This window comes from Pseudomonas sp. B20(2017), from assembly GCF_002113125.1.
In the GTDB taxonomy this organism is placed as follows: Bacteria; Pseudomonadota; Gammaproteobacteria; order Pseudomonadales; family Pseudomonadaceae; genus Aquipseudomonas.
Genome location: NZ_NEJP01000012.1, coordinates 55,631 through 238,663, shown reverse-complemented (window position 1 = coordinate 238,663; position 183,033 = coordinate 55,631). Strand labels below are relative to the sequence as shown.

The following is a 183,033-nucleotide window of genomic DNA, read 5'->3' as shown; positions in this document are numbered from 1 at the left end:
CTCCTTGTATGTAGGCCATAACGAAAAATGCTCCGTATCTTTCGATACGGAGCATTTTCTTAAAGGGCCGGACAGATTGCTAGGTTTTCACACAGTCTGTTCGGGTGCTTTTTTTGTGGTCGGTAAACGTCGGTATCAGAGCGCGGCTTTCACCTGCAATCCAAACACCAGCGCATTGTCGATGTCCTTCCCCGAAAACGCGCCCGGCTCGATGATGTACTGCATATTCGGGCGCAGCGTCAGCCAAGGCGTGGCCTGATACCCGTAACCGAGTTCGATCAATTGCTCGGCGCTGTCCAGATTTGGAAACACCACGCCATTGTTCAGTGCGGCGTCCTGTTGCACATCGCGACTGCGTGGGTTCGGCACCGCCCGACCGTAGCCCAGCGCGACAGTGTCACGAGGACGGCCTTCGAACGGTTTGTACAAAACCAGGCCGGTGCCGTACCACTTGCTGAACGGCGAAGCGGCTTCACTGGCTGCCGAGTATTGACCGAACGCATGCAGGCTGCGGCCTTCGGAAGACTGCGAGGCCCATACCGCCTGGTCGATCAGCAGGTAATGACCGCCACGACCGGACACTTCTTTATCGCTGCCGATGCGTTTGACGTCGGAGCTGTCGTAGTAATACCCGACCTTGTACTCGCCGGGCAGTTTGCCTGCGTGCTTGTAGACCAATTCGATCGGCACCACGGTGCCCGTCGTGTGTTTCGGGCCCAGGTGCCAGGCGCGGCTGGAATTGCCGTTACTTTCCGGGTCGACATTGAACGCGGCGACGCGCAGTTGCCATTCCGGCGACAAATCGTATTTCACCCGCACACCCAAGTGAGCGTTGGGGTAGTTGGTCCAGCCACTGCCCCCGGACATGTTCAGCGGGTGGCCGCAGAAACCGGCGTTCATGAAGTTGCAGAGAATGCCGCTGTCCAGTCCGCCAAGGTCGTTGCCCATGGCCATGTAGCCGAGTTTGACGTTCAGCGCCGGGGTGAACAGGCTGCGCTCGTAGCTCAGCTCGGTGAGGCGCGTGTAGAGGCCACCGTAGTTTTCCTGGATTGGCAGACGGTTGCCGACCAGATCTTCGGACGCGCTGGCGCCACGACGGTCGTTGATGCTCAGCTGGATCTTGCCGGCGTTGTCCACGCCATAGATTTTGCTCAGATCGAATTGCGCACCGAGTTTGATGTTTTGCGAGTAGCGGGCCGAGTGGTGCAGGCCGCCGTCGGCGTTGTAGGCGGTTTCACCGGTGTAGTCGCCGGTGAACTTGATGCCGTCTTCATCGAGCTGATGGCGCAGGCCGCCCCAGTCGCCGGTCAGGGTGTTGCGGGTGAACACGTTGGAATCGGTGTCGGCAAGGGCGGGCAGGGCAGCGCCGCAGGTGAGACCGAACAGCATGCCGGTGAAAACCCCGGCGTGAGAAAAGCGAACAGCCAATGACATTGCGCAAATCCAGAGCGAAGGACATGAAACAACGCGGCACCCGAAGGTGCCGCGCACAAGTGAAACGAAGGCGAACGCGACGGTTTACGGCAGGGCGTAAGCCATTACGTAGTCACCGCGATCGGTCGACTGGCGAGCGCCACCGGCGGTGATGACCACGTATTGCTTGCCGGTTTTCGGCGACACATAGGTCATCGGGCCACCCTGGCTGCCGACCGGCAGACGCGCTTTCCAGATTTCTTCACCATTGGCGCTGTTGAAGGCGCGCAGATAGAAGTCCTGGGTGCCGGCGATGAAGATCAGGCCGCCTTGGGTCGACAGCGTGCCGCCGAGGGTTGGCAGACCGATCTTGATCGGCAGGTGCATGCGGATGCCCAAGGGACCAGTGTCTTCAACGGTGCCGACCGGAACTTGCCAGGCGACTTTCTGGGTTTTCATGTCGATGGCGGTCAGCGTACCGAACGGCGGGGCCTGGCACGGAATGCCGGCCACCGACAGGAAGCGGTTCTTGTTCACCGCGTAAGGCGTGCCTTTCAGCGGCACTGCGCCCATGCCGGTGTTCAGCGCTTCACCACCGGAGGTTGCCTGGCCTTTGTTCTGCGACGGGATCATCTGAATCCACAGGCCCAGACGCATGTCGTTGACGAAGATGAAACCGTGCACCGGGTCAGTGGAGATGCTGCCCCAGTTCATGCCGCCCAGCGAACCCGGGAAGCTCAGGGATTTGTCAGTGCCCGGCGCGGTGTACAAGCCGTCGTAACGCATCGACTTGAAATCGATCCGGCACAGCAACTGGTCGTACGGCGTGGCGCCCCACATGTCGGACTCAGTCAGGTGCTGGGCACCGATCTGCGGCATGCCCACCGATTTCGGCTGGGTCGGCGAGTACGGCTCGTTGGGGATATTGGCGGCCTTGACCGGCACTTCTTTTACGTCGGTCAACGGTTTGCCAGTGGCGCGGTCGAGCACGTAAATCTGCCCTGCCTTGGTGCCGATGACCACCGCCGGTACGGTTTTACCGTCCTTGGTGAAGTCGATCAGGCTTGGCTGCATCGGCAGGTCGAAGTCCCAGAGGTCGTTGTGGACGGTCTGGAATACCCACTTTTCTTCGCCGCTGTTGGCGTCCAGCGCCAGGACGGAGGCGCCATAGGTGTGATCCAGTTTGCTGCGCTCGACACCATAGATGTCGGTGGACGAGCTGCCCATCGGCAGGAAGATCGTGTTGGTCGCCGGGTCATAGGACATCGGTGCCCAGCTGTTCGGCGTGCTGCGCACATAGGTTTGGCCATCGGCCGGTGCATTTTTATCCTGCGGGTTGCCCGGGTCGAACGCCCAGCGCATGGCACCGGTCATGACGTCGAAACCACGGATCACGCCGCCCGGCATGTCGGTTTGCACGTTGTCAGCCACACGACCGCCAACCACCACGGTGGTGCCGGCCATCAGCGGCGCGGAGGACAGTTGATAGTAGCTGTCCGGGACATCACCCAGACCGGCCTTCAGATCCACTTGGCCGTTGTTGCCGAACCCCCGGCAGAACTCGCCGGTGTCGGCATCGACCGCGATCAGGCGGGCGTCGATGGTGTTGGTCAGCAAGCGACGTGTGCAGTTGGCGACTGGAGCAGTCGGGGTTTCGGTGACTGTCGAGCTGGTCGGTTTGGCGACGGCGGCGCTGGCGTCGAAATACGCCATGCCACGGCAACGCTGCCAGACTTTGGACTGAGCGTTGATCGCGTTTTTCCAGAGTTCTTTACCGGTGTCGGCGTCCAGCGCAATCAGGTTGTTGTGCGGGGTACAGATGAACACCTTGTTGCCGATCTGCAGCGGAGTCAGCTGGTCTTCGGCGCCGTTGCCGTCACTCTCGGCGATGTCGCCGGTATGGTAAGTCCACGCGACTTTCAGCTTGTCGACGTTGCTGCGGTTGATCTGGTCCAGCGCGGCGAAGCGGCTGCCACCCTCGGTATTACCGTAGTGGGCCCAGTCTTTCTGCGCCTTTTCCGGCTCGACCGGCGTGAGGCCCGGACCGGTGCCGGTAGGGGCGATGGTCGGGTGCGCGACGAACATGTTGCCGGCAGCCACCGCCAGTCCAATCGCCAGAACAGCGGCAACACCGTAGGCGCCACGACCCGCAACGCCGCCGTTGGCGCGTTTCAGCATTGGGTAGACCAGCGCGACTACCAGGCCCACGGCGCTGAACATGAACAGGCGCGAGAACACCGGCCAGAACACCAGCCCGGCATCGCTCACCGCCCAGATCGCCGTCCCTGCCAGAAAGGCTGCGAACAACCACGCACCGGCAGGCTTGATACGCGCGATCAGCAGACCGGAAACGGCCATCACCAGACCACCCACCAGGAAGTACCACGAGCCTCCCAGGCTGACCAATTTCACGCCGCCAGCAGCAAGCGCCAGGCCGAGCAGGGCGATGATCACGCCCAACCCCACCAGAATGAATTTTGATATGCCCGAGAGGCGTTGACTCTGCTTCACGTTGAATGTCCCGTTGAAATGAGGAGGGCATTATATAGTTAGGTAACTACCTAGTTAAATCACTAATTCAGCATGAAGTGTAGTTTGCTGCTCAATGGCGCGCATGAACGGGGACGAGCGCATGTCCGAAGAGCGGCGGGGATTGGTGAGACGGTGGGGAAGTCGCTTTTCTGTCAGGAGGGATGGGATTTTTGACAGGTGTGGTCAGCAAGGCGGTGCAGAAGCACCGCTCAATCCACGAGCGCTTTGGCCCTGGCGATGGAAAACGCTTCTGGCAGACGGGTGCCATTTTTGGCCGCAAGAATTTCGGCCATCACGCTGACCGCGATTTCCGCAGGCGTCTTGCTGCCGATGTAGAGGCCGATCGGACCGTGCAATCGCTCAAGTGACGCCTGGGTCTCACCAAAATGCTCGATCAAACGTTCGCGGCGCAGCTGGCTGTTGCGCCGCGAACCAATGGCGCCGATGTAAAACGCCGGGCCATGCAAGGCTTCGAGCAGTGCCAGATCGTCGAGTTTGGGGTCATGACTCAGGGCAACGATGCAAGTGCGCAGATCGACCGCGAAGTCGCGCACCACGTCGTCCGGCATGCCGACGATTCGCTCTACACCGTCTACGGCCCAGGTCTCGATGTACTCGGGCCGTGGATCGCAAACCGTTACCTTGAATCCATTGAACAACGCCATGGTGGCCAGATACTCGGCCAGCGCGCCAGCGCCGATCATGAGCATTCGATAACCTGGCCCCAAGGTATTGAGCATCTGCGTGCCGTCGAAACTGAATTGCTCCGGTGTGGCGGTGGCTTCGAGCGTGACCTGACCGGTCGCCAACATGAGACGACGGCGAACCAGTTGCCCGGCATCCAGTTGCACCAGCAACTCGTCGAGCGATTCCCGGTTCGGATTGAATTCGAGAATCAGCTCAAGTGTGCCGCCACAGGGCAAGCCGAAGCGATGTGCCTCATCGGCACTGACGCCGTAGCGCACCACTTGCGGCGCGCTGTCCTGCAGACCGCCCCCGCCGTGGGCGGTCGTGTAGCGATGGATCAGATCGTCCTCGATGCAGCCGCCGGAAACACTGCCCACCACACGACCGTCGTTACGCAAGGCCATCATCGACCCGGTCGGGCGGGGTGAAGAACCCCAGGTTCGGGCCACTGTTGCGATCAGCACACGCTCTCCGGCAGCGAGCCAGTCCCGCGCGGTACGCAGGACCAGCAAGTCGATGCTTTCCATCAGGCTTTCCTCTTAACGCATCTGCAGGATGATCGGGCTGCTGCTGGCCGGACCCGTGTGTTCACGCAGCTTGTTTACTGCCTGCGCATCGACAGCGGTGCCCTGATTGCCCCAGGTGCTGCGCATGAAGGTCAGCACTTCGGCGATCTGCTGATCCGACAACTGTTCCCGGAACGCCGGCATGCGATAGGCATCGGGCACACCGGCCGCCACGACACGCTGCGAACCATTGAGGGTGATGTTGATCGCCGAGGCGCTTTCCCTGGCCAGCGCAGACGTCGCGCCCGCCAGCGGTGGCATCCATTCTGATTGGCCCTTGCCGTCCAGGCCGTGGCACGAAGCACAGCGTGTCACGTAAGTATGAGCACCGGGCGAGTCCAGACGTTCCGCGGCCGACACCGCTTGATACTGCCAAGGCTGCCCGTCGCGTTGGCGATCGCCAGGTAACGATTTGAGATAGCGGGCAATGGCCGTCAGATCGTCATCGCTCATGAACTGCGTGGAGTTGTTGAACGCTTCGGTCATCGAGCCGTAGACCACTGCGTGTCTGTTGCGACCGGTCTTGAGGAACTGCACGATTTCCGCCTCGCTCCAGCGGCCCAGCCCGGTGTTGTGATCATCGCGCAGGCTCGGTGCGTACCAACCATCGAGCAAGGCGCCGGTGAGGAACGGCGTACCGGACTCGTCCAGTGCTTTCTCGTTGAACGCCAGGCCGCGAGGGGTATGGCAGCTGCCGCAGTGCGCGGCACCCTGTACGAGGTATGCGCCACGGTTCCATACCTCATCCTGCGACGGTTTGGCTGCATAAGGTTCCGCGTCGACGAACACGCCGTTCCACAATGCAATCGGCCAGCGCAGGTTCAGCGGCCACGGAATCCCGCTCGGGATGTTCGCTTGTTTGACCGGCGCCACACCTTTCATGAAGAACGCATACAACGCGCGCACGTCGTCATCGCTGAGCTTGGCGTAGGACGGGTAGGGCATCGCCGGATATAAACGACGACTGTCGGGTGCCACGCCATGGCGCACGGCCCGGTCGAAGTCGGCCAGACTGTAGTGGCCGATGCCGGTTTCCGTGTCCGGAGTGATATTGGTCGCGTGGATCGTGCCCAGCGGTGTGGCCATTTCCAGACCACCTGCGAACGGCGCGCCGCCCGGCACGCTGTGACAAGCCACGCAATCGCTGAGTCTGGCGACGTATTCGCCACGGGTGACCAACGCCGGGTCGATGTCGGCCACGGCGACTGGATTGCTCTCAAAAGGCGAGGTGGGCTCGCGTGTGACATACCAGGCCAGCAGGCCTGCCGCGACCAGGCACGGCACGGCCAGCCAGCCAGCCAGCGGTTCTTGCGAATCGGCTGTTATTCATGGACGCTCCGGCGCTGATCAGGTGAAGGTGTGTCGGCTCATGGGCAGGCTGCGAACCCGCTGGCCCGTCAGCGCTGCCACCGCATTGGCGACGGCAGGCGCTACGGCCGGCAACGGCGGTTCGCCGATGCCGCCCATTTTTTCCCCGCTCTCGACGACCCGCACGTGGACCCGTGCCATCCTCGCAGGCGGCAGGACCGGATACAGGTCGTAGTTGCGTGCCCGGGGTTTGCCATCAATCCACACGGCTTCTTCCACCAAAGTCTGCGACAACCCCAAGGCCACGGCGCCGTTGACCTGAGCTTCGACGATCGCCGGGTTGACGATGCTGCCCGGGTCAATCGCCTGCCAGATGTCGTGCACCTCGACCTGGCCATTCTCGATGGACACCTCGGCGATTACGGCCGTCTGTGTACCGAACGGCGAAGCCATCGCCACGCCTCGCGCACGCCGGCTACCGTCGTCTGCGGTAAACGGCCCGCGTTTCCAGCCGCCCGACAGCTCACCCACGGCCTGCAGCAATGTGGTCAGTCGTTTGTTGTCGCGCAGCAAATGCAGGCGCAGGTCGAACGGGTCTTTACCGCCCTTGTCCGCCAGTTCATCAAGGAACGATTCATAGAAAAAGTCGTTGAGGGAATTGCCCACCGAACGCCAGTAACCCAGCATGGCCGGCCCTTTGACATAGATCTGCGCAATCCGCTTGTTGGGGATTGCGTAGGATTTGCCCGACAACCCTTCAAGTGCTGTGGGGTCGAGTTTTTCTCCCTGCTTGCCGGCGAGGGCCTCGGTCGGACCTTCGGTGGCACTGATTGCTTCGATTGCCAGCGGCCAGCCGTCGCTGTCCAGTGCGGCGCGGAAATTGACTGCCGCAACCGGACGGAGCACGTCGCGCAGGAATTCTTCCTCTCGACTCCAGATCAATTTGACCGGGCGGCCAACCGCTTTCGCCAAAGCAATGGCCTGCGGATAAGGGTTGGCCGAGTCGTAAAGGAAATGCCGCCCGAAGAATCCACCCAACAGCGGTGAATGCAAGGTGATGCGCGACGGATCCAGTCCGGTGCGCTTGGCGATGTCGGCACGGAACATGTCCGGCGCCTGATTGGGCAGCCAGACCTCCAGCGATCCGTCCGGATTGAATCTGGCCAGCGCAGATGGGGGTTCCAACTGACCGTGGTTCAGGTATTGGTTGTGGTAAGTGGCGTCGATCCGCGTCTTGCTCTCCTTGAGAATCGAAGCCAAGTCGCCTTCATGCTCATCATCTTTGGCGGGGCTTTTATCTTCAGCGAGTCGCTTGAGCCAGGCATCGCTGGAAAAGTCGGCGGGCATCGGCCGCACTTTGCTGTCGGCCGTTGGTTCTTGCCAGTCGACCTGGATCGCCTCGACGGCACGTTTGGCGTGCCACCAGCGTTCGGCGACCACCGCCACGGCGCCCGGCAGACGATGCACGGAATGCACGCCTTTCATCGCCTTGACCTGATCTTCGTTGCGCAGGTTGCCCACCGTCATCCCCAGGCGCGGCGCATGTTGAACGGCGGCATGGAGCATGCCGTCGACCTTCAGATCGATGCTGTAGAGCGCCTTGCCCGTGGATTTGTCATAAGCATCGACGCGTTTCACCGGTTTGCCGATCCAGCGGAACTGACTCGGATCACGCAGTGTTACGGAAGCCGGATCGGGAACCGGCAGGTCCATCGCACGCTCAGCCAGTTCACCGTAGGCCAGTGAGCGGCCCGACTTGGCATGTACGACCTTGCCAGGCTCGGTGCTCAACTCGCTCACCGGCACGCCAAGTTGCTGCGCGCCAGCCTGCAACAGCATGGCGCGGGCGAGGGCGCCTAGGCGGCGCATGACCGGGTAACTCATGCGCACCGACATGCTGCCGCCGGTGATGCGCATGCCGTTCTCCATGACCACATAGGCCTCGCCGGGCGGCGCGGCTTCGACCAGGAAGGTCGCGGGGTCGGCGTCCAGTTCCTCACCGACAATCTGGGCCATCGCGGTGAACGTCCCTTGTCCGCCTTCCATGAATGGGCAGAGCAGACGCACGCGATTGTCCGGGCGAATCTCCAGAAACGCTGGAACCTGCGTGCCGCGCTTGGCCGTTGCCGCAGCGGCTGCCTGCACGCGCGTTGCACCCAGCGGCAGACCGAAGCCGAGGACCAGCGCACCGACGGCAGTCCCCGTCAGAAAACGTCTGCGTGAGAGGTTGACCGGATCATGCAGAGCCAGCTCTGCGGCTTCCAGAGAAGGGTCGATACGAACGTTCATCAGGCGTCTCCCTTGCCGGCAAGTTCATGCACGGCGGCATGAATCGCGTTGTAAGTGCCGCAGCGGCACAGATTGACCATCGCCGCCTCGATCTGCGCATCACTCGGTTTGGGGTTCTGCTTGAGCAATGCCGTCGCAGCCATGACCTGCCCGGACTGGCAGTAGCCGCACTGGGCCACCTGCAGATCGACCCAGGTTTCTACGACCCGTTTGCCTACGTCATCGGTCTCGATGGCTTCAATGGTGGTGACCTCACGGCCAACCACACCCGCCACCGGCGTCACGCATGAACGCACCACATTGCCGTCTACCAGCACCGAACAGGCGCCGCATTGCGCCAGTCCGCAGCCGTACTTGGTGCCGGTCATGCCCAGATCATCGCGGATCACCCACAGCAAGGGCGTATCGGCGTCGGCATCGACCTGATAGGTCTTCTGGTTGATTCGTAGTTCCATGGTTCACCCGCTTGATCATCGGTTGACGTGCATTGTTATTAACGGTGACGCGCTGCGAGGTGTATCACCGGTGAAGCTTGTTCTTTGTTCAATTGGCGACGGTTCCGAGCGCTTGCGCCTCGAACGGATGTCCGCGCAGAAGGGCGATGTCACGACTCGGCGCGGTCCCGAACAGGCGCCCATATTCGCGGCTGAATTGCGAAGGACTTTCATAGCCGACCGCAAACGCTGCCCGCGAAACGTCAAGGCGCTCGACCAGCATCAGCCGCCGCGCTTCGTTGAGCCGCAACCATTTCTGGTACTGCAACGGGCTCATGCCGGTGAGCTGGCGAAAATGATGGTGAAAAGTGGGAGAGCTCATCTGCACCCGTGCGGCCAGATCGTCGATACGCAGTGCTTCGGTGTAATTGACCTTGAGCCAGTCAATGGCCTTGGCGATGCGATAACCCTGGCCATCGACGGCAGTGATCTGCCGCAGGCGGGAACCTTGGTCGGTATGGAGCAGCCGATAGTGGATCTCTCGCAGAATCAGCGGTGCCAGCACCGGGATCGCCTCGGGTTCATCAAGCAATGCGAGCAGTCGATCGAGCGCGCCCTCCAGGGCTGAAGACATGCTGCCAATACCCGCGCCTGTACCCATTGTTTGATGGCGCCTGGCGGGCAGGCCGCTCTTGGTGATGACTTCGGCAAGCATGCTGACATCCAGCTTCAGGACGAGGCCGACGCAGGGCTGTTCGGGACTGGCAAGCATCACTTCGGAGTTGGCGGGCAAATCCAGCGACGTGACCAGAAATCGCGAGGGGTCGTAGCTGTAGCCCTCACCACCGACCCACAGGCGCTTTTCCCCACGGCCCACGAGAATCAGGCTCGGCTCGACCATGCACACGGAGGGCGGCGCTGGCTGGTCGCGACGAAACAGCGACAGGCCGGGAATAGCTGTCTCGAAGTCGCCTGGTGCGCTCACGCGCGGGTCGATATTCAATGCCAATTTATGGGGCAGGGGAGTAGAGATCATAAGTGTCGCTCCTGTTGACCGAACTCTAATCCGCTGACCAGACGTTTCCTATCCATCCCCCTGCATCCTCAGAGGATCAGGCAAGCATTCAAGAGGATTGCGCTAGGGAAGCCCCGGATTGACCGGGAGAATGTGTCTATCTGTTACAGGGGAAGTGCCCGCCCGGGCCACAAACTGCTTTCCCTTTCGCATCACACCCACACGTTTTTTTCGCACCACAGGTAGTTTCCATGACTTTTCCGTCTACAGATCCCTCTAAAAGAACAGGCGGCTGGAGCGCGGTGCTGGCCATGTCGTTGGCCGCATTCGCGTTGGTCGCATCAGAATTCATGCCCGTCAGCTTGCTGACACCGATTGCGACAGACCTGCAAATCACGGAAGGCCAGGCGGGGCAGGGTATTTCCGTGTCCGGTGCCTTCGCATTGATCACCAGCCTGGTCATTGCCTCGATTGCCGCTCGTGTTGAACGCAAGACATTGCTGCTGGGCCTGACCTTGCTGATGATCGTCTCCGGTACGGTCGTCGCGATCGCGCCGGGCTACCCGTCATTCATGTTTGGACGTGCGTTGATCGGGATTGCAATTGGTGGCTTCTGGTCATTGTCGACGGCGACGGCAATGCGTCTGGTGCCACCTGCGCAGGTTTCCCGCGCGCTGGCCATCGTCAACGGCGGCAACGCAATGGCAACGGTGATCGCGGCGCCGGCGGGCAGTTTTCTGGGCTCGTTGATCGGCTGGCGTGGCGCGTTTTTCTGTGTGGTTCCGGTGGCGGTACTCGCGACCGTATGGCTGCTGATCAGCCTTCCTACCTTCAAGGCCGAGCGCCAGGCCGGTAATGGCAACGTATTGCGGCTGATGAAGCAATGGCCAGTGGCACTGGGCATGGTCGCCGTCAGCGTATTTTTCATGGGCCAGTTCATGTTGTTCACTTACCTGCGCCCGTTTCTTGAAGGGGTCACCGGCGTCAGTGTTTCAACATTGTCTTTCATGCTGCTGGGGCTCGGACTTGCAGGTTTTATCGGCACCTTTCTGATTGAAAGATTCATCGGGGGCGGTCTTTACCGCACGCTGACCATCATCCCGCTGATCATGGCGGCCATCGCGCTGGCGTTGGTGAATTTTGGTGAGTCAGCGATGCTGACCGCCGTGCTGCTCGGACTATGGGGACTCGTGGCAACTGCCGCCCCGGTGGGATGGTGGACATGGCTGGCCCGCACGCTCCCGGATGATGCCGAAGCCGGTGGAGGCTTGCTCGTGGCCATCGTCCAGCTGGCTATCGCAGGCGGCGCAATCATTGGCGGTCTGGCATTTGATCAGAGCGGTTACAGAGCGACATTCGAGCTCAGCGCCGCCGTATTGCTTGCCGCGTCTGTGCTTGCGTGGCTGGCGGGTCGCAGTGCCACTGAAGTTCATCTTGTCGAGTCGAACGTGACAGCCTGACAAGAACCGGCAGCGTAAGCTCAGTGCTGATTTTTATCGTCTCGGGGCGAACGGCCGAAATGACTTTTGTAGGCCCGACTGAAAGCAGCCTCGGACTCATAGCCTATTGCGAACCCCACTTCGCCTATACGGCTGTCCTTTTTGGCCAGCATCGACTTTGCCAGGCCCAGACGCCATTCGTTCTGGTAACGCAGCGGGGAGCGTCCGACCAATGCGCTGAATCGCTCGCAGAAACTGGAGCGTGACATCCCGGCGACCGTCGCGAGTGCATCGATCCGCCATTGCTTCCCCGGCTTTTCGTGTATGGCTCTCAGGGTTCGGGCGATACGTTCGTCAGACAAACCTCCGAGCCAACCCGAGGCCATGCCCTGTTGAACCCAGGTACGGAGGATGCGAATGACGATGAGGTCAATCAGGCGCGAAATCATCAATGCACCGCCTGGCTGTGTGTCATTGGACTCAATCTGCATGAAATGCAGAATGTTTTCCGCCCAGGCCGCCGCTTCGATCCGATTGATATGAATCAGCCATGGCAGGGCGAACAGCATCGCCTGGAAACTGTTGGCATCGAACCAGAAGCGGCAAAGGATGACGGTCGCGGATCCCAGGGAAGCCGTGATTTCCATCGACGACGGGGCGTGGGGTAGCAGGAGAATGTCTCCCTGTTCGATGTTGACGGTCTGGCCGTTGGCACCTTCGATATGAACCTTGCCCAGCTTCAAGACGCAGATGTGTGAGCTTTTCGCATCCAGTTTCAGGCGTTCGCCCTGGGCAAGTGTTACCGGGTAGAAGCGATCCCCCGTCAAGCGGATATTGGCCAATACCTGCGACAGCAGATCCCCCGTGGCCAGCCCCTCCAGTTTCATTTCCGGAAGAATGGTCAAGTTTTCCAGTGAATCGGTCATGTCGGTACGGTCATTCCTTTAATAGTCTGAGCCCGTGAATCAAAACGCTTCGAAGCGATCAATCAGCTTTCCGGAGCGTGGAGTGTATTTAGCACATCATCCGACAACATAAGGAACCACAGCATGTTCGGGATCTCTGCCCTTGGCTGGGTACACACATTAGGTAGCCTGCCAGCCATTCCGCTGGCCGCTTACATGTTCATCAAACACGGGCGCATCGTACCTCGGTCGCGGGCGGGGCTTGCGTATTTCATTTTTATGCTGATCGGCAGTTGCACGGTGTTTTTGGTGGCTCATCAGCCGATCAGCCCGGTGATCGGTGGCATAACCCTTGTATTGCTTCTCGCCGGTTACGGAATTGGATTCGCTAACGGGTTGGGGCGGGCAGGGGTGTACCTTGAAACGATCCTGTTGAGCTTGACCGCCTTCTTCCTGATGGTTCCGGCCGTCTCGGAGACATTGCGCCGGGTTCCCGATGGGCACCCAATCGTGACTGATCCGAATTCACCCTTGCTTAAAGGCGTCCTCGGTCTAATAGCGCTCGTGCTGGTTGTAGGCGTGATCGCCCAGATGTTCGCTCTGCGTAGAGAAACGAAAGGCATATGCATTGCCCGGTTCGAACGCAAGTCCTGAACCGCGACATTTAAACGTTGAGTCAGTAAGGCAGTGTTCTCGCTCACCCACCAGTCTGAGCGGGAACATGGCTGGATAAACGATAAACGTATTTATGGAGCAGAATGCCTTCGCCTGTTTTCAATCCACCAAGGTTGTCTGTTTTTCACTGTGGAAAATTTCTGCATAGAGCCGTGCGACGGTCGGGGTAAGATTTTGCACCGACGGCATCAGAAAGTCTGAGTGGGGGGCGAGTCGTTTTGCATAGATGACTTCGTAAACCCTGTGCACCACGCCGCGCTTCGCCAACACGTCGAGCAGATCACGCCACTTGGCTACATGGCCCGACCTGACGAAATCGCTACGTCAGCACTGTTTCTGGCATCCGCCGATGCCAGGTATGTCAATGGGGTAGAGCTGATGGTCGATGGCGGTCTGTCGCAAATCTGAATGGTTGTTTGACCCTGGGCAACCCTCGTCTAGGGTTCAGGTTGGACCCCGGCGGACAATGAACGGTACTCACAGCCTGAACAGTGATCGACAAGTTCAGCTCAACAGTTTTGAACAGGGCGCCTCAATAAGGCGCAACTGCAAGCTATCGATTCCTGACTGGTTGAAAGGTGGCGGGGTTCAATCGTAGGCGAATTGGTCAATCAACCCCAGGCGTGGAACATGGGTGTGGGGGGGTAGTATTGCTCCGGGAGCTATGACTGCATTTGCCCCAATTTTGCAGTCGTCACCTACCAAGGCACCGAATTTGTTGACCTGCGTCTCGATCACACTGTCTGCGTAACGGATTTTGATGTCCACGCCGTCCAGTTCGTTGCGATAGTTGGCAATAATTGCACCTGCTTCAATGTTTACGCGCTCGCCAATAAGTGAGTCGCCGACGAAGTTGAAGTGTGCAAGCTTGCTTCCTGCAAGCAGGATGCTGCTTTTAACTTCGCAGCTTGGGCCAACAATACAATTGTTGCCGAGATAGACTCCACCACGCAGGTAAGCTCCCGCCGCCACAAATGATCCTTCTCCGATGATAATCGGCCCCTTGAGCACAGCCCCGTCTTCCACAAAGGCACTTTCATGGATCGCACAGTGACCGCTGCGTCGATAACCCGTACCGAGGCGATCAAGCAAGGCCAAAACCTGATTTTCGCAGTCATGAGTAATCAGCCAAGCAACTGGTGGTAGCGAGCCCAGCAAGGACCATCGGGCAATAAACGTACTGATCTCAGGTAGCTTCACAGTTATTTCTCCTGTGCAGGTTGCTCGAGCGGATGAACGTTGCCGCTAAGCTGTAGTGGAATCAGGCGATCAATCCAGTTGTGCGCCAAGTCAGGCGAAGAATTGCATAGACTCAGAACACAATGAGAGGTGACCGAGCCAAGGTGTTTCGAACAAAAGCTGCATTGATCACGATTCGAAATGCATGAATGATCGAGTAAAGCCATGGCAGGCAAGGTCTGCAATAATCACGGCCACAACGGCGCGAGGGTATATCAAGAGCTCGCGCCATCTTTCAGTATCAGGGTCTGGAGAACTCCATGCGTGACATCATTGACGGTTTTTTGCGTTTCCAGCGCGAGGTTTATCCGCAACGCGTCGAGCTTTTCAAGCAATTGGCGACGGCACAAAATCCGAAAGCATTATTTGTAACCTGCTCGGACAGTCGCGTTGTGCCTGAACTCCTGACGCAACGCGAACCGGGTGAACTGTTCGTGATTCGCAACGCCGGCAATATCGTGCCGTCGTACGGCCCCGAACCCGGTGGCGTTTCGGCTACCGTCGAATATGCGGTTGCAGTGCTTGGCGTACAGGACATCGTAATCTGCGGCCACTCGGACTGCGGCGCAATGGGCGCGATCTCGCGCTGCACGTGTCTGGATCACCTGCCGGCGGTCGCTAACTGGCTCCGTCACGCGGACGCCGCGAAAGCGATCAACGCGGCCCATCAGTTCGACACGCCTGACGACAAGCTCGATGGTCTCGTTCGCGAAAACGTGATCGCGCAACTGGCGAATCTGCGCACTCACCCATCGGTGGCCCTGGCCTTGGAGCAGGGGCGCTTGAACCTGCATGGCTGGGTCTACGACATCGAGGCGGGGTGCATTGATGCGCTTGATGGTGCGACTCGACAGTTCGTTTCACTGGCTGATTCGCCGACCACCACGGCGGTCGCTGCACGCAGAAACTGACAGGTACAGTGGCGATGGGCGAATGAGGCCGGGCACATCAGCTTCCGAATACATTCGCCCCGATCACCACAACGATGGCTGGAACACCGCTATTGCCGGATAATCGGGTTTCCGGCCCTCACAATGATTTGTATAACGGGCCCAATAGGAGAGGTTTTTTCTGATGTCCAATGCGCGGCCGCGTCCAGCGGTAAACGGTGTGGCTTCGGCTGACCGGGTCTTGACCGTGCTCACGGCTTTTCAGGTCGGCGATACGGCATTGAGTTTGGTGGAACTGGTTGAACGTACCGGGCTGATTAAAAGCACCGTCATGCGCTTGATGGTCTCGCTGGAAAATCATGGACTGATCAACCGAATGGCCGATGGCCGTTATCAACTGGCCAGCGAAGTCATGAGGCTTAATGCGGTTTATCAGGAAGCCCTGGATCTTGAGCGTCATGTGATGCCACGGCTCCAGTATCTTTCCGAGCAGTCTGGCGAAACCGCATCATTTTATGTGCGCCATGGCGCCTATCGGATGTGCCAGTACCGAGTGAATTCCTCGCACCGGCTGCGACTCAACATGCAGCCAGGTGATATGCGTCCCATGGATGAAGCGGCAGGAGCCCAGGCGTTGCGTGCACCGTTTCAGGTTGGCATCGCGCTGGAAAAACCGTACTACTCGCGCGGCGCGACGGATCCCCATGCGTCTTCCATTGCATTGCCGATTTATGGCGCTCAGAAAGAGTTGATGGGTGCGCTGGTCATCTCCGGCCCTTCGAGCCGATTGACTGAAGAAGCCGCCGAAAGCATAAAAGCGACCTTTTTCGATACCGCCCGTGAGCTGATGCGCAGCCTGGGCCTCAAGCCATCGGACGAATCAGCTCCCCTGAAGTGAGACGACGTTGTCGCAATGATCAAGGTGAGTTTGTTCTCGTCCGTCACCCCCGCAGGGCGTCGATTGGCTTTCGATTGAGCAACGATGCCCATGCCCCCCAAGGGAAAATGGGCATCGTCGTAAGGCAGAGCCGTCTCTATTTGACGCTGACTGCCAGATCACCTTGCTCACGCTGACGTTTGCGACCGATGACCAGAACCATGACGCCAGCCAACGTGCACAGCGTCGCCAACGGCATCAGTGCCAATGCATAGCTGCCCGTCGCATCATGAATCGCACCGTACGCGTTCACCATCAGCCCGCCACCGATCAGGTTGGCCATGGCGCCAACGGCTGCCAGTCCAGCTGCTGCAGTGGATGACGACAACCAGCCTGACACCAGCGCCCAGAACGGCCCCTTCATCGAATAGGCGCCCACCAGGACCATGGTCAGCATGACAATCGTGGCCGGCAAGGATGAAGTGAACAGGGTCATGAGCAAGCCAGCCGCAATCAGCAACAAGGTCATTGCCGTGTGCCAGCGACGCTCGCCTGTACGATCGGAACTGCGCCCCCAAAGAATCATCAGCACCGACGCCACGCCATACGGGATGGCGTTGACCAGGCCGATCTCCATGGAGTTGAGACCGAAAGTCTTGAGCAATTGAGGCGCCCACACGCTCATGGTGCTCCCGGCCGCAGAAGCTCCGGAATAGATCAGTGCCAGCACCCAGATATCCTTGTGGCGCAACAATTTCCACAACGAGATATGGCCGATCGCGGTTTTCCTGGAGGACTCCTCTGCCAGACGCTGGGTCAGCCAGTTGCGCTGCTCATCGGTCAGCCACTTGGCATGCTCGGGACGATCAGTGAGTACGAACAGGCAAGCGATGCCCAGCATCACGGCCGGAATGCCTTCAATGATGAACAACCAATGCCAGCCTCGCATGCCCATCCACCCATCGAGGCTGAGCAAAAGCCCGGAAAGCGGAGAACCGATGAAGTTGGCCGCCGGAATGGCCACCATGAAGAGGGCGACCATGCGAGCACGGTAGGCAGACGGCAACCAGTAGGTGAGGTACAAGAGCACGCCCGGAAAGAAACCAGCCTCCGCCGCACCCAGCAGAAAACGCATGACGTACAAAGAGTTGGCCCCTGTGACGAAAGCGGTACCCGCCGAAATGATGCCCCAGGTGATCATGATTCTCGCGATCCAGATCCGGGCACCAAATTTTTGCATCGCCAGGTTGCTGGGCACTTCCACCAGGAAGTAGGCAAAGAAAAACAGGCTGCTGGCAAAGCCGAAAACTTTTGCAGTCAGGCCGAGGTCTTCGTTCATCTGCAGCGAGGCCATGCCAATGTTGCCGCGGTCAATGATCGCGATCAGATAACAGATGATCAAAAAGGGCAGTAAGCGCCAGGCAACCCGATGCATCGTTTTGCGTTCGAGTTCGCTCACGGAGGATCCAGTGAAAGTCATAAGGCTCTCCAATTGTTTTTTTTGTGGAGTGTCGCGTTACGGACGGGCTCCTTCTGGCTGCCAAGGAGCACGCAATCAGGTAATCAGCAGTTGAGAAGGTGTCGGTTGACCACGCAGCGTGGCTCCAATGACCGACCTGCGCAGACATCCAGGATCTGGCGCAACGCGACAACACCGACGCGATCACGGGCCTGCGAGGTGTTGGCGCCGACATGGGGAGTCGCCACCAGCGTAGGCAGACCCCACAAAGGGCTATCTGCAGGTGGTGGCTCGGGATTGAAAGTATCCAGTCCGGCACCGGCAATTTTACGCTCGCTCAGTGCTTGCACCAGTGCCTGGGTATCAATCAGTTCACCCCTTGCGGTATTGATCAGGATACTGCCGGGACGCATGAGTCCGAGTTGCGCCGCGCCGATTAGATTGTGATTGGTCTCGGTCAACGGGCAGTGCAGGCTGATGACATCGCTCTCGGCCAGTAAACGATCGAAGTCTTCTTCGCGCTCCACGTGCGTGCGCACCGGCAGCTCTTTGAGGTAGGGGTCAAAGACCTTCACCTTCATACGCAGGGGCGCGACCAGATCCATCAGGATGCTGCCGATCGAGCCCAGCCCGACAAGGCCCAGTGTCTTGCCGAACAACTCCACACCGTTCGCCTCGGACTTGTCCCAATGACCGTCGCGCATGCGCGCATCCAGCAGCGCCGTTTGTCTCGCGACACTGAACATCAAGGCAAAGGCGTGCTCGGCCACTGACTGGGCATTGGCGCCAACGGCAATGCTGACTGGAATACCGCAAGCGGCAGCGGTTTCGATGTCGATGGTGTTGTAGCCGACGCCGTGTTTGGCAATTGCTTTCAAGTTTTTCGAGGCTTTGATCATCGACCCGGTCAGTTGACCCTGGCGGACGATGATCGCATCAGGTTGCTGCTCGCGAATGATGGCTTCCAGCTCTTCGGCCGGCAGATAGGGCGTGGTTGGAATAACCCGCACGCCGGAGGCGGCGGCCAGGTTCATGGCTTCCGGGGCAAGTTCAGGGCCGGTCAGCAGAAGGGTCAGGGACATCGTCATTACCTTGTTTTTATCGTGGAGACAAACGCTGGCGCGTGCAGCGACTGCGATGTGACACACCCTAGCATAATGAAACGACGTTGCAATATCGTTGTTTAAACGCTCGTCTGATCCCGAATGAGAAAAATAAATCACCGTTGCGCTCAATTAAATGAAATGCCATTCTGAAAATACACATCAGCGACAATCGATGTGATCGAATAAAACCAAACAGAGGTATGTCACATGAGCATTGGATTTCAGGTGCTGGAGCGCACACGCAAAGTCAGCGCAGTATGGGTTGCACGCTATCGGGAACTGCCGGTAGCCAACGTCAGCGACTCCATGAACCGCATGACGGCAGGCGGCTCTCGCCTGCGCCCCATGCACCGTGAAGGCGTGCTCGCGGGCCCCGCCGTGACTGTCAAGGCGCGTCCGGGTGACAACCTGATGCTGCATTACGCAATCGATATCGCTGAGCCTGGCGATGTGATTGTGGTGGATGCGGGTGGCGATTTAACCAATGCGTTGATCGGTGAAATGATGGTCGCTTATGCGGTAAAACGCGGCATTGCCGGGATCGTCATCAATGGTGCCATTCGTGATGCAGCCAACATTGGCAGCGGTGATTTCCCGCTGTTTGCTGCCGGCGTTTCGCACCGGGGCCCTTATAAGGACGGCCCTGGCGAGATCAATGTACCGATTGCTATCGATGGTATGGTGATCGAACCGGGCGACCTGGTCATTGGCGATGAGGACGGCTTGCTGTGCATACCGTTTGACCATGTCGATGAAGTCTTTGAACGTGCGACGGCGAAATACGCAGCCGAGCACAAACAGATGGAGCAAATCGCCCAAGGCAAGAACGATCGCTCTTGGGTATTGGAATCTTTGAAGCAGAAAGGCTGCCAACTGCCGCTCTGATCCATGCGACTGCCGCGCATCCAGCCCTGTGATGCGCGGCAGGCTTGTGCCAGGAGTGTCGCGGGGCCTTTTAAGGAACGTACTCTTGTCCAACCCGCATTCTTCCCGCTCTACGCGTTGGCCTGCTCCCGTCAGGGCACTGGCCAGTCGAAACTTTCAGATTTATTTCGCCGGGCAGGGCATCTCGACGCTGGGCAAATGGGTGCAGCAGGTCGCTTTGGCCTGGCTGGCCTATCATTTGACCGGCTCGGCGGTACTGCTCGGCCTGATCACTTTTCTTTCTCTCGCACCTCAACTCCTCATCGGACCGCTCGCGGGTGCCTGGATCGATCGTCATGACAAAAGACGACTACTGATCGGCGTCCAGATAATGCTGATAGCCCAATCGCTCACACTCGCCGTCATGACTCAGTTCGGCTGGAACGACGGAACGTCCATTGCGTGCATGGCATTGCTGCTGGGGTTGCTGAATGCTGTAGAAACGCCGTTGCGGCAGGCGTTGATCGGTAGCTTCGTTGATGATCCGGCCGATTTGCCCAATGCGTTGGTGCTCAATGCCATGTTGATCAACGCGGCGAGATTTGCAGGACCACCTCTGGCGGGCACCCTTATCGCAATGACCAGCGAAGCGAGCTGCTTTCTCCTGACGGCATTTGCCTATCTGGCCCTGATGTTCGGACTGATCAAAGTCCGGGCGAAAGCATCACCGAAGGCGACCGGCTCGACCTCTCAGGTATTTCGTGAAGGGCTGGCCTACCTGTGGCGTACGGTGAGCGTCCGGCAACTGATGATCAGCGTGATCATGGTGAACCTTTTGGCATCTTGCTATGCCTCCCTTTTACCCATTCTTGCCAAGACCGTTTATGCCGGTGATGCAAGGATTCTCGGCTGGTTATGGGGGGCAGCCGGCGCCGGCGCCTTCGTGGCTACCCTGGTTTTAGCCTTCAATGGAACGCTGTCACGGTTGCGATACTTCATGGACGGCGGCGCGCTTGTGTGCGGCTTCGCGCTGCTGGGCGTGTTCCTCGCCGCGAACCTTCCAATGGCACTGACAGGCTTGGTCCTGCTGGGTTTCGGCATCACGCTGAGCAACGTCAGTACGAACATGCAACTGCAGAGCGGTGCGCCAGGCGTGCTTCGGGGGCGAGTTGTCGCTTTCTACATCGCCATGCGCTTCGGATTCGAAGCGGTAGGCGGGATGTTGGCAGGCCTGGTCGCCGCGCATTTTGGAGCGCCGGCCACGCTGGGTATTGCCGGAGGGATTTTACTGCTCTATCTGATCGTCAGCATGGGCGGGCGCTTGCGAGCGCGCCGGTTGAAATCATGATCTGGATGGAGAAGGGCGGCTTCGCCCATTCTCAAACAAGATTTTCTATGGAGAACGATGCACATGAATAGCTGGGTATCTTCGGCCAACGGCCATCCTGATTTTTCACTTGGCAACCTGCCATTCGGTGTATTCAGTGTTGCCGGCGGTGAACGCCGTACGGGTGTCGCGATCGGTGACCGGATCTATGACCTTCAGGTCGCGCTACAGGCAGGCCTGTTCACCGGTGTCGCCGAGGAAGTTGCCACCGCGGCAGTGGGCGGTTCTCTCAACGGTTTTTTCGCGCGCCCAAGACAAGAACGCAAAGCGCTGCGCGATCGTCTGACGGAGCTGCTGGGTGAAGGCGCGGCGGAGACTCAGCTGCAACACAATCTTGCAGAGACCCTGTTGGTGCCGGCCGCCAACTGCCAGTTGCACGTGCCGGCCCGTATTCAGGACTACACCGACTTCTACGTTGGCATCCATCACGCCGAGAACGTCGGCAAGCTGTTTCGACCCGACAGCCCATTGATGCCCAACTATAAACACGTGCCCATCGGTTACCACGGCCGGGCGTCGACAATCATTGCCTCTGGCCAGGCGTTCGTTCGCCCCTGCGGGCAGATCAAACTCCCCGACAGCGAGCTGCCGATCTACTCGCCGAGCCGGCGCCTGGACTACGAGCTTGAAGTCGGACTCTGGATCGGGTCCGGAAATGAACTTGGCGAGCCCATCGATATTCGTGATGCACGCGAGCACATCGCCGGGCTGTGCATGCTCAATGACTGGTCGGCACGTGACATCCAGGCCTGGGAATATCAGCCACTGGGCCCGTTCTTGTCGAAAAGCTTCGCATCGACCATTTCACCTTGGGTCGTAATGGCTGAAGCGTTGGAGCCATTCCGCTGTGCCCAGCCATTGAGACCGGCGGGTGACCCTGACCCGTTGCCATATTTGTATGACGAGGAAGACCAGAATAGCGGTGCCTTCGATATCCAGCTCGAAGTATTGATCCTCACCGCTCGAATGCGAGAGGAGGGTGCTACGCCGTTCCGCCTCAGTCTCAGTAACACACGGAACATGTACTTCACATTCGCACAGTTGGTTGCGCATCACACGGTGAACGGTTGCCAGCTCAATCCCGGTGATTTTTTCGGCACGGGAACGCTGTCAGGGCCAACACCGGAATCGCTGGGTTCGTTGCTTGAAATGACCGAGGGAGGCAAACACCCGATTACACTGCCCAATGGTGAGACGCGCATCTTCCTGGAGGACGGTGACGAGATCATCCTCAAGGCGCGCTGCGAACGTGATGGGGTTGGCTCGATCGGTTTCGGTGAATGCCGGGCCATCGTACTGCCGGCGCGGGGACGTCGCCGTGAGACCAACGGCAACGAATGAGTTTTGCAAGAACTTGAACCCCCTGCTCATGCAGAGTGCATGCCTATATTTCGCCATTACTCTGCGTAAGCCTATGAATTTAAACGTCATTTCAAAAATGAGTCAGTGGCACGCAATATGCGAGGTCTGTTCTGAATACCGCGAGAATTGCCGACGAGGATCGGCGAACAACCTTCCGTGACAGAGGCCTCAAATGAACGCCATCGACCTTCTCAAAACCGACCACGAAAAAGTAAAAGGCATCCTGAGCCAACTCAGTGAATCCACCGATCGCGCATTGAAAAAACGCGCGGATTTGTTGGACAAGCTGGAGCTGGAAATTACCATTCATACTCAGCTCGAAGAGCAGATTCTGTATCCGGCTTTCAAGGAAGCAGGGGGTAAAGAGCAGGATGAGATGTACTACGAGGCGAAAGAAGAACATCGCACCGTTGATTCACTGGTATTGCCCGACCTGAAATCGACCGATCCTTCCACACCCGAGTTCGCCGGCCGCGTGAAAGTGGTCAAAGAACTTCTGGAACACCATATCGAGGAAGAGGAGACCGAGATGTTTCCCCAGGCCAAAAAGCTGCTGGGCAAGGCAAAGCTCGAAGAGTTGGGCAAGGAAATGGAAGTGATGAAGGCTTCTCTCAAGAAAAGCCTCAGCGGGTCGAATATGGCGGCCTGACCCCACAGTCTGATCTGCGAAGCAATCAAAAGCCTGGCTCAATGCCGGGCTTTTGATTTTCATGCCCCAAGCCTGGCCGCAGCCCGCAACTAATCGAAACTTCGCTGTCCGTCGGGCTGTCCAGACCTTTACATCTCCCGTATGCGCTGTAAATGTCGGCGCACCGGGATGTCATACGCAATGAAAAAAATGAGGTTGGACATGACGGTGACAGTGGGTGATTTTTTGATCGAGCGTCTCAGCCAATGGGGTGTGACGCGAATTTTTGGTTATCCGGGCGACGGTATCAACGGCGTCTTCGGTGCGTTGAGCCGGGCGGGCGGCAAGATCGAATTCGTTCAGGCACGGCACGAAGAAATGGCGGCGTTCATGGCGTCCGCCCATGCCAAATTCACCGGCGAACTGGGGGTGTGCATCGCCACATCCGGCCCGGGTGCTTCCCACTTGATCACCGGACTGTACGACGCCCGGCTGGACCACATGCCGGTGCTGGCGATTGTCGGGCAACAGGCGCGCACGGCACTGGGCAGCCATTATCAACAAGAACTCGATCTGGTCTCGATGTTCAAGGATGTCGCCGGGGCATTTGTGCAACAGGCCTCGGCGGCTTCCCAGGTTCGGCACTTGCTGGACCGCGCAGTACGTACAGCGGTTGGCGAGCGGCGGGTGACGGCGCTGATACTGCCGAACGACTTGCAGGATATCGAGTACAAAGCGCCGGCGCGGGCTCACGGCACCGCGCATTCGGGGATTGGTTACAGCAAGCCGAAGGTGCTGCCTTACGACGCGGATCTGCAACGTGCCGCCGATGTACTCAATGCGGGGGAGAAGGTTGCGATTCTGGTGGGCGCCGGTGCGCTGCACGCCAGCGATCAAGTGTTCGCGATTGCCGAAAAACTGGGAGCCGGGGTGGCAAAAGCGCTGCTCGGTAAAGCCGTGTTGCCGGACGAGTTGCCTTGGGTCACGGGGTGTATCGGTCTGCTCGGCACAGAACCGAGCTACAAACTGATGTCTGAATGCGACACCTTGCTGATGATCGGATCGGGCTTTCCTTACGCCGAATTTCTGCCGAAAGAAGGGCAGGCGCGCGGTGTCCAGATCGACTTGCAGCCCGACATGCTCAGCCTGCGCTACCCGATGGAAGTGAACCTGACCGGCGATGCGGCCGAGACCCTGGCGGCACTGGCGCCGTTGCTCGAACACAAGCCGCTGCGCAAGTGGCGCAAAAAGATCGAAGGCTGGCGGGCGACGTGGGATAAAACCCTTGAGAAGCGCGCCATGGCCAAAGCAGACCCGGTCAACCCGCAACGGGTTGTGTATGAGTTGTCACCGCGCTTGCCCGAGCAAGCCATCATTACCAGCGACTCCGGCTCTTGCGCCAACTGGTTCGCCCGTGACCTGAAAATCCGCAAGGGCATGAAGTGCTCGCTTTCCGGTGGCCTGGCGTCCATGGGCGCCGCCGTGCCGTACGCGATCGCGGCGAAGTTCGCCTTCCCGCAACGCCCGGTGATTGCCTTGGTGGGCGATGGCGCCATGCAGATGAACAACATGGCTGAACTGATAACGGTCGCCAAATACTGGCGACAGTGGGACAGCCCGAAGTGGATTTGCGCCGTGTTCAACAATGAGGATTTGAATCAGGTCACCTGGGAGCAGCGTGTCATGGAGGGCGATCCGAAATTCACAGCCTCGCAGAGCATTCCGGATGTGCCTTATCACCTGTTCGCCATTTCCATCGGCCTCAAAGGCATCTTCGTTGATCGCGAGGAAGATGTGGCCGCTGCCTGGGAACAGGCGCTGGCTTCGGACGTTCCGGTCGTCATCGAGTTCAAGACCGACCCGAACGTGCCGCCGCTACCGCCGCATATCAAACTGGAACAAGCGAAGAAATTCGCTACCACTTTGCTCAAGGGCGACCCCGACGAAGCGGGCGTCATCGTGCAAACGGCCAAACAGGTCCTGGGGGCGGTATTGGCGGGCAAAACCAAATAGCGAGGTCGAGCACTGCTCATGAATACCCTCGAGTCCGCGCTCATGGCCGCGCGAATCCAGTTCGCGATCACCATCGGTTTTCATATCGTGCTGGCGGCTTTCACCATAGGGCTGGCGAATTTCCTGATGGTGCTCGAGGCGTTGTGGCTCAGGAGTGGGCGCCAGCTCTACCTCGATATCTACCGCTACTGGCTGAAGGTGTTTGCCTTGACCGTAGCGGTAGGCACGGCATCCGGACTGATTCTGGAATATCAGTTCGGCCTTAACTGGTCGCGCCTGTCGGTCAAGGCCGCAGATATCCTCGGGCCATTGATGTTTTACGAAGTGCTCGCCGCGTTTTTTCTCGAGGCCGGTTTCCTCGGTATCATGTTGTTCGGCTTGAAGAGGGTCGGCCCGCGTCTGCATTTTTTTGCGACTTGCGCGGTGGCCTGCGGATCGCTGATCAGCGCCTTCTGGATCCTCTCAGCCAATTCCTGGATGCACACTCCGGCAGGTTTTTCGCTGGACGCGGATGGACGTTTCATTGCCGAGGACTGGTGGGCGATCATCTTCAATCCTTCTTTTCCCTATCGTTTGGTGCACATGACGCTTGCCGCATTGCTTGGCACGGCGACATTTGTGGCGGGCGCCAGTGCCTGGCAGTTGCTCAAGAACGCGGAAAATCCCCGCGCACGGGTGCAGTTTTCCATGGCGTTGTGGGCGCTTGTCGTTCTGACGCCTGTACAAATCGTCGTGGGGGATCTGCATGGCCGACACAGCTTGCAGGTACAGCCACAAAAAGTGGCGGCTATTGAAGGGTCCTGGACGCGGCCGACCGAGGGAGCGGGGGAGCCGCTGCGTATTTTCGCCTGGCCCGACATGAGTGAGCGGCGCAATCACTGGGAGCTGGCCATCCCGCGTATCGGCTCGTTGTACTTGCGCCACGACCTGAGCGGCACCATCGCTGCACTGGATGAATTCTCGCCACAGGATATCCCTCCGGTAGCGCCGGTTTTTTTCGCGTTCCGACTCATGGTCGGCCTGGGAATACTGATGCTGGGACAGGGGCTGGTCAGTCTGGTACTGCGCAGGCGCAAGCGTCTCTGCATCTCGCGCCGTTGGTTATGGATGTGCATCCTCATGACCCCGGCAGGTTTCCTGGCCATGCTCAGTGGCTGGACAGTGACCGAAGTAGGGCGCCAACCCTTCACCGTCTACGGACTGCTGCGCACAGCCGATAGCCTGTCATCGGTCTCCCGGGCGCAAGTCGTCGGGTCGACGTGGCTGATTCTAGGGTTTTACCTGGTGGTTTTCGCTATCGGGCTATGGGTACTGCTTCGGCTGCTGCGTGTTCCGCCACATCAAGGTGAACCCGGACCGCAACCGACGTTACCTGACGAAACCGGGCGACCCTGAGGAACGGAAGCCATGGACTCTGAAACGATTACGCTGCTGTGTGCGGCGGCCCTGGCTTTCTCGGTCATGAACTATGTGCTGCTGGACGGCACTGATCTGGGGGTTGGCGTGCTGTTGGGACTGACCCGCAGCAGCCGCCACCGGCGGGCGATGGCGGTCAGTATCCTGCCGATCTGGGACGCCAACGAAACCTGGCTGGTACTGGGTGGCGGCGGGTTGCTGGCGTTGTTTCCGCTGGCCTATGCGATCTTGCTGTCGGCGCTGTACTTGCCGTTCATTCTGATGTTTCTCGCGCTGATTGCGCGTGCGATGGCTCTGGAGTTTCGTGACCATGCGCCGAACGAACGGTTGAAACGTGCCGTCGATGGCGTCCTGCTGTGTGGATCGATCTTGACCGGCGCGGCGCAAGGCGTAGTGCTCGGTACGCTGGTGCAGGGTCTGCCTCACCAGAACGGGCAGTACAGCGGTAATGGGTGGGAATGGCTGGGGCCGTTCCCATTGTTTTGCGGTCTGGTCCTGGTGATTGGCTATACGTGGCTCGGCGCATGCTGGTTGTATTGGCGCACCATCGGTGAGCTGCAGCAACGCTCTGCGCATCAAGCCCGGGTGCTGGCGTTGGTGACTGTAGGGTTGCTGATCGTTCTGGTGGTCTGGACGACGACATTGCACACGCAATATGCCCGGCGCCTGACATCGCTGTGGATCGGTTTGCCAACGTTGTCGATTCTTTTCGGATTGTTGGCGGGCTTTGCCCTGGGGTTTCGTAGCCGCTTCGATTGTATGCCGCTGTTCGCGGCGTTGGGCGTTTTTGTCCTCGCGTTCGGCTTGGTGCTGGCGGCGCTTTACCCGTTGATCATTCCTCCTGACCTGACGCTGCAAGCGGCGACATCCAGCCCCAAGAGCCAGGTGTTCATGCTGGTTGGCTTCGCGGTATTGGTACCGGTCACCCTGGCCTACAACACCTACGGTTTCCGGGTTTTCAGCGGCAAGATCCGTACACCACCATCCCGCTGATCCGGAATACGCAAAGCAAAGTGAACTCGTTCTGGACAAATCCTTCCGAACTTGAAGAGACCTTTACGCCGCCGGAGCAGCAGCCGGCGGCAAAGGATCATTGCTCGGGAGAGGATCATGAGAAAAATCTGTGTCTTTATCGGGCTTTGCTCGATGTTTTTACTACAGGGCTGTTTCGAAGGCTCAAATGACGCACCGAACAAGGAGGGCGACAAAAGCAAGGCGTCATTGCAAATACAAAAGGACAAGGCGCCCGAGCAGGGGCAGTGACTGATCTTTCGGACGCACCCAGTGCACGTACGAAAGTCAACCGCCGGACCTATGTGCGCGGCGTCGAAGATCGTGCACATCGCGAGGTCGACCACGCGCGGGAGCAGAGCAAAGCCATGACTGTCCAACTCAAAAATGCTGGGCGGCAAGTCGAGCAATCGCTACGACGGCAGGAGTCGCTCCAGACCGAACTCAGCCGGGTGATACGCCAGCGAAGCGCCCACGATGCCGGCACTAATGACAACGACTCGTTTGCCCAGAGCATTTCCCATATCAACCTTCATTCTGTCGACCTGAAGGGCGGTTCATTGTCTACCTCTGGTCGATTTCTGCTTGTCGTAACGGGCAGCAGTTGTCGTCCAGAAAGCAGATGTAGATTTGTCTGAAGTGGCGAAATAGCTGACAAAATCATCGTGTTAAAACGCCGCCTGAAATGGTAGCAAGATAAGCGCGTGAGTGTTGTTAGTACTGGAGGGTACCGAAAATTCGTTCAGCTACTACGGCAAGCGTCATCAACGACTATAGTCATTGGTGAGCCAGAGCGAATCTGACCATTCCCCTGCCAACCTGGCCTAATCCAATTCCGCGATTACACGGCGGATCTTCTTGTGTTCCTTGATGCGGAACGTGAATGTTTCGCTGCCGAAATCACTCAGGCTCAGGCTGAGATCGAGGCAGCGTTGTCTTTTTTTGAACCTCTTAATGGTGGATGGAGTTATCCCGCCGGGCACGTCGTATCCCACTGAGCACGTCCCAACCACCCATCTATCAAGGTTCAAGCAATGAATACTTTAGAGTTCGATGATGCACAAAAAACCAATGGCGACCTGGTTCAGGGTCCGCTGCCGGCCGGCACTGTCGCGCCCGACTTCACTCTTCACGCAACCCCTGATCAACAGTTGTCGCTGCGTGAGCTAAAGGGAAATCCCGCGATATTGGCGTTTTATCCCGCTGACTGGACTTCGGTGTGTGGTGACCAACTGACCTTGTACAACCAGTTGCTACCCACCTTCAGAGAATACGGTGCGGTGCTATTGGGAATCTCGGTTGACAGCGCCTGGTGTCATCAGGCCTTTGCCAAAGATCGAAATTTCCACTTCAGCCTGCTGGCCGATTTCGAGCCCAAAGGGGCGGTGGCACGACAGTATGGAGCGTACGAGTCCCACCTCGGGGTTTGTAAGCGTGCGCTGTTCGTGATTGACAAGGACGGGGTGGTCGCCTGGAGCTACGTCTCACCAATGGCAATCAACCCTGGGGCGGACGGCATTCTGGATGCGCTTGATGCTCTGGCGAATTCGCCACAAAGCACGCCAACCAAAAATTAACAGGTGATTACATGGCCACTCTCAAAGTCCCGGTAAATGCCAACGACCATCGCCAGGGAAGTGCGCATGCCAAGGTCACCTTGGTGGAATATGGCGACTATGAATGTCCCTATTGCGGTGAAGCGTATTGGATGGTCAAGAATCTGCAGCAGCATTTTCGCGATGATTTGCTGTTCGTGTTCCGTAACTTCCCTCTGACCACCGCTCACCCCCATGCATTGGGTGCAGCGGTCACCGCTGAGTATGCCGGGAGTCAAGGATTCTTCTGGGAGGCTCACGACGAATTGTATGAAAATCAGGATCGATTGGGCCTGCCGCTGTATCACGCCATCGTTCTCAAACACGGCCTTTCGAGGGAGGAATTCGATCTTGCAATGCAAGAGGATACTTACATTCCCAAAATACAAGCCGACTTCAATGGCGGTGTACGCAGCGGCGTGAATGGCACCCCAGCGTTTTACATTGACGGGCTTCGCTATGACGGAGTTCCAGAGTTCATCGGGATGAGTCAGATGATTGAGCTTTTGTTAGTGCGTGGACGAAATCGCTAAAGAGCCAAATCGGCTTGGCATCACCACATCGGAACCGAGGAAAAACCAACGTTAGCTTCCTTTTAGATTAAAGAGGCGGACACGGAGCCGGCAACTAATGAAATCTTTGAAGTATTATGAAGAAAATCGACACGCCACATGGCTTGAGTTGTTTTTTGACCTGACTTTCGTTGTTACGATAGGCCAGGTTACGCACACTCTCGGACATGTTCATGAAGGCCACTTTGAAAATAAGCAACTATGGACATTCTTACTGCTTTTTGTACCGTTGTGGTGGATCTGGTCCAGTCACACGATTTACTCCAACAGGTTTGATACAGACAGCAACCTTCACCGTTTGGCAACATTATTCATAATGCTCCTGCTCATTGTGCTATCGGCACGAATCGGGGAAGACCTGGAGGTGAACTACCCGCTTATTATTGCCTGCTATTTTGGTATACGTGCGATCATCAGTGTTATGTATATTTCGTCCATTAGTAAGCTCGATTCTCGCGGCGAACTTTCCTCAAGGCTCGGCTTCGCCCTATTAGTTAGCGCAGTTATTAGCCTTTCATCCGTTATTTTTGACCCGCCCTTGCGTTACCTTGTTGCTTATATTGGGATTGCTCTTGACATTCTGTTTCCTGTATTTTTCTGGACTAAATTAAAACCGTTGCCAGCACACACAGAGCACTTGGTTGAGCGCATAGGCCTACTCACCCTAATCTTATTGGGGGAGTCAATTATTAGCCTTTCCGGAGGCTTATCTAACATTCAATGGGGTTTTTACAATGTGATGGCGGCCATCACCGGATTCATCATGATTTGCAGTATCTGGTGGATCTATTTTGATAGCTTTTACCTGCTGAGCAAAAAACACAGCAGTATGAGTGGGCACGCCTTGATCTACTCGCACCTTTTTCTTTTTATAGGGCTGGCACTCCTGGCAAATTTGATCAGGCATGCGATCCTGAATGAGATTGCGATGCGCGATTTCCAGATTATGTCGATCACCGGCATGGCCTTGTTTTTCCTGGGGAAGCAATATGGCTATTTCATAGCCGTGAGTAGAATAAGGAAGTACATAATACAAAACACCTTGATCGTGTTTTCTTTAGGTGGGCTAGTTATATTTCTACCGCGTGTCGAGTACATATTGGTCGGCTTGACAGTGACCATGATCTGTTATGTTCTCCTGAATTTCAGATATCGTTGAGTCTTGATTATCAGGCCACAGCTCGGGAAAAGTGATCAAGCGGCTGGTCTGCGGTTTGCGCGCTGCCTACTACGTCATTCTCAGTGTCCGAGCGACATGCGACGCTACCCTTGGTCTCTTTGGGTTTGTAATCCTGGTGTCGTCGACCATAGTTAATAACCGGATGCCCCTTTTAGCTATTGCGACCAGATAGCACCAGCCGCATCGTAACAACAGGAGCCACGTCATGGTCAAAGTAGCGTTGTTCGTTCGTCTGGAAGCAAAACCAGGGAAAGAAAAAGAGGTGGAGCGCTTTCTCTTGAGCGGCCTTCCTTTAGTGGAAGAGGAGCCAGCCACTACAGCCTGGTTTGGAATCCGCTTGGGGCCGTCCACCTTTGGCATCTTTGACGCATTCCCGGACGAAGCGGGCCGGCAGGCTCATCTTTCGGGCAAGGTTGCGGCGGCGCTTATGGCAAACGCTGCCGATCTGTTTGCCGAACCGCCATCAATCGAGGAGGTTGACGTCCTTGCAGCCAAGCTACCCGGCTAGGCAAACCCAATAGAGCGTTCCAGCCAGCAGTTCACCGGTATCTCGATGGCCGTGAATATTTCGCCGATGCATTTTCAGCGTGGCCATTTCGTCCAGTGTGTTCAGGCTACCCTGGATAAACATGGCCGGCGTGGTGAGCAGCTGGAGCTGGAGATCACCGAATCGCTGCTGTTGCATAACGCTGAACAGGCGATCGACACGCTGTGCCGGCTCAAGGCGTTGGGTGTACGCATTGCGGATTTCGGCACCGGTTTTTCCAGCCTCAGCTACCTCAAACGTTTGCCCATCGACAAGATCAAGATCGACCGCTCGTTCATCCAGGAAATCGCCACCGACCCTCACGATGCAGCGATTACCCAAGGCATTATTTCCATGGCTCATCACCTCAGCTTAACGGTGGTAGCCGAAGGCGTAGAAACTGCGTCGCAAGTGGATTTCCTGAAGGGCAGTCGCTGCGATGTCTTTCAGGGGTATTACTTCGCCAAACCGATGCCCTATGCAGAAATCGAAGCGTTCCTGAGTCATCCCGCGTCGCATCCCTGACCGCCAATTCGGTCCAGTCCCAGACCTGAAAATCAGACGATAAGGCAAATTTTCAGACTCCAGCGCGGAACTCCCTCTCCCCAGGCAAGGCGCTCCCGGCGCCGTTCTCACACACTCGGCTCTAACGCTATCGCGCTGCACAACAACAAGAGCCGCGAAAAAATGACTAGTTTCCAATCTGCTACCGAAAGCCAGACCGGCCACATCGGAGCCCGCCAGTCCCGTGTCGAGGACGCCGCATTGTTGCGCGGCCTCGGTTGCTATGCCGACGACGCTGCGATCCCTCCGGGTACGCTACATGCGGCGATCATTCGTTCACCCCACGCTCATGCGCGGATCACCTCGGTAGACTTTTCCAGTGCGCTACTGATGAAAGGCGTGCACGGCGTGCTGGTCGGCGAAGACGTCAAACGCTGGGCGCTGCCGTTTCCGGTGGGTGTGCGTCAGCCGATGGAGCACTGGTGCGTCGCTGTGGACAAGGTGCGTTACGTCGGAGAGCCAGTGGCCGTCGTGATCGCTGAGAGCCGCTACCTGGCCGAAGACGCCATCGAAGGTGTGCGCGTTGAATACGAACCGCTGCCCCCGATCATCGATCCCGAACTGGCCACCGCCGAACAGGCGCCGATCCTGCACGAAGCGGTCGGCAGCAACGTAGTTAACGAGCGGCGCTTTCGGTATGGCGAGCCGGAGCAGGCCTTCGAGCAGGCGCCGCACAAGGTTTCGTTCAAAGTGAAGTTTCCGCGCAGTTCTTGCACACCCATTGAATGCTATGTGGTGCTGGCTCAGTACGAGCGCGCCACCGGCATTTATGACGTGCTGGCCAACTTCCAGGGCCCCTATGCGTTGCACACGGTTATGGCCCGGGCGCTGAATGTGCCCGGCAACCGCTTGCGTTTGCGCACACCGAAAGATTCCGGCGGCAGCTTTGGCATCAAGCAAGGGGTTTTCCCTTACGTGGTGATGATGGGCCTGGCGTCACGCAAGGTCGGTGCACCGGTGAAGTGGGTCGAGGACCGTCTGGAACATCTTCAGGGGGCTTCTTCGGCGACCAATCGGGTGACCGAAATTGAAGCGGCGGTAGAAGCCGATGGCCGCATCACTGCTTTACGTTATGACCAGATCGACGATTGTGGTGCCTACCTGAGAGCGCCTGAACCGGCGACTTTCTACCGCATGCACGGCAATCTGACAGGCGCCTACGCGATCCGTAATTTGCAAGTGCGCAACCGAGTGGTGCTGACCAACAAAACACCTTCCGGCCTGAACCGTGGGTTTGGTGGCCCGCAGGTGTATTTCGCCCTTGAGCGGCTGCTGCAACACATTGCCGTGCAGTTGAAGCTTGATCCGTTGGACGTGATCCGCCGCAATCTGGTGCCGGCCGATGCCTTCCCTTATCGCGCAGCCGCCGGAGCCTTGCTCGACTCCGGCAATTATCAGGCAGGCATTGCCTTGGCGGCGGCTGACGGTGGTCTCGACGAGTTGCTCAAACGTCGTGATCAGGCGCGTGCCGAAGGCCGAATCTATGGCATCGGTTATGCCGCCGTCATCGAACCATCGATTTCCAACATGGGATACATCACCACCGCGATGACACCCGAAGAGCGGCGCAAGGCCGGTCCGAAAAACGGCGCAGTCGCCACCGCCACCATCAACGTCGGCCCGTTGGGTGACGTCAGTGTGCACGTCTCCTCGGCACCGCAAGGGCAGGGTCATCAAACCACTGTGGCTCAGGTGGTCGCCGAAGTGCTTGGGGTTGCATTGGAATCGATCGTGGTCAATGTCGAACTGGATACCCAGAAGGACGCCTGGTCGATTGCCTCGGGCAACTATTCCAGCCGCTTCGCCGGTGCTGTGGCCGGTGCCGTCTACAAGGCGGCACTGAAAATCCGTGATCGCCTTGCCGCGATTGCCGCCGAGCAATTGCAGGCCAGTCCAGAAGATATTCGTTTCGCGGGCGGCAAGATTTTTGTCGTCAATGGCGGGGCGGTGGCGCCATTCCATCGGATTGCCGGTGCGACCCACTGGTCGCCGGGCCTGCTACCGGAAGGGGAAAACGGCGGTCTGCGTGAAACCGCGTTCTGGAGCCCGCCGCAATTGGAGGCACCGGATGACCAGGATCAGGTCAATAGCTCGCTGTGCTACGGCTTTGTCTTCGACATCTGTGGTCTGGAAATCGACCGCATGACCGGCGAGATCCACATCGATCGCTACGTCACCTGCCATGACGCCGGCCGCCTGCTCAACCCGGCACTGGTCGATGGCCAGATTCGTGGTGGCTTCACCCAAGGCCTCGGTGCGGCGCTGATGGAAGAATTCGCCTATGGCGAGGACGGCAGCTTCCTCTCCGGGACCTTCGCCGATTATCTGGTGCCGACCGCACCGGAAGTCATCGAACCGGTGATCCTGCACATGGAAACGCCATCGCCATTCACCCCGCTGGGCGCCAAGGGTGTGGGCGAGGGCAACAATATGAGCACGCCGGTGTGCATTGCCAACGCGGTTGCCGACGCCCTGGGTCGCTCGGACATCCGTCTGCCACTGACGCCATCGAAAGTACGCACGCTGATCGGGATCGACGAGCCGCCACGGCCCGCCGGCATGGAGCCCGATGACAACCTGGACGCAGCACCTGCCGGTGGACCGGCACTGCGGGCCAACGACTCAGTGGTGATTCCTGCTGCGCCGCAACAGGTCTTCGATACCTTGCTCGACCCGCAGACGCTGGCGGCAATCATTCCCGGTTGCCACGACCTCGTGCTTGAAGGCGAAAACCGTTACCGCGCAGACGTCACGGTCGGCGTCGGCATGATCCGTGCGCGCTTCGAGGCCAAGGTTGCCCTGAGTGATCTGGACCCGCCGCATTCATTGCGTCTGTCCGGCTCCGGCAGCAGCTCGATGGGTTCGGCAAAGGGGCAGGCCAAGGTACGTTTCGTCGAACTGGAAAATGGCCACACACGTCTGGAATACCAATACCAGGTGGCGGTCAGCGGCAAAGTCGCCGCGGTCGGCGGCCGTATGTTGCAAGGGGCCTCGAAAGTGATCATCGGACAAATCTTTACTCGCCTGTCGCAACGGGTCAGCGGCCAAGCCATCTCCACCGGCTGGTGGGCGCGTTTGCGAGCCTCGCTTGGCGCGCTGTTTGGCAAGGGAGGTGCGCAATGAAACCAGCAGCTTTCGATTACGTTCGGGCTGACACCCGTCGTCAGGTGGTTGAGTTGCTCGCCGAGTACGGCCAGGAAGCGCGCATCATCGCTGGTGGCCAATCGCTGATGGCGGTGCTGAATATGCGCCTGGCTCAACCCAAGTTACTGATCGATATCAATCATGTGGCTGAACTCGCCTATATCGAACTGCGCAAGGATTGCCTGGCGGTAGGGGCCGGGGTACGACAGGCGCAGTTGCTGGCGCGTTCGACCCTGATGGACGAGGTGCCTTTGCTGGCACTGGCAATGCCATGGATCGGTCACTTCCAGACGCGTAATCGCGGCACGGTCTGCGGTTCGGTGGCTCATGCCGATCCGAGCGCCGAGTTGCCGCTGTGCCTGGTGACGCTGGGCGGCGAGATCGTTCTCGAGTCGAAAAAAGGCAAGCGCGTCGTCAAGGCTGCGGATTTCTTTCAAGGCATTCTCACCACCGACAAGCGTGCAGACGAACTGGTCGTCGAGGTGCGTTTTCCGCTCAAGCGTGAAGGCATCACCTATCGCTTTCGCGAAATCGCCATGCGCCACGGCGACTTTGCAATTGTCTCCCTGGCTGCGGCCATCGGCGCGGACCAGGTTGAACTCGGCATCGGAGGGGTCGCTGACCGTCCGCAAAGTCGCAGTCTGCCTCGAGGTGCAGGGCTGCCGGATGCGCTCAATCAAACCGCCTGGTCGCTCGATGCACAAGACGACGTGCAGGCTAGCGCTGCCTATCGCCGCCAACTGATTCGCGAACTGGGTCATCAGATGATCGAAGGAGTCTGAACATGCGTGTAACTGCCGACCAAACCTTTCCGATTCGCCTGGAACTCAATGGCCGTTCCCGCGAAGCCCTGGCTGAACCGCGGACCCAGCTCTGCGACTTCCTGCGCCACGACCTCGGTGCCACCGGTGTCCATGTCGGATGCGAACACGGTGTCTGCGGTGCCTGCACGGTGCTGGTGGACGGAGTCGCCATGCGTTCCTGCCTGATGCTCGCGGTGCAGGGGCACGAGCGGCGTATCGAGACCGTCGAGTCGCTGGCTGACGACGACACACTGAGCGATCTGCAACAAGCCTTTCGCCGTCATCACGCCTTGCAGTGCGGCTTTTGCACAGCGGGCATTCTCATGTCCTGCGTGGATTTCCTGGAACGGGTACCCAACCCGGACGAGACCCAGGTACGCGACATGCTTTCCGGGCATCTATGTCGCTGCACGGGCTACACCGGCATCGTCCAGGCCGTGCTCGAAGTCGCTGCCCAGCGCCAAACGAACGAAGGGGTATAACAATAATGTTCGATCTCGGACGCAGTTTCCTCGCAGCCGTTGAACGCCGGCCGCACGCTGTGGCGGTCAGTGACGGTGCGTTAAAGAAAAATTATGAAGACTGGTTCGTCGATATCCAGAGTGCCGCTTGGGGCTTGCAATGCCTTGGACTGCAACGCGGCGATCGACTGCTGGTTGTGATGCAGAACCGCTGGCAGATGGCGACCCTGCATTGGGCCTGTCAATTTGCGGGCATCGTCATGACCCCGTTGAACTGGCGTTCGACTGCCGCTGAGCTGGGTTACTGCATCGAAGATGCGCAAATCCGTGCAGTGGCTTACGACGACGCTACAGTGACCGCCGTGGCGGGTTGCAGCGCCGCCACGAGGCTGCCGCGGATCGCCACCGGACTCTGTGCCGCCAACACCGACCTGAGTTTCGAGGAACTGTGCTCGCAGAGCCCCTCCGGCATCATTCTGGAGGCCGACGCCGAAGACTTTTCACTGCTGTTGTACACCTCCGGAACCACCAGCAAGCCCAAGGGCGTGCCCCGTCGGCACCGTAGCGAACGCGCCGCGGCGGTTGCCCACGTAGCGCAGAACCTCTACCGCCAGAGCGAGTGCACGCTGGGTGTCATGCCGCTTTACCACACCATGGGCGTGCGTTCGTTGCTGTCGATGGCGCTGATCGACGGGCATTTCGTCTGTGTGCCGAAGTTCGACGTGGAAGCTACGTTGCAGGCCATCGAGCGGGAAAGGGTCAGCAACCTGTACCTGGTGCCGACGCTCTACCACATGCTCATAGAGCACCCGGCCTTCGCCCGTGAGCGAGTAGCCAGTGTAAAGAAAATCGGTTTTGCCGGTGCGCCGATGAGCGATGGCTTGATGCGGCGCGTCGAGCAGGCGTTCCAGCCGGAGTTATTCGTCAATCATTACGGCAGCTCGGAGATCTACACCTTCACCATCGACCAGCAAGCCAGTCGCAAACCCGGCTCGTCAGGGCGCAGTGCAATGAACCAGCGCGTGCGCGTGGTGCCGATCGATGCTGAAACGGCGAACGTGCAAGTCAAACCATTGGAGGAGGGCCAGATCATCGCCGACCTGGCGAGTGACGAGGCGTTCGAAGGCTACCTCAACCGCCCCGAAGCGACCGCCAAGGCATTGCGTGACGGATGGTATTTCACCGGTGACATCGGCTACTTCGATCTGGAAGGCGATCTGTTCGTCACGGGTCGTGTTGATGACTTGATCATCACCGGCGGGGAAAACGTCAGCCCGGCGGAGATCGAAAACATGCTCTCTCTGCACCCGGCGGTGGAAGAAGTGGTGGTGGTCGGTCTGCCGGACGAGCAGTGGGGCAAGATCATTGCCGCGTTCATCAAGCTCCGCGCCGACGTTTCGGAATGCGACCTCGATGCCCATTGCATCGCTTCGGGCCTGGCCAAGTTCAAGCGGCCACGGCGGTACCAGTTCATCGACCAGATTCCCAAATCTCCAGTGGGCAAGGTGCTGCGGCGCGTGCTGCTGGCCGAATTTCAGGAACAGGCCTTGACGGCCATCAGCTAATCATCCAGAGGACACTCTCATGCAACAGCAAGCGATCCAGCAATTTCTCGACACTCAGTTCGATGGCTTTCAGGTTGAAGTCGATGTGGCTCGCGAGCGCGCCGACATCATCCTCAACCGCGCGCCGTTGAACGTCATTTCCATGGGGCAGCGTGATGAACTGCGCCACGTCTTCGAAGCCCTCGATGCACACAAAGACGTGCGCGTCATCGTGCTGCGCTCGGTGGGCGAACACTTCTCCAGCGGTGGCGATATCAAGGGCTTCCTCGAAGCGTCGCCAGAGCACGTTTCGAAACTGGCCTGGAACGTCGCGGCACCGGCACGTTGTGAAAAACCAGTGATCGTTGCCAACCGTGGCTACACCTTCGGCGTCGGTTTCGAACTGTCCCTGGCCTGCGATTTCCGCATTGCTTCGCAAACCACTCGCTACGCGTTGCCTGAGCAGAATCTGGGGCAGATCCCGGGCTCGGGTGGCTCCGCACGCTTGCAGAAAATCATCGGCATCACCCGCACCAAACACATGGTGATGCGCGCCAAACGCATCACGGGCGACCAGGCGTATGCCTGGGGTATCGCGACCGAGGTCGTGCCGGATGCCGAACTGGAAAGCACTGTCGATGCGTTGGTCGACGAACTGCGTCGTTTCTCGCCGCTGGCTCAGCGCACGGCGAAAAAACTGATCAACGACAACGAAGATGCGCCGCTGACGGTCGCGATCGAAATGGAAGGCCACTGCTACAGCCGCCTGCGTAGCTCCAAGGACTTCAAGGAAGGCGTCGAAGCGTTTCACAGCAAGCGTACGGCCGTGTTTATCGGCGAGTAAATCGTACCAGTGAGCAGGCCCGGGAGTATGTTGGCAATAGCGTACGCCTTACGGAGCAGGGCCTGCCGCCCTTTTTGATTCACCGCTTGTGTGAGGCAATCATGACCACGACAACAACAATAACTGCATCACCCACCAGCGCCACTACCGATACACCGCAGATTCCACCGGGCAAGGCCTTGCTCGCGGCATTTGCTTCAACATTCGGCTGGGCACTGGATTTGTTTGACCTGTTCATTCTGCTCTATGTAGCGCCGATCATCGGCCGCATGTTCTTCCCCTCGGACACCCCGACCCTGTCGCTGGCCGCGGTCTATGCCTCGTTCGCTGTGGCCTTGCTGGTGCGTCCACTGGGCTCGGCGATCTTCGGCGCCTATGCCGACAAACACGGTCGCAAGCGTGCGTTGATGGTGTCGATGGTCGGCGTCGGTATCTCCACGGCACTGTTTGGCGCGTTGCCGACCATTCACCAGGTCGGGGTGTTGGCCCCGGTATTGTTTTTGGTCTTGCGGGTCATCCAAGGTATTTTCGTTGGTGGCATCGTTGCCTCCACTCACACCATCGGCACCGAATCCATCTCGCCGCGTTATCGCGGCTTGATGTCCGGGCTGATCGGTGGCGCCGGCGCTGGCATGGGCGCGTTGCTGGCGTCAGCCACTTATCTGGTGTTGTCGCAGATCTTCCCCGGGGATGAATTTGACGTCTGGGGTTGGCGCTGCATGTTCTTCTGCGGCCTGCTTAGTACGTTGTTCGGCCTGGTGATGTTCCGTTACCTGGAAGAAACCCCGGTCTGGCAGCAACTGCAACAAGCCCGCAAGACCAAGGGACCGGCGGTAGTGGTCGTGTCGCCACTCAAACGTCTGTTCGGTCGCGAGTACCGCGCCGTGATGCTGGTCAATCTGCTGATTACCTTCGGCGGCGGTGCCACCTATTACCTGGCCTGCGGTTATCTGCCGACATTGCTCAATGTGGTCGCCAAAGTGCCCCATACGCAGACTTCGCAGCTGCTCATGTACGGGTCGGTGGCAACCATCGTCGGCGCACTGGCCTTCGGTTACCTGAGTGACCTGATCGGTCGCAAGAAGACTTTCTTGCTGCTGGGTGTGATCAACCTGGTGGGCCTGCCGATGATGTTCCTTGGAGTCGCCGAGCCGGGTTCGCTGACCCGCACTGCGCTGTATTGCATGGGCATAGGCTTCATGGGCGGGGCGATCATCGCGCCTATTCTGATTTTCCTCAACGAACGCTTTGCCACTGAGCTGCGAGCCAGCGGCACGGGGTTGTCCTGGAACTTCGGCTTTGCCCTCGGCGGCACCATGCCGACCTTTGTGTCCCTGGTCAGCAGCAGCCCGACGCACATCCCCATGGTACTGGCGATTTTCGCCGTCGGTCTGTCGGTGATCTACCTGATTGGCAGCGTGGTGATTCCAGAAACCCAGGGCAATTTCAAATAAAGGCGGGGAGGCGCTCGAGGAATTCACCGATCAGTTGCAGGGTCCGCTCGGTCGCTTCGGTCTGGGGAAAGTGTCGGCAGTCATCCAGCAGCACACAGCGGCACGGTCCAGGCACCTGTCGCTGGATGACTGCCAGTTGCTGGGGCGTGGCGTAGTGGTCTTCGCGCCCCTGAATGACCAGCAGCGGCTTTTCGATATACGCCAACTGTGCTTCGAGATCGCCGAGAGAAAAGTCCGGGTGCAACCAGCTGTCGCTCCAGCCGTGAAAAGCGCCGTCGACATTGCTCCCGTGGTGGCGTGCCAGGCGTTCGCGCAATTCGCCCTGATGCCACACCTCAGTAGTATGGCGAATGCCGTCGAGGCTCTCGGTCTCGACAATCACGTGAGGCGCCAACGCAATGCTGCCCAACACCCGTGGATCGTTGGCGGCGGCATAGGCGAGGACGATGGATGCGCCGTCACTGTGACCAAGCAAGACCACTTGCGGCAGTTGCAAGGCATCGAGCAGTTGCCGCAGTTCACCAGGGCCGTCGCTGCTCAGGTAGTTCAGCGGACGCGGCAGGGTTACCGGGCTCGATTGCCCATAACCCTGACGACTGTAAGTCACCACACCGCAGCCGCTGACCTGGGCCAGACGCAGAGGGAAGTCTTTCCATTGTTCTGCGCTGCCGAGGCCTTCGTGCAGGAGCACGAACGTAGGTCGCGATGGGACAGCCGCAGGGATTTGGCGATATTCCAGGCGCAGCGGTCCAAGTTGCAAAAATTGTTGTGGCGGCATGTTGAATCAACGATTGAACAAGGTTGCTCGCAGGTTACCGTAAACGTAAGCCTGCATGCAGCATCACGCTTTGCTTGAGGTACCGAAAACATGCGTCATCTCGATGTTCAGGTGATCGACCAGGCATTGCAATGGGCCCGCGCCGGGCAGGCCCAGTGGCTGTGCACGGTGCTCTCCACCTATGGCTCGGCGCCGCGTGCGCCGGGTGCGATGCTGGTGACCAACGGCACGGGCGAACACGTCGGCTCGCTGTCGGGTGGCTGCGTCGAAGAGGAGTTTCTCGAAAGCCTGACGCGCGGTGAATTACGCGAACCGGCGCAGATCGTCAGTTATGGCGACAGCGTCGAGCAACGCCACCGTCTACGATTGCCCTGCGGTGGCGTGCTGATCGTGCTGGTCGAGTACCGCGCTGCCAGTCTTGAATGGATCGTACACCTGGAGAGTTTGCAAGCGGCGTTGCTGGGTCAACGTCGTCTGCAGCGTCATTTCGAGCTGAACAGCGGTGCCTTGCGCCTGGACGCAGACACCGGACACGGCAGCGAGCGGGTGCAAATCGTCGACGAAAAGGTGCGCATCAGCGTTGGCCCGGCGTTACGACTGATTCTGGCAGGGCTCTCGCCGGTCGCCGAAGCCTGCGCCAGATTTGCCCGCGCCATTGGCTGCGAAGTGATCGCCTGCGACCCCCGGGGAGAGATGCTGCATGTCCAGCTCGAAGGTGTGGAGATGCTGCGCGTGCTGCCCTCGATGTTCATTGCCGCCGGAGGCTGCCACGCGGCGACCGCGGTGGTGGCGCTGACTCACGATCCGCGAATCGATGATCTGGCGCTGATGGAAGCGGTCCACACCCCGGCGTTTTACATCGGTGCCATGGGGTCCCGGGCGACCTCGGCCAAGCGCGCCGAGCGGCTCAAGCGCATCGGTGGTCTGACTGATGAACAGCTTGCCCGCTTGCACATGCCCATCGGCCTCGATCTGGGCAGCAAGGCCCCGGCGGAAATCGCTCTGGCGGTGGTGGCCGATATCCTGCGCGTTTATCACGGGAAAGAGCGCCATGCCTTGTAAGGCAGTTGTTCTGACGAGCGTGGGGCCTGCGAAAGTCGAGGTAGACGCTCGGCCGTTCGCACGCGATAGTGGCGAGCCGAGTATTGCTGAACCATAGAGCGATCGTCGGGCTTGAGTAATAGATAAACGCCCCCGATGACATGCATTGAGGTCTACAACGATATCGCTTCAAGCGAGCGGAGGAATCTGATGTCGATTGCCCAACGGGTTTTCCACGGCAGGTTTGGCCGGGTCGCCTTGCTGAATATGGATCGTTCGCTGGTCACCCATACCCATTCCGAATGCCATGTGCTGGTCAAAGTGTCCGGCGAGGACACTTACTTTAATGTCAACGGTCGGCGGGTTCCGCTCAGCGATCGCACGGCGGTGCTGGTCAACGCCTGGGAGCCGCACTTCTACGATCCGCAGCCGGGGGCAGGTGCCACCGTCATCCTGGCGCTCTACATAGAGCCCGCTTGGCTGGCCACTGCCCAGCAGTCGCTTGCGCTCAGCGGTCGGCCGGACTTCTTCGTCCAGCCGTGCATCGAATTGTCGAGTCGTAATCGCACCTTGGCCGACATCCTGGTCGCCGAGGCGCATGGCTGCGGGATCGTGCCGAAAGAGCGCATGGAATTCATGCTGTTTGACTTCCTGATCGAACTGATCGAGAACTTTTCCAGTTGGCGGCATTTGTCGCAACTGGGTGCGCCGAACTCTGGCGAGTTCCGCGATGCGCGCGTGCGCCGCGGCACCGCCTGGCTGCTTGAACACCTCGATGATCCGAGCCCTATCGACAACGCCGCGAGGGCTTGTGGTTTGTCCCGGGCGCACTTCTTTGCACTGTTCAAGAAAGATACCGGCATAACGCCGACCCTTTTGCTGAACGACGCGCGCATGCGCCGGGCTTTTGTCTGGCTGGAGCGTGAGCGCAGTGGAACGTTGGGCCTGTTGTCGGAGAATCTCGGGTTCTCCGAGCAGGGTCATTTCACACGTTTTTTTCGCCAACACATCGGCGCTTCTCCTAGCCAGTACCGGCGTGTAGTGGATTGTTATGCAGTAGTTTGAACCAAGAGGAGAGCGGGGGGGTTGTACTCTCATCCACGGCCATCATTATGCAAGTCCTCTCGGAGCGCGGTGACATCTCCGAACCACGGGGGCAATGCAACGTTTCCATTTTGCTGTTGAGGCCGCTCTATCGCTCGGTCGCCAGGCCTTAGTGACTCTAGGGCGTCGCAGCGCGAAGCCGATGAGGTGACCGACAATCAACGCGCTGCCGGACGCGGCTGCACTCCGAATTGTGCAACGATGTGCGTACCCAACTCCTCAATAACCTCAGCCGCATGGCGCTTGCCGTATTTGAGATTGAGAATAACGTGGTCTACACCGATATCCTCAAGCGACTCCAGCAAAAAACGTAGATGGTAACGTCCCAACCTGAAACCCAAATGGATACGTGTGGGTGGCGTGGACGGATTCTCATCGAGATCGATGTACAGCGACTGAGTAAAGGGCTTGTACACAGAGCCACATTGCCTGGTGACCTCCAGCCGCCAATCTTCCACGACCAGCCGCTGCATGTTCGGAATGCGTGGATAGTTGATCCATCCGTTGCTCTCACGCGCGATCCAATCCAGTGACTGGCGACTGTTGCCGGTAACGAACATTGGAATAAATTGGGTGGTGGGTTTCGGAATCAGGTCTGCGCCTTGCATTTCACCAGTGCTCCAGTGGATGGGCTCAAAACTGGTGCTGTGGGCGCAGCGAATCACCTCGTAGTGTTCTCGAAAGATCTCTCCACGCTTTTCGGGATCGACGCCAAACGCCGAAAACTCCACTGGCCGATCTCCCGAAGCAACCCCCAGAATCAAGCGACCAGTGCTCAACTGATCGACGCTGGCTGACGCCTTGGCCGTGTGCAGGGGATGGTGCAGCGGGATGGCGATGGAGGCGGTGCCAAGTGCAATCTCCGAGGTATGGGCGGCCATATAACCCAGGTAAACCCAGGGGTCGAAGATTTGGCCGACATCGCCGAAGCCAGGGTCGCGAAGCGGCACGTCGCGAAACCAGAGCGCGCAGAAGCCCAGCGCCTCGGCTTGTTTAGCCAGTGTGACTTGGTTGAGCATGCTCGGAGTGTCCCCGTCGAACGCCTCCATGGGAAAGAATAATCCAAGGCTCAAATGCCCCTGAGTAAAGGTTCGGCTGAACCCTCGATGCTGCTGGTAAGGAATCGTGCTCGGCCGATACATACGGATTGACCTCATGGTAGAACGTGAACAGCGCCCCCGTTTCCAGAGGTGCTGCGGCATCGGTCGCTTTTGAACGACAGGTAGGGGACTGGGTCTGGCTTTTACCCGCTGCGCCGTACTGCTGGTCGTGTGGACCTGATTCAGGGGCCAATTGCTGGCGAAAAACGCGGGTTGGTCCGGGTGGGTGATAAGCGAACGGTCAAAGGAAGTCAGATCTCTCGGCTCAATACCACCAACTGGGCAAGGCGCTCGAGGAATCATTCTATAAGCGTAGGCGGTTTTGCAGCTATCCGCCATATTCATACAATTGAGTGTCCGCTTGCTTCCACTCGCGGCCGGTAGATACCGTAGCGAGCTATGTGGAATCAGGACTGATCCCATCAGCAATGTCGTAGCCCCATCGGAATTAACGCTTTTGACCGATTTTTTCTTGGTCTCAAACGAGGATGATTACTGCACGTGCAGTTGCGACTTGCGCCTGACCAGACACAAGTCGGGAGAGTGTGTCGCAGAGCATTTACGCATGGCCTTGGAGCGCGTCATAGAAGGCCCGTTACTGAAAAGCTGACGACTATACGGTCGGAACCGTTCCGCCATCGATCACATGTTCCGAGCCTGCTACTGAGGCGGCGCGTGGCGACACGAGAAAAGTAATGAAGTCCGCTACTTCCTGCGGTTTGGCAGGGCGGCCCACGGCAATTCCGCCGAGCCAGTCCATAATCAGTTTTTTGCCACCCTCGTAGTCCGTGTCGTGTTCACGCGCCATGCGCTCGGCGAACTCAACCGACGCCTCGGTCTCGATCCAGCCCGGCGAGACACTCAAGACGCGCACTCCCTTCGGCGTAACTTCCTTCGACAGGGACTTGCTGTAAGTCGAGAGGGCCCCCTTCGCCGCAGCGTAAGCGGTCGTAGACGTCCAGAGTGGAAGGATGCGCTGGATCGAGCTCACGTGCAGTACGACTCCTGCGCCTTTTGCTAGCATTCCCGGCACCAGTGCACGATCCAGGCGCACCGCAGACATGAAGTTGAGGTTCAGTTCATTGAACCAGACGGCGTCATCGAGGACTGCGAAACCACCGACCGGAGCGGTCGAGCCTCCAAGGTTGTTGATCAGGATGTCGACGATGCCCCAGTGCTTCTCGACCGCATTAACCAGCTTGGCCACCCCTTCAGCAGTCGACAAGTCGGTCGTTACGTAGGTCACGCCCTGCACTGGCGTCTCCGGGGCAGAGCGTGAGGATGTCATCACCTTTGCGCCGGCATCCTGCAAACTCTTGACGAGGGCAGCGCCAAGGCCCTTGGTGCCGCCAGTGACCAAGGCGTGCTTGCCTTTCAATTCGAGGTCGAAACTCATACGTTGATTTCCAGCAAATAGATCAGGCCACGATCGAGGCCGAAGCGGTAGGTCAGGTTGGTGGGGCTCCCGGGGAAGTCGCCAGTGACCTTGGCGCGGACGACGTGATATCCATCGTCGTCTCCTATGTCGAACGGCTCGGTCGTGGCGTTGTATTTGACCGATGCCGCGCCTAGGAAGGCAGTGATGGACTGGACGCCTTTGTACGTCTGGCCATCGTCCTTCAGGATGGCATCAGCTTTGAAGCACTGTGCCAACGCTTCCGGGTTTTGTTCGGACGCGAAGTATTTAGTGATGGGTTCAGGAAGCATCAGGGTGTGCATGTTCTTGGCTTCAATTAGTGACTGAAGCTCCATGATGCACGCTGCTGTTTGATCAGAGAATATTCTATAAATCGTATAGGTTATGTAGAGTCGCGTGCATATGCAGCGGCCGGATCGCCGTCGGTGAACGCCTAGTCAGGATTGGTTGAACAGTCCTCGATCCAGCAGACAGTCGATGAAGGCACTTAGGAGGGCGGGTTGATGCTGCCTGTTCGGGTAATACAGGAAAAGCCCTGGCCGCGTGATCGACCAGTCGGCAAGTACCTGGGTCAGCCGCCCCTGCGCAAGTAGCTCGCTCACACCGTCCTGCTCGAAGTGATAGGCAATCCCAAGTCCATCCAGCGCGGCGGCAATGCCGATGTCGGCGTGATTTGTGACAACCGGCCCATCGACAGCGATTTCCATGCGCTGCTCACGCTTCTCGAACTCCCATCTATAACGTCTACCTTCCATCTGCAGTCGCCAATTGATACAGGCATGCTGGTGCAGATCGGCGGGTGAGCTAGGTGTGCCGTGACGCGCAAGGTAGTCGGGAGACGCCACCACGACCATATTCATGTCCGGTGTCAGGCGAATGGCGACCATGTCCTTCTCGAGTTGCCTTCCCACGCGGATGCCTGCGTCGAAGCGGTCAGTGACGATATCGGCCAGCGCATCATCAACCACTATGTCGAGCAAGATATCGGGATGAGCTTTATGAAAGCGTGCAAGGCGTGGCGCAATGATCGTTCGAGCGCCGATTCCAAGGGTGTTGATGCGCAGGGTACCACTCATCCGCCCTGCAGCCTCGCTGGCTTCGGCAACGGCTACGTCCATCTCTCGAAACAAAGGGGCCAGACGGTGATACAGCTGCTCGCCGCTTGCCGACGGCGCGACACTGCGGGTGGTGCGATTGAGAAGGCGGCTGCCAATGCGGCTTTCCAACTGGCGAATGGTCTGGCTGAGCGCTGAAGGCGATAGGCCGAGGTATTCTGCTGCTCTAACGAAACTCTGCCGCTCGACAACCGCGATAAATGCTTTGAGCTCGGAAAATTCAGATCCACGCATTCTATGCTGATATCTACATTATAAAATTTCATTATAGAGTTGCTTTTAAACAAATAAAATTGCACCTGCGCTCCCGCAGTTACAGTGGCCGCTCCGCAGCGCTGTTTGCATGAATGGCGCTGTGCACGATTAAGCCGGGAATCGAATTGCTGGCCCTGAGTTACAGCGCTGTAAGCATCGTAGTGCTCGCTTGCATGTTCCAATAATCGGAGCAGGGGCTAGGATGTGCTTCAGCTTTCATTCGGGTTCCCCGATAACGACCTGAACCATTCGGCATAAGGGGAATTCGTGACCAACTGCCGGTTGAGATCTGGACTTCCATCCGCCCACCAGACAGGCCCCCGTTCCCCAAGCGCTACTTTGGCCGCTTGTACTTTTGCCCGAGCGCGCTTCGTTTGCGACGCGTCTTGCGAACCCTTTGCGTTCTTGACCTCTCGTCGAGCTGCCATAAGCGCACCGACAAGACGCTGGCGAACATCTTCATCCAATGATGGGTTGGAACATCGCCACAGCTGCCCTTTGACAACAAAGTAACGACCGTCAGGTGTCACTGGATGCATTCCGATCTCCGATCCTTCAAAGCGTACTCCTTCAGGAAACTCAGGAAGGGCGGCTACCTCAATTTTCGGAGAGGAAGGCGATGAGCTTGTTTGACACCCAGCAGTATTCCCAGAATTAGCACTGCGCCTGCCGCCAAGAGTACTGGATATGGATGCTTACCTGACATCCAGTCGCCCTTGACTCCTTGTTGCTCGCTTGACCGAGCAGGTGGATGTTCTAACGACGATGCAGTATGACTGCTCGGATTGGGAGTGGGATCGACGTCTGCCCTATACAGCATTTCGTTCAGCGGCAAACGCGAACCGTCTGTAAGGATCAGGGTGAGGTCTTCGACACTGCCGGCAAGTCGATTGGGAAATACCGGCTCCCCCTTGGGATCAAGCTCATCGTAATAAAACTGCTTTCCTTCCAGCCAACCTATGGCTGTCATCAATTCGGCGCCCAGGTAATATTTCCCGTCCAGGAAGAAACCAGGGAAATGTCGTGTGCGTTCGAGACTCGCTACGACGTAGCGCTCGCCCGCCTTCATACCGGTTGCTGGGTCGATCATGATGAAATCCTCAGTTTCGCTGGTGTTGCGATAGAGGATCGGGGCTGGCGTAATGTTCCATCGGGATGACTGAAAGGCGATTGCCCAAATAGCCACGGTCAGTAAGTCGATAAATCAACGTGCGTCGATTCAAAGCAGAGTGTTTACCTCGCTGGATGCTTCGGGGACGAGCTGGATTGGGTAGCTCCCAGCGAGGCGAACAGAGATAGGCTAGTTCAGTTGCTGCGCGCGCGGTGCCGCCTGGGCGGCAAAATCTCGCGCAGAAAGACTTCGTCGCGTTTTGCGCATCCTTCGTGGCTCGGATCAGTTCATCGAGTTTCAGGTGCAGAATATCGTTATCCCGATTCTGGGTGTTCTGGATGAGGAACACCATCAGGAACGTGATGATCGTTGTGGACGTGTTGATGATCAGTTTCGATGTGCTCCATCCACAAGCTCCGGAATACGGATAGCGGTTGAGCGCGGCGATCCGTCAAAGGTTTGTATTCGATACGGAACCACCGACGACTGGCGGCAATTCGCCCCAGCGAGGTCAAAAGAAAACCGTCGGTCGCCGTTAGTGCAAACAAATTGCAATTACTCGCTCGGGATTCGCTTCAGATGTCTGTGGGCTCGCATTCGACCTTTTTCGAGTGGGCATCGAGCCTCGCCTGACCTGAGGAGATTTGTAATGTTTCTACATAACAAGCGACTTCAATACACCGTTCGCGTCGCTGAGCCCAATCCAGGCTTGGCCAATCTGCTACTTGAGCAGTTTGGCGGCGCCCAAGGGGAGCTCGCGGCGGCATCGCGGTACTTCACACAAGCGCTGGCCGAAGATGACCCAGGTCGCAAAGATCTGTTGATGGACATTGCGACAGAGGAGCTGAGCCATCTCGAAATTGTCGGCTCCATCATCGTCATGTTGAACAAAGGCGCGAAAGGCCGAATGGCCGAAGGCGTCGAAGAGGAGGGTGAGCTGTATCGGGCCATCAATGGTGCTGGCAACGATTCGCACATCACCAGTCTGCTGTATGGCGCCGGCGCGCCGTTGACCAACTCCGCCGGTGTGCCGTGGTCGGCAGCCTATGTCGATACAATCGGTGAGCCGACGGCCGACTTCCGTTCCAATATCGCCGCCGAAGCCCGCGCAAAAATCGTCTATGAGCGGCTGATGAACGTGACAGACGATCCTGGGGTTAAAGAGGCCCTGGGCTTCCTGATGACTCGTGAAATAGCGCATCAGCTGTCCTTCGAGAAAGCCTTGCACGCAATCCAGCCAAACTTCCCGCAAGGCAAGCTTCCTGGCATGCCGGAGTTCACCAACGTGTACTTCAACATGTCCCAAGGGGAGGGCAGCGCCCGTGGTCCATGGAACCAGGGTGATGACTGGGAGTTTGTGGAAAACCCTGCGCCTGCCGTGGATGGCGGGGATGGCACGGCCAGCGTCCAGCTCAGCGCTGAAGAAGATGCGCTGCTGCTGGACATGAAGGCCCGGACCCTCTCCGATCCGGACAGTAATCCCATCACCGGCGCCGATCTGGGTGCGGGTGTTCAGGGTCAACCAGAGGCTTGACGATCAGTGCCGCACGCCGCAACGGCGTGCGGTTTTTTCGATGTAATCCGAGGTACATGACATGAATTCGAATGCCGGTATTTTCAGCGTTGGTTTGGCGCAAGCCTTGTCTGATCGGTTTAACGCAACCGCTGCATCCTATGATCGGACCGCGATGCGGATCACCCGAACATTGCGCCAATCCGCTACCAGCCTCCATGGGAAACAATCGACTCAACGATAGGAGGCGGCATGCCACTTTCCTCAGCGTCTGCGAGAACCCCGCTACGCACTTGGTGGGGGTTAGCGTCCCGCGGCGGCTGGCCCGCAATGCTGTTCTGGACGACCCTCCTGCTGGTCACCGCGCTGTTGTTGATTAGCGGTTACTCCGCGCTGGTAGGGGCTGAAAAGGAGAATTTGCGCCTGGCAGCGTTGGGAGGATTGTCTGGATTCGCGGCGACTGCACTGGGTGCAGTGGTGGCGATCGTCCTTCGTGATATCAGCTCGCGTACCCAGGACATCATGCTGGGATTTGCCGCCGGCATGATGCTGGCAGCCAGCTCTTTTTCCTTGATTCTTCCTGGCATTGAGGCCGCTCAGACACTGTGTGGTAACCAGCTACTAGCCGCCTGCGTTGTTGTGTTCGGGCAGGCCTTGGGGGTTGCGCTGATGATCGGACTGGATCGGTTCGTCCCCCACGAGCACCAGGAAAGCGGCAGGCGGGGGCCCGACTCCCAACGAATTAATCGCGTATGGCTGTTCGTCCTGGCGATCACCTTGCACAACCTGCCCGAAGGCATGGCGATTGGCGTCAGCTTTGCCAATGGCGACATGAAGGTGGGTTTGCCGTTGACCACTGCTATTGCCATTCAGGACATCCCGGAGGGGCTTGCCGTGGCGTTGGCTTTGCGGGTTACCGGCATATCGGCATGGAGGGCGGCGCTGATCGCCGTGGGGTCCGGCTTGATGGAGCCTTTGGGCGCAATCGTGGGCCTGGGTGTATCGAGCGGTTTTGCCTTGGGCTATCCAGTCGCATTGGGCTTGGCCGCCGGCGCGATGATCTTCGTGGTGTCGCACGAGGTAATTCCTGAGACGCACCGCAACGGCCATGAGACGCCTGCGACCTTGGGTTTGATGCTCGGCTTCGGCGTGATGATGTTCCTCGATACGGCGTTGGGTTAGCCGGGTGCCCCTCATCCGTGGATGGAGAATCTCTTTGAACGCCTGCCCGATGGGCTGGGTCAGCATTCTTGAACATCACAACGTGGATGCCTTTACGGCCACCACGCCCCTTGAAAATTAGCGACCAGAAGGAAGTTAGAAATGGCTAGGAAAACTGTTGAAGACCTGTTCATTCATGAGCTCTCCGATGTTTACAGTGCTGAGAAACAGATCACCAAAGCGTTGCCGCGCTTGGCACGGGCCGCGACCAATCCACTGCTCGCCGACGCGTTTACCTCACATCTTGAAGAAACCCAAGGTCAAATCGAGCGTATTGATCAACTCGTCGAGCTAACAGGCCTGAAGCTCAAGCGCATGAAGTGCGTGGCGATGGAAGGCTTGGTCGAAGAGTCCAAAGAGTTGCTGGATGAAATCGACAAAGGCGCGGTGCTGGACGCGGCGCTGATCGGTGCGGCGCAGAAAGTCGAGCACTACGAGATCGCCAGTTACGGCACACTGATTGCGATGGCCAAGCACCTGAAACTCAACGACGCCGTTGCATTGCTACAAGCGACCCTCGCTGAGGAGAAAGGCGCCGACGAGAAGCTGACGAAGATCGCTGAGCAAGGTGATAACCAAGCGGCAACCCTCGAAAAATGACGTTTGAAAAGTAGGTCGGAGGCAGCCCACGGCGTCTACGGACGCCGGGGCATTTTCAGACTATGCCGACCGTCGCTTACCAATGTCTGTTCGCCCAAACGATACGAACAATGGAGATGCATCATGCAAGCCGAATATTTTTGGATCGCCTGCGCAATCATTCTTTTGCTGCTTGATCTATGGGCAATGAACAGCGTTATGAGAAGCGATACATCCTCAGGGACAAAGGCTGGCTGGACGGCGCTGATATTCCTGGCCCCATTGCTGGGGGTGGTGATCTGGGGTGTGGCCGGGCCACGCGGCGTCGCTAAAGGGCCATCCTCACCCGAACACAGCAAAGGATGATCGGGCTCTACGGGCCTTTTGGGGGGTAGTGCGTTTTGCCACGGATTCTGACTTCACAGACCAGCGAAGCGGAGCTGAATGCTCACAATGCCAAAATGTTTGGCTCACCCAAGGAGCGTTTGGATTTCTACCGTCGGGAGATTCATTACGAGACGGCCATTTTAGCCAATCGAACTGATGCCTACTTGGCGGCCCAGTCCTTTTTGGTGATCGCTTTTGCGTCCTGTATGGGCAATCTCAACCCTGAATGGGGCAAGCTGTTCACCCTGTTTGTGCCTCCCTTTCTCGCGCTGCTGGGTTTGTTGAGTACGCTCAACGCGTGGCCGGGTATTAGGGCGGCTTACGACATCATTGATCACTGGTATTACAAACAGAGTGAGCTGCTGCGCAGCGAGCCAGTGATGGGCATGGCGTATGACGAATCGCCGTTGTTCTGCGAACGGGAATCCACTCATAAGGGCTACCGCAAGGCGTTGCTCTTCTCGGTGCGCACGCCTTGGATTTTCGCGACGTTCTGGATCGTACTGGGTCTCTGGTCGATCGCAATCCAGATCACGGATCCCTTTGGTTAAGTCGCCTGTACTCACCGGCGATTTGCGGAACATCCTGAGCGCAGGCTTCGCGGGTTTCGAAAGGGTTACCAAATCCGCGTCGCAACAGGTCCAAGGCCAAGCGTCAGTACTTCGCATTTTGGGTGAGCGAATGACGTGTGACTTAGGCTGCCTGTGCAGTGGGTATTCATTGGTGTACAGATTGGTCTGACCATGGAACCTCCTCACGCTCATAAGCTAAGTAGCGATCCGTGGCTGAAAAATTCCTTTGTTCGTCCCTCAACGTTTTCCGCTCTTTCACGATCGACAACATTCCTTCTGGTCGACTGCAGTGAACTGTCCCTGATCTCGTAGGCTCAACAGTCAAACGGTGCCCGAGAGTGCTCGCTATGAACAGCTGCAGTAATGTTTTTTCTCCAGCACAGGAAGCCAAACTCAGGGCCTATGAGCGTTGGCATAGGGCGCTGGATGATTGCTCGCTGCGAATGGACTGTCCGGACGCTTACCACGAGGAACTCCTACGACAGGCTGATGAAATGGATCGGCTGGATATTGTGACTTGGCAGGAGTGGCGTGAGCTGCGAATAAGGGCAGACGAGGTGTATCTGCAAGCGGTCGCGGGTGTTGACTACCATGACAGGCAGGGAAAAGTGCATGTCCACGGCTGAGGTCACGGTGTTCTATTTACGCCAACAATCGTTGCGACTAACAACGGCTGAATCGTGCACCGCCGGCAAAATCATCACGCTTCTGTCAGAGGTCGAAGGCAGTGGCGAGTTGATCGAGAGCGGGTATGTGGTCTATTCGCCGGAAGCGAAACAGCGCTTACTGAATGTCAGCCCCAAAACCATTGAGACGTTCAACCTCACCAGCTGTGAGGTGGCACGAGAAATGGCAGTTGGAGCATTGCGCGACAGCCCTGCCACTGTTGCATTGGCCACCACCGGTATTCTAGGGCCCGACGATGTCGATGGTATTCCGGCTGGAACAATCTGTTTTGCTTGGGCTTTCCAGACGAATCAGGGGCCGAGTGTATTCACCCGCCAGCTCCGTTTTTTTGGCACTCGCTGTGAAGTGCAGCTGCTGGCGGCCGAGCACGCATTAGAGGCACTCGCTCATTTCCATCAACGGGCGCTGACCGGCGAGCGAGCCTGAGGACAGTTGGCATGGATGAGCATCAGCGTTCTGACTACGAAAGCCGCAAGCACCCGGTATGTGAGGACATGCCCTATCAACTGAAAGTTTGGCGGTTTGAACGATGGGGTTGGTATGCCCTGGTCGCAGTGGTGCTCATGGCGCTGTTAGGCGTGTTTTCGCGCGGGCCACTTAGCGCTCGGGTGGTCCACAGCGCCGACGGCAGATTATCTGCACACTATGAGATCTTTCACCGCAACGGATCGACCAACCCAATGAAGATCGCTGTCAGCGGTCGGCCTGACTCGCAGGTAGAGATCGAGCTTTCAGGTGACTTTCTCGAGGGTTTCAGCATAGAAAGCATGCAGCCTGAGCCCGTTAAATCGGTCAGCATCGGGGACGGTCTCAAGGTATGGCTGCAAACGGATCCTCAGGGACGGGCGACGCTTCATCTGACGCTGCGAGGTGATGGCCTGGGAGGTTACACCAGCCGTCTTTCAATGCCGGGATCTTCGACGGTGAACGTTACCCAATATATTTTCCCGTAGGTGCGCTATGGACTCTGTGTTACGCGCGGCCGCCATGTATGTGGCGTTGATGATTCTTTTCAAAATTGCGGGTCGGCGTTCATTAGCGGAATTGACGACCTTTGATTTTGTGCTGCTCATGATCATCGGTGAGGCGACGCAGCAAGCGTTGCTTGGAGACGACTTTTCGCTGACCAACTCCATCGTCGTCATCGTCACGCTGATTGCCGTTGATGTCGGACTGTCGCTTTTGAAACGACGTTCCTCGTTCGTCTCACGACTCATTGATGGCGAACCTACGGTTCTCGTCGAGCATGGCAAGATCCTTTATGAACGCTTGCGTCATGCGCGCTTGATTGAAGCTGACCTCATGGAGGCTGCACGCTCCAGTCAGGGCATCGAGACAGTGGAAGAAATCAAATTTGCGATATTGGAGCGAAACGGAAAGATTTCAGTGATACCCCGGGACCACTGACAGCAAACTCCTGGGTGTTTCCCTCGACACAGTCTTGCCCTTTCGCTCTCTCGAAAAAGCAACGTAGTCATGGGGATCAATGGACTTAATGGATTGGCCACCCCCCTCAAGTCAGGGCAGACCACCGTGAAGAATTCCGCGAGTAGCGGGGCAACTTTATGCCATGTGGTATGCGTTCAAGGGTGCCCACGGAGTAAGAGCAGCGGGGGGGCCGCGCCACCTGAACGAACGCGTAACGCAGCTTCTGGCAACTCGATCATTTCGAGCTGGAAGTTTCCGAACATAATCGTGCTCTTGAAACTCTAGTCGAGGTTGGTCAACGCTCCAGCCAATGACAAAGCGCTCCTGAGGCGCTGTCGCGACCCGCTAATGCGCTTTCATGACGCATCCTTGTTGTTTAAGTTCCGAGTCCCGCGCCTTCCACGGCTCGCCTGTAATTCATGGTCGCTCGCTCAATCATCGCTCTACGTTCTTCTCGAGTGATAAATCCCTCCTCGCAATACTCCTCGGCGAGCCGCAACAGTTCGTCGTACTGCTCGGGAGCGCTCATTCGAATTTCGGGATGATCGAATAACCGCTGCCATGCTTCCAATGCGTGCGCTTTTCTATCTTCATACATGATGTGACCCTCTGTATTGATCAGTGGAGGGGCGTTTCAGGTTTGCGGTTCACCGCAAGCGACGAATGGGAAGAGAACTAAGCCGGTACTCTTTACGCTCAGACAAAAGTTCGCTTGCAAACATGGACGCCGAACTGTCCGCTGCCTGGAAGGCACGAGTGGTTGTGCTATCTGGTCGTATCGCGAAAAAATCCCAGGACGTAGCCTCAGAAAATCGTCCAGGCAGCCCGCGGTCCCATTTGTGACTGCGTTATCACTTGGTGACAGACATGACCGATAACCTTCAGAACCGTGGGCCAAAAGACCGTGACCGCATCAGGCGATTGGCGACATGGAGCAGACACTGATGTTGATCGCCGAGGCAACCGGCAAGCTTCGCAAGCTCTAAGGTTCACGTTAGACCGATCAGCCCCTCTTGGGCTTCGTCGCAATCAGATACTCCACCAGGCTACGCGTGGTCTGCGATAATGACGAGTAAGGCGGGCGGTGACTCAAGGTCCGTACCTGTTGACGACGTTCTCTTGGAGAGGTCTCTCATGCGAGACAATATCGACGGTGCTGGATGGTCTCGTGCGCGAAAATGTGATCGCCCAATTGGCGAACCTGCGCACACATCCCTCCGTGGCTCTCGCGCTGGAGCAAGGACGTTTGAATCTTCATGGATGGGTGTACGACATTGAGGCAGGTGAAGCCCTCGAGCGGGAAGAAGGACGCAAGTTTTTCGATCACGACCTCTTCTCCACGCCCCTTCTTTTAACCAACAGGCCTATGTGGCCAATACCGTAGCGTTGTCATCGTGCTCCGGCAAAGGCAAAGCGCTATTGCCAGGCGTCAGAATGACCTTGCGGCAATCCTCTTCTTTTTTATCGAAAATTTTATATCCCTCTGGAGCCTGTTCCAGCGACATACGGTGGCTGATGATGACTTCCGGCGAGAGGCGGCCGGCCTCGATGTGCTGGAGGAGCTCTGGCAGGAATCGATGCACATGGGTCTGGCCCATTTTGAAGGTCAGCCCCTTGTCAAAGGCGTCCCCAAAAAGGAATCCATGTATGAATCCGGAATAGACGCCAGGAACACTCACGATGCCGCCACGTCTGACGGCTGCAATACACTGACGTAGCGCTTTGCCGCTGCTGCCCTCAAGCTTGAGGGTCGCGAGGACGGTTTCCGTCGTGCTGCCTTTGGCTTCAAACCCGACAGCATCCACGACGCCATCGACGCCCCGCATTCCTTTGGTTTGCCGAATGATCGTATCTGCCGGGTCATCGTCTTCATCGAAGTTGATTGGAATGACACCGTATGTTTTCTGCGCGTAAGCCAAGCGATAGGGGTGGTGATCCACCATGAAAATCTGCTCGGCACCAAGCATCCTTGCACAGGCTGCGCTCAACAAACCGACGGGGCCCGCACCATAGATCGCGACGCTGGAGCCGCTACCAATCCCAGCGTTCGTCACAGCCTGGTACGCAGTCGGGAGAATGTCGGAAAGGAAAAGAACCTTTTCATCCGCCAGCGTCCCCGGCACTTTGAACGGCCCGGTGTTGGCTTTCGGAACGCGCACGTATTCGGCCTGTCCGCCAGGCACCCCTCCGTACATATGACTGAAGCCAAACAGGGCCGCACCGGGTGGAATCGCCTTTTTATTGATGATCGCGCCCCGTCCCGTATTGGTTGTTTCGCACGCCGCGAAAAGATCCATTGAGCAGAAGAAGCAGCTACCGCAGGCAATGACAAAGGGAATGACCACCCGGTCGCCCGGTTGCACGGCGGTCACCGACGAGCCTGCCTCCTCGACGATTCCCATGAATTCATGACCGAAGATATCGCCATGCTCGACGGTCGGGATTTTTCCTCGATAAAGGTGGAGGTCAGATCCGCAGATCGCGGTTGCCGTCACCCGAAGAATGATGTCGTCGCTCTGCTCGATGACCGGATCGGGAACGGTGTCGACTTTGACGCTGTGTGCGCCGTGATACGTCAGTGCTCTCATGGCGTCCTACTCCTACTTCCGCTGGATGTAAGGGGGAGAGGGCGCATACAGCGTGTAAGTTCATAGTGAAAGAGGTGGAAGTGACTAGCGGTTGATGGTGCGTGCACCCCGCAATTTTTTAAACCTATTGGAGAAGGAAGGTGTCGACAGCTGGAGTCGGTACCTTAGGAAACTGGAAGGTAAAGTTTATGATCGGTGTTGTGATACCTGCCCACGATGAAGAGCGCCATATCAGCGCTTGTCTTTCCTCCGTTTTGTTCGCGGCTCAGCATCCCGGGTTGGCAGGCCAGTCCGTCTCGATAGTCGTCGTTTTAGATGATTGCTCCGATCAAACCGATGAGGTGGTGTCGGGATTCGGCGTCAGCAGAATTGAGGTCGCTTTTCAGAACGTGGGCAAAGCTAGAGCTTTCGGGGCAGATTATTTGTTGGCCGCCGGTGTGAAGTGGCTGGCCTTCACTGATGCCGACTCCGTCGTGCCAGACGATTGGCTGGTGCGTCAGCTTGAGTTCAAGGCTGATGCGGTCTGTGGGACAGTCGAGGTGGACAGCTGGGCTCACCATGACGATGTGGTTCGCTCAAAGTACATGGAGCTGTATCAGTTCGTCGAGAACCACCGGCACATCCACGGCGCCAATCTAGGCATCAGTGCTGATGCGTACCGGAGTGCCGGCGGGTTTCAACATCTCACTGCACACGAGGATGTTCATTTAGTTGCTGACCTCAAAAGGGTTGGTGCTCACATTGTCTGGACGGCGACGAATCCGGTGATTACCAGCGCCCGTAAGGATTTCAAATGTCGCGGAGGATTTGGCGAGTATCTTAGCAGTCTGGGTCACTCACTGGGATTGCCTACCCTTGATCCACAGGTGAGCGCCGGCGTCTCTCTTTAACCGGACGCCTGTACGGGAGGGATGAATGTGGAGTACGTCGATTGGTTGCAATGGCCAGCCATGGTGGTGACGGTAGCCTCTGCCTGGTTTATTGGCTCACAACGAGCCTATCGGCGGATGATCGCTTTTTGGGGGTTTATATTCAGGTGCCTATCAGATCGTTATCGCTCCACGGCGACGCATTTGATCTCCACAAGAAGACCAGGCCGAGCCAGTTCACTGACACCGATGCACGTCCATGCACAAGTGCTCCTAGGAAAGACTTGGTCCTTCACGCGCCGAAAGAGCGGCATGTGACGGTGCATTTCGACATGGTACGTTGTCATTTCGACAACATCTTCAAAGGTGCAGCCACCGGCTTCCAAGACCAGTCGGAGATTGTCCCAGGCTGCCAAAAACTGCTGCTCAGGGTCTTCGATGACGGTTAATTCCGGCGTCCTGCCTACCTGACCAGCGCAGTAAAGCGTTTTTCCTACTTTTACAGCTGGTGCATAACCAGCCTGCTCGGAGAGCATTCTCATGCCAACTGGGACAATAATCAGACGATCAGTCATGGGAGTGGAGACCAATTGTAAACGGATAAGGAAACTAACCCTGCTGCCAGAGCGGAGTCCACTCGGGTCACTCCACTCTCATCGATTAAATTCGGCAGGGGCATTAGGCTGACGCTTGCGATTGTGCTTGTGAGAGGTTGATTAAAACGGCGTCCCCGATCGACACGAAAAGCATGTACAAGGTTCGTTGCTGATCATACACATTTGGGGTCTGGTTGCCTTTGATGCTCGCCTAGTAGTCAACCTCGATGGCGTCGTCCTCACCCTGAAATATTTCTGCGTAAAGTCGAGCAACTGTCGGCGTGAGGTTGTGAACGGAAGGAATCAAGAAGTCCGAGAGAGGTGCGAGTCGCTTTACGTAAATGACTTCGTAAACCCTGCGCACGGTTCCAGGCTCTATTTCTTCTCGGTCGAAACCCGGCATTATCCCTACGGCTTTGTAACCTGAGTGCTCCAATGCTTGCTGCATATACGAAGCGCTCGTTGTGGCCATGCCATAGATCAAACCTGCACCCATAAACGTGCCCATTTTTTCTCCCAACTCTTGGGCAGCGATCGCCAGTCTTGTCTGTCTATGAGGCTTAGCTACCGCACCCACGCGCCCGAAGAGAACATCAGCGCCGTCGATTTTCTCCCACGTTGCTATGGCGACAATTTCATGGTTCCGGCGAACCACGCTCGCAAATACGTCACGCTCCAGTTTGCCTTCCACTACCACATTGTCTGTATAAAATTGTCGGTCCAGAAACTGGCTTCCCAACCCTACCGAGATGGAGGGAAACCACGTACGGAAAAAATCAATCGCGACATCAATCTCCTCGAGCTTCAGGTAATCCCACGTGTAGCCAGAGGGCAAAACAGTAAAACTGCGAACGTGATCGATCGTTGGCCATTTCATGTACGTTCCTCGTTTTGGTCGTCTAAGTGCGTCTTGGAGGGGAAAGCGTTTTCACCCCTGAGGGCCAGCGTTCGCGCAGAGTTGCTGGCCATGCCTGACCGCAAACTGTCTATGACGCTCGACTACTTCGTTGATGACAAACTGCATCAACCTCTGCACCAATGCCGTATCCAGACTGGCTTGACGGGCGAGAGCTGTTAGACGTTCGTATTGGTACTGCTCTCTGGTCTCGTCGACGGCGGGCAATTGATGTTGAGCTTTGAGCAAGCCGATCTCGTCGGTACATCGGAACCGTTCAGCGAGCATGTGGATGAGTGCGGCGTCTATATTGTCGATGGTTTGTCTGAATGCTGTGAGTTGACGCGTGATCTCGGACTGTTCCATGGATGACCTCGTGGCCGCTGTAAAAAAAGGAGGCGTGGCTGTAACCCCGCCTTGGACTCTTCAGGGTTGGACGGAGACCCTGAGCAAGCGCTTCACGCGGGATCGGGCAGGCTCAACGAGGTTTCCAGCCAGTGCGTGACGACCTTGAACACCGAATCTGAATTGCGTTCGTAGATCAATCCGTGGCCATTGCCGTGAATACCCAATCTCGGTAAATCCAAGTGCTGAATGTTGGCACCCGCATTTCGCAGGAAAGCGACGATGCCGGATGCGTAAGAAGCAAACGTCGATGTCTCACCTGTCAACAACGCTATCGGAACACCCCGCAGTCCGGGGATTCTCAGGGTTACTGGATCTGCTGTGCGGACCTGCTCAGGCGTCTCGCGAGGTGGATCGAAGGTCAGGGGGGCGGCGGTCAGTCCCCACTCGAGGCTGCCTATGCCCGGTGTGTGGCCAAATACCGGCCCCATAGGTTCCACCGCCACAATCCCTGCGATCAGGTCGGGTCGACGATCGGCGATCAACCAGCCACTGGGCCCGGAAGCGGAATGCGTAACAATGATGGCCTTGCCGATTCTATCGAGCAGTTCGGCCAGTCGATCCGCATCCAGGGTCTGTGAGGCCGCAAGGTCCGCCGGCATGGGGCCGTAAGCTGCGATGAAGGCGTCAAACGCCGCGTTGTCATCCGACTCAAAAGGCCATTGCGTTTCTCCACCCCCCTCTGGAAAGTAAACTTCGCGGGCGCGCTCATAGGAAAACGCCGGTCCCATCGCCCCCATGATGTCGGGGTGATACGGTGATCGCCCGTGGCCTGGCCTGTCGACGCGAAAGACCACGAATCCTGCTTCGACGAACCGCTGGGCCCAGCCCGGGCGACCATCGGGTGTATCCAGCCATTCGGTTCCCTGCAGCGTGCCCCCGTGCACCAGGACCACGGGGTAGGGCTGGGTGATGTGCTCAGGGGATTCCCAGGCTACGTACATCGGACCCTTTTGGTAGTTTTTATCGTTATGGGTTACGCGGGCACCGGTCACCCAGAAGTTGCCACGTCTAGAGCATTTTACCGGTGCGGTTCGCCAGGGTGGCTCGGCATGATCGGTTGGACGGGCCACGGTCTGCGTAGCGAAAACCGACCAGTCTTTTTCCCCGTCTCCCAGAGCTACCGCCGAGGTCATTTTCGATCGCACAGCATCCGCCGCGGGGAGTACCAGGCTCTTGCGACGTCCCGCATCAATCGCCAGGTTGATATCCTTGAGGCCAAGAGACAGTTTGAAACCCGGTTCAAAACGTCTGTTCACGATGTTCTGCCCATAGCGCTGATAAGGAGCGCTGGCGAACAGCGTCTGGGTCATCAGGGAGACAAAAATCGAGGGGTTCAATCCATAGCGTTGAACGAGTTCGGTTGCATCGCCCAGCGACTGGATGGCATGGGTGATCATCATGTTGCCGGCGATTTTCGCGATGCACGCCTGTTCAGGTTGATCGCCCAGGTACCAGGTCTTTTTCCCAAGCAGGTCAAACAACGGTTGAACCGTCGAGACAGCGGCCAGCGATCCGGCCGCCAGGATATTCAACTCGCCGTTGGCCGCCACGGCGGGCACGCCGAATACCGGCGCCGCGATCAATTCCATGCCGATTACATCATGCACGCCCTGCAACTCCACCATGAGCGAAGGCGACAAGGTTGACATCACGACATGCACGCAAGCCTTGCCTGCATGTTCCAGGGCTGCGCTGGACAGCAGCACTTCCCTGAAGGCGGCATCATCGGCCAGCAGACTGATGACGACCTCTTGCTGAAATGCCGCGGCTGGCGATCCGAGAACGCTGATGCCTTCAAGATCCCTGATCACCGCAGGACTGCGATTCCAGGCCGAAACGTGATGGCCAGCCCGGACGAGCAACGGAATGATCGCTCTGCCCATGCTTCCCACACCGATAAAACCAATCTTCATGTCCAGTCCTCGGTTGATGTGTCGACGAAGGTGAATGCAGACCAGTATGTCGGGCGCGGGATTGCTACGGCACTGCCATTCCTGCACTCTCACCGTTCACATTTGTACGGGGTAGAGCATGGACTGGAGTGATGTGCGGGTCTTTCTCGCGATTGCCCGCAGCGGGTCATTGGGCGCTGCCGCCAAGCAATTGGGTGTCAGTCACCCGACCGTGGGGCGGCGCTTGCAGGTGCTTGAACAGTCCAGTGGCCAGCCCATTTTCCTGCGAACCACCCAAGGGCTGGTACTCACCGACAGCGGAGAGAAACTACTCAGCCTGGCGCAGGACATGGAGCAAAGTGCGTTGGCTATCGAAAGGCGCCTTGCGGGCGACAGCGCACAGCCGGAAGGTGTGTTGCGCATTTCTTGCGCAGACTGGTTCGCCTGTTATGTGTTGGCCCCGGTCCTGAATGAATTGGGGCGACGTTATCCACTGATCGTGCCCGAGGTCATCGCGGGGCATCGATTGTTTGACCTGGCTCGTCGCGATGCCGACATTGCGTTTCGGATCGTTCCGTTCACTGAGCCCGACATTGTTCACCGCAAGCTGATCTCCCTGAGTTATGGGTTATACGCAGCCATCGGATCTGCTGACCCCAAACCACTGGGCGACGGGCTTGGTCTGATTACCATGAGTGTGGCTCAGTCTCATTATCCCGATGTGCAGTGGCTGCAGCAGCGCTACCCTCTGGCGCGTACCGTGTTTACCAGCAGCAGCCGCACGGTGCAGGCGCAAATGTGCGTGCAAGGGCAGGGCGTGGCGGTATTGCCCCGCGCTCTGGGCGACCAGTTGCCGGCGCTGCGGCTGGTTGATCCGCACGAGCCGCCACCGGGCCGCGACATATGGATGGGCTACCACCAGGACATGCGTCAGATGGACAGCCTTCGTGCGCTTGCCGACCTCGCTTCCAGCATGATCGGCCATCAGGCAGGGGGCTGACTCACTCTGTCGGGTGCATGATCGCCGCTGGCAGCTCTGCCGCAGGTTGACGCGCCAGAGTAAGGCTCAGTCCCGCGCCTACCGCCAGGCAGGCCGCGATGCAGAGTATGGAGACGATGAAGGCGTGAGTGATGGAAGCCGCGTCCGTATCCGTGCCCAGAAGGGTGTAGAAAATCCCGCCGATTATCGCCACGCTCAGTGACGTGCTGATTTGCAGGGTGGAACTGGTAATGCCCGCGATCATGCCGGAATACGCAGGTGCCACGCGTCCTGTGATCATGCGCATCAATGTCGGAAGGGCCAATCCTTGTCCGAAACCGATCAGAAACAGTATGACGGCAAGCGGCAGCACAGCCGGGCTGACGGACATCGGCGTATGCGTCACGAGCCAGGCCAAGAGCACGAATCCCAACACTTCAAGCCCCATCCCGACCGGATTGACGTAGGCTCCCAGAAAGCGCCTGAATTGAGGAGTAGAGAGCGGTCCCAGCAAAAATCCCGCGCCGAAAGGAAGAAAGACGAGGCCTGCATTGAGTGGGCTCGTATGCAGCGCGCCCTGTAAATAAATGGAAAACAGCAGGAAAAACACGCCGATCGCGTAAAAAGTCAGCGCAACGAGCAATGCCCGGCCCAACCCGGGCGTGCGCAGCGCGGCAGGATTCAGCAACGGTGCGCCTTGCGTTTGATGCAAACGGGCTTCGTAGCGCCAGAACAGCCAGCCCAGCAGCGGCACTGCCGCCAGCGACAGCCAGGCCCACAGAGGCCACCCCGCTTCACGCCCCTCGATCAGTGGAACGATCAGAGCCGCAAGCGTCACCATGGACAGTACCGTTCCCCCCAGATCCAGCTTGCTTTTCTGTGGTGCGCGGGTTTCCTTGACCACGGGAATGGCAATCAGAATGACCAGCAACGCAATCGGCAAATTCACCAGAAATATCGCCCGCCAACCCAGATTCATCAGGTTAAGCGATATCAATATTCCGCCAAGTGCCTGGCCGACCACCGAAGCCAAGCCAAAAACCGCACCATACAGGCTCAGGGCCAAAGGCTTTTCGGACTCGGGGAATATGGCCTGCACCGACGCGAGTGCCTGGGGCGCCATCACCGCTGCCGTCACGCCTTGCAGCGAACGTCCGGCGATCAACATCCAAGGTGACTCGGCGACGCCGCAGATCAGTGAGGCAACTGCGAAACCAACCAGGCCAAGGAAAAACATTCTCATGCGGCCAAAGATGTCACCCAGCCGCCCACCGGTGATCAGTGTCACGGCATAGAGCGCTGCATACGAAGAGATGATCAACTGTTCGGCGGAGGAGGCCGTGTCCAGCGATTGCTGAATGGACGGCAGTGCTACGTTGACAATGAAAAAATCCAGCGGCGGCAAAAACGCACCGACCAACAAGATGGCGAACATCAACCAGCGCCGCGGTTCCGGGTGAGCGATTTTTGTCTGAGGCATAAGGTCTCCTTCCTGAAACCCTCGGGTTCCAGAATATTCTCGATTGCGGGTCATGCTCTGAATCAGCTGACCTCAATCTAAACGGTTAAACCTTCGCTGACGCCTCACATAATTGAACGACCAATGTTCATTTATGGCAGTGCCGCTAAGCCCCTGAGTCCACTCAAAATAGCCGAACAGTGGTTCCAATCGAGCCACCACCGCAGAGTGAGGAGTCAGATATGTCAGGTAAATTCGCTGATCAGGTTGCAGTCGTCACCGGCGCATCCACCGGGATCGGATTTGCGATTGCCCAAGGTTTGATTACCGAGGGCGCCAAGCGTGTTTACATTACGGGGCGCTCGGCAGCCACGCTGGAGGCGGCGGTGGCGAAGCTGGGCGACAGAGCCGTCGCGGTCATCTCCGATGTCGCTCGTCAGGCTGATCTCGATAAGCTCAAAGCGACGATTGAAGCGCGCAACGATCGGTTGGACTCAGTGTTCGCCAACGCCGGTATCTGCGAAAAAAACCCGCTGGGCGAGACCACCGAGGCGGCCTATTTCAACATGTTCGACATCAACGTGAAGGGGGTCTTTTTTACCGTACAAACGTTGATGCCGTTGTTGAAAAATGGCGCTTCGATCGTGTTGACGGCCTCTATCTGTTCCAGCAACGGGATGGAAGGACTGAGCCTATACAACGCATCCAAGGCCGCGGTGCGCTCCTTCGCCAGGACGTGGGCCAACGAACTCAAAGGTCGCAAGATTCGAACGAATGTTCTGAGCCCCGGCTTCACCCGCACGCCACTGATGGATAACGGCTTGAAGATGAGCGAAGGCGACATTGTCGCGCTGCGCCAACATGTCGAGCAGATCACTCCGCTGGGGTACATGGCCCAACCTGAAGAAATCGCCTCGTCGGCGCTGTTCCTTGCATCCGCCGATGCGAAATATGTCAACGGTGTGGAACTGATGGTCGACGGCGGCCTGTCGCAAATCTGAACACGTGCACAACCGTAGGGCAACCCTCGCAGAGGGTTGCCTCCCACGCTTTTGCGAAGCCTCTACAGGGAAACCTCATCATGAACATTGACGAACTGAGCGCCCGACTGGACGCCCTGGAAAGTCGTGCTGCCATCGAGTCGCTGATCAGCGCCTACGCCAATGCTTTCGACCGCATCGACGTTTCGCTTCTGAGCGCCATCTGGCACGAAGAGTCGACGCTGGATCTGCCGGGTTTCGGCCAGGCCGGAAACTGTGACGAAATCCTTCTTATGGCGCAAAACAGCTGGCGCCAGATGCCTCATATGCACCACTGGATGGCCAACCCTCTGATCGATATCAAGGGTGACAGCGCGGTGGGTACGGTGGCTGCGAATTGCCTGTTCCATGACATCGAAAAAGGCCCGGTGCAAGTCAGTGGGTTGTACCACGACAGGTTTGAACGCCGGGACGGAAAATGGGCGTTCCTGTCGCGTCGTTTTGAACTGCATTTCCTGACACCGTTGAAAGATTGGGAACCCTTGGCGGGCGAAGAAAAGTTTGCACCCGTCGAGCATCAGAGCTTGAGAAAGCCCTCTGAAAGTTGAGCTCCTCGTATGGCTTTCTGTGAGGGCGGTGCAAAAAAAGCCCCCCTCACCGATGTCGTTCAAGCTGCAGGAAATGAAAGCGAAAAACGGATAATTCCGGGCTTTGGCTGTTCGACACGCACCTGACCCGCATGCAGTTGCATGATTGCCACCACGATGGCGAGACCAAGGCCGTAGGAGTCGGAGTTCTGGTGGCGAGACGCATCACCACGGTAAAAGCGGTCGAAGAGTTTGCCCAGGGTTTCGTCGCTCAGCACAGGCCCTTGGTTCTCCACTTCGATCCGCGAACCGCCGTGAGTCTGCGTCACCCGCATCAGAATCTCGGTGCCCTCGTCGGCGTAGCGAATCGCGTTCGCCACCAGGTTGCTCAAGGCTCTGCGCAGCAGCAAGGCGTCAGCGAGCACGTTGCCACCGCCTGTTATCTGAAAGGTCATTCGCCGCTCTTCAGCCAAACCTTCAAAATAGTCGGCAATCCGTTGTGATTCGTCATGCAGCGACAGTTGCTGGCGCTCCACCACGGCTTGTGTTTCATCGGCGCGCGCCAGGAACAGAATGCTTTCGACGATGCGAGAGATCCGTTCGAGCTCTTCAAGGTTCGAAGCGATCAGTGCCTGATAGTCATCCTCGCTGCGGCGCTGCCGGAGGGCGACCTGACAATGCCCCATCAGCGATCCCACCGGCGTGCGGATTTCATGGGCAAGGTCAGCGGAAAATTGCGTCAATCGCTGATAGCCCTGAGCCAGGCGATCGAGCATCGCGTTATAGGCGTCACTGAGCTGCTGCAGTTCAACCGGCGTATCGGCGCTGTCCATGCGGCTGTGCAGACGCTCGGGTGTGATGGCTGCCGCATGGGCGGCCATTTTGCGCAATGGGCGCAGCCCTCGACGCAGCACCAGGTAACCCAGCAACGCGGTGGCAAGAAAGGCGAGGGCCAGATTTTGCGCCGTCGCAAGACCTCTTCAACCGATCCCCAACTCCCTGAAGGCTGAGATCCGTGAAGAAAGCTTGTATCGACGGTGAGTCGACAAGGGGCTATTACTGAGCAGCCTATAGTTTAGTAAGCAAATTAGCGAATGGGCGTGGTGCACGAGCCACTGGATAGCTTTTTGCCCTCAAAGTCTTTCGGGATGCACCGACCAAGTCTCTCGCAATCTGATACGGTTTTTTTTTGCGGATCTGAGTATGTTTTTTGTGATCGGGAGGGCTTTATAAAGTCTGCGACCGGAGTGCGAGTGGATTGCGCCCGGCCGCCCACTTTCAAGGCTCTTTGAAGATCGGATGGTCTCGGCAGTCTTGCGGAATCAATATGAATCCCCCTCGCACGAGCTATCACGGTACGGTTCTTTCCGAGTCTCGGCATGACATTCTCGGCATGATTGCATCCAATCATCAACTGAACGACATTCTTGCCGCCATCTGTTTGATGATTGACGCACAATATCCTGACACGCTTTGTTCGATATTGCTCACCGACGCAGAGGGTAAACATTTGCTTAACGGTGCGGCGCCTGGGCTACCGTCTGAATACAGTAAAGCGATCCATGGGATGCCGATCGGCCCTCACGAAGGTACCTGTGGCACTGCCGCGTTCCGGCGCGAGTTAGTCGTTACCGCAGACATTGCCCAGGATCCAAGTTGGGAGCGTTTTCGAAATCTCGCTCTGGGTCACAATCTGCGCGCCTGCTGGTCGTTGCCCTTATTCTCCCACCAGGGCTGCGTGCTTGGGACCTTCGCGCTGTACAAGGATCGAGCGAGTGGGCCAAACGACGCACAGATTCAACGGCTTACCTGCGCGGCGCAACTCGCAGTTATTGCGATCCGCCATGAGCGTGACGGGAAGCGTCTGGAGGAAAGTGAGCAACGTTTCCGATCATTGTTCACCTACAACCCCAACCCGGTCTTCGCCCTCGATCTGGCGGGCAATATCCAGAGTGTGAACCCGGCCGGTATGAAGTTAAAGCAGCACAGAGCTACCAGCGTCATTGGTCACCATTTTTCTCATATCGTGCTTGAAGACGACCTGGACTGGTTCGATCAGCATTTTGCTGCCGCGCGCTCCGGAGTGCCTCAGCGCTTTGAGGCGCGGGTTCGCGACGAGAATCAAAAACTGCTGACTATGGACATCTCTAACCTGCCGATCAGGGTTAACGGAGAGATTGTCGGGGTATTTAGCATTGCTCGAGACATCAGCGAACAGAAACATTTTGAACGCCAATTGAGTTTCAACGCCCGGCATGATCGGCTAACGGGTCTGCTTAACCGCGTTTCGCTTGAAGACCGGCTTATTGTGGATTGTCAGATCAGTCGTCGGCGCAAGCGTCATCTGGCGGTGATGTATATCGATCTGGATGGATTCAAATCCATCAACGACTTGATCGGACACTATTTCGGCGATCAGGTTTTGATTGAGGTGGCACAGCGTCTGACTCAACAGGTTCGCCCCGGCGATACCATCGTGCGCATGGGCGGTGATGAATTCATTGTTTTGCTGCCGTGCCTGCGTCGTGGTGAAGACGTTATACCCGTGGCCGAGCGCTTGATGGCCAGCATTGCCAAACCCTACTGCATCCAGGGTATTGACCTGCACGTGAGTGCAAGTGTCGGCATCACCTTGAGCGATGGTCACATAGAGCAACCGATGCAACTGATCCAGCAGGCTGACATGGCCATGTACAAAGCCAAGCAGCAAGGGCGCAACAACTTTCAGTGGTACACCAGCGATCTCAATCAGCGCGTTTGCGAGCATGCGACCCTGCGCAATGACCTGCAAAAGGCTATCGAGACTCAGTCGTTGCAACTGCATTACCAACCGCAGATAGACGCGCAAACTGGACGGGTAGTCGGGATCGAAGCGTTGCTACGTTGGCAGCATCCGAAAAAAGGATTTATCTCACCAGCGATATTTGTGCCGGTGGCAGAGGAAAGTGGTCAAATCATCCCGATGAGCCTTTGGGTGCTCGATACGGCATGCGCGCAGCTGCGCGAACTAGGCGAGCAGGGCCTCACCGGAATCTCGATGGCCGTGAATATTTCGCCGATGCATTTTCAGCGTGGTCATTTTGTCCAATGTGTCCAGGCTACCCTTGAGAGACATGGCCTGCGGGGGGAGCAGTTGGAGCTGGAGATCACCGAGTCGCTGCTGTTGCATAACGCTGAACAGGCGATCGACACGTTGCACCAGCTTAAAACGTTGGGGGTGCGCATTGCACTCGATGATTTCGGAACCGGGTTTTCCAGCCTCAGTTATCTCAAGCGTTTGCCCATCGACAAGATAAAGATTGACCGCTCTTTCATTCAGGAGATCGTAACCGACCCTCACGATGCTGCGATCACACAAGGCATTATTTCCATGGCTCATCACCTCAGCTTAACGGTGGTAGCCGAAGGCGTAGAAACTGCGTCGCAAGTGGAGTTCCTGAAGAGCAGCCGTTGCGATATTTTCCAGGGGTATTTCTTTGCCAAACCGATGCCTTACACGGAAATTGAAACGTTGCTGAATCACCCCGCGCACTCGCTTTGATTGGCAGCTCAGATGTTTTCGCGACGCAGATAGACTTGCGAAACCGCGTACCAGCTCATCGATGTTCGTTTTCTCCTTATGGTAAACAGCGATCGCAAACGGCTCCGATATCCCCGACTGCCGTTAGTCGCTCCATCGGAACGTGAAGACCGGGCTCCCGTCCACAGTATATAACCGCCAACCGGGGCAGCTGAAATGAAAGCGGATGAAAAGAAAAAAGCACTGACGGCGTGGTTGCAACTGTTAAGAAATCCTGAGCCACAAATGCCCATTGAGGACCAGTACGACGAGCTTTTGAAGATGGCCGACAAAATGGAGCAAACAGACCTCATCACCGCCAAGGAATGGAGACAGTTAATTCGCGATGCAGGCGCCGTTTTTGAATACTCACGAGAACAGTTTGAGGACGAAAACTGACCTCACTCAGGCGCTCCATCCAACGTTGGGTAGGTTGAGTTGGCCGAAAAATACTTATGGAAACAATCTATTTTTATCTGGGTCGGTTCAAGATTCACGCTGGAGAAGCGGGTAGGGAATCAAGATGAGAGAAATAGCCGATAAGGTGCGGAAGGATAGAGAAACACTGTAACAGCCATATCGTGGACGATATGTTTATCTACAGTAATTCGACTGAAGTCAATCTTGTTTTTACGAGTAATAGATTAAGCGGCAGATAATGGCCGTTAGCCGCCATTACTGAGTGATCATTTCCCTGGTAAAACAGCGCTATAACTGCCTGTTTTGTTAGTTAGCGGATTCATGTCTGTGTAAACAATGTTCGGCCATGAGCCTGCTGATGCAGAAACGCACCTATGGCGGCTTTGCTGTGTCGGAAGCTCACTGTGGGCCAAGCCAGGTGTTTCCGACGCTGATGCCCAATGTGGTGTTTGAACGCAGTCGCCCTGTACTTGCGAGCGATACGAATGCTCGTAAGATCGGCAATACAATTGCACAAGCTGCTGTGCGAGCGCGGCGTCACCAGCTTAGGGATGGTGTTCGCACGCCCGGTGGCGCTTCTGCATACTCAGTTCCATGCTCGGGGATCTATGGTCAATGGAGCTGGCGCTCACATCGGCGACCTGCTTTTCGCGCAGGGACGCGAGCTGGCCGTAGTGGAGATACACAGCGAGGGAACGCCACGGCCCATCAGTTACCTACCTGCATTCGAGTATCGACGTACCTTGGCTCGTCATCAGTGCGAGTTCGAATCGTAACCTGAGCCGGGCCCTCGAACACGTAGTCCGGAAAAGAGGAGGAGGGTGACACATGTTCTTGATCGGCTGATTTCGTAACAGCGAACCTCCTTAACTCTCAGGTCGGCTCCAGGCTGCCGAAGCGCGCTGGGCATTGTGGAGGTTAGCCAACTCGGCGAGATAACGACTTGCACAGCGGCGTGGCATCGTCGAAGTGTCAGACCAACCGCAGACTCGCCGGAGTTCGTCAATCCTGGATGAGCCTGTTCAATGGTCAGGAACAGCCGACATTTGACAACGCTCGTATCGAAAGCGGCCGACCTCGATCCAAGATGAACAGATAGCGGTACGGCAATTTCATTGGTCTGCCGTCACGCTGGGGGCGTCGCTCGCCTTGGATATAACGCTCGTAGACCTCATACAACTTTGCGGAAATACCTACTGTCCGTCCGTGTGTTTCAGCGCAGGCTCTTCAGCCCGCAGGTCGTCTGGGTCATGTTCGCGGTCATTGATGCTGAAACAGGCATGCCGAAACCCTGATTGATATCCGTGGTGTAGAGCTTCAGAAGCTCTCTGCGACGGATACCGGTCTCCAGCAGCAATTCAATCACTAGCCAATTGCGCAACTGCAATCGTTTCGGGAACGGATGAACGGATGGAGTATGGGCAACGGTTCTGCGTTACTAGCTTGCACGAGCAGCGGGACACGCTGACCTGAAGAGAAACGGCACTGAATCAATTTCATCGGCGACCACCTCAATGACTCGCCATGATCACGTAGGACATGGCCCGTTGAGAGAGTGGACGCCAGAGGCGGCCTTGTCGAATCAAAGCCTTACGAACCTTATGAACATGGCACATAATTTAACATAATATACATTACACGTAACAAAGCATTACGAAGTCAGACCGGTTGCGCACACCATTTCGATCTCCAGCATCGCTCTCAAAGGACCTGATCCTTGATGCCTTCAGATCCTTCCATTTGAAATGTGCTGCGCTCAATCCTCGTCACGCGTCAGCTTTTCAATCAGCGCTCGATGCTGTGGATACTGCTCTGTGAGTTTCCGCCGATTCCCCATTTCCATATCTGCGAAATCAAATCCTGGTGAAACCGCTTCGCTGATCAAACCGAATCCGTTCGAACCATCGAGTAGCCTGGACGCTTTCCAGATTCCGCCCGGTACGTGCAGCTGCAAATGTTGCCCGGCCAGAATGTCGTTACCCATCACGAATGTTTGCAGCGAACCGTCAGCATGAATCAGGCTGTACTCGATGGCGTCGCCCAGATGGAAATAATGCAGGATGTCGGAATGATTGAAATGGAACTGACCCACCGGCGATTCCTCGGTCAGCAAGTAGTAGATCGACGTCATGAGGAATCGTTGGCCACCGTTGGTTTCGAGCATGTCCCGATGGTCGGACTGGTAGGTTCTGCGAAAGAAACCGCCTTCGACGTGTGGCTTGAGATCTAATGCAGTAACCAGGTTTGACGAAGTCATCGCGTGTGGATTCATGACCTGCTCCCATGTCTTTTAGTACACTACGTAATAACTCGACTAAACGACCATTTAGTGTAGTTATCCGTATTTTCGACGATTTTAACCACTTTATCGCAATGCCCCGCCCCTGACGGCAAAGGCGTTGCATATGTATCAAATGGAACAGGGTAGCGCCGCAGGTTTGACAGCGCGCACCCGACGCGGGTGTTGAGTACACCTGGCAATGCCCGGAATGAGGCTTGCGCCCTCCCCCCCCCAGAAACAGCCGACACCAAATGTCGCCTGCTCTGACAGAGCGCCGCCTGGACAATCACTCATGCGCGGCCTCCTCACCTTTTTGATACTGCAGGTGCAAATGCAACTGGGTGACCAGTCCAGGTAGGACTCGGGGCCCAGATCGCGACGAATGTCCAACAAATCGCTATTGGTCTTGGCTTTGGCACTGACAGGGGGAAAAGCATTGGCATAAACCCCCAGTTCGACAGGATGATCCAGGTTTTCAATCACAGCGCGTGCCTCAATCAAAGCCGCGACCATCACTTCCGGCTGGCTGCAATTGAAGAGCACCACTTCAGCTCCCAGTTCGGCCGCCACACGAACCGCAATTGCGGCTCCCGCCCCTCTTCGTCCAACAGCGTGAGCTTGATCGACTCATCGACGGGCCAGCGTCTGGCAGCAGACTCGGCCCGGTTTTGATGGAGTGTTCCGTGCTCGTGAAGGCGCTATCTCAGAACCACCACGCAGGGTGAACGAACATCAAACGGCACGACCTTGATCCCTCTCCAAAGCCGCAAAGCCGCGCTGCAGATCTTCAATCAGATCGGCGACATCCTCCAGGCCAACGTGCAAGCGCAACACCGGACTCAGTGAGCGATCCACCGCACTGCTGCGGTCCTGGATCAGACTCTCAAAACCGCCCCAGGAAGCCCCCAATCCGAACACATCAAGACGCCGGTCAACTCCCCTTTTTCCGTTACACGATCCAGGATGGGGCCAGCAAAAGCGGCAGAGCAACTGGCGGCGAATGCCAGGCCCAGGGACAGCAATGACAAGGTTTTCAAGTGCGGAAGCTCCAATCAGTTATAGGGTCTGATTAGATTAAAACGCACTATAAAAAACGTTTGAACTCGTTTTGTGGAATAAGAAACTTGCTTCAAGCTATATGGCATCTCAGGGCATCGATGAATGTCGGCTTCCGCGTTTCCGTCGGCGTCGCCATCACCCTTGCTGAAAACAGACGCTTTGCAAATACTCATGTGAGGGCTAATGTAATACTCACTACAAAATAAATGTCTTTCTCTACATGAATAATTGGCTGGCTCTAATACTCGGTTTGCCCACTGCCAACGCTACCGAACGCATGCGGGCGTGGCGTGCCTTGAAAGCATCGGGCGCAGCGGTGTTGCGCGATGGAGCCTATCTCTTGCCCGACATCGGTATCTGTCGTGAAACGCTGGCCGCCGTCGAACGCGACATTCTGGCCATCAATGGCACCGCATTTATCCTGCCCGTCGTCGACCCTGGCGGTGAGCGTTTTGTCCATTTGTTCGATCGCAGCGATGACTACGACAAGCTGCGCGCTGAAATCGAAGCGTGCGCGGGACAGCTCAATACTGAAAACGTCTCGGCCATTACGAAACAGGTTCGCAAACTGCGTAAAACTTACGAGCAGTTGACCCATATCGATTACTTCCCGGGCAGGCCGAGGCAGCAGACGGACCAAGCCTTGCGGGGGCTTGAGATTGCCATCAGCCGTGCCCTGTCCCCGGACGAGCCACACAGCAGCAGCCAGCCTGTCACGGTGCTTGATCGTGATGATTACCGGGGACGTGTCTGGGCAACCCGCAAACGCCCATGGGTTGATCGCCTGGCTTGCGCCTGGCTTATCCGTCGTTTCATTGACCCTGACGCCCGGTTCCTCTGGCTGAACACGCCGCAGGATTGTCCGGCCGATGCCTTGGGGTTCGATTTTGATAACGCGGCTTTCAGCCATGTCGGCAACCGAGTGAGCTTTGAAGTTTTGCAAGCCAGTTTTGCACTCCAGGACTGCGGCTTGAACCGCATTGCGGCGCTGGTGCACTACCTCGATGTCGGTGGCGTTCAACCTGAAGAGGCTGCCGGTATCGAGCGCGTGCTCACGGGGCTGCGCGAAACCATCCTCCATGATGACCACCTTCTGGCTGCTGCGAGTGCTGTCTTCGACGGTTTGCTCGCCGGGTTTGCGAAGGATGACCAATCCAATGAGTAAAGTTATGGCACCCACGATTGAAAACGAATTGCCGAGACCGCAAACCGTCAGTCTGCGTGAGGCGTTCTGGTTTTGGCTGAAGCTCGGCTTTATCAGCTTCGGTGGGCCAGCCGGGCAAATTTCGATCATGCACCAGGAGTTGGTAGAGCGGCGGCGCTGGATCTCCGAACGCCGCTTCCTGCATGCGCTCAACTACTGCATGCTGCTGCCCGGGCCTGAAGCCCAGCAGTTGGCAACCTACATTGGCTGGCTGATGCATCGAACCTGGGGGGGCGTGATCGCGGGGGCACTGTTCGTGCTGCCCTCCTTGTTCATTCTGATCGCCCTGTCCTGGATGTATATCGCATTCGGCGAAGTGCCCGTGGTGGCCGGGCTCTTCTATGGGATCAAGCCCGCCGTGACGGCTATTGTGGTGCAGGCGGCCCATCGGATCGGATCTCGGGCGCTGAAAAATAACTGGCTGTGGGCGATAGCGGCGGCGTCATTCACTGCGATCTTCGCGTTCAATGTTCCGTTCCCCTTGATTGTGCTGGGGGCGGCATTGATCGGTTATGCCGGCGGTCGCCTGGCACCCGAGAAATTCAGGACCGGAGGCCATCGCGCCGACAAGAAATCCTTTGGCCCGGCTCTGATCGACGACGACACCCCTCCCCCGGAACACGCCCGTTTCAGCTGGATGAAACTGACAGTGCTGGCACTCATCGGCGTCGGGTTGTGGGTACTACCGATGGGCGTGTTGACCGCCGTTTTCGGCTGGGAAGGCACCTTCACCCAAATGGGCTGGTTTTTTACCAAGGCTGCGTTGCTGACCTTTGGTGGAGCCTATGCGGTATTACCCTATGTGTATCAGGGCGCGGTCGGTCACTATGGCTGGCTGACACCCACACAGATGATTGACGGCCTGGCGCTGGGGGAAACCACGCCCGGGCCGTTGATCATGGTGGTGGCCTTCGTAGGGTTTGTCGGTGCCTATGTCTCACAGGTATTCGGGGCCGATCAGGTCTTCCTGGCCGGGGCTGTGGCCGCCACCGTAGTGACATGGTTCACGTTCCTCCCCTCGTTTCTGTTCATCCTCGCAGGCGGCCCATTGGTGGAATCCACCCACAATGAACTCAAGTTCACTGCGCCACTGACGGCCATTACTGCCGCCGTGGTTGGCGTGATCCTCAATCTGGCCTGCTTCTTTGGTTATCACGTTCTTTGGCCAGAAGGCTTCAGCGCCAATCTCGACTGGCCTTCAGCGCTGATCGCGATATCCGCCGCCATTGCCTTGTTTCGCTTCAAGCGGGGCGTTATCCAGGTGTTGCTGGGCTGCGCGCTCGTAGGCCTGGCAGTGCATCTGCTGCGCTAGTGCTCTTTGACAGGGGAAGCAGCGATCAGCAGATCGATGCCCCATGCCCGCAAAATGTTTTCAGCAACGGCTCTGGTGGTCACGCGATTGCCAGATTTGCCTGAGCCCACGTTTCGGCGGTCGTGACCGGCCCGGCACGAGCTCGGTGGAATTCCGCCTCATGTCGAGTACGAACTGACACCACTGGGCATGGGACTGCTGATCCGCATGTCTCCCATGCGGATGTGGGTAGTCGAACACGTCGAGGACTTCCGCAAGGCGCGGCGTATTTTCGACAGTCAGGACGGTAAAAAACCTTCGTGGCAAATCCCCACCGCCATTCCAGCAGATTCAGACGCCTCTCAATAATTGCCTGCAACCGCGATGTTCAGACTGTAGAGGTCTAATGAAACCCGAAACCCGCTTAGGAAAACCTCTACAAAATAAAAGATTCTGTATAGATAAATATGGAATATTTGTGAGCAAAATCAGTACATTATGAATTGTCAGACAATTCTTTGAATTTTTTATCACAGCAAAAATCACTTACTCATGAGCCAAGAAGGAGCAGTACTCGTGAGTCAGGTAAATATTTTTGTTATTGAGTACAAGCTCCACGGAAGACCCGTGTCGTTTGTCATCCGAACCAAACTGATGAACAACGCGGAAGCTTGGCAATGGGCGAGCTGTGACGCAGGCATCGCTCCTATCCCCAAGCCGGGACGACCTCCTCTCAAACGGTTCTCAAAACCAATGGCGGAACGATTCGGCATTACCGACGTGAAGTGGCGAGCAAGTAGCGCCGTCACATGGGAGGAGGTTTGAGAAAATGATTGAGGCAATGGCTGGGTCACCCGATGAGCCGTCATGGGATGACCAGATAGCTGCAAATTCAGAACTGTTTCGCAAAGCTGACCGGCTTGACGAAGCCGCTTACAAGATCATCCAGGATGATCGAGACAATGCAGACACTTGGGCTCGCTTTACTGAAGCGAAAGCTCACGCAGATGCGTGTCGAACCGCTGCCTATCAGGATTGGATGCGTATCAGAAGATCGATGAAGAGATAATGAGCGCGCGTCTTGCCGCGCTGTCCGCCAAATGCATTGGCAACTCACCCGGGCGTGCAGCTTCAAGCGCCCGGGCCGACGCCAGCAGCGTGCGCGGCCGAGCAGGTTACTTGCGGCGTTCGCCTCCGGGCGAGCCGCCATGAAAGACCTGAGTTTCGAGATAGAGAGTGTCGTAAAGCCAATCTCGGTTTCCGCACACAACCAGACGGCCAGAGCCGTAGATCAAGCGCAAGATTTGAGCGCAGGCAAGACGGTGTTCAGCCAATGAGCTTTGTTGGCATTCTTGACTTCAAATCAAATTAATTTGACTCACACAGGGCTTAATCTGCCCCTGCAAACTGCGCAGACTGCGAACCATTGAACACTCACTGGATCGCACCATGCCTCTTTCTTCGCCCTCGTGCTCCGCACTCGACCGTTTGACCGCCGGTGGATTCAGCATCGGCATCGAAGCTCCGCTCGACAACGACTGGACGCCAGCCGGAGAACACGCACGCCAGCAAGCCAGTCGCCTTCCGGGCGAACCGGATCTGCAGCGTCACGCCGATCTGGCACGACTCGCCGACAATCTTGGCTTTCGCGCCCTGTGGATACGCGACGTGCCGGTCTACGACCCATCCTTCGGTGACGCCGCTCAGGTGTTCGAGGTGTTTTCCTATCTCGGTTACCTGGCCGGGATCACCCGCGACATTTTGCTCGGAACTGCTGCGGTGGTGCTGCCCATCCGCGAACCGTTGCTGACATTGAAAGCGGCAGCGACCGTGCAGCATTTAAGTGGCAACCGCCTGCTGCTCGGCGTTGCCAGTGGTGACCGGCCAGTGGAATACCCGCTGTTTGGTCGCGACTTCGATAACCGGGGCAACAACTTCCGTGAGCAGGTCGCGCTTCTGCGCAACGGCGCGACGTCGCGGCTGCCTTCGGGGCTGGCGGTGCTGCCCGCGCTTACATCGCCACTGCCGTTGCTCGTGGCCGGTCTGGCTCAGCAAAGTCCGGACTGGATCGGCCAGCACATGGACGCAAGTCTGGCCTATCCGGGCTCACCCAGCGACCACGCGCGCCGCATCGCAGCATGGCGCGCAGTGGCGGGATCGAAACCGTACGCCACATTCATCCACGTGGATCTGGACGAAAGCCCCGATGCGCCCTTGCAGCGCTGGCGCTTCGGATTTCGCTCAGGTCGCGAAGCGCTTACCGCTGAACTCCATGCATTGCGCGCCATAGGTGTCGATCATGTAAGCCTGCATTTTCGTCGCAACCGACGCCCACTCGACGAGACGCTTCGCGAGATCGCCGAATACGTGTTGCCCCATTTCCATACCCCGATAAGTGGGCAGAGCTGATCAACGTCGATCACCCACTCGCAACAAACCCTTTCTAGCCAGCACGTCTGCGTCCCTCGCGCGGCGCTAAACCCGCGCGACCGCAAAATCCTGCTCAGCTGAAAAATACCGGAGATACACAATGAAGACATTTTCAAAACTTGCCCTCGCGGCCCTGTTACCCCTTGCCATACAAGCCGCCTCCGCAGCGGATTGGTACCCGTCCGCGTACGGTCCGAACGATGAAATCGGCGCCGCCAACCTGTTGACCCCGGATGTCGTCAAACAGGCGGTCGGCCTGGTCAAGACGGGCAAGACCTATCCGCTGGCCGTCCCCGTGGACAAGAACCTTCCGGCATTTCGCCATCGCAGCTTCCGCCTGTACAACGTGCAGGTCGGGCAACAGGCCGGCAAATCGCTGGGGCCGAACAAATTCACTTTCAACGATGAACTGGTGAACGCCTGGACCGGCGTTGGCACCCAGCTCAACGGGATTGGCCATATCGGCATCGACAACGTGTACTACAACGGCAACAAGGCGGCAGACTTTGTGACGGTTGATGGCGTCACCAGACTCGGCGTCGAGAAAGTGCCGCCGATGGTGACTCGCGGCGTGGTGCTGGACATGACCGCCCATTACAACAAGGCCATCGTGCCCGGTGGCACCGAGTTCAGCGTGGCCGATATCCAGGCAGTGTTGAAGAAGCAAGGCCTGACGCTGCGCAAGGGCGATGTGGTGCTGTTCAACACCGGCTGGCTGGAATTGATCGGCAAGGACAACCAACAGTTCCTGGAAGTGGAACCCGGTATCGGCATGGAAGCGGCGCAGTGGCTGGCAGACCAGGGTATCGTCGCTTTCGGCGGCGACACCTGGGCCTCCGAGGTTTATCCGAACCCACATGGCAAGGACGAATTCCCGGTCAACCAGTACATGCTCGCCAAGCGCGGCATCTATAACCTTGAACTGATCGACAGCCGTGCGCTGGTGCACGACAAGGCCTGGGAGTTCCTGTTCGTGCTCGGCCAACCGCTTTATGTGGGCTCGACTCAAGTCAACATCAATCCGGTTGCCATTCACTGACCGCTCTATTACTGACCTCGGCCCGCAGCGAACCCTCTCGCCGCGGGCTTTTATGGTTTGGCGAGTGCGCCATGCCCACCGCGAATGGCTGCGTGAAATAAAGAAGCTCGAACCGAGACTGGCCAAGTCGGGACTGCCCGAGTACAACGTGGAGCAGTTCCCTGGAGGTCCCATGCAAGATCTACGTCAATTGCGCTACTTCGTCGCCGTCGCCGAATGTGAAAACGTCGGCCGCGCGGCGGAGCAGCTACACATTTCCCAATCCCCCCTGAGCCGGCAGATCGCCCAGCTCGAGGATCACCTCGGCCTGGCTCTGTTCGAGCGGCGTAACCAGCGGCTGTTCCTGACCGTCGACGGACGCACCTTCCTGTCCGAAGCCCGCGCCCTGCTCAAGCACGCCGATCGTCTGGAGTCACTGGGCAAGCGTCTGGGCCGTGGTGAGGAAGGCGGTCTGTGCATCGGCTACGTCAACCACGCCGTGCATGCCGGCGTCCTGCCTGGCGCTGTCCGGGCAATTCGTGGCGAACGTCCGCAGATCCATATCGCCCTCTACAACATGACCCCGCGCGAGCAGTTCGAAGGCCTGCGCCAGCGCAGCCTGGACATCGCCCTGGTCTGCGAGCCCCCGCCGGAAAACGATCCTGACCTGCTTGCCCTGCCCGTGCTGGACGACCCCATGCTGCTGGCCATCCCCGCCGGACATCCGTTGGCGGCCAAGGCCGAACTCACGCCGGCCGACCTGCATGAACAGGAGTGGATCATCACCGGTGGCCAGCCCGACCAGATCAACAAACGCGATGATTTTATTGCGCGCTGCGCCGATGCCGGCTTCACCCCGCGCCTGTCACTTGAAGCGACCGACCCACTGAGTGTGCTGGGGCTTGTGTCCGCAGGCCTGGGGCTGGCCATGGTCCAAAGCAGCCTGACCGCCAGTGCGGATGCGACGGTGGTTTTGCGTCAGCTGGACTGGTTCAGGCCCTGCGTACAGTTGTGGGCAGCCTGGCACCAGGTGGATTTGCGCCCGATCGTCGGCATTTTCCGCGAACAGGTGCTGGCATTGGCTGAGCAGACCCGAAAAGCCTGAATACTGCGGTCCTTAAACCTGCGCACCCGCCAATACGATCTGACGAAAGTCGCCCACGATCGGACGCAGATCGACACGGTGCCAGGCCGCCCAAAGGTCGACGCTCTGCTGCAACCACGGCAACTCGCGCAGCACCACGTTTGGGGTGCTGTCGCCGCCAATGCTCTGCTGGATCAGCGCCAACCCCAGGCCTGCGGATACCAGCCCCAGCGCACTCAACGGTTCGGCGGCCTCCAGCCGGATCTGTGGTGCAAAACCTGCCTCCACACAACGAGCCATGAAACGCTCACGTCGGTTGGGCGTCGCGTGTCCGTCGACCATAATCCAGTCCTGCTCGTGAAGGTCGATCGGGTTAATCTGCGCCTTGTCCGCCAGTGGGTGTCCGGAAGGTAGCGCGAGATACAGCGGGTCTTTGAATACCGGTGTGACCAGCAGATCCGGATCACCCTCCGGTATCGGCTCGCACACCAGCGCGATATCGAGGCTGCGCTGACGCAAGCCCTCGAATTGCTCCTGGGCCGAAAGGTTGTACAAGGCGATATGAATGTTCGGCCGTTCCTCTCGCACCTGGCGCAACGCGTTTGGCAACACCCCGGCATGGATGGCGTGGTTGACGTAGCCAATGCACAGTCCGCCCGACTCGCCCCTGCCTAGCCTGCGGCCGAGTGACTCCAAGCGTTCGGCGTGTTTGAGCAGGGCCTTGGCCTCGTGCAGGAAGGTGCGTCCGTCGGAGGTAATGCGCAGCCGCTGTTGGCTGCGTTCGAACAACTGCAGACCGAGGCGTTCTTCGAGCTGGGCAATCTGCCGACTGAGCGGCGACTGGGAGATGTGCAGTTGTTCCGCCGCCTTGCCCACGTGTTCGAACTCAGCCACGGCGACGAAATAACGGAGTTGTCTGAAGTCCAGCATATAAGCCTTCGAAATGAAAAAAGCCGTGATTGACGGCGGATTCGGATGCAAGGCTGGCGTTGAGACCTGGGGCCGCTCTGCGACCCCAGGTCATCGATCAACCTTTGAGTGCCTGCTTCAAGGCCGCCAGACCATCCTGATAGATGGTGGTGAACATCGCTGTCGCTTCGGCATCGCTGACACCTACCGGCACAAACGAGCCAGACCATTCCACGCGAGCCCCTTGGCCAACCGACACCACACGCAGGGTCGACTGGTAGTCGCGAACCGGCGCCGGGCCTTGAAGATTCGCTGATCATCGGGCTGGAGATCGCCGGCGAGGTGATCCAGACAGGCAGCGGAGTGACCGGCTACACCGTAGGAGACCGTGTGATGGGCGTCGTTGGCGTTGGCGCCTATGCTGAACTGGCTCGCATCGACTACCGCATGGCCATGCCTATCCCCGCGCAACTGGATTATGTACACGCAGCAGCTATCCCGGAGGTGTTCGTCACCGCCCATGAAGCGATGATGCACCTGGCTCGCCTCAAGTCCGGCGACTCGGTGTTGATTCACGCGGCGGCCGGCGGTGTCGGATCTGCCGCCGTGCAACTGGCCTACGCCACCGGCGCCACGGTGTATGCAACCACGGAGGGCAGCAAGTTATCGCGTATCGAACATCTGGGGGCTGACGTTGCGATTGACTACAAGACCCAAGACTTTGCCGAAGTCATTGCCGATAAGACCCATGGTCGAGGGGTGGATGTCGTTATCGACTTCATCGGCGAACCCTATTTCGCACGCAACATTGCGTCGCTTGCTCACGGTGGCCGCCTGGTACAGGTCGGGATTCTGGGGGGGTGGCGGCAAGGTAAGCGTGGAGCTCGAACACATCCTCTATCGGCACCTGCAAATCATCGGCACGGTCATGAAATCGCGCACGCAGCCGGAAAGCACGCCATGATCCAGCGCTTCCGTGAGCATTGGCTAGATCGCTTCGAGGGCGCGGGAAGCCTGGAACCGGTGGTGGACAGCACATTCCCGCTCGCGCGTGCTGCCGACGCTCACCGGCGAATGGAGTCTTCAAGGAACGTCGGGAAAATCATTCTGACAATGCACCCGGAAGATTCGCCGTAGCACAACAGCAGCGTTCAAGGATGAACATTCATTCATCGAAAGCAGGCTTCGATGCGTCTAGTCTGCGGGTTACGACATAGTGACTACAGGAGTAACCCACCATGTTCTCGCACGAAAGCCTCCCGCTGATCATCCTATTCATCATCCTGCTGATTGGCGTACTGACCGCCATCCTCCATCCCGTACATGCGTTCCATAGCTGGCTTCAGAGACGCCGGAAAAGATCATCCGCCGAAGTTGTCAGCAAGGCGGATTCACGCTGACGTGCAAAACAGGCCCGGATGAATCCGGGCCTTTTTCTGCGTGCAGGCAATGGCGCCAGAAAGCGCAATGATCAATATTCGCCCCTCTCCCCCTCTACACAAGAAAAGCTTCACGCTGTGAAGTGAGTCTTCCTCTCTGCACGAAAAAATGCCGCTTCATTGTCACCTGGCATTTTTCCGCCTATCTTGATTAAAACCTATACAAACTCATTAGCTGCGTACAATTTCTTTTACTACGGATACGCTTCCACGCGAGATTCCGTCGCGAGATACCTTAATGGAGACGCCCATAACCCTGTACGCGCCCCTCACTGCGTACAAGAAAATGCATCGAACGTTCTCCCTCAACACCTGCGATCAGGGAGCAAGGCAATGACTCGAATACTGCTGTTACTGGCACTGATGATCAACCTCGCAAGCTGCAGCAACGTGGATGTCACGCGTTATGCCGATCAACAACCGGCACTGAGTCTGGAGCGCTTTTTCAGCCAGCCCGTCAAAGCCTGGGGGATATTTCAGAAGCCCGGCGGCGAAGTGACCAAGCGTTTCGAAGTCACGATCGTCAGCCGTCGCGAAGGCAACAACCTGATTCTCGATGAGCGCTTCCTGTACAGCGACGGCACCCGCCAGCACCGCGTCTGGACATTGACGCCCGAGGGCCATGGACGCTGGAGTGGTCGCGCCGGCGATGTGATCGGCGCTGCCCAGGGCCAGATTGCCGGGAACGCCGTGCACTGGGTTTATCGCCTGAACCTGGCGGTCGACGATTCGACCTATGAAGTGAGCATGGACGACTGGATGTACCTGATGGATGAGGACACGTTGATCAACCGCACCAGCATGTCCAAGTTCGGTGTCGAAGTCGGACAGGTGACTTTGTTCTTTCGCCGCCAAGGCACCGAAGCAAGTCAATGAACCGTACATCCCAGAGCTCCATTGAATGAACGTTACCCGCCGCTTGTGCCTGGTACTGGGCGACCAGTTGTCGTTTGACCTGGCTTCCTTACAGGCACTCGATGCCGAGCGCGATACGGTGTTGCTGGTTGAGGTTATGGAAGAAGCCAGCCACGTGCCCCACCATCCACAGAAGATTGCCCTGATCTTCAGCGCCATGCGCCATTTCGCCCAAGCGCTACAAGACCAGGGTGTACGTGTTCAATATGTCACTCTGGATAATCCGGAAAACAGCGGTTCGGTGCCCGGTGAGTTACTTCGCTGGCAAGCGCTGTTGCAGGCCGAGCAAGTGCACGTCACTGAGTGTGGCGACTGGCGGCTGGAGCACTCGATGAAGGAATGCGGCTTGCCGATTCACTGGCACGCCGATACGCGTTTTCTGTGCGGTCGCGAAGAGTTCGCTTCATGGGCCGAAGGCAAGAAACAGCTGCGCATGGAGTTTTTCTACCGGGAGATGCGCCGCAAGAGCCGGTTGTTGCTCAATGGCGATGGCTCGCCGGTGGGTGGCGCGTGGAATTTCGATGCCGACAATCGCAAAGCCCTGCCCAAAAACGTGAAAGCCCCCTACCCGGCACGCTTCAGCAACGACGCAATTACCCGCGAAGTATTGGCACTGGTCAAGGCGCGTTTCAGCCAGCACTACGGCGCGCTCGATGACTTCAACTATCCCGTCACCCATGCCGATGCGCAGGCATTGTGGGCGTACTTTCTCGACTACGGTCTGGCCGGGTTTGGCGATTACCAGGACGCCATGGCCAGCGATGAGCCGTTCCTGTTTCATGCGCGCATCAGCGCGGCGCTCAACATCGGCCTGCTGGATCTGCGGCAGTTGTGCAGCGACGTGGAGTCGGCGTACTGGGCCGGCAGCGTTGCGCTCAATGCCGCCGAAGGTTTCATCCGGCAATTGATTGGCTGGCGTGAATATGTGCGGGGCGTGTACTGGTTGAAGATGCCTGATTACGCGCTGGGCAACTCGTTCGGCAACACCCGGCCCCTGCCCGAGTTTTACTGGACCGGCGACACGCAAATGAACTGCATGCGCCACGCCATCGGACAAAGCTTGCAGCATGCCTACGCGCATCACATCCAGCGGCTGATGGTCACCGGCAACTTCGCCCTGCTCGCCGGTATCGCGCCAAGCCAGATCTGCGAGTGGTATCTGGCGATCTACATGGACGCCTTTGACTGGGTCGAGCTGCCCAACACGCTGGGCATGGTCATGCACGCCGATGGCGGTTATCTCGGTTCCAAACCCTATTGCGCCAGCGGCCAGTACATCAATCGCATGTCCGATTACTGCCGCGGTTGCGCGTACAAGGTCAGCGAAAGCACGGCAGACAATGCCTGCCCGTTCAATTCGCTGTACTGGCATTTCCTGATGCGCCACGGTGAGCTGCTGCGCGGCAATCAGCGTATGGCGATGATGTACAAGAACCTCGACCGCATGCCGCAGGCCAAGCAAGAGGCACTGTGGCAACGCGGCCAGAGGCTGCTGACTCGCCTGGATAACGGAGAGTCAATCTGAAATCAGCGTTCGCCCGACGCGACCTTGCTTCGCCAGTGAAACTTGGCGACGACGCAACATCTGGCCTGGCTATGCGTCGCTGCGGCGCTGAGTTTCTCAATCATGCGCATTGACCGAGCGGGGTCTGTGCCCGTTACAAGGACGACGATCGTTTTAAGGTCTCACTCGGAAATTCCTTGAACAACGCCCGATAACTGCTTGAAAACCTTCCCAAATGCCAGAACGACCAGTTCATCGCCACTTCTGCAACCGTAGTCTCCGAAGGCGAACACTTGAGCAATTCCCGCCGCGCACTATTCAACCTGCGCAACCGCAGCCAATGAGTCGGTGACATCCCAGTGTACGCCTTGAAGGTCTGCTGCAACTGGCGCAGAGATACGCCTGCAACCCGCGACAATTCCAACAGATTGAGGGTTTCATCCGGTGAGTCCGCGGCCCACTCCCCGACTCTTTTAAGGGTCGTGCGCTCTTCGGCACGACGCTGCAGACCACCGCGATCCAGGCACACGCTCGCGTTGTCGAGGATGAACAAACAGTCCTCCAACAACTGCTGGGTCAGCGCCTCTTTACTAGGCTGATCAAGGGATTGCGACAACTTCGTGAGAGTCGAGCTTAACCAGCGGCTGAACAATCCGTTCTGCGCGCCATTGAGCGGCGCCATGAACAGACCTTCCAGCCTGGCCACGTCCAGTCCGTTGCGCTGGACGAATTCGGGGCCGAACACCACGGCGATTTCCTGGTAGTTCTCCGGAGTGATCCAGATGTTGCGGCTCTCTTCATTCAACAGATAAAGCGCGTTGTCGCTGCGATCAAAACAGAACGCCAGAGCACCTGATGGCGCGCTGAAATTCTGCTCGACCCGGGTGTTCATCTGTTCTTCGTAAACCTCCACACCCTGCAAATCCAGATAGCGAATCTGCCCGGCGAAATGCCCCGGCGACATCTGCTGGTAATGCTGGACCCAACCCGGTGTGGCGCGGATTTGCTCGGTGACATCGGCGGTGTTGAAAGCTTGAACCTGGAGCGGATTACACGTTGTCATGGGAGACCTTGCGCACTCTTTTGGTGCGCTTTGGTGCTGCTGAAAGTGGATAGATGGAACGTCAAGGCCCGCCCAAGATAGTAGTCAACGCGCCACAGGGGAAGCCTGCGAAAGATGAAACCGCACTTCCCCCGCGTCAACAAAACCAACGACGAGGTCTTTATGAATGCCCCTTTCGATCAGCTGTTCACATGGCTGAAAGATCACAAGATTACCGAAGTGGAATGCGTGGTCAGCGACCTGACCGGCATCGCCCGCGGCAAGATCGCACCGACCAACAAGTTCCTGCATGAGCGAGGCATGCGCCTGCCGGAAAGTGTGCTGCTGCAAACGGTAACCGGGGATTTTGTCGACGACGACATCTACTACGACCTGCTCGACCCGGCCGACATCGACATGGTCTGCAAACCAGTGAGCGACGCGGTGTACGTGATCCCGTGGGCCATCGAGCCGACCGCCATCGTCATCCACGACACCTTCGACAAGTTCGGCAACCCGATCGAACTGTCGCCGCGCAACGTGCTGAAAAAAGTCCTGCAGCTGTACACCGACAAAGGCTGGAAGCCGATCGTGGCGCCGGAAATGGAGTTCTACCTGACCCAGCGCTGCGAAGACCCGGACTTGCCGCTCAAGGCACCGCTGGGCCGTTCCGGTCGCGCCGAAAGCGGTCGTCAGTCGTTCTCCATCGACGCCGCCAACGAATTCGATCCACTGTTCGAAGACGTCTACGACTGGTGTGAACTGCAAGGTCTGGATCTGGACACGCTGATCCACGAAGACGGCCCGGCGCAGATGGAAATCAACTTCCGTCACGGCGACGCACTCGATCTGGCCGACCAGATCACCGTGTTCAAACGCACCCTGCGGGAAGCGGCGCTCAAGCACAACGTCACCGCGACCTTCATGGCCAAGCCGATCGGCGATGAGCCCGGCAGCGCCATGCACCTGCACCAGAGCGTGGTGGAAACCGCCACTGGCAAGCCGATTTTCGCCAATGCCGACGGCAGCATGAGCGATCTGTTCCGCCATCACATCGGCGGCCTGCAGAAATACATTCCGAAAGTGCTGCCGATGTTCGCGCCGAACGTGAACTCGTTCCGCCGCTTCCTGCCGGACACCTCGGCACCGGTCAACGTCGAATGGGGCGAAGAAAACCGCACTGTCGGTTTGCGGGTTCCAACCTCCGGGCCTGAGGCGATGCGGGTTGAAAACCGGTTGCCAGGCGCTGACGCCAACCCGTACCTGGCCATCGCCGCGAGCCTGCTGTGCGGCTACATCGGCATGGTCGAAGGCGTCGAGCCGAGCGCTGCCGTCGAAGGCCGGGCTTACGAGCGCCGCAACCTGCGCCTGCCGATCACCATCGAAGAAGCCCTGACCCAGATGGAAGAGTGCGACACCGTCGCGCAATACCTGGGCAGCAAGTTCGTGCGCGGCTACGTCGCGGTGAAACGCGCCGAGCATGAAAACTTCAAGCGAGTGATCAGTTCCTGGGAGCGCGAGTTCCTGTTGCTGAGCGTTTAACCAAAACAAAAACAACCAACCCAACGATCGTTCCCACGCTCTGCGTGGGAATGCCTCAATGGACGCTCTGCGTCCGCTTTGGGACGCGGAGCGTCCCGGGCTGCATTCCCACGCAGAGCGTGGGAACGATCAATCGAAGAGGTGTCGATATGCGTCTGTTGAAATCCATGATCCCCGCAGCCCTGGCCCTGGCGTGCAGTGCCGGAGCCCTCGCCCAACCCCAGGTCAGTGTCTACAACTGGACCGATTACATCGGCGAAACCACCCTCGCCGACTTCCAGTCCTCCAGCGGGATCAAGGTGATCTACGACGTCTTCGACTCCAATGAAACCCTCGAAGGCAAACTGCTCGCCGGCCGCACCGGCTACGACGTGGTGGTGCCGTCCAACCACTTTCTCGCCCGTCAGGTAAAGGCCGGCGCGTTCCTCAAACTGGATCGCTCGCAACTGCCGAACTGGAAAAACCTCGACCCGAAACTGTTGGCCCTGCTTGAGAAGAACGACCCGGGCAACGAACACTCAGTGCCGTACCTGTGGGGCACCAACGGCATTGGCTACAACGTCGACAAGGTCAAGCAAGTGCTGGGCATCGATCACATCGATTCCTGGGCCGTGCTGTTCGAACCGGAGAACCTGAAGAAACTCACCCAGTGCGGTGTGTCGATGATGGACTCGGCCGATGAAGTGTTCCCGGCGATCCTCAACTACATGGGCATGGACCCGCGCAGCGAGAAACCCGAAGACTACAAGAAGGCCGAAGAGAAACTGCTGAGCATCCGGCCGTACATCACCTATTTCCACTCCTCGAAATACGTGTCTGACCTGGCCAACGGCGACATCTGCGTGGCTTTCGGTTACTCCGGCGACGTGTTCCAGGCCGCCAACCGCGCCAAGGAAGCCAAGAACGGCGTGAACATCGCTTACTCGATTCCCAAGGAAGGCGCGAACCTGTGGTTCGACCTGCTGGCGATTCCCGCCGATGCCCGCAACACCAAGGAAGCCCACGCCTTCATCAATTACCTGCTCGATCCGCAAGTGATCGCCAAGGTCAGCGCCTCGGTCGGTTACGCCAACCCGAACCCGGCGGCCAAGCAATTCATGGATGCCGAGCTGGTCAACAACCCCGAGGTCTACCCGTCCCAGGAAGTCCTCGACAAGCTCTACATCTCCTCTACCCCGCCCCAGTCGATCATGCGTCTGATGACCCGTTCCTGGAGCAAAGTGAAGTCGAACAAATGAATCAGTACACCCAGGAACACGCCCACTCCTACTACGCGGCTTCGGCCCGGACCAGCACCCCGTATCTGCAACTGGATGGCGACTTGATCGCCGATGTCTGCGTGATCGGCGGCGGCTTCACCGGCGTCAACACCGCGATCGAACTCGCGCAACGCGGGCTCTCGGTGATCCTGCTCGAAGCGCGGCGCATCGGCTGGGGCGCCAGCGGGCGCAACGGCGGACAGTTGATTCGCGGCATCGGTCATGACGTCGAAGGTTTCGCCCGGCATGTCGGCAGCGAAGGCGTGCGCTACCTGCACCGGGCCGGGATTGATTCGGTGGAGCTGGTGCGCCAGCGCATCACCGACAACGCCATCGAATGCGACCTGCGCTGGGGCTTCTGCGAACTGGCCAACACGCCGGCGCAGTTCGACGCCTTCAAGGCCGAGCAGGACAGCCTGGCGGAGCTGGGTTACCGCCATGCAACGCATCTGGTCGCCCCCGCAGACATCCGCCGACAAGTAGTGAACGCGGGCGTCTACAAGGGTGGCCTGATCGACATGGGCTCGGGGCACCTGCACCCATTGGATCTGGTCCAGGGCGAAGCGCGGCTGGCAGCCTCACTCGGGGTGCGGATTTTCGAGCAGAGCCCTGTGCTGGAAATCGTCCATGGACCGACCGTTCAAGTGCGCACCCAGAGCGGCACCGTACGCGCCGGCAACCTGGTGCTCGGCTGCAATGCGCACCTGGACGAACTCGAACAACGACTCAGCGGCAAGGTACTGCCCGCCGGCAGTTACATCATCGCCACCGAACCACTGTCAGCGGAGCGCGCCGCCGAGCTGATCCCGCAGGATCTGGCGCTATGCGACCAGAAAGTCGGCCTCGATTATTACCGGCTCTCGGCAGACCGGCGCTTGCTGTTCGGCGGCGCCTGCCATTATTCGGGACGGGATCCGGCGGACATCGCCGCCTACATGCGACCGAAGATGCTCAAGGTGTTCCCGCAACTGGCGGATGCGCACATCGACTATCAGTGGGGCGGCAAGATCGGCATCACCGCCAACCGCTTCCCGCAGGTCGGTCGACTCAAGCAACACCCGAACGTGTTCTATGCCCAAGGCTATTCCGGCCACGGCCTGAACGTCACCCACTGGTGCGCCAAACTGCTGGGCGAAGCGATTCATGCCGGGCACAGCCAAGGCATGGACGTGTTCAGCAATGTGCCGCACATGACCTTCCCCGGCGGCCCGGCGCTGCGTTCGCCACTGCTGGCACTGGGCATGTTCTGGTATCGCCTGCGGGAAATGCTCGGCTGACGCCTCAACATTTGCTCTATCGCGAAGCACTTCTATATTGATGAGGTGCTTTTGCGTTCCTGACGCTCGTTGCCCAATAAACCCTGGAGGTCATGGATGGAGTCGTCAGCAGCCGATCAACCGCGAACACCCGGCCAGGCGCCGATCAAGACCCGGCGTTTCAGTATCTCGCTGGTGTGGATCGTGCCCATCGTCGCGGTGCTGGTGGGCATTTCGCTGGTGGTGCACAACCTGATGCAGGAAGGCCCGACCATCGTTGTCACCTTCAAGACCGGCAGCGGTCTGACCGCCAACAAGACCGAAGTCAAATACCGCAACGTGGTAATCGGCCACGTAACGGATGTCGAGTTGAGCGACGACCAGAAAAGCGTCAACGCCACGATCAAATTGTCCAAGCAGGCCGAGACCTTCACCCGCAAGGATTCGCAATTCTGGGTCGTGCGCCCGCGCATCGGTGCCGGTGGCGTGTCAGGCATCGACACCCTGCTCTCGGGCGACTATGTCGGCGCCGACATCGGTCAGTCCAACAGCCGCTCCAAACATTTCGCAGGCCTGGAAAACCCTCCGCCGATCACCTACGGCGAGCCGGGCAAACGCTTCAAACTGCACACCCAGGACCTGGGATCACTGGACATTGGCTCCCCGGTCTATTACCGCAAGATTCCGGTCGGACAAGTCGTCGCCTATGCGCTGGATGCTGACGGCAAAGGCGTGGACATCGAGATTTTCGTCCATGCGCCCAATGATGCCTATGTGACCGAAAACACCCGGTTCTGGAATGCCAGCGGGATCGATGTCAACGTCGGCGCCAATGGTTTCGCGGTCAAGACCGAATCACTGTCGACGTTGCTGGTCGGTGGTATCGCCTTCCGTGCGCCGGAATACAGCCCCAATGATGTGGCCGCCGCCGAGCAGAAGACCTTCGATCTGTTCGACGATCAGGTTGCCGCCCTCGCCCCGCCCAACGGCAAACCGCAATACCTGGCCCTGCGCTTTGATCAGGCCTTGCGCGGGCTCAAGGTCGACGCCCCGGTGGAGTTCCTCGGTGTTGAAATCGGTCGTGTGGTCAGCGTCAATCTGGATTTCGACGAGAAAAAACGCAGCTTCCCGGTCAATGTCGGGATCGTGATTTATCCGCAGCGCCTGGGCCAGGCTCATATCAAAATGCTCAAGGTGCTCAAGCATGATCCCGAGGACGAAGCGGCGGCCGTGCGCCTGATCGGCACCTTCGTTGAAAATGGCCTGCGCGCCCAGGCCCGCAGCGGCAACCTGTTGACGGGCCAACTGTATATCGCACTGGATTTCTTTCCGAAGGCAGAGAAAGTCCCGTTCGATGCCAGTGCCCGACCGATTGCCATTCCTACTCTCCCAGGCAGTCTCGAACAGTTGCAGGAAAAGCTTGAAGCGATGATCGACAAGCTCAACAAGTTGCCGGTGGAACGTATCGCCGGCAACCTCGACAGCAACCTCGTGGAATTGCGCAAAGGCCTGACCCAATTCAATGCCAAGACCTTGCCCGGTGTGCAGACCACCCTCGCCGACGTGAGCAAGACCCTGCAATCGGCCAGCTCGACCCTGGCCGAGGATTCGCCGCAACGCGAACAACTGACCCGCACCCTCGACGAACTCGGACGCATGTCACGTTCGCTGCGTGAATTGTCCGATTATCTGGGTCGCCATCCGGAATCGCTGATTCGTGGCCGTCCCGACAACGCCGCGCCGTCGGATCTGAAAGGGCCGCCACGCAACTGAGCACAGGAGCTGTCCCATGGCTTTACCGCTGAAGTTCACCGTGCTCGCTGCATGCCTGCTGTTGGGTGCCTGCCGCAGCGACCCGATCAGCTTCCACACGCTGACCCCGGCGCAGCCGCCGGCCGGGAAGTCAGCCGGTGAAATCACCATCGAAGGCATCAGCGTCCCGCCGCAGGTCGACCGGCCGCAGATCGTCATCCGCCAGGGCAACAGCGGCCTGGCGATTCTTGAAACAGAATGGTGGGGCGCCAGCCTGGGCGATGAATTGCGCAGTGCTCTGGCGGATCAGCTGAGCAATGCCGGCGGCCAGCGTAAGGTGTCGGTACGCATTGATGTGCAACGTTTCGATTCCATTCCCGGCCAATACGGGTTGATCGACGTCAAATGGCGTTTGCGCCAGGCCGACGCAGGTGACAATGGTCTGGTCGCCTGCCGGTCCGTCTTGCAGACGCCCTCCGGGCCAACCATCGACGATCTGGTGACAGCCCAGCAGAACAACGTCAGGCGCCTGGCCGCCATGATCAGTCAGGCCGCCGGCAGTTCGCGGGGTTGCCCACCGGCATCCTGACTCGCAGATTTCAGCGTGACGGTAAATCGACAACCGTTGGGCTCCCGGGTCACGAGTTCCACCTGCCAGCCTTCACGGGTGCAAATCCGCTGCACCAGCGACAACCCCAGACCCAGCCCTTCGCCACGACGCTCGTCGCCGCGCACGAATGGCTGGAACATCGCCTGACGCCGCGCCTCGGGAATGCCGATGCCGCTGTCTTCGACGACAAATCCGCCCTCCCTGACGATCAACCGGACAAAACCGCTATCGGTGTAATGCCAGGCGTTACGCAACAGATTGCCCATCACCGATTGCAGAAAAGTCTGGTTGTAACGCCCGTCGCCACCCGGTTCGATGTCACAGAAAAAATCCAGGCCCTTTTCCCGCACCAGTCGCCCCCAGATTTCACTCTGCGCCTGCGCGACATCGTTGAGCGAAACGCAGATGTCACCGCCACCATCTTCCTGCGCGCGGGCGAGCATGAGAAACGTCTCGACCAACTGGCGCATTTCATGGCTGGCCCGGGCGATGCGATTGACCTGTGCAGCAGAACGGGTATCGAGCGATGGATTGGCCAGCAGTAACTCGCAGGAGCCACCGAGTACCATCAACGGCGTGCGCAATTCGTGACTGACATCGCTGGTGAACAGCTTTTCGCGGTTCAGTGTTTCGCGCAAACGGCCCAGTGTCTGATCGAAAGAAAGCGCCAGCTCCCCGACCTCATCCGCCGCGTAATCGGGGTGCAATGGGGGTGCCAGCACCAGTAACTGATCGCGGTGGCGGACCTGACGCGCCAGACGTATGACCGGCGCCATCACCCGCCGCGCAAGCAATCGCCCGAGCGCTATCGCCAACAGGATGCTCAGGATGAATCCGACAGTGACCACAATAAACAGCAGCCTCTCACGCTTTTCGAGACTTTCCTGGTCGCGCAGCAACACATATTTTCGTCCCCCCACGACCTCGACCATGGCGAAGAAATCGTCGCCGTCGAACATGACTTCCTGAAAACCCGGCGACAGTGCCGCCAGCGACGGGACAAGCGCCATCGGACCGGGCCCGCCTTCGAAGAAAAACAGTTCACTTTTCTCCGGTCGATGGCTCCAGCGACTGATGTCATCCATCGCCAGCAACCGGTGCAGACCGCCGCTCAACGTGGTGGTGGTCAAGCGGTGTTCCACCACATGCACCGTGGCCACGATTCCCAGCGCAAACACCCCGGCCACGAAGGCACTCATCAAGGCGAACACGATGACGATCCGTTTAGTGAGGCTTTGCTTGAGATCCATTCGTTTCGACGACTCCACCACGGGTTCAAGACGTTCCGGACAGCTACAGGCCTTCACTGTTTTCAGCGCCGGAGGCCACCAGCTTCACCGCAAACGTCAACATTGGGTATGGCTCTTTTGAAACAAAACGAGGATTTGAGTTTATTTATCAATTACCCGATTAGTTGCACTTTTCACAGACTGGCGAATTTTTCACAAGTTCTTCACTGCCGCCCCACGCGCTCAAACTTAATGTTCAGCCAGCATTCAAGTAAGCCATTTTTGAAGTTGATTAAATCGCCGGACATTCATCCCGGCGATATTCATCGGCGGACCGTGGAAGGACACATGCAATTAGCAGCGACTTACAAACAGCGCCGGGCGCGGCGCCCTCGCACCTTGTTGACGGTCACGGGATCGGTACTGGCGGCGGCTCTGGTCAGCGGCTTTGTCTGGTGGCCCAGAACGCCCCTCGATCTGGCGCACGCTGACAAAGCCATCACCGCCGAATGGACAAAGGCCTGGCAGGCCGGTGAGGTGGTCGCATTGGTACGGCACACCGAACGCTGTGATCGCTCGGACAACCTTTGCCTCGGGCCGGCGGACGGCATCACCCGAGTGGGCAGCACGGCAGCGGCTACGGTTGGCAAAGGTTTCGTGCATCTGGGCATGCAGCAGGCACAAGTGTTGAGCAGCCCGCTGACCCGGACCGCACAAACGGCGCGTTTCATGTTCGGCCAGGATGCGAGTACCCAGGACTGGCTGGCGACCTGCGGTCCGACGCTGCGTGATGACGTGGTCGCGCACAAGGCTGCACAACACAATCTGGTACTGGTCACCCACAGTGGCTGCATCAGCGACTTCGAAAAACAGACCGGTTTCCCTCACGCGGCCGGCGCTGAATATGGCAGCACCTTGTTTGTTCGCATTAATGAAAAGGGACAGTTGAAAGTGTTGGGCATCATGAATGCCGACGCATGGCCTGCGGTTCGCCCTTGATCATCTTTCTGCCTTTTTACATCACAAGCACAAACTTCAACCTCAACTAATCCGAACCAGCCTTCGTTTATTTTTAATAGACATTTATTCCATTCGCGCGACACAAGGCTTTGTCATGACGTCTGAAAACAATCCGCTGCGACACGCTGCCCGTCATTTCCAGCAAACCCGGCCAGCTACTTCGATCGAGCGTTGGGCCATCCCCTGCCTGGTCCTGGCTTTTGTAGTGTTTTATCTGCTGCCGTTGATGACCCACGGTCTGTGGATCCCCGATGAAACCCGCTACGGCCAGATCAGCCAGGAAATGCTGCTGAGCGGGAACTGGGTGGCCCCGCATTTCATGGGCATTCCAGTGTCTGGCTGACTTACTTGATGGCGCGCCAGCTGTGGAACAGCCCGCGAATCAGCAGCACCAGAGCACTGCTGTACATGAGCTTCGGGCTGATTGCCGGCCAGGCCGGGTATGCAACCTCGATCCGCAATTCACCCTGTGGGTCAATCTGAGTCTGGTGGCCGTGTGGTTTGCCATCGACGCTCGTAACCCGCGCGCCCGGTTGGGCAGTTGGGCACTGCTGGGCGTGGCCTGCGGCATGGGCAGATCTTCATCTTTCCACAGAGCCAGCCATGACCTGTTGACCGGCACGCGCCCGGCTGCGCATACAGCGGTTCTGCGTTCCCACGCTGTCCCCTCGCAAATCTTCTGCAAAACAACGCCGGGCATTGCCCGGCGTTCCTCTCAAGTGACTGCTAACCTGAATGGCAATGACATGTATTAACGGTTTCTTTGACGTTTTTTTCTCATTTGCCTCTCTACATTGCCAGCCAGCCAACATATGCAAATCATTCGCATTGAAACCTGCGCGGGTGCTTGCCCATAACGTCTAAAAACAGGAGCTGTCACGCCATGAGTCCATCCCTTCCGTCGTTTCTGAAACAGGCCGCCCTCGCGACCGCGCTGCTCGCTGCTGGACAGGCCTTCGCTGCCGATTCCGTGGGCCTTGTGGTCTACAACGCCCAGCACGAAACCCTGACCAAGGCCTGGGTGGCCGGGTTCACCGAAGAAACCGGGATTCCGGTCACGGTGCGCAACGGCGATGACACGGAAATGGGCAACCAGATCGTGCAAGAAGGCGCGGCGTCTCCGGCAGATGTATTCCTGACGGAAAACTCCCCGGCCATGGTGCTGGTGGACAACGCCAAGCTGTTCGCACCCGTGGCCCCGGCGACTCTCGAGCAAGTCGACGCGGCGTATCGCCCGGCCCACGGCCAATGGGTCGGCATCGCCGCACGCTCCACGGTGTTCGTCTACAACCCGGCCAAACTGCCGGAAAAAGACCTGCCCAAATCCCTGATGGACCTCGCAAGCCCGGCCTGGAAAGGTCGCTGGGCTGCGTCGCCTGCGGGGGCGGACTTCCAGGCCATCGTCGCCGCCGTGCTGGAACAGAAAGGCGAAGCCGCCACCCTCGAATGGCTCAAAGGCATGAAAGCCAACTTCACCGCCTACCGTGGTAACAGTTCGGTGCTCAAAGCAGTGAACGCCGGGCAAGTCGACAGCGGCGTGATCTATCACTATTACGCGTTCGTCGATCAGGCCAAGACCGGCGAAAACAGCAAGAACACCGCCCTGCACTACTTCAGACATCAGGATCCGGGTGCCTTCGTGAGTATTTCCGGTGGTGGCGTGCTGGCTTCCAGCAAACACCAGGAAGACGCGCAGAAGTTCCTCCAATACATCACCGGCAAGCAGGGCCAGGAAGTGCTGCGCACCGGCAACTCTTTTGAATACGCCGTAGGCAAGGACGCCGGTTCCAACCCGAAACTGGTGCCGTTGAAGGATCTGGACGCGCCGAAAGTCGATGCATCGAAGCTCGACAGCAAGAAAGCCGTCGAGTTGATGACCCAGGCAGGACTGCTGTAATTGATGCCCGAACCGCTGCCTGCGGAGATCGCTGCGGCGCCCTCCGCCAACCTGTCACGCAGAACCCGCGCCCTCAACGGGCGTGGGAGTCCGTGGGTGGTCGTGCTCGCGATTGCTGTGTCGCTGCTGTCGCTGCTGCCGATTGCGTTTGTGATCGGCGTGTCGTGGTACACCGGGTGGGCGACCATCGAAGCGCTGGTCTTTCGCCCCCGGGTGGCCGAACTGTTGATCAACACTGTGCTGTTGGTGGTGATCACCTTGCCGATCTGCATCGTGCTCGGGATCACGCTGGCCTGGCTGACCGAACGCACCGACCTGCCGGGCCGCCGGCTGTGGTCGCTGCTGGCCGTTGCGCCGCTGGCGGTGCCGGCCTTCGTACACAGCTACGCGTGGATCAGCCTGATTCCGTCGATCAATGGATTGCCGGCCGGGGTGCTGGTGTCGGTGATCGCCTATTTTCCGTTCCTCTATCTGCCGATTGCCGCGACGTTGCGCCGCCTCGATCCGGCGATTGAAGACGTCGCCGAATCCCTTGGCCTCAGGCCGTGGGCAGTGTTTTTTCGGGTGGTACTGCCGCAATTGCGTCTGGCGATCTGCGGCGGTGCGTTGCTGGTCGGTCTGCACTTGCTGGCGGAGTACGGCCTGTACGCGATGATCCGCTTCGACACCTTCACCACGGCGATTTTCGACCAGTTCAAATCCACCTTCAACGGCCCGGCCGCCAACATGCTCGCCAGCGTTCTGGCGTTGTGTTGCCTGGTGATGCTGACGGTCGAGTCGAGTGCCCGAGGGCAGGCGCGATACGCCCGCGTCGGTTCCGGCAGTGCCCGCGAACAACGAACCGTGCGTTTGCGCCGGAGCACCGCGATGCTGGGTCTGTGTCTGCAAACCCTGACCTGTCTGCTGGCCCTCGGCGTGCCGTTGCTGACCTTGGGCAAATGGCTGATCGCCGGTGGCGCCGAGGTCTGGCAAGGCAGCGAATTGTTGCCGGCGCTGCTGCAAACCTTGTCGTTCGGCGTGGCCGGTGCACTGTTGACCAGCCTCGCGGCAATCCCGATTGCGTGGCTGTCGATCCGCGCTCCCGGCAAGCTGCAACGCCTGCTCGAAGGCTGCAATTACATCACCAGCGCACTGCCGGGGATTGTCGTAGCGCTGGCGCTGGTCACCGTGACCATCCACTTCGCCCGGCCGATCTACCAAACCACGATTACCGTGCTGCTGGCCTACCTGCTGATGTTTCTGCCCCGCGCGCTGGTCAGCCTGCGCGCCGGGTTTGCACAGGCGCCGGTGGAGCTGGAAAACATCGCGCAAAGCCTCGGGCGCTCGCCCCTGCGCGCCCTGTGGCTGATCACCTTGCGTCTGGCGGCGCCCGGTGCGGCAGCGGGTGCGGCGCTGGTGTTTCTGGCGATCACCAATGAACTGACGGCGACCCTGCTGCTCGCGCCCAACGGCACGCGCACCCTGGCCACCGGTTTCTGGGCCATGACCAGCGAAATCGACTACGCCGCCGCAGCACCTTACGCGCTGCTGATGGTGCTGCTTTCGTTGCCGCTCACGGCCATCCTCTATCACCAATCCAGGCGCAGTGCCGGCCGATGAACGCTCTCGAAATCATTTCCTTAAGCAAATCCTTTGGCGCGCAAACGGCGCTGGATAATATCTGCCTGTCTGTCCCGACCGGCAGCCGCACGGTGATCGTCGGCCCGTCCGGATCCGGCAAGACCACCCTGTTGCGGATGATCGCCGGGTTCGAATTCCCCGACGCCGGCAGCCTCACGCTCAATGGCCAGACCCTGGTCGACAGCACCCACGCCGTGCCCGCGTACCAACGGCAGATCGGTTATGTGCCACAGGATGGCGCGCTGTTCCCGCACATGACCGTGGCGGACAATATCGGTTTCGGACTGACAGAAACCGGTAGCACTCGAACCGAGCGCATTCAGGCGCTGATGGACAGCGTGGCCCTGAACGCCAACATGGCCAAGCGCTGGCCCCACGAACTGTCCGGCGGCCAGCAACAGCGGGTGTCGCTCGCCCGGGCACTGGCCCAGCAACCGCGTTTGATGCTGCTGGACGAGCCGTTTTCCGCTCTCGACACCGGTCTGCGCGGCGCCATGCGCAAAATGGTCGCGCGCCTTCTGGAAGACGCCGGTGTAACCACGATTCTGGTGACCCACGATCAGAGCGAAGCGCTGTCGTTCGCCGATCAACTGGCCGTCATGCGCGACGGCCGGCTGGTGCAATCGGGACACCCGATGGACCTCTACCGTTACCCCGACGATGAGCAGACTGCGCGTTTTCTCGGCGAGGCGGTGGTCATGCCCGCACAAATCGAAGCCGGCTGGGCGCTTTGCGATCTGGGCCGGATCCCGGTCAACAGCAACGGTTTTTGTGGTGACGCGCAGATCATGTTGCGCCCCGAACAGTTGCGGCTGTCTGATGCCGACGATGCCCACACCTGCAATGCCGTGGTCACAGAACGCGATTTCGGCGGCAACACCTGCACCCTGACCGTCGAGCTGCACGCGCCGACTCAACCGGCTTGCGGACGCTCATTGCTGGTACGCAGCACGGGGATGCACGCGCCGCCGGCCGGCAGCGCGGTGCAACTGTCGGTCTCGGGACCGGCGCATGTGCTTTCGACGTCCTGACTACAGATCGAAGCTAAAGGTCAAAGCTACAGGTCAAAGCGATCCACCGCGCGGCGCCGTTCGTTGTCGTCGCGCACGTCATAGTTGGCGGTCGTCTGGATATTGCTGTGATGGGCCAGCTTCTGGGCAATCGACAGGTCATGCTCTTCGATCACCCGCGTAATGAATGAGCGGCGAAAATCATGGGGCATGATCTTCACCCCGACCTGGGTGCCGCGCTGGCGGGCGATGTAATAGATCGCGTGTTTGGTGATGCGCTCGCGGGTGATGTGGCTGCCGCGGCGAATGCGGTTGAACAGAAACGCGTCGTCGCTCTCGCCTTCCTTGAGTTCCGAGCGACGAAACTCCAGCCAGGCATTCAATTTGGCGAACGCCCAGGCCGGCGCGTATTTGATCAGCTGTTTATTGCCTTTGGCGGTGACGCACAGACTGCGCTCGGTGAAATCCACCTGATTCAAGTCCAGATCCACCGACTCCGACTTGCGCATGCCGGTGCCGTACAACAGCGCAATCACCGCCGCATCACGCAAACCTTGTGGTCGCGGATCGGCCGCGCAGACTTCCATCAATTCATGTATCAGCGTGCGCTTCAAATTGCGCCCCTGAGACAGTCGTGTACCGGCAATGCCCTTGACCGAACGCATCTTCAATAGATGTTCCTGACTGATCAGGCTCATGCGCCAGGCTTCATTCATCACGCCGCGAATAGCGTTTACATAAAGCGAAGACGTATTTGGCGCGTAATTGTCGGCGCGCAATGCGGCGACTAACGCAACGACATCTTCCGGTTGCAAGGCATGCCAGTGAATCTCTTCGACGTTCATGTCTTCGAAACCGAGACGGTCGGCGGCATCTTGTAAGACGTAACGCATGGTGAGCTGGCTGGAAGGAGCCAGACGCGCCAGATACACGGTCATCGGGTTGGTTTTCAGTGTGTCGGGGGATGCAACGGGTAAGTCAATCAAACGTCGGGCCTTGAGTAAAAGCAGTTCAACACAGCAACTAACAACTGCAACATTCTTAATATAAGCGGAACACTTCCGTAGGACTTTTCTACTAAAAACCGCGATAAACGGTAGAAGTCTGAACAGTGGCTGTATGGGTTTCAGATAAACGATTCGCCGACCGGTTTTTCATGTTCCTTTCACAAAAACGGGCATAACCTTAATTCCACTGAGTCCTGTGCCGGCGCCGCCCAACCTGCCGGGCAATGCCTGAAAAGTCAACCGAACCCGACGTTATGTCGTCTTGGCAACTTATTGATGCAAGGGATTTTTTCGCGTCTACGCTTTGATTGGATCCAATCATTCAATGGATCTATTTCTTTTTTCTTTGCAATGAGGTGTGCATGAGTCAGGCGTTTCTCCCCTTCTCTCGCCCCAGTATCGGCGACGAAGAAATTGCCGCCGTAGAGCAAGTACTGCGGTCCGGCTGGATCACCACCGGGCCGAAAAACCAGGCACTTGAAGAACAGTTTGCGCAGTACGTCGGTTGCCGGCATGCGGTTGCACTTTCGTCTGCCACTGGCGGGATGCACATTGCCCTGCTGGCGTTGGGAATCGGCCCCGGCGATGAAGTCATCACCCCGTCGCAGACCTGGGTGTCCACCGCCAACATGATTTCCCTGCTCGGCGCCACGCCGGTGTTCGTCGATGTCGACCGCGACACTCTGATGACCGACGCCGCGCGTATCGAAGCCGCCATCACGCCGCGCACCAAAGCGATCATTCCCGTGCATTACGCCGGCGCCGCATTCGATCTCGATCCGCTCTACGCGCTGGCCGACAAGCACGGCATCGCCGTGATCGAAGACGCCGCCCATGCCGCCGGCACCCGCTATAAGGGACGTCACGTGGGTTCGCAAGGCACCGCGATCTTCTCGTTCCACGCGATCAAGAACATGACCTGTGCCGAAGGCGCGATGTTCGTCACCGACGACGAAGCCCTGGCCAACCGCGTGCGCATGCTCAAGTTTCATGGCCTGGGCGTCGATGCCTACGACCGCCTGACCCACGGACGCAAGCCCCAGGCCCAAGTAATCGAGCCGGGATTCAAATACAACCTGGCCGACATCAACGCCGCCATTGCGCTGGTGCAACTGGAGCGTCTGGACGCGATCAACACCCGTCGTACAGAACTGGCCAAGCAATACCTGCAAAAACTCGAAGGCCTGCCGGTGCAACCGTTGGCCGTTCCGCAGTACGCGCAACAACACGCCTGGCACCTGTTCATCCTGCGCATCGACAGCGAACGCTGCGGGATGGACCGCGAAGCCTTCATAAAAGGTTTGCAGGATCAAGGCATCGGCACCGGCATTCACTTCATCGCCACTCACCTGCACACCTGGTATCGCCAGCGTGACCCGCACTTGTCCCTGCCTGACACCGAGTGGAACTCGGCGCGGCTGTGCTCGATTCCCTTGTTTCCCGACATGACCGACCAGGATCTGGACCGGGTCGTCGGGGCCATTGAACACCTGATGGGGAAACGCCCGTGAGACCTTATCCGATTCATTGCGTGTCGATCGTCATCCCGGTCTACAACGAAGAAGACAGCCTGCCGGAACTGCTGCTCCGCACCCAGGCCGCCTGCCAGCAATTGCGTCACGACTACGAAATCGTGCTGGTCGACGACGGCAGCCGCGACGCCTCCGCGCAATTGCTCGAAGACGCCGCCTTGGTCGAGGACAGCCCGTTCGTGGCGGTCATTCTCAACCGCAACTATGGCCAGCACGCAGCGATCATGGCCGGTTTCGAACAGTGCAAGGGCGACGTTGTAATCACCCTCGACGCCGACCTGCAGAACCCGCCGGAAGAAATCCCGCGCCTGGTAGCCGAAGCCGAAAAAGGCTACGACGTGGTCGGCACCGTGCGCGGCAATCGTCAGGATTCGGCCCTGCGCCGCTATCCGTCGAAGTTGATCAACCTCGCCGTGCAGCGTTCCACCGGCGTCGCCATGAGCGACTACGGCTGCATGTTGCGCGCCTACCGCCGCACCATCATCGACGCGATGCTCGCGTGCCGCGAACGCAGCACGTTCATTCCGATCCTCGCCAACAGCTTCGCCCGCCACACCACCGAAATCACCGTGGCCCACGCCGAGCGCGAACACGGCGATTCAAAATACAGCCCGATGCGCCTGATCAATCTGATGTTCGACTTGATCACCTGCATGACCACCACCCCGCTGCGTCTGTTGAGCATCGTCGGTTTCGCCATGGCCGGGCTCGGCGTGCTGTTTGCCGCAGCGCTGATCGTGATGCGCCTGGCCTTTGGCGCCGGTTGGGCCGGTGACGGTCTGTTCGTGCTGTTCGCCGTGCTGTTCGTGTTCACCGGCGGCCAGTTCATCGGCATGGGCCTGCTGGGTGAATACCTGGGGCGCATGTACAGCGACGTGCGCGCCCGCCCGCGTTTCTTCATTGAAAAAGTCCTGCGCGGGCATCCCGCCACGCCGGCACCCGCCATCACCGTTGACGGCCTCACTTCCAACTCCACGTCTGATCAGGTTCTCTCATGAGTGCAAAAACCGTTGTCTTCGCTTACCACGATATTGGCTGCGCCGGCATTCAAGCCCTGCTCGACAGCGGCTACGACATTGCAGCGGTGTTCACTCACGCCGATGACCCGAAGGAAAACACGTTCTATGCCTCGGTTGCGCAACTGTGCGCCGACAAGGGCATTGCGGTGCACGCGCCGGAAGACGCCAACCATCCGCTGTGGATCGAGCGGATTGCCAAGCTCGATCCGGATTACATCTTCTCGTTCTACTACCGCAACCTGCTGAGCGAGCCGCTGATGGCCCTGGCCAAAAAAGGCGCGTTCAACCTGCACGGCTCCTTGCTGCCGCGCTACCGTGGCCGCGCACCAGCCAATTGGGTGCTGGTCAACGGCGAGACCGAAACCGGCGTGACCCTGCACCGCATGGTCAAACGCGCCGACGCTGGCGCGATCGTCGCCCAGCAACGCGTGGCCATCGAACGCAGCGACACCGCGCTGAGCCTGCACGGAAAACTGCGCACTGCCGCCAGCGATCTGTTGCGCGACGCCTTGCCGGCCATGCTCCAAGGTAAGTTCACCGAGACCCCGCAGGACGAATCCAAAGCCACGGTATTCGGTCGTCGTACTCCGGCGGACGGCAAACTGGTCTGGGCCCGACCGGCCGAGCAACTGTTCAACCTGGTGCGGGCCGTGACCCGTCCGTATCCGGGCGCCTTCTGCGCCGTGGGCGAGCACAAGCTGATCGTGTGGAGCGCCGACGTGGTCAAGGGCAACGAAGGCCAGGCGCCGGGCCGGGTCATCAGTGTCGATCCGCTGCGCATCGCCTGCGGTGAAGATTCGCTGGTGATCAACGCCGGCCAGCGCAACGACAACGGCCTGTACCTGAGCGGCCCGCAACTGGCCAATGAACTCGGTCTGGTGGACGGCTCGCTGCTGCGCGGTGCCGAATCCGGCCGTGGCCCGCGCCGTACACGGGTGCTGATCCTCGGTGTCAACGGCTTCATCGGCAACCATTTGTCCGAGCGCCTGCTGCGTGACGAGCGCTACGAAGTCTATGGCCTGGACATCGGCTCCGACGCCATCGACCGTCTGCGCAGCCACCCGCGTTTTCACTTCGTCGAAGGCGACATCAGCATTCACTCGGAGTGGATCGAGTACCACATCAAGAAATGCGACGTGGTCCTGCCGCTGGTGGCCATCGCCACGCCGATCGAATACACGCGCAACCCGCTGCGGGTGTTCGAGCTCGACTTCGAAGAAAACCTCAAGCTGGTGCGCTACTGCGTCAAATACGACAAGCGCGTGATCTTCCCGTCGACCTCGGAGGTCTATGGCATGTGCCAGGACAAGCACTTCGACGAAGATACCTCCAACCTGATCGTCGGCCCGATCAACAAGCAGCGCTGGATCTACTCGGTGTCCAAACAACTGCTGGACCGGGTGATCTGGGCCTACGGCGCCAAAGGCCTGAATTTCACCCTGTTCCGTCCCTTCAACTGGATGGGCCCACGGCTGGATCGCCTCGATTCGGCGCGCATCGGCAGTTCCCGCGCCATCACCCAATTGATCCTCAATCTGGTGGAAGGCACGCCGATCCGACTGTTCGACGGCGGCGAGCAGAAACGCTGCTTCACCGACATCGCCGACGGCGTCGAGGCGCTGGCGCGAATCATCGATAACGACAACGATGTCTGCAACGGCCAGATCATCAACATCGGCAACCCGGACAACGAAGCGAGCATTCGTCAGTTGGGCGAAGAGCTGCTGCGCCAGTTCGAGGCTCACCCGCTGCGCGCCAACTTCCCGCCGTTCGCCGGTTTCCGCGATGTGGAAAGCAAAGCGTTCTACGGCGCCGGTTACCAGGACGTCGAGCACCGCAAACCGAGCATCGCCAACGCCAAGCGCCTGCTGGACTGGACGCCGACCGTGGAAATGCGCGAGACCATCGGCAACACGCTCGACTTTTTCTTGCGTGAAGCGATGGCCGAAATCGAGAGCAAGCGTTGATGCAGGCCGGTTTGCGCATCGACGTCGACACCTTTCGCGGCACCCGCGAAGGCGTGCCGCGCTTGCTGGAGATTCTCGATGAAGCGCAGATCAAGGCGACGTTTTTCTTCAGTGTCGGCCCGGACAACATGGGTCGGCATCTGTGGCGCCTGATCCGTCCGCAATTCCTCTGGAAAATGCTGCGCTCCAACGCCGCCGGCCTCTACGGCTGGGACATTCTGTTGGCCGGCACCGCCTGGCCGGGCAAACCGATCGGTCGCGACCTCGGACACCTGATGCGTCAGGCCCGGGCCGCCGGCCACGAAGTCGGTCTGCACGCCTGGGATCACCACGGCTGGCAGGCCAATGCCGGACGCTGGAGCGATGCGCAACTGATCGAGCAGATCCGCCAGGGCGTCGACACCTTGAGCGACATCCTGGGTGAAAAAGTCACCTGTTCGGCCGCCGCCGGTTGGCGCGCGGACGAACGTGTGATCGAAGCCAAGCAGGCTTTCGGCTTTCGCTACAACAGCGATTGCCGGGGGCAGCGGCTGTTTCGTCCGTTGCTGGCCGATGGTTCGGTCGGGGCGCCGCAGATTCCGGTGGATTTGCCGACCTTCGATGAAGTGGTCGGGCCGAGTGTGGCGGCGAAGGATTTCAACGCCTTCATCCTCGACCGGTTCCGCCCGGACAACCTCAACGTCTACACCATTCATGCCGAAGTAGAAGGGATTCTGATGGCCGAAGATTTTCGTCGACTGCTGGCCGATGCACGCCAGCGAGATATCCGGTTCCAGCCTCTGGGCGATCTGTTGCCCGAGTTTCTCAACACCCTGCCGGTCGGCCGTGTGCAACGCGGCGCCCTCGAAGGCCGCGAAGGCTGGCTGGGAGTGCAAGGCGCATGAGCAAACGCTGGGCATTGCCGCTGTTGCTGGGGGTTTTCCTGCTGGCCTATCTGCTGCCGTTGGGCAGTCACGGTTTGTGGATCCCCGACGAAACCCGTTATGCGCAAATCAGCCAGGAAATGCTGCTGAGCGGCAACTGGGTGTCGCCGCATTTCATGAGCCTGCGTTACTTCGAAAAACCGGCGGCCGGCTACTGGATGATCGCCCTCGGGCAGGCCGTGTTCGGCCAGAACCTGTTCGGCGTGCGGTTTGCCTCGGCCCTGAGCACCGGGCTGAGCGTGCTGCTGTGCTTCCTCATCGCCCGCCGCTTGTGGAACGAGCGGCGCAAAAGCTTCGTCTGCGCCCTGCTCTACATGAGTTTCACCATCGTCGCCGGCCAGGCTGGTTACGCCAACCTTGACCCGCAATTCACCTTGTGGGTCAACCTGAGTCTGGTGGCGCTGTGGTTTGCCCTCGACAGCCGTTCCAACGGTCAGCGCATGGCCGGTTGGGCGGTGCTGGGACTGGCCTGCGGCATGGGTTTCATGACCAAGGGTTTTCTCGCCTGGTTGCTGCCGGTGCTGATCGCCTTGCCGTGGATGCTCTGGCAAAAGCGCTGGAAGGACTTGCTGATTTACGGCCCACTGGCCATCGCGGTGGCGATCATCGTCAGCCTGCCGTGGGTCCTGGCGGTGCACGCGCAGGAGCCGGATTACTGGCGATTCTTCTTCTGGCACGAGCACATCCGCCGTTTTGCCGGCGACGACGCCCAGCATGACGCGCCATGGTGGTTCTACCTGCCGTTGCTGGTGGCATTCAGTCTGCCGTGGGTCGGCATGCTACCGGTGGCGCTGAAACAGGCGTGGCAGACCCGCCGCGAAACCAGCATCGCCTTTCTCGGCCTGTGGCTGCTGATGCCGCTGCTGTTCTTCAGCGTGAGCAACGGCAAACTGCCGACCTACATCCTGCCGTGTCTGCTGCCGCTGGCGTTGCTGATGGGCCATGCGCTGGCCGATCGCTTGCGCCTGGAGCAAGGTCGGGCGCTGGGCCTCAATGGCCTGCTGAACCTGTTGCTCGGCATCGTCACGCTGATCGGGCTGGTTTACGTGCAGCTCAAGCGTCCGCTGTACGACCACGAATTGCACAGCCTGGTGCTGGTGTTCATCGCCCTGACCGGCTGGATCATCAGCAACCTGCTGCAAGCCTTCCGCCCGTTGCAATGCTGGGCGGCGCCGGCCGTGGGCAGCCTGCTGCTGATCGCATTGCTGCCGGCGGCACTGCCCAAATCGGTGGTGGCGAACAAGATGCCCGACCAGTTCGTCCTCGCCCACCAGACGGAACTGGCGGCTACCACGCACCTGTTGAGCAACGACCTGGGCGCCGCGTCGGCCCTGTCCTGGCGGGTCAAACGCCCCCAGGTGGCGATGTACAACACGATAGGCGAATTGAAATATGGCCTTGCCTATCCTGACGGCATTCACCAACGGGTCGATCCCGATCAGGTGCAACAGTGGATGCGCGAAGCCCGCAAGACCGGTTCGGTCGGCGTGGTGATGCGGGTCAAGGGGCAAGACGAACTGGACGAACTCGACAGACTGCCCAAGGACGGCGTTCGTTATGAGCAAGGCAACCTGGTGATCATGATTCTTCCGCAGGAGGCGTCATGAGCCTGTGGCTGCTGTTGCTCGCCTGCCTGCTGACCTGCCTGGGCCAGGTCGCGCAGAAATTCGCCGTCGAGAGTTGGCGCGGCGCAAGCCTGTCGTGGTCGGGCAAAGTGCGCTCGCCGTGGCTGTGGCTGGCGCTGTTTGCCCTCGGCGCCGGTCTGCTGGTGTGGCTGCTGGTGTTGCAGCGCCTGCCGGTCAGCATCGCCTACCCGATGCTCAGCCTCAATTTCGTGATCATCACCCTCATCGCCCGCTTCGCATTCAAGGAGCCCGTCGACGTTCAGCACTGGTTCGGCGTGTTGCTGGTGATTGGTGGCGTGGCGCTGTTGGGGCAACAGTCATGAACTCACGTCGTGGAATCGTCTTCGCCCTGGCCAGTGTGCTGCTGGTCAGCGTGGCGCAATTGAGCATGCGCTGGAGCATGACGCGCCTGCCCCGGCCGGATCAGTGGCTGGCCATGCCCAGCGTCGATTCAAACGCGCTGGCCGTGGTGCTCGCGGCGATCTTCGCCTATGCCCTTTCGATGCTCTGCTGGCTCGCCGCCCTGCGCGATCTGCCGCTGGGCCGGGCCTATTCGCTGCTGAGCATCAGCTATGCGCTGGTGTACCTGCTGGCGGCCAGCCTGCCGCTGTTCAACGAATCCTTCAGTTTCTCCAAATCACTGGGCGTGGCGCTGGTCATGCTCGGGGTCATCACCATCAACACTCGTCCGGCCCGTGCGCCCGAATTGAGGAGTTCGCCATGAAAATCACAGTATTTGGTAGCGGTTATGTTGGCCTGGTGCAGGCCGCCGTGCTGGCCGAGGTCGGCCATGACGTGGTGTGCATGGACATCGACGAGAAAAAAGTCGAACTGCTGCGCCAGGGCCACGTCAGCATTTTCGAGCCGGGGCTGGCCAGCCTGGTCCGCGAAGGCCTGGACGCCGGACGTCTGCAATTCACCTGCGACGAAAAACTCGCAGTGCAGCACGGCAAGGTCGCGTTCATTGCCGTTGGCACCCCGTCGAAAGAAGATGGCTCGGCCGACCTGCGTTACGTGCTCTCGGTAGGCGACGCCGTGGCTCGCCACCGTGAACAGCCGCTGATTCTGGTGGAAAAATCCACCGTACCCGTCGGCACCGGCGACACCTTGCGCACCCATCTGGACAAAGCGCTGCTCAAGGCCGGACGCCTGTTGCAGTTCGATATCGTCTCCAACCCGGAATTCCTCAAGGAAGGCTCGGCCGTCGCCGACTGCCGCCGGCCGGACCGGATCGTCATCGGCTGCGAACGCGAAGAAGTGCGCGACGTGATGCGCGATCTGTATTCGCCGTTCAACCGCAACCACGACCGCATCATGTTCATGGACCTGCGCAGCGCCGAGCTGACCAAGTACGCCGCCAACTGCATGCTGGCGACCAAGATCAGTTTCATCAACCAGATCGCCGAGCTGGCCGAACACCTGGGGGCAGACATCGAATCGGTGCGCCAGGGCATCGGGGCCGACAGCCGAATCGGTTACCACTTCATCTATCCCGGTTGCGGTTACGGCGGTTCGTGCTTCCCCAAAGACATGCGCGCGCTGATCCACAGCGCTGAAGAGGCACACTGCTCCAGCGACTTGCTGCAAGCGGTGGAAGCGATCAACCAGCGGCAGAAACACAAACTCTTCGAACGCATCAACGCGTTCTACAAGGGCGAGCTGCGCGGCAAGACCTTCGCCCTGTGGGGCCTGGCCTTCAAGCCGAACACTGACGACATGCGCGACGCGCCGAGCCGGGTCTTGCTGGAGTCGCTGTGGGCCGCCGGCGCCAACGTACGCGCGTTCGACCCGGAAGCGATGCAGGAAACCCAGCATCTGTACCCGGACGAAACGAAGCTGATGCTGATGGGCACGCCCGAATCGGTACTGGCCGGTTCCGACGCGCTGATCATCTGCACCGAATGGCAGCAGTTCAAGGCGCCGGACTTCGACCTGATCCAGCAACGCCTCAAGGCCCCGGTGATCTTCGATGGGCGCAACCTGTACGACGCCGAACGCCTGGCCCGCAACGGCTTCCATTACTTCCCGATGGGCCGTGGCGAATCGCGCACCTTGCCGATTCCGTTGCAGCAATGGCCGCACACCTCGGATGTCGCTTGATCACGTTGTCCCCTGCCATCCGCCGGCAGTCCCTGATCGCAGGACTGCTGGCGCTTTTGCTGTTCATCGCCGGGGGATACGGGCAGGCGCCCATCGGTTTCGATTCTCGGTTTGTGTTGTTCGCCCAGGAAATGCTGCGCCACGGGCCCAGTGTTTTTCCCACCACCTATGGTGAGCCGTACGCCGATTATTCGTCGCTGTCGACCTTGTTCATCTGGCTGTTGTCGCTTCCGTTCGGGACGGTCAACAGCCTGACGGCCTGGTTGCCGAGCGCTGCCGCCGGCGCGGTGATCGTGACGTTGATGTATCGCTTGCTCGCGCCCTCGTCTGTGCGCTGGGCGGTGGTCAGTATCGCGCTGCTGATGCTCACCAGCACCTTCATCACCGAGACTCGGGCGGTGTCGCAGGATCTGATGCTCGCCGCCGTGGCGTTTTCAGTGTTCTACCTCGGTTATGCCCATGACCATTTCGCTGCCGGTCGACGCTGGCCGCTGGTGTTCATTCTGTTGCTGTTGGGGTTCGGTATTCGCGGGCCGATCGGGCTGGTGGTGCCGACCGGCATGCTGTGCAGTTATTACTTGCTGGATCGCCAATGGTCGCGCCTGTTGATCTTCGGCGTGCTGGCTTCGCTGCTGCTGGCCGCTTGCGTCGCGCTGTTGTTGTGGCTGGCGGATGTCAGCGGTGGGCCGGCGTTTCGTCAGGACGTGATCCGCATGCAGTTCATGGGGCGCATGGACGGCAGCGAGGGCGTCAGCGGTTCGCTGTATTACTTCACCAGCTCACTGGGCAACTACGCGCTGGCGTATCCGTTGGCCTTGCTGGCACTCGCGGCGGCGTGGCTGAGCAAACCCCGACAACGCGGCCCGGCCTTGCGACTGGTGCAGTATTGCGCCGCGGCGGGGTTGATCGTGATGCTCGGGCTGTCGATTCCACAGGCGAAAAAGGCCCGCTACCTGCTGCCGATGTTGCCCATGGCGGCGATCATTGCGGCGTATCCGTTTCAGGTGTTGCATGGCCGGGTGTTTGCCTGGCTGCGCGTCGGTATGCAGGGGCTCTGGCTGCTGGTTCCGGGACTGCTGATCGTGGTTTTGTTGTGGGCCAAACGCCGGTTTCCCGAAACCGCGACATGCTTGACGCTGATTCTGATTGTATTGGGTACGTTGCAACTGGCCGCGCTGTCCCGGCTGTTCTTCGTGCGCTGGCGGGCGGAAATACTGGCGCTCAGCGCGGTTCTGGCAGTCTGGTCGGTGTATGCACTGGTGTTCGAGCCCGTGGAACGTCAGCTCTACGACACCCGCGCGTTCAGTCGCGCCGCGTTTGCGCAGGTCCGGCAAAACCCTGCGCCGCTGGTGTTGCACGGCATGGGCAAGGACGCCAGGGCGATCAAGTTCATGGTCAACATCGAGCAGGATCTGCAACCGCTGTTCACCGAAACCACGCAAGAGCTCGAAGCACTCAAGGGACCGGCGTGGCTGATGATGGACCGCAACGATTTGCACGCCTTGCAAGGAACGTCACTGGGGTCATTGCAACCGGTATTGAGCGGTCGTTTCGATAAAAACGATTATGTGTTGCTGTGGCTGGCGCCTTAACCTTCATGACGTGTTTTCGACAAGGACATCTGCATCATGACGTTTACTGTGCGAGCGGCCCGTGCGGCCGACGCCACCGCCCTCCCCGCCATCGAGCAATCCGCCGCTGAACTGTTCCGCCGCGATCCATCGCTGAGCTGGCTGGCGGATGCCGCCGTGCCGCAAGCATCGGAGCATTCACCGGCCATTGAACGGGGCGAACTGTGGGTTGCTGAAAACAACGACGGGCAACTTGCAGGTTTTTTAAGGGCGGTGACTGTCGACCGACAGTTGCACATTGAGGAACTGTCCGTCAGCCAACACTTTCAGGGCCGGGGCGTCGGTCGCAAGTTACTGTTGGCGGCGATTGAACAGGCGCGTCTGTGGCAACTTCGTGCGGTGACGCTGACGACCTTTCGCGATTTGCCGTGGAATGCGCCGTTCTATCAACGCATGGGTTTTGCGCTATTGAGCGCCGAGGATACCGGCGCGCATCTGAACCATGTTTTGCGTGATGAAATTGCCCATGGATTGCCCGGCGAGCGCCGTTGCGCCATGCGCCTGGTGCTCACGCCGTCGCCTTGAGATCGACGCCCAGCGCCTGTGCGAATGCCTTGACCAGCGGACTGCGCACGGTGTTGTGCCGCAGGATCAGATTGAACGGCGTGGAGATGTTGATCCGCTCCGGCAGCACCGCGCGAAATTGCCCTGCCGCCACCAGCGTGGCGGCGTAATGCCGAGGTAGAAATCCTACGAAACGCCCGGTCTTGATCAGCAACGCCACGGCTTCGACCTGGGTCGCCGAAGCGGAAAAACTGTCGTAGCGAGCGAAGTTCAGTTTGTCGCGATGGATCGCGTAGCGGTGGTTGATGCACTCGTATTCCTGCAACACATCAATGCTCATTTCTGTCTCGGGCAGGTCGAACAGCGGATGGCCGATGGCGCAGTAGACTTCCGAGCGTTCCTCGTACAACGGGTAATAATCGAACTCTTCGCGGCGTTGATAAACCGGAACAATTCCGGCAACTAAGCGGCCTTCCACGACGCCTCTTTCGACTTCATCCAGCTGCGTTGCCTGAAGTTGAAACCTTACTTTCGGCGACTCTTCATTGATCTTTTTAAGCGCTGCAACTAACGGTGAACTTTCATCACTGATCGTATTGTCAATAACGCCCACTCCAAGGTCGCCGATAAGTTCATTCTGCGCAGAACTAAGCCGGTCACGAAAGTTATCGACCGAAGCAAACAGATCAATCGACGCCTGATACACCAGACGCCCTTCCTCGGTCAGATGAAACCCCTCGCGGCCACGGGTACACAGGCGCATGCCGATGCGGATTTCCAGGTCGGAGATCTGCTTGCTGATCGCGGCCAGGCCCACGTTCAGCTCATTTTGCGCCGCGCTGAAGCCGCCGGCCTCGACCACCGCCTTGAACACCTTGAGCAGTTTGAAATCCAGTCCGCTGAGGGCCAAAGGTGCCCGGTGAGCGGTTTTGACCGGTGGGTTTCCGGAATTGGAAAGTGGGGTTTCCATAATGCTGATTTACCTCTGGCGCAATGTTCAACAATCTGTGTCCAACAACAAAAACATCGCCGGCTAATAATAATGATCACAGAAAACCAGCCTTGGCAACCGCCAGAAAATCCCGAACATCAGTGCCAACTCACTGATCGCCAAACATTAAAAGCTGACACTTCGATCAGCTCTTGCCTCTTTGCAACTGCCCTCTTGAAAACTGCTTTGGCCTGATTCTGTCCGCTGACTCTTCAGCGCGACTTTCAGGGCCCAGCACACCGATTTCAGTTCGCGTTACCGACGAGGAAAACAACAAATGTCTCAAACCACCGACCGTCTCTGGGGTGCCCGTTTCAAAAGCGGCCCGTCCGCAGCCCTGGCGGCCCTGTCCCGTTGCCCCGAGCGCTATTTCCGCCTGACGCCGTACGATCTGGCCGGCTCCAAGGCCCACGCCGGGGAACTGCAACGTGCCGGCCTGCTCGACGAGCAGGAAACCCGCACGATGATTGAAGCCCTGGACGGCATCGGTGCCGATTTCGCTACCGGACGCATCGCCCCGACGCTGGACGACGAAGACGTCCACACCTTCATCGAACGCCTGCTGACCGAACGCCTCGGCGCACTGGGCGGCAAGCTGCGCGCTGGCCGTTCGCGCAACGACCAGACCGCCAACGACCTGCGCCTGTTCCTGCGTGATCATGTCCGCACCCTGGCCGTTGAAGTCCTCGCCCTGCAAACGGCGCTGGTGGATCAGGCCGAGCAGCACGTTGAAAGCATCTGCCCGGGCTTCACCCACTTGCAGCAGGCGCAGCCGATCGTGTTCGCCCATCACTTGCTGGCCCACGCCCAATCGATGTTGCGTGACGTGCAGCGTCTGGTGGATTGGGACACGCGCACCTCGCTTTCGCCCCTCGGCGCCGCAGCCATGGCCGGCTCCGCGATCGCTCGCCAGCCGCAGCAGTCGGCCAAGGAAATGGGTTACGCCGGGGTCTGCGAAAACTCCATCGACGCCGTGGCCAGCCGCGATCACGTCGCCGAATTCCTGTTCATCGCCAGCATGCTCGGGATCAACATCTCGCGCCTGGCCGAAGAGTTCTGCCTGTGGTCGTCGCGCCAGTTCCGCTGGGTCGATCTGGATGACGCCTACGCCACCGGCAGTTCGATCATGCCGCAGAAGAAAAACCCCGACATCGCCGAACTGGCACGGGGCAAGGCTGGCCGTCTGATCGGCAACCTGACCGGCCTGCTGTCGACCCTCAAATCCCTGCCGCTGTCGTACAACCGCGACCTGAGCGAAGACAAGAACGGCGTGCTCGACAGCGTCGACACCCTGCTGCTGGTGCTGCCGGCCATGGCCGGGATGGTCGCGACCATGACCGTCAACGTCGAGGAACTGCGCCGTCAGGCGCCACTGGGTTTCACCCTCGCCACCGAAGTCGCCGACTGGCTGGCAGTGCGCGGCGTGCCGTTCAAGGAGGCCCACGAAATCACCGGGGCGTTGGTGCAGGCCTGCGAAAAACACGACCTCGAATTGTGGGAAGCCTCGCCGGCGCTGCTGGCCGAGATCGACCCGCGCCTCACGGCAGACGTGCGTGACAGCCTGACCCTGGAAGCTGCCATCGCTGCCCGCAGCGGCTGGGGCGGCACAGCGCCGCAACAGGTGCGCGAGCAGATCGGCCGCTTGAAAACCGCCCTCGCCGCGCAGCAACAGTGGACCGAAAACTACCAGGGCTTCCGCCTCTAACGGCCATGGCACATAACCTTGTGGGAGCGAGCTTGCTCGCGAATGCGGTGTGTCATTCAACCTCGATGTCGCCTGACACGGCCTATTCGCGAGCAAGCTCGCTCCCACAGTGATCGTGTTGGATTTGAAAGTACAGTTCGGAGAAACACCATGAGCCAGACTCAGGCAGAACGACTCCAGGCGGAGCGTAAACTGGCGGAAAACCAGTTCGACATTACCCAGTACCAGCACGTGCCACGGCGCTATTACGGGCGGATCTTCTTCGCCACCGTAATCGTCATCGCGATCATCGGTCTGGTGCGGGCCTTCGCCGAAGGCAAGATCGAGTGGTCGTACATCGGCCAGTTCCTCACCTCCGAAGCAATCATGTGGGGCCTGTTCAACACGATCATCATGGCCGTGCTGGCCATGGCGCTGGGCATCGTGTTCGGGGTGATCACCGCGATCATGCGCATGTCGGCCAACCCGATCCTGCGCTACGTGGCTGTCACCTACACCTGGCTGTTTCGCGGTACGCCGCTGATTCTGCAACTGCTGTTGTGGTTCAACCTGGCGCTGATTTTCCCCACCATCGGCATTCCCGGTCTGTTTCAGCTCGACACCGTCAGCCTGATGACGCCGTTCGTGGCCGCCCTGCTCGGCTTGAGCATCAACCAGGGCGCCTACACCGCCGAAGTGGTGCGCGCCGGCCTGCTGTCGGTGGACACCGGCCAGTACGAAGCGGCCAAGTCGATCGGCATGCCGCGTCTGCAGGCGCTGCGCCGGATCATCCTGCCCCAGGCCATGCGGATCATCATTCCGCCGGTCGGCAACGAATTCATCGGCATGGTGAAAATGACCTCGCTGGCGAGCGTCATCCAGTACTCGGAACTGCTCTACAACGCCCAGAACATTTACTACGCCAACGCCCGGGTCATGGAGCTGCTGATCGTCGCCGGTATCTGGTACCTGGCCACCGTCACTGTCCTGTCCTTTGGTCAAAGCCGTCTGGAGCGTCGTTTCGCTCGCGGCGCCGGCAAGCGTTCTTGAGGAATCCGTCATGAGAAGCATCGTCAAGGCCGTGAGCCTGAACAAATATTACGACCAGTACCACGCGCTCAAGGACATCAACATCGAGGTCGAGCAAGGCGAAGTGCTGTGCATCATCGGCCCGTCCGGCTCGGGCAAGAGCACCCTGCTGCGCTGCGTCAATCAGCTGGAAAAAATCGACAAGGGCGGCCTTTGGGTCGACGGCGAACTGGTCGGCTACCGCGTGGTCGGGCACAAGTTGCACGAACTCAACGAGTCGCAGATCGCCCGCCAGCGCCTGGCCACCGGCATGGTGTTCCAACGTTTCAACCTGTTCCCGCACATGACTGTGCTGCAAAACATCATCGAAGGCCCGTGCCAGGTGCTCAAGCGTTCGCCCAAGGAGGCGCACGAAGAAGCCCTGGAACTGCTGGCCCGGGTCGGCCTGGCCGACAAACGCAACAGCTACCCGATCGAGTTGTCGGGCGGTCAGCAGCAACGGGTGGCGATTGCCCGCGCCCTGGCCATGCGACCGAAGCTGATGCTGTTCGATGAACCCACTTCGGCACTCGACCCGGAATTGGTCGGTGAGGTGCTGTCGGTAATGCGCGATCTGGCGCAGACCGGCATGACCATGATCGTCGTCACCCATGAACTGGGCTTCGCCCGGGAGGTTTCCAACCGCATGGTGTTCATGGACGGCGGGCAGATCGTGGAGGCTGGAAGCCCCGAAGAAATACTAATAAGTCCGCAAAACCCGCGCACCCAAAGCTTCATTTCTGCCGTTCGAACCTGAGGCCCCTTTGGCCTTCACAACACTCATAAGAGAACGTCCATGAAGAACTTCGTCATTCCAGCAGTACTCACCTCCCTCATGTCTTGCGGTTTCGCCGTGGCCGCCGAGTTGCCGGCCAGCATCAAGGAAAAAGGCGAGATCGTCGTTGCGATCATGCCCAACTATCCGCCGATGGATTTCAAGGACCCGGCCACCAACAAGCTCACCGGCCTTGACTACGACCTGGGCAACGCCCTGGCCGAACGCCTCGGGGTGAAGATCAAGTGGCAGGAAACCGGCTTCGAGCAAATGATCAACGCCCTGACCACCGACCGCGTGGATATGGTCCTGTCGGGCATGACCGACACTGCCGAGCGTCAAGCCAGCGTGACCTTCGTCGACTACTTCACCAGCGGCCCGCAGTTCTACACCTTGCAGAAAAACACCGCGACCAACGAGATCATCGACCTGTGCGGCAAGAAAGTCGGCACCAGCCGCCGCACCACCTTCCCGGCGGAAATCGCCGAGTGGAGCAAGGCGAACTGTGAAGCCGCCGGCAAACCTGCAATCAACGTGATCGGCACCGAAGGCTCGGCCGATGCCCGCGCCCAACTGCGCCAAAGCCGAATCGATGCGGCGATGCAGGGCAGCGAAACCCTGTCGTACCTCAAGACCCAGGAAAAGGACATGTACAAGACGGTCGGCCAGCCGATCTCCGTACAGTTCACCGGGCTGGGTGTGAGCAAGAAGAAGCCTGAGCTGAGTGAAGCGGTAAAGGTGGCGCTGCAGAGCATGGTGGATGACGGCAGCTATAACGCGATCCTGAAGAAGTGGGATCTGGAGCTGGGTGCGATCAAGGACGTGACCATTAACGCTGGCAAGTAAACCGGTCAGCACCACCTCTCCATTGTGGGAGCGAGCTTGCTCTGGGCGGCATTCCGACGAATGCGGTGTGTCATTCACCAGTGATGTCTACTGACATTGCCTTATCGCGAGCAAGCTCGCTCCCACAGGTACAGCGTACGTCCCTGCATGTGTGGAGCGCCCAATGCTCAGTTCACCCCAACCCAACTGGCCCGACCAGCACAAAGCCTGCCTCGCCCTGGCCTTCGACCTCGACGGCCCGACCGGCGATGCCATGCTCAACGGCTCGATCTGGCACAAGCCCGAATACTTCGGCTTCGGCGGCTACGGCCCCTACCGCGCCCTGCCGCGCCTGCTGGATCTGCTCGACGACTTCGAGATCCCGACCACCTTCTTCGTCCCCGCGTGGGTCGTGGAAAACTGGCCGAAGCAATGCCAGGCCATCGTCGAGCGCGGTCATGAAGTCGCCTACCACGGCTACAAGCACGAATCCTTCTACGCCCTGACGCTGGACCAGCAGCAGGCCGTGATGAACAAATCCCGCGACGTCTTCTGGCAATACCTGCACATCCGCGCCGAAGGCTTTCGCACCCCCTCCGGTGACTGGCGTGCAGAAACGCCGGCGATGCTGGCCGACAACGGCGTCATCTATTCCAGCAGCATGCGCGGCGACGATCGCCCGTATCTGGTCAACGTCCCCGGCCACGACACGCCGCTGGTGGAGATCCCCGGCCGCTGGGAAATGGACGACTACGCCTCGCTCGCCTACACCCGCGCACCGAATTTTCCGTCCGGGCTCGACCGCACCGCCAGCTACGAGCTGACCCTCGACAACTGGCAGCGTGAGTACGACGGCGCGATGAACGAAGGCCTGTGCCTGACCACCCTGTTCCACCCGAAAATCACCGGTAAACCGGGGCGCATCCTGTTGCTGGAGAAACTCTTCGAACACATGCGCCAGCGCGAAGACGTGTGGTTCGCCACCTGCCGCGACGTCGCCCGCTGGTGGCTGAAGGAGCATCACCATGGCTGACGCTGAAAACCTCTGGCCCGCCGGCAAACGCTGCGCGGTGGTGCTGACCGTCGATTACAACGACATCCACGGCATTCTCACCCAGGCCCCTGAAGTCGCCGGGCGCGACAAGACGCTGTCGGTGTGGCGCTACGGCACGCAACGGGGCGTCGAGCGCTTGCTCGGCCTATTCAGCGAACTCGGAGTGCGCAGCAGCTGGTTCGTGCCCGGCATCGTTGCCGAGGAAAACCCGCAGCACATCGCCGCGATACAGGCTGACGGCCACGAAATCGCTTGCGCCGGTTACCGCCATCAGGATTACGACACGCTGGATCTGGCAGCGCAGAGTGCGGAAATCGCCAAAGGCTGCGCAGCGCTGGAAGCCTTGACCGGCGTGCGTCCGACCGGTTTCCGGATTCCCGCCGGTAACGGCGCGCCGGGCTTCATCGACGCCTTGAAAGGTCACGGTATTCACTGGTCGTCATCATGGCGTGGCGATGACCTGCCGTTCTTGCACCCGACCGCACCCGAAGTGGTCGAGTTGCCGCTGCACTACGAACTGGAAGACGAACCTTACTTCGCCTTCAACCTCAGCCCGGCCGTGCCGCCGGCACAATCGCGGATTGCCTCCTACAGCCACACCCTGGGCAACCTGCAAATGGACTTCGTCGGGTTCTACCGGTTCGGCCTGTGCTACGTGCTGCGCCTGCACCCGGAAATCATCGCCACGCCGGGGCGCATCGGCGTGCTGCGCGAATTGCTGCAAGGCATTCAGCAACACGACGACGTGTGGATCGCCACCGGCGCCGAAGTCGCGCAGTGGTGGGCGCAAACCGCGGCGCCGGTTACGCAGGATCATCCGGCCTCGGTATACGAGCGCCATTATCGGGACTACCTCGTATGACGGAACGCATGCAGCGACTGGCGCAGTTTTGCGTCGAAACGCGGTTTGAAGACCTCCCGCCAGCGTTGGTGAAACAGGCCAAGCGACACATTCTCGACACCTTCGGCGCAGCGCTGGCCGGGGCCGACAGTGCGGTCGCACTTCAGGCGCGGCAGGTGTTCGGCGCAGAGCCGGGCACCGCGCTGGTCTGGGGTTCGTCATTGCGCGTCGGCGCGGGACATGCGGCCTTGCTCAACGGCATCGCCGCCCATGCGCTGGAGCTGGACGACACCGGCGGTTGCGATCATTCCGGCGCGGTGGTGTTGCCGGCGGTGATGGCGGCGTTGTCGCTGGTGGATCGGGCGGTGGACGGTCGCGAGTTCATCACCGCCGTGGTCATCGGCTACGAAATCGGCCGGCGGGTGCTGGAAGCCTGCGGCAGTTATTCGGCGCACAACGGCGCCGGCTGGCATTCCACCGCCACTTGCGGCGTGTTCGGCGCGGCGGCGGCCTGTGCACGGATCTTTGCGCTGGATGTCGGGCAAACCGTGTCGGCGCTGGGCATCGCCGGCAGCTTCAGCGGCGGGTTGTGGGCGTTCATCCACGACGGTTCGCAAAGCAAGAAACTGCACAGCGGTCGTGCGGCCGAGGGTGGTTTGCTCGCGGCGCGTTTTGCACGTGAAGGCGTCAGTGGGCCGTCGGTGTTGTTCGAGGATGTCTGGGGCGGATTTCTCAAGACTCTCGCGCCGGGCAGCGCGCAACCGGATGCGCTGGATGCTGATTTGGGACGAGTCTGGAAACTCGCGCGCTGTTCGATCAAACCCTATGCCGCGTGCCGTGGCACCCATTCGGCCATTGATGCGCTCGGCTTTTTGCTGGAGCAATTGCAGGTCGGCGCGGATCAGGTGGAAGACGTCCAGGTGAACCTGTGCGGGTTTCTTCGCGACATGTGCGGCGGTCGCGATACCCGCAGTCTGGCGGCCGCACAGATGAGTCTGCCCTACGCCCTCGCTGCGCGGCTGGTGCACGGTCATTGCCGGCTTGAGGCTTACGATGAACAGCCACGCAATGATCCGCGTATCGCTCACTGGCTGACGCGCATTCGCCTTGAAGTGGATGAGCGACTGTCGGAGGATGGCGAGCCGGTGGTCGTTGTGCGAACCCGCGATGGGCGTCAGGCGAGCCTGTGTGTCGAGGTACCGCTGGGGGCGCCGGGCAATCCGTTGAGCGAGGCGGCGCTGGAGGAGAAGTTTTTCAGTCTGGCGTTGCGGGCATTGGCGCAGGAAAAGGCTGAAGGCCTGCTCGATCAACTGCGGCGGCTCGAGACGCTGGATTCGGTGGGCGGTCTGGAACGGTGGCTGATGGAATGAATGTGTCGTTTGAACTGGCCTCATCGCGAGCAGGCTCGCTCCCGCATTGGTTCGAGGTGTTCACAAAAACGGTTTCCACCACGATACCTGTGGGAGCGAGCCTGCTCGCGATGCAGTCAACTCGGTCTGAAGCCAGGCACAAAAATAACTGATAAGGACATTTGACTTTCCGTGGCCACCTACTCGCTCGTTATCCGCCGCCTGATGATCGTTTCGCTGACTATCGTCGTCAGCCGCGCCATCACCAGTCCGCTGCTCACCTTGTTTTTGAGCAACAAGCTCGGCCTCAACCAACAGGACGTCGGGTTGTTGCTGGGCATCGCGGTGTTCATCGCCACCCTGCTTGCGCTTTACGGCGGCTACATCATCGACCGGCTCGAGAAGCGCCGGTTGCTGATTCTGGCGATGCTCTCCAGTGCCATCGGCTTCGTGTTGCTGACCTTCGCCAAAGACCTGTACCTGACGACCGCCACCCTGGTCATCACCGAAACCGCCTCGGCGCTGTTCCTGATCGGCTCAAAAGCAATCCTCAGTGAAAACCTGCCCATGGGTCAGCGGGCCAAGGCGTTTTCCCTGCGCTATACCCTGACCAACATCGGCTACGCCACCGGCCCGATGCTTGGCGTGGTGATCGCCGGGGTGTATCCGATTGCGCCGTTCCTGATTGCTGCCGGCATCGCTTTTGGCAGCATATTCCTGATGATCGGCATCCCCAAGGACGCCAGCCCCGTCGCCGCCATCGGCCAGCCACAAAGCTTCCTGAAAACCCTGATTACCCTGAAAAACGACCGTACGTTGATCATGTTCACCTGCGGTTGCCTGCTCAGCACCGTGGTCCATGGCCGCTTCACCCTGTACCTGTCGCAATACCTGCTGGTGGTCGAGGATTCGCAGCGTGCGTTGCAAACCATGGCCGCCCTGCTCGCCTGCAACGCCATCGCGGTGATCCTGCTGCAATACCAGATCGGTCGTTTCCTCAACCGGGAAAAACTGCGCTACTGGATCGCCGCCGGCACCAGCCTGTTCATCGTTGGATTGATAGGATTCAGCCTGGCGGACAGCCTGGCGACGTGGTGCATCGCGATGTTCATCTTCACCCTCGGCGAGATGATCATTTACCCGTCGGAATTCCTGTTCGTCGACACCCTGGCCCCGGAAGAACTGCGCGGCAGCTATTACGGCGCGCAGAACCTCGCGGCGCTGGGCGGCGCACTGAGCCCGGTGATCTGCGGTTTCCTGTTGATGCACACGCCGGCGCCAACCATGTTCTATGCCCTCAGCGCGCTGACCGCGATGGGCGGGTTCCTGTGCTTCATGAGCGGACGCCGCGTGGCTTTACTGCATAAATAATGCACTGAAGCTGCATTTATATGAATTTGTCAGCATCGTGTTTGCTTGGCACACTGAGCGCGTTCCTCCCCCAATAGTTGGAACACTTCGAAGGACTTTCCGCGCTTACGGACAAGTCCTTTTTTTTGCCCTGAATTTCGTAAAAGGATCGATCCTGCATGCTCGCTCGCTGGTTGCCCGCCGCCATCAACACCCGCCCCACCGAATGGAGCCGCGCCGCCATCGGCATGGCCCTGGGCACGTTGTTCAGCGTGTGGGCGTGCAGTCAGGTGTTCGGCATTGAAGTGGCCTACCACCTGATCGGTCCGCTGGGTGCTTCGGCGGTGCTGTTGTTCGCAGTGTCGTCCGGCGCCCTCGCCCAGCCGTGGTCGATCATCGGCGGCTACCTGTGGGCGGGCGTCGTCGCGTTGCTGGTGGCCCACGTCCTCGGCCGAACCTTGGGCAGTGCGTGTCTCGCCGCAGGCATGGCGCTGATCCTGATGTGCTGGCTGCGCTGCCTGCACCCACCGGCCGGCGCTGTGGCATTGACGATGGTGCTGGCCGACCCGATGACCATCGCCATGGACTGGAAAGCCCTGGAACCGGTGATGCTCAGCGCCGCCTGCCTGCTGCTGGCCGCACTGGCCTACAACAACCTGACCCGCATTCGCTATCCGAAACGCCCCGCCGAGCCCGCGCCAGCCGTGGCACCGGTGGATATTCAGTCCATCACGGCCGAGGATCTGAAACTGGCACTGGCCGATATGGAGGCGTTCATCGATGTGACGCCGGAGGATCTGGAGCAGTTGATTCATGCCAGTGAACTGCATGCCAAGCGGCGCAGCATTGGCCAGGTGTTCCGCTGAGTCCGTAGCCTGTCCCTGTCAGCGTTGTCGATTGAAAAGAAGCCGCGATCCCGTGCATTTGGCCTAAGGCAAAAATGCAGACAGCCCGTGCACATATCCCCGTTGTACACGGCAAATTTGCACTGTTACGATCCGGTAACGCTCGCGCGCGAGCTTCTCGAATAAAGACAATAAAAGCAGGGAGTTAGTGATGACTGCTCAGGCTTCATCCCCGCGGACTTCGTCCATGGATGCCACGCCACACGAAGTGCTGGCCGAGGTTCGCAATCACATCGGTCATCTGACCCTCAACCGCCCCGCCGGCCTCAATGCCCTGACCCTCGACATGGTGCGCCAGCTCCAGCAACACCTGGACGCCTGGGCCGCCGATGCCGATATCCACGCGGTCGTGCTGCGCGGTGCCGGCGAGAAAGCCTTCTGTGCCGGTGGCGACATTCGATCCCTGTACGACAGCCATAAAAGCGGCGACACGCTGCACGAAGATTTCTTCGTCGAGGAATACGCCCTCGACCTGACGATCCACCACTACCGCAAACCGGTACTGGCGCTGATGGACGGTTTTGTCCTCGGCGGCGGCATGGGCCTGGTGCAAGGCGCCGATCTGCGGGTGGTCACAGAGAAGAGCCGTCTGGCGATGCCGGAAGTGGCGATCGGCTATTTCCCGGATGTCGGTGGCAGTTATTTCCTGCCGCGGGTTCCCGGCGAGCTGGGGATTTATTTGGGCGTCAGCGGCGTGCAGATCCGTGCGGCGGATGCGCTGTATTGCGGCCTCGCCGACTGGTATCTGGACAGCAGCAAACTCGGCACCCTCGACGAACAGCTCGACCAGTTGCAATGGCACGACACGCCGCTCAAAGACCTGCAAAACCTGCTGGCCCGCCACGCCGTGCAAACCCTGCCGGATGCGCCGCTGGAAACCTTGCGCCCGGCCATCGACCACTTCTTCGCGTTGCCCGATGTGCCGAGCATCGTCGAGCAACTGCGCGCCGTCACGGTCGCCGACAGCCATGAATGGGCGACCACCACCGCCGACCTGCTGGAAACCCGCTCGCCGCTGGCCATGGGTGTGACCCTGGAAATGCTCCGTCGTGGCCGGCACCTGAGCCTGGAACACTGCTTCGCCCTGGAACTGCATCTGGATCGCCAGTGGTTCGAACGCGGCGACCTGATCGAAGGCGTGCGCGCCCTGCTGATCGACAAAGACAAATCACCGCGCTGGAACCCGCCGACCCTGGCTGCGCTGCACGCCGAGCAGGTCGAGAGTTTCTTCCACGGTTTCGAAGGGAGCGGGAGCTGAGCCATGCACGATCTCGAATTGACTGAAGACCAGGTAATGATCCGCGACATGGCCCGGGACTTTGCCCGTGGCGAAATCGCGCCCCACGCGCAAGCCTGGGAAAAGGCCGGCTGGATCGATGACGCTCTGGTGGCGAAGATGGGCGAACTCGGCCTGCTGGGCATGGTGGTGCCGGAGGAATGGGGCGGCACTTACGTCGACTACGTGGCCTACGCGCTGGCGGTGGAAGAGATTTCCGCCGGTGACGGCGCCACCGGCGCGTTCATGAGCATCCACAACTCCGTGGGCTGCGGGCCGGTGCTCAACTACGGCAGCGAAGAACAGAAACAGACCTGGCTGGCGGATCTGGCCAGCGGAGCGGTGATCGGCTGCTTCTGCCTGACCGAACCCCAGGCCGGCTCCGAAGCGCACAACCTGCGCACCCGCGCCGAACTGCGCGACGGGCAATGGGTAATCAACGGCGCCAAGCAATTTGTCAGCAACGGCAAGCGGGCGAAACTGGCGATTGTGTTTGCGGTGACTGATCCGGATCTGGGCAAGCGCGGTATCTCGGCGTTTCTGGTGCCGACTGATACGCCGGGCTTCATCGTTGACCGTACCGAACACAAGATGGGCATCCGCGCTTCCGACACCTGCGCAGTGACGCTGAACAATTGCAGCATTCCTGAAGCGAATCTGTTGGGTGAACGCGGTAAAGGCCTGGCCATTGCCCTCTCCAACCTTGAAGGCGGACGCATCGGCATCGCGGCGCAAGCATTGGGCATCGCCCGTGCGGCATTCGAAGCGGCGCTGGGTTACGCCCGTGATCGGGTGCAGTTCGGCAAGGCCATTGTCGAACACCAGAGCATCGCCAATCTGCTGGCGGACATGCAGATGCAGATCAACGCGGCACGCTTGATGATTCTGCATGCGGCGCGGCTGCGTACGGCGGGCAAACCGTGTCTGTCGGAGGCTTCGCAGGCCAAGCTGTTTGCGTCGGAAATGGCTGAAAAGGTGTGCTCGTCAGCGATTCAGATTCATGGCGGGTATGGGTATCTGGAGGATTACCCGGTGGAGAAATACTACCGGGATGCGCGGATTACCCAGATTTATGAGGGGTCGAGCGAGATACAGCGGATGGTAATTGCTCGGGAGTTGAAGAACTACCAGCTCTAAAAGCTTCGCCAGCAAGCTCGCTCCCACAGGGATTTGTGTAATCACAAATCCAATGTGGGAGCCAGCCTGCTGGCGATGGAATCGCCGCGTTACTTGCCTTGGAATTCAGGTGGCCGCTTGGCCACAAACGCCGCCATCCCTTCCTTCTGATCCTGCGTCGCAAACGCCGCATGGAACACCCGGCGCTCGAAGCGCACGCCTTCAGTCAGGTTCACTTCAAACGCGCGGTTGACGCTTTCCTTGACCATCATCGCAATCGGCAACGATTTGCTGGCGATCACCGCTGCGACTTTCAGCGCTTCATCCAGCAACTCGGCACTCGGCACGATGCGCGCGACGATGCCGCAACGCTCGGCTTCCACCGCGTCGATCAAACGTCCACTCAGGCACATTTCCATGGCCTTGGCCTTGCCCACGGCGCGGGTCAGGCGCTGGGTGCCGCCCATGCCCGGCAGCACGCCGAGGTTGATTTCCGGCTGGCCGAATCTGGCGTTGTCGCCGGCCAGGATGAAGTCGCACATCAGCGCCAGTTCACAGCCGCCACCGAGGGCAAAACCATTGACGGCGGCGATGATCGGCTTGCGGCGGTTGGCCACGCGATCGCTGTCGCTGAACAGGTCGTCCATGTAGATCTGCGGGTAGGTCAGATCAGCCATTTCCTTGATGTCGGCGCCGGCGGCAAAGGCTTTGGTCGAGCCGGTGATGACGATGCAGCCAATGTTCGCGTCGGCTTCAAAACCATCGAGCGCGCGGTTCACTTCGCTGACCAGTTGCGCATTCAGGGCATTCAGCGCCTGCGGGCGATTGAGGGTGATCAGGCCGACGCGGCCATGGGTTTCCAGCAAAATCGTTTCGTAACTCATGTGCAGATTCCTTCTCAAAGATTGCGCGAAATAACCATGCGCTGAATGTCGCTGGTGCCTTCGTAAATCTGGCAGACCCGCACGTCGCGGTAGATGCGCTCCAGCGGGAAGTCATTGAGGTAACCGTAACCGCCGAGGGTTTGCAAGGCCATGGAGCAGACCTTTTCGGCCATTTCCGAGGCGAACAGTTTGGCCATCGACGCTTCGACCAGCGCCGGCTGACCGCTGTCACGCAGGGCGGCGGCGTAATGCACCATCTGCCGCGCCACGGCGATCTGGGTGGCCATGTCCGCCAGGCGGAACGCCACGGCCTGATGCTCGATGATCGGCTTGCCGAAGGTGTCACGTTCACGGGCGTAATCGCGTGCCGCTTCGAACGCGGCGCGGGCCATGCCCACCGATTGCGAAGCGATACCGACGCGCCCGCCTTCGAGGTTGGCCAGGGCGATCTTGTAGCCCTCGCCCTCCTCGCCCAGCCGGTTGGCCACCGGCACTTTCACGTCTTCGAACAGAATCTGGCAGGTGTCCGAAGCGTGCTGGCCGAGCTTGTCTTCGACCCGGGCGACTTTGTAGCCCGGCGAGTCGGTCGGCACGATGAATGCGCTGATCCCGCGCTTGCCGGCACTTGGATCGGTGACCGCAAACACGATCACGATTCCCGCGTTCTGCCCGGAGGTGATGAACTGTTTGCAGCCGTTGAGCACGTAGTGATCGCCTTCCAGGCGCGCGCGGGTTTTCAGACTGCTGGCGTCGGATCCGGCTTGCGGTTCGGTCAGCGCGAAGGCACCGAGCATCTCGCCGCTGGCCAGCGGTTTGAGGAAACGCTCGCGCTGGTCGTCGTTGCCGAACTTGAGGATCGGCACGCAACCCACCGAGTTGTGCACGCTCATGATCGTCGAGCAGGCGCCGTCGCCAGCAGCGATTTCCTCCAGGGCCATGGCGTAGGCCAGGTAACCCGTGTCGCAACCGCCCCACTGCTCCGGCACCAGCATGCCGAAGAAGCCCAGCCCGGCCATTTCGCCGATGGCTTCTTTCGGGAAACGGTGCTCGCGATCCCACTCGGCGGCGAACGGTTTGAGCCGTTCCTCGGCAAACTGCCGGGCCATGTCGCGGATTTGAGTTTGGTCTTCGTTGGGAATCATGGTGAATCCTTGTTCTATTGGCACCGCCTATCACCTGTGGGAGCGGGCTTGCTCGCGAAAGCGGTGGATCAGCACAGTAAGTGTTGGCTGATAGGACGCTTTCGCGAGCAAGCCCGCTCCCACAATCGGAGATGCACGAGCTTTAGTAGAGGCATTCCACGGCCATCGCCGTAGCTTCGCCGCCGCCGATGCAGATCGCCGCGACGCCGCGCTTCAGGCCTTTCTGGCGCAGGGCCGAGAGCAAAGTCACCAGAATCCGCGCGCCAGACGCACCGATCGGATGACCGAGGGCGCAGGCGCCGCCGTGGATGTTGAGCTTGTCGTGAGGGATTTCCAGGTGGGTCATCGCCGCCATGCCGACCACGGCGAAGGCTTCGTTGACTTCGAACAGATCGACCTGATCCAGCGACCAGCCGGTTTTCTTCATCAGCTTCTTGATCGCGCCAATCGGTGCCACCGGGAACAGGCCCGGGGTGTCAGCGAAGGCTGCGTGGCCGTGAATCACCGCCAGCGGTTTCAGACCCTGTTTCTGCGCTTGCGACTGACGCATCAGCACCAGCGCCGCGGCGCCGTCGGAGATCGAGCTGGAGTTGGCTGCGGTCACGGTACCGCCCTCGCGGAACGCCGGTTTCAGCGAGGCGATCTTGTCCAGTTTGGCTTTTGGCGGCTGTTCGTCGTTGCTGATCACAACCTGTTCTTTGCCGACGGTCACAGTCAGCGGAACGATTTCAGCCTTGAAGCTGCCGTCCTTGATCGCCTGCTGGGCGCGGGTGGTCGAGGCGATGGCAAAAGCATCCTGAGCCTCGCGGCTGAAGTCGTTGGTTTCGGCGCAATCCTCGGCGAAGGTGCCCATCAGGCGACCCTTGTCGTAGGCGTCTTCGAGGCCGTCGAGGAACATCGAGTCCAGCACCCGGCCGTGGCCCATGCGGTAACCGGCACGGGCGCGATCCAGCAGGTACGGCGCGTTGGACATGCTTTCCATGCCGCCGGCGATCACCACATCGGCGCTGCCGGCCAGCAGCATGTCGTGGGCCAGAATCGTGGTTTCCATGCCCGAGCCGCACATCTTGTTGATCGTGGTGCAGCGGGTGGATTTATCCAGCCCCGCGCCCAGCGCAGCCTGACGCGCAGGCGCCTGGCCGAGACCGGCCGGCAGTACGCAGCCGAACAGCACTTCATCGACCGCATCGGCGGCGACACCGGCGCGTTCGACCGCAGCCTTGATCGCGGCAGCGCCGAGTTGTGGCGCGGTCAGGCTTTTCAGTTCGCCCTGAAAACCGCCCATCGGGGTGCGGACGGCGCTGACGATGACAATCGGATCGTTGGAGATGGTCATGGGAAATCCTCCTTATTTGGCGGCCATGCGCAAGGCACCGTCGAGACGGATCACCTCGCCGTTGAGCATGCTGTTTTCAATGATATGCCGCACCAGCGCGGCGTACTCGGCAGGTTTGCCCAGACGCGGCGGGAACGGCACGCCAGCGGCCAGCGAGTCGCGCACTTCCGGGGTCATGCCGGCCATCATCGGGGTTTCGAAAATGCCCGGGGCGATGGTCATCACGCGGATGCCGAAGCGTGCCAGTTCGCGGGCGGCAGGCAGGGTCAGGCTGGCAATCGCGCCTTTGGACGCCGAATACGCGGCCTGGCCGATCTGGCCGTCGAACGCCGCAACCGACGCGGTGTTGATGATCACACCGCGCTCGCCGTCGGCGTTGGCTTCGCTTTCGGCAATCGCTGCCGCTGCGAGACGCAGCATGTTGAAGCTGCCGATCAGGTTGACGTTGATCACCTGCGCGAAACTGGACAAGGCGTGCGGACCGTTCTTGCCGAGGATCTTCTCGCCGCGAACGATGCCGGCGCAGTTCACCAGACCAGTCAGGCTACCGAAGGCTTTCACGGTCGCCTGCACGGCGGCTTCGGCGGCGGCTTCGTTGCTGATGTCGGCCACCACGCTCTGCGCGCCGAGGCGCTGGGCCTGGGCGGCGACGGCGTCGGCGTTCATGTCCACCAGCATCACTTTGGCGCCGGCGCTCACCAGCAATTCAGCGGTGGCGGCACCCAGGCCAGATGCGCCGCCGGTGACGATAAAAACCTTGTTCTCGATCTGCATGACAGTTTCCTTGGATTCAAGCTGAAACGTTGTGCGCCGCAGCCTCTTGAGCCTTGGCGATTTCCTGGTTGCGCAAGATAAAGCGCTGCAATTTGCCGCTCGGGGTTTTTGGCAACTCGCTGACAAATTCGATTTCACGAGGGTACGAATGCGCGGCCAGACGCTTGCGCACGTGCTGGCGCAGTTCTTCGGCCAGCGCCGGTTCGGCGCGGTATTGCGGGTTGAGCACGACGAAGGCTTTGACCAGTTCGGTGCGCTCGGGATCCGGCTTGCCGACCACGGCGGCTTCGACCACCGCCGGGTGCTCGATCAGCGCGCTTTCCACGTCGAACGGGCCGACCCGGTAGCCGGAAGTGGTGATCACGTCGTCGCTGCGACCGACGAAGCTGATGCTGCCGTCCGGGTTCCACTCGACGGTGTCGCCGCTCAGGTAGTAATTGCCGACGAAGGCTTTGGTCGGCGCGCCTTCATACCCGGCGAACCAGCACATCGGCGACTGTGTGCGGTCGATGGCGAGGATGCCGGGCTGGCCGACGCCGAGTTCGTTGTTCTGCTCGTCGAGCACCACGATGCGATGGCCCGGCGAGGCGAAACCGGCGGCGCCAAGATGGATCGGGTGTTCAAGGCCGTGGTGGTTGCACAGCACCATGCCCAGTTCGGTCTGGCCGTAGTGATCGTGAATGACCACGCCGAGGTTGTCGGCGAACCAGCGAATCACTTCCGGGTTCAACGGCTCGCCGGCGCTGCTGACGATCCGCAGTTTGCCCTTGATCGACTTGGCGAACTCATCGCCGCCGGCAATCAGCAGGCGATAGGCCGTGGGCGAACCGGTGAGGTTGGTGATCCCGTACTTGTTGATTACCCGGCAAGTGCTTTCGAGGGTGAACGGGCCATCGTAGAACGTGATCGGATGGCCCATCGACAACGGGCCGGTCACACCAAAATAGATGCCGTAGGCCCAGCCCGGATCGGCGACGTTCCAGAACGCATCTTCCGGGCGCAGATCCACGGCATCGCGGGTGTAGCTCTGGAACGCGACGACTGCCTTGAGCGGCACCGACAGCGCCTTCGACGGGCCGGTGGTGCCCGAGGTGAACATCAGCAGGAACGGGTCTTCGCCGGTCAGCATCACCGGTTCGCAGACACTGGAATGATTGGGCAGCTCGGCCCAGAAACTGAAATCGCCACGGACGATGCCCTGGCCTTTCGGGCCGCCGACGGTGACCAGCGTCGGGCAGTCGGCGACTTCGCTGAGTTTCGGCCGGTTGGCGGCGTCAGTCACCACGACTTTGGCGCCGGAGCTGTTCAGGCGATGTTCGAGGGCTTTGGGGCCGAATGCGGTGAACAGCGGTTGATACACCGCGCCGATGCGCCAGGTGGCGAACACGGTGATCAGCAATTCGATATTGCGCGGCAACAGGCCGGCGACCTTGTCGCCCTTCTGCACGCCCTGGGCGAGAAGGAAATTGGCGAAACGCGCGGCTTTGTCCTGCAGGTCGCTGAAGGTGTACGTCGCACTGGCGCCGTCGCGGCCTTCCCAGAACAGCGCGATGCGACCCGGCAGTGCGTGCCGGTCACAACATTCGACGCAGGCGTTGAGCGCCTCGAGCGTGCCGCTGAGTGCGGCGTCCACGGTGTGCTGATAATCAAACTGTGCGGTGGCAGACAAGTAATCGCGCATTGCCAGAATCCCTCTGTTCTTATTAGGTTGGGGAACCGTAAACAACAGAGGAATACTCGCGCCGCACGCCGGCTGCGGCAATGGTCAAAGCCCTCAAAGTGGATGACTGGTTTGGCCAAGATTCCCGTTACAGCTGATCGTTCCCACGCTCTGCGTGGGAATGCAGCCCGGGACGCTCCGCGTCCCCTCCAGAGCTCGAACGCAGAGCGTCCCTTGAGGCATTCCCACGCAGAGCGTGGGAACGAGAGTTGGCGGTGGGCGATGAGTCAGCGGTGGGTCAGACCGCTTCGTTGAGAATCAAGCTGCGATAGTGCCCAGGATTGGTCCCCGACCACTTGCGAAACGCCTTGTAGAACGAACTCGCATCGGCAAACCCCAGCCGCGTAGCGATGTCGGCAAAGCTGATCGAAGGCTCCGCCAGCCAGGTAATCGCCAGCTCCTTGCGCACGCTGTCCTTCAAACCCTGATAGGTCTGCCCTTCTTCCGCCAGACGCCGGCGCAGGGTCGAGGCCGACATGCACAACTGCTGGGCCAGCGCGTCGGTTTCCGGCCAGTGTTCGGCGGCCAGCTGCCGCAGATCCTGCTTGATTCGGCTCGCAAGGCTTTCCGGGTCGCGGTACTTCACCAGAATGTTGGCCGGAGCATGGGCGAGGAAGCGCTTCAACTCCTCGGTGCTGCGCTTGATCGGCAGATCCAGCACGTCGGCGGCAAAGATCATCCGCGTGCGCGGTCGGTCGAAGCGCAGGTTCTCGGAGAACATCACCCGATAGTCATCACAGAAATCCGGCGCCGGGCAGCGCAGCTCGATGGCCAGGATCGGAATCCGCCGCCCCGCCAGCCAGCACGCCACGCCGTGGACGATCATCCAGTAAGTGAAATAGGTGAAGGCGCGGCGCGGTTCCGGGTCGTCTTCCAGCAGGACGATCTCCGCCAGACTTTGCTGATACACCAGTTGCGCCGGCATGCGCTCAAGCATCAACGACAGGAAATTCAACCCGGCGCTCAACCCTGCTGCCAGATTCGGCTGGGCCATGGCGCTGCGGCAGAGGAATTCCAGGCTGCCGGATTTCAGCTTGCGCGGGTCCATGCCAAAGAATTCGTCATCACCGCGCCTGGCCAACAGGCGCCATAACCGCGCGTACTGGCTGGCCGGCACGCGAGCGTCGTCGGTGGGCAGCAGCGCCGGATCGATCCCGACCTTGCTCAAGACTTCTTCCGTGGCCACGCCCGGGGCACAACTTTGCAGCAGTGCTTCGCGCACCAGTTGAATGGCGATGGTGTCTTTTTCCGACATGGAACCCGCGTAATCCTGTTGTTGTTCGAGTGGCGGGCATCTTAGCGCAGCTGGCTGGGCGACGTGGATGTTCAGACTCGTTCAGCTGAGGTTCAGGTAAATGTCAATGGATGCCATGTGAGAATGACTTTCATTATGTTACAACTTGTAACCTCATTTCGTTACACAGTGATCGTCGAATGCTCGTTCCCTTTTTAATCATGTTGCGCGAAGGCATCGAAGCCGCGCTGATCGTTGGCATCATCGCCAGTTACCTGCAACAGACCGGCCGTGGCCAGTGGATGCCGGCGGTGTGGATCGGCGTGTTTCTCGCCGCTGCGCTGGCCTTGCTGGTCGGTGGTGGCCTGGAGCTGGTCAGTGCCGAATTCCCGCAAAAGCAGCAGGAACTGTTCGAAGGCGTGGTCGGACTGGTGGCGGTGGGCATTCTCAGCTCGATGGTGTTCTGGATGCGCAAAGTGGCGCGTTCGATCAAGCATTCGCTACAAGCCTCCCTCGACCATGCACTGACCGCGTCGAAGCATCAGGTCATCGCGCTGATCGCCATGGTGTTCTTCGCCGTGGCTCGGGAAGGTCTGGAAACCGTGTTCTTCCTGCTCGCCGTGTTCCAGCAGAGCGAAGGCCCCGCCGCGCCGATCGGCGCCCTGCTCGGGCTGATTCTGGCGATCATCGTCGGCTTCCTGATCTACAGCGGCAGCATGCGTTTGAACCTGTCGGCGTTCTTCCGCTGGACCGGGCTTTTCATCCTCGTGGTCGCCGCCGGGATTCTCGCCAACTCGGTGCAGGCGCTGCATGAAGCCGGGGTGTGGAACCACCTGCAAACCGTGCTCTTCGACTTCAGCGCAACACTGCCGATGGACGGCCCGTTGGGCTCGGTGCTGGCCGGCATGTTCGGTTATCAGGATGCACCGACCGTCAGCACCCTCGGCGTATACCTGATCTATCTGGTGGTGGCGCTGGTCATGTTCTTCCTGCCGGCGCCCAAGCCTGCCACCCAATCGTCTTCCGTTTCCAGCCAATAAGGGCCTTCATGTCAAAGCCTAATACTCCTCAGGCCTCGCCTCCCCGCGCCTTGCGCTGGGCGGTGGCCGGTTCGGTGGTCGTGATGATCGCCGCCGGTGGCCTGTTCTACTACGCCTCGAAAATGGCCGCCGCCAAACGTCAACACAACCGTGACGAAGTGGTGGTGAACATCCATCCACACAGTTGCGTGCCGAACGCCCTCACCGTCCCGGCCGGTCACGCCAGTTTCCGCATCGTCAACCGCTCCGACCGGGCGGTGGAATGGGAAATCCTCGACGGCGTTCTGGTGATCGAAGAGCGCGAGAACATCGCGCCGGGCCTGAGTCAGGTGATCAACGCCAACCTGCAACCCGGCGACTACGCCATCACCTGCGGCCTGCTGAGCAACCCGCGCGGCACCCTGCACGTGACGCCGACCGCCGCCTCGGATGCCGCCGCCAAGGCCAAGCCGTCGATGGTTGCCTTTGTCGGGCCGCTGTCGGAGTTCCGGGTTTATCTGGCCAGCCACGGCAGCGCGCTGATCAAAGCCGTGACGGCGCTGAATCAAGCCATCGACGGCGGCGACCTGGCCCAGGCCCAGGCTTTGTATTTGCCGGCCCGCGCCGCGTACCAGCGTCTGGCCCCGGCCGCGCAACGCCTGGCCGAGCTGGACAACAGCATCAACGCCCGCGCCGATTACTTCGAAAAACGCGAGCAGGATCCGGCCTTCGTCGGCTTCCACCGTCTCGAATACGCGCTGTTCCAGCAACGCAGACTCGACGGCCTGACGCCCATTGCCCAAGGCTTGCTCGACAACGTCACCACGCTGAAACAACAACTGCTGGCCCAGTCGCTGCCGCCGGAGCAACTGGTGGAAATCGTCGTGCGCAACCTCAACACCCTCGCCGACGTGCGCGCCGCCAGCGGCGAAGAGGAGCGCTACAGCCACAGCGATCTCAACGGCTTCACGGCCAATCAGGAAACCGCGCACAAAGTCGTCGAACTGCTGCGTCCGCTGCTGAGCAAATCCGCCGCCGACCTGCTGCCGAAAATCGACAGCGCGCTGGCTGATTTCGATACCACGCTGAACGGCTTCAAGGTCAAGGACGGCTACGCCAGTTACGACACCGTCAACGGTGAGCAACGCAAGCAGATCGCCGACAAGGCCAAGGCCCTGGCCGACGCCCTCGACGCCATTGATCCCGCCCTCGGCCTCTCCGGCCTGTAAGCAGAAGACGAATACCGATGAACGATTCCGAACACTTCAACCTGCAACGTCGCCGCGTACTGATGGGCATGGGCGCCGCCGGTGTCGCACTGGCCGGCACAGCGTTGAGCTGCCCGGCAATGGCCGCCGCGCCTGCGCAAGTCACCGAAGCGCCGAGCAGCGACAAGACCCAGGATCACCACGATTTCCATGGTGTGCACCAGACTGGCATCGTCACCCCGCGTCCGGCGGCCGGCATGCTGGTGTCGTTCGATGTGCTGGCCAGCGACCGTGAAGATCTCGAACGCCTGTTCCGCACCCTCAACGAGCGCATCGCGTTCCTGATGAAGGGTGGCCCGGTGGCGCAGATCGACCCGAAATTGCCGCCGCCGGATTCCGGCATCCTCGGCCCGGTGGTGACGCCGGACAACCTGACCATCACCGTATCGGTGGGCGAATCGCTGTTCGACGAGCGCTTCGGCCTCGCCGCAGCCAAACCCAAGCGCCTGATCCGCATGGTCGGTTTCCCCAACGATGCACTGGAAGCCGATTGCTGCCACGGCGACCTGAGCCTGCAGTTCTGTTCCAACACCGCCGACACCAATATCCACGCCCTGCGCGACATCGTGAAAAACTTGCCGGACCTGCTGCTGGTGCGCTGGAAACAGGAAGGCAGCGTGCCACCGCAAGCCCCGGCCAAGCCCGGCGTGCCAGCGCAATCAGCACGTAACTTCCTGGGTTTCCGCGACGGTTCGGCCAACCCGGATTCCAACGACGGCAAGGCCATGGATCGCATCGTCTGGGTGCAACCGGGCAGCGACGAACCGGCCTGGGCGGCCCACGGCAGCTATCAGGCGGTGCGGATCATCCGCAATTTCGTCGAACGCTGGGACCGCACGCCGTTGCAGGAACAGGAAAGCATCATCGGCCGGGTCAAAACCACCGGCGCGCCGATGGGCGCCAGCCATGAGACCGAAGTCCCGGATTACAGCAAGGACCCGGAAGGCAAACTAACCAAGCTCGACGCGCACATCCGCCTGGCCAATCCGCGCACCGCCGCGAGCCAGGCCAACCTGATCCTGCGCCGACCGTTCAATTACTCCAACGGCGTGAACAAGAACGGCCAGCTCGACATGGGCCTGCTGTTCATCTGTTACCAGGCCGACCTGGAAAAAGGCTTCATCACCGTGCAGACCCGCCTCAATGGCGAGCCGCTGGAGGAATACCTCAAGCCGGTCGGCGGCGGTTACTTCTTCACCCTGCCGGGTGTCACGGGCGACAAGGACTTCATCGGTCGCTCGCTGCTCAACGCTACTCAACCAAAAACAACTGCATAGCATTCAACAGGAGCCGCCCCCAATGAAAAAGACGCCACTCGCGTTATTGCTGACCCTTGGTTTGCTCAACACCCCGCTGTCGGCGTTCGCCGCGACCGCGCCACTGGATCTGGTGGGGCCGGTGTCGGACTACAAGATCTACGTCACCGAACAATTGGATGAACTGGCCAGCCACACCCAGCAGTTCACCGACGCGGTGAAAAAAGGCGACCTGGCCACCGCGCAAAAGCTCTACGCGCCGACCCGCGTTTATTACGAGTCAATCGAGCCGATCGCCGAGCTGTTCAGTGACCTCGACGCGTCCATCGACTCCCGGGTCGACGACCACGAGCAAGGCGTGAAAGCCGAAGACTTCACCGGTTTCCACCGCATCGAGTACTCGCTGTTCTCGGAAAAAAGCACCAAGGATCTCGACGCCTTGGCCGATGGCCTGAACAAGGACGTGAAGGACCTGCAGACCCGCGTCGCCGGTCTGACATTCCCGCCGGAAAAAGTCGTCGGCGGCGCCGCTGCGCTGCTCGAAGAAGTCGCCGCGACCAAGATCTCCGGTGAAGAAGACCGTTACAGCCACACCGACCTCTACGACTTCCAGGGCAACATCGACGGCGCAAAAAAAATCGTCGACCTGTTCCGTCCGCAGATCGAGAAACAGGACAAGGCCTTTGTCGCCAAAGTCGACAAGAACTTCGCCACCGTGGACAAGATTCTGGCCAAGTACAAGACCAAGGACGGTGGTTTCGAGACTTACGACAAGGTGAAGGACAACGACCGCAAGGCGCTGGTCGGCCCGGTCAATACCCTGGCCGAAGACCTGTCGACATTGCGTGGCAAGCTCGGTCTGAACTGAGACTTGTAGCGCCTGTTCTACCCCTTTCGCGAGCAAGCCCGCTCCCACACCAGGTCTTTGTTGAACACAGAAATTGTGCTCAACGAAGATCCAATGTGGGAGCGAGCTTGCTCGCGAAGGCATTTCTAGTGGCGCTGAAGATTCTGTGCCTTACAGAATCCGGTACAGCAACCGCTCGACCCGCACCCGGCTCACGCGCTTGAGGAACTTGGCCACCCCGGCCGGGTAATCCGGCAAGGCTTCCAGGTCCTGGAAACGCGCAATCCGTGTGGTGTGAACAAAAATGTTCTCCAGCTCCGCGCGACGCGGTTCCAGCCACTCGCCTTTCGGGTCATCGATCAGCAAGGCGTTTTCCAGATCGAGACGGAACGCTCGTGGATTGAGGTTGTTGCCGGTCAGCAGCGTGTAGCGCTGGTCAATCCACATACCCTTGAGGTGATAGCTGTTGTCGCCTTCACGCCACAGGTGCAGGTTCAACTGGCCGCTGTCGATGTTGCGCTGATGCCGCTTGGCGAAACGGCGCAGGCTGATCTCGTAGAGATACGGCAGCGCGGCGATCACCTTGAACGGCTCAGTCGGCGGGATGTAGAAGTCGTTGGCCGTCTTGTCGCCGACCACGATGTCGATCTTCACGCCGCGCGCCAGCGCCCGGTTGATCTCGCGGATCACCCCCAGCGGCAGGTTGAAGTACGGCGTGCAGATGGTCAGTTGCTTCTGCGCGCTGGCGATCAGCTCCAGAATCACCCGGTTCAGCGGGTTGTTCTTGCCCACACCCAGCAACGGGCTGACCGACAGGCCGGTATGAGCCGTGCTGCCGGCGCTGGTGTCATACGCCGCATATTTGAGGCGACTGCGCAGGTCGCCAATGTCGTTGCGCAGGCTGCGGGTGGTCGGCAGGTTCGGCAGGTCAAGGCGATGCACCGCTTTCGATTCGATCAGACCGTGCTTGACCAGATGGTGCATCGAGTCCGCCAGTTCGCGGCTTTGCAGCACGTGATAACGGTCGAAACGGTACTTGTCGAACTTGTGCAGGTAGACGTTGTTCAGGCTCGCACCGCTGTAGACCACGCAATCGTCGATCACGAAGCCCTTCAGGTGCAGAACGCCGAACAGCTCGCGGGTCTGCACCGGCACGCCGTAGACCGGCACCACGCTCTGGTGGGTGCGGGTCATCTCCTGATACCACGCCGAGTTGCCTGGCTGTTTGCCGGCGCCGATCAAGCCGCGCTGGGCCCGCAGCCAGTCGACGACCACCGCGATTTCAAGCTCGGGACGCTTGAGTTTGGCGGCGTGCAAAGCATCAAGGATTTCCTGGCCGGCTTCGTCGTTTTGCAGATAGAGCGCGACGAGATAGATGCGCTGGGTCGCCTGGGCAATCTTCTCCAGCAGGCAACGGCGAAAATCGGCGGCGCCGGGCAGGATCGTCACGGCCTCGGCGGTCAGCGGAAAGCTGCGCAGTTTGGGCAGCAGAGAGCGTTTGAAAAGCAACGGCATAGGGCTCGCAATGGGTCGAATCCGAAGAACCCGAGAGCTTACACCATCAACTCCTTCGGGTCTTGTGAGTGTCTGTAATGACTTGACTGATCGTTGATCGTTCCCACGCTCTGCGTGGGAATGCCTCAAGGGACGCTCCGCGTTCCAGCTCTGGAAGGGACGCGGAGCGTCCCGGGCTGCAGCCCCACGCGGAGCGTGGGAACGATCAAAGCAAGAACAATAGAAATAACTGCTTGACCAAGGAGAACAATCGTTCTACTGTTCACCACATGAACGAAATCACAAGCAACAACACGACCCGAGACATCATTCTGGATGTCACCGAAAAGTTGATCTACAAAAGTGGCATCGCCGCCACCGGCATGGATCTACTGGTGAAAACCGCCGGTGTTTCCAGAAAGAGTATCTACCGCTACTTCGCCAACAAGGAGGAGTTGACCGTCGCCGCCCTGCAACGCCGCGACGTGCGCTGGATGCACTGGTACAGAAGCGCCGTCGATCAGGCCGAAACCCCGGCCGACCGTCTGCTCAACCTGTTTACCGTGCTCAAGGGCTGGTTCGCCTCGGAAGGTTTCCGGGGCTGCGCCTTCATCAACACCAGCGGTGAGACCGGCGATCCCGAGGATCCGGTCCGCCAGGTCGCCAAAGACCACAAACAGAAGCTGCTCGACTACCTGTGCGAGCTGTGTACCGAACATGGAGCCGAGGACCCGCAGCTGCTGGCCAAACAGCTGCTGATCCTGATTGACGGCGCCATTACCGTAGCGCTTGTGATGGGTGATCACAGTGCCGCCGATAATGCGCAATGCATGGCGCGAAAGTTATTGGACCTGTAACGCCTTAATAAGCCTGACAAGTTGTTTAACTGTTAACAGATCGGGAGACAAACATGTCTACTGCAGCCGAAGTTCGTCCGCCATTGCCACCGTTCAACCGTGAATCGGCCATTGAAAAAGTTCGTCTGGCCGAGGATGGCTGGAACTCCCGCGACCCGGAGCGCGTGTCGCTGGCCTACACCCTGGACACCAAATGGCGCAACCGCGCCGAATTCGCCAACAACCGCGAAGAAGCCAAGGGTTTCCTGACCCGCAAATGGGCCAAGGAATTGGACTACCGCCTGATCAAGGAGCTCTGGGCTTACTCCGACACCCGCATCGCCGTGCGCTACGCCTATGAGTGGCACGACGACTCGGGCAACTGGTTCCGTTCCTACGGCAACGAAAACTGGGAATTCGACGAGCATGGCCTGATGTTCCAGCGATATGCCTGCATCAACGACATGCCGATCAAGGAAAGCGAACGCAAGTTCCACTGGCCGCTGGGCCGGCGCCCGGATGATCATCCGGGGTTGTCCGAACTCGGTCTGTAAACCACCGGGATCCATAATGTGGGAGCGAGCCTGCTCGCGACGCGGCCAATCATTCAACATTTAAGTTGACTGTCAGTCCGCTATCGCGAGCAGGCTCGCTCCCACGAAGTTTTTTTGGTGTTCAGGCGACGTTGGCGGTCTGGATCGATTGCGCTTTGGCTTCCAACTCCCGCACCAGCGGCAACACCCGCTGACCGAAATACTCCACCTCTTCCTGAAAATGCAGGAACCCCGCCAATACCAGGTCCACTCCCACCGCTTTCAACGCCACGATCCGCTCGGCAATCTGCTGCGGCGTGCCGATCAGGTTGGTCTTGAAGCCGTCGTTGTATTGCACCAGATCTTCAAAGGTCGATTTGGCCCAGTTACCCTCACCTTCCGGCGACGCCCTGCCCGCCTGTTTCGCCGCATCACCGAACGCATTCACCGCTTCCGGGTCAGCCTGATCGATAATCTGCGCCAGCACCGCTTTGGCTTCTTCCTCGGTATCTCGGGCGATCACAAAAGCATTCACCCCGACTTTCACCGAATGATGATTCGCCGCCGCTTTGGCGCGAATGTCGTCGACCTGCGCCTTGATGCCCTCAACGCTGTTGCCGTTGGTGAAATACCAGTCCGAGACCCGCGCCGCCATGTCCCGCGCAGCACGGGAACTGCCGCCCTGAAAGATTTCCGGGCGACCCAGCGGTTTCGGCTTGAGGCTGTAGTTGTCGAAGCGATAGAAATCGCCACGGAAAGTGAAGTTGTCCTGGCTCCAGATCCCTCGCAGCGAACGGATAAATTCCTCCGAACGACGATAGCGCTCGTCGTGCTCCAGCCAATGCTCGCCAATCGCCTGGAATTCGCCCTTGAACCAGCCGCTGACAATGTTCACCGCAATCCGGCCGTTGGTGAGTTGATCGATGGTCGCCAACTGTTTGGCCGCCAGCGCCGGTTGCCACGGGCCGGGCAGAATGGCGGCGATGACTTTGAGTTTGCTGGTGGCGGCTAGCAGCGCATGGCTGAAGGCAACCGACTCATGCTGAAACTCGGCGCCGTAACCGGCAGTAAAGCGGATTTGCGTCAGGGCGTATTCGAAACCCGCCGCCTCGGCCAGTTGCGCCAGCTTGCGGTTGTAGTCGATGCCCCAGTCGGTGCGTTGCTCGATCTTGCTGACCACCAGCCCACCGCTGACGTTCGGCACCCAGTAGGCAAATTTCACGGCTTGCTGACTCATTGGCGTGTCCTCGGGACAGTTGATGAAGATGAGAGAGCTAGAGCAGCAAGCGTGCCAGCGGCGGGAGACCCGGTTTTATTGAGGTTTCAGGCAATAGAAATGCATGGTGAGAGGGTGATTTGTTGACTGGCTGTTCCAGGGGCAACAGTTGAGATATGTGCGGATTGGCCTGACCTCTTCGTCGGATCGCCGCCCGGAGCAAGCTCGCTCCCACAGGGGAACGCATTCCAGAATGTGGGAGCGGGCTTGCTCGCGAAGGCGTCCGACAGGTCGCCGCAAAAGCTGGATACAGGTAACATGACTGCCCTCCCGCAGCCCAGCTCTGCAACCTGCCGAATAAGCCGATTCCATGCCTTTCGAACTCAGCGTTGACCTCACTACCCTGGCCGTTCTGGCCCTTGTCGCTTTCATTGCCGGATTCATCGACGCCATCGCCGGCGGCGGCGGTCTGTTGACCACGCCAGCTCTGCTCACCGCCGGCCTGCCGCCGCACCTGGTGCTGGGCACCAACAAGTTGAGTTCGACCTTCGGTTCGGCCACCGCCAGTTTCACCTTCTACCGACGCAAGCTGTTCCATCCCAAGCAGTGGATGCACGCGATTGTCGGCACTTTGGTCGGTGCGCTGACCGGCGCCATCGTCGCCCATTACCTGCCCGCCGAATGGCTGAACAAAATGCTGCCGGTGATCGTTTTCGCCTGTGGCCTGTACCTGTTGTTCGGTGGCACGCCCAAAGCGCCGCTGGACAGCGACGCGCCGATCAAGAAAAAGTGGCAATCGACCCAGGGCTTCAGCCTCGGTTTCTACGACGGCGTGGCCGGGCCCGGCACTGGCGCGTTCTGGACCGTCAGCAGCCTGCTGCTCTACCCGATCGATCTGGTCAAGGCCAGCGGCGTGGCGCGCAGCATGAACTTCGTCAGCAATATTGCGGCGCTGTCGGTGTTCGTGTTTTCCGGGCAGGTGGACTGGATCATCGGCCTGAGCATGGGCCTGTCGGTGATGGTCGGCGCATTCTTCGGGGCGCGCACCGCGATCAGCGGCGGCGCCAAGTTCATTCGTCCGGTGTTCATCACCGTGGTACTGGGGTTGACCGTGCGTCTAGCCTGGCAACACTGGTTCAGCGTGGCCTAAACGGCGCGCCACATAGACGTCGATCAGGTAACGGGCAATCGATTTGGACGCCGGCAACGGCGGCAGATCGTGCACGTTGAACCACTGGGCGTCTTCGATCTCGTCTTCCTGACAGACAATCTCGCCACCGGCGTATTCGGCATGGAAGCCGAGCATCATCGAGTGCGGAAATGGCCAGCATTGGCTGCCCATGTATTGAATGTTCTTCACCTCGATCTGCACTTCCTCGCGCACTTCGCGAATCAGGCAATCCTCGGCCGACTCACCCGGTTCGGCAAACCCGGCCAGCGTGCTGTAGACCCCGGTGACAAAACGCGGTGAGCGCGCCAGCAGCACTTCATCGCCACGGGTCACCAGCACGATCATACTCGGCGAAATTCGCGGATAGCTGCGCAAATCGCACGGCTGGCAATACATCGCCCGCTCCCGCGGCACCTGGGTCATGGCCTGACCGCAATTGCCACAGAAACGGTGCTCGCGCGCCCACGTCCCGATCTGCGCCGCGTAACCCAGCACTTTGTAGATCGTGTGATCGCCATCGAGCATGAACGCTCGCAGGCCTTTCCAGTTGCAACCCGGCACCTCGCTGGTGCTGCGCAGTTCCAGCAGATACACCGGTTCGCCATCGAGATGACCGATACCGTGCTCGGCAAGGATCGACAACTCCTGGCGCTTGAGCCATTCCCGGGGGAACAGCGCGCCGTTGTCATCGAACAGGAAACCCTCGGGGCTACGTGCCACGGCCCAGCCGCCGGGTTGATCGGTGTCCAGTACTGCAGTGGTCCAGCGAGGTGTCATGGTTTCTCAATCCAGAAATTCGGGTTTCTGTTTGCTCATATGGGCGGCCATGGCCACGCGCAAATCGTTGGATTGCAGCATGGCGGCGTTCCAGGTGGCAACGTACTCGAGACCGTCGTCGATGCGATGGTCGCGCATGTAGCTGATCATTTCCTTGGTGCCGGTGATTGCAATCGGCGACTTGCCCGCGATGTCACGAGCAATGTCCATCACGCCTTCGATCAGGCTGTCCTTGTCGCTGTAGACGCGATTGACCAGGCCGATACTGCGCGCCTCTTCGGCGCCAAAGGTGCGACCGGTGTAAGCCAGCTCACGCAGCATGCCGTCACCCACGATCCGTGGCAACCGTTGCAGAGTGCCGACGTCGGCCGCCATGCCGATATCGATTTCCTTGATCGAGAATTGTGCGTCTTCGGCGGCGTAGCGCATGTCGCAGGCGGCGATCAGGTCGATGGCGCCACCCAGGCAGTAACCCTGGATCGCCGCGAGCACCGGTTTGCGGCAATTGTCGACCGCATTGAAAGAGGCTTGCAGGGTCAGGATCTTCTTGCGCAGCAGGCGCGCATTGCGGCCGACGTCCTTGCCCAACTCATTGGCCACGCCGGCCAGCATCATCAGGTCGATGCCCGAGGAAAAGTGCTTGCCGGCGCCACTGAGCACCACCACCCGCACTTCGTCGGTGTCGTCGATCCATTGGAACACCTCGACGATTTCACTCCAGAACGCGGCGTTCATCGAGTTGATCTTTTCCGGACGATTGATCTGCACATGGGCGATGTTGTCGGCCAGTTCGACGCTGAAGGCGGTGTATTGAGTCATGGCAGAAATCCTTTACCGGGCTGAAAATGAGGCCCGAACTATAACAAGGCACCAGCACGGCGGTTCGGCCAAATGCGGGACTCTAGCTCCCCTTCACAGCGACAAATGCAGCGGTCTCGTAAGGCACGGTCAGCACATCCCTGCCGCGCAGCTCGGGATCGGACGCGATCAACGCCCGTAGCTGCTCATCGATCCGTGCCCGTTGTGCATCCGGCAGCGCCGCGATGAAACTGGTGGAACGCACCCGGTTGAAAATCACATCCTCAGGTGCACCTGTGTGACCGTGGTGAAAGTGTTCTGCCTGTAATGGCCCGAACGCCGGATGCGGGAACACCTTGCGCCACGCACCGGTGTAATAACGCGGGGTGTCGCCCTCCTGCGCATTGACGATCGCGTCGAGTTTCGGCACCCAACCGACGCTGGTGTCGCGCAGGTTCCAGATCAGCCCGAGCTTGCCGCCCGGTTTCAGTACACGGGCGATTTCATCCAGTGCCTCGGTACTGGCGAACCAGTGAAAGGCCTGAGCACAGACCACCGCATCCACCGACGCGTCGGGCAAGGGCAGATCCGTCGCCATCGCACTGACGGCGAGCACCTGTGGCCAACTGGCGGAGAGCTTGTCCAGCATCTGTGCCACCGGCTCCACGGCAATCACCTGTGCGCCGGTCGCCACCAGCCGTCCGGTGAACTTGCCAGTGCCGGCGCCCAGGTCGATAACGGTCTTGTGCGCATCAAGGCCCAACGTTCCCGTAAGCCAGTCGGTGACGGCCGGCGGGTAGTCCGGCCGACCTTTGACGTAGGTGTCGGCGGCGGTTTTATAGCCAGCGGCGGCGGAATGATGAACCTGATCTTTCATGGCGCAACTCCCAGGGTGGAACGACAGTTCGGCGACAGACGTCTCGAGCATAGCGCTCGATTTTGGGCTTTCCTTGAATGGCACCTGACAAAGCAATGAATAAAATTTCACCCTGCGGTGTTCAAAGACAAACGCAACCCACTGTGGAGCCTTGCCCATGACCCTTCGTTCCGTTATGTTCGCCGCCCCGTTGCTGATGGCCGCGGTGCTGTCGAGCCCTCTGGCCCTCGCCCATGGCGATGAAGACGAGCCGGTCCAGAAACCCAACTGCCCGAAAGGCCAGGTGTTCGACAGCAAGACACAGAAATGTGTCAGGCAGACCAGCAGTCTCGTTCCGGATGCCGACCGCACTGACTATGCCTATCGCCTGGCCAAAGACGGCCGATATGAAGAAGCCCTCGCCTTACTGGACACCTTGAAACAGCCGAACACTGCCAAAGCCCTCAACTATCGCGGTTATGCCACGCGAAAACTGGGCCGAACCGACGAAGGCATCGGTTATTACCTGCAATCGGTGAAACTCGATCCGCAGTACGCGCAAGTCCGCGAATACCTGGGCGAGGCCTACGTCACCAAGGGTCGCATCGACCTGGCGCAGGAGCAGTTGCAGCACATCCAGAAGATCTGCGGCACGACCTGCGAGGAATACCGGGACCTGGCCGAAGCCATCAACGATTCATCGAAAACCTGACACGACACGCGGAGGCGAACATTTTCAGCGATCAGGCCTTCAGAGCCGAACTCGGGCAACACTTGGCGCGCCTGTGGCGTTACGGCTTGCTGCTGTCGCGCAATCGGCACGTGGCCGAGGATCTTGTGCAAGCCACCTGCGTGCGGGCGCTCGAGCGTTCGGGCCAGTACGTGGCCGGCACGCGCATGGACCGATGGCTGCTGAGCATTCTGCATTCGATCTGGCTCAACGAAGTGCGCGCCCGCCGGGTGCGCCAGGGCCAGGGTGTGGCGGATGCCGAAAGTCAGCTGACGTTCGATGGCGAATACGCCGCGCAGACCCACGTGATGGCCGCGCAGGTGATCCGCCGGGTCGATGCGCTGCCGGAAACCCAGCGTGAAACGGTGTATCTCGCGTACGTTGAGGGCCTGTCCTACCGCGAAGTCGCCGAGATCCTGCAAGTGCCGATCGGCACAGTCATGAGCCGTCTGGCCACCGCGCGCCTGAAACTCGCCGAGTACCCGCCGCTGCAAGCGGTGCCGAAGAACCCCGCAGGAGACCGGCAATGAATACGCCCTCCGACGAGCAACTGGTGGCGTATCTGGACGATGAACTGGACCGCGAACAGCGCAGCCAGCTCGACAGCCTCATCGCCGACGACCCCCTGCTGAGCTTGCGAGTGCAGTGGCTGAGCCGCAGCAACCTGCCATTCAAGGCGGCCTACGACGAACTGGCGCTACAGGCGCCGCTCGACCGTTTGCAGGCCCGGCTCGATGCCGCGCCGTCACCGCAGAAACCCGGTTTCAGCCGGCGCTGGTTCATCGGCGCAACCGCAGCGGGCGTGGCACTCGCAGGTGTCGCGGCGGACCGTTTGTTTCTTGCCTGGCAAACGCAGCAATCGCATAACTGGCGCGAGCTGGTGGGCGATTACATGGCGCTGTATGTGCCACAGACCCTCGAACATTTGCCCACTGATGAGGCCTCGCAACTGGCGCAGTTGCGAACCGTCGATGCGCGGCTGGGCGTAAGCCTGTCGCCAGCGAAACTGAAACTGCCGGGCGCACAGTTCAAACGCGCGCAATTGCTCGAGTATGACGGCGTGCCCATCGCCCAGATGACCTGGCTCGACGCCACCCACGGCCCGCTGGCGCTGTGCGTCACCCGCTCCAACAGCGGCAGCCAGCCGCTGGCCCATGAACGCCGCCACGGGATGAACGTGGTGTACTGGACCGAACGTGAACATGCCTGGATGCTGATCGGCCATCACCCGGCTTCCGAGCTGGAAGACATGGCGAAAATGTTCAAGACCCGGCTGAACGTTTAAAGAATTTTGTCACTATGCTGCCCAGGTGATTTTCCAAGAAGGATGGATTTATGCCGATTTCGCCACGCACCGCCCTGCTGGTCATCGACGTGCAGAACGACTTCATTCCCGGCGGCCAGTTGGCCGTGCCCGAAGGTGATCTGGTCGTTCCGCTGATCAACCGGCTCGCCGGGCAGTTCAAGCAAGTGGTCATTTCCCAGGACTGGCACCCGGCCGGGCATGCTTCGTTTGCCTCCAGCCATCCCGGCCGCCAGCCCTACGATCTGATTCAACTGCCGTATGGCGAGCAGACGCTGTGGCCGGATCATTGCATTCAGGGTTCACGTGGTGCCGAGTTTCATTCGGGACTCGACTTGCCCCACGCACAACTGATCATCCGCAAGGGTTGCAACCCGGACATCGACAGCTATTCGGCGTTTCTGGAAGCGGATCGCGTCACGACCACGGGTCTGGCCGGTTATCTGAAGGAACGCGGCATCGACACGGTGTACATGGTCGGGCTGGCGCTGGATTTCTGCGTGATGTTCTCTGCGCTGGATGCGCGGGCGGCGGGGTTTAACACTTTTGTGGTGCTGGATGCGTGCCGGGCGATTGATTTGAATGGCTCGCTGGCGGCGGCGATCGAGCGGATGCAGGTGGCCGGGGTCGGGTTGATCCAGTCCACTGAGATCCTCTAATTTCCACCCAGCGCACTGATCGTTCCCACGCTCTGCGTGGGAATGCCGCCATGGACGCTCTGCGTCCACTGTGAGGCGGAGCGTCACGGTATGCATTCCCACGCGGAGCGTGGGAACGAGCATTACATGGGGGTTGGCAGCCAGAGCCTGAACCGCGCCCCGCCCAACGGCGAGCTTTCCACGGTCAACGTCCCGCCCTGCGCCTCCAGCGCCCGACGACTGATCGCCAGCCCCAGGCCAAACCCGCCCGTAGCCCGATCGCGGCTGCGGTCCAGTCGATAGAACGGCTCGAAAATCCGCTCCCGCTCATCTTCCGGAATGCCGATGCCGTCATCATCCACCCAGATCTCACAGCCCTTCGGACAAACCTGTACGCCAATCTGAATGCGTTTCTCGCAGTAGCGCATGGCGTTGCGCAGCAGGTTCTGAATTGCGCGGGCCGTCAGACGCGGGTCGAGGGAGAAGCGTTCCAGCTGATTGTGCAGCAGCACATCGATGACGATTTCCGGGGATTCCAGCTCTTCGTCGACGCTGCCCAGAATGCTGTCGATGAACTCGTCCAGCGACACTTCGACCTGCTCCGGCAACTTCGCCGGATTCTGCAGGCGACTGTAGGACAGCAACTCCAGCACCAATTCATCGAGTTCGCGAATGTGCGCGACCAGCCCCTGCAGGCGTTCGCGACTGGCTTGTGGCAGCTCGTCGGACAGCGCCAGTGCCAGACCGAAATCCAGGCGGGTCAGCGGCGTGCGCAGTTCGTGGGACACCGCATTGAGCAAGTCACGCTGCTGGTTGAGCAGGTTTTCGATATCGCCGGCCATCGTGTCGAACACATGAGCCAGACTGCCGATGTTCGAACTCGATCCAATCTGCGTGCGCTCGCTCAAATGCCCTTTGCCGAAACGCTCGGCGGTGCCTTTGAGACGTTCGAGGTCGCGCCAGTGCGGACGAAACCAGAGCAATAGGCACGCCAGCAGACTCGCGCCGATCAGCACGTTGATGCTCCAGTACAACAGATTCACGTCCATCGGATCCGGCGGCACCACCATCTGCACTGCCATTTCGTCATTCAGCGGCGTGACCGCCAGGGTGCGCCAGCCCCAATCGCCGATGCGCACCACGTTCTCGCCACGGCGCAGACGCTCTTGCTCGATCGCCGTGAAATCGGCGTCATCAATGCGAGCGAGCACGATGTGCAGCGGCTGGAAATCCTTGTCCATCGAGGCCGCGAGCGCCGGCCACTGATCCTGCGGCACCGCGCGAAACTGCTTGGTGATCAGCGATTGCAGGCCACGGGAGTAATCAAGGTTGTAAGTCACGAACCGATCCCTGAACGCCATCACCACCAGATCCGGCACCAGATAGATCGCCGCGCTATAGGAAACGATCGTCACCAGATAGAGGCGAAACAGGATTCTGAACATCGGCTCAGCATTCCCACTCGGAACGGCTGAACAAATACCCCTTGCCCCACACTGTCTTGATCTTGCGCGCCTCGCCGGCGTGATCGTCGAACTTGCGTCGCAGCTTGGAGATCGCCACGTCCACCGACCGGTCGGTGCCGTTGAACTCGATGCCGCGCAGGCGTTGCAGGATTTGGTCGCGACTGAGCACTTCGCCGGCATGCCGGGCCAGTACCACCAGCAGGTTGTATTCGCCGCTGGACAGTTCCACCGGTTGTTCGCGCCAGGTCACCGTGCGCTCCGACAGGTCGATGCACAGGTTGCCCATCAGGATTCGGTCGTTGGCGGTCATCGGTTCGCCGAGGCTGCTGCGCCGCAGCAAAGTGCGCACCCGCGCCAGCAGGACGCGCGGCTCGCAGGGTTTGGTGACGTAATCATCGGCGCCCATTTCCAGGCCCAGCACCTGATCGTGGCTGTCATCGCGGGCGGTGAGCATCAGGATCGGCAGCGTCGCCGAATCGGCGCGCAACAGCCGACACACCTGCAAGCCGTCGAGGCCCGGCAGCATCAGGTCGAGAATCACCAGATCCGGTGGATTGAGCCGCGCCCGTTCGCGTACATGGTCGCCTCGGCCGATCACGCTGACGGAATAACCGTTACGTTCGAGGTAACTGGAGATCAGTTCGGCGAGGGCGGTGTCGTCTTCGACCAGAAGAATGTTGGGCATTGATGATCCAGATATTGCAGTGGTGTTTGTCAGGGCCTCTTCGCGAGCAAGCTCGCTCCCACATTGAATTTGTGTCGTTCACAAAACCTGTGGGAGCGAGCTTGCTCGCGAAAGTGGCTTAACAGTCACGAAATAATTCAAGGCGTAAAGGATATACGCCCTCACTCGTACCTGAGCAAAACCCTTACACAATTTCACACAGCAGCTACAAAGCTTCACCGCTACCCTCGGCGACTGTCCGTAGGATGCGCAGATCAATATTGGGGGTTGTACATGTCGAAGAATCTGCTGGCCGGGCTCGGCCTGATCGCATTGGCGCTGACGCTGAGTGCCTGTGATAAATCCTCGAACGCCGAGGAACAGGCGCCGCCGGCCACCGTGCGGATCGAAACCCTTGAGGCGCGCCCCCTGTCGATCAGCAGCGAACTCAGCGGTCGGATCGCCGCGCCGCGCATTGCCGAAGTCCGCGCCCGGGTAGCCGGCGTGGTGCTGCAACGCACTTACCGCGAAGGCAGCGACGTGAAAAAGGGCGACGTGCTGTTTCGCATCGATCCGGCACCGTTCAAGGCTGACCTCGACAGCGCCGAAGCCGCTCTGCGCAAGGCCGAGGCCAACGCGTTCCAGGCAAAGCTGCAAGAGCAGCGCTACGCCCAGTTGATCGACGACAAGGCCATCAGCGCTCAGGACTACGACAACGCCCGGGCCAATGCCCGGCAGACGGCCGCCGACGTGGCCGCCAACAAGGCTGCCGTCGAGCACGCGAAGCTGAACCTTGGTTACGCCACCGTCACCGCGCCGATTTCCGGGCGTGTCGGTCGCGCTCTGGTGACCGAAGGTGCGCTGGTCGGCCAGAACGAAACCACGCCCATGGCGCTGATCCAGCAGTTGAACCCGATCCACGCCGACCTGACCCAGTCGACCCGCGAACTGAATGAGCTGCGTCGGGCATTCCGTTCCGGCCAGTTGCAACAGGTCGGCCAGGATCAAGTCAAGGCCACGTTGATCCAGGACGACGGCAGCCTCTATCCCCTGCCGGGCAAGTTGCTGTTCAGTGACATCACGGTCGATCCGGGCACCGGACAGATCATCCTGCGCAGCGAGTTCCCCAACCCGGATCTCGATCTGCTGCCGGGTAGCTACGTTCGCGTGCGTCTGGAACAAGGCGTGATTCAGCACGGCCTGACCGTGCCGCAACGCGCGGTGCAGCGTGACAGCGCCGGTGTGGCGCAAGTCCTGACTGTCGACGATCAGATGCGCGTCGCCCAGCAACCGATTCAGCTTGGCGCAGTGCAAAACGACCGCTGGATCGTCACCGGCGGCCTCAAGCCCGGCGACCGCATCGTCATCGAAGGCCTGCAACACGCCCGTCCGGGTGAAGTGGTGCAGATCGACGACACCCCTCTTCCACTTGCCCAGACCTCTGGTCAGTAAGCAGGACGCTCTTCTATGCCGCAGTTCTTTATCGACCGCCCGGTGTTCGCCTGGGTCGTCGCGTTGTTCATCCTGTTGGCCGGTGCGCTGGCCATCCCGCAATTGCCGGTGGCGCAGTACCCCGACGTCGCGCCGCCGCAGATCGAAATCTATGCCGTGTACCCGGGCGCCTCGGCGCAGACCGTCGACGAAAGCGTGGTCAGCCTGATCGAGGAAGAGCTCAACGGCGCCGATCACCTGCTGTATTTCGAATCCCAGAGCAGCCTCGGCAGCGCCACGATCAAGGCCACTTTCCAGCCGGGCACCAACCCGGAACTGGCGCAGGTCGATGTGCAAAACCGCCTCAAAGTGGTCGAGTCGCGCCTGCCGCAAGCGGTCAACCAGCAGGGCTTGCAGGTGGAAAAAGTCTCCGCCGGTTTCCTGCTGCTGATCACCCTCACCTCCAGCGACGGCAAGCTCGATGACGTGGCGCTCAGCGATTACCTGGCGCGCAACGTGATGAACGAGATCAAGCGCATCGACGGCGTCGGCAAGGCCCAGCTGTATGGCGCCGAGCGGGCGATGCGGATCTGGGTCGATCCGCAGAAGCTGATCGGTTTCAACCTGACGCCGGCTGACGTCAACGCCGCTATCGTCGCGCAGAACGCCCAGGTCTCGGCGGGCAGCATCGGCGATCTGCCGAACCCGAGCACTCAGGAAATCACCGCGACGATTCTGGTCAAAGGGCAGCTTTCGACGCCGGAAGAGTTCGCCGACATCGTGCTCAAAGCCAATCCGGACGGCTCCACCGTGCGCATCAAGGATGTGGCGCGGGTCGAGATCGGCAGCCAGGAATACCAGTTCGGCACCCGTCTGAACGGCAAGCCGTCCACCGCGGTCGGCGTGCAACTGTCGCCGGGCGCCAACGCCCTCAGCACCGCAACGCTGATCCGGGCGAAGATGGACGAATTGTCGCGCTATTTCCCGGCGGGCGTGGAATACAAGATTCCCTACGACACCTCGCCATTCGTGAAGGTCTCGATCACCAAAGTGGTCTACACCCTCGGCGAGGCCATGTTGCTGGTATTCGCGGTGATGTTCCTGTTCCTGCAGAACATCCGCTACACCCTGATTCCGACGCTGGTGGTGCCGGTGGCGCTGATGGGCACCTTCGCAACCATGCTGGCGCTGGGGTTCTCGATCAACGTGCTGACCATGTTCGGCATGGTGCTGGCCATCGGCATTCTGGTGGACGACGCCATCGTGGTGGTGGAGAACGTCGAACGGATCATGGCCACCGAAGGCCTGTCGCCGAAAGAAGCGACCCGCAAGGCGATGACCCAGATCACCGGCGCGATCATCGGCATTACGCTGGTGCTGGTGGCGGTGTTCATCCCGATGGCGTTCATGCAGGGCTCGGTGGGCGTCATCTATCGCCAGTTCTCGCTGTCGATGGCCACTTCGATTCTGTTCTCGGCGTTCCTCGCGCTGACCTTGACTCCGGCATTGTGCGCAACACTGCTCAAGCCGATCGCCAAGGGCGAACATCACGAGAAAACCGGGTTCTTCGGCTGGTTCAACCGCCGCTTCGAACAACTGACCAATCGCTATCAGGGCTGGGTCGGCTACGCGCTGAAACGCACCGGGCGCTATCTGCTGATCTACGTTGTATTGCTGGTAGGTCTGGGCCTGTGCTTCGCGCGCCTGCCCTCCTCGTTCCTGCCGGTCGAAGACCAGGGTTACACCATCACCGACATTCAACTGCCGCCCGGCGCGAGCAAGAACCGCACGGTGCAGGTGGTCGAGCAGATCGAAGCGCACAACGCCGGCGAACCGGGCGTGGGCGACAGCACGGTGATCCTCGGTTTCAGTTTTTCCGGCAGCGGGCAGAACGCCGCATTGGCCTTCACCACGCTCAAGGACTGGTCGCAGCGTGGCAGCGACGACTCGGCCAGCTCGATTGCCGACCGCGCCAACATCGCCCTCAGCCAGATCAAGGACGCCGTAGCCTTCGCCGTACTGCCGCCGCCGGTGGACGGTCTCGGCACGTCCAGCGGCTTCGAGTTCCGCCTGCAGGATCGCGGCGGCCTCGGTCATGCGACCTTGATGGAAGCGCGTAGCCAGTTGCTGGAAGCCGCCGAGAAAAGCCCGATCCTGATGAACGTGCGTGAAAGCGCCCTGGCCGAAGCACCGCAAGTGCAACTGGAAGTGGACCGCAAGCAGGCCAACGCGCTGGGCATTTCCTTCGCCGACGTCGGCAACGTGCTGTCCACCGCCATCGGTTCTTCGTACGTCAACGACTTCCCCAATCAGGGGCGGATGCAACGGGTTGTCGTGCAGGCTGAAGGCGATCGTCGCAGTCAGGTCGATGATCTGCTGAAAATGCACGTGCGCAACGACGTCGGGAAAATGGTGCCGCTGTCGGCATTCGTCCGCGCCACGTGGACTCAAGGGCCGGCACAGCTGACCCGCTACAACGGCTACCCGGCGATCTCGATTTCCGGCGAGCCGAAACCCGGCCACAGCACCGGCGAAGCGATGGCAGAAATCGAACGTCTGGTGGCACAAGGGCCTAAAGGCCTGGGCCAGGAATGGACCGGGCTGTCGCTGCAGGAACGTTTGTCCGGCAGTCAGGCTCCGATTCTGCTCGGTCTGTCGCTGCTGATCGTGTTCCTGTGTTTGGCGGCGTTGTACGAGAGCTGGTCGATTCCGACTTCCGTGCTGCTCGTTGTGCCGTTGGGCGTGCTCGGTGCGGTGCTGGCAGTGACCCTGCGCGGGATGCCAAACGATGTGTTTTTCAAAGTCGGCCTGATCACCATCATCGGGCTGTCGGCGAAGAACGCGATCCTGATCATCGAGTTTGCCAAGAGCCTGTATGACGAAGGTCACGATCTGATCGACGCCACGCTGCAAGCGGCGCGCCTGCGGTTGCGGCCGATTGTCATGACTTCGCTGGCGTTCATTCTGGGCGTGGTGCCGCTGGCGATTGCCACCGGCGCGAGTTCGGCGAGCCAGCAGGCGATTGGGACCGGGGTGATTGGCGGGATGATTACGGCCACATTGGCGGTGATCTTTGTGCCGGTGTTCTTCGTTGTCGTCATAAAGTTCGTACAACGATTCAGCAAACCCCACTGATCTCAAATGTGGGAGCGAGCTTGCTCGCGAAAGCGTCGACACATTCAAAGTGGATTTTGGCTGACCGGACGCATTCGCGAGCAAGCTCGCTCCCACAGAGGTTTGCAAACATCCAGCGTTATGTTCACACCTGCCAGCGCTGGGCTAAGGTATCTGAACCACCCTGGCCCATCGAGTTCCCATGCGCTTCCTCGCCCGCACCCACCCTCGCCTCTCTGCCGCCTTCCTGCTCGGTCTCGCCGTGGGCCTGCTAGCACCCGCCGATTCCGTTATCAGCAAGATCCTCATCGGCTGGAATGCCGGGGTCTGGACCTATCTGGCGCTGATGCTCTGGCTCACCGCCCGGGCCAAGGCGCCGGACGTCCAGCAGATTGCCGTCATCGAGGATGAAAACGCAGGGCTGGTGTTGTTTGTGGTGTGTATTGCGGCGCTGGCCAGCCTGGCGGCCATCACTCTGGAGCTGGCCGGCAGCAAGGATCTGGAAACCACCCGCAAACTCCTGCACTACGGCTTTACTGCGCTGACGGTCATCGGCTCATGGCTGCTGATCGGGGTGATTTTCAGCGTCCACTACGCCCGGCTGTTTTACACCTGGGACGGCAAGGAACCGGCTCTGCGCTTTGCCGAAGGCCTGACGACGCCCAATTACTGGGACTTTCTGTACTTCTCGTTCACCATCGGCGTGGCGGTGCAGACAGCTGATGTGGGTGTGGCAACGCGGGAAATACGCAAGATCGTGCTGGCGCAGTCGTTGATCGGGTTTGTGTTCAACACGGCGATTCTTGGGTTCTCGATCAATATTGCGGCAGGGTTGTTTGGTTGACAAAAAATACTGCATGAACAGCACTGATGCTTCACCTTTTCCGACGTTTGTAAACTGTCAGGTATGACAGTTTACAAACGTCGGCCTTAAGCGCTCTGATAGGGAATCCGGGAAGTTCCATTACCTGGATATCCAATGTCATCAATGCAGAGACAACTTTTATGAAAAATATCAAAAGCATTCCCAAGGCCGGTAATTGCTCTGGAACCGTTGGCGCTGACAAGCCATTCAATGCCCAACTGGTAGAGCTGACATCAAAAGTATTTCCCCCTCCATTTGGTTCAACTTTGGTCATGCTTGCCCGGCATCGAGAACCACACCCGAGCTACAAAACAAAAGAAATCCATATTTCGTTCGGTAGAAGTTTGGCGAATGATGAATACATTGTCACGCCAGAGTCCAATCAGGTTCGTATCACCTTTGTCGACAACACTGTATCGACAGAGCCTTTGATTTATTCGCAGAAAAGCGGAGTCGCTACGTTGGCATTTGACAATGAAGAAGGCATTTTTTCGGGAAAATTAACAAATGTCGTACTGCTGAATCAGGACGAAGAAGACGCAGAGCTGCTGGTCAACCTGGATTTCAGTGCGCACGGTGATGTCTATAGCGCAGGATTCAAAAAGAATTTGAAGGTTGCTTGAGACGCATGAATATTGGCACGCAATAAAAAGGAAGCATTGGCTTCCTTTTTTATTGATCTCTCATTACAGCGTTGTCTAGAAGTTATAACGGGCACCGATATTCAAGCCTATTGGCCGCTCTATATTTTTCCCGCTGCTGTAGTCCGCATCAAAGTGCACCTGCAGGCGGTCGGTCATGGCAATTGCCACGCCAACAGCCAGTTCACCTCGACTCCCCGACAAGTCATTATTGAATACATTGTTGTTGACTTTGACTTCATTGTTTTTCGCGAACTCGTGCACCATCGCGACACGGGCGTAGGGTTGAACTTTCAAATCGCGTTCGAGCGTAAATGTGCGTCCCACGGTCATGCCGGCCTCGCCCAGGAGTGATCGAGTACGGTCGCCATCGGCTTGCATGTCGTTATTCAGGGAAAAATGCTTGCCCTCAATGACCACGCCGGACCACTTGGTGTAGGGCTCAATGAAAACGCCATCATCCAGTTTGATGTGCCGCCCCAGCTCGACTGAACCACCCACCCCCGTGTTGTCATAGTCGCCCTTGGCCCTGCCACCGTCGCTCAAGCTGACTTTTGCGTTGTTGCGAAAGCGGTTCACCTTGAGTACCCCATCAACGTAATAACCGCTGAGCGGGTCAATCCAGGTGAGGTAGGTTCCCAGATAATTGCTTGTAACCGTGCCGGAAGTTCCGCCATCCAGGTTCAAATCCGACTTGCTGTGCCCTGCCATCACGCCGATCAGCCATTGTCCGTCTCCAAATGGCAGTGGAGTATCAGCGCCTAACGTAAAACCCTGCTGGGTTTGTTGGTAGCCGACACCTGAGGCATCGGCGACATTGTATTTGTTGCCATAGGTACGCCCCCAGGCACCACCTTGCCCGCCGTTGAAACGCAACTCGCCCATGCGCGAACGCAGTGAGGCAAGTTCGCCATACCACACGGTCGGCGCAGTGTTGAATAATGCCAACACCGAACGCGCTCCAGGGCTGACCGTTGTGGTTGTTGGATCAAGAATCCAGTCATTGCCGTTTTTTTCCAGACCGTATGAGTAGGTGCCAAGGTCGACCGGACGATTCATGAAGAACTCTGCATTGCCCCCGGCAGTCTGCACCACCCGGATCGGTTGACCGGCCGCCGGATCAACACCGGAACTGCTGATTGCGAGCTCATGGCGCCCCGTCGCTGTCCCCGTCACATTCAGCAAGTCTGTCTGACCCGTGGCGAAGTCAGTGCCCAACTCGAAACGGCCAGTTCCCGCCAGTCGTCCGACGTTTAATTGATAAAAAGCATTGTCATCGCCGAAGCGCACGGTGCCACCGTTCAAAGTAAGGTTTTCAATCTGGCCATCGCCCACCAGAACCCAACGAGATGTGTCGTTGATGGTTGCATGAGAAACGTTTTCCAAACGCCCGGTCAGCGCCGAGTTGTTTTGCAATACCAATTCAGCGGTGCTGCCAGCTTCATTGATGACATTGCCATTCAAGGTACTGTTATTCACCTTCATCGAGGCCGTTGCACCGCCCCGTACATCCAGTATTGTGCCGTTGCCTGCCACCAGATTCGCATTGTCCAGAGTGATGGTCGCTCTGGACGATCCAGCGTTGGCGAAGTCGACCAGAATGGCGGAGCCCGTTACGCCTTCAACGGTTGTCTTGGTAAGGGTCAGTGTCGCAGGCTGCACGGAGTTACCGTCCAGCCCAATGATTACGCCGTATTGTCCTCCTATGATTGTGCTGTCCGTTGCCGTTGCCTGACCGCTCGCCAGGCGCACCCCGTAACTGCTGGCACCCGTTGCCTGAAGGGTTGAGTCGACAATATCCAGACGACTGAACGCGCTGACCAATGCGCCGCCCGTCACGCCGGTTATAACACTTTTGCCGCTTACGGTGGCAGTCGATCCGGTCAGGGTACTTGCATCACGCACAACCTGAAGCCCGACCCGATTACCATTGATCGTGCTGTTTTTGATGCTGCCATCGCTGTTGACAAGTGTCACCGCTGCCAAACCACTTACACCTGAAACGTTCGCGCCGCTCAGATTAACCTGTGAACCATTGCGGGCAGCAATTTGTTGAGTATTACCCGCATTGACATTGAGGACTGAAGCATCCGTGTTGATAAACAAGGTGTCAGCACCATTGACATTCAAGGTTGCATTGGAACTGAGCGTCCAGTCCTCGGGAGTGCCTCCAGTAATCGTTGTAGTCCCTCCGATCAGATTTCCTGCGATGGCGATTTGCGAAAACAGAGCTAGAACAGATGAAAGCACTATCCCCCAATGGATATCGCGTAGAAGTACATTCGATATTTTTCTTTGCATAGTGAACACCTGTTATTTAAAACGAGCCACGGGGAAAGGGCCATGAAAACGAGGGTCGCTAAGCTAGCTTGAAGTAGCGTAAATTTATGTAGGATTAATCTCTTTCTTTGTCGGAAAAGCCAACCATAAAACTTTGCGGTGAACAGAGTAACAGCAGACAGCATGCCCGGCTCCCCGACCACACTGTCTGCCGCCCGCTTTAAGGTGCGGGGTAAACTTCGTCACAGTACTGTCCTTCGCTGTTTGTCAGCAGGATGAAATGCTGCGCCTCTGCTGAATCGGGAGTCGGTGTTGTGCCCGAACGAGTAATCGTATAAGACAGCACTCCGTTTGCCCGATTGGCTGGTTTGAAGTGTGTTGCATACACACCAATTTCAATGGTTGCGCCTGCTTCTGGATAAGGATCAGGTACGTCTAGCTCTGCTGTAATCTCCGTCCCTGGAACCAGTACCGGAGGAGTGGCATCAGTATACGCAGCGAAACTCAACGTAATTTTCTCGCCAGGAACGGTGTAGCCACTTTTCGGAATGATGACTTGCAAGTTCCGGCGAGAAGTTCCGTCACCGGTTCCCCAGTTCAATGTTGTACAACCGATTCTTTTCAGTGGGCCAGCAAGATTTTGCACTTCAGGTGCCGGTGTCTGGATTGGAAACGCAGCAACAGGAATATCTTTTGGAATACAGGAAATCGGGTTGGGATTGCTATCACTATGAAGTATCCAGTGGACAGGTTTGGTGCCTGGACCGTGAGTGAATATAGTGCTCCAGAGTAAAGGCGCCTCTAGCGTTTTGCCCTCATCACCGCCCCGCAGTTCGAAGGTTTTCACCAACTCATCGTCATAGTAGATCGTAGCTTTCCATCCTTCTTCGGCAGGAGGGGCCGCGAACAGCTTGACAGAAAGTTTAGCATCATTCCCGTAGTCCGATTCCTCTACCTTGTCTGTACTACCGCCCGCAAACTGCAGTACAGGTTGCTCAAAATCAGGGTGGACCGGATCGGGCTCATCGGGATTGACAGGGCCTAAGTAGGAGATATTGACAAGGGTCGTGTCCTTGTTGCCACCAATATGTCGATCGCCTCTGAACATGGCATAACTGAATTCGGTTTCTTCATCACCGTCGGTATTGCCGTATACCTTCTTGATCTTGTCATAGGGTACATCCCAGGTCAGCTTTCCACCGACGGCGCCACTGACGGGTTTCTCACCCAACTCCTCACTACCCCAATAAGCCGCCAAGGTGTCTGTTGGCGCATTCGGAACAGGCACTTCGGCCTCAAGAGTAACGCCCAGACTGCAGTCGGCCAGGTCAATCAGGCCGTCTTCAGCCAGTGGCACGACCGGATTTTTAAACTCCGTCGGATCGGCAATCCGTCTGATTTCACGGGAGACGGGATTCGAGATTTTTCCCTTGTTGCCGGCAAGATCCGTTACTTGATAAACAACCGTGTTATTACCCTCTTCAGCGTCAGCGTAGTTTTTGATAGGAATCGTAAATTCACGGGAAGCAGGCAAGGTGACTTTAACTACCGGCTCGTCACGCACCGTATCCGGAGCCTTGCCAAACCAGGCCCACAATTCGTCCGTGGCGTGATAATTGTTGTAAGCCGCAGCAGTCAACACGATACCGTCCGGATTATCCGCGATGACCTTTTCATCGATGATGCTGCCCGGCGGGATGGAGGCCGGATAATTGGCCGCCTTGGGAGAAAGATTGGAAGCCGGGTCTTTGACTCTGTAAGGCGGCGTCCGGTCAATGGCGTATGTCTTAATCACCGACTTGCCTTCGTTGACCGCACCGTACCAGTAGATATATTGAATTTCGTATTCTGTTGGAGTCTCCGGTGTCGTTTTTTCGGTCATCCATGGCGTTAACGGAATGGTTTTTTGCAAAGGCCATTGGCGATCGGCAATCGGCCCCAGCGGTTGCATGGGTTCGATGTCCAACCAGGGGATTGTGCCTTTTACGCGAATTTTGAACTCGATCAGATCATCTTCATCTTCTGGTTCAGTTGGCCTTGGGATGGTGTATACAAGTGGCGCGCCAAGCGCTGGAACCGGAATACGCAAGTCGCCTGCAGGCAGCGTTTGTACAGGAATGTCGACGGCTGGAGGATCTGCGAACACTCCAGCTGCGCCGTAACTTTTCTGAAGTAAAATCCTCCTGGACAATATAGCTTTTTCAACCCGACTGTTCATTTTAAAACTCCCGCAGTTAAATTAATCAAGACGTTATATTTTCAATTACTTTTCCCAACAGTGCTGCTCAAAACTAACTTACCGTCAAACATCAAGGGCCGCAGGGCATTTCTTGACCTGGAATAATTCTGTCAATTTTTACCAGTGCGACTTTGGACGCCCCTACTAGTCTGCTTCCGCGATAAATTTGAAAAATGACAGTGGCTGATGATTCTCTCTCCATGGGTTTTATATGTGCATCGTAGGGCTCCACTAAAAGCGGATATCCTTCACGAATGTCCTTGTCAGTCAGACTATTCCGTATATTTACCCATCTCGCGCCAACGATCTCCGGGTCGCTGCCATTTAGCGAAGAGTACCCTCGCCAGGTCACTTCACATCGATCGCCTGTTCTAAATAAAGTTAATGGAGGAACACGAAGATGTATGCCTTCCCAAATCGGCGGAGTGGTTTGGCAGTTGTAGTAACCCCAAATATCGCTATTTAAAAATTCGACACCTTCCAGATCGATCGGTACAGGCACGCGATCAATCGTCAAATTCCGCCGCTGTGATTTGGATGAATTATCGGCCGTGTTTAAAAGGTCATACCAGAGTTCCCCGACGCCATCATTCAACAGGTGCTCGGGGCCGATATGTATCCTGAACTGAGGCAGCATATCCTCAGGTCGGTAGATGTTCGGGATTTTTACCGGGGTTTGGCCGGGCTGCACAAAGTTCACAGTCAGAATGTCCCGCTCCCCGGGATCGGTTGCCGGCTCATCCCAGAGGGGCACGACAACGTCAATCCCCTTAAGGAGTAACTCGAGCGGAATCAATCCCTCCGGATCGATTGCCGGGTCTTCTACGCCGTCAACCTGCGGCGGATCAAAATCCAACGGATCACTTGAGATCATGAGCAAAGTCTCTCTTGAACACGGCTGAATGTCAGATGTTGCATTGACTGAACGCTGACCAGATTAAACGCGGCGTCGAAGCGCTCGCCAACTGTCAGATCTGACAGGTCTTTCTACCGTCGGTCGGTTTTCCTTGTGAAGAAGCAGTTTTTCTGACTTGACGAAGAGCCGAGAAACGGGTTTCCTGAAACCGGTTTCATGACATAAAAACAAGGTCCACCCCTATGAATGACTTCTCCGCCGCCCAGCGCAGCCGCGTGACCATGCTTGACGTCGCCGAACACGCTGGCGTGTCCAAGGCCAGTGTCTCGCGCTTCATCGGCGATGACCGTGCCCTGCTCTCCGATGCCATTGCCCAGCGCATCGAGCAGGCGATTGCCGAACTCGGCTACCGCCCCAATCAAATGGCCCGAGGCCTGAAACGCGGCCGCACACGCCTGATCGGCATGCTGGTGGCCGATATCCGCAACCCTTATTCGATTGCCGTGATGCACGGTGTGGAAACCGCCTGCCGCCGGCACGGTTACAGCCTGGTGGTGTGCAACACCGACCGCGATGACGAGCAGGAACGCCAGCACTTGGCGCTGTTGCGCTCGTACAACATCGAAGGGCTGATCGTGAACACCCTGGGCCATCACCGGGATGAGCTGGATGAGTTGAAGCGGGAAATGCCGCTGGTGCTGGTGGATCGCAAGGTCGAGAAGCTGGACAGCGATATGGTCGGACTGGACAACCCGCAAGCCATCGAGATGGCGCTGGAACATCTTCAGCAACGCGGCTATCGGGATGTACTGCTCGTCACCGAACCGTATGACGGCACCAGTTCACGGATCGAGCGGGTCAGCGGTTTTCAGCAGCAGATTGGCCAACGCGAAGACATGCGTGGCGCGGTGCTGGAAACCGGCCCAAGCCTTGCGAACGATCTTCAAACCTTTTTGAACACACCTGATTCGGGCCCGAAAGCCCTGTTCTGCGCCAATGGCGTGGCGGCGCTGGCCTGCACTCTGGTCTTGCGCGAGATTGGCTGCCGGCTGTTCGAGGATGTCGGTTTGATCGCGCTGGATGATCTGGATTGGTATCCGTTGGTGGGGAGCGGGATTACCGCCCTTGCCCAGCCAACGGAAGAGATTGGTGCGCGGGCGTTTGAATGTTTGCTCAAGCGGTTGCGTGGGGATATCGAGGCAGCGCGGACACTGGATTTTGCGCCGATGCTCATTGAACGGGGTTCGACCCGTGGATTTTGTGGTGACTGACACGGCCTATTCGCGGGCAAGCCCGCTCCCACAGGCCCAATTTCATACACAGTCTCTGTGTTCGCCACGAACAGTGTGGGAGCGGGCTTGCCCGCGAAGGGGCCCGAAAGAGCGCTGCACAACTTGATGTTTTTTTTGAACAAAAATGAAACCGGTTTCAGAGGTAGATAACAATGAATAAACCTGCCGTTTCCATCAGTCTGTCCAGCTACGGCGCCGACCTCGTTCGCCGTCGTGGTCAGGCTTCGTTCCTCGAAGTGCTGGCCGCTGCCGGCGCCAATCGCATCGAGTGGCGCGAAGAACTGCTGACCAACGAAGTTCCTGAACAGCTCGCCGCAGCTACACAGGCTGAAGGCCTGCAAAGCATCTACTCCTCGCCCACCGAACTGTGGCTGGCCGGCCAGTCGCGGCCCAATCCCGAACTCATCACTGCGCTGCAAAACGCTGAAGCGTTCGGCTCGAAGTGGCTGAAGGTTTCCCTTGGCTTTTTCACCGACAACAACGATCTGCAAACACTGGGGCAAATCCTTGCGCAAAGCCCGGTGCAACTGCTGGTGGAAAACGACCAGACACTGCACGGCGGGCGGATCGAACCCTTCCAGCGTTTCTTCGCTGCCGTCGAGCAGCACAACCTGCCGATCAAGATGACCTTCGACATTGGCAACTGGCAGTGGCAAGACCAGTCCGCCACCAGCGCCGCACGCTTGTTGGGCCGCCACGTCGGCTACGTGCATTGCAAAGCCGTGGCCCGCCGCGCCGACGGCAAACTGGTTGCCGTGCCGCCGGCCGCCACTGACCTGCATTTGTGGGAACAACTGCTGCGGCACATGGCCCAAGGGGTCATGCGCGCCGCCGAATACCCGTTACAGGGCGAAGACCTGGTGCAACTCACCAGCGAACACGTCGCCGCCCTCGCCCGCCTCGGCCAATCCCGCCTGGAGCCTGCTCATGTCTGAGATCGATATTCTGTCGTTTGGCGAAACCATGGCCATGTTTGTTGCTGAACAGAGCGGCGCCCTGGCCTCGGTCGAGCAGTTTCACAAACGGATTGCCGGGGCCGACAGCAACGTGGCCATCGGACTTTCCCGGCTGGGCTTCAAGGTCGCGTGGCTGAGCCGTGTCGGAGCCGATTCGCTGGGACGATTTGTCGTTGAAACCCTGGCTCGCGAAGGTCTGGATTGCAGCCATGTCGAAGTCGACAACGCTCACCCAACCGGTTTCCAGCTCAAATCGCGCAACGATGACGGCAGCGATCCGACGGTCGAGTACTTCCGTCGCGGCTCGGCGGCCAGTCATCTGTCGTCGCAGTCGATCACCCCGACGCTGTTAAGCGCCCGGCATCTGCACGCCACCGGCATTCCGCCGGCGCTGTCTGCCTCGGCGCGGGAAATGTCCCGAGAACTGATGACCCGCATGCGCAACGCCGGACGCAGTGTGTCGTTCGATCCGAACCTGCGCCCGAGCCTGTGGGGCAGCGAGCAGGAGATGATCCGCGAGATCAACCGGCTAGCCGCCCTCGCCCATTGGGTGTTGCCGGGGTTGAGCGAAGGTCGGTTGCTGACCGGGTTTGAAGACCCAGCGGATATCGCGGCGTTCTATCTCGATCAGGGTGCCGAAGCCGTGGCGATCAAACTCGGGCCGCAGGGTGCGTATTACCGCACGCATCTGGATCAGGGGTTTGTCGCCGGGGTGCCGGTTGAAACCGTGGTCGATACGGTCGGCGCCGGGGATGGTTTTGCGGTCGGGATGATCAGCGCCCTGCTGGAGCATCAGAGTTTCCCCGAGGCGGTCAGACGCGCCAACTGGATTGGCAGCCGCGCGGTGCAGAGCCGTGGCGATATGGAGGGTTTGCCGACCCGATCCGAACTCATCGCTGAATTCGAGGCCGCCTTCGCGAGCAAGCTCGCTCCCACAAGTCTTGTGTACGCCACGGACACTGTGGGAGCGAGCTTGCTCGCGAAGGGGGCGTAACAGACTCAACATTTTTTGAACCTGCTGCGACAAAAACAACAAGCTCAGGAGCAAGACCATGAAAACCGCAACCCTCGCCACCCGCCGCTGGTGGTACATCATGCCGATCGTGTTCATCACCTACAGCCTGGCGTACCTGGACCGCGCCAATTACGGATTCGCTGCTGCGTCCGGAATGGCTGAGGACCTGATGATCACCCCAGGCCTGTCCTCGCTGCTCGGCGCGCTGTTCTTCCTCGGTTACTTTTTCTTCCAGGTGCCCGGAGCGATCTACGCGCAAAAGCACAGTGTGAAGAAACTGATCTTCGTCAGCCTGATCCTCTGGGGCGGGCTCGCCACGCTGACCGGTGTGGTCTCCAACGCCTATTGGCTAATCGTCATCCGCTTCATGCTTGGCGTGGTCGAAGCGGCGGTGATGCCGGCAATGCTGGTGTACCTGTGTCACTGGTTCACCCGCGCCGAACGCTCGCGGGCCAACACCTTCCTGATACTGGGCAACCCGGTAACGATGCTCTGGATGTCGGTGGTTTCGGGGTATCTGGTGCAGCATTTCAGCTGGCGCTGGATGTTCATCATCGAAGGGCTGCCGGCGGTGCTCTGGGCATTCATCTGGTGGAAACTGGCCGATGATCGTCCGGCCCAGGCCAAATGGCTCAACGACCAGGAAAAGCACGATCTGGAAAGCGCTCTCGCCGCCGAACAGGTCGGGATCAAAGCGGTGAAGAACTACGCCGAAGCCTTCCGTTCGCCGAAGGTGATCATTCTGGCGCTGCAATTCTTCTGCTGGAGCATCGGCGTCTACGGCTTCGTGCTGTGGCTGCCGTCAATCCTCAAGGCTGGCGCGCAGATGGACATGATCGAAGCCGGCTGGCTGTCGGCGTTGCCGTATCTGGCGGCGGTGATCGGCATGCTGCTGGTGTCGTGGGGCTCGGACAAACTGCAAAAGCGCAAACGCTTCGTCTGGCCGCCGCTGCTGATTGCCTCGGTGGCGTTCTACGGCTCCTACGCTTTGGGCGCGGAGCATTTCTGGTGGTCGTACACGCTGCTGGTGATCGCCGGCGCCTGCATGTACGCGCCGTACGGACCGTTCTTCGCCATCGTCCCTGAGATCCTGCCGGCCAACGTTGCCGGTGGCGCCATGGCGCTGATCAACAGCATGGGCGCCCTTGGTTCTTTCGGCGGCTCGTATCTGGTCGGTTACCTGAATAGCTCCACCGGCTCGCCCGGTGCTTCGTACCTGTTGATGAGCGGCGCGCTGATGCTCTCGGTGGTGCTGACGATTTTCCTCAAGCCCGGCGCCAGCGACCGGGTGACGGCCAAGCGTGTCGCACCGCGCCCGCTGCCGGCCCATTCCTGAATTGATAGAGAGATGACTGCGATGAAAAAGCAGGTTGTGCTGTACAAAAAACTGTCACCGGTGCTGATGGCGCGCCTTGAGGAACAGGTCGATGTGACACTGATCGACAGCCTCGACGCCGACGGCTTGATGAAACTGCGCGACGCCCTGCCCGGCGCCCACGGGTTGCTCGGCGCCAGCCTGAAACTGGACGCGGCGCTGCTTGATCTGGCGCCGCAACTGGAAGCGATTTCCAGCGTCTCGGTGGGCGTCGACAACTACGATATCGACTACCTGACCCGGCGCCGGATCCTGCTGACCAACACTCCCGACGTGCTCACCGAAACCACCGCCGACACCGGTTTCGCACTGATCCTGGCCACCGCCCGGCGCGTGGTGGAACTGGCGAACATGGTGCGCGGCGGCCACTGGCATCGCAGCATCGGCCCGGCGCATTTCGGCACCGATGTTCACGGCAAGACCTTGGGCATCATCGGTATGGGGCGGATTGGCGAGGCGTTGGCCCAGCGTGGGCATTTCGGGTTCGGGATGCCGGTGATCTATCACAGCCAGTCACGTAAGCCGAAGGTTGAAGAACGTTTCGATGCGCAGTACCGCAGTCTTGAGGATCTGTTGCAGCAGGCGGATTTCATTTGTCTGACGTTGCCGCTGACGGCGCAGACCGAAGGCCTGATCGGCGCCAAGCAGTTTGCGTTGATGCGCCCGGAAAGCATCTTCATCAACATCTCACGGGGCAAGGTTGTGGATGAGGCGGCGATGATCGACACCTTGCGCCATAACCGGATTCGCGCAGCGGGGCTGGATGTGTTCGAGCGCGAACCGTTGAATCACGATTCGCCGTTGTTGCAGTTGAACAACGTGGTGGCGACGCCGCACATGGGTTCGGCGACCCATGAGACGCGTGAAGCGATGGCGCGTTGTGCGGTGGAGAATCTGTTGGCGGCGTTGGCGGGAGAAAGCCCCGCCAATCTGGTGCCCCCCCCACGTTGATCGTTCCCACGCTCCGCGTGGGAATGCAGCCCGTGACGCTCTGCGTCACATGGGACGCGGAGCGTCCCCGGAGGCATTCCCACGCAGAGCGTGGGAACGATCAGGAGTACCCCCTCAGGGGAACGATCAGCGAAAGCGATCAGGCGCTGCGCAGTTGCAAAAGCTGCGCAGCGCACAACGCAATCCGCGAACACGCATCCGCCAGTTTCACCCGGTCCACCACCAACCCGATGCGAATATGCCCCGCCGCACTCGGCCCGAATGCCTCCCCCGCCAGCACCGAAACCCCATACCCTTCCAGCAACCGCTCGGCAAAGTCCTGCGCCCCAATCCCGGTCTGGCGCACATCGACCATTACGAACATCCCGCCATCCGGTTTGATCGGGTACAACCCCGGACAGCCGCGCAAGCGTTCGCACACCAGATCCCGACGCAAGCGGTATTCCTCTCGCATCTGCGTCACCTCTGGCAGATCTTTCTCCAGCGCGATCTGCGCCGCTTTCTGCACAAAGTCCGGCAGCCCGAACAACATGCTCAGCGACAGATTCACCAGATGTTCCGCCAAGGGTTTCGGCCCGATCATCCAGCCGATCCGCCACCCGGTCATCGCATGGGATTTGGATAGGCTGTTAATGGTCGCGGTGCGCTCGGCCATGCCCGGCAGGCTCGCCGGGCTGACGTGCTCTCCTTCGTATAACAATTCGCTGTAGACCTCATCGCTGATCAGCCACAGGTCATGACGGATACACAGCGCCGCCAGCTCTTGCCAGATGAGCAGCGACAGGCTCGCACCGGAAGGATTGTTGGGACTGTTGAGCAAAATGGCTCGTGTCCTGGGAGTGATCCGCGCCGCAACATCCACCGGGTCGACACGAAAACCGTTTTCCGGCCGAACCGGCACCGGCACCACGGTTGCTCCGCAGGCACCCAAAACACCTTCGTAGGTCACGTACATCGGTTCGGCGACGATCACTTCATCACCCGGATCCAGCAGACATTGCGCCACTGAATACACCGCGCATTGCGCGCCGGGCAACACGATCACATGCTCGGCATCCACTTCCTGGCCGCTGTTGCGCCGATGACGCTCGGCAATCCGCTTGCGCAGCTCCAGCCGGCCGCGCACGTCGGAATAATGGGTATCGCCCGCCAACAGGCTGTCGATCGCACCGTGGACGATCGGCAGCGGCGTATCGAAATCCGGATCGCCCACGGACAGCAGCAACACATCGATGCCCTCGGCGCGCAGCTCCAGCGCTCGGTCGTGAATCCGCCAGGCCGCTGCTCCCTCCCCGGCGATTCGTTGGGTCAAGGCTGAATAGCGCATGTACGTCTCCTGATTGCGCGGTCTCCAGCCTTCACCCTAGGTCAAATCACAAAGCGCGCCACCATCGCATTCAAATCCACCGCCAGACGCGACAGTTCGTGGGTCGCGGCGCTGGTTTGATTCGCGCCGGCGGCCGATTGCGTGGCCAGGTCGCGGATGTTGACCAGGTTGCGGTCAACCTCGCGGGACACCTGCGCCTGCTCTTCCGAGGCGCTGGCAATGACCAGGTTGCGCTCGTTGATCTGGTGAATCGATTGAGTGATCTGCTCCAGTGCAACACCGGCGGCGCGGGCCATTTCCAGGGTGGTCTGGGTGCGCTGGTTGCTTTGCTGCATCGACGAAACCGCTTCGCCGGTGCCGTTCTGGATGCCGGCGACCATTTTTTCGATTTCCTGGGTCGATTGCGCCGTGCGATGGGCCAGTGCCCGAACTTCGTCCGCTACCACCGCGAATCCGCGCCCGGCTTCACCGGCACGGGCCGCTTCGATGGCGGCGTTGAGCGCCAGCAGGTTGGTCTGTTCGGCGATGGCGCGGATCACGTCCAGCACCTTGCCGATGTCCCGGCCCTGTGCGGCCAGGCCTTCGATCATTTGCGCGGTGTTCTGCACGTCGTGGGTCATGGTCTGGATCGCGTCGACGGTTTTCACAACCTGGTCGCGACCTTCGCGGGCGGCGTGGGTCGACTGGTTCGAGGCTTCGGAAGTCGACACCGCGTTGCGTGCGACCTCTTCCACCGCGGCGGTCATTTCGTTGACGGCGGTGGCGGCCTGTTCGATTTCATCGTTCTGTTGTTGCAGGCCGCGAGAGGCTTCTTCGGTCACGGCGCTGAGTTCTTCGGCGGCGGCGCCCAGTTGCGTGGCGGAGCCGGCGATCTGTTCGATGGTTTTGCGCAGGTTGGTCTGCATCGCAGCCAGGGCTTCGAGCAGGCGCGCCGGTTCGTCCTTGCCGTCGATTTCGATGACTTTGGTCAGGTTGCCGCCGGCGATGCTTTGCGCAGCTGCCACGGCGCGGTTCAACGGCGTGACGATGCTGCGGGTCAGCAGCCAGGCCAGCAGCACGGTCAGCAACGCAGCAATCACCGCCACCACGATGATCCCGGTGATCGCGCCGCTGTACTGGTCACCGGCCTGGGCCGACGCGGTTTTCGCGTCGGCCGAGTTGATCGCAATCAGCTGGTTGAGCTGTTCGCCCATTTTGTCGGTGCCGTCCTTGATCTTCGTGTTGATCAGGGTACGCATCTCATCGACCTTGTCTTGGCGCGACAGATCCATCATCTGGTTTTGGGCTTGCAGGTAATTGTCGAGGGTCGTCGCGAATGTCTGATACAGCGCGCGTTCTTCCGAACCGGCCGGCAGTGCCGCGTAACTCGCCTGGGCGGTACGTACCTTGTCCACCAGCACGCCGATGCGGGTCTGGGCTTCCTGCAAACCGGCAGGGTCGCGGTTGACCAGAATGCGGAACGAGAGAATGCGCAGTCGCAGGACGTTTTCCGTCACTACGGCGAGTTGAGTGACGCTCGGCAACTGCGTCGACTCCATCTCCAGCGACGCCTGACGGATGATCGACATGCGGTTAACGGCGAACACGCCCAGCACGATCACCAGCAAGGCAATAAAGGCAAAACCGAGGAAAGCACGGGGCGCGATATTCAGATTACGCAAGGACATAGGAGGACTCTCGGATAGTTGAAACTACGAGCGTCCATGCCGTGATCACTGGCCCATGGGGGCGGGCTTCAGTCCGGCGTCACTGTTTTTGGAAAGTTGTGTGCGCCTGATTTCTTTATCGGCCAGGCTTGAGGAAGTTTGCGGGTAAAGATGAAATATTTTTCAAAGTGTTGCGGGTGTTTCAGCGGTGAAACACCCGTCGTTTCAGATGATGAGTGACAGGTCAGGCCGGAGTTGCCATGCGCCAGACGCGAGCGATGTCTGTGGCACGTTCGCGCAGCAAGCGTGGTGCTTCGGCGCAGGCCTGATCGAGGGTCATCGGGCCGCTAGTGACGGCAAATGCCGCGTCGATGCCGTGATCGTAGAGTTCCTGATAACCCTCGCCCAAGGTGCCTGCAATGACGATCACGGGTACGGCGTGTTGCTTGGCGATCCGCGCAACGCCGAACGGGGTTTTGCCGCGCAGGGTCTGGGCATCGAAGCGTCCTTCGCCGGTGATGACCAGATCTGCGCCCTTCACTGCATCAGCCAGTCCGACCAGTTCTGCGACCACTTCGACACCGGCCTGGAAGCGTGCGCCGAGAAACGCCTTGGCGGCAAAACCCAGTCCGCCTGCCGCGCCGCTGCCCGGTTCATCGCGTACGTCGTTGCCTAGCGCCTGCGCGCAGAGTTCGGCGAAGTGACCGAGGGCCTGATCCAGTTGTTGAACTTGCGCGGGTGATGCGCCCTTTTGCGGTCCGAAAATCGACGAGGCGCCGTGGGGGCCGCAAAGTGGATTGTTGACGTCGGCGGCGATGTCGAAGCGGACTTGCGCCAGACGCGGGTCGAGTTCACTCAGTTCCAGACGTGCGAGTTGTGCCAGCGCCAGACCGCCCGGCACCAGCGATTGCCCTTGAGCATCCAGCAGTTTCACGCCCAGCGCCTGCATCGCGCCGGCACCGCCGTCGTTGGTAGCACTGCCGCCGATGGCCAGAATCACCCGTTGTGCGCCGGCATCCAGCGCTGCATGGATCAGTTCACCGGTACCGAACGTGCTGCTGATGCACGCATCCCGCTGCCCCGGCGGCACCAGTTGCAGACCGCTGGCTTCGGCCATTTCGATGATTGCAGTGTGGTTATGCGGCAGCCAGCCCCACGCCGCTTCGACCGCCGCCCCCAACGGGCCACGCACGCGGGTGCGGCGCAGTTCGCCTTCGCACGCGGCAAGAATCGACTCCACCGTCCCTTCGCCACCGTCGGCCATCGGGCATTTGACCAGCGTCGCCTGCGGCCAGACCTGCGCCAGACCAAGCGCAATGGCTTCTGCAACGCCTTGGGCACTCAGGCTGTCCTTGAACGAATCGGGGGCGATGACGATTTTCATGCGAATTCTCCAGTTCCAATGCCCCTCATGCTGCCAGTCGCCTTGCGCGTTGACGCCTGTCCGCTGCACAAGTTGGATTGGCGTTTATTGTTCATTTTCACAAAGGCTTTGGAATTGATGCTGAATGTCCCGGCCCTTTCGCGAGCAAGCTCGCTCCCACATTTGGAATGTACTCACCTGTGGGAGCGAGCTTGCTCGCGATAGCATTATCCAAGGCACCGAACAAACTTCAGTCAGTCTGCGGCAGCAATTGCACACCCAGATACAACGCCAACATGCCGTCGAGCTTCAACGGATCGACCCCACTCAACTCGGCAATCCGCTCCATCCGGTAGCGCAGGCTGTTGCGGTGAATCCCCAAGGCATCGGCGCAGGCTTGGCTCTGGCCGTCGTGATCGCACCAACTACGCAGGGTGGCGAGCAACTGGCCGTTGCTGTCCTTGGCGATCACCTTGCGCAACGGTTTGAGCAGTTCATCCAGCGCATCATCGTTGCGATGGCGCCAGAGCATCACCGGCAAGCGATAGCGATTGAGGGTCAGCAGCCGTGAACGCGGCAGCACTTCGCGGCCATAGGCGAGCAAGTCGCCGACCCGCCGATAACAGCGGCGCAATCCGGTCAGTCCATCGGCCTGCCCGCCGACGGCAATGCGCAGGATGTTCCAGCCCAGGCCATCGAGTTTTTCCAGCAGGCGATCATGCTCAACGTTCTGACTCGCCGGCCGGCACCACAGCAGCGACGACTTCGCAGAGCTCACGCACCAACTGTCGGGATAGCGCGACATCAGCCAGGCACTCAGTGCCTCGACGGTTTGTCCCGGCCCGTGTTCAAGTCCCAGCTCAAACAGATATGGCACGCGCGTCAGTTGCGGTTTGAGCCCGAGTTGCTGGGCCTCATCGACCAACCTTGGCGAATCCCCTGCCTCACTCAACAGCAACGCCAGCAAGTCATCGCAACGCTGCCGCCGCCATTGCTGCTCGGATTGCTGGTTGCGCTGCCCCACAAGCATTTCGGCGGTCATGCGCACCAGTTCGGCGTAAGTGCGCAGTTGCTCCGGCTCGCCGGTAATGCCGAGCACACCGATCAACCGCTGATCGAGCAGCAACGGCAGATTGATCCCCGGCTGCACGCCTTTCAGATGCACGGCGGTCTGCGCGTCGATCTCCACCACCCGACCGTTGGCCAGCACCAGTTGCGCGCCTTCGTGGCGGGTGTTGATCCGCTCCGGCTCGCCGCTGCCGAGGATCAGCCCCTGGCTGTCCATGACGTTGACGTTGTACGGCAAAATGGCCATGGCCCGGTCGACGATGTCCTGGGCGAGGTCGTGATCGAGTTCGAACATAAGGGGAAAATCCTTGAAAACAGGCGCGGACGGTTGTTCACCCGCACAGGGTCTGCCGGCAAACCCTGTGCTCAGGCACAAAGACAATCCGGCCAAAGGTGGCCGAGACTCTCAGGGCGATCAACGTTACCCTTTGCATCGCAAAAAATCATAATAAAGAGAGAGCCGCTATGTCGCAGAGCGCAGCAGCAACCCAGACCATTGCTGACGACAAAAATGCCGTCTACAAACGCATCACCCTGCGTTTGATCCCCTTCATCTTCATCTGCTACCTGTTCAACTACCTCGACCGGGTCAACGTTGGATTTGCCAAACTGCAGATGCTCGACGCGCTGAAGTTCAGCGAAACCGTGTACGGCCTCGGGGCCGGTATCTTCTTCATCGGCTACGTGCTGTGCGGCGTACCGAGCAACCTGGCGCTGACCAAATTCGGCCCACGGCGCTGGATCGCGCTGATGATGATCACCTGGGGCACGCTGTCGACCTGCCTGCTGTTCGTCACCACGCCGACCCAGTTCTACACCTTGCGGCTGTTCACCGGCGCCGCCGAAGCCGGGTTCTTCCCGGGCGTTGTGCTCTATCTCTCGCAATGGTTCCCGACCTTCCGCCGTGGCCGCATCATGGCGCTGTTCATGTCGGCGATTCCGGTGTCGGGCCTGCTTGGCAGCCCGTTTTCCGGTTGGATCCTGAATCACTTCGCCGCCGGCCAGGGTGGCCTCGCCGGCTGGCAGTGGATGTTCCTGCTGCAAGGTATTCCGACTGTTGTGCTGGGCGCACTCGCCTACTTCCTGTTGAGCGACAACTTCGCCAACGCCAAGTGGCTGACCCCGCACGAGCGTTCGGTGCTGGAAGCGGATCAGGCCGAAGATCTGGCGAACAAACCGAAAACTACTTCCGATTCGCTGATCGCCGTATTCAAGAACCCGGCGATTTGGGCCTTCGGCCTGATCTATTTCTGCATCCAGAGCGGCGTGTACGCGATCAACTTCTGGCTGCCGTCAATCATCAAGAACCTCGGCTTCAGCGACAACCTGGTGATTGGCTGGTTGAGCGCGATTCCTTACTTGCTGGCAGCGGTGTTCATGCTGGTGGTCGGGCGTTCGGCGGACTTGCGTAAAGAACGTCGCTGGCATTTGGTGGTGCCGATGTTGATGGGCGCTGTCGGCCTATTGATCGCGGTGAACTTCGCGGCGAATCCGGCGATTGCGATTCTCGGTTTGACTATCGCGACCATGGGCGCCCTGACCGGTCTGCCGATGTTCTGGCCGGTGCCGACCGCCATGCTGAGCGCGGGTGCTGCGGCAGGTGGGTTGGCGCTGATCAACTCCATGGGGCAGATGGCCGGGTTCCTCAGCCCTTACCTTGTGGGTTGGGTCAAGGACAGCACCGGCTCTACCGATGCGGCGTTGTATCTGCTGGCGGGGGTGATTGTTGGCGGGAGTCTGCTGGCGTTGCGGATGACGCGGACGTTGCGGGGTTAAGCCTTAGCGTAGTTACAGAAACGGCCCATTACGGGCCGTTTCTCGTTTAGATCGTTCCCACGCTCCGCGTGGGAATGCCTCAAGGGACGCTCCGCGTTCCAGCTCTGAAAGGGACGCGGAGCGTCCCGGGCTGCATTCCCACGCGGACGGTTCGACGCCTCGACGTGGGAACGATCAGGCTAATGATCTGGCTAGAGCGGCGTTTCAGTTTTCAACTCCAGATTATCCAGCGCCCGGTTCACCGCCAGTTCACCCAGCATGATCAGTTGCGCGATGCCCAGCAGTACATGCCGCTGCGATCCGTCCACCAGCCCGGCGAAGTCAGTGGCCATGGTTTTGGCGCAGGTCAGGGTTTCAGAGGCATCGGCCAGCAGTTCTTCGCTGTCGATGCCGGGGGCGATGAGGTAGCGGGTGTTGGGTTTGAGCAGCGGTTTTCTGGGGAGCAGCGGATTGAGGTAGTGGTCGAGGGCGCGCTCGGCGGCTTCGTGGAATTTCTTTGAATCGAGGGTTTCGTAGGGTGAGGTGGTGTCGGCTTCGGGTGGGTTGGGTGTTGGTTTGATCACGTTTGAATCTCCAAATCAGAAAAATGGAGCCATCAAACTTCGCTACCAAACGAAGAGGTGGTGGCCATACACGGGTTGGTAGACCGGTGACTTGGAGAACCGGCGCGCTCGAAAGCACCCCACGCATGGCCACCATAAAAGCACGGACGGATGAGCGTCCGAATACGGTGAATTGCGCAACAAGTCAGATCCGGGCTACCAAACCCGATCGCTGTTTTTCAGCGACGGGACAACGATAAAACCCGGCCCTTGAGCGCACAAGCCGGCGGATTCTGGCTTAGTCGTAGGCAACGGCGCAAGGTTGTGTAGCCTGGGGTGCATGTCCGAACGTGTCGCTTAAACACCACACTTAAACACCCTCGCATCAGATCGTTCCCACGCTCCGCGTGGGAATGCAGCCCGGGACGCTCCGCGTCCCTCCCAAAGCCGAACGCAGAGCGTCCGTGGAGGCATTCCCACGCAGAGCGTGGGAACGAGGATCACGCACTACTTTTCGCATCCAACTCCAGAATCACCCCGCCCGGCATCTGCACAAAAATCTGCCAGATCCCGTCCTCCGGCACCTGTGCCACCTGATATGGCAACCCACTCCCCTGCACCCGCTTCAAAACCACCGCCGCATCTTCATCCGTACGAAACGCAATATGACTCAACGCCGCCTCATCCAATGCGGGCTGCTCAATCACATGCACCAACGCCTGCTCATCCTGATACAACCACCGCCCCGGAAACGGAAACGGCGGCCGACGCCCCGGCGTCAGCCCCAGTAACCCACCAAAAGCGTCCTGCAGCGCCTGACCGTCAGCGGTGTTGAAGGCCAGATGATCGAATGTCCACGTCATGTCTGTCTCCTGCGGTTATTCAGGATTCCAGTATCTGCGCTTGCCAATCCCGGAAAAATCCCGCAAAACGCCAAGGATCTTCAACGGTTTTTTACTAATGAGCTCAATCCTCGACCTTGAAATCTTCGTCCGCACCGCCGACTCCGGCAGCATCTCCGCCGCCGCCCGGGCGCTGGAGCTGACGCCGGCCGCCGCCAGCATCGCGTTGAAACGCCTGGAAACCCGCCTCGGCATCCGCCTGTTCGCCCGCTCGACCCGCAGCATGCGTCTGACCGAAGAAGGCCGGCGTTATCTGGAAAGCGTGCGCCTGGCACTGGCCACCCTGGCCGAGGGCGAGCAGGCGCTGAAGCAACAGACCGAAGGCCTGAGCGGCGTGCTGCAACTGGCGGCGCCGTCGGACTTCGGGCGCAATGTGTTGCTGCCATGGCTGGACGATTTCAAGCGCGAGCACCCGCACATTCAGCTGCAATTGCTGCTCAACGACCGGCATGCGGATCTGTTTCGCGAAACGGTGGATGTGGCCTTGCGCTTTGGCGTGCCGAGTGATTCGACGCTGGTGGCGTTGCCGATTCTGCCTGACCATCGCCGCGTGGCCTGCGCGAGCCCTGCGTATCTGGAGCGCCACGGCACACCGCAAAATCCGGCCGAATTGAGCGAGCACAGCGCCCTGCTCTACCTGCGCAATGGCCGGCCGTACAACACCTGGCGCTTCCATCGTGACGACGAAACGGTCGAGGTCGAAGTACGCGGCGACTACCTCAGCGATGACGGCGAAGTCGCCCGCCGCTGGGCGCTCGCCGGCCACGGCATCGCCTACAAGGCCTGGCTCGACGTGGCAGAAGACGTGCGCGCCGGGCGGCTGGTGACGCTGTTCGACGACTGGCACGGCGAGAGCGTGCCGTTCAATATGCTGTGCCCGCACCGGGTGCAGGTGTCGGAGCGGGTGAAGGTGTTGCAGGCGTTTCTGCGCGAGCGTTGCCTGTCATTCAATCTATGAACTCGCAGTTATTCCCATGGCGAGCGTCACACCGGCCATGGAAAACGACGCTTCAATCAGGTAGCGGTCAAGCACCAGGAAGTCCACTGGGCAGTTGAATGCGTAGTGCTACGAAATCCATTACTAGGTGCGATGTACCCTCCCCAATACCCAAAAGTCCCACACGTCCATACATTGGACGCACGAGGCGGGACTACATAAACTCGCAGGAGGTCCTGCATGATTGCACCGTCGTAGGTGTGACGCCCTCCCAGTGTATGCATCCATTTTTCAGCGTTCAGAAAGGTATATAACTGTTCACTGATCTGCAGTTTCCAGACGTTGGTGACAGCTGCCAGATAAGTCAGGGTAGTCCCCTCCTGATCAGTGACATAGATGGTTGCCACGCCATTCTTCAACCCGCTGACTTTCCCTTGCTCCGTCACCGAAGCGGTCGTCGGATCAGACGATGCATAGTCATACGGCTTAACCCCTCCGGTTGGAACCCGAACGCCGATATTGCCAATTGAGTCCTCGCCGGTCTTTGTCCACTGTGGAACTCTGATCGACAATCCCGCGAGCCTTAGCTGCGTCCTATCCATGCTAAACGCCAACCGCTCAATCGCCCAAGGTTCCGAAACCAACTGATTCCCTGCCTTTTCCCGGGCAGTAAAAACATTTCGCCCAACAGCAATCGATATCGCTGTGCTTTTCCATTTGTAATCAGCGCCCGTACGCACCTCCTCGACAACCGCCGCACCATCAAGAATCTCCAATACAGCGCCCGCAAGTGCCGCCCCTTCAAGGATTATCTTGTTGTGGGAAACGGAACCGCCGTTTTCCAACACAACACCGGCCAGGTCTTTGGCCCCGGTAATGATCGGCGCCAGAATGACCCGCGCCATCGCCACTCGAGATCGCGCGATGACCGCCCCGCCCCTGACTTGCTCGTAACTGACACTGACCACGCTTTCGGCAATGACCTTGGCGTTGGGAATCATCAATTTCTGCACGAACGGAATACGCACTACGGGAGCCTCAACGCAGTGCTCCACCGGCGTGCCGCCGGAGTTCGGCGTTGCCACGTACTTCACACGAATGACGTCATTCGCCGTCCATGGCGGGCTCTGTACGTGTACCTGGACGGTCAGGTCGTTGGTGCCGAGCTTGTTCAGGTCGATGGTCTCCGGAGCATCATTGGGATCATCCGGGTCTTCGGTGATATCAGGTGCAGTCAAACGCGTACCCTGCATATCAACAGTCACGAACACGGGGGCCGACCATGGGGAATCCGGATCAGCCCCATTGCCGACTTGATCGTCGACCGTGAAGTTGAAAACGGCCTGTGGATGATCCTTGACCTGCTCAAGATCAGCTTTTGTCAACGTGAGGCAAATTCGTGTGGGTACGGCTGTCGGCGTCAAGGGTGCCTCATCCGCGGTAACCTTGCGGAATACGACATGTCCGTCGCAGTTCAGGCGAATTGTGTTGAACGCCCCACAATAGGGGTATTCGAAACAAACATGTACACCCTGCTCGGCGCGATCCGCATCGATTCCATAGTCCAGCACATCCTGCGGCAAGATCAGCTTGAGCTCAGAATGGCCTGGTCCGCCGGGAGTGCGATTCTCCTTGCCGGGTCGAATGCCGTAATAAAGGACTCGCAGCGGTGGTTCGGAGGTGCCTTGGTTCTGGCTGCCTCTGGTCACGGTGTAAGTCAGCTCATTGATGATATCTGCACCGGATAACAGCTTGTTTTTCGGGATGTACAGAATGACTGCATCGTCAGTGGACTGGGTTTGATCACTGGCGATATTCAGTTCGCCGTTCAAATTCAGAGAAACAGTGTCTCCCGGAGCTTGCCCGACATAAGGATCGACCCTGACTTTCGCCCCCAAAGGGGTCAGGTCGTAGTAATTGATGGCAATGCCACAATCTGCCCCCACGACCGATTTGTTGCTGTCGACCAGATCGGGTGGATACAACGCAAGCACAACGTTGTCGCTATCTGGTTGCTCCAGTGTTTCAGTGTTCATGGCAACGCTCCTGAGTCATCGAAGATTTCACCCGGATACTCTCCGGTCTCAGAAGAAATAAGAGCTGATCCTGAATTCCGTTCGCTACTGTCAGATCTGACAGTGGCGACAAATGGTTGTCTGTGTAGTTTTATATCTGTGGATCGAGCGTTTGCTTCGACCGGACTTCCGTAGCCTGCAATAAATCGGATTGCCGTCTACCGGGCTTCTGGTATTTGATGACCGCTTTCCCACCGACAAAAGGATTTCGGCATGAGCTATCGCACACTGGGTCATTCGGGGTTGCAGGTGTCCACCCTCACACTCGGCACGATGATGTTCGGCGAGCAGACCAGCGCGGAAGATTCGCTGCGCATCATCGACAAGGCCTGGGATCAGGGCATCAATTTCATCGACACGGCGGACGTCTACACCAACGGCCGCTCGGAAGAGATCGTCGGCGAGGCCATCGCCCGTCATCGGCATGAATGGGTGCTGGCGACCAAGGTCGGTTTCGGCCCGGTGGATGGCGTGCCGAACCGCAGCGGTTTGAGCCGCAAGCACATTTTCAATGGTCTGGAGGCCAGCCTGACCCGGCTTGGCACCGACTACCTCGACATCTATTACCTGCACCGCGAAGACCACAACACGCCGCTGGAAGTGACGATCTCGGCGATTGGCGATCTGATTCGTCAGGGCAAGATCCGTTATTGGGGCCTGTCGAACTATCGCGGCTGGCGGATTGCCGAGGTGATTCGCGTGGCGGACAAACTCGGCGTCGATCGCCCGGTGATCAGCCAGCCGCTGTACAACATCGTCAACCGTCAGGCGGAGACCGAACAGATCACCGCCGCCCAGACTTACGGTCTCGGCGTGGTGCCTTACAGCCCGCTGGCCCGTGGCGTGCTCAGCGGTAAATACGCACCCGATGTAACCCCGGACGCCAACAGCCGTGCCGGGCGTCAGGACAAGCGGATTCTGGAAACCGAATGGCGCGTGGAGTCGCTGCGCATTGCCCAGCAGATTCAGCAATACACCCAGGAGCGTGGGGTCGGGATTGTCGAGTTTGCGATAGCCTGGGTGCTGAACAACGGCGCGGTGACGTCAGCGATTGTGGGGCCGCGCACTGAAGAACAATGGGATGCGTACACCAAGGCGCAGGCGGTGAAGATCACGGCGGAGGATGAAGCGTTTATTGACTCGCTGGTGACGCCGGGGCATGCGTCTACGCCGGGGTTTAATGATGTGAGCCATTTTGTGTCGGGGCGTAAACCGCGTCAGGCGTAAAAGCATCGCGAGCAAGCTCGCTCCCACAGGGATCTTGGGTGAATACAGATCTTGTGTTCCGCACGGACCCAATGTGGGAGCGAGCCTGCTCGCGATAGCGATAGTCGATACACCACCTATGCTTAATGTGCTGACCTCATCGTCGGATCGCCGCCCGGAGCAGGCTCGCTCCCACAGGTTTGGTCTCATGTGGGAAATATTGATCACTCGGCCAATATTCAGCACAAAAACCACGTATCCTGCGCGCCCCGTTTGACCATCACCCCGCGAGGACAGTTTGTCTAAAGGTATCGCTCTCTCGGTAACAGCCTCGACGCTGTTTGCCGTCATGTATTACTACACCTCGTTGCTCACCCCGTTGAGCGGCGTGGAAATCTTCGGTTGGCGGATGCTGCTGACCGTGCCCTGCATGACCTTGTTCATGTTGTTGTCCGGAGAATGGCGGCGGGTGCTGGAGCTGCTGCGCCGGATCCCTGCGCTGCCGAAGTTGATCGGTGGCCTGATCGTTTCGTCAGCGTTGCTGGGTGTGCAGTTGTGGCTGTTCATGTGGGCGCCGCTCAACGGCTACAGCCTCGATGTATCGCTGGGCTACTTCCTGTTGCCGCTGGCCATGGTCCTGACCGGACGTATCGCTTATGGCGAGAGTCTTTCCTACCTGCAAAAAGTCGCGGTGTTTTTTGCCAGCCTCGGCGTGTTGAACGAGTTGTATCAGGTCGGCGGGTTTTCCTGGGCGACGCTGGTGGTGGTCGTCGGTTACCCGCTGTACTTCGTGCTGCGCAAATACCTCAAGACCGACAACCTCGGCGGATTGTGGGTCGACATGACCCTGATGCTGCCGGTGGCGTACTGGTTTGTGCGTGGTGGTGAACAGGGTTTTGGTGTGTTCGATCAGTACCCGGCGCTGACGTGGCTGATTCCGCTGCTTGGTCTGATCAGTGCCTCGGCGCTGGTGGTGTACATCATCGCCAGTCGCTTGCTGCCGTTCAGTCTGTTTGGATTGTTGAGTTACGTTGAGCCGGTATTGCTGCTGGGTGTGGCGCTCCTGCTGGGCGAAAGCATCAAGTCTGGCGAATGGCTGACCTACATCCCTATCTGGCTGGCGGTGGTGGTGCTGGTGTTTGAAGGGTTCAAGCACCTGATGCGCCAGCGCAGGCCTTAAAAGCAGCACAAAACAAATGTGGGAGCGGGCTTGCTCGCGAAGGCGTCGGATCAGTCAACTGAAGTGTTGAATGAACGATTGCTTTCGCGAGCAAGCCCGCTCCCACATTTTTTATCGGTGCGACTAATTACTCGGTAGCGAGTACACCGCGACGCACCTGGTCACGCTCGATCGATTCGAACAGTGCCTTGAAGTTGCCTTCACCGAAACCATCATCGCCCTTGCGCTGGATGAATTCGAAGAACACCGGGCCCATCAGGGTTTCCGAGAAGATCTGCAGCAGCAGACGCTTGTCGTCCTTGTCTGATGCGCCATCGAGCAGGATGCCGCGCGATTGCAGTTGATCCACCGGTTCGCCGTGGTTCGGCAGGCGGCCTTCGAGCATTTCGTAGTAGGTGTCCGGCGGCGCGGTCATGAAGCGCATGCCGATTTTCTTCAACTGATCCCAGGTCTTGACCAGGTCGTCGGTGAGGAACGCCACGTGCTGGATACCTTCGCCGTTGAACTGCATCAGGAACTCTTCGATCTGCCCGGCGCCCTTCGACGATTCTTCGTTGAGCGGGATGCGGATCATGCCGTCCGGCGCGGTCATCGCTTTCGAAGTCAGGCCGGTGTATTCGCCCTTGATGTCGAAGTAACGGATTTCGCGGAAGTTGAACAGCTTCTCGTAAAAGTTCGCCCAATAGGCCATGCGGCCGCGATACACGTTGTGGGTCAGGTGATCGATGATCTTCAGACCGGCACCGACCGGATTGCGATCAACGCCTTCGAGGAACACGAAGTCGATGTCATAGATGGAACTGCCTTCGCCGAAACGGTCGATCAGGTACAGCGGCGCGCCGCCAATGCCTTTGATCGCCGGCAGGTTCAGTTCCATCGGGCCGGTTTCGATGTGGATCGGCTGAGCGCCGAGTTCCAGTGCGCGTTTGTAGGCTTTCTGCGAATCCTTGACCCGGAACGCCATGCCGCACACCGACGGGCCGTGCTCGGCCGCGAAGTACGAGGCGACGCTGTGCGGTTCGTTGTTGAGGATCAGATTGATCGCACCCTGACGATACAGGTGCACGTTCTTGGAACGGTGGGTCGCGACCTTGGTGAAGCCCATGATCTCGAAGATCGGCTCCAGAGTGCCAGGCGTCGGCGCTGCGAACTCGATGAACTCGAAGCCCATCAGGCCCATTGGGTTTTCGTATAAATCTGCCATGGTTGGCGCCTCATCATTCTTATCAATTAACCAGAGTTATTTGTCAGTAATGCTGAGACCGGTGGGTGGCGCACAGGAGATGCCACGCACACTGCGGGCGAGGAAGTCACCGTAGATCAGTTGAAACCCGAATATCTTCATTGTCGACCCAAGGCTCTTGCGGGCGAGGCTTCTGCTGCCAGAAGACGATTATTATTGTATGCGTAACCCGATTCTACACAGCGTAAATAGGGTTGTCTGCCCTCTCTATAAAATCCGCTTTTTTCGGGCTGGTGCAAGGGGTTTGTTGCACAGCCAGATGCCCGCAAGAATCAGCACACCGCCCAGGCACATGGCTAGCGTCAGCTGTTCACCCAGCACGATTGCACCGGCCAGCACGGCGGTCAGCGGATTGAGCGCAATGAACACGCCGGAGCGTGTGGCGCCGATTTTACGGATGCCATCGTAGTAACCAATGTAGGCCAGCGCCGAACCGAGCACGCCTAGATAAGCCAGGCTCAGCCATTGGCGTGTGCCAAGCGCGGCCAGCGCTGCAACGTCCACTTCGCCCCGGCTCAGGGCCAGCGCCCACAACATCAGGGTGCCCAGCAAAATCGAAAAGGTCACGGTCTGCACCGGGCCGATGCTCTGATTGAGGCTGCGTGAGAACAGCGAATAGACGCCCCAGCTCAAAACGCAGCCGAGGATCAGCAGATCGCCAATCCACGCGTCCGGCGTTTCGCTCAACAGCTGCGGGTTGCGACTGACAATAACCACAGCCGCCCCGCTGATACAGATAGCGATTCCCACCACTTTCAGCCGGCTTAGCCGCTCCTTGAACAGTAGCCAGGATGCAAGACCGATCACCGCCGGATTCAACGCAACTATCAGCGAGGCCCGCGAAGCATTGATGTATTGCAGGCCATAAAAGAAGCACAGGTTGTAGAAGAAGATTCCGAAGAAACCCAGCATCGCCAGTTGCAGCCATTGCCGGGGCGTGGGCCGCAACAACGCAATCCGCGCCAGCCGCAGGAAACCGAGTAACGCTACACTGGCGAACAGAAAGCGCAGGCTGGCGGCAAAAACCGGGCTCAGGCTTCCGGCCAGAAATCGTCCCGCTACCCACGTCCCACCCCAAATCATGGTGACCAAGGCCAGATTCAGATAAACCGGCAGATCTGAAGTTGTAACGTGGCTTTGCTCATAACTGCTCATAACTCTCCTCACGACACGCCAGACGAATGAATTATCATTTGACTTATTCTTCATCATCGTAAAATGAGTCTTTACTCATGACCCTGACCCAACTCGAGATTTTCTCGCTGGTGGCCGAACTGCGCGGTTTCACCCTCGCCGCCCATCGCCTGGGGATTTCCCAGTCTGCGGTGTCCCACGCCCTGAAGTCGCTGGAGCAGGAACTGGGCGTCGAACTGCTGCGCCGACATCAATCCCAAGTGGAACTGAGCGACATCGGCGAGCAACTGCTGTTGCGGGCACGGGCGATGCTCGGGCTGGCCAACACGTTGCGTCAGGAAGCGGCGGATGCGCGCGGCATGAAACGCGGCACATTGCGCATCGGTTCGTTCGGGCCGACGTCCTCGATCAAATTGTTGCCGCGAATTCTGCAGCAGTATCGCGAGGCGCATCCGGGGATCGAAGTGCACATCGACGAAGGCCCGGACCGACAAGTGATTCAGTGGCTGGAAGAGCGGCGGATCGATATCGGGTTCGTGGTGCTGCCGGAAGATCGCTTTGACACCTTTGCATTGGTCGAAGATCAGATGGTCGCCCTTCTACCCTCTGATCACCCTTTGACGGCATGCAACGCGGTAAGCTTGAAAGACCTGTGCAATGACCCGTTCGTGCTGACCGAGGCCGGCTCCTCGGAGCTTGTTTCGCGCCTGTTCAATGCCGCCCGGCTTAGGCCGAACATCCGTTTTCGCTGCTCGCAACTGCTCAGCACTCTCGATACCGTTGCCCGTGGGGACGCCATTACCGTCGTTGCTGAAGGTTCGCTGCCAACCGATCCAGATCCGCGCTATGTGAAGAAGCCGCTGTCACCCGCCGTTCAGCGACAGGTCGGCCTGGCTGTGCTCGACCAGCGCCAGGCGTCCCCCGCCACTCTGGCATTCATCCAGCTGGCGACCCGACTGGATTACCCTTGAGCGGCGCAAGCGCCATCCGCCAACTATCATG

Annotated in this window: 164 protein-coding genes and 10 pseudogenes; 110 read left to right on the top strand and 64 right to left on the bottom strand. The window is 59.2% G+C overall.

Going from position 1 to position 183,033, the window contains the following annotated elements; translation table 11 throughout:
• Positions 1-135 precede the first annotated feature (135 nt).
• From CAF63_RS19020 to CAF63_RS18990, 7 genes and pseudogenes are all read right to left on the bottom strand, one after another.
• Positions 136-1,434, bottom strand: coding sequence for a carbohydrate porin (locus tag CAF63_RS19020; RefSeq protein WP_085687358.1), 1,299 nt, complete (start codon positions 1,432-1,434; stop codon positions 136-138).
• A gap of 84 nt (positions 1,435-1,518) precedes the next feature.
• The gene (locus CAF63_RS19015) at positions 1,519-3,924 is read right to left on the bottom strand and encodes a glucose/quinate/shikimate family membrane-bound PQQ-dependent dehydrogenase (protein WP_085687356.1); all 2,406 of its coding nucleotides are present in this window, start codon (positions 3,922-3,924) and stop codon (positions 1,519-1,521) included.
• 230 nt (positions 3,925-4,154) lie between these two features.
• The gene (locus CAF63_RS19010; RefSeq protein ID WP_085687354.1) at positions 4,155-5,159 is read right to left on the bottom strand and encodes an XdhC family protein; all 1,005 of its coding nucleotides are present in this window, start codon (positions 5,157-5,159) and stop codon (positions 4,155-4,157) included.
• 12 nt (positions 5,160-5,171) lie between these two features.
• Positions 5,172-6,528: pseudogene (locus CAF63_RS19005) on the bottom strand (cytochrome c).
• A gap of 17 nt (positions 6,529-6,545) precedes the next feature.
• Positions 6,546-8,795, bottom strand: a complete 2,250-nt coding sequence (locus CAF63_RS19000) for a molybdopterin cofactor-binding domain-containing protein (protein ID WP_085687352.1) — start codon at positions 8,793-8,795, stop codon at positions 6,546-6,548.
• Positions 8,795-9,250, bottom strand: a complete 456-nt coding sequence (locus CAF63_RS18995) for a (2Fe-2S)-binding protein (RefSeq protein WP_085687349.1) — start codon at positions 9,248-9,250, stop codon at positions 8,795-8,797. Before CAF63_RS18995 ends, CAF63_RS19000 begins: the two co-directional genes overlap by 1 nt.
• An 88-nt stretch (positions 9,251-9,338) precedes the next feature.
• Positions 9,339-10,265: an AraC family transcriptional regulator gene (locus CAF63_RS18990; protein WP_085687347.1), complete on the bottom strand. Its 927-nt coding sequence runs from the start codon at positions 10,263-10,265 to the stop codon at positions 9,339-9,341.
• A 230-nt stretch (positions 10,266-10,495) separates the two neighbouring features.
• Here CAF63_RS18990 and CAF63_RS18985 point away from each other — a divergent pair, with 230 nt between their 5' ends.
• Positions 10,496-11,704, top strand: a complete 1,209-nt coding sequence (locus CAF63_RS18985) for an MFS transporter (protein WP_085687345.1) — start codon at positions 10,496-10,498, stop codon at positions 11,702-11,704.
• Between the two features lie 20 nt (positions 11,705-11,724).
• Here CAF63_RS18985 and CAF63_RS18980 read toward each other — a convergent pair whose 3' ends face one another.
• Positions 11,725-12,609: an AraC family transcriptional regulator gene (locus tag CAF63_RS18980; RefSeq protein ID WP_085687343.1), complete on the bottom strand. Its 885-nt coding sequence runs from the start codon at positions 12,607-12,609 to the stop codon at positions 11,725-11,727.
• A gap of 123 nt (positions 12,610-12,732) precedes the next feature.
• On the opposite strand from CAF63_RS18980, the gene CAF63_RS18975 reads away from it, so the two are divergent.
• Entirely contained in the window at positions 12,733-13,242 is a 510-nt protein-coding gene (locus CAF63_RS18975; RefSeq protein WP_085687341.1) for a hypothetical protein, read from the top strand.
• A 222-nt stretch (positions 13,243-13,464) separates the two neighbouring features.
• On the top strand, positions 13,465-13,671 hold the full coding sequence (locus CAF63_RS18970) for an SDR family oxidoreductase (RefSeq protein WP_371807417.1): 207 nt from the start codon (positions 13,465-13,467) through the stop codon (positions 13,669-13,671).
• 180 nt (positions 13,672-13,851) lie between these two features.
• Here CAF63_RS18970 and CAF63_RS18965 read toward each other — a convergent pair whose 3' ends face one another.
• Entirely contained in the window at positions 13,852-14,463 is a 612-nt protein-coding gene (locus tag CAF63_RS18965) for a DapH/DapD/GlmU-related protein (RefSeq protein ID WP_085687338.1), read from the bottom strand.
• Between the two features lie 299 nt (positions 14,464-14,762).
• Here CAF63_RS18965 and CAF63_RS18960 point away from each other — a divergent pair, with 299 nt between their 5' ends.
• Both CAF63_RS18960 and CAF63_RS18955 read left to right on the top strand, forming a co-directional pair.
• Entirely contained in the window at positions 14,763-15,413 is a 651-nt protein-coding gene (locus tag CAF63_RS18960) for a carbonic anhydrase (RefSeq protein ID WP_085687336.1), read from the top strand.
• Between the two features lie 163 nt (positions 15,414-15,576).
• Positions 15,577-16,290 (top strand): IclR family transcriptional regulator, encoded by a 714-nt coding sequence (locus CAF63_RS18955; RefSeq protein ID WP_085687334.1) that lies wholly within the window; start codon positions 15,577-15,579, stop codon positions 16,288-16,290.
• 136 nt (positions 16,291-16,426) lie between these two features.
• Here the strand turns inward: CAF63_RS18955 and CAF63_RS18950 are convergent, their stop codons facing one another.
• Together CAF63_RS18950 and CAF63_RS18945 are read right to left on the bottom strand one after the other, a co-directional pair.
• Complete coding sequence (locus tag CAF63_RS18950; RefSeq protein WP_085687332.1) at positions 16,427-17,749, bottom strand: MFS transporter; 1,323 nt, start codon at positions 17,747-17,749, stop codon at positions 16,427-16,429.
• Between the two features lie 83 nt (positions 17,750-17,832).
• Positions 17,833-18,810, bottom strand: a complete 978-nt coding sequence (locus CAF63_RS18945) for a hydroxyacid dehydrogenase (RefSeq protein ID WP_085687330.1) — start codon at positions 18,808-18,810, stop codon at positions 17,833-17,835.
• Between the two features lie 231 nt (positions 18,811-19,041).
• Here CAF63_RS18945 and CAF63_RS18940 point away from each other — a divergent pair, with 231 nt between their 5' ends.
• The 19 genes and pseudogenes from CAF63_RS18940 to CAF63_RS18855 all read left to right on the top strand — a co-directional run bounded on the left by CAF63_RS18940 (position 19,042) and on the right by CAF63_RS18855 (position 40,202).
• A complete protein-coding gene (locus CAF63_RS18940; protein ID WP_085687328.1) occupies positions 19,042-19,719 on the top strand; it encodes an RraA family protein in 678 nt (225 codons plus the stop codon).
• An 85-nt stretch (positions 19,720-19,804) separates the two neighbouring features.
• The gene (locus CAF63_RS18935; protein WP_256574530.1) at positions 19,805-21,046 is read left to right on the top strand and encodes an MFS transporter; all 1,242 of its coding nucleotides are present in this window, start codon (positions 19,805-19,807) and stop codon (positions 21,044-21,046) included.
• A 63-nt stretch (positions 21,047-21,109) separates the two neighbouring features.
• Positions 21,110-22,426, top strand: coding sequence for a fumarylacetoacetase (gene fahA, locus CAF63_RS18930; protein WP_085687323.1), 1,317 nt, complete (start codon positions 21,110-21,112; stop codon positions 22,424-22,426).
• Positions 22,427-22,619: 193 nt separating this feature from the next.
• Positions 22,620-23,096, top strand: coding sequence for a hemerythrin domain-containing protein (locus CAF63_RS18925; protein WP_085687321.1), 477 nt, complete (start codon positions 22,620-22,622; stop codon positions 23,094-23,096).
• A 201-nt stretch (positions 23,097-23,297) separates the two neighbouring features.
• Positions 23,298-25,088: a thiamine pyrophosphate-requiring protein gene (locus tag CAF63_RS18920; RefSeq protein ID WP_085687319.1), complete on the top strand. Its 1,791-nt coding sequence runs from the start codon at positions 23,298-23,300 to the stop codon at positions 25,086-25,088.
• A gap of 18 nt (positions 25,089-25,106) precedes the next feature.
• Positions 25,107-26,483: a cytochrome ubiquinol oxidase subunit I gene (locus tag CAF63_RS18915; protein ID WP_085687317.1), complete on the top strand. Its 1,377-nt coding sequence runs from the start codon at positions 25,107-25,109 to the stop codon at positions 26,481-26,483.
• 12 nt (positions 26,484-26,495) lie between these two features.
• Complete coding sequence (gene cydB, locus CAF63_RS18910) at positions 26,496-27,497, top strand: cytochrome d ubiquinol oxidase subunit II (RefSeq protein ID WP_085687315.1); 1,002 nt, start codon at positions 26,496-26,498, stop codon at positions 27,495-27,497.
• A 117-nt stretch (positions 27,498-27,614) separates the two neighbouring features.
• Positions 27,615-27,767, top strand: a complete 153-nt coding sequence (locus tag CAF63_RS28760) for a hypothetical protein (protein WP_158090788.1) — start codon at positions 27,615-27,617, stop codon at positions 27,765-27,767.
• A 782-nt stretch (positions 27,768-28,549) separates the two neighbouring features.
• Complete coding sequence (locus CAF63_RS18905; protein ID WP_085687313.1) at positions 28,550-29,092, top strand: redoxin domain-containing protein; 543 nt, start codon at positions 28,550-28,552, stop codon at positions 29,090-29,092.
• Positions 29,093-29,103: 11 nt separating this feature from the next.
• The gene (locus tag CAF63_RS18900; RefSeq protein ID WP_085687311.1) at positions 29,104-29,643 is read left to right on the top strand and encodes a thioredoxin domain-containing protein; all 540 of its coding nucleotides are present in this window, start codon (positions 29,104-29,106) and stop codon (positions 29,641-29,643) included.
• 97 nt (positions 29,644-29,740) lie between these two features.
• Positions 29,741-30,841: a low temperature requirement protein A gene (locus tag CAF63_RS18895; protein WP_085687309.1), complete on the top strand. Its 1,101-nt coding sequence runs from the start codon at positions 29,741-29,743 to the stop codon at positions 30,839-30,841.
• Between the two features lie 226 nt (positions 30,842-31,067).
• Positions 31,068-31,370: a putative quinol monooxygenase gene (locus tag CAF63_RS18890; protein WP_085687307.1), complete on the top strand. Its 303-nt coding sequence runs from the start codon at positions 31,068-31,070 to the stop codon at positions 31,368-31,370.
• 24 nt (positions 31,371-31,394) lie between these two features.
• A pseudogene (locus CAF63_RS18885) lies at positions 31,395-31,913 on the top strand (EAL domain-containing protein); the annotation flags it as partial.
• Positions 31,914-32,075: 162 nt separating this feature from the next.
• Positions 32,076-35,075 carry a molybdopterin cofactor-binding domain-containing protein gene (locus tag CAF63_RS18880; protein ID WP_085687303.1) on the top strand — a complete coding sequence of 1,000 codons (3,000 nt, stop codon included), beginning with the start codon at positions 32,076-32,078 and terminating at the stop codon, positions 35,073-35,075.
• Positions 35,072-35,878, top strand: coding sequence for a xanthine dehydrogenase family protein subunit M (locus CAF63_RS18875; RefSeq protein WP_085687301.1), 807 nt, complete (start codon positions 35,072-35,074; stop codon positions 35,876-35,878). The genes CAF63_RS18880 and CAF63_RS18875 overlap by 4 nt, the downstream gene beginning before the upstream one ends.
• A 2-nt stretch (positions 35,879-35,880) precedes the next feature.
• Complete coding sequence (locus CAF63_RS18870) at positions 35,881-36,381, top strand: (2Fe-2S)-binding protein (protein WP_064596717.1); 501 nt, start codon at positions 35,881-35,883, stop codon at positions 36,379-36,381.
• A 5-nt stretch (positions 36,382-36,386) separates the two neighbouring features.
• Positions 36,387-37,925, top strand: coding sequence for an AMP-binding protein (locus tag CAF63_RS18865; protein ID WP_085687299.1), 1,539 nt, complete (start codon positions 36,387-36,389; stop codon positions 37,923-37,925).
• Between the two features lie 19 nt (positions 37,926-37,944).
• Positions 37,945-38,748, top strand: a complete 804-nt coding sequence (locus tag CAF63_RS18860) for an enoyl-CoA hydratase/isomerase family protein (protein ID WP_085687297.1) — start codon at positions 37,945-37,947, stop codon at positions 38,746-38,748.
• Between the two features lie 101 nt (positions 38,749-38,849).
• The gene (locus CAF63_RS18855) at positions 38,850-40,202 is read left to right on the top strand and encodes an MFS transporter (protein WP_085687295.1); all 1,353 of its coding nucleotides are present in this window, start codon (positions 38,850-38,852) and stop codon (positions 40,200-40,202) included.
• Here CAF63_RS18855 and CAF63_RS18850 read toward each other — a convergent pair.
• Positions 40,195-40,980, bottom strand: coding sequence for an alpha/beta fold hydrolase (locus tag CAF63_RS18850; protein ID WP_085687293.1), 786 nt, complete (start codon positions 40,978-40,980; stop codon positions 40,195-40,197). The genes CAF63_RS18855 and CAF63_RS18850 overlap by 8 nt on opposite strands.
• Before the next feature lie 90 nt (positions 40,981-41,070).
• Between CAF63_RS18850 and CAF63_RS18845 the strand changes: the two genes are divergently transcribed.
• Together CAF63_RS18845 and CAF63_RS18840 are read left to right on the top strand one after the other, a co-directional pair.
• Complete coding sequence (locus tag CAF63_RS18845; protein WP_085687291.1) at positions 41,071-42,042, top strand: XdhC family protein; 972 nt, start codon at positions 41,071-41,073, stop codon at positions 42,040-42,042.
• Between the two features lie 189 nt (positions 42,043-42,231).
• A complete protein-coding gene (locus CAF63_RS18840; protein WP_085687288.1) occupies positions 42,232-43,086 on the top strand; it encodes an AraC family transcriptional regulator in 855 nt (284 codons plus the stop codon).
• Between the two features lie 197 nt (positions 43,087-43,283).
• Here CAF63_RS18840 and CAF63_RS18835 read toward each other — a convergent pair whose 3' ends face one another.
• The 7 genes and pseudogenes from CAF63_RS18835 to CAF63_RS18805 form a co-directional block, all read right to left on the bottom strand.
• Complete coding sequence (locus CAF63_RS18835; protein ID WP_085687286.1) at positions 43,284-44,267, bottom strand: LLM class oxidoreductase; 984 nt, start codon at positions 44,265-44,267, stop codon at positions 43,284-43,286.
• A gap of 571 nt (positions 44,268-44,838) precedes the next feature.
• Positions 44,839-45,621: an SDR family oxidoreductase gene (locus CAF63_RS18830; protein WP_085687284.1), complete on the bottom strand. Its 783-nt coding sequence runs from the start codon at positions 45,619-45,621 to the stop codon at positions 44,839-44,841.
• Positions 45,618-45,944, bottom strand: a complete 327-nt coding sequence (locus CAF63_RS18825; RefSeq protein ID WP_085687282.1) for a nuclear transport factor 2 family protein — start codon at positions 45,942-45,944, stop codon at positions 45,618-45,620. The genes CAF63_RS18830 and CAF63_RS18825 overlap by 4 nt, the downstream gene beginning before the upstream one ends.
• 135 nt (positions 45,945-46,079) lie before the next feature.
• On the bottom strand, positions 46,080-46,991 hold the full coding sequence (locus tag CAF63_RS18820; RefSeq protein ID WP_085687280.1) for a LysR family transcriptional regulator: 912 nt from the start codon (positions 46,989-46,991) through the stop codon (positions 46,080-46,082).
• A gap of 230 nt (positions 46,992-47,221) precedes the next feature.
• Positions 47,222-47,551 (bottom strand): hypothetical protein, encoded by a 330-nt coding sequence (locus CAF63_RS29050; protein WP_085687278.1) that lies wholly within the window; start codon positions 47,549-47,551, stop codon positions 47,222-47,224.
• A gap of 53 nt (positions 47,552-47,604) precedes the next feature.
• Positions 47,605-48,102 carry a short chain dehydrogenase gene (locus CAF63_RS29320; RefSeq protein WP_085687276.1) on the bottom strand — a complete coding sequence of 166 codons (498 nt, stop codon included), beginning with the start codon at positions 48,100-48,102 and terminating at the stop codon, positions 47,605-47,607.
• A 265-nt stretch (positions 48,103-48,367) separates the two neighbouring features.
• Positions 48,368-48,523: pseudogene (locus CAF63_RS18805) on the bottom strand (low affinity iron permease family protein); the annotation flags it as partial.
• A gap of 249 nt (positions 48,524-48,772) precedes the next feature.
• On the opposite strand from CAF63_RS18805, the gene CAF63_RS18800 reads away from it, so the two are divergent.
• The 5 genes from CAF63_RS18800 to CAF63_RS18780 all read left to right on the top strand — a co-directional run bounded on the left by CAF63_RS18800 (position 48,773) and on the right by CAF63_RS18780 (position 52,374).
• Positions 48,773-49,657: a manganese catalase family protein gene (locus tag CAF63_RS18800; RefSeq protein WP_085687274.1), complete on the top strand. Its 885-nt coding sequence runs from the start codon at positions 48,773-48,775 to the stop codon at positions 49,655-49,657.
• 231 nt (positions 49,658-49,888) lie between these two features.
• On the top strand, positions 49,889-50,818 hold the full coding sequence (locus CAF63_RS18795) for a ZIP family metal transporter (protein ID WP_085687272.1): 930 nt from the start codon (positions 49,889-49,891) through the stop codon (positions 50,816-50,818).
• Between the two features lie 141 nt (positions 50,819-50,959).
• Positions 50,960-51,457, top strand: coding sequence for a ferritin-like domain-containing protein (locus tag CAF63_RS18790; protein ID WP_085687270.1), 498 nt, complete (start codon positions 50,960-50,962; stop codon positions 51,455-51,457).
• Between the two features lie 123 nt (positions 51,458-51,580).
• Positions 51,581-51,802, top strand: a complete 222-nt coding sequence (locus CAF63_RS18785; protein ID WP_085687268.1) for a PLDc N-terminal domain-containing protein — start codon at positions 51,581-51,583, stop codon at positions 51,800-51,802.
• A 35-nt stretch (positions 51,803-51,837) separates the two neighbouring features.
• Entirely contained in the window at positions 51,838-52,374 is a 537-nt protein-coding gene (locus tag CAF63_RS18780; RefSeq protein WP_085687266.1) for a hypothetical protein, read from the top strand.
• A gap of 57 nt (positions 52,375-52,431) precedes the next feature.
• Here the strand turns inward: CAF63_RS18780 and CAF63_RS29315 are convergent.
• Positions 52,432-52,587: pseudogene (locus CAF63_RS29315) on the bottom strand (DUF6555 family protein); the annotation flags it as partial.
• A 155-nt stretch (positions 52,588-52,742) separates the two neighbouring features.
• Between CAF63_RS29315 and CAF63_RS18775 the strand changes: the two are divergent.
• From CAF63_RS18775 to CAF63_RS18760, 4 genes are read left to right on the top strand one after another with little or no spacing between them, the layout of a single operon-like run.
• Entirely contained in the window at positions 52,743-53,021 is a 279-nt protein-coding gene (locus tag CAF63_RS18775) for a hypothetical protein (protein ID WP_085687264.1), read from the top strand.
• A complete protein-coding gene (locus CAF63_RS18770) occupies positions 53,008-53,508 on the top strand; it encodes a CinA family protein (protein ID WP_085687262.1) in 501 nt (166 codons plus the stop codon). The genes CAF63_RS18775 and CAF63_RS18770 overlap by 14 nt, the downstream gene beginning before the upstream one ends.
• A gap of 11 nt (positions 53,509-53,519) precedes the next feature.
• Positions 53,520-54,035, top strand: a complete 516-nt coding sequence (locus CAF63_RS18765; protein ID WP_085687260.1) for a hypothetical protein — start codon at positions 53,520-53,522, stop codon at positions 54,033-54,035.
• 7 nt (positions 54,036-54,042) lie between these two features.
• Positions 54,043-54,489: a DUF421 domain-containing protein gene (locus tag CAF63_RS18760; protein ID WP_085687258.1), complete on the top strand. Its 447-nt coding sequence runs from the start codon at positions 54,043-54,045 to the stop codon at positions 54,487-54,489.
• Positions 54,490-54,886: 397 nt separating this feature from the next.
• Here the strand turns inward: CAF63_RS18760 and CAF63_RS18750 are convergent, their stop codons facing one another.
• The gene (locus tag CAF63_RS18750) at positions 54,887-55,108 is read right to left on the bottom strand and encodes a hypothetical protein (RefSeq protein ID WP_085687256.1); all 222 of its coding nucleotides are present in this window, start codon (positions 55,106-55,108) and stop codon (positions 54,887-54,889) included.
• A gap of 558 nt (positions 55,109-55,666) precedes the next feature.
• Here CAF63_RS18750 and CAF63_RS29035 point away from each other — a divergent pair.
• A pseudogene (locus CAF63_RS29035) lies at positions 55,667-55,894 on the top strand (carbonic anhydrase); the annotation flags it as partial.
• Here the strand turns inward: CAF63_RS29035 and CAF63_RS18740 are convergent.
• Positions 55,875-57,098 carry a zinc-dependent alcohol dehydrogenase gene (locus CAF63_RS18740; RefSeq protein WP_085687254.1) on the bottom strand — a complete coding sequence of 408 codons (1,224 nt, stop codon included), beginning with the start codon at positions 57,096-57,098 and terminating at the stop codon, positions 55,875-55,877. The pseudogene CAF63_RS29035 and the gene CAF63_RS18740 overlap by 20 nt on opposite strands.
• 188 nt (positions 57,099-57,286) lie before the next feature.
• On the opposite strand from CAF63_RS18740, the gene CAF63_RS18735 reads away from it, so the two are divergent.
• Positions 57,287-57,988 carry a glycosyltransferase family 2 protein gene (locus CAF63_RS18735; protein WP_085687252.1) on the top strand — a complete coding sequence of 234 codons (702 nt, stop codon included), beginning with the start codon at positions 57,287-57,289 and terminating at the stop codon, positions 57,986-57,988.
• Between the two features lie 161 nt (positions 57,989-58,149).
• On the opposite strand, the gene CAF63_RS18730 is transcribed toward CAF63_RS18735, so the two are convergent.
• The 4 genes from CAF63_RS18730 to CAF63_RS29030 form a co-directional block, all read right to left on the bottom strand.
• Positions 58,150-58,542, bottom strand: coding sequence for a RidA family protein (locus tag CAF63_RS18730; protein ID WP_085687250.1), 393 nt, complete (start codon positions 58,540-58,542; stop codon positions 58,150-58,152).
• Positions 58,543-58,774: 232 nt separating this feature from the next.
• Positions 58,775-59,440, bottom strand: coding sequence for a hypothetical protein (locus CAF63_RS18725; protein WP_085687248.1), 666 nt, complete (start codon positions 59,438-59,440; stop codon positions 58,775-58,777).
• A gap of 51 nt (positions 59,441-59,491) precedes the next feature.
• Entirely contained in the window at positions 59,492-59,824 is a 333-nt protein-coding gene (locus CAF63_RS18720) for a chorismate mutase (protein ID WP_085687246.1), read from the bottom strand.
• Positions 59,825-59,916: 92 nt separating this feature from the next.
• Positions 59,917-61,779 carry an NAD(P)-binding domain-containing protein gene (locus tag CAF63_RS29030; protein WP_256574529.1) on the bottom strand — a complete coding sequence of 621 codons (1,863 nt, stop codon included), beginning with the start codon at positions 61,777-61,779 and terminating at the stop codon, positions 59,917-59,919.
• Between the two features lie 118 nt (positions 61,780-61,897).
• Between CAF63_RS29030 and CAF63_RS18705 the strand changes: the two genes are divergently transcribed.
• Positions 61,898-62,758 (top strand): LysR family transcriptional regulator, encoded by an 861-nt coding sequence (locus tag CAF63_RS18705; protein ID WP_085687244.1) that lies wholly within the window; start codon positions 61,898-61,900, stop codon positions 62,756-62,758.
• A gap of 1 nt (position 62,759) precedes the next feature.
• Here the strand turns inward: CAF63_RS18705 and CAF63_RS18700 are convergent, their stop codons facing one another.
• Positions 62,760-64,217, bottom strand: a complete 1,458-nt coding sequence (locus CAF63_RS18700; protein WP_085687242.1) for an MFS transporter — start codon at positions 64,215-64,217, stop codon at positions 62,760-62,762.
• A 221-nt stretch (positions 64,218-64,438) separates the two neighbouring features.
• On the opposite strand from CAF63_RS18700, the gene CAF63_RS18695 reads away from it, so the two are divergent.
• Together CAF63_RS18695 and CAF63_RS18690 are read left to right on the top strand one after the other, a co-directional pair.
• Positions 64,439-65,197 carry an SDR family oxidoreductase gene (locus CAF63_RS18695; protein WP_085687240.1) on the top strand — a complete coding sequence of 253 codons (759 nt, stop codon included), beginning with the start codon at positions 64,439-64,441 and terminating at the stop codon, positions 65,195-65,197.
• Positions 65,198-65,277: 80 nt separating this feature from the next.
• Positions 65,278-65,784 carry a nuclear transport factor 2 family protein gene (locus tag CAF63_RS18690; RefSeq protein WP_085687238.1) on the top strand — a complete coding sequence of 169 codons (507 nt, stop codon included), beginning with the start codon at positions 65,278-65,280 and terminating at the stop codon, positions 65,782-65,784.
• Between the two features lie 59 nt (positions 65,785-65,843).
• Here the strand turns inward: CAF63_RS18690 and CAF63_RS18685 are convergent.
• Positions 65,844-66,719 (bottom strand): annotated as a pseudogene (locus CAF63_RS18685) (heavy metal sensor histidine kinase); the annotation flags it as partial.
• Between the two features lie 371 nt (positions 66,720-67,090).
• Here CAF63_RS18685 and CAF63_RS18680 point away from each other — a divergent pair.
• Together CAF63_RS18680 and CAF63_RS18675 are read left to right on the top strand one after the other, a co-directional pair.
• Positions 67,091-69,304 carry a bifunctional diguanylate cyclase/phosphodiesterase gene (locus CAF63_RS18680; RefSeq protein ID WP_085687236.1) on the top strand — a complete coding sequence of 738 codons (2,214 nt, stop codon included), beginning with the start codon at positions 67,091-67,093 and terminating at the stop codon, positions 69,302-69,304.
• A gap of 195 nt (positions 69,305-69,499) precedes the next feature.
• The gene (locus CAF63_RS18675; protein WP_085687234.1) at positions 69,500-69,721 is read left to right on the top strand and encodes a hypothetical protein; all 222 of its coding nucleotides are present in this window, start codon (positions 69,500-69,502) and stop codon (positions 69,719-69,721) included.
• 1,234 nt (positions 69,722-70,955) lie between these two features.
• On the opposite strand, the gene CAF63_RS29025 is transcribed toward CAF63_RS18675, so the two are convergent.
• From CAF63_RS29025 to CAF63_RS29020, 5 genes and pseudogenes are all read right to left on the bottom strand, one after another.
• The gene (locus CAF63_RS29025) at positions 70,956-71,108 is read right to left on the bottom strand and encodes a hypothetical protein (RefSeq protein ID WP_256574528.1); all 153 of its coding nucleotides are present in this window, start codon (positions 71,106-71,108) and stop codon (positions 70,956-70,958) included.
• A gap of 390 nt (positions 71,109-71,498) precedes the next feature.
• Positions 71,499-72,014 carry a cupin domain-containing protein gene (locus CAF63_RS18660; RefSeq protein WP_085687232.1) on the bottom strand — a complete coding sequence of 172 codons (516 nt, stop codon included), beginning with the start codon at positions 72,012-72,014 and terminating at the stop codon, positions 71,499-71,501.
• A 138-nt stretch (positions 72,015-72,152) separates the two neighbouring features.
• On the bottom strand, positions 72,153-72,593 hold the full coding sequence (locus CAF63_RS28855; protein WP_178081306.1) for a hypothetical protein: 441 nt from the start codon (positions 72,591-72,593) through the stop codon (positions 72,153-72,155).
• Positions 72,594-72,755: 162 nt separating this feature from the next.
• Positions 72,756-72,947, bottom strand: a pseudogene (locus tag CAF63_RS18650) (hypothetical protein); the annotation flags it as partial.
• A pseudogene (locus CAF63_RS29020) lies at positions 72,941-73,060 on the bottom strand (amino acid ABC transporter substrate-binding protein); the annotation flags it as partial. The pseudogenes CAF63_RS18650 and CAF63_RS29020, both read right to left, overlap by 7 nt.
• 242 nt (positions 73,061-73,302) lie before the next feature.
• Here CAF63_RS29020 and CAF63_RS18645 point away from each other — a divergent pair.
• The 8 genes and pseudogenes from CAF63_RS18645 (at position 73,303) to CAF63_RS18610 (ending at position 80,130) form a co-directional block, all read left to right on the top strand.
• Positions 73,303-74,247: a chromate resistance protein ChrB domain-containing protein gene (locus CAF63_RS18645; protein WP_085687230.1), complete on the top strand. Its 945-nt coding sequence runs from the start codon at positions 73,303-73,305 to the stop codon at positions 74,245-74,247.
• Positions 74,240-75,598 (top strand): chromate efflux transporter, encoded by a 1,359-nt coding sequence (gene chrA, locus CAF63_RS18640; RefSeq protein ID WP_085687228.1) that lies wholly within the window; start codon positions 74,240-74,242, stop codon positions 75,596-75,598. Before CAF63_RS18645 ends, chrA begins: the two co-directional genes overlap by 8 nt.
• Positions 75,599-75,730: 132 nt before the next feature.
• A pseudogene (locus CAF63_RS29015) lies at positions 75,731-75,946 on the top strand (winged helix-turn-helix transcriptional regulator); the annotation flags it as partial.
• Positions 75,947-76,153: 207 nt separating this feature from the next.
• On the top strand, positions 76,154-76,402 hold the full coding sequence (locus CAF63_RS18635; protein ID WP_085687226.1) for a DUF6555 family protein: 249 nt from the start codon (positions 76,154-76,156) through the stop codon (positions 76,400-76,402).
• 4 nt (positions 76,403-76,406) lie between these two features.
• The gene (locus tag CAF63_RS18630; protein ID WP_143492470.1) at positions 76,407-76,646 is read left to right on the top strand and encodes a hypothetical protein; all 240 of its coding nucleotides are present in this window, start codon (positions 76,407-76,409) and stop codon (positions 76,644-76,646) included.
• A gap of 380 nt (positions 76,647-77,026) precedes the next feature.
• The gene (locus CAF63_RS18620) at positions 77,027-77,986 is read left to right on the top strand and encodes a TIGR03571 family LLM class oxidoreductase (RefSeq protein ID WP_085687222.1); all 960 of its coding nucleotides are present in this window, start codon (positions 77,027-77,029) and stop codon (positions 77,984-77,986) included.
• Positions 77,987-78,107: 121 nt separating this feature from the next.
• Entirely contained in the window at positions 78,108-79,046 is a 939-nt protein-coding gene (locus tag CAF63_RS18615; protein WP_085687220.1) for a cyclase family protein, read from the top strand.
• Positions 79,047-79,218: 172 nt separating this feature from the next.
• Positions 79,219-80,130, top strand: coding sequence for a LysR family transcriptional regulator (locus CAF63_RS18610; RefSeq protein ID WP_085687218.1), 912 nt, complete (start codon positions 79,219-79,221; stop codon positions 80,128-80,130).
• A 12-nt stretch (positions 80,131-80,142) separates the two neighbouring features.
• Here CAF63_RS18610 and CAF63_RS18605 read toward each other — a convergent pair whose 3' ends face one another.
• Both CAF63_RS18605 and CAF63_RS18600 read right to left on the bottom strand, forming a co-directional pair.
• A complete protein-coding gene (locus CAF63_RS18605) occupies positions 80,143-81,039 on the bottom strand; it encodes a LysR substrate-binding domain-containing protein (RefSeq protein WP_085687216.1) in 897 nt (298 codons plus the stop codon).
• Positions 81,040-81,136: 97 nt separating this feature from the next.
• Complete coding sequence (locus CAF63_RS18600; protein WP_371807416.1) at positions 81,137-81,277, bottom strand: hypothetical protein; 141 nt, start codon at positions 81,275-81,277, stop codon at positions 81,137-81,139.
• Between the two features lie 83 nt (positions 81,278-81,360).
• Between CAF63_RS18600 and CAF63_RS18595 the strand changes: the two genes are divergently transcribed.
• From CAF63_RS18595 to CAF63_RS18585, 4 genes are all read left to right on the top strand, one after another.
• Positions 81,361-82,155 carry a zinc-binding dehydrogenase gene (locus CAF63_RS18595; RefSeq protein WP_371807415.1) on the top strand — a complete coding sequence of 265 codons (795 nt, stop codon included), beginning with the start codon at positions 81,361-81,363 and terminating at the stop codon, positions 82,153-82,155.
• 101 nt (positions 82,156-82,256) lie between these two features.
• Entirely contained in the window at positions 82,257-82,418 is a 162-nt protein-coding gene (locus tag CAF63_RS28850; protein ID WP_164872148.1) for a hypothetical protein, read from the top strand.
• A gap of 372 nt (positions 82,419-82,790) precedes the next feature.
• Entirely contained in the window at positions 82,791-83,333 is a 543-nt protein-coding gene (locus tag CAF63_RS18590; protein WP_085687212.1) for a DUF3833 domain-containing protein, read from the top strand.
• Positions 83,334-83,358: 25 nt separating this feature from the next.
• Positions 83,359-84,897: a cryptochrome/photolyase family protein gene (locus tag CAF63_RS18585; RefSeq protein ID WP_085687210.1), complete on the top strand. Its 1,539-nt coding sequence runs from the start codon at positions 83,359-83,361 to the stop codon at positions 84,895-84,897.
• A 133-nt stretch (positions 84,898-85,030) separates the two neighbouring features.
• Here CAF63_RS18585 and CAF63_RS18580 read toward each other — a convergent pair whose 3' ends face one another.
• Positions 85,031-85,939, bottom strand: coding sequence for a helix-turn-helix domain-containing protein (locus tag CAF63_RS18580; RefSeq protein ID WP_085687208.1), 909 nt, complete (start codon positions 85,937-85,939; stop codon positions 85,031-85,033).
• 162 nt (positions 85,940-86,101) lie between these two features.
• On the opposite strand from CAF63_RS18580, the gene CAF63_RS18575 reads away from it, so the two are divergent.
• The 5 genes from CAF63_RS18575 to CAF63_RS18555 all read left to right on the top strand — a co-directional run bounded on the left by CAF63_RS18575 (position 86,102) and on the right by CAF63_RS18555 (position 92,316).
• A complete protein-coding gene (locus CAF63_RS18575; protein ID WP_085687370.1) occupies positions 86,102-87,460 on the top strand; it encodes a glutamine synthetase family protein in 1,359 nt (452 codons plus the stop codon).
• 149 nt (positions 87,461-87,609) lie between these two features.
• Positions 87,610-88,698 (top strand): polyamine ABC transporter substrate-binding protein, encoded by a 1,089-nt coding sequence (locus CAF63_RS18570; RefSeq protein WP_085687206.1) that lies wholly within the window; start codon positions 87,610-87,612, stop codon positions 88,696-88,698.
• The gene (locus tag CAF63_RS18565; protein WP_085687204.1) at positions 88,695-89,996 is read left to right on the top strand and encodes an FAD-binding oxidoreductase; all 1,302 of its coding nucleotides are present in this window, start codon (positions 88,695-88,697) and stop codon (positions 89,994-89,996) included. Before CAF63_RS18570 ends, CAF63_RS18565 begins: the two co-directional genes overlap by 4 nt.
• A 96-nt stretch (positions 89,997-90,092) precedes the next feature.
• Positions 90,093-91,748: an intermembrane transport protein PqiB gene (locus CAF63_RS18560; RefSeq protein ID WP_085687202.1), complete on the top strand. Its 1,656-nt coding sequence runs from the start codon at positions 90,093-90,095 to the stop codon at positions 91,746-91,748.
• Between the two features lie 16 nt (positions 91,749-91,764).
• Positions 91,765-92,316: a membrane integrity-associated transporter subunit PqiC gene (locus CAF63_RS18555; RefSeq protein WP_085687200.1), complete on the top strand. Its 552-nt coding sequence runs from the start codon at positions 91,765-91,767 to the stop codon at positions 92,314-92,316.
• On the opposite strand, the gene CAF63_RS18550 is transcribed toward CAF63_RS18555, so the two are convergent.
• A complete protein-coding gene (locus CAF63_RS18550; RefSeq protein WP_085687198.1) occupies positions 92,274-93,587 on the bottom strand; it encodes a HAMP domain-containing sensor histidine kinase in 1,314 nt (437 codons plus the stop codon). The genes CAF63_RS18555 and CAF63_RS18550 overlap by 43 nt on opposite strands.
• Positions 93,588-93,914: 327 nt before the next feature.
• Here CAF63_RS18550 and CAF63_RS18545 point away from each other — a divergent pair, with 327 nt between their 5' ends.
• From CAF63_RS18545 to CAF63_RS18525, 5 genes and pseudogenes are all read left to right on the top strand, one after another.
• The gene (locus CAF63_RS18545; protein ID WP_085687196.1) at positions 93,915-94,565 is read left to right on the top strand and encodes a histidine phosphatase family protein; all 651 of its coding nucleotides are present in this window, start codon (positions 93,915-93,917) and stop codon (positions 94,563-94,565) included.
• Between the two features lie 115 nt (positions 94,566-94,680).
• Positions 94,681-95,161 (top strand): annotated as a pseudogene (locus tag CAF63_RS18540) (phospholipid carrier-dependent glycosyltransferase); the annotation flags it as partial.
• A 308-nt stretch (positions 95,162-95,469) separates the two neighbouring features.
• On the top strand, positions 95,470-96,483 hold the full coding sequence (locus tag CAF63_RS18535) for an iron ABC transporter substrate-binding protein (RefSeq protein ID WP_085687194.1): 1,014 nt from the start codon (positions 95,470-95,472) through the stop codon (positions 96,481-96,483).
• 3 nt (positions 96,484-96,486) lie between these two features.
• A complete protein-coding gene (locus CAF63_RS18530) occupies positions 96,487-98,082 on the top strand; it encodes an iron ABC transporter permease (protein ID WP_085687192.1) in 1,596 nt (531 codons plus the stop codon).
• Positions 98,079-99,134: an ABC transporter ATP-binding protein gene (locus tag CAF63_RS18525; RefSeq protein ID WP_085687189.1), complete on the top strand. Its 1,056-nt coding sequence runs from the start codon at positions 98,079-98,081 to the stop codon at positions 99,132-99,134. Before CAF63_RS18530 ends, CAF63_RS18525 begins: the two co-directional genes overlap by 4 nt.
• A gap of 26 nt (positions 99,135-99,160) precedes the next feature.
• Here the strand turns inward: CAF63_RS18525 and xerC are convergent, their stop codons facing one another.
• A complete protein-coding gene (xerC, locus tag CAF63_RS18520; RefSeq protein WP_143492473.1) occupies positions 99,161-100,051 on the bottom strand; it encodes a tyrosine recombinase XerC in 891 nt (296 codons plus the stop codon).
• A 431-nt stretch (positions 100,052-100,482) separates the two neighbouring features.
• On the opposite strand from xerC, the gene arnB reads away from it, so the two are divergent.
• From arnB to CAF63_RS18470, 10 genes are read left to right on the top strand one after another with little or no spacing between them, the layout of a single operon-like run.
• A complete protein-coding gene (gene arnB / locus CAF63_RS18515) occupies positions 100,483-101,631 on the top strand; it encodes a UDP-4-amino-4-deoxy-L-arabinose aminotransferase (protein ID WP_085687185.1) in 1,149 nt (382 codons plus the stop codon).
• Positions 101,628-102,650: an undecaprenyl-phosphate 4-deoxy-4-formamido-L-arabinose transferase gene (arnC, locus tag CAF63_RS18510; protein WP_085687183.1), complete on the top strand. Its 1,023-nt coding sequence runs from the start codon at positions 101,628-101,630 to the stop codon at positions 102,648-102,650. Before arnB ends, arnC begins: the two co-directional genes overlap by 4 nt.
• The gene (arnA, locus tag CAF63_RS18505; protein ID WP_085687181.1) at positions 102,647-104,638 is read left to right on the top strand and encodes a bifunctional UDP-4-amino-4-deoxy-L-arabinose formyltransferase/UDP-glucuronic acid oxidase ArnA; all 1,992 of its coding nucleotides are present in this window, start codon (positions 102,647-102,649) and stop codon (positions 104,636-104,638) included. Before arnC ends, arnA begins: the two co-directional genes overlap by 4 nt.
• Complete coding sequence (gene arnD / locus CAF63_RS18500) at positions 104,638-105,522, top strand: 4-deoxy-4-formamido-L-arabinose-phosphoundecaprenol deformylase (RefSeq protein WP_085687179.1); 885 nt, start codon at positions 104,638-104,640, stop codon at positions 105,520-105,522. Before arnA ends, arnD begins: the two co-directional genes overlap by 1 nt.
• Positions 105,519-107,168: a lipid IV(A) 4-amino-4-deoxy-L-arabinosyltransferase gene (gene arnT / locus CAF63_RS18495; RefSeq protein WP_085687177.1), complete on the top strand. Its 1,650-nt coding sequence runs from the start codon at positions 105,519-105,521 to the stop codon at positions 107,166-107,168. Before arnD ends, arnT begins: the two co-directional genes overlap by 4 nt.
• Positions 107,165-107,509, top strand: coding sequence for a 4-amino-4-deoxy-L-arabinose-phosphoundecaprenol flippase subunit ArnE (gene arnE, locus CAF63_RS18490; RefSeq protein WP_085687175.1), 345 nt, complete (start codon positions 107,165-107,167; stop codon positions 107,507-107,509). The genes arnT and arnE overlap by 4 nt, the downstream gene beginning before the upstream one ends.
• Positions 107,506-107,910 (top strand): 4-amino-4-deoxy-L-arabinose-phosphoundecaprenol flippase subunit ArnF, encoded by a 405-nt coding sequence (arnF, locus tag CAF63_RS18485; protein ID WP_085610360.1) that lies wholly within the window; start codon positions 107,506-107,508, stop codon positions 107,908-107,910. The genes arnE and arnF overlap by 4 nt, the downstream gene beginning before the upstream one ends.
• Positions 107,907-109,286, top strand: a complete 1,380-nt coding sequence (locus CAF63_RS18480; protein ID WP_085687173.1) for a UDP-glucose/GDP-mannose dehydrogenase family protein — start codon at positions 107,907-107,909, stop codon at positions 109,284-109,286. Before arnF ends, CAF63_RS18480 begins: the two co-directional genes overlap by 4 nt.
• Positions 109,259-110,878: a glycosyltransferase gene (locus CAF63_RS18475; protein ID WP_178081305.1), complete on the top strand. Its 1,620-nt coding sequence runs from the start codon at positions 109,259-109,261 to the stop codon at positions 110,876-110,878. Before CAF63_RS18480 ends, CAF63_RS18475 begins: the two co-directional genes overlap by 28 nt.
• Before the next feature lie 36 nt (positions 110,879-110,914).
• Entirely contained in the window at positions 110,915-111,442 is a 528-nt protein-coding gene (locus tag CAF63_RS18470) for a GNAT family N-acetyltransferase (protein WP_085687169.1), read from the top strand.
• On the opposite strand, the gene CAF63_RS18465 is transcribed toward CAF63_RS18470, so the two are convergent.
• Entirely contained in the window at positions 111,426-112,391 is a 966-nt protein-coding gene (locus CAF63_RS18465) for a LysR family transcriptional regulator (RefSeq protein WP_085687167.1), read from the bottom strand. The two genes, CAF63_RS18470 and CAF63_RS18465, sit on opposite strands and share 17 nt — an antisense overlap.
• 298 nt (positions 112,392-112,689) lie before the next feature.
• Here CAF63_RS18465 and argH point away from each other — a divergent pair, with 298 nt between their 5' ends.
• From argH to CAF63_RS18410, 11 genes are all read left to right on the top strand, one after another.
• The gene (gene argH / locus CAF63_RS18460) at positions 112,690-114,117 is read left to right on the top strand and encodes an argininosuccinate lyase (RefSeq protein ID WP_085687165.1); all 1,428 of its coding nucleotides are present in this window, start codon (positions 112,690-112,692) and stop codon (positions 114,115-114,117) included.
• A 150-nt stretch (positions 114,118-114,267) separates the two neighbouring features.
• Positions 114,268-115,146: an amino acid ABC transporter permease gene (locus CAF63_RS18455; RefSeq protein WP_085687163.1), complete on the top strand. Its 879-nt coding sequence runs from the start codon at positions 114,268-114,270 to the stop codon at positions 115,144-115,146.
• A 10-nt stretch (positions 115,147-115,156) separates the two neighbouring features.
• Positions 115,157-115,921, top strand: coding sequence for an amino acid ABC transporter ATP-binding protein (locus tag CAF63_RS18450; RefSeq protein WP_007951284.1), 765 nt, complete (start codon positions 115,157-115,159; stop codon positions 115,919-115,921).
• Between the two features lie 39 nt (positions 115,922-115,960).
• On the top strand, positions 115,961-116,785 hold the full coding sequence (locus CAF63_RS18445; RefSeq protein ID WP_085687161.1) for an ABC transporter substrate-binding protein: 825 nt from the start codon (positions 115,961-115,963) through the stop codon (positions 116,783-116,785).
• Between the two features lie 163 nt (positions 116,786-116,948).
• Positions 116,949-117,797: a polysaccharide deacetylase gene (locus tag CAF63_RS18440; RefSeq protein ID WP_085687159.1), complete on the top strand. Its 849-nt coding sequence runs from the start codon at positions 116,949-116,951 to the stop codon at positions 117,795-117,797.
• Complete coding sequence (locus CAF63_RS18435; protein WP_085687157.1) at positions 117,790-118,680, top strand: polysaccharide deacetylase; 891 nt, start codon at positions 117,790-117,792, stop codon at positions 118,678-118,680. The genes CAF63_RS18440 and CAF63_RS18435 overlap by 8 nt, the downstream gene beginning before the upstream one ends.
• A complete protein-coding gene (locus CAF63_RS18430; protein WP_085687155.1) occupies positions 118,677-120,029 on the top strand; it encodes an MmgE/PrpD family protein in 1,353 nt (450 codons plus the stop codon). Before CAF63_RS18435 ends, CAF63_RS18430 begins: the two co-directional genes overlap by 4 nt.
• 171 nt (positions 120,030-120,200) lie before the next feature.
• Positions 120,201-121,379 carry an MFS transporter gene (locus tag CAF63_RS18425; RefSeq protein ID WP_085687153.1) on the top strand — a complete coding sequence of 393 codons (1,179 nt, stop codon included), beginning with the start codon at positions 120,201-120,203 and terminating at the stop codon, positions 121,377-121,379.
• A gap of 158 nt (positions 121,380-121,537) precedes the next feature.
• The gene (locus CAF63_RS18420) at positions 121,538-122,224 is read left to right on the top strand and encodes an HPP family protein (RefSeq protein ID WP_085687151.1); all 687 of its coding nucleotides are present in this window, start codon (positions 121,538-121,540) and stop codon (positions 122,222-122,224) included.
• 190 nt (positions 122,225-122,414) lie between these two features.
• A complete protein-coding gene (locus CAF63_RS18415) occupies positions 122,415-123,521 on the top strand; it encodes an enoyl-CoA hydratase/isomerase family protein (protein ID WP_085687149.1) in 1,107 nt (368 codons plus the stop codon).
• A 3-nt stretch (positions 123,522-123,524) separates the two neighbouring features.
• On the top strand, positions 123,525-124,676 hold the full coding sequence (locus CAF63_RS18410; protein ID WP_007951276.1) for an acyl-CoA dehydrogenase family protein: 1,152 nt from the start codon (positions 123,525-123,527) through the stop codon (positions 124,674-124,676).
• An 89-nt stretch (positions 124,677-124,765) separates the two neighbouring features.
• Here the strand turns inward: CAF63_RS18410 and CAF63_RS18405 are convergent, their stop codons facing one another.
• From CAF63_RS18405 to CAF63_RS18380, 6 genes are all read right to left on the bottom strand, one after another.
• Positions 124,766-125,539: an enoyl-CoA hydratase gene (locus CAF63_RS18405; RefSeq protein ID WP_085687147.1), complete on the bottom strand. Its 774-nt coding sequence runs from the start codon at positions 125,537-125,539 to the stop codon at positions 124,766-124,768.
• 14 nt (positions 125,540-125,553) lie between these two features.
• Positions 125,554-126,681 carry an acyl-CoA dehydrogenase gene (locus CAF63_RS18400; RefSeq protein WP_085687145.1) on the bottom strand — a complete coding sequence of 376 codons (1,128 nt, stop codon included), beginning with the start codon at positions 126,679-126,681 and terminating at the stop codon, positions 125,554-125,556.
• 142 nt (positions 126,682-126,823) lie between these two features.
• Positions 126,824-128,017: an acetyl-CoA C-acyltransferase gene (locus CAF63_RS18395; protein ID WP_085687143.1), complete on the bottom strand. Its 1,194-nt coding sequence runs from the start codon at positions 128,015-128,017 to the stop codon at positions 126,824-126,826.
• Between the two features lie 12 nt (positions 128,018-128,029).
• Positions 128,030-128,791 carry an SDR family NAD(P)-dependent oxidoreductase gene (locus CAF63_RS18390; protein ID WP_085687140.1) on the bottom strand — a complete coding sequence of 254 codons (762 nt, stop codon included), beginning with the start codon at positions 128,789-128,791 and terminating at the stop codon, positions 128,030-128,032.
• A 16-nt stretch (positions 128,792-128,807) separates the two neighbouring features.
• A complete protein-coding gene (locus tag CAF63_RS18385) occupies positions 128,808-130,472 on the bottom strand; it encodes an AMP-binding protein (RefSeq protein ID WP_085687138.1) in 1,665 nt (554 codons plus the stop codon).
• Positions 130,473-130,749: 277 nt separating this feature from the next.
• Positions 130,750-131,766, bottom strand: coding sequence for an AraC family transcriptional regulator (locus CAF63_RS18380; protein ID WP_085687136.1), 1,017 nt, complete (start codon positions 131,764-131,766; stop codon positions 130,750-130,752).
• Between the two features lie 179 nt (positions 131,767-131,945).
• Here CAF63_RS18380 and efeU point away from each other — a divergent pair, with 179 nt between their 5' ends.
• Genes efeU through efeO (CAF63_RS18360) form a run of 4 tightly spaced genes read left to right on the top strand, consistent with a single transcriptional unit; the run spans position 131,946 to position 136,156 of the window.
• Positions 131,946-132,785: an iron uptake transporter permease EfeU gene (gene efeU, locus CAF63_RS18375; protein ID WP_085687134.1), complete on the top strand. Its 840-nt coding sequence runs from the start codon at positions 131,946-131,948 to the stop codon at positions 132,783-132,785.
• Positions 132,786-132,793: 8 nt separating this feature from the next.
• On the top strand, positions 132,794-133,993 hold the full coding sequence (gene efeO / locus CAF63_RS18370; protein WP_085687132.1) for an iron uptake system protein EfeO: 1,200 nt from the start codon (positions 132,794-132,796) through the stop codon (positions 133,991-133,993).
• Between the two features lie 17 nt (positions 133,994-134,010).
• Entirely contained in the window at positions 134,011-135,309 is a 1,299-nt protein-coding gene (gene efeB, locus CAF63_RS18365; RefSeq protein WP_085687130.1) for an iron uptake transporter deferrochelatase/peroxidase subunit, read from the top strand.
• Positions 135,310-135,331: 22 nt separating this feature from the next.
• Positions 135,332-136,156 carry an iron uptake system protein EfeO gene (gene efeO / locus CAF63_RS18360; protein ID WP_085687128.1) on the top strand — a complete coding sequence of 275 codons (825 nt, stop codon included), beginning with the start codon at positions 135,332-135,334 and terminating at the stop codon, positions 136,154-136,156.
• Positions 136,157-136,306: 150 nt separating this feature from the next.
• Here efeO (CAF63_RS18360) and pssA read toward each other — a convergent pair whose 3' ends face one another.
• A complete protein-coding gene (gene pssA, locus CAF63_RS18355) occupies positions 136,307-137,650 on the bottom strand; it encodes a CDP-diacylglycerol--serine O-phosphatidyltransferase (RefSeq protein ID WP_085687126.1) in 1,344 nt (447 codons plus the stop codon).
• A gap of 269 nt (positions 137,651-137,919) precedes the next feature.
• Between pssA and CAF63_RS18350 the strand changes: the two genes are divergently transcribed.
• Together CAF63_RS18350 and CAF63_RS18345 are read left to right on the top strand one after the other, a co-directional pair.
• Positions 137,920-138,486 carry a TetR/AcrR family transcriptional regulator gene (locus CAF63_RS18350; RefSeq protein ID WP_085687124.1) on the top strand — a complete coding sequence of 189 codons (567 nt, stop codon included), beginning with the start codon at positions 137,920-137,922 and terminating at the stop codon, positions 138,484-138,486.
• 53 nt (positions 138,487-138,539) lie between these two features.
• Positions 138,540-139,019, top strand: coding sequence for a nuclear transport factor 2 family protein (locus CAF63_RS18345; RefSeq protein WP_007951263.1), 480 nt, complete (start codon positions 138,540-138,542; stop codon positions 139,017-139,019).
• Positions 139,020-139,140: 121 nt separating this feature from the next.
• Here CAF63_RS18345 and sfnG read toward each other — a convergent pair whose 3' ends face one another.
• Positions 139,141-140,235, bottom strand: a complete 1,095-nt coding sequence (gene sfnG, locus CAF63_RS18340) for a dimethylsulfone monooxygenase SfnG (RefSeq protein WP_085687122.1) — start codon at positions 140,233-140,235, stop codon at positions 139,141-139,143.
• A 349-nt stretch (positions 140,236-140,584) separates the two neighbouring features.
• Here sfnG and CAF63_RS18335 point away from each other — a divergent pair, with 349 nt between their 5' ends.
• Positions 140,585-141,364: a TSUP family transporter gene (locus tag CAF63_RS18335; RefSeq protein ID WP_011334290.1), complete on the top strand. Its 780-nt coding sequence runs from the start codon at positions 140,585-140,587 to the stop codon at positions 141,362-141,364.
• Here the strand turns inward: CAF63_RS18335 and nudC are convergent.
• The 3 genes from nudC to CAF63_RS18320 form a co-directional block, all read right to left on the bottom strand.
• Positions 141,332-142,162 (bottom strand): NAD(+) diphosphatase, encoded by an 831-nt coding sequence (gene nudC / locus CAF63_RS18330; protein WP_085687120.1) that lies wholly within the window; start codon positions 142,160-142,162, stop codon positions 141,332-141,334. The two genes, CAF63_RS18335 and nudC, sit on opposite strands and share 33 nt — an antisense overlap.
• 6 nt (positions 142,163-142,168) lie before the next feature.
• Positions 142,169-142,981 carry a crotonase/enoyl-CoA hydratase family protein gene (locus CAF63_RS18325; protein WP_085687118.1) on the bottom strand — a complete coding sequence of 271 codons (813 nt, stop codon included), beginning with the start codon at positions 142,979-142,981 and terminating at the stop codon, positions 142,169-142,171.
• An 82-nt stretch (positions 142,982-143,063) separates the two neighbouring features.
• The gene (locus CAF63_RS18320; RefSeq protein ID WP_085687116.1) at positions 143,064-143,837 is read right to left on the bottom strand and encodes a class I SAM-dependent methyltransferase; all 774 of its coding nucleotides are present in this window, start codon (positions 143,835-143,837) and stop codon (positions 143,064-143,066) included.
• Between the two features lie 157 nt (positions 143,838-143,994).
• Between CAF63_RS18320 and CAF63_RS18315 the strand changes: the two genes are divergently transcribed.
• The 4 genes from CAF63_RS18315 (at position 143,995) to pncA (ending at position 146,508) form a co-directional block, all read left to right on the top strand.
• Positions 143,995-144,528: a tetratricopeptide repeat protein gene (locus CAF63_RS18315; protein WP_085687114.1), complete on the top strand. Its 534-nt coding sequence runs from the start codon at positions 143,995-143,997 to the stop codon at positions 144,526-144,528.
• Positions 144,529-144,590: 62 nt separating this feature from the next.
• Positions 144,591-145,076, top strand: coding sequence for a sigma-70 family RNA polymerase sigma factor (locus tag CAF63_RS18310; RefSeq protein WP_085687112.1), 486 nt, complete (start codon positions 144,591-144,593; stop codon positions 145,074-145,076).
• Positions 145,073-145,831, top strand: a complete 759-nt coding sequence (locus tag CAF63_RS18305; protein ID WP_085687109.1) for an anti-sigma factor — start codon at positions 145,073-145,075, stop codon at positions 145,829-145,831. Before CAF63_RS18310 ends, CAF63_RS18305 begins: the two co-directional genes overlap by 4 nt.
• 50 nt (positions 145,832-145,881) lie before the next feature.
• The gene (pncA, locus tag CAF63_RS18300) at positions 145,882-146,508 is read left to right on the top strand and encodes a bifunctional nicotinamidase/pyrazinamidase (RefSeq protein ID WP_085687107.1); all 627 of its coding nucleotides are present in this window, start codon (positions 145,882-145,884) and stop codon (positions 146,506-146,508) included.
• Between the two features lie 122 nt (positions 146,509-146,630).
• Here the strand turns inward: pncA and CAF63_RS18295 are convergent, their stop codons facing one another.
• Together CAF63_RS18295 and CAF63_RS18290 are read right to left on the bottom strand one after the other, a co-directional pair.
• The gene (locus tag CAF63_RS18295; RefSeq protein ID WP_085687105.1) at positions 146,631-147,932 is read right to left on the bottom strand and encodes an ATP-binding protein; all 1,302 of its coding nucleotides are present in this window, start codon (positions 147,930-147,932) and stop codon (positions 146,631-146,633) included.
• A 4-nt stretch (positions 147,933-147,936) separates the two neighbouring features.
• Complete coding sequence (locus CAF63_RS18290) at positions 147,937-148,638, bottom strand: response regulator transcription factor (RefSeq protein ID WP_007960391.1); 702 nt, start codon at positions 148,636-148,638, stop codon at positions 147,937-147,939.
• A 273-nt stretch (positions 148,639-148,911) separates the two neighbouring features.
• On the opposite strand from CAF63_RS18290, the gene CAF63_RS18285 reads away from it, so the two are divergent.
• The 4 genes from CAF63_RS18285 (at position 148,912) to CAF63_RS28505 (ending at position 154,650) form a co-directional block, all read left to right on the top strand.
• Positions 148,912-150,069 carry an efflux RND transporter periplasmic adaptor subunit gene (locus CAF63_RS18285; protein WP_085687103.1) on the top strand — a complete coding sequence of 386 codons (1,158 nt, stop codon included), beginning with the start codon at positions 148,912-148,914 and terminating at the stop codon, positions 150,067-150,069.
• 15 nt (positions 150,070-150,084) lie between these two features.
• Positions 150,085-153,183 (top strand): efflux RND transporter permease subunit, encoded by a 3,099-nt coding sequence (locus CAF63_RS18280; protein WP_085687101.1) that lies wholly within the window; start codon positions 150,085-150,087, stop codon positions 153,181-153,183.
• 181 nt (positions 153,184-153,364) lie between these two features.
• Positions 153,365-154,006: a DUF1345 domain-containing protein gene (locus CAF63_RS18275; RefSeq protein WP_085687099.1), complete on the top strand. Its 642-nt coding sequence runs from the start codon at positions 153,365-153,367 to the stop codon at positions 154,004-154,006.
• 161 nt (positions 154,007-154,167) lie between these two features.
• The gene (locus CAF63_RS28505) at positions 154,168-154,650 is read left to right on the top strand and encodes a hypothetical protein (RefSeq protein ID WP_143492469.1); all 483 of its coding nucleotides are present in this window, start codon (positions 154,168-154,170) and stop codon (positions 154,648-154,650) included.
• A 75-nt stretch (positions 154,651-154,725) separates the two neighbouring features.
• Here CAF63_RS28505 and CAF63_RS18265 read toward each other — a convergent pair whose 3' ends face one another.
• The 3 genes from CAF63_RS18265 to CAF63_RS18255 all read right to left on the bottom strand — a co-directional run bounded on the left by CAF63_RS18265 (position 154,726) and on the right by CAF63_RS18255 (position 160,061).
• Complete coding sequence (locus CAF63_RS18265) at positions 154,726-156,969, bottom strand: autotransporter outer membrane beta-barrel domain-containing protein (RefSeq protein ID WP_085687094.1); 2,244 nt, start codon at positions 156,967-156,969, stop codon at positions 154,726-154,728.
• A 199-nt stretch (positions 156,970-157,168) separates the two neighbouring features.
• A complete protein-coding gene (locus CAF63_RS18260) occupies positions 157,169-159,166 on the bottom strand; it encodes a hypothetical protein (protein ID WP_085687092.1) in 1,998 nt (665 codons plus the stop codon).
• Between the two features lie 91 nt (positions 159,167-159,257).
• On the bottom strand, positions 159,258-160,061 hold the full coding sequence (locus CAF63_RS18255; RefSeq protein WP_256574527.1) for a hypothetical protein: 804 nt from the start codon (positions 160,059-160,061) through the stop codon (positions 159,258-159,260).
• Between the two features lie 224 nt (positions 160,062-160,285).
• Here CAF63_RS18255 and CAF63_RS18250 point away from each other — a divergent pair, with 224 nt between their 5' ends.
• From CAF63_RS18250 to CAF63_RS18230, 5 genes are all read left to right on the top strand, one after another.
• Positions 160,286-161,314, top strand: coding sequence for a LacI family DNA-binding transcriptional regulator (locus CAF63_RS18250; RefSeq protein ID WP_085687088.1), 1,029 nt, complete (start codon positions 160,286-160,288; stop codon positions 161,312-161,314).
• Positions 161,315-161,487: 173 nt separating this feature from the next.
• Positions 161,488-162,270, top strand: coding sequence for a sugar phosphate isomerase/epimerase (locus CAF63_RS18245; RefSeq protein WP_085687086.1), 783 nt, complete (start codon positions 161,488-161,490; stop codon positions 162,268-162,270).
• Positions 162,263-163,285 carry a sugar kinase gene (locus CAF63_RS18240; protein ID WP_085687084.1) on the top strand — a complete coding sequence of 341 codons (1,023 nt, stop codon included), beginning with the start codon at positions 162,263-162,265 and terminating at the stop codon, positions 163,283-163,285. Before CAF63_RS18245 ends, CAF63_RS18240 begins: the two co-directional genes overlap by 8 nt.
• 58 nt (positions 163,286-163,343) lie before the next feature.
• Positions 163,344-164,642: an MFS transporter gene (locus tag CAF63_RS18235; protein WP_085687082.1), complete on the top strand. Its 1,299-nt coding sequence runs from the start codon at positions 163,344-163,346 to the stop codon at positions 164,640-164,642.
• Positions 164,643-164,663: 21 nt separating this feature from the next.
• Positions 164,664-165,632 carry a D-glycerate dehydrogenase gene (locus CAF63_RS18230; RefSeq protein ID WP_085687368.1) on the top strand — a complete coding sequence of 323 codons (969 nt, stop codon included), beginning with the start codon at positions 164,664-164,666 and terminating at the stop codon, positions 165,630-165,632.
• Between the two features lie 139 nt (positions 165,633-165,771).
• Here the strand turns inward: CAF63_RS18230 and CAF63_RS18225 are convergent, their stop codons facing one another.
• The 4 genes from CAF63_RS18225 to CAF63_RS18210 form a co-directional block, all read right to left on the bottom strand.
• Positions 165,772-166,959, bottom strand: a complete 1,188-nt coding sequence (locus tag CAF63_RS18225; protein ID WP_085687080.1) for a pyridoxal phosphate-dependent aminotransferase — start codon at positions 166,957-166,959, stop codon at positions 165,772-165,774.
• Positions 166,960-167,000: 41 nt separating this feature from the next.
• Positions 167,001-168,626: a methyl-accepting chemotaxis protein gene (locus tag CAF63_RS18220; protein WP_085687077.1), complete on the bottom strand. Its 1,626-nt coding sequence runs from the start codon at positions 168,624-168,626 to the stop codon at positions 167,001-167,003.
• 223 nt (positions 168,627-168,849) lie between these two features.
• Positions 168,850-169,989, bottom strand: coding sequence for a glycerate kinase (locus CAF63_RS18215; RefSeq protein WP_085687013.1), 1,140 nt, complete (start codon positions 169,987-169,989; stop codon positions 168,850-168,852).
• Between the two features lie 229 nt (positions 169,990-170,218).
• Positions 170,219-171,331, bottom strand: coding sequence for a sugar diacid recognition domain-containing protein (locus tag CAF63_RS18210; protein WP_085687011.1), 1,113 nt, complete (start codon positions 171,329-171,331; stop codon positions 170,219-170,221).
• A gap of 170 nt (positions 171,332-171,501) precedes the next feature.
• Here CAF63_RS18210 and CAF63_RS18205 point away from each other — a divergent pair, with 170 nt between their 5' ends.
• Entirely contained in the window at positions 171,502-172,812 is a 1,311-nt protein-coding gene (locus CAF63_RS18205) for an MFS transporter (protein ID WP_085687009.1), read from the top strand.
• Positions 172,813-173,003: 191 nt separating this feature from the next.
• Here CAF63_RS18205 and CAF63_RS18200 read toward each other — a convergent pair whose 3' ends face one another.
• Entirely contained in the window at positions 173,004-173,375 is a 372-nt protein-coding gene (locus CAF63_RS18200; RefSeq protein ID WP_085687007.1) for a DUF6124 family protein, read from the bottom strand.
• Between the two features lie 479 nt (positions 173,376-173,854).
• A complete protein-coding gene (locus CAF63_RS18195; protein ID WP_085687005.1) occupies positions 173,855-174,217 on the bottom strand; it encodes a hypothetical protein in 363 nt (120 codons plus the stop codon).
• A gap of 97 nt (positions 174,218-174,314) precedes the next feature.
• Between CAF63_RS18195 and CAF63_RS18190 the strand changes: the two genes are divergently transcribed.
• On the top strand, positions 174,315-175,214 hold the full coding sequence (locus CAF63_RS18190) for a LysR family transcriptional regulator (protein WP_085687003.1): 900 nt from the start codon (positions 174,315-174,317) through the stop codon (positions 175,212-175,214).
• A 56-nt stretch (positions 175,215-175,270) separates the two neighbouring features.
• Here CAF63_RS18190 and CAF63_RS18185 read toward each other — a convergent pair whose 3' ends face one another.
• Entirely contained in the window at positions 175,271-177,229 is a 1,959-nt protein-coding gene (locus CAF63_RS18185) for an Ig-like domain-containing protein (RefSeq protein ID WP_085687001.1), read from the bottom strand.
• Between the two features lie 252 nt (positions 177,230-177,481).
• On the opposite strand from CAF63_RS18185, the gene CAF63_RS18180 reads away from it, so the two are divergent.
• Together CAF63_RS18180 and rarD are read left to right on the top strand one after the other, a co-directional pair.
• Positions 177,482-178,495 carry an aldo/keto reductase gene (locus tag CAF63_RS18180; protein WP_085686999.1) on the top strand — a complete coding sequence of 338 codons (1,014 nt, stop codon included), beginning with the start codon at positions 177,482-177,484 and terminating at the stop codon, positions 178,493-178,495.
• 277 nt (positions 178,496-178,772) lie between these two features.
• Positions 178,773-179,654: an EamA family transporter RarD gene (gene rarD, locus CAF63_RS18175; protein ID WP_085686997.1), complete on the top strand. Its 882-nt coding sequence runs from the start codon at positions 178,773-178,775 to the stop codon at positions 179,652-179,654.
• A 127-nt stretch (positions 179,655-179,781) separates the two neighbouring features.
• On the opposite strand, the gene hppD is transcribed toward rarD, so the two are convergent.
• A complete protein-coding gene (gene hppD / locus CAF63_RS18170) occupies positions 179,782-180,858 on the bottom strand; it encodes a 4-hydroxyphenylpyruvate dioxygenase (RefSeq protein ID WP_085686995.1) in 1,077 nt (358 codons plus the stop codon).
• A 246-nt stretch (positions 180,859-181,104) separates the two neighbouring features.
• Positions 181,105-182,052 carry a DMT family transporter gene (locus tag CAF63_RS18165; protein WP_085686993.1) on the bottom strand — a complete coding sequence of 316 codons (948 nt, stop codon included), beginning with the start codon at positions 182,050-182,052 and terminating at the stop codon, positions 181,105-181,107.
• A gap of 77 nt (positions 182,053-182,129) precedes the next feature.
• Here CAF63_RS18165 and CAF63_RS18160 point away from each other — a divergent pair, with 77 nt between their 5' ends.
• Positions 182,130-183,002 (top strand): LysR family transcriptional regulator, encoded by an 873-nt coding sequence (locus CAF63_RS18160; protein WP_085686991.1) that lies wholly within the window; start codon positions 182,130-182,132, stop codon positions 183,000-183,002.
• The last annotated feature ends 31 nt before the right edge of the window (positions 183,003-183,033 follow it).

What these genes read in the sequence shown, in the direction of transcription:
- CAF63_RS19020 (WP_085687358.1), bottom strand. Translation starts at nt 1,434, where the DNA reads ATGTCATTGGCTGTTCGCTTTTCTCACGCCGGGGTTTTCACCGGCATG.
- CAF63_RS19010 (WP_085687354.1), bottom strand. Translation starts at nt 5,159, where the DNA reads ATGGAAAGCATCGACTTGCTGGTCCTGCGTACCGCGCGGGACTGGCTC.
- CAF63_RS19000 (WP_085687352.1), bottom strand. Translation starts at nt 8,795, where the DNA reads ATGAACGTTCGTATCGACCCTTCTCTGGAAGCCGCAGAGCTGGCTCTG.
- CAF63_RS18995 (WP_085687349.1), bottom strand. Translation starts at nt 9,250, where the DNA reads ATGGAACTACGAATCAACCAGAAGACCTATCAGGTCGATGCCGACGCC.
- CAF63_RS18990 (WP_085687347.1), bottom strand. Translation starts at nt 10,265, where the DNA reads ATGATCTCTACTCCCCTGCCCCATAAATTGGCATTGAATATCGACCCG.
- CAF63_RS18985 (WP_085687345.1), top strand. Translation starts at nt 10,496, where the DNA reads ATGACTTTTCCGTCTACAGATCCCTCTAAAAGAACAGGCGGCTGGAGC.
- CAF63_RS18980 (WP_085687343.1), bottom strand. Translation starts at nt 12,609, where the DNA reads ATGACCGATTCACTGGAAAACTTGACCATTCTTCCGGAAATGAAACTG.
- CAF63_RS18975 (WP_085687341.1), top strand. Translation starts at nt 12,733, where the DNA reads ATGTTCGGGATCTCTGCCCTTGGCTGGGTACACACATTAGGTAGCCTG.
- CAF63_RS18960 (WP_085687336.1), top strand. Translation starts at nt 14,763, where the DNA reads ATGCGTGACATCATTGACGGTTTTTTGCGTTTCCAGCGCGAGGTTTAT.
- CAF63_RS18955 (WP_085687334.1), top strand. Translation starts at nt 15,577, where the DNA reads ATGTCCAATGCGCGGCCGCGTCCAGCGGTAAACGGTGTGGCTTCGGCT.
- CAF63_RS18950 (WP_085687332.1), bottom strand. Translation starts at nt 17,749, where the DNA reads ATGACTTTCACTGGATCCTCCGTGAGCGAACTCGAACGCAAAACGATG.
- CAF63_RS18945 (WP_085687330.1), bottom strand. Translation starts at nt 18,810, where the DNA reads ATGTCCCTGACCCTTCTGCTGACCGGCCCTGAACTTGCCCCGGAAGCC.
- CAF63_RS18940 (WP_085687328.1), top strand. Translation starts at nt 19,042, where the DNA reads ATGAGCATTGGATTTCAGGTGCTGGAGCGCACACGCAAAGTCAGCGCA.
- fahA (WP_085687323.1), top strand. Translation starts at nt 21,110, where the DNA reads ATGAATAGCTGGGTATCTTCGGCCAACGGCCATCCTGATTTTTCACTT.
- CAF63_RS18925 (WP_085687321.1), top strand. Translation starts at nt 22,620, where the DNA reads ATGAACGCCATCGACCTTCTCAAAACCGACCACGAAAAAGTAAAAGGC.
- CAF63_RS18920 (WP_085687319.1), top strand. Translation starts at nt 23,298, where the DNA reads ATGACGGTGACAGTGGGTGATTTTTTGATCGAGCGTCTCAGCCAATGG.
- CAF63_RS18915 (WP_085687317.1), top strand. Translation starts at nt 25,107, where the DNA reads ATGAATACCCTCGAGTCCGCGCTCATGGCCGCGCGAATCCAGTTCGCG.
- cydB (WP_085687315.1), top strand. Translation starts at nt 26,496, where the DNA reads ATGGACTCTGAAACGATTACGCTGCTGTGTGCGGCGGCCCTGGCTTTC.
- CAF63_RS28760 (WP_158090788.1), top strand. Translation starts at nt 27,615, where the DNA reads ATGAGAAAAATCTGTGTCTTTATCGGGCTTTGCTCGATGTTTTTACTA.
- CAF63_RS18905 (WP_085687313.1), top strand. Translation starts at nt 28,550, where the DNA reads ATGAATACTTTAGAGTTCGATGATGCACAAAAAACCAATGGCGACCTG.
- CAF63_RS18900 (WP_085687311.1), top strand. Translation starts at nt 29,104, where the DNA reads ATGGCCACTCTCAAAGTCCCGGTAAATGCCAACGACCATCGCCAGGGA.
- CAF63_RS18895 (WP_085687309.1), top strand. Translation starts at nt 29,741, where the DNA reads ATGAAATCTTTGAAGTATTATGAAGAAAATCGACACGCCACATGGCTT.
- CAF63_RS18890 (WP_085687307.1), top strand. Translation starts at nt 31,068, where the DNA reads ATGGTCAAAGTAGCGTTGTTCGTTCGTCTGGAAGCAAAACCAGGGAAA.
- CAF63_RS18880 (WP_085687303.1), top strand. Translation starts at nt 32,076, where the DNA reads ATGACTAGTTTCCAATCTGCTACCGAAAGCCAGACCGGCCACATCGGA.
- CAF63_RS18875 (WP_085687301.1), top strand. Translation starts at nt 35,072, where the DNA reads ATGAAACCAGCAGCTTTCGATTACGTTCGGGCTGACACCCGTCGTCAG.
- CAF63_RS18870 (WP_064596717.1), top strand. Translation starts at nt 35,881, where the DNA reads ATGCGTGTAACTGCCGACCAAACCTTTCCGATTCGCCTGGAACTCAAT.
- CAF63_RS18865 (WP_085687299.1), top strand. Translation starts at nt 36,387, where the DNA reads ATGTTCGATCTCGGACGCAGTTTCCTCGCAGCCGTTGAACGCCGGCCG.
- CAF63_RS18860 (WP_085687297.1), top strand. Translation starts at nt 37,945, where the DNA reads ATGCAACAGCAAGCGATCCAGCAATTTCTCGACACTCAGTTCGATGGC.
- CAF63_RS18855 (WP_085687295.1), top strand. Translation starts at nt 38,850, where the DNA reads ATGACCACGACAACAACAATAACTGCATCACCCACCAGCGCCACTACC.
- CAF63_RS18850 (WP_085687293.1), bottom strand. Translation starts at nt 40,980, where the DNA reads ATGCCGCCACAACAATTTTTGCAACTTGGACCGCTGCGCCTGGAATAT.
- CAF63_RS18845 (WP_085687291.1), top strand. Translation starts at nt 41,071, where the DNA reads ATGCGTCATCTCGATGTTCAGGTGATCGACCAGGCATTGCAATGGGCC.
- CAF63_RS18840 (WP_085687288.1), top strand. Translation starts at nt 42,232, where the DNA reads ATGTCGATTGCCCAACGGGTTTTCCACGGCAGGTTTGGCCGGGTCGCC.
- CAF63_RS18835 (WP_085687286.1), bottom strand. Translation starts at nt 44,267, where the DNA reads ATGTATCGGCCGAGCACGATTCCTTACCAGCAGCATCGAGGGTTCAGC.
- CAF63_RS18830 (WP_085687284.1), bottom strand. Translation starts at nt 45,621, where the DNA reads ATGAGTTTCGACCTCGAATTGAAAGGCAAGCACGCCTTGGTCACTGGC.
- CAF63_RS18825 (WP_085687282.1), bottom strand. Translation starts at nt 45,944, where the DNA reads ATGCACACCCTGATGCTTCCTGAACCCATCACTAAATACTTCGCGTCC.
- CAF63_RS18820 (WP_085687280.1), bottom strand. Translation starts at nt 46,991, where the DNA reads ATGCGTGGATCTGAATTTTCCGAGCTCAAAGCATTTATCGCGGTTGTC.
- CAF63_RS29050 (WP_085687278.1), bottom strand. Translation starts at nt 47,551, where the DNA reads ATGCATCCAGTGACACCTGACGGTCGTTACTTTGTTGTCAAAGGGCAG.
- CAF63_RS29320 (WP_085687276.1), bottom strand. Translation starts at nt 48,102, where the DNA reads ATGATCGACCCAGCAACCGGTATGAAGGCGGGCGAGCGCTACGTCGTA.
- CAF63_RS18800 (WP_085687274.1), top strand. Translation starts at nt 48,773, where the DNA reads ATGTTTCTACATAACAAGCGACTTCAATACACCGTTCGCGTCGCTGAG.
- CAF63_RS18795 (WP_085687272.1), top strand. Translation starts at nt 49,889, where the DNA reads ATGCCACTTTCCTCAGCGTCTGCGAGAACCCCGCTACGCACTTGGTGG.
- CAF63_RS18790 (WP_085687270.1), top strand. Translation starts at nt 50,960, where the DNA reads ATGGCTAGGAAAACTGTTGAAGACCTGTTCATTCATGAGCTCTCCGAT.
- CAF63_RS18785 (WP_085687268.1), top strand. Translation starts at nt 51,581, where the DNA reads ATGCAAGCCGAATATTTTTGGATCGCCTGCGCAATCATTCTTTTGCTG.
- CAF63_RS18775 (WP_085687264.1), top strand. Translation starts at nt 52,743, where the DNA reads ATGAACAGCTGCAGTAATGTTTTTTCTCCAGCACAGGAAGCCAAACTC.
- CAF63_RS18770 (WP_085687262.1), top strand. Translation starts at nt 53,008, where the DNA reads ATGTCCACGGCTGAGGTCACGGTGTTCTATTTACGCCAACAATCGTTG.
- CAF63_RS18765 (WP_085687260.1), top strand. Translation starts at nt 53,520, where the DNA reads ATGGATGAGCATCAGCGTTCTGACTACGAAAGCCGCAAGCACCCGGTA.
- CAF63_RS18760 (WP_085687258.1), top strand. Translation starts at nt 54,043, where the DNA reads ATGGACTCTGTGTTACGCGCGGCCGCCATGTATGTGGCGTTGATGATT.
- CAF63_RS18750 (WP_085687256.1), bottom strand. Translation starts at nt 55,108, where the DNA reads ATGTATGAAGATAGAAAAGCGCACGCATTGGAAGCATGGCAGCGGTTA.
- CAF63_RS18740 (WP_085687254.1), bottom strand. Translation starts at nt 57,098, where the DNA reads ATGAGAGCACTGACGTATCACGGCGCACACAGCGTCAAAGTCGACACC.
- CAF63_RS18735 (WP_085687252.1), top strand. Translation starts at nt 57,287, where the DNA reads ATGATCGGTGTTGTGATACCTGCCCACGATGAAGAGCGCCATATCAGC.
- CAF63_RS18730 (WP_085687250.1), bottom strand. Translation starts at nt 58,542, where the DNA reads ATGACTGATCGTCTGATTATTGTCCCAGTTGGCATGAGAATGCTCTCC.
- CAF63_RS18725 (WP_085687248.1), bottom strand. Translation starts at nt 59,440, where the DNA reads ATGAAATGGCCAACGATCGATCACGTTCGCAGTTTTACTGTTTTGCCC.
- CAF63_RS18720 (WP_085687246.1), bottom strand. Translation starts at nt 59,824, where the DNA reads ATGGAACAGTCCGAGATCACGCGTCAACTCACAGCATTCAGACAAACC.
- CAF63_RS29030 (WP_256574529.1), bottom strand. Translation starts at nt 61,779, where the DNA reads ATGAAGATTGGTTTTATCGGTGTGGGAAGCATGGGCAGAGCGATCATT.
- CAF63_RS18705 (WP_085687244.1), top strand. Translation starts at nt 61,898, where the DNA reads ATGGACTGGAGTGATGTGCGGGTCTTTCTCGCGATTGCCCGCAGCGGG.
- CAF63_RS18700 (WP_085687242.1), bottom strand. Translation starts at nt 64,217, where the DNA reads ATGCCTCAGACAAAAATCGCTCACCCGGAACCGCGGCGCTGGTTGATG.
- CAF63_RS18695 (WP_085687240.1), top strand. Translation starts at nt 64,439, where the DNA reads ATGTCAGGTAAATTCGCTGATCAGGTTGCAGTCGTCACCGGCGCATCC.
- CAF63_RS18690 (WP_085687238.1), top strand. Translation starts at nt 65,278, where the DNA reads ATGAACATTGACGAACTGAGCGCCCGACTGGACGCCCTGGAAAGTCGT.
- CAF63_RS18680 (WP_085687236.1), top strand. Translation starts at nt 67,091, where the DNA reads ATGAATCCCCCTCGCACGAGCTATCACGGTACGGTTCTTTCCGAGTCT.
- CAF63_RS18675 (WP_085687234.1), top strand. Translation starts at nt 69,500, where the DNA reads ATGAAAGCGGATGAAAAGAAAAAAGCACTGACGGCGTGGTTGCAACTG.
- CAF63_RS18660 (WP_085687232.1), bottom strand. Translation starts at nt 72,014, where the DNA reads ATGAATCCACACGCGATGACTTCGTCAAACCTGGTTACTGCATTAGAT.
- CAF63_RS18645 (WP_085687230.1), top strand. Translation starts at nt 73,303, where the DNA reads ATGAATAATTGGCTGGCTCTAATACTCGGTTTGCCCACTGCCAACGCT.
- chrA (WP_085687228.1), top strand. Translation starts at nt 74,240, where the DNA reads ATGAGTAAAGTTATGGCACCCACGATTGAAAACGAATTGCCGAGACCG.
- CAF63_RS18630 (WP_143492470.1), top strand. Translation starts at nt 76,407, where the DNA reads ATGATTGAGGCAATGGCTGGGTCACCCGATGAGCCGTCATGGGATGAC.
- CAF63_RS18620 (WP_085687222.1), top strand. Translation starts at nt 77,027, where the DNA reads ATGCCTCTTTCTTCGCCCTCGTGCTCCGCACTCGACCGTTTGACCGCC.
- CAF63_RS18615 (WP_085687220.1), top strand. Translation starts at nt 78,108, where the DNA reads ATGAAGACATTTTCAAAACTTGCCCTCGCGGCCCTGTTACCCCTTGCC.
- CAF63_RS18610 (WP_085687218.1), top strand. Translation starts at nt 79,219, where the DNA reads ATGCAAGATCTACGTCAATTGCGCTACTTCGTCGCCGTCGCCGAATGT.
- CAF63_RS18605 (WP_085687216.1), bottom strand. Translation starts at nt 81,039, where the DNA reads ATGCTGGACTTCAGACAACTCCGTTATTTCGTCGCCGTGGCTGAGTTC.
- CAF63_RS28850 (WP_164872148.1), top strand. Translation starts at nt 82,257, where the DNA reads ATGTTCTCGCACGAAAGCCTCCCGCTGATCATCCTATTCATCATCCTG.
- CAF63_RS18590 (WP_085687212.1), top strand. Translation starts at nt 82,791, where the DNA reads ATGACTCGAATACTGCTGTTACTGGCACTGATGATCAACCTCGCAAGC.
- CAF63_RS18585 (WP_085687210.1), top strand. Translation starts at nt 83,359, where the DNA reads ATGAACGTTACCCGCCGCTTGTGCCTGGTACTGGGCGACCAGTTGTCG.
- CAF63_RS18580 (WP_085687208.1), bottom strand. Translation starts at nt 85,939, where the DNA reads ATGACAACGTGTAATCCGCTCCAGGTTCAAGCTTTCAACACCGCCGAT.
- CAF63_RS18575 (WP_085687370.1), top strand. Translation starts at nt 86,102, where the DNA reads ATGAATGCCCCTTTCGATCAGCTGTTCACATGGCTGAAAGATCACAAG.
- CAF63_RS18570 (WP_085687206.1), top strand. Translation starts at nt 87,610, where the DNA reads ATGCGTCTGTTGAAATCCATGATCCCCGCAGCCCTGGCCCTGGCGTGC.
- CAF63_RS18565 (WP_085687204.1), top strand. Translation starts at nt 88,695, where the DNA reads ATGAATCAGTACACCCAGGAACACGCCCACTCCTACTACGCGGCTTCG.
- CAF63_RS18560 (WP_085687202.1), top strand. Translation starts at nt 90,093, where the DNA reads ATGGAGTCGTCAGCAGCCGATCAACCGCGAACACCCGGCCAGGCGCCG.
- CAF63_RS18555 (WP_085687200.1), top strand. Translation starts at nt 91,765, where the DNA reads ATGGCTTTACCGCTGAAGTTCACCGTGCTCGCTGCATGCCTGCTGTTG.
- CAF63_RS18550 (WP_085687198.1), bottom strand. Translation starts at nt 93,587, where the DNA reads ATGGATCTCAAGCAAAGCCTCACTAAACGGATCGTCATCGTGTTCGCC.
- CAF63_RS18545 (WP_085687196.1), top strand. Translation starts at nt 93,915, where the DNA reads ATGCAATTAGCAGCGACTTACAAACAGCGCCGGGCGCGGCGCCCTCGC.
- CAF63_RS18535 (WP_085687194.1), top strand. Translation starts at nt 95,470, where the DNA reads ATGAGTCCATCCCTTCCGTCGTTTCTGAAACAGGCCGCCCTCGCGACC.
- CAF63_RS18530 (WP_085687192.1), top strand. Translation starts at nt 96,487, where the DNA reads ATGCCCGAACCGCTGCCTGCGGAGATCGCTGCGGCGCCCTCCGCCAAC.
- CAF63_RS18525 (WP_085687189.1), top strand. Translation starts at nt 98,079, where the DNA reads ATGAACGCTCTCGAAATCATTTCCTTAAGCAAATCCTTTGGCGCGCAA.
- xerC (WP_143492473.1), bottom strand. Translation starts at nt 100,051, where the DNA reads ATGACCGTGTATCTGGCGCGTCTGGCTCCTTCCAGCCAGCTCACCATG.
- arnB (WP_085687185.1), top strand. Translation starts at nt 100,483, where the DNA reads ATGAGTCAGGCGTTTCTCCCCTTCTCTCGCCCCAGTATCGGCGACGAA.
- arnA (WP_085687181.1), top strand. Translation starts at nt 102,647, where the DNA reads ATGAGTGCAAAAACCGTTGTCTTCGCTTACCACGATATTGGCTGCGCC.
- arnD (WP_085687179.1), top strand. Translation starts at nt 104,638, where the DNA reads ATGCAGGCCGGTTTGCGCATCGACGTCGACACCTTTCGCGGCACCCGC.
- arnT (WP_085687177.1), top strand. Translation starts at nt 105,519, where the DNA reads ATGAGCAAACGCTGGGCATTGCCGCTGTTGCTGGGGGTTTTCCTGCTG.
- arnE (WP_085687175.1), top strand. Translation starts at nt 107,165, where the DNA reads ATGAGCCTGTGGCTGCTGTTGCTCGCCTGCCTGCTGACCTGCCTGGGC.
- arnF (WP_085610360.1), top strand. Translation starts at nt 107,506, where the DNA reads ATGAACTCACGTCGTGGAATCGTCTTCGCCCTGGCCAGTGTGCTGCTG.
- CAF63_RS18480 (WP_085687173.1), top strand. Translation starts at nt 107,907, where the DNA reads ATGAAAATCACAGTATTTGGTAGCGGTTATGTTGGCCTGGTGCAGGCC.
- CAF63_RS18475 (WP_178081305.1), top strand. Translation starts at nt 109,259, where the DNA reads ATGGCCGCACACCTCGGATGTCGCTTGATCACGTTGTCCCCTGCCATC.
- CAF63_RS18470 (WP_085687169.1), top strand. Translation starts at nt 110,915, where the DNA reads ATGACGTTTACTGTGCGAGCGGCCCGTGCGGCCGACGCCACCGCCCTC.
- CAF63_RS18465 (WP_085687167.1), bottom strand. Translation starts at nt 112,391, where the DNA reads ATGGAAACCCCACTTTCCAATTCCGGAAACCCACCGGTCAAAACCGCT.
- argH (WP_085687165.1), top strand. Translation starts at nt 112,690, where the DNA reads ATGTCTCAAACCACCGACCGTCTCTGGGGTGCCCGTTTCAAAAGCGGC.
- CAF63_RS18455 (WP_085687163.1), top strand. Translation starts at nt 114,268, where the DNA reads ATGAGCCAGACTCAGGCAGAACGACTCCAGGCGGAGCGTAAACTGGCG.
- CAF63_RS18450 (WP_007951284.1), top strand. Translation starts at nt 115,157, where the DNA reads ATGAGAAGCATCGTCAAGGCCGTGAGCCTGAACAAATATTACGACCAG.
- CAF63_RS18445 (WP_085687161.1), top strand. Translation starts at nt 115,961, where the DNA reads ATGAAGAACTTCGTCATTCCAGCAGTACTCACCTCCCTCATGTCTTGC.
- CAF63_RS18440 (WP_085687159.1), top strand. Translation starts at nt 116,949, where the DNA reads ATGCTCAGTTCACCCCAACCCAACTGGCCCGACCAGCACAAAGCCTGC.
- CAF63_RS18435 (WP_085687157.1), top strand. Translation starts at nt 117,790, where the DNA reads ATGGCTGACGCTGAAAACCTCTGGCCCGCCGGCAAACGCTGCGCGGTG.
- CAF63_RS18430 (WP_085687155.1), top strand. Translation starts at nt 118,677, where the DNA reads ATGACGGAACGCATGCAGCGACTGGCGCAGTTTTGCGTCGAAACGCGG.
- CAF63_RS18420 (WP_085687151.1), top strand. Translation starts at nt 121,538, where the DNA reads ATGCTCGCTCGCTGGTTGCCCGCCGCCATCAACACCCGCCCCACCGAA.
- CAF63_RS18415 (WP_085687149.1), top strand. Translation starts at nt 122,415, where the DNA reads ATGACTGCTCAGGCTTCATCCCCGCGGACTTCGTCCATGGATGCCACG.
- CAF63_RS18410 (WP_007951276.1), top strand. Translation starts at nt 123,525, where the DNA reads ATGCACGATCTCGAATTGACTGAAGACCAGGTAATGATCCGCGACATG.
- CAF63_RS18405 (WP_085687147.1), bottom strand. Translation starts at nt 125,539, where the DNA reads ATGAGTTACGAAACGATTTTGCTGGAAACCCATGGCCGCGTCGGCCTG.
- CAF63_RS18400 (WP_085687145.1), bottom strand. Translation starts at nt 126,681, where the DNA reads ATGATTCCCAACGAAGACCAAACTCAAATCCGCGACATGGCCCGGCAG.
- CAF63_RS18395 (WP_085687143.1), bottom strand. Translation starts at nt 128,017, where the DNA reads ATGACCATCTCCAACGATCCGATTGTCATCGTCAGCGCCGTCCGCACC.
- CAF63_RS18390 (WP_085687140.1), bottom strand. Translation starts at nt 128,791, where the DNA reads ATGCAGATCGAGAACAAGGTTTTTATCGTCACCGGCGGCGCATCTGGC.
- CAF63_RS18385 (WP_085687138.1), bottom strand. Translation starts at nt 130,472, where the DNA reads ATGCGCGATTACTTGTCTGCCACCGCACAGTTTGATTATCAGCACACC.
- CAF63_RS18380 (WP_085687136.1), bottom strand. Translation starts at nt 131,766, where the DNA reads ATGTCGGAAAAAGACACCATCGCCATTCAACTGGTGCGCGAAGCACTG.
- efeU (WP_085687134.1), top strand. Translation starts at nt 131,946, where the DNA reads ATGCTCGTTCCCTTTTTAATCATGTTGCGCGAAGGCATCGAAGCCGCG.
- efeO (WP_085687132.1), top strand. Translation starts at nt 132,794, where the DNA reads ATGTCAAAGCCTAATACTCCTCAGGCCTCGCCTCCCCGCGCCTTGCGC.
- efeB (WP_085687130.1), top strand. Translation starts at nt 134,011, where the DNA reads ATGAACGATTCCGAACACTTCAACCTGCAACGTCGCCGCGTACTGATG.
- efeO (WP_085687128.1), top strand. Translation starts at nt 135,332, where the DNA reads ATGAAAAAGACGCCACTCGCGTTATTGCTGACCCTTGGTTTGCTCAAC.
- pssA (WP_085687126.1), bottom strand. Translation starts at nt 137,650, where the DNA reads ATGCCGTTGCTTTTCAAACGCTCTCTGCTGCCCAAACTGCGCAGCTTT.
- CAF63_RS18350 (WP_085687124.1), top strand. Translation starts at nt 137,920, where the DNA reads ATGAACGAAATCACAAGCAACAACACGACCCGAGACATCATTCTGGAT.
- CAF63_RS18345 (WP_007951263.1), top strand. Translation starts at nt 138,540, where the DNA reads ATGTCTACTGCAGCCGAAGTTCGTCCGCCATTGCCACCGTTCAACCGT.
- sfnG (WP_085687122.1), bottom strand. Translation starts at nt 140,235, where the DNA reads ATGAGTCAGCAAGCCGTGAAATTTGCCTACTGGGTGCCGAACGTCAGC.
- CAF63_RS18335 (WP_011334290.1), top strand. Translation starts at nt 140,585, where the DNA reads ATGCCTTTCGAACTCAGCGTTGACCTCACTACCCTGGCCGTTCTGGCC.
- nudC (WP_085687120.1), bottom strand. Translation starts at nt 142,162, where the DNA reads ATGACACCTCGCTGGACCACTGCAGTACTGGACACCGATCAACCCGGC.
- CAF63_RS18325 (WP_085687118.1), bottom strand. Translation starts at nt 142,981, where the DNA reads ATGACTCAATACACCGCCTTCAGCGTCGAACTGGCCGACAACATCGCC.
- CAF63_RS18320 (WP_085687116.1), bottom strand. Translation starts at nt 143,837, where the DNA reads ATGAAAGATCAGGTTCATCATTCCGCCGCCGCTGGCTATAAAACCGCC.
- CAF63_RS18315 (WP_085687114.1), top strand. Translation starts at nt 143,995, where the DNA reads ATGACCCTTCGTTCCGTTATGTTCGCCGCCCCGTTGCTGATGGCCGCG.
- CAF63_RS18305 (WP_085687109.1), top strand. Translation starts at nt 145,073, where the DNA reads ATGAATACGCCCTCCGACGAGCAACTGGTGGCGTATCTGGACGATGAA.
- pncA (WP_085687107.1), top strand. Translation starts at nt 145,882, where the DNA reads ATGCCGATTTCGCCACGCACCGCCCTGCTGGTCATCGACGTGCAGAAC.
- CAF63_RS18295 (WP_085687105.1), bottom strand. Translation starts at nt 147,932, where the DNA reads ATGTTCAGAATCCTGTTTCGCCTCTATCTGGTGACGATCGTTTCCTAT.
- CAF63_RS18290 (WP_007960391.1), bottom strand. Translation starts at nt 148,638, where the DNA reads ATGCCCAACATTCTTCTGGTCGAAGACGACACCGCCCTCGCCGAACTG.
- CAF63_RS18285 (WP_085687103.1), top strand. Translation starts at nt 148,912, where the DNA reads ATGTCGAAGAATCTGCTGGCCGGGCTCGGCCTGATCGCATTGGCGCTG.
- CAF63_RS18280 (WP_085687101.1), top strand. Translation starts at nt 150,085, where the DNA reads ATGCCGCAGTTCTTTATCGACCGCCCGGTGTTCGCCTGGGTCGTCGCG.
- CAF63_RS18275 (WP_085687099.1), top strand. Translation starts at nt 153,365, where the DNA reads ATGCGCTTCCTCGCCCGCACCCACCCTCGCCTCTCTGCCGCCTTCCTG.
- CAF63_RS28505 (WP_143492469.1), top strand. Translation starts at nt 154,168, where the DNA reads ATGAAAAATATCAAAAGCATTCCCAAGGCCGGTAATTGCTCTGGAACC.
- CAF63_RS18265 (WP_085687094.1), bottom strand. Translation starts at nt 156,969, where the DNA reads ATGCAAAGAAAAATATCGAATGTACTTCTACGCGATATCCATTGGGGG.
- CAF63_RS18260 (WP_085687092.1), bottom strand. Translation starts at nt 159,166, where the DNA reads ATGAACAGTCGGGTTGAAAAAGCTATATTGTCCAGGAGGATTTTACTT.
- CAF63_RS18255 (WP_256574527.1), bottom strand. Translation starts at nt 160,061, where the DNA reads ATGATCTCAAGTGATCCGTTGGATTTTGATCCGCCGCAGGTTGACGGC.
- CAF63_RS18250 (WP_085687088.1), top strand. Translation starts at nt 160,286, where the DNA reads ATGAATGACTTCTCCGCCGCCCAGCGCAGCCGCGTGACCATGCTTGAC.
- CAF63_RS18245 (WP_085687086.1), top strand. Translation starts at nt 161,488, where the DNA reads ATGAATAAACCTGCCGTTTCCATCAGTCTGTCCAGCTACGGCGCCGAC.
- CAF63_RS18240 (WP_085687084.1), top strand. Translation starts at nt 162,263, where the DNA reads ATGTCTGAGATCGATATTCTGTCGTTTGGCGAAACCATGGCCATGTTT.
- CAF63_RS18235 (WP_085687082.1), top strand. Translation starts at nt 163,344, where the DNA reads ATGAAAACCGCAACCCTCGCCACCCGCCGCTGGTGGTACATCATGCCG.
- CAF63_RS18230 (WP_085687368.1), top strand. Translation starts at nt 164,664, where the DNA reads ATGAAAAAGCAGGTTGTGCTGTACAAAAAACTGTCACCGGTGCTGATG.
- CAF63_RS18225 (WP_085687080.1), bottom strand. Translation starts at nt 166,959, where the DNA reads ATGCGCTATTCAGCCTTGACCCAACGAATCGCCGGGGAGGGAGCAGCG.
- CAF63_RS18220 (WP_085687077.1), bottom strand. Translation starts at nt 168,626, where the DNA reads ATGTCCTTGCGTAATCTGAATATCGCGCCCCGTGCTTTCCTCGGTTTT.
- CAF63_RS18215 (WP_085687013.1), bottom strand. Translation starts at nt 169,989, where the DNA reads ATGAAAATCGTCATCGCCCCCGATTCGTTCAAGGACAGCCTGAGTGCC.
- CAF63_RS18210 (WP_085687011.1), bottom strand. Translation starts at nt 171,331, where the DNA reads ATGTTCGAACTCGATCACGACCTCGCCCAGGACATCGTCGACCGGGCC.
- CAF63_RS18205 (WP_085687009.1), top strand. Translation starts at nt 171,502, where the DNA reads ATGTCGCAGAGCGCAGCAGCAACCCAGACCATTGCTGACGACAAAAAT.
- CAF63_RS18195 (WP_085687005.1), bottom strand. Translation starts at nt 174,217, where the DNA reads ATGACGTGGACATTCGATCATCTGGCCTTCAACACCGCTGACGGTCAG.
- CAF63_RS18190 (WP_085687003.1), top strand. Translation starts at nt 174,315, where the DNA reads ATGAGCTCAATCCTCGACCTTGAAATCTTCGTCCGCACCGCCGACTCC.
- CAF63_RS18185 (WP_085687001.1), bottom strand. Translation starts at nt 177,229, where the DNA reads ATGAACACTGAAACACTGGAGCAACCAGATAGCGACAACGTTGTGCTT.
- CAF63_RS18180 (WP_085686999.1), top strand. Translation starts at nt 177,482, where the DNA reads ATGAGCTATCGCACACTGGGTCATTCGGGGTTGCAGGTGTCCACCCTC.
- hppD (WP_085686995.1), bottom strand. Translation starts at nt 180,858, where the DNA reads ATGGCAGATTTATACGAAAACCCAATGGGCCTGATGGGCTTCGAGTTC.
- CAF63_RS18165 (WP_085686993.1), bottom strand. Translation starts at nt 182,052, where the DNA reads ATGAGCAGTTATGAGCAAAGCCACGTTACAACTTCAGATCTGCCGGTT.
- CAF63_RS18160 (WP_085686991.1), top strand. Translation starts at nt 182,130, where the DNA reads ATGACCCTGACCCAACTCGAGATTTTCTCGCTGGTGGCCGAACTGCGC.